This is a genomic window from Arenibacter sp. 6A1 (genome assembly GCF_012272855.1).
GTDB lineage: Bacteria > Bacteroidota > Bacteroidia > Flavobacteriales > Flavobacteriaceae > Arenibacter.
In genome coordinates this window covers 115,343-336,512 of the sequence record NZ_JAAXCQ010000002.1, presented here as the reverse complement: position 1 = coordinate 336,512, position 221,170 = coordinate 115,343, and the positions used below count along the sequence as shown (strand labels likewise).

General features: G+C 40.4%; 159 protein-coding genes and 4 tRNA genes (1 of these 163 only partly in view). 98 read left to right on the top strand and 65 right to left on the bottom strand.

Translation table 11 applies throughout. The annotated features are described in order from the left end of the window. Positions 1–558: 558 nt before the first annotated feature. Both HCG49_RS02805 and dinB read right to left on the bottom strand, forming a co-directional pair. A complete protein-coding gene (locus tag HCG49_RS02805) occupies positions 559–3,525 on the bottom strand; it encodes a DNA polymerase III subunit alpha (RefSeq protein WP_168468035.1) in 2,967 nt (988 codons plus the stop codon). Next, positions 3,525–4,739, bottom strand: coding sequence for a DNA polymerase IV (gene dinB, locus HCG49_RS02800; RefSeq protein ID WP_168468034.1), 1,215 nt, complete (start codon positions 4,737–4,739; stop codon positions 3,525–3,527). The genes HCG49_RS02805 and dinB overlap by 1 nt, the downstream gene beginning before the upstream one ends. A gap of 118 nt (positions 4,740–4,857) precedes the next feature. Between dinB and HCG49_RS02795 the strand changes: the two genes are divergently transcribed. The 11 genes from HCG49_RS02795 to HCG49_RS02745 all read left to right on the top strand — a co-directional run bounded on the left by HCG49_RS02795 (position 4,858) and on the right by HCG49_RS02745 (position 25,246). After that, the gene (locus HCG49_RS02795) at positions 4,858–5,601 is read left to right on the top strand and encodes an SOS response-associated peptidase (protein ID WP_168468033.1); all 744 of its coding nucleotides are present in this window, start codon (positions 4,858–4,860) and stop codon (positions 5,599–5,601) included. 696 nt (positions 5,602–6,297) lie between these two features. After that, on the top strand, positions 6,298–9,063 hold the full coding sequence (locus tag HCG49_RS02790; RefSeq protein WP_240938617.1) for a Two component regulator three Y domain-containing protein: 2,766 nt from the start codon (positions 6,298–6,300) through the stop codon (positions 9,061–9,063). Positions 9,064–9,302: 239 nt separating this feature from the next. Next, positions 9,303–12,341 carry a SusC/RagA family TonB-linked outer membrane protein gene (locus HCG49_RS02785; protein WP_168468032.1) on the top strand — a complete coding sequence of 1,013 codons (3,039 nt, stop codon included), beginning with the start codon at positions 9,303–9,305 and terminating at the stop codon, positions 12,339–12,341. A 14-nt stretch (positions 12,342–12,355) separates the two neighbouring features. Then, positions 12,356–13,990, top strand: coding sequence for a RagB/SusD family nutrient uptake outer membrane protein (locus HCG49_RS02780; RefSeq protein ID WP_317167444.1), 1,635 nt, complete (start codon positions 12,356–12,358; stop codon positions 13,988–13,990). A 17-nt stretch (positions 13,991–14,007) separates the two neighbouring features. Continuing rightward, positions 14,008–15,762 (top strand): LamG-like jellyroll fold domain-containing protein, encoded by a 1,755-nt coding sequence (locus HCG49_RS02775; RefSeq protein WP_168468031.1) that lies wholly within the window; start codon positions 14,008–14,010, stop codon positions 15,760–15,762. Between the two features lie 10 nt (positions 15,763–15,772). Then, positions 15,773–17,149, top strand: coding sequence for a glucoamylase family protein (locus HCG49_RS02770; RefSeq protein WP_168468030.1), 1,377 nt, complete (start codon positions 15,773–15,775; stop codon positions 17,147–17,149). Between the two features lie 39 nt (positions 17,150–17,188). Beyond that, complete coding sequence (locus HCG49_RS02765; protein WP_168468029.1) at positions 17,189–18,571, top strand: glucoamylase family protein; 1,383 nt, start codon at positions 17,189–17,191, stop codon at positions 18,569–18,571. Further along, a complete protein-coding gene (locus HCG49_RS02760; protein ID WP_168468028.1) occupies positions 18,561–19,349 on the top strand; it encodes a prolyl oligopeptidase family serine peptidase in 789 nt (262 codons plus the stop codon). Before HCG49_RS02765 ends, HCG49_RS02760 begins: the two co-directional genes overlap by 11 nt. Positions 19,350–19,399: 50 nt before the next feature. Further along, the gene (locus tag HCG49_RS02755; RefSeq protein ID WP_168468027.1) at positions 19,400–21,205 is read left to right on the top strand and encodes a family 43 glycosylhydrolase; all 1,806 of its coding nucleotides are present in this window, start codon (positions 19,400–19,402) and stop codon (positions 21,203–21,205) included. Between the two features lie 36 nt (positions 21,206–21,241). Continuing rightward, positions 21,242–23,509, top strand: coding sequence for a beta-glucosidase BglX (gene bglX / locus HCG49_RS02750; RefSeq protein WP_168468026.1), 2,268 nt, complete (start codon positions 21,242–21,244; stop codon positions 23,507–23,509). Positions 23,510–23,608: 99 nt separating this feature from the next. Further along, positions 23,609–25,246, top strand: a complete 1,638-nt coding sequence (locus HCG49_RS02745; protein ID WP_168468025.1) for a sulfatase — start codon at positions 23,609–23,611, stop codon at positions 25,244–25,246. A gap of 198 nt (positions 25,247–25,444) precedes the next feature. Here HCG49_RS02745 and HCG49_RS02740 read toward each other — a convergent pair whose 3' ends face one another. Together HCG49_RS02740 and HCG49_RS02735 are read right to left on the bottom strand one after the other, a co-directional pair. Continuing rightward, positions 25,445–25,786 carry a rhodanese-like domain-containing protein gene (locus tag HCG49_RS02740; RefSeq protein WP_168468024.1) on the bottom strand — a complete coding sequence of 114 codons (342 nt, stop codon included), beginning with the start codon at positions 25,784–25,786 and terminating at the stop codon, positions 25,445–25,447. Positions 25,787–26,084: 298 nt separating this feature from the next. Further along, the gene (locus HCG49_RS02735; RefSeq protein WP_168468023.1) at positions 26,085–26,987 is read right to left on the bottom strand and encodes a DUF1338 domain-containing protein; all 903 of its coding nucleotides are present in this window, start codon (positions 26,985–26,987) and stop codon (positions 26,085–26,087) included. 611 nt (positions 26,988–27,598) lie between these two features. On the opposite strand from HCG49_RS02735, the gene HCG49_RS02730 reads away from it, so the two are divergent. Further along, complete coding sequence (locus HCG49_RS02730) at positions 27,599–28,987, top strand: flavin-containing monooxygenase (RefSeq protein ID WP_168468022.1); 1,389 nt, start codon at positions 27,599–27,601, stop codon at positions 28,985–28,987. A 684-nt stretch (positions 28,988–29,671) separates the two neighbouring features. Then, on the top strand, positions 29,672–30,559 hold the full coding sequence (locus tag HCG49_RS02725) for a LysR family transcriptional regulator (RefSeq protein WP_168468021.1): 888 nt from the start codon (positions 29,672–29,674) through the stop codon (positions 30,557–30,559). A 76-nt stretch (positions 30,560–30,635) separates the two neighbouring features. Here HCG49_RS02725 and HCG49_RS02720 read toward each other — a convergent pair whose 3' ends face one another. The 4 genes from HCG49_RS02720 to HCG49_RS02705 form a co-directional block, all read right to left on the bottom strand. Next, positions 30,636–32,177 carry a RagB/SusD family nutrient uptake outer membrane protein gene (locus tag HCG49_RS02720; RefSeq protein ID WP_168468020.1) on the bottom strand — a complete coding sequence of 514 codons (1,542 nt, stop codon included), beginning with the start codon at positions 32,175–32,177 and terminating at the stop codon, positions 30,636–30,638. A gap of 20 nt (positions 32,178–32,197) precedes the next feature. Then, complete coding sequence (locus HCG49_RS02715) at positions 32,198–35,596, bottom strand: SusC/RagA family TonB-linked outer membrane protein (protein WP_168468019.1); 3,399 nt, start codon at positions 35,594–35,596, stop codon at positions 32,198–32,200. A gap of 102 nt (positions 35,597–35,698) precedes the next feature. Then, positions 35,699–36,832, bottom strand: a complete 1,134-nt coding sequence (locus HCG49_RS02710; RefSeq protein WP_168468018.1) for a FecR family protein — start codon at positions 36,830–36,832, stop codon at positions 35,699–35,701. A gap of 203 nt (positions 36,833–37,035) precedes the next feature. Then, positions 37,036–37,599, bottom strand: coding sequence for an RNA polymerase sigma factor (locus HCG49_RS02705; protein WP_168468017.1), 564 nt, complete (start codon positions 37,597–37,599; stop codon positions 37,036–37,038). A 266-nt stretch (positions 37,600–37,865) separates the two neighbouring features. On the opposite strand from HCG49_RS02705, the gene HCG49_RS02700 reads away from it, so the two are divergent. From HCG49_RS02700 to HCG49_RS02690, 3 genes are all read left to right on the top strand, one after another. Next, positions 37,866–39,902 carry an MGH1-like glycoside hydrolase domain-containing protein gene (locus tag HCG49_RS02700; RefSeq protein ID WP_240938616.1) on the top strand — a complete coding sequence of 679 codons (2,037 nt, stop codon included), beginning with the start codon at positions 37,866–37,868 and terminating at the stop codon, positions 39,900–39,902. Between the two features lie 38 nt (positions 39,903–39,940). Then, a complete protein-coding gene (locus HCG49_RS02695) occupies positions 39,941–42,967 on the top strand; it encodes an aminotransferase class III-fold pyridoxal phosphate-dependent enzyme (protein ID WP_168468016.1) in 3,027 nt (1,008 codons plus the stop codon). Positions 42,968–43,133: 166 nt separating this feature from the next. Further along, complete coding sequence (locus tag HCG49_RS02690) at positions 43,134–46,271, top strand: glycoside hydrolase family 2 TIM barrel-domain containing protein (RefSeq protein ID WP_317167443.1); 3,138 nt, start codon at positions 43,134–43,136, stop codon at positions 46,269–46,271. Between the two features lie 102 nt (positions 46,272–46,373). Here HCG49_RS02690 and HCG49_RS02685 read toward each other — a convergent pair whose 3' ends face one another. Then, the gene (locus HCG49_RS02685) at positions 46,374–47,282 is read right to left on the bottom strand and encodes an alpha/beta hydrolase (RefSeq protein WP_168468015.1); all 909 of its coding nucleotides are present in this window, start codon (positions 47,280–47,282) and stop codon (positions 46,374–46,376) included. Positions 47,283–47,534: 252 nt separating this feature from the next. Here HCG49_RS02685 and rimK (HCG49_RS02680) point away from each other — a divergent pair, with 252 nt between their 5' ends. Beyond that, positions 47,535–48,410 (top strand): 30S ribosomal protein S6--L-glutamate ligase, encoded by an 876-nt coding sequence (rimK, locus tag HCG49_RS02680; RefSeq protein ID WP_168468014.1) that lies wholly within the window; start codon positions 47,535–47,537, stop codon positions 48,408–48,410. After that, on the top strand, positions 48,400–49,365 hold the full coding sequence (locus HCG49_RS02675) for a succinylglutamate desuccinylase/aspartoacylase family protein (RefSeq protein WP_168468013.1): 966 nt from the start codon (positions 48,400–48,402) through the stop codon (positions 49,363–49,365). The genes rimK (HCG49_RS02680) and HCG49_RS02675 overlap by 11 nt, the downstream gene beginning before the upstream one ends. A 4-nt stretch (positions 49,366–49,369) precedes the next feature. Here the strand turns inward: HCG49_RS02675 and HCG49_RS02670 are convergent, their stop codons facing one another. The 7 genes from HCG49_RS02670 to HCG49_RS02640 all read right to left on the bottom strand — a co-directional run bounded on the left by HCG49_RS02670 (position 49,370) and on the right by HCG49_RS02640 (position 62,474). Further along, positions 49,370–50,254 (bottom strand): RluA family pseudouridine synthase, encoded by an 885-nt coding sequence (locus HCG49_RS02670; protein WP_168468012.1) that lies wholly within the window; start codon positions 50,252–50,254, stop codon positions 49,370–49,372. 1,076 nt (positions 50,255–51,330) lie between these two features. Next, positions 51,331–52,905 (bottom strand): arylsulfatase, encoded by a 1,575-nt coding sequence (locus tag HCG49_RS02665; RefSeq protein WP_168468011.1) that lies wholly within the window; start codon positions 52,903–52,905, stop codon positions 51,331–51,333. A 94-nt stretch (positions 52,906–52,999) separates the two neighbouring features. Further along, on the bottom strand, positions 53,000–55,381 hold the full coding sequence (locus tag HCG49_RS02660; RefSeq protein ID WP_168468010.1) for a glycosyl hydrolase family 95 catalytic domain-containing protein: 2,382 nt from the start codon (positions 55,379–55,381) through the stop codon (positions 53,000–53,002). A gap of 214 nt (positions 55,382–55,595) precedes the next feature. Beyond that, complete coding sequence (locus HCG49_RS02655; protein ID WP_168468009.1) at positions 55,596–57,053, bottom strand: RagB/SusD family nutrient uptake outer membrane protein; 1,458 nt, start codon at positions 57,051–57,053, stop codon at positions 55,596–55,598. A 10-nt stretch (positions 57,054–57,063) separates the two neighbouring features. Then, the gene (locus tag HCG49_RS02650) at positions 57,064–60,447 is read right to left on the bottom strand and encodes a TonB-dependent receptor (protein WP_240938615.1); all 3,384 of its coding nucleotides are present in this window, start codon (positions 60,445–60,447) and stop codon (positions 57,064–57,066) included. A 160-nt stretch (positions 60,448–60,607) separates the two neighbouring features. Then, positions 60,608–61,810 carry a FecR family protein gene (locus HCG49_RS02645; RefSeq protein WP_168468008.1) on the bottom strand — a complete coding sequence of 401 codons (1,203 nt, stop codon included), beginning with the start codon at positions 61,808–61,810 and terminating at the stop codon, positions 60,608–60,610. Between the two features lie 109 nt (positions 61,811–61,919). Continuing rightward, complete coding sequence (locus HCG49_RS02640) at positions 61,920–62,474, bottom strand: RNA polymerase sigma factor (protein ID WP_168468007.1); 555 nt, start codon at positions 62,472–62,474, stop codon at positions 61,920–61,922. 342 nt (positions 62,475–62,816) lie between these two features. Between HCG49_RS02640 and HCG49_RS02635 the strand changes: the two genes are divergently transcribed. From HCG49_RS02635 to HCG49_RS02530, 22 genes are all read left to right on the top strand, one after another. Next, on the top strand, positions 62,817–63,683 hold the full coding sequence (locus HCG49_RS02635; protein ID WP_168468006.1) for an AraC family transcriptional regulator: 867 nt from the start codon (positions 62,817–62,819) through the stop codon (positions 63,681–63,683). 155 nt (positions 63,684–63,838) lie between these two features. Next, positions 63,839–64,705, top strand: coding sequence for an AraC family transcriptional regulator (locus HCG49_RS02630; protein ID WP_168468005.1), 867 nt, complete (start codon positions 63,839–63,841; stop codon positions 64,703–64,705). A 194-nt stretch (positions 64,706–64,899) separates the two neighbouring features. Beyond that, entirely contained in the window at positions 64,900–66,225 is a 1,326-nt protein-coding gene (locus HCG49_RS02625; RefSeq protein WP_168468004.1) for an L-fuconate dehydratase, read from the top strand. A gap of 41 nt (positions 66,226–66,266) precedes the next feature. Beyond that, on the top strand, positions 66,267–67,043 hold the full coding sequence (locus tag HCG49_RS02620) for an SDR family NAD(P)-dependent oxidoreductase (RefSeq protein WP_168468003.1): 777 nt from the start codon (positions 66,267–66,269) through the stop codon (positions 67,041–67,043). Between the two features lie 30 nt (positions 67,044–67,073). Further along, positions 67,074–67,670 carry an alpha-L-fucosidase gene (locus tag HCG49_RS02615; protein WP_168468002.1) on the top strand — a complete coding sequence of 199 codons (597 nt, stop codon included), beginning with the start codon at positions 67,074–67,076 and terminating at the stop codon, positions 67,668–67,670. Positions 67,671–67,715: 45 nt separating this feature from the next. Then, positions 67,716–69,959, top strand: coding sequence for an alpha-L-fucosidase (locus HCG49_RS02610; protein WP_168468001.1), 2,244 nt, complete (start codon positions 67,716–67,718; stop codon positions 69,957–69,959). A 128-nt stretch (positions 69,960–70,087) separates the two neighbouring features. Then, a complete protein-coding gene (locus HCG49_RS02605; RefSeq protein WP_168468000.1) occupies positions 70,088–72,445 on the top strand; it encodes a PDZ domain-containing protein in 2,358 nt (785 codons plus the stop codon). A gap of 4 nt (positions 72,446–72,449) precedes the next feature. Continuing rightward, positions 72,450–74,036: a sulfatase family protein gene (locus HCG49_RS02600; RefSeq protein WP_168467999.1), complete on the top strand. Its 1,587-nt coding sequence runs from the start codon at positions 72,450–72,452 to the stop codon at positions 74,034–74,036. Between the two features lie 107 nt (positions 74,037–74,143). Continuing rightward, positions 74,144–74,998 (top strand): fumarylacetoacetate hydrolase family protein, encoded by an 855-nt coding sequence (locus HCG49_RS02595; protein WP_168467998.1) that lies wholly within the window; start codon positions 74,144–74,146, stop codon positions 74,996–74,998. 54 nt (positions 74,999–75,052) lie between these two features. Next, positions 75,053–76,462: a Gfo/Idh/MocA family protein gene (locus HCG49_RS02590; protein ID WP_168467997.1), complete on the top strand. Its 1,410-nt coding sequence runs from the start codon at positions 75,053–75,055 to the stop codon at positions 76,460–76,462. Positions 76,463–76,472: 10 nt separating this feature from the next. Continuing rightward, positions 76,473–77,936 (top strand): sulfatase-like hydrolase/transferase, encoded by a 1,464-nt coding sequence (locus tag HCG49_RS02585; RefSeq protein ID WP_168467996.1) that lies wholly within the window; start codon positions 76,473–76,475, stop codon positions 77,934–77,936. After that, positions 77,936–80,071, top strand: coding sequence for a GDSL-type esterase/lipase family protein (locus HCG49_RS02580; protein ID WP_168467995.1), 2,136 nt, complete (start codon positions 77,936–77,938; stop codon positions 80,069–80,071). Before HCG49_RS02585 ends, HCG49_RS02580 begins: the two co-directional genes overlap by 1 nt. Before the next feature lie 9 nt (positions 80,072–80,080). Beyond that, entirely contained in the window at positions 80,081–81,484 is a 1,404-nt protein-coding gene (locus HCG49_RS02575; protein ID WP_168467994.1) for a sialate O-acetylesterase, read from the top strand. Between the two features lies 1 nt (position 81,485). Then, the gene (locus HCG49_RS02570) at positions 81,486–83,867 is read left to right on the top strand and encodes a glycosyl hydrolase family 95 catalytic domain-containing protein (protein WP_240938614.1); all 2,382 of its coding nucleotides are present in this window, start codon (positions 81,486–81,488) and stop codon (positions 83,865–83,867) included. 42 nt (positions 83,868–83,909) lie between these two features. Continuing rightward, entirely contained in the window at positions 83,910–85,244 is a 1,335-nt protein-coding gene (locus HCG49_RS02565) for an alpha-L-fucosidase (RefSeq protein ID WP_205764329.1), read from the top strand. 43 nt (positions 85,245–85,287) lie between these two features. After that, positions 85,288–86,208 carry an alkaline phosphatase gene (locus tag HCG49_RS02560; RefSeq protein ID WP_168467993.1) on the top strand — a complete coding sequence of 307 codons (921 nt, stop codon included), beginning with the start codon at positions 85,288–85,290 and terminating at the stop codon, positions 86,206–86,208. Continuing rightward, on the top strand, positions 86,198–87,745 hold the full coding sequence (locus HCG49_RS02555) for a sulfatase (protein ID WP_168467992.1): 1,548 nt from the start codon (positions 86,198–86,200) through the stop codon (positions 87,743–87,745). Before HCG49_RS02560 ends, HCG49_RS02555 begins: the two co-directional genes overlap by 11 nt. A gap of 106 nt (positions 87,746–87,851) precedes the next feature. Further along, the gene (locus HCG49_RS02550) at positions 87,852–88,634 is read left to right on the top strand and encodes an SDR family oxidoreductase (protein ID WP_168467991.1); all 783 of its coding nucleotides are present in this window, start codon (positions 87,852–87,854) and stop codon (positions 88,632–88,634) included. A gap of 38 nt (positions 88,635–88,672) precedes the next feature. Further along, positions 88,673–89,980 (top strand): L-fucose:H+ symporter permease, encoded by a 1,308-nt coding sequence (fucP, locus tag HCG49_RS02545; protein ID WP_168467990.1) that lies wholly within the window; start codon positions 88,673–88,675, stop codon positions 89,978–89,980. 47 nt (positions 89,981–90,027) lie between these two features. Next, positions 90,028–91,182: an alpha-hydroxy acid oxidase gene (locus HCG49_RS02540; protein ID WP_168467989.1), complete on the top strand. Its 1,155-nt coding sequence runs from the start codon at positions 90,028–90,030 to the stop codon at positions 91,180–91,182. Between the two features lie 132 nt (positions 91,183–91,314). Then, positions 91,315–91,386 (top strand) — tRNA-Arg (locus HCG49_RS02535). A gap of 730 nt (positions 91,387–92,116) precedes the next feature. Next, positions 92,117–92,962: a tetratricopeptide repeat protein gene (locus tag HCG49_RS02530; RefSeq protein ID WP_168467988.1), complete on the top strand. Its 846-nt coding sequence runs from the start codon at positions 92,117–92,119 to the stop codon at positions 92,960–92,962. Positions 92,963–93,681: 719 nt separating this feature from the next. On the opposite strand, the gene HCG49_RS02525 is transcribed toward HCG49_RS02530, so the two are convergent. Then, positions 93,682–94,581, bottom strand: a complete 900-nt coding sequence (locus HCG49_RS02525) for an EamA family transporter (RefSeq protein WP_168467987.1) — start codon at positions 94,579–94,581, stop codon at positions 93,682–93,684. 338 nt (positions 94,582–94,919) lie between these two features. Here HCG49_RS02525 and HCG49_RS02520 point away from each other — a divergent pair, with 338 nt between their 5' ends. From HCG49_RS02520 to HCG49_RS02505, 4 genes are all read left to right on the top strand, one after another. Continuing rightward, positions 94,920–95,360 carry a molybdenum cofactor biosynthesis protein MoaE gene (locus HCG49_RS02520; protein ID WP_168467986.1) on the top strand — a complete coding sequence of 147 codons (441 nt, stop codon included), beginning with the start codon at positions 94,920–94,922 and terminating at the stop codon, positions 95,358–95,360. A 5-nt stretch (positions 95,361–95,365) separates the two neighbouring features. Then, on the top strand, positions 95,366–95,797 hold the full coding sequence (gene moaC / locus HCG49_RS02515; RefSeq protein ID WP_168467985.1) for a cyclic pyranopterin monophosphate synthase MoaC: 432 nt from the start codon (positions 95,366–95,368) through the stop codon (positions 95,795–95,797). 106 nt (positions 95,798–95,903) lie between these two features. Continuing rightward, positions 95,904–96,242 (top strand): hypothetical protein, encoded by a 339-nt coding sequence (locus HCG49_RS02510; RefSeq protein WP_168467984.1) that lies wholly within the window; start codon positions 95,904–95,906, stop codon positions 96,240–96,242. A 139-nt stretch (positions 96,243–96,381) separates the two neighbouring features. Further along, positions 96,382–96,891 carry a hypothetical protein gene (locus tag HCG49_RS02505; RefSeq protein WP_168467983.1) on the top strand — a complete coding sequence of 170 codons (510 nt, stop codon included), beginning with the start codon at positions 96,382–96,384 and terminating at the stop codon, positions 96,889–96,891. A gap of 239 nt (positions 96,892–97,130) precedes the next feature. Here HCG49_RS02505 and HCG49_RS02500 read toward each other — a convergent pair whose 3' ends face one another. After that, positions 97,131–97,859 carry a hypothetical protein gene (locus HCG49_RS02500; protein ID WP_205764328.1) on the bottom strand — a complete coding sequence of 243 codons (729 nt, stop codon included), beginning with the start codon at positions 97,857–97,859 and terminating at the stop codon, positions 97,131–97,133. Positions 97,860–98,294: 435 nt separating this feature from the next. On the opposite strand from HCG49_RS02500, the gene HCG49_RS02495 reads away from it, so the two are divergent. From HCG49_RS02495 to rimK (HCG49_RS02465), 7 genes are all read left to right on the top strand, one after another. Continuing rightward, positions 98,295–99,752 carry an arginine decarboxylase gene (locus tag HCG49_RS02495; RefSeq protein WP_168467982.1) on the top strand — a complete coding sequence of 486 codons (1,458 nt, stop codon included), beginning with the start codon at positions 98,295–98,297 and terminating at the stop codon, positions 99,750–99,752. 19 nt (positions 99,753–99,771) lie between these two features. Further along, complete coding sequence (speB, locus tag HCG49_RS02490; RefSeq protein WP_168467981.1) at positions 99,772–100,716, top strand: agmatinase; 945 nt, start codon at positions 99,772–99,774, stop codon at positions 100,714–100,716. Next, positions 100,703–101,680: a deoxyhypusine synthase family protein gene (locus tag HCG49_RS02485; RefSeq protein WP_168467980.1), complete on the top strand. Its 978-nt coding sequence runs from the start codon at positions 100,703–100,705 to the stop codon at positions 101,678–101,680. Before speB ends, HCG49_RS02485 begins: the two co-directional genes overlap by 14 nt. Before the next feature lie 3 nt (positions 101,681–101,683). Further along, entirely contained in the window at positions 101,684–101,998 is a 315-nt protein-coding gene (locus HCG49_RS02480) for a hypothetical protein (RefSeq protein WP_072765629.1), read from the top strand. Positions 101,999–102,003: 5 nt separating this feature from the next. Continuing rightward, the gene (locus HCG49_RS02475; protein ID WP_168467979.1) at positions 102,004–102,783 is read left to right on the top strand and encodes an RMD1 family protein; all 780 of its coding nucleotides are present in this window, start codon (positions 102,004–102,006) and stop codon (positions 102,781–102,783) included. 49 nt (positions 102,784–102,832) lie between these two features. Continuing rightward, positions 102,833–103,249: a VOC family protein gene (locus tag HCG49_RS02470; RefSeq protein ID WP_168467978.1), complete on the top strand. Its 417-nt coding sequence runs from the start codon at positions 102,833–102,835 to the stop codon at positions 103,247–103,249. Between the two features lie 106 nt (positions 103,250–103,355). Beyond that, a complete protein-coding gene (gene rimK / locus HCG49_RS02465; RefSeq protein ID WP_168467977.1) occupies positions 103,356–104,732 on the top strand; it encodes a 30S ribosomal protein S6--L-glutamate ligase in 1,377 nt (458 codons plus the stop codon). Between the two features lie 95 nt (positions 104,733–104,827). Here rimK (HCG49_RS02465) and HCG49_RS02460 read toward each other — a convergent pair whose 3' ends face one another. Beyond that, a complete protein-coding gene (locus HCG49_RS02460) occupies positions 104,828–105,769 on the bottom strand; it encodes an NAD-dependent epimerase/dehydratase family protein (protein ID WP_168467976.1) in 942 nt (313 codons plus the stop codon). 64 nt (positions 105,770–105,833) lie between these two features. On the opposite strand from HCG49_RS02460, the gene HCG49_RS02455 reads away from it, so the two are divergent. Beyond that, the gene (locus HCG49_RS02455) at positions 105,834–106,328 is read left to right on the top strand and encodes a hypothetical protein (protein WP_168467975.1); all 495 of its coding nucleotides are present in this window, start codon (positions 105,834–105,836) and stop codon (positions 106,326–106,328) included. Continuing rightward, entirely contained in the window at positions 106,321–106,827 is a 507-nt protein-coding gene (locus HCG49_RS02450; protein ID WP_168467974.1) for a nuclear transport factor 2 family protein, read from the top strand. Before HCG49_RS02455 ends, HCG49_RS02450 begins: the two co-directional genes overlap by 8 nt. Before the next feature lie 114 nt (positions 106,828–106,941). Here HCG49_RS02450 and HCG49_RS02445 read toward each other — a convergent pair whose 3' ends face one another. From HCG49_RS02445 to HCG49_RS02430, 4 genes are all read right to left on the bottom strand, one after another. Beyond that, positions 106,942–107,637: a hypothetical protein gene (locus HCG49_RS02445; RefSeq protein ID WP_168467973.1), complete on the bottom strand. Its 696-nt coding sequence runs from the start codon at positions 107,635–107,637 to the stop codon at positions 106,942–106,944. Between the two features lie 136 nt (positions 107,638–107,773). Further along, a complete protein-coding gene (locus tag HCG49_RS02440) occupies positions 107,774–108,151 on the bottom strand; it encodes a hypothetical protein (RefSeq protein ID WP_168467972.1) in 378 nt (125 codons plus the stop codon). A 121-nt stretch (positions 108,152–108,272) separates the two neighbouring features. Next, complete coding sequence (locus HCG49_RS02435; protein ID WP_168467971.1) at positions 108,273–109,082, bottom strand: SDR family oxidoreductase; 810 nt, start codon at positions 109,080–109,082, stop codon at positions 108,273–108,275. Next, complete coding sequence (locus tag HCG49_RS02430; protein ID WP_168467970.1) at positions 109,079–111,361, bottom strand: M20/M25/M40 family metallo-hydrolase; 2,283 nt, start codon at positions 111,359–111,361, stop codon at positions 109,079–109,081. Before HCG49_RS02430 ends, HCG49_RS02435 begins: the two co-directional genes overlap by 4 nt. Before the next feature lie 212 nt (positions 111,362–111,573). Here HCG49_RS02430 and HCG49_RS02425 point away from each other — a divergent pair, with 212 nt between their 5' ends. After that, positions 111,574–112,035: a CBS domain-containing protein gene (locus HCG49_RS02425; RefSeq protein ID WP_168467969.1), complete on the top strand. Its 462-nt coding sequence runs from the start codon at positions 111,574–111,576 to the stop codon at positions 112,033–112,035. Positions 112,036–112,049: 14 nt separating this feature from the next. Here the strand turns inward: HCG49_RS02425 and HCG49_RS02420 are convergent, their stop codons facing one another. From HCG49_RS02420 to HCG49_RS02405, 4 genes are all read right to left on the bottom strand, one after another. After that, a complete protein-coding gene (locus tag HCG49_RS02420) occupies positions 112,050–112,400 on the bottom strand; it encodes a hypothetical protein (protein ID WP_168467968.1) in 351 nt (116 codons plus the stop codon). A 38-nt stretch (positions 112,401–112,438) separates the two neighbouring features. Next, complete coding sequence (locus tag HCG49_RS02415) at positions 112,439–112,828, bottom strand: VOC family protein (RefSeq protein WP_168467967.1); 390 nt, start codon at positions 112,826–112,828, stop codon at positions 112,439–112,441. A 166-nt stretch (positions 112,829–112,994) separates the two neighbouring features. After that, on the bottom strand, positions 112,995–113,567 hold the full coding sequence (locus HCG49_RS02410) for a pentapeptide repeat-containing protein (protein ID WP_168467966.1): 573 nt from the start codon (positions 113,565–113,567) through the stop codon (positions 112,995–112,997). A gap of 431 nt (positions 113,568–113,998) precedes the next feature. Next, a complete protein-coding gene (locus HCG49_RS02405) occupies positions 113,999–115,618 on the bottom strand; it encodes a M60 family metallopeptidase (RefSeq protein ID WP_168467965.1) in 1,620 nt (539 codons plus the stop codon). A 484-nt stretch (positions 115,619–116,102) separates the two neighbouring features. Between HCG49_RS02405 and HCG49_RS02400 the strand changes: the two genes are divergently transcribed. Beyond that, complete coding sequence (locus tag HCG49_RS02400) at positions 116,103–116,435, top strand: single-stranded DNA-binding protein (protein ID WP_168467964.1); 333 nt, start codon at positions 116,103–116,105, stop codon at positions 116,433–116,435. A gap of 531 nt (positions 116,436–116,966) precedes the next feature. Here HCG49_RS02400 and HCG49_RS02395 read toward each other — a convergent pair. From HCG49_RS02395 to metG, 4 genes are all read right to left on the bottom strand, one after another. Next, positions 116,967–117,485 carry a ferritin gene (locus HCG49_RS02395; protein WP_168467963.1) on the bottom strand — a complete coding sequence of 173 codons (519 nt, stop codon included), beginning with the start codon at positions 117,483–117,485 and terminating at the stop codon, positions 116,967–116,969. A gap of 65 nt (positions 117,486–117,550) precedes the next feature. Next, a complete protein-coding gene (locus HCG49_RS02390) occupies positions 117,551–118,453 on the bottom strand; it encodes a histone deacetylase (protein ID WP_168467962.1) in 903 nt (300 codons plus the stop codon). A 72-nt stretch (positions 118,454–118,525) separates the two neighbouring features. Further along, on the bottom strand, positions 118,526–120,649 hold the full coding sequence (locus tag HCG49_RS02385) for a Tex family protein (RefSeq protein WP_168467961.1): 2,124 nt from the start codon (positions 120,647–120,649) through the stop codon (positions 118,526–118,528). 869 nt (positions 120,650–121,518) lie between these two features. Beyond that, the gene (gene metG, locus HCG49_RS02380; RefSeq protein WP_168467960.1) at positions 121,519–123,588 is read right to left on the bottom strand and encodes a methionine--tRNA ligase; all 2,070 of its coding nucleotides are present in this window, start codon (positions 123,586–123,588) and stop codon (positions 121,519–121,521) included. 503 nt (positions 123,589–124,091) lie between these two features. On the opposite strand from metG, the gene HCG49_RS02375 reads away from it, so the two are divergent. Further along, entirely contained in the window at positions 124,092–124,451 is a 360-nt protein-coding gene (locus HCG49_RS02375) for a YraN family protein (protein WP_168467959.1), read from the top strand. 52 nt (positions 124,452–124,503) lie between these two features. Next, the gene (locus tag HCG49_RS02370) at positions 124,504–125,163 is read left to right on the top strand and encodes an aspartate kinase (protein WP_168467958.1); all 660 of its coding nucleotides are present in this window, start codon (positions 124,504–124,506) and stop codon (positions 125,161–125,163) included. A gap of 36 nt (positions 125,164–125,199) precedes the next feature. Here the strand turns inward: HCG49_RS02370 and HCG49_RS02365 are convergent, their stop codons facing one another. From HCG49_RS02365 to HCG49_RS02350, 4 genes are all read right to left on the bottom strand, one after another. Then, positions 125,200–126,531 (bottom strand): TlpA family protein disulfide reductase, encoded by a 1,332-nt coding sequence (locus HCG49_RS02365; RefSeq protein ID WP_168467957.1) that lies wholly within the window; start codon positions 126,529–126,531, stop codon positions 125,200–125,202. Positions 126,532–126,621: 90 nt separating this feature from the next. After that, on the bottom strand, positions 126,622–129,990 hold the full coding sequence (mfd, locus tag HCG49_RS02360) for a transcription-repair coupling factor (RefSeq protein ID WP_410488978.1): 3,369 nt from the start codon (positions 129,988–129,990) through the stop codon (positions 126,622–126,624). Between the two features lie 389 nt (positions 129,991–130,379). Continuing rightward, positions 130,380–131,072, bottom strand: a complete 693-nt coding sequence (locus tag HCG49_RS02355; RefSeq protein ID WP_168467956.1) for a hypothetical protein — start codon at positions 131,070–131,072, stop codon at positions 130,380–130,382. Then, a complete protein-coding gene (locus HCG49_RS02350; RefSeq protein ID WP_168467955.1) occupies positions 131,069–134,554 on the bottom strand; it encodes a GEVED domain-containing protein in 3,486 nt (1,161 codons plus the stop codon). Before HCG49_RS02350 ends, HCG49_RS02355 begins: the two co-directional genes overlap by 4 nt. A gap of 1,033 nt (positions 134,555–135,587) precedes the next feature. Here HCG49_RS02350 and HCG49_RS02345 point away from each other — a divergent pair. From HCG49_RS02345 to HCG49_RS02320, 6 genes are all read left to right on the top strand, one after another. Then, a complete protein-coding gene (locus HCG49_RS02345) occupies positions 135,588–136,454 on the top strand; it encodes a tetratricopeptide repeat protein (RefSeq protein ID WP_168467954.1) in 867 nt (288 codons plus the stop codon). Positions 136,455–136,464: 10 nt separating this feature from the next. Next, entirely contained in the window at positions 136,465–137,778 is a 1,314-nt protein-coding gene (locus HCG49_RS02340; RefSeq protein WP_168467953.1) for a hypothetical protein, read from the top strand. 3 nt (positions 137,779–137,781) lie between these two features. After that, on the top strand, positions 137,782–138,282 hold the full coding sequence (locus tag HCG49_RS02335) for a hypothetical protein (protein ID WP_168467952.1): 501 nt from the start codon (positions 137,782–137,784) through the stop codon (positions 138,280–138,282). Between the two features lie 503 nt (positions 138,283–138,785). Then, positions 138,786–140,000: a site-specific integrase gene (locus HCG49_RS02330; RefSeq protein WP_168467951.1), complete on the top strand. Its 1,215-nt coding sequence runs from the start codon at positions 138,786–138,788 to the stop codon at positions 139,998–140,000. Between the two features lie 100 nt (positions 140,001–140,100). After that, a complete protein-coding gene (locus HCG49_RS02325; protein WP_072765330.1) occupies positions 140,101–140,337 on the top strand; it encodes a hypothetical protein in 237 nt (78 codons plus the stop codon). Then, positions 140,322–140,624: a type II toxin-antitoxin system RelE/ParE family toxin gene (locus HCG49_RS02320; protein WP_072765331.1), complete on the top strand. Its 303-nt coding sequence runs from the start codon at positions 140,322–140,324 to the stop codon at positions 140,622–140,624. The genes HCG49_RS02325 and HCG49_RS02320 overlap by 16 nt, the downstream gene beginning before the upstream one ends. A 6-nt stretch (positions 140,625–140,630) precedes the next feature. Here the strand turns inward: HCG49_RS02320 and HCG49_RS02315 are convergent, their stop codons facing one another. The 11 genes from HCG49_RS02315 to HCG49_RS02265 all read right to left on the bottom strand — a co-directional run bounded on the left by HCG49_RS02315 (position 140,631) and on the right by HCG49_RS02265 (position 154,543). Beyond that, positions 140,631–142,943 carry a relaxase/mobilization nuclease domain-containing protein gene (locus HCG49_RS02315; protein WP_168467950.1) on the bottom strand — a complete coding sequence of 771 codons (2,313 nt, stop codon included), beginning with the start codon at positions 142,941–142,943 and terminating at the stop codon, positions 140,631–140,633. Positions 142,944–143,743: 800 nt separating this feature from the next. Next, positions 143,744–144,172, bottom strand: a complete 429-nt coding sequence (locus tag HCG49_RS02310; protein WP_072765376.1) for a DUF5958 family protein — start codon at positions 144,170–144,172, stop codon at positions 143,744–143,746. 11 nt (positions 144,173–144,183) lie between these two features. Next, positions 144,184–144,453 carry a hypothetical protein gene (locus tag HCG49_RS02305; protein ID WP_168467949.1) on the bottom strand — a complete coding sequence of 90 codons (270 nt, stop codon included), beginning with the start codon at positions 144,451–144,453 and terminating at the stop codon, positions 144,184–144,186. A 4-nt stretch (positions 144,454–144,457) separates the two neighbouring features. After that, positions 144,458–144,985 carry a hypothetical protein gene (locus HCG49_RS02300; protein WP_168467948.1) on the bottom strand — a complete coding sequence of 176 codons (528 nt, stop codon included), beginning with the start codon at positions 144,983–144,985 and terminating at the stop codon, positions 144,458–144,460. After that, positions 144,969–145,301: a hypothetical protein gene (locus HCG49_RS02295; RefSeq protein WP_168467947.1), complete on the bottom strand. Its 333-nt coding sequence runs from the start codon at positions 145,299–145,301 to the stop codon at positions 144,969–144,971. The genes HCG49_RS02300 and HCG49_RS02295 overlap by 17 nt, the downstream gene beginning before the upstream one ends. A gap of 29 nt (positions 145,302–145,330) precedes the next feature. Further along, positions 145,331–145,633 carry a hypothetical protein gene (locus HCG49_RS02290; protein ID WP_168467946.1) on the bottom strand — a complete coding sequence of 101 codons (303 nt, stop codon included), beginning with the start codon at positions 145,631–145,633 and terminating at the stop codon, positions 145,331–145,333. Continuing rightward, positions 145,596–146,699: an RHS repeat domain-containing protein gene (locus tag HCG49_RS02285; protein WP_168467945.1), complete on the bottom strand. Its 1,104-nt coding sequence runs from the start codon at positions 146,697–146,699 to the stop codon at positions 145,596–145,598. The genes HCG49_RS02290 and HCG49_RS02285 overlap by 38 nt, the downstream gene beginning before the upstream one ends. 332 nt (positions 146,700–147,031) lie before the next feature. Continuing rightward, entirely contained in the window at positions 147,032–147,370 is a 339-nt protein-coding gene (locus HCG49_RS02280; RefSeq protein ID WP_168467944.1) for a hypothetical protein, read from the bottom strand. 46 nt (positions 147,371–147,416) lie between these two features. Next, positions 147,417–147,761 carry a hypothetical protein gene (locus HCG49_RS02275; RefSeq protein WP_168467943.1) on the bottom strand — a complete coding sequence of 115 codons (345 nt, stop codon included), beginning with the start codon at positions 147,759–147,761 and terminating at the stop codon, positions 147,417–147,419. A 3-nt stretch (positions 147,762–147,764) separates the two neighbouring features. Further along, positions 147,765–154,091 carry an FG-GAP-like repeat-containing protein gene (locus HCG49_RS02270; RefSeq protein ID WP_168467942.1) on the bottom strand — a complete coding sequence of 2,109 codons (6,327 nt, stop codon included), beginning with the start codon at positions 154,089–154,091 and terminating at the stop codon, positions 147,765–147,767. 134 nt (positions 154,092–154,225) lie between these two features. Next, positions 154,226–154,543, bottom strand: coding sequence for a T9SS type A sorting domain-containing protein (locus HCG49_RS02265; protein WP_168467941.1), 318 nt, complete (start codon positions 154,541–154,543; stop codon positions 154,226–154,228). A gap of 316 nt (positions 154,544–154,859) precedes the next feature. On the opposite strand from HCG49_RS02265, the gene HCG49_RS02260 reads away from it, so the two are divergent. Further along, positions 154,860–155,213, top strand: coding sequence for a transposase (locus HCG49_RS02260; RefSeq protein WP_168467940.1), 354 nt, complete (start codon positions 154,860–154,862; stop codon positions 155,211–155,213). Beyond that, the gene (locus tag HCG49_RS02255) at positions 155,200–156,186 is read left to right on the top strand and encodes a transposase (protein WP_168467939.1); all 987 of its coding nucleotides are present in this window, start codon (positions 155,200–155,202) and stop codon (positions 156,184–156,186) included. Before HCG49_RS02260 ends, HCG49_RS02255 begins: the two co-directional genes overlap by 14 nt. Before the next feature lie 225 nt (positions 156,187–156,411). On the opposite strand, the gene HCG49_RS02250 is transcribed toward HCG49_RS02255, so the two are convergent. Beyond that, positions 156,412–156,492 (bottom strand) — tRNA-Leu (locus HCG49_RS02250). Positions 156,493–156,650: 158 nt separating this feature from the next. Here HCG49_RS02250 and HCG49_RS02245 point away from each other — a divergent pair. From HCG49_RS02245 to pth, 3 genes are all read left to right on the top strand, one after another. Beyond that, a complete protein-coding gene (locus HCG49_RS02245; protein WP_168467938.1) occupies positions 156,651–157,592 on the top strand; it encodes a ribose-phosphate pyrophosphokinase in 942 nt (313 codons plus the stop codon). 39 nt (positions 157,593–157,631) lie between these two features. Continuing rightward, positions 157,632–158,231, top strand: a complete 600-nt coding sequence (locus tag HCG49_RS02240) for a 50S ribosomal protein L25/general stress protein Ctc (protein ID WP_168467937.1) — start codon at positions 157,632–157,634, stop codon at positions 158,229–158,231. A 75-nt stretch (positions 158,232–158,306) separates the two neighbouring features. Then, positions 158,307–158,936, top strand: a complete 630-nt coding sequence (pth, locus tag HCG49_RS02235; RefSeq protein ID WP_168467936.1) for an aminoacyl-tRNA hydrolase — start codon at positions 158,307–158,309, stop codon at positions 158,934–158,936. A gap of 3 nt (positions 158,937–158,939) precedes the next feature. On the opposite strand, the gene HCG49_RS02230 is transcribed toward pth, so the two are convergent. Continuing rightward, on the bottom strand, positions 158,940–159,623 hold the full coding sequence (locus HCG49_RS02230) for a hypothetical protein (protein ID WP_168467935.1): 684 nt from the start codon (positions 159,621–159,623) through the stop codon (positions 158,940–158,942). Positions 159,624–159,627: 4 nt separating this feature from the next. Further along, positions 159,628–163,404 carry a reprolysin-like metallopeptidase gene (locus HCG49_RS02225; protein WP_168467934.1) on the bottom strand — a complete coding sequence of 1,259 codons (3,777 nt, stop codon included), beginning with the start codon at positions 163,402–163,404 and terminating at the stop codon, positions 159,628–159,630. 52 nt (positions 163,405–163,456) lie between these two features. Here HCG49_RS02225 and HCG49_RS02220 point away from each other — a divergent pair, with 52 nt between their 5' ends. Both HCG49_RS02220 and HCG49_RS02215 read left to right on the top strand, forming a co-directional pair. Then, positions 163,457–164,383, top strand: a complete 927-nt coding sequence (locus tag HCG49_RS02220; RefSeq protein ID WP_168467933.1) for a bifunctional riboflavin kinase/FAD synthetase — start codon at positions 163,457–163,459, stop codon at positions 164,381–164,383. Next, a complete protein-coding gene (locus HCG49_RS02215) occupies positions 164,384–165,739 on the top strand; it encodes an HTTM domain-containing protein (RefSeq protein ID WP_168467932.1) in 1,356 nt (451 codons plus the stop codon). Here the strand turns inward: HCG49_RS02215 and HCG49_RS02210 are convergent. Further along, a complete protein-coding gene (locus HCG49_RS02210) occupies positions 165,736–166,116 on the bottom strand; it encodes a VOC family protein (protein ID WP_168467931.1) in 381 nt (126 codons plus the stop codon). The genes HCG49_RS02215 and HCG49_RS02210 overlap by 4 nt on opposite strands. Positions 166,117–166,204: 88 nt before the next feature. Here HCG49_RS02210 and serS point away from each other — a divergent pair, with 88 nt between their 5' ends. Next, entirely contained in the window at positions 166,205–167,476 is a 1,272-nt protein-coding gene (gene serS, locus HCG49_RS02205; protein ID WP_168467930.1) for a serine--tRNA ligase, read from the top strand. 190 nt (positions 167,477–167,666) lie between these two features. Here serS and HCG49_RS02200 read toward each other — a convergent pair whose 3' ends face one another. Both HCG49_RS02200 and HCG49_RS02195 read right to left on the bottom strand, forming a co-directional pair. Further along, positions 167,667–168,575: a diacylglycerol/lipid kinase family protein gene (locus tag HCG49_RS02200; RefSeq protein WP_240938612.1), complete on the bottom strand. Its 909-nt coding sequence runs from the start codon at positions 168,573–168,575 to the stop codon at positions 167,667–167,669. After that, positions 168,569–168,814: a hypothetical protein gene (locus HCG49_RS02195; protein WP_168467929.1), complete on the bottom strand. Its 246-nt coding sequence runs from the start codon at positions 168,812–168,814 to the stop codon at positions 168,569–168,571. Before HCG49_RS02195 ends, HCG49_RS02200 begins: the two co-directional genes overlap by 7 nt. A 150-nt stretch (positions 168,815–168,964) precedes the next feature. Here HCG49_RS02195 and HCG49_RS02190 point away from each other — a divergent pair, with 150 nt between their 5' ends. From HCG49_RS02190 to HCG49_RS02170, 5 genes are all read left to right on the top strand, one after another. Then, positions 168,965–170,749: a tetratricopeptide repeat protein gene (locus HCG49_RS02190; protein WP_168467928.1), complete on the top strand. Its 1,785-nt coding sequence runs from the start codon at positions 168,965–168,967 to the stop codon at positions 170,747–170,749. 105 nt (positions 170,750–170,854) lie between these two features. Beyond that, positions 170,855–171,166, top strand: coding sequence for a DUF4286 family protein (locus HCG49_RS02185; RefSeq protein WP_168467927.1), 312 nt, complete (start codon positions 170,855–170,857; stop codon positions 171,164–171,166). A 20-nt stretch (positions 171,167–171,186) separates the two neighbouring features. Next, positions 171,187–172,059, top strand: a complete 873-nt coding sequence (rsmA, locus tag HCG49_RS02180) for a 16S rRNA (adenine(1518)-N(6)/adenine(1519)-N(6))-dimethyltransferase RsmA (RefSeq protein ID WP_168467926.1) — start codon at positions 171,187–171,189, stop codon at positions 172,057–172,059. Beyond that, entirely contained in the window at positions 172,046–173,401 is a 1,356-nt protein-coding gene (gene mgtE / locus HCG49_RS02175) for a magnesium transporter (RefSeq protein ID WP_168467925.1), read from the top strand. The genes rsmA and mgtE overlap by 14 nt, the downstream gene beginning before the upstream one ends. 269 nt (positions 173,402–173,670) lie before the next feature. Beyond that, the gene (locus HCG49_RS02170; protein ID WP_168467924.1) at positions 173,671–174,639 is read left to right on the top strand and encodes a 2-hydroxyacid dehydrogenase; all 969 of its coding nucleotides are present in this window, start codon (positions 173,671–173,673) and stop codon (positions 174,637–174,639) included. Positions 174,640–174,693: 54 nt separating this feature from the next. Here HCG49_RS02170 and HCG49_RS02165 read toward each other — a convergent pair whose 3' ends face one another. Continuing rightward, a complete protein-coding gene (locus tag HCG49_RS02165) occupies positions 174,694–174,870 on the bottom strand; it encodes a hypothetical protein (RefSeq protein ID WP_168467923.1) in 177 nt (58 codons plus the stop codon). 512 nt (positions 174,871–175,382) lie between these two features. On the opposite strand from HCG49_RS02165, the gene HCG49_RS02160 reads away from it, so the two are divergent. From HCG49_RS02160 to HCG49_RS02150, 3 genes are all read left to right on the top strand, one after another. Continuing rightward, on the top strand, positions 175,383–175,751 hold the full coding sequence (locus tag HCG49_RS02160; protein WP_168467922.1) for a hypothetical protein: 369 nt from the start codon (positions 175,383–175,385) through the stop codon (positions 175,749–175,751). A 101-nt stretch (positions 175,752–175,852) separates the two neighbouring features. Beyond that, positions 175,853–176,239, top strand: a complete 387-nt coding sequence (locus HCG49_RS02155) for a VOC family protein (protein WP_072765355.1) — start codon at positions 175,853–175,855, stop codon at positions 176,237–176,239. A gap of 52 nt (positions 176,240–176,291) precedes the next feature. Continuing rightward, positions 176,292–176,744: a TM2 domain-containing protein gene (locus HCG49_RS02150; RefSeq protein WP_072765356.1), complete on the top strand. Its 453-nt coding sequence runs from the start codon at positions 176,292–176,294 to the stop codon at positions 176,742–176,744. Between the two features lie 84 nt (positions 176,745–176,828). Here the strand turns inward: HCG49_RS02150 and HCG49_RS02145 are convergent, their stop codons facing one another. From HCG49_RS02145 to HCG49_RS02135, 3 genes are all read right to left on the bottom strand, one after another. After that, on the bottom strand, positions 176,829–178,649 hold the full coding sequence (locus HCG49_RS02145; protein WP_168467921.1) for a GNAT family N-acyltransferase: 1,821 nt from the start codon (positions 178,647–178,649) through the stop codon (positions 176,829–176,831). 83 nt (positions 178,650–178,732) lie between these two features. Beyond that, positions 178,733–179,986: an aspartate kinase gene (locus HCG49_RS02140; protein ID WP_168467920.1), complete on the bottom strand. Its 1,254-nt coding sequence runs from the start codon at positions 179,984–179,986 to the stop codon at positions 178,733–178,735. Then, a complete protein-coding gene (locus HCG49_RS02135) occupies positions 179,983–180,462 on the bottom strand; it encodes a GNAT family N-acetyltransferase (protein WP_168467919.1) in 480 nt (159 codons plus the stop codon). Before HCG49_RS02135 ends, HCG49_RS02140 begins: the two co-directional genes overlap by 4 nt. A gap of 112 nt (positions 180,463–180,574) precedes the next feature. Between HCG49_RS02135 and fbp the strand changes: the two genes are divergently transcribed. Next, on the top strand, positions 180,575–181,582 hold the full coding sequence (fbp, locus tag HCG49_RS02130; RefSeq protein WP_168468041.1) for a class 1 fructose-bisphosphatase: 1,008 nt from the start codon (positions 180,575–180,577) through the stop codon (positions 181,580–181,582). Between the two features lie 48 nt (positions 181,583–181,630). Here fbp and HCG49_RS02125 read toward each other — a convergent pair whose 3' ends face one another. After that, on the bottom strand, positions 181,631–182,053 hold the full coding sequence (locus HCG49_RS02125) for a TerB family tellurite resistance protein (protein WP_168467918.1): 423 nt from the start codon (positions 182,051–182,053) through the stop codon (positions 181,631–181,633). Positions 182,054–182,601: 548 nt separating this feature from the next. On the opposite strand from HCG49_RS02125, the gene HCG49_RS02120 reads away from it, so the two are divergent. Next, on the top strand, positions 182,602–184,647 hold the full coding sequence (locus tag HCG49_RS02120; protein ID WP_168467917.1) for a response regulator: 2,046 nt from the start codon (positions 182,602–182,604) through the stop codon (positions 184,645–184,647). A gap of 3 nt (positions 184,648–184,650) precedes the next feature. Here the strand turns inward: HCG49_RS02120 and HCG49_RS02115 are convergent, their stop codons facing one another. The 5 genes from HCG49_RS02115 to HCG49_RS02095 form a co-directional block, all read right to left on the bottom strand. Further along, positions 184,651–185,829 carry an acyl-CoA dehydrogenase family protein gene (locus tag HCG49_RS02115; protein ID WP_168467916.1) on the bottom strand — a complete coding sequence of 393 codons (1,179 nt, stop codon included), beginning with the start codon at positions 185,827–185,829 and terminating at the stop codon, positions 184,651–184,653. A 67-nt stretch (positions 185,830–185,896) separates the two neighbouring features. After that, entirely contained in the window at positions 185,897–186,610 is a 714-nt protein-coding gene (locus HCG49_RS02110) for a tRNA1(Val) (adenine(37)-N6)-methyltransferase (protein ID WP_168467915.1), read from the bottom strand. A gap of 141 nt (positions 186,611–186,751) precedes the next feature. Beyond that, the gene (locus HCG49_RS02105; protein WP_168467914.1) at positions 186,752–188,179 is read right to left on the bottom strand and encodes a sulfatase; all 1,428 of its coding nucleotides are present in this window, start codon (positions 188,177–188,179) and stop codon (positions 186,752–186,754) included. 214 nt (positions 188,180–188,393) lie between these two features. Beyond that, positions 188,394–188,921, bottom strand: a complete 528-nt coding sequence (gene rimM / locus HCG49_RS02100; RefSeq protein ID WP_168467913.1) for a ribosome maturation factor RimM — start codon at positions 188,919–188,921, stop codon at positions 188,394–188,396. A 12-nt stretch (positions 188,922–188,933) separates the two neighbouring features. Continuing rightward, entirely contained in the window at positions 188,934–189,449 is a 516-nt protein-coding gene (locus HCG49_RS02095) for a 30S ribosomal protein S16 (RefSeq protein ID WP_168467912.1), read from the bottom strand. Positions 189,450–189,682: 233 nt separating this feature from the next. Between HCG49_RS02095 and dnaE the strand changes: the two genes are divergently transcribed. The 4 genes from dnaE to HCG49_RS02075 all read left to right on the top strand — a co-directional run bounded on the left by dnaE (position 189,683) and on the right by HCG49_RS02075 (position 195,770). Beyond that, positions 189,683–194,068 (top strand): DNA polymerase III subunit alpha, encoded by a 4,386-nt coding sequence (gene dnaE / locus HCG49_RS02090; protein WP_168467911.1) that lies wholly within the window; start codon positions 189,683–189,685, stop codon positions 194,066–194,068. A gap of 172 nt (positions 194,069–194,240) precedes the next feature. Continuing rightward, on the top strand, positions 194,241–194,558 hold the full coding sequence (trxA, locus tag HCG49_RS02085; RefSeq protein ID WP_072765368.1) for a thioredoxin: 318 nt from the start codon (positions 194,241–194,243) through the stop codon (positions 194,556–194,558). A 134-nt stretch (positions 194,559–194,692) separates the two neighbouring features. Beyond that, the gene (locus tag HCG49_RS02080; protein WP_168467910.1) at positions 194,693–195,622 is read left to right on the top strand and encodes a DUF58 domain-containing protein; all 930 of its coding nucleotides are present in this window, start codon (positions 194,693–194,695) and stop codon (positions 195,620–195,622) included. Positions 195,623–195,696: 74 nt separating this feature from the next. Next, positions 195,697–195,770: transfer RNA gene (locus HCG49_RS02075), tRNA-Asp, on the top strand. 232 nt (positions 195,771–196,002) lie between these two features. Here HCG49_RS02075 and HCG49_RS02070 read toward each other — a convergent pair. Continuing rightward, a complete protein-coding gene (locus HCG49_RS02070; protein ID WP_168467909.1) occupies positions 196,003–196,203 on the bottom strand; it encodes a transposase in 201 nt (66 codons plus the stop codon). A gap of 225 nt (positions 196,204–196,428) precedes the next feature. On the opposite strand from HCG49_RS02070, the gene HCG49_RS02065 reads away from it, so the two are divergent. From HCG49_RS02065 to uxaC, 11 genes are all read left to right on the top strand, one after another. After that, positions 196,429–196,502: transfer RNA gene (locus HCG49_RS02065), tRNA-Asp, on the top strand. A gap of 342 nt (positions 196,503–196,844) precedes the next feature. After that, entirely contained in the window at positions 196,845–199,256 is a 2,412-nt protein-coding gene (locus HCG49_RS02060) for an amino acid permease (protein WP_168467908.1), read from the top strand. An 83-nt stretch (positions 199,257–199,339) separates the two neighbouring features. Continuing rightward, entirely contained in the window at positions 199,340–200,188 is an 849-nt protein-coding gene (locus HCG49_RS02055; RefSeq protein WP_168467907.1) for a phosphatase PAP2 family protein, read from the top strand. A gap of 851 nt (positions 200,189–201,039) precedes the next feature. Continuing rightward, positions 201,040–203,586: a phosphoenolpyruvate carboxylase gene (locus HCG49_RS02050; RefSeq protein ID WP_168467906.1), complete on the top strand. Its 2,547-nt coding sequence runs from the start codon at positions 201,040–201,042 to the stop codon at positions 203,584–203,586. A 168-nt stretch (positions 203,587–203,754) separates the two neighbouring features. Further along, positions 203,755–204,081, top strand: coding sequence for a DMT family transporter (locus HCG49_RS02045; protein ID WP_168467905.1), 327 nt, complete (start codon positions 203,755–203,757; stop codon positions 204,079–204,081). Between the two features lie 304 nt (positions 204,082–204,385). Continuing rightward, on the top strand, positions 204,386–206,266 hold the full coding sequence (locus HCG49_RS02040; RefSeq protein ID WP_168467904.1) for a PAS domain-containing sensor histidine kinase: 1,881 nt from the start codon (positions 204,386–204,388) through the stop codon (positions 206,264–206,266). Beyond that, positions 206,253–206,663, top strand: coding sequence for a response regulator (locus tag HCG49_RS02035; RefSeq protein ID WP_168467903.1), 411 nt, complete (start codon positions 206,253–206,255; stop codon positions 206,661–206,663). The genes HCG49_RS02040 and HCG49_RS02035 overlap by 14 nt, the downstream gene beginning before the upstream one ends. Before the next feature lie 448 nt (positions 206,664–207,111). Beyond that, positions 207,112–208,482 carry a Gfo/Idh/MocA family protein gene (locus tag HCG49_RS02030; RefSeq protein ID WP_168467902.1) on the top strand — a complete coding sequence of 457 codons (1,371 nt, stop codon included), beginning with the start codon at positions 207,112–207,114 and terminating at the stop codon, positions 208,480–208,482. 661 nt (positions 208,483–209,143) lie between these two features. Then, positions 209,144–210,724 carry an arylsulfatase gene (locus tag HCG49_RS02025; RefSeq protein WP_168467901.1) on the top strand — a complete coding sequence of 527 codons (1,581 nt, stop codon included), beginning with the start codon at positions 209,144–209,146 and terminating at the stop codon, positions 210,722–210,724. Positions 210,725–211,019: 295 nt separating this feature from the next. Then, positions 211,020–213,260, top strand: a complete 2,241-nt coding sequence (locus tag HCG49_RS02020) for a c-type cytochrome (protein ID WP_168467900.1) — start codon at positions 211,020–211,022, stop codon at positions 213,258–213,260. Between the two features lie 124 nt (positions 213,261–213,384). Further along, on the top strand, positions 213,385–214,794 hold the full coding sequence (uxaC, locus tag HCG49_RS02015; protein ID WP_168467899.1) for a glucuronate isomerase: 1,410 nt from the start codon (positions 213,385–213,387) through the stop codon (positions 214,792–214,794). Between the two features lie 115 nt (positions 214,795–214,909). On the opposite strand, the gene HCG49_RS02010 is transcribed toward uxaC, so the two are convergent. Beyond that, positions 214,910–215,830, bottom strand: coding sequence for a ThuA domain-containing protein (locus tag HCG49_RS02010; protein ID WP_168467898.1), 921 nt, complete (start codon positions 215,828–215,830; stop codon positions 214,910–214,912). Positions 215,831–215,840: 10 nt separating this feature from the next. Then, complete coding sequence (locus HCG49_RS02005) at positions 215,841–216,854, bottom strand: LacI family DNA-binding transcriptional regulator (RefSeq protein WP_168467897.1); 1,014 nt, start codon at positions 216,852–216,854, stop codon at positions 215,841–215,843. A 278-nt stretch (positions 216,855–217,132) separates the two neighbouring features. On the opposite strand from HCG49_RS02005, the gene HCG49_RS02000 reads away from it, so the two are divergent. Continuing rightward, positions 217,133–220,243, top strand: a complete 3,111-nt coding sequence (locus HCG49_RS02000) for a SusC/RagA family TonB-linked outer membrane protein (RefSeq protein ID WP_168467896.1) — start codon at positions 217,133–217,135, stop codon at positions 220,241–220,243. A gap of 26 nt (positions 220,244–220,269) precedes the next feature. Then, positions 220,270–221,170: the 5' portion of a RagB/SusD family nutrient uptake outer membrane protein gene (locus HCG49_RS01995; RefSeq protein WP_168467895.1), read on the top strand. The gene runs 935 nt beyond the window's last position; the window shows 901 of its 1,836 coding nt (coding positions 1–901); the start codon lies at positions 220,270–220,272; its stop codon lies beyond the right edge, outside the window.

The window sequence follows — 221,170 nt, the reverse complement described above, 5'->3', positions numbered from 1 at the left end:
AGTTAAGCCCGTCTGCGCCGATGGTACTGCTACACCAAGTGGGAGAGTAGGCCGCCGCCTTTTTTTAAGAGTCCCTTCATGAAAATGAAGGGACTTTTTTTTTGCCCGTATACGAACGCAGTGAAGTATTCTCATGAAGCATACGGAAAACAGCAACAGCTTGCCTCGTCCTACGTCCTCCCAATGATTGGTACTAGATCATTTTTTTCATTGATCCTCTGTTGCATTTTCATATTCCCGAATTAACTCATTAGTACATTGGCATATTGCTTAATTGTTACATTAAACAATTGCTACATTAATTAATTGGTACATTTCCACTTCGGTTCATTGTTACATTTTTTACATTGTTTACTGCTAATTGTTTACTGCTAATTGGTTATTGTTAATTGTTTCCTGCGTTAGGGATTGCAGCGGCATCCTTTTTTAGAGGGCGACGAGACCTTTAAAAAAGATACAGCGGAAAGCCCGACCGACGCAGGAGGGAACGCCCAAATTATTACACTTGGGAGTATAAGAATGGAGATAACCGCCTTCTATGGGGTGTACCGTAAAATATTATACGGCTTGCTGATACCTGGGATCGTTTTGTAGGGGTAGCTTTTTGGTCCAAGAAACGGTAAGGCTATAGAAACCAAATTCCTCGGTAACGGTGCCGTAACAGGCATAGACGCCTTTGCCATGGATGGGCGATTTTGCCATGGCCAGGGGGAAATGTACGCAGTCGAAGAAATTGCCTTCCCGATCTAACATGGTAGTAAACCGCATTCTGTCGCCTTTGGAGGTGGTGTTGTACCGAGTATGTACCATGGCGCCGTACACTAATACTTCCTTGTTTTTGTGTTTGTACAGCTCGTTGGCCATGATGCCCCCTTGGAGGTCTTGGGCAACCATATCAAAATAGGTGCAAAGGGGAAAGCCCAAGAGTTCTATTTGGTCATAGGCCTCTTCTATGGGATTGGATTCTAGTGTTGGGATCGTAAATGCCCGGTGTTTGGCAACGAATAAACTGGCCTGGGGCGATTTTTCCTTATTGGCCTTGGTCTTAAATATGGCATGCCATAGCAGTTCTTTTTTGGGAATACCGGTAAATCGAAAGGCATTTATCCGAACAAGTAGGCTTAATTGCTCCAAACTAATGGGGACTCGGTCTATAAAATCGTCAAAGGAGCGGTAGGGGCCATGCAGTTGACGTTCGCTCAGTAGCCGTTGGATGACCAATTTTTCCAAACTTTTTAAATAGCCGAAGCCCAAATAAATCTCCTTCCCATAAATAACATTGGGGTGGTCGCTTAGGTTGATACAAGGGGCATGTATAGTAGCTCCCCATTTTTTGGCTTCTTGGATATAGAGTTCCGCATCATAGAATCCGCCACCATTATTGAGTACGGCGACCATAAATTCTAGCGGGAAATAACATTTTAAATACAGGCTCTGATAGCTTTCTACGGCGTAGGAGGCCGAATGTCCCTTGGCAAAAGCATAACCGGCAAAGCTTTTGATTTGCTCCCATACCTCCTTAATAAGGGACTCTGGATAGTCTTTTGCCTTACAATTGGCGATGAATTTCTCTTCTACGGCGGCAAACTCCTCCCGAGACCTGAATTTTCCGCTCATTCCCCTCCTTAGCACATCGGCCTCGCCCAAATCTAAGCCGGCGAAGTGATGGGCTACTTTTAGCACGTCTTCCTGATATACCATAATGCCATAGGTTTCGGGCATAATCTTCCACAGTATGGGATTGGCTTGTTTTCTACGTTCGGGCATGCGTTGGCGGAGGATATATTCGTTTTTCATGCCAGAGCTCGATACTCCCGGGCGGATGATGGAACTGGCCGCTACCAAGCCTAAATAATCTTGTGTCTGTAGTTTTTTTAGCAGGCCCCGCATGGCTGGCGACTCTACATAATAGGCGCCTACGGCTTGGCCTTGTTGCAAGAGAGCATTTATTTTTTTGTCGGCTTTAAAATAGGCGACATTTCTAATATCCATCAGTGGGGCATTGGGCTGGTTCTGCCTAATAATAGCAATGGCATCCTTGATTTTGGCAAGGCCGCGTTGCCCTAAAATATCGAACTTAAAAATCCCCACATCTTCGGCGATGATCATATCGAACTGTACCGTAGGAAAGCCTTTTGGGGGCAGGGTAGTGGCCGAATAATAGTGTATGGGCTTGTCCAGAATAAGGATGCCGGAAGAATGAACGCTGATATAGTTGGGAAAGCCCTGGATCCAGCTGGCGTATTTTAAAACTAGTTGCGATAGCTGGTCCAAAGTATCCAGACTGTAGTGGCCAGAGCAGAGTTTGTCTATTTCTTCCTTGGGCAGGCCAAAGACTTTTCCGAGTTCGCGTACCGCTGCCCGGTATTTAAAGGTATTGTAGGTAGCCAACAGTGCTACATTGGGAAAGCGCCTAAAGATATAGGTGGTAACATCGTCTCTTTCTTTCCAGGAAAAATCGATATCAAAATCGGGGGGCGAGGTCCGATAGGGATTTATAAACCTCTCAAAATACAGGTCGAGTTCTATAGGGTCTACATCCGTAATCCCAATAATATAGGCGACAATACTGTTGGCGCCACTGCCCCGACCCACATGGGGGTAGTCCTTACTGGCGGCATAACTGACAATGTCGTGGTTGATCAGAAAATAAGACACAAATTCTAGTTCGTAGATAATCTTGAGTTCCCGTAGCATGCGTTCCTTTACCTGGGCGGTAGGATGGGGGTAGCGTTTGGGGAGTCCGGCTTCACAAAGTTTTTTTAGCCGCTCATAATCTTCTTCCTTACTATGATAGTAATATTGTTGGTTTTGGGAACGACGATCGTTGCCAAAAGAAAACTCAATGTGGCATTGGGCCATTAGTTTTTTGGTGTTTTCTATCAGGTGTGGAAACTCCTTATAACTCTCCAATAGCTGCTCGTAGGGGAGCATCACATCGGTCTCTGTCCCTTGTTCGTCCTGGGGGAGCTTGCTCAATAACGTATTTAGGCCAATAGCCCGCAAAAGCCTATGGGTATTAAAATCTCTTTTGTTCCTAAAACTTACCGTTTGCTGAATGACCAGTTTATCTTTTAGACCACAGTATTTTGAAAAAGGGAGTTTTCTAAGTTCTGCTACGGAGACCCCTATAAACTCATGTTCCTTAAAAGAGGTTTTCTCTAGGCGCAATACCTTTTCGAAGGGATAAATAACTAAGGCATTTTTAAACATAGGGGCTTCAGGTGGAATATCGATGCCTTGACTCAAATGGTGAGAAAGGAAGGCATTGAGTTCCTGGAAACCGCTGTTGTTTTTGGCCAGGCCAACGTATTGCTGTGCGGTCCCTTGTCTAAAATCGATCCCTACAATGGGCTTTATATTAAAGTCCTTGGCGCAGCGTATAAAATTCAGGCAGGCCGAGGTATTGTTAATATCGGTCAGGGCCAAGGTGGTCACATGGTTTTCCTGGGCAAGCTCTAGGAGGGTTGTTTCCGAGAAGCTGCCATAGTTTAAGGAATAATATGAATGGCAATTAATATACATTATTGTTTTCTATGCGCTAATACAATAGGGGGCTCGCCAGAAAAGGGGTTGTGAAACCTGCCTATGGTTTTGGCCCCTAAAGAGGCCGCCCTCATGATACTGCTTTCTCCGTACCGGTTGCGTATATGGTCCATGGCCTTGTACAGGTCGAGCATTTCTTCGGTATCGTCAAAAAGGTTAATCTGATAGTTGCCACTGACCAGGTGGCTGAATTTTACGCCCACCAAACGGATGAGCAGCCTTCTGTTGTAAAGGTTGTTAAAGAGCTCTAGGACGGTAGGTACCAAAACGTGGTCGGCGCTGGTAAAAGCTATTTGCTTTTGCTTGGTATAGGTGTTAAAATCTGAATAGCGAATCTTTACCGCAACATTACAGCTTAGCTTATTGCCCCTTCTTAGCTGGTAGGCTAAATTTTCGGTCATGGCCACTATGGTGGTCCTTAGTTTGTCCATATCTATAGTATCGCGGTCATAGGTGCGTTCCGTAGAAATAGATTTCCGTTCGTGGAAAGGGATAAGAGGCGGATTATCGATACCATTGGCCCTTTTCCAAATGGTTTTTCCGTTGGCACCAAAGGCGCTCGTCATAAGTTCTAAGGGCATTTCCTGGACAGTTTTTATCCGTTCGACCCCCATATTGATCAGGGTTTGGTAGGTTTTTTTGCCTACAGCCGGAAGCTTGCGCACCGATAGGGGCGCTAGGAACTGCTTTTCAAAACCGTAATCTATTTGTAACTGGTTGTTGGGCTTGGCTTCTCCGGTGGCTACCTTAGAAACTATTTTGTTTTGCGATAGCCCAAAGGATATGGGGAGTCCGGTTTCTTTTAAAATCTGTTGCCTCATTTCCGAAGCGTATTGGTAGCAGCCAAAAAACTTATCCATTCCGCTCAGGTCCACATAAAATTCGTCTATACTGGCCTTTTCAAATACGGGGGCTCTTTCCTTTATTATTTCGGTCACCATATGGGAGTATTTGGTATAGGTTGATGAATTGCCCCTAATGACGACCGCTTCCGGACATAATTGGCGGGCAAGTTTCATGGGCATACCGGAGTTGATCCCAAATTTTCGAGTCTCATAGCTGCAAGCGGCTACCACCCCTCTATCGCTCAAACCGCCTACCAATAGGGGTCTTTTTAGCAAACGGCTATCGATTAGCCTTTCGCAGGAGACAAAAAAGGTATCCAAATCTAGATGTAGAATAGACTGTTTCATTGTTAAAATGGATATAATCCAATTATATGGAATATATCCAAAGGTAGAAAAAATAGAAAATCATTGTTTAACTTTAACACAGTATTTTTAAATGGGATAGTTTTAAAAGGGAATACCAATGTGTTATAGTACGCGTGTCACAAGAAAGGCCAAGGAGCTGGAGCTCTTTTATAAGGTAAGTAAATTGGTAGGGGCCAGGTCTCCGGAGGGGGAACTGGTATATCCGCATGCCAATGGTTGGAACCATCCTTTGTTATGGATTATCCCTCAGGAGGCAAAAGAGAAGCTCACCCCTTCTATGTGGGGCATTATGCCACCGCAGCAACTGGGGGCGGACTTTCAGGATTACTATAAGGGGGCTGCCCGTTTTGGTGCCGGCCTCAATGCCCGTTCCGAAAAGCTTTTCGATCATTTTATCTATAAAAACAGTGTGTATACCAAACGTTGTATACTTCCTGTAGACGGATTTTTTGAACCCCATACGGCGCCCAAGAAGTTTAAGGTGCCTTTTTATTTTGAAAGAAAGGACCGAGAAATATTAAGTCTGGCCGGACTCTATACGGTGACCAAAGACGGGTACAATACTTTTACGGTACTTACCAAGGCGGCTACGCCCTTATTTGCCAAGATCCACAACGAAAAATTCCGCCGCCCCGTAATCCTGAACAATACCGATATAGCTGCGTGGTTAGACGACAGCTTGGGGGAGGCCGATATAAAAAACTTGATCGCTACCGATTTGTCGGACGAGGCCTTTCGTGCTTATCCGGTGAGCAAGGATCTTTATAGTCGAAAACAAGAGGCTAACCGGGAGGGGGTCATAGCCCAAGTAGATTATTCTCAAATTGAGATTTCTTATTAAGGAGATACCGGATACCTTTTAGGCCTGCTCATCAAAAGTGAAATATAGAACAAGGCAATTGGAGTGATAATGCTATTCTTTTTGGAGTAACGTAATAAAACAATGGAAAGATTATACTTTTTAGGGGTACTGTATGTTAGCCTCTAGAACTTTCCCTAAAGGATTACGGACGTTTATAAGTGCAGGGGTTACGTTTATACAATGTAAGATGTTAGTATGGGTTAAAATGCTATGTTTGAATTAATTAAGTTGCTGGTGAGTAGCTTGTGTTAAGATTAATAAGGCAAATTTCGTAAACACGAATTTTGGTGGGAACAGTCCGGCCGATGTAAATGGGGGAACATATTGCAAAAGCCGGCACCCCTACCACCTTGATCTTCTACAGCCCTTGAATAAAAATTAATACGACTCCTTCTTATATTGCCCAAGATGGCCTTCGAGACCGATAGCGGATACAAGGATCTTCTTTACCTATTGGTGATAAGGAACCTAAAACATACTAGTATTCGAGTGAATATTCTTGAAATGGGTTTTTCCAAAATTTTAAAAAGCGAACTTTAAGACCAGGTCCAGCATTGGCTACTGTGTTTAGCGGCCTATCATGGTATGGAAGTCTTTTAAACTATTATCTATCATTTTATTCAGTTTTCGTAACTTCCTTGCCAATAGCAAAAAAACAATACAGTCGCTATCCGTATGGGAAATATAAAAAACTTCATAATATTTAGTTTACTTCTTTGTGTCTTTCCTCTTTTTTTGATGGGACAGGTGCTTATTCCGCCCATTCAGAATTACCGCATCTTCGAATATCAGGCAGCAAGTAAAAACTGGGACCTTTCCGTAGATCCTGAAGGGGAGCTATACGTAGCTAACAATAAAGGATTACTACACTATAATGGCGAACAATGGACATTATATCAACTGCCCAATAAGACTACCATTCGTTCTGTAAAATGGATCAATGAAAGGATTTATACGGGTTCCTACGAAGAGTTTGGGTTTTGGAAAAAAAATGAATTTGGAGGACTGGAGTATACTTCCCTTACCCATTTAATCCAGGACCACGAATTTACCAGTGAGGAATTTTGGCAAATATTGCCTCTTGGCGATACCATAGTGTTCCGGTCTTTTTCGGGGATTTATATGTATAAGGAAAACCAAATTTCCATTGTGGAACCTCGTTTTGTAGTGAACCATATGGTCGTTTGGGATGATAAGATTGTTGTTGCCGGGGGACAAAATGGGTTAAGTTATATAAAAGATAAGGAACTGCTCCCTGTTCTTGATACCGAAATCTTAAATACTAAGATCGTTGTGGATATGGAACCTACTCCTACCGGGTTGTTGATAGGGACCAAGCTACATGGGGCATATCTGCTAGCCGAAGGCAGGATGGAGCCTTTAGCGGAGGAAATCAACAAGGAGTTGAAACAGCACCAGTTAAACCAAATGCTGCTCTTGGACAGTGGTAAGTTGGCCTTTGGAACCATTAAGAACGGTATCTACATTTTTGACACGGAAAATAATACCTTTCATTACCTAAATAGGGAGGTTGGACTTCAGAACAATACCGTTTTGGCCCTGGAACAATTTGAGAAACAACTTTGGATTGGGTTGGACAACGGAATAGATAGGCTGCAAACAGATAATCCGCTTACGTATTATACCGATTATACCGGAGTCGTGGGGACGGTGTATGATGTGGCCTTGCACCGTGGAACCCTATATTTGGGCAGCAATACGGGCATTTATTATTTTGAAGGGGAGAAGCTTAGGTTTGTAGAGGGCTCTCAAGGACATATTTGGGATCTAGAGGTGATAGAGGGAGAATTGTTCTGTGGTCATAATACGGGAACTTTCATTCTGGATAAGGGAAATTTAAAGCCGATATCCGAAATTTCCGGTGGCTACCAAATCGCAAAAGCGCCTGGGGCTAGTTCACTCTACCTGCAGGGCACCTATACTGGCTTGGCAAGGTTCCAAAAGGACGAACAAGCACAATGGTCCGTAGCGGCCATTCAGGGTATATCCTTTCCTATAAAATATTTGTGTTTTGAAAATCCTACTACCCTTTGGGTAGCCCATCCTTATAAGGGAGTATATCGAATTACCCTTAGCGATGATTACAGAAGCGTGGTGCAGAAGCAGGAATTTGGACCGGAGTCTATTCCGAATATTTACAATATAAAACTCTTTAACATAAAAAACCAAATCGTGCTTTTCAGTGAAGGGGTTTGGTATAAATACGATCCTATAGTAGGTAAGGTAATTGTTTTTGAAGAGTTCCAAGATTATAATTATAAAGAGCTGGTACATTTTGATGACGATCACTATTGGTTTATCGACAATGAAGGAGCCAAGGAACTGCTCGTAACCAATCTTAAGAAAGATTATTTTGTATTAGAAGATTCGCAATTGGGCAGGAGGTTGGTGCCAGAGTCCCAAAATATCATACAACTTAATGACAGTATTTATTTTTTCACTCTTAGTGATGGTTTTAGTAAATTAAACCTAGCCAAACTCAAGCGTCATCTTCAAAACGTTGAACTTACGGCACCCAAATTTGTCCGGTTTAAAGATCAGGAGCAGATATATTCTTTAGGTGAAGGGCCCTTTGTGATCCCTTATAAACGTTCTCACAATATTTTGGTTGAGATGGCCGCTTCCAAGCTGGTACAGCCTAGATATTATTATGAACTTAATGGTCCCTTGGAACAATCTGGCAACTTAGACAAGGGAGTGGTTTCGTTTCAAAACCTCCCTTACGGTAGTTACAAGTTAAAGGCCTTTACTGTGGGAATAGATAACGTACGTTCCCTGTCCCGACAATTGGAGTTCGAGATAAAACCACCATGGTATTTTTCTACGGTGAGTTTTGTTATTTATGGGGTTATAGCAATTTGGGCAGGTTTTATGGTGCGAAACTACAACAGACGTAAGTTGGAGCGGAAGCATAGTCTCTTAAAAGAAAAATTGGAACGGGAACAAGAAGAGCAGTTGGCCCAACTAGAGAAAGAAAAGTTAGCGAAGGAAATAAAAATGAAACAGAAGGAATTGACCAGCACCACCATGAGCATGGCCAGAAAGAATGAGCTTATCCTAGAGCTCAAAAACCTTCTTCTGATGAACAAATCTAAATTTGATAATCAACAGCGTTACCGTTCCTTTATGAAGAAATTGAACAGCGCTATTAGCGACGATGAGGATTGGAGACATTTTGAAGTCAATTTTAAAGAACTGCACAACGACTTTTTTGAAACGCTATTGGTGCGCTACCCTGGCCTTACTTCAAAGGATCTAAAATTATGCGCCTATCTTAAAATGAATCTTGTTTCCAAAGAAATAGCTCCCTTGATGGGGATCAGTACAAGAGGAGTAGAGATACATCGTTACCGACTTCGAAAAAAACTGGAACTCGACAGTGAACAGAATATATCTAACTTTCTTATTACGCTTAAGTAAGAAAAAAAAGCGAAACGCTTAATTATTAAGCTTTTACTCTGTTTTTGCCTACTACATCATTAGTACATCATAGTGTTAAAAAACCTTAATAAACACTAATCTTTACTACTGCAATCACTTGTAGGACGGGGCTTAAGCCCTTATTTTTTTCTGATGTAGTTTTTATGTACCCTACTCAAAGCCTATTGGGTTAACGTTTTGTTAATTTAGTAATCAACTAACTCAATTTTTAGGCAATTATGAAAATAAAAAGCGTTTTATTGTTAATTTCGTTCTTGTTGTTTCAATGGTTTACTTACAGTCAGGATAATTTATCTATAAGCGGTACGGTAACCGATAATAACAATCAGCCCATGCCAGGGGCTTCCGTGATTGTTAAAGGAACAACTACAGGAACACAGACCGATTTTGATGGGAATTTTGTACTTTCCAATGTCCCGAGCAATGGCACCTTGGTCGTAAGTTATCTAGGATTTACCACTTTGGAAATTCCTGTTAATGCAAAGACCTCCTTTAATATACAACTTCAGGTAGATGCCCAAGCGTTGGATGAGGTGGTGGTCGTTGGATATGGTACACAAAAGAAAGCAGATTTAACGGGGTCTATTTCCATTATTAAATCTGAGGATATTACCAGAACACCTTCCGGTTCGGCCATGCAGTCACTTCAAGGAAAAGTGGCGGGCTTACAAGTGGTCAGTAGTGGAGCTCCAGGTGCTGCACCCACTATTAGAGTTCGTGGTATAGGGTCTTATGTTGGCGGTGCCTCTGATCCTCTTTATGTAGTGGATGGAACCTTCTTTGATGATATCGATTTTTTGAACAGTGAAGATATTGAAACCATTTCGATCCTTAAAGATGCTTCGGCATCCGCAATTTACGGGGTAAGGGCTGCAAATGGGGTGGTGCTTATTGAAACTAAATCTGGTAAAATAAACCAGAAACCGCAAATAACTTATAATGGTTATCAAGGTGTTCAAGTCGCCCAAAATATTGTAACCTTATCAAATTCCGAACAATTTGCCACCTTGGCCAGAGAGTCCGGTTCTGTCGCAGAAGCACAATTTATAGAAAACGCCATCCAACGCTATGGAAGGAGTAGAATAAATCCTAACGTGCCCAATGTGAATACGGATTGGTATGATTTGGTTTTACGCCATGCCCTTCAACAAAACCACAGTCTGGGTATTACAGGAGGAACAGAAGGCACTACGTACTCCGTGGGACTAAGTTATTTTGAACAAGAAGGAATTCTTAAAATGAAGAATGACTACGACCGATTCAACATCCGTACAAAATTAAATTTTGATATAAGCGATCGTTTAGAGGTAGGTGTCTCTACACTATTGAGCAATGCTACCAGATACCGTCCAGAAAACACCGCTTTTGCGTTGGCCTATTTTGCAGTGCCTACGATGCCTGTTCTTGATCCATCCAAAACAGAAGCCTTTCCAAGATCTTATGCCAATGCACAGGATTTAGGTTACAGGGGGACTCAGAACCCTTTTCCTATCATGGAAAATACGGAGAATAGGGACAAAATACGCAATACTTTAATGACCTTTGATTTAAGCTATCAACTAGTTCCTGATAAAGTAACTTTTAAAACAGTTTACTCCCACAATTTTGAAACCCTGGAAACTAGGGAAGTAAGACTACCTTTCTTTTTTGGGAATGGAAATGCTTTTAGGGAAAATGCAGAGTTGGTGAAGCGCAATGAAACGTTTTCCGAGCAAACTTGGGATAATACAATAACCTATAACGACAGTTTCGGCAAACATAATTTGACCGTTTTGGGAGGAACCTCTTTTAGAGATAGATCTTTGGAGCAGTTAGAAGCCAAAGGTATTAACTTTCCAAATGGTCCTGGAATTGGGGACGAATCTTATTATTTAGATTTAGCAAAAACTATAGATGTAGATGGCGTTGGGGATAACGGGGTCAAACAGTACTTCTTCTCCTATTTTGGGCGTATCGCTTATAATTTTGATAGTAAGTATTTATTATACGGTACGTTTCGTGCTGATGGTACCAGTAAATATCAGGAAAAGTGGGGTTATTTCCCTACGGTAGGCGCCGGTTGGGTCCTTTCTGAAGAATCCTTTATGGAAAACCAAGGGGTATTCGATTTCTTAAAGCTAAGAGCTAGCTGGGGAGAATTAGGAAATGCAAATGTAAATTCCAGTACTGGAGGAATAACCTCGAATGAGGTCAGTGCAGCTTTTGGGGATATACGATATCCAGGATTGGTGACCAGCAGTGATTTTGAAGCCTTAAAATGGGAGGTAACTGCTGAAACAAATGCCGGTATTTCTGCAAGGATGTTCGACAATCAATTATCTATTGAAACCGATTATTTTAATAGGGAAACAAGGGATGCCGTAATACCGGTTTCGAGGCTCTTGGTGCCTGGAGAAACTAGACAGAACGTTGGGAAAATCAGAAACTCGGGTTTTGAGGTGGTATTAAATTGGAACAATCAAGTTTCAGAAAATTTCAGCTATAGCATTGGAGGAAATTTTTCAACCTTGAAAAATGAAGTATTGGATCTTGCCGGACAGGAAAATTTGACCTCAGGGGGAGACACTGCACAACGGACCGTAATAGGGGGGACCATAAGTCCTTTTTATGGGCTTGAGGTGGCAGGGGTATATCAGACTCCAGAGGAGATTCAGGCAGATCCTGCAGCACAAGCGGCTATTGCAGATGGCTTGGTTGTACAGCCCGGTGATTTTAGATTTGTAGACCATAATGGTGATATGGCAATCGATGCCCAGGACAGGGTAGATTTGGGATCCTATTTGCCTACCTATTCCTTTGGCTTTAACCTAGGGCTTAACTATAAGACATGGGATTTTTCCTTAAACGTAATTGGGCAGGGAGGCAATGTCATTGCAAACCAAAAACGATTTGCAATTCGCCAAACTCCCGATCCTAATATTGATAGGGATTTTGCTATCAACCGTTGGCACGGTGAGGGGACTTCCAATACCTACCCTTCGGCAAGAGGCATAAGGAATCCATGGAGCAATCAGTTTCTGAATAGTTTTTTTGTAGAAAAGGGCGATTTTGTGAGGTTACAAAATGTGACATTAGGTTATACCATGCCGCAGTTAAAAGGAAAATTTAATCCAAATATCAGATTTTACCTGACCGCCGAGAGACCAGTGACATTGTTCGATTACAATGGCTTTACTCCCGAGGTGTCGGATGGTAGAGATAATCAGACGTATCCAATTCCTGGCGTGTATACCTTGGGTGTGAATATTAAGATATAATAAAAAGCTTGGAAATGAGCATAACCGAAAACTGTTTGCAAATACGAATTCAGCTATGCGAAGTACATAAGACCGTTAAAAACAATAAATTTCTACAGATGAAACAACATATAAAAACAAAAAGATTTCCGCTGCTATTAGCCTTGGTAGGAGTTATTCTTATTGGTTGTTCGGACCAATTGGACCAACCAGAACTCAATAACAATTTTGCTGGCGGTACAGATTTTTCGAAAACCGATGATATGATTTTTTCACTTATCGGGGTGTATCAAGCAGTTACTGCCAGGGGGTGGGAACAACCATTGGTTGTCTCCACAAGAGGGGATGATGTAAATGCTGCCGGAGACCAACAGGGGCTCAAAAATCAGGATCGCTATATATATGACAACTCATTTTTTGGTTCAAGAACCTTATGGGAAACTTACTATGGCGATATTATACGGGCCCATACCGGAATGGAACAAATTGAGCGTTATATCGAATTTGCCGATGCCGACGGAATAGCTAAGGGGAACCGATATATTGCAGAGGCTAAAGTGCTTAGGGCAATATTGCTTTTTCAACTTTCTCAGGTTTACGGTGCAGTATTTATTCCCGAATCCTCGAACCTTGAAGATTTTGCCAATGTCACTTCAGTTCCTTCCAAGGAGGAGGTGATGCAGCATATTTCTAGTCAAATGGACGAGGCCATTCCCCTATTGTTGGATATGCGGCCTAACGAGCGCACCGATCTTCCTGGCGGGGTGACCAAATATACCGCCTTAATGATTAAAGCCGTAGCAAATCAAGAATTAAAGAATTATCAGGCCGTAGCCGATGCTGCCGGTCAGATTATCAGCTCAGGAAAGTTCAGCCTCTTCAACGAATACTACGAACTGTTTAAAACCCCTGGAAAATTGAGTGATGAAAGCCTGTTTGAATTTCAATATTCGGATTTTGGTGCTGGGGTAGGTGAGCGAGTGGGCCACCTTTATGCACCCTATGGACCTAATTCTTGGACACCTTCGGTAGCCGGAGCTTCAAACGGTTGGGGCTTCTTTGAGCCAAGTATGAAATATGTTTCGTTTATGTTAGATAGGGGAGAAACCGAACGCTTGGAAACCTCCGTGTTTTTTAGCCAGAAAGGAATCGATAGCATCATTGCGACTACTGAATATACCGCGGAAACATTGCCCGATTTTGTTTCTCCAACTACTAGAGACGGCGACACAAATACTTCGGATGTGAGATCTATATTTTCTAGTGGAAAACACTATCTGCCAACGAACCAGTTAATTCCTGGACGCACAGAATATGGCAGTAATAAAAATTATATCGTATTCCGGTATGCCGAAACACTTTTAATGTATGCTGAGGCCCTATTACATGGAGCCTCCAATTCTGCTATGACCGCAGACCAAGCTGTGAATTTGGTAAGGGAAAGAGCTGGGATGAGTCCGTTATCAGGGGTGACCTTGGATCAGGTTATAGACGAAAAGTATGCCGAATTAAGTATGGAATGGGGCAAGCGGTTTTTGGACATGGTCAGATTGGGCAGAAACGAGGAGCTAAGTTATGAAGGAAGGACCTTTAGTGCCAATAAAGCATTTGTAACCTATCACCAGGATCAGATAGATGAATTTCCAATATTAGGGGAAGTCAGTAACTAACTAACAACATAGAAAAAATGAAAAATAGTATACGAATATGTGCCAGTTTGATCGCCTTGTTTCTTTTCTACGGTTGTGACCAAGGAATAGACTCGATTACACAAGTTGACCCAGGAACCGATGCTACCGCACCACAGGTAAAAATCAATTACCCAACAGATGGGGTGAAAATTAAAGTGTTGGAGGTAGTAACTTCTATTACCATCGATTTTGAGGTGACCGATGATATAGAGATCGCTAAGGTAGAGGTGACGCTAGATGGGGCTAAGATAGGAAGCTATAGCAATTTTAAGGATTACCGTCGATTATTGGTAAAGGACCTTGTCTATGATAAATTGAACGATGGTAGCCATGAACTTATGGTTACAGCAATAGATTTAGAAGGAAAAACAACAGCAGCAACGGTTAATTTTCAAAAAGAACCTGCCTATACACCCTTGTTTGCCGGGGAGACGTTTTATATGCCATTTGATGGCGATTATTTTGACCTAGTGGGCCTAAAACAAGCTGTTAAGGTGGGAACTCCCGGATTTGCCGGAGAAGGGCTTATCGGAACCAACGCCTATAAAGGCGCCACGGATGCTTATTTAACCTATCCTACGGACGGCCTGTTAGGGACCGAGTTTACTGCGGCCTTTTGGTATAAGGTAGATGCCAGTCCAGATCGTGCTGGTATTTTGGTAATTGGGGATGATGCCGATGATAGAAATCAAGGGATACGATTATTTAGGGAAGGAAGCACTATTAATCAGACTATAAAGGCTAATGTGGGTACAGGTACTGGCGAAAGTTGGAACGATGGCGGTGTGCTTGATGTGACTACTGGAGAATGGGTGCATATTGCCCTTTCTATTTCCGCTACACAGAGTACCATTTTCTTTAATGGGGTTGCGGTACGGACGACTGCCTTAAGCGCCCCGGTAGATTGGACAGGATGTGATGCGTTGACCATAGGTTCGGGAGGTGAAACCTTTAGCTATTGGGATCATAAATCCGATAACAGCCTCATGGACGACCTGCGTTTGTTCAATACAGCCTTGACCGAGGCCGATATTCAGAATATGATCAATGTTACCAATCCCTATACCGGGGAATTTGATGGAGAAATGTTCTACCTGCCTTTTGATGGGGATACGAAGAATAAATTTACAAATGTAGAGGCTACCGCAATAGGAACTCCTGGTTTCGCAGGAGAAGGTGTTAGAGGTACAGCTGCGTATGCAGGGGCAGCAGATTCTTATCTGACCTTCCCTACAAGCGGATTGACTACAACTGAGTTTAGCGCTACTTTCTGGTACAACCTAAATGCCGCCCCAGATAGAGCAGGGATTTTGGTTATGGGACCAGCGGATTTGGAAAGGCCAGAATATCCAACCGTACAAAACTTACGAACTAGTGGATTCAGATTTTTTAGGGAAGGCAATGCCACGAATCAGACATTTAAATTAAATGTAGGTAATGGTACTGCCGATACTTGGGTAGATGGTGGCCCAGCAGCATCATTGGACCCTACAACATCTGGTTGGGTGCATATGGCCTTTACAATAGGAAACGGTAAGGCTATCGTATATTTTGATGGAGAAATTGTAAAGGAATCTGATGTTTCAGGTGTAGATTGGACAGGTTGTGACCTACTATCCATAGGGTCTGGAGCTCCTAGGTTTACCGAATGGGGACATTCGTCCGATGCCAGCTTTATAGATGAACTACGGTTATACAGAAAAGCCTTATCACAAGAAGAAATACAAAACATAAGAAATTCCGATTTATAGTATATAACCTATGAGATTATCTATAGTTATTATAACAATGGTCGTTGCACTTATTTTACCAAGTTGCAACGACCAAAAAAAAACTAATGCCAAAACTGACGCTGAGGTGATTAAGACCAATGAGGAAGAAGCCATGGATGCTGCGCTATTGGATACTATCCAAAAACAGACCTTCGATTATTTTTGGGAAGGTGCAGAGCCTATCTCGGGCCTGGCAAGGGAGCGTATCCATATGGACAATATTTATCCTTCCCATGATAAGGATATTATTACCATTGGAGGTTCCGGATTTGGACTGATGGCTATTTTGGTTGGTATAGAGCGAGGGTTTATCACCCAAGAGCAGGCCGTGGAACGATACCTTAGGATATTGGACTTTTTAGAAAAAGCCGATCGTTTTCACGGGGTATGGCCACATTGGTTAAAACCCGATGGAACGACTGCACCCTTTAGTAAAAAGGACGATGGGGGCGATTTGGTGGAGTCTGCATTTTTGGTGCAGGGGCTGCTTACCGTAAAGGAGTTTTTTGATAAACGGGGTACGACCGAGGCAGAGAAATCTATTAGCAGTAGAATCCAAAAATTGTGGGAAGAAGTAGAATGGGACTGGTATACAAAAGGAGGTGAAAAGGTGCTGTATTGGCATTGGTCTCCCAATTATGGATGGGATATGAACTTCCCCGTTGGAGGTTATAACGAAGCTTTGATCATGTATGTTCTTGCCGCAGCCTCCCCCACCCATCCTATAGATAAAGAGGTTTACGATAAGGGATGGGCACTCAATGGGGAAATAGCCAAGGATACGGTTTATTATGGCCTTGAAACCGAATTGAACCATTACGAGCACGATAAGTCGCCCGTTGGTCCTTTGTTTTGGGCCCACTATTCCTATCTGGGGCTAAATCCGAAAGGGTTAAAAGACCAATATGGCGATTATTGGAAACTGAACCAGAATCACGCCCTTATCCATTACAAACATGCAGTGGCCAATCCTAATAATTACAAAGGATACGGGGAGAATGTCTGGGGCCAAACATCGAGCTATTCCATGAAGGGGTATGCCGGTCATAAGCCAGATCAGGACCTAGGAGTAATTTCTCCTACGGCCGCCTTGTCTTCCATGCCTTATACTCCAAAGGAAAGTATGCGTTTTTTAAGGTATATGTATCAGGAACAAGATTCTCTAATAGGGAAATACGGACCCTATGATGCCTTTAGTTTTGAGCATAATTGGAGCCTGCCACGGTACCTGGCCATAGACCAAGGTCCTATTCCCGTAATGATCGAAAATTATAGAACAGGATTGCTATGGGACCTTTTTATGAGTAATAAGGAAGTTCAAAATGGATTGAAGAAACTGGGTTTTGAAAGTAGCAGTTTAAAATAACATTCTCCTAATCCGAGAACTAAACACTTAAATATAAAAATGAGAGTTATTTTTTTATCCATTATCTTGGGGTTATTTTATTCCTGTTCGGGAGACGATGTCCAAGGTCCTATAGGCGAATCTCAATTACCTGGTCCACCTAAGGAGGAACCTCCGGTGGTAGAAGCAATTTCGGATGAGGAATTGTTGGATTTGACCCAAAGGGAGACCTTTAAATATTTTTGGGAGTATGCCGAAACCAACTCTGGTTGTGCTAGGGAGCGCTATCATCCCAATAATCCCGATCTTGATGCCAATGTGGTGACCACAGGAGGAACTGGTTTTGGACTAATGGCCATCTTGGTTGGTATAGAGCGTAATTATGTTTCTAGAGAACAAGCGGTTGCGAGATTACAAAAAATGTTGGATTTTCTAGAGAACGCCGATCGGTTTCATGGAGCATGGCCACATTGGCTAGATGGGAATACGGGTAAAGTAAGGCCTTTTAGTCCAAAGGACAACGGTGGCGATTTGGTAGAAACCGCTTTGTTGGTCCAAGGATTGATCAGCGTAAAGGAGTATTTTAAAGAAGGCTCCCCAGCCGAAAAGGAATTGGCCGCCAAGGCCGATGCCTTGTGGAAAGGGGTAGAATGGAATTGGTACACCCAAAACCAAAACGTACTGTATTGGCATTGGAGTCCCGACCATAATTTTTCTATCAACCTACAGCTCAAAGGATATAATGAAACCTTAATTGCTTATGTATTGGCAGCGGCCTCCCCGGATTATTCCATTTCCAAAGAGGTCTATACCAACGGCTGGGCTTCCAATGGGGGAATAAAATCTAATACAACCACCTATAATTATCCACTGCTGGTGAAACATCCCGGATCTGAAACTTATGGGGGACCCTTATTTTTTTCACATTACTCCTTTTTAGGATTAAACCCATTTGGGTTAAAGGACGAGTTTGTAGATTATGGAGAGGTAAGTAAAAATCACGCCCTCATCAACCATCGGTATGCCGTGGAAAACCCCAAGCAATTTGTGGGGTATGGGCAGGACAGTTGGGGCCTAACCGCAAGTTATTCAAGAAATTCAGATGGCAGTCTAGGGTATAGCGCCCATTCCCCCTCTAACGATGTGGGCGTTATTTCCCCTACGGCGGCCATTGGAAGTATTCCTTATACCCCAACAGAATCACTGAAGGCCATGCATTATTTTTATAAGCATAAAGATAAATTACTGGGCCCTGCCGGATTTTATGACGCCTTTAGTCCGCAGTATAATTTTTGGGTGGCAGAAGCGTACCTAGCCATAGATCAAGGACCCCAGATTATTATGATCGAAAATTACAGAAGCCGGTTGTTGTGGGAACTTTTTATGCAAAACGATGAGGTAAAAGCAGGTTTAATAAAACTAGGATTTACGTATGGAAACTAAAAAAAGGATATTTCTATTAGTTTTTTGCCTTGGCACCCTTGCCATGTTTGCGCAAAACGATTTGTACCAAGCCGCAATTTTTAAGAAAGGGACGGATAGTTTGCAGTATCGTATACTGTATCCAAAAGATTTTTCTGCCTCTAAACAATATCCCGTGGTACTGTTCCTACATGGGGCAGGGGAAAGAGGAAGTGATAATGAGAAGCAATTGGTCCATGGCAGTAATTTGTTTTTAGAGGAAGAAAATAGGGCGAATTTCCCTGCTATAATCCTATTTCCACAATGTTCCCAAGAGGATTATTGGTCTAGGGTGGCGGTAGATCGCACCAAAGAACCTTTGGAAATTTCTTTTGAATACAGCAAAGGACCTACCAAAGCTTTGGAGCTTACCATGGCCTTGATGGATTCGCTTGTAAACGAATCCTATGTGAAGAAAGACCAGGTATATATGATGGGTCTCTCCATGGGAGGGATGGCCACTTTTGAAATGCTGTATAGAAAACCAGACATGTTTGCAGCGGCAATTGCTATTTGTGGAGGGGGCGATCTAGAAGCAGCGGAAGTCTATGCCAATAAGGTGCCGCTTTGGATTTTTCACGGGGCAAAGGACAATGTGGTGAATCCAAAATTGTCCTTGGATATAACAGCACAAATTATGGAGTTTGGAGGAGCGCCCAACCTTACCCTGTTTGGGGATGCCAACCATAACAGTTGGGACCCCGCTTTTGCTGAGCCTAATTTATTGCCCTGGTTGTTTTCACTAAAACGATCTGAATAGAGATCGACCAAAGAAATTGGCAATCATAAACTTGTGTAAAACGGAAATAGATGAAATTTTTTAAAAAGATAGTTATAACAGCGGTTTTACTATTTAATGTACTAATATATGCACAGGAAGTGGTTCCGGAAACTTATATCAATCCTCTGGATATTGACTATACCTATATGGTTTATAATTCAAGTAAGAATATCTCCTACCGTTCTGGTGCAGATCCAGCAGTAATTGAATTTCGGGGTGAATACTACATGTTTGTCACTCGGTCTTTTGGATATTGGCATTCCACCGATTTAATCAACTGGGAATTTATTAAACCTAAACAATGGTTTTTCGAGGGTTCCAATGCCCCAACCGCATTCAATTATAAAGATTCGCTGGTATATTTTGCAGGTGATCCCGCAGGTTACGGGAGTATTCTTTATACCGATGACCCAAAAAAAGGGGAGTGGACACCTACCGCTTCAATTACCAATAACATCCAGGATTCGGAGTTGTTCATTGACGACGACGGGAAAACTTATCTGTATTGGGGCTCGTCAAACGTATATCCCCTTCGTGTGAAAATGCTGGATAAAGACGATCGTTTTCTTGAAACCGGAGTTGAGAAAGAACTTTTCAATTTGGTTGAGGAAGAACATGGTTGGGAACGTTTTGGTAAAAACAATTACCATCCAACCTTAAAGGAAGGATACATGGAAGGTGCCTCGATGACCAAACACAACGGGAAATACTATTTACAGTATGCAGCGCCCGGGACGCAATTTAATGTGTATGCCGATGCTGCTTATATTGGTGAAACCCCACTTGGTCCTTTTACTTACATGAAAAATAATCCCATGAGTTTTAAGCCTGGCGGTTTTGCTAATGGGGCAGGCCATGGTATTACCGTGAAACAAACCAATGGGCAATACTGGCATTTTGCCACCATGGCGTTGGCTTCGAATTCTCATTGGGAACGTCGTCTTGCCATGTTCCCCACCTATTTCGATGATGAAGGATTAATGTATTCCATCACCAGCTATGGCGATTACCCCTTATTCGGGCCAAATCATCCAACAAAAGCAGGACAGCATAGTGGCTGGATGCTGCTTTCTTACAAAGGAAATACAACGGTCTCATCTTCAAAAATGCAGGTGAAAAAAAGTACTTCTACCGATAATGATTTTGACATCACCGAAATGCCACTTGAAAAGAATAGTAAAGGTGAAATTATTTCGAAGCTCTTAACCGATGAAAACCCGAAATCCTTTTGGGTTGCTGAATCCAATGATGATAAGCAATGGGTGAAGATCGAAATGCCTTCCCCTGGAAATATGTATGCTTTTCAATTGAACTTTCATGATCAGGAGTCGGGCATTTATACCCGTACCGAAGGCCTACGACATCGATTCACACTGGAGGTTTCAGAGGATGGAAAAAACTGGGAAACTGTTGTAGACAGAAGTGGGAGTTATAAAGATGCACCAAATGCCTACATCACCCTGAATCAACCTGTACAAGGAAAATACGTACGCTACAATAATGTGGAGGTACCGGGGAATAACTTGGCATTATCAGAAATAAGGGTATTTGGAAAAGGTTTAGGAAAGAAACCGGAAAAGGTAAAGGGATTTAAAGTATCCCGGGAGGAAGACAGAAGAGATGCCTCTTTTACCTGGAACCCGGTGAAAGGAGCACAGGGTTACAATATCCGCTGGGGTATCGCCCCAGATAAATTATACCACTCCTGGTTGATTTATGATATTAATGAACATTTTATGCGCAACCTCGATCGCGATACGCGATACTATTTTAGTATAGAAGCATTTAATGAAAACGGAATTTCAGATAAAACTGAGGTCCAGGAAGTGAAATAAAGAAAAGAAAGCATCAATTTTTAAATTATAACTAAGATGAGAAAATTTAATCTGTTTGTCACTGTGCTGTTTTTTACAGGGCTTTCAAGCCTACAAGCACAGGAAAAAATTCCTTTTGTGGAAGACCTGTTGCAAAAAATGACCGTGGAGGAGAAAATAGGACAATTGAACTTACTGACCCCAGGTGGTGGCGTGGCTACCGGAGCGGTGGTCAGTGAGAATGTGGAAACCAAGATCAAGGCGGGCCAAGTAGGTGGACTCTTCGGTGTAGCCGGTCCGGAAAAAATAAAGATGGCCCAAGATTTCGCCATCAATGATACCCGTTTGAAAATTCCGTTGGTATTTGGTTCCGATGTCATCCATGGCTATAAAACAACCTTTCCTATTCCCCTAGGTCTAGCGGCGAGTTGGGATATGGCCTTGATAGAGAAAACGGCACGGATAGCTGCGACCGAAGCAACGGCCGATGGAATAAACTGGAATTTTTCTCCTATGGTAGATATTGCCCGTGACCCTAGGTGGGGAAGAATAGCCGAAGGGGCAGGGGAAGATCCCTATTTAGGATCGGCCATCGCTAAGGCAATGGTAAAAGGATATCAAGGAAACAATCTTACCGATGCCACTACCATGTTGGCCACGGTAAAACACTTGGCACTTTATGGGGCCTCTGAAGGAGGGCGCGATTATAATTCAGTAGATATGAGCAGGGTAAAGATGTTCAATGAATATTTGCCGCCCTATAAAGCTGCGATAGATGCCGGGGTCTCGAGTGTGATGACCTCTTTTAATGATGTCGACGGTATCCCAGCTTCTGGAAACAAGTGGCTTTTGACCGACCTGCTAAGAGAGCAATGGGGGTTTAATGGTTTTGTAGTATCAGACTATACCTCCGTCAATGAAATGATTGCCCATGGGCTTGGGGATTTACAAGCTGTATCTGCCTTGGCCCTTAATGCGGGGCTCGATATGGATATGGTAGGAGAAGGTTTTCTGACCACTTTAAAAAAATCTTTGGAAGAAGGGAAAGTCAGCGAGGAGCAAATAACCCAAGCTTGTCGTCGGATTTTGGAAGCCAAGCATAAACTGGGGCTTTTTGAAGATCCTTACCGTTATATCGATGCTAAGAGACCTGCCAAGGATATTCTTAGCGATGAGAATAGAAAGGTGGCCAGGGAAGCCGCAACACGTTCATTTGTACTTATCAAAAACCACAAGAATGTACTTCCTTTAAAAAGGAATGCGAAAATTGCCCTTGTGGGGCCTTTGGCAAACAACAAGAACAATATGTTGGGTACATGGGCGCCCACGGGCGATCCACAATTATCGGTTCCCATTTTGGAAGGCTTACAAAAGGTAGCTCCTGCAGCTAGAATTACATACGCCAAAGGGGCGAATATTTCCGATGACCCCGAATTAGCAAAAAAGGTCAATGTATTTGGGCCTAGGATAGATATTGATGAGCGTTCCCCAGAGAAGCTGCTGCAAGAGGCTTTAGATCTTGCCAATAAGTCGGAAGTCGTGGTCGCCGTAGTGGGGGAGGCCACCGAAATGAGTGGGGAAGCGGCCAGTAGAACCGAACTATCTATCCCCGAAAGCCAGAAAAAAATGATACGTGCCCTAGTAGCTACGGGCAAGCCTGTAGTTTTGGTCCTGATGAGCGGCCGCCCTTTAACAATCGCAGAGGAGTTGGCATTACCGGTTAGTATACTGCAGGTTTGGCATCCGGGCGTGGAGGCCGGAAATGCCGTTGCAGATGTAGTTTTTGGGGATTATAATCCGGCAGGAAAATTAACGGCTAGCTGGCCCGTAAGCGTGGGACAGATCCCTATTTATCACAGTATGAAAAATACGGGTAGACCGGCAACCTCCGAAGCGTTCCAAAAGTTTCAATCTAATTATTTGGATGCCCCCAATGCTCCATTGTTGCCTTTTGGATATGGACTGAGCTATACGAAATTTGAGTATTCCGAGCCTTCTATTAGTAAAAAGGAAGTAGCACAGGGAGAATCCGTGGATATAACCGTTACCATAAAAAACACAGGGAACTATGACGGGGAGGAAGTAGTACAGCTCTATCTAAGAGATGTGGTGAGAAGTATTACGCCTCCTATGCGAGAGCTTAAAGGGTTTAAAAAAGTATTCCTTAAAAAAGGAGAAACTAAGTCGGTGAGCATTACTCTTAGCCCGGACGATTTAAAATTCTATAACAGTCAATTAGAATTTGTTTCGGAACCAGGAGCCTTTGAGGTGTATATTGGTACAGATTCCAATGCCACCCAAAAGGTGACCTTTAGTTTACCATAAACGGAGGGGGTATGCCTTTTGGAAATGGACTTCTTATTCAATCAATAAAAATAAATTGACCTAGACAGTTAGCGCTGTTTCACACAAACTACATTGAAGATGTATTACTTTAATAAATTACTGCTTTTTGTTTTTGTAGCGTGTAGCTTTTCGTGTAAGCAGGAACAGCCAAAGAAAACTGTCGAAAATAAAAAGCCCAATATTCTTTTTATAATGGCCGATGATCATGCCATTCAGGCAATTAGTGCCTATGATCATCCCATTAGTAAAATAGCGCCTACCCCCAATATGGATAGGATTGCCAAGAATGGTGCCTTATTTACCCATAGTTATGTCACCAATTCTATTTGTGGACCCAGTAGGGCGGTAATTCTTACCGGTAAACACAGTCATGTTAATGGTTTTAGGCAAAATGGCGATCGCTTTGATGGGAGTCAGCCTACTTTGCCAAAAATGTTACAACAATCCGGTTACCAGACAGCTTTATTAGGGAAGTGGCATTTGCATGGAAATCCAGAGGGTTTCGATCACTGGAAGATTTTAGTAGACCAGGGGAATTATTATAATCCCGATTTTATCGAAAACGGAGATACTACTAGAATACAGGGATACGCCACCGATATTATTACCCATGATGCCTTGGATTGGTTAAAGAACCAACGGACAGACAGTGTGCCATTTTTTCTTATGGTACAGCACAAAGCTCCACACAGGAATTGGATGCCGGCCCTAAGACATATCAATAAATATGATTCGGTTCAATTTCCATTGCCAGATACCTATTTTCCAACTTTCAAAAACCAACAGGCTGCGAAGGAGCAATTACAGACTATTTACAAGGATATGTACGAAGGGCACGACCTTAAAATGTCTGCTGAATATGGAAATACCGCCCTGGCCCATAACCCTTGGAAAACCGATTTTGAACGGATGACTTCGGAGCAACGGAGGGTATGGGATGCTGGCTATTTGCCCAAGAACGATGCGTTTCACTTGGCTAATTTAAGCGGAAAGGAGCTTGATGAATGGAAGGGACAGCGTTATTTACAAGATTATATGGCTACTATAGCCTCTGTGGATGAAGGTGTGGGACAGCTTTTGGATTATTTGGAGGAAAATGGTTTGGCAGAAAATACTTTGGTGGTCTATACCTCGGACCAGGGGTTTTATATGGGGGAGAACGGTTGGTTCGATAAGCGTTTTATGTACGAAACTTCCTTTGGAACGCCGCTTTTAATGCAATGGCCAGGAACTATAGCTCCAGGGAAGAAAATTGACGCTATGGTTCAGAATCTTGACTTTGCCCAAACTTTTTTAGAGGCGGCAAAAGTCCCGGATATGGGTACAGATATGCAAGGGGAGTCTTTTATGGGGCTGCTGAACGGCAGTATGTCCAAATCTGATTTTAGGGACGTTATCTACTATCATTATTATGATTACCCCGCATTTCACATGGTAAAAAAACACTATGGGATACGTACCCAGCGCTATAAATTGATGCATTTTTATGATGACATAGACCAATGGGAATTATACGACCTTCAAAAGGATCCAAAGGAGGATACTAATCTTATAGACGATGCTAACTATGTCCAAATCTTGGAACGACTGCAGAAAACTTTAGATAGCGTGCAAAAAGCTTACGGAGTAACCGATAAAGAATTCGAACACGCACCGAAAAAAAGAGTAGAAGCTGCCTACAAGCAGTTTAAAAAATTACGGGGGCCTGTAAAATAAAAAGCTTTACATTATTTCTATAGGAGTTGGATAGCAATTTAATTTTGATTCCCGAGAGAATGCTGGTTTGCCAACAGATGGTCATTGTATTGGGTAATTGTTGATCTCATGATCATTTAAAAATTAATTATGAAATTGCTGGTTTCTATATGAATATAGGGCTTAGGTTGGCACTATGCCTATCGATAATGGAATTTACTACCATTGCATATATCCACCCTTTAGATCGTACACTTTGTCAAAGCCCATCCCAATTAGTTTATTAGCGGCTTTTTTACTTCTGGCACCAGAGCGACAATACACATATACGGGTTGGTCCTTGTCCATTTTTTCAAAGGATTTAGTAAAATTATCAGCATTGAAAAAATCTATGTTGACAGCCTTGGCAATATGACCGTCCAAATATTCGTTTTTGGTCCTTACATCAACCAATTGTACCTTTTTTCCAATAATGGCTTTTGAGTAAGCTGCAGCATTGAGGATTTCTATTTTGTCCGTTGCCGGTTTATGAGTTCCGAATAGTTTTGATAAAAAAGACATAGTTATTTCTTATTAAGGTGAGGGGTGGTATAGAAAAGCTGTCGATTTTATGCTGACTTTCTCCTAAATACCCAATCAAGTTTTTGTGATCACTACAAAGTTAATACATGCCTTGCAGGCTAGAAGTAACCTAGGTTACATAGGAGTATAAATCAATAAAAAGCAGGGACTAGGGATGCCCGTTTAATTTTCTTGTCGATAAGATGATAAAAAAATCCGACCTCTGATGGGGTCGGATTTTCCGAGTTTAAAAAAAGAAAGGTTGGTTATTTACTGTGGTTTGAAAGTTGGTTTGGTTTTATTTTCCTTTTTGAGTCTGTTCGCTATAGGTGCTTTCAAAAATCTTATCTGCATTGGCCGATTCAAATCCGTCTCTACGATGTTGTCTGGTAATGGCTTCTTTGGGCAGGTCCTTATATTCTGGAAATACTAGTCGTTCTGCAAACTCCACATAACTCCCTGCAATTTCCATGGTAGTGCCATCGGCAAATTCGGCCTCCATCATCTTGGCAATAGTACTGCTCTGTTTTAAGAGTCCGTCTGCACTGGTTTTTATCTTCCCGCCAGAAGTATTCAATGCAATGCCGATACTTTCCAAAAAGGTATTGAATTTGGCTACGGTATTGTAATCGTCCGATAATTCGTGAACACTAATCGTATAATGGTTTAGGTAGTAGCGGTTATAGATCACCCATGCCGCATATTCGCTTTCTTGGGCCAGGGCGATATAATCTTCAACGGTAGGCAACTCCCAAAGCGACTTATGAAAAAAATCGCCCACGGCTTTCGGATCGTCCAAATCCAAGGCGTCAACCGGATCGGAAACAATTTCCTTGGTATAGCGGTGGATAATTTCCTGTGCCTTATCAGACAGGTCCTGTACCCGTAATTCACTCATGAAAATCCTAGGATAATGAGGTTGTGGAGGGGCGTACCAATAAGCATCCAATTTTTTGCCCTCAAAATAATAGTAGTCCTTTTTGGTATAGCCGTAATGTAAAAATATTTTTTCAAAAGAAGTCATACCCAAATTAGGTACCCCTAAGGTTCTAAAAGCAATATGATCGTTTACGATCTCACTTTCGTCCTTTATGATAGCATGGCTCACCATGGCCTTGGTTACTTTTTCCACATCCGGAACCCTTGTTTTATAGGGGGTAAAAAGGGCGTCAAAAATTTTGTCCAATGCTGCTGTACTCATAAGTGATTTTGTAAAAGGTTATATCCCAAAAGTAGGGGGGACTATGATCTGAAACAATTCTTATTCTTTTTAATATAATAAGTAAAACTTATGAATAGGTATCAAGTATCCTTTCTCTCCCCTATAACAGCATTGTTTACGATAAGGTATCCCTATATATTTTTTTGCTCCCAAGAAAGACTATTCCTGCGAGTCAAAAGTGCTTGGCTGGCCTCGCGCTAAGGTCAGTGGTGAGAATTTTTGGATAACAAGTAGTTTTTGTTATAAACTGAAAATTAGCAGGTTATGGGGTAGCTTGCTTGTTTCCCTATATTTTTGTACTTTCGTGCTTCGAAAAAATTTAAGGGTTATTACAAATAGGAACTACTTAGGTATGTTCTGATGCCTATTTTTTTGAACTGAAAAAACGGCAGCATAGAGGTCAACGATACCTGGTTTTTTTTAAAACACTAGGCCTCTACCACCTGATGAATTCTATTTCGGGTGCCAGCATGTACTATGAAGCAAGCACTAGGTGCTTATATAGGTTTTTTGACTTCCAGAATGGGAGTTGACTTGCTATGTGACGTTCTGAAGGTTTTTGACGACGCTAAAAAACAAATGTGAGATATATGAAGACAAGAATTGGAATTATTGGAGCCGGACCGAGTGGTTTGGCACAACTAAGGGCATTTGACTCCCTAGAAAAAGAAGGGAAAGAAATCCCTGAAGTTGTTTGTTTTGAAAAACAAAGCGATTGGGGTGGACTGTGGAATTATACTTGGAGAACCGGTGTTGGAAAATACGGGGAGCCTATCCACGGTAGTATGTACAAATACCTATGGTCCAATGGTCCCAAGGAATGTTTGGAATTTTCAGATTATAGTTTCGACGAGCATTTTGGCCAGCCTATTTCATCATATCCTCCAAGACCTGTTTTGTTCGATTATATTCAAGGAAGGGTAAAAAAGAGCGGGGTGCGCAAGCATATCCGTTTTAATACGGCTGCCCGTTGGGTATCCTTTGATGAGGACACCCAAAAATTTACCCTTATAGTAGACGATTTAGTAAACAATAAGACCTACACGGAAATATTCGATTATTTAGTCGTGGCTTCAGGGCATTTTTCTACGCCCAATATGCCTTATTTCAAAGGATTGGAAGATTTCCCTGGTGCCGTTATGCACGCCCATGATTTTAGGGGTGCCGATCAGTTTAAGGACCAAAACGTATTGTTGGTAGGAAGTAGTTATTCTGCCGAGGATATAGGGATACAATGTTATAAGCACGGAGCCAATTCCGTAACCCTTAGCTATAGGTCCAATCCTATTGGCCTTTCTTGGCCCGAAGGTGTTAAAGAAGTACCGCTTTTGGAAAATTTTGATGGTGAAATTGCCCACTTTAGCGATGGCAGCCAAGAACGTTTCGATGCCGTTATTATGTGTACCGGTTACCAGCATAAATTCCCGTTTTTACCAGACGAGATGCGCCTAAAAACCCCTAACTGTCTGTATCCGGACAACTTGTACAAGGGGGTTGTATTCAATGAACTTCCAAAGTTAATATACTTGGGGATGCAAGATCAGTATTATACTTTTAATATGTTCGATGCCCAAGCTTGGGTAGCCAGGGATATAATGTTGGGAAAATTGGAAGTTCCTGAAAAAGATGAGCGTTTGGCCGATATGGAAAAATGGCTTCAGAAGTCGCATTCCAACAAAACCCATGACGACGAAATAGATTTTCAGACCGAATATGTGAAGGAATTGATAGGAATGACGGACTATCCCGAGTTTGATTTGGATACTGTGGCCAGCTTGTTTAAAAAGTGGTTAGAAGATAAAGAAGATGATATTTTAAGGTATAGGGACAAAACCTTTAAGTCCGTAATGACCGGAACTATGGCCGAGAATCACCATACCGAATGGTTGGATGAAATGGACGATAGTTTTGAACGCTATTTTTCGGAATCGTCAGCGCCGGAAGAAACCCCGGAAAAAGAAGTCTTGATGCAAAGATAGAGGCACTGACAACCCTAAACGTCCTAAAGCAATTTGCTGTCTTTAGGGCGTTTTTTTATGCCTTTTTTTTGGAGTTTGTAGGACGGTTTTCAAAAACTGTGCTTATAGCTATCAGGGGTTGGGGCCATGGTGATGAGTACTTTGGGCGTTCCCTCCTTCGTCGGGCGGGCACTCCGCTATATCCCTCGTTCCACTTCGGGGATGCCGCTGCGGTCCCTAACGCAAATTAATGTAACAATGTATTAATTAATCAATGTAGCAATTGAGGTAATAAAAATAGGTACATAAACCCATATCAGTGGGAAGTACCTTATTATGTGGTCCTAAAAAATGAAATCAGGATTTTGGAGCTTGTGGTGGCATCTAGGGGCGACAGCGAAGTCGTGTTTTTAGTTAGTGCAATATAATTACTGTCTAAATGGTCAACCTACATCAGGGACGTACATAATTGTTTATTGCTTATTGTTCACTGTAATCGCGTTAGCAATTGCAGCGGCATCCTTTTTTAAGCGGCTGTGCCGTTTAAAAAAGATACAGCGGAAAGAGCGACCCGGTAGGGGAACGCCCCACATAAAAAACAAGTGATGAACGTCGCTACCATCCTCATTGCTTGTGAAACTTATGGCATACTATTTTATATTTATTTTGTAATTTTAATTGGTAAAAGTTCTTATTTTACGTAAAATGATAAGAAATATTAATCAATTAGAATTACGGCCACTGCGATATTTTTTGGTATTGGCAGAAACCTTGCACTATACCCAAGCGGCAGAGATATTGTTCATCTCCCAATCTGCCTTGAGCCAACAAATAAAACAGCTAGAGTATGTGTTGGGAACGCCCTTATTTATTAGGACCAACAGAAAGGTTGCTCTGAGCACGGCCGGGGAGCTATTGCAACAAGAGGCACGTTTGATATTGAAACAGGTGGATAGTTCCATGGAGCGGTGGCAATTGTCCCTAGACGGTATCGTAGGGCAATTGCGGATTGGGTTCGTTGGCTCGGCCATGCAAGAATACCTGCCTCCCATCATCAAGGAATTTAGTACCGCCTACCCCAAGATCAGGTTTCATTTAGAACAGCTTACCAATGCCGAACAGCTGAAGGCCTTAGAGCAGGACCAAATAGATATTGGCTTTATGCGTTCTAATAAAGTGTCCTCGGACATTGCGATAAAATCTGTTTACCGGGAAAATTTTTCTTTGGTTTTACCATTGGAGCATCCCGTTACTGCCGATAATTTTAAGAATATGGGACAGTTTTCGGAAGCTTCTTTTATTCTCTTCCCCAATGAAAATAGTCCAATGTACTATCAGCAGATTCAGAATTTGTGTGCCGATTACGGGTTTAGTCCACGCATTGCCCACAAGTCTATTCATGGCCCTACCATTTTTAAGTTGGTAGAAAACGGCATGGGCATAGCCTTAGTGCCCAATTCCTTAAAAGACGATAAAAATTACCGGATTAAGTTTATAGAATTAGATAAGGAACCGCATAAGACGGAGCTTTTTGCTGCCTGGAAGAAGCAGCAACAGAGCATGGCGCTACAGCATTTTTTAGAAATTATTTAAGGACAAAAAAAAATCTCCCGACGTGGCTTTCGCCAGTCGGGAGATTTGCAGCATTCAAATAAATTAGAAATTCTCTTTAGTCAATAGCTGTATTGGCCTGGATTTCTGAAAGGGGTACTGGGAAATAGCTGTGCTTGGAAGCATCGAATCCACTTCTTCCTGCGGCGGCCATGGCCGCATCTAACATTCCCCAACGACGTAAATCGAAGAATCTGGTCGATTCTAAAGTCAGCTCCATGGTACGTTCATGGATAATTTGTTCTTTTACATCGGCTTTAGAAGTAACAACTATCGGAGGCATATTTCCGTGTACACTTCTTAGCTCATTGATTAGGCTAATGGCCAAAGGCGTATTATCGGTTTCGTTAAGTGCTTCGGCATACATTAATAGTACATCTGCATAACGCATCAATACCACATTGACCCCAACATAACTGTTGTTCCAAACATAATTGGGCAGCCATTTTCTAAAATATGCGTGGTTGTCATGGGTATCGCCATAGGTATCGGTCATAAGGGCATCCCAAGTACCACCTTGCATTTCGTTGGTATTGGTATCGTTATAAAAAGGATCTTTAAAATAAAGGGAGCCATAAAGTCTATTGTCGTATAGTCCGTTGTTGGCGATCTGCCCTTCTTTTTTCATAACATCTACCAATTGCGGGTTGGCCTCTATACCTCCCCATCCGCCTATAGACCAATCGCCCACAAAGGCATGTAGTCTTGTAGCGTTCCATGAGGTAGCATCTCCGGATTTAAACTGTAGTTCAAAAATGGATTCTTGGTTATTTTCGTTTTCACCATTAAAAAGGCTCAAGAAATCTGGCTCTAAACTGTATACTTGGCTATCGACAACGGCTTTAAGCGCATCGGCGGCATTTTTATAGTCCGTACCTTCTGCTGAAGTGGCGTCACCGGCCTTGTGCAAATAGGCTTTTCCTAAATACGCCATGGCGGCACCTTTGGTAACCCTTCCCAAATCGGTATCTGCTACCGTTTCTGGCAACATTTCCGAAGCCGCTTTAAAGTCGGCAAGGATAGCTTCCCAAGCTTCGGGACGGCTAGACAATGGCTTGTCTAGGGTTTCTGGTGAGATGATTTCATTACGGACAATGATTTGCTCATAAAGACTAAGCAATTTAAAATGGTAGTAGGCTCTTAAAAAGGTGGCCTCGCCCAGAATTTGCTTCTTTTCTTCATCAGAAATCTGTTCCGATGTCATTTCACCTACCTTGGTAATTACCTGATTGGCAAAATTAAGTCCTTTGTAATTAGTACCCCAAATGACGTCTAAAAAGATATGTCCGTTGGTATAGTTAAAATTAAAGATCGACATCCAATGCGCATAATTGCTGGCATCGGGTCCTGGTAAGGCATAATCAGATCTGAAATATTCTACTACAGGTCTTCCTTCTTGCCATCCGTCCCAAAAGTTACTTCTAGATTCCAATTCGGAATAGGCAGCCGTTAATCCGGAACGGGCATCTTCGGCATTTCGCCAAAAGTTCTCGGAGGTTAATTTATCTGGTGAGGTCTCTACAAGAAACTCATCGTCGTTACAGGATATCATTGCCACCATTAAAAAGGCTGCCATGAATACTTTATATAGATTTTTCATTGTATGAATATTTTTAATGGTTAAAATTGAAGTTGTAGGCCTAAAATCACGGATTTGTATTTCGGATACAAATTAATATCGATCCCTCTAGAAAGGATACTTCCGCCTACCTCAGGATCTAAACCGTCGTACTTGGTAAAAGTGAAGAGGTTTTGCCCGGTAGCATACAATCTTAACTTATTGATAAATGTTTTGTCTAAAAGCGATTGAGAGAAAGAATACCCTAACTGTATGGTTTTGATACGTAGGTAATCGCCATCTTGTAAAAACCTGGTCGATGCACGGTTATTCTGATTAGGATCTCCTAATACGGCTCTAGGCATATCGGTATTGGTATTGCTTGGTGTCCAGGAATTAAGGGTTGCTGTTCTAAAGTTTCTTCCGGTATCCATACTCAATAATCTAAAGTCGTTTCCGTTATAGATTTTATTGCCACCAACGCCTTGGAAGAACACATTGGCATCGAAGCCTTTGTAATTTGCCGATAGGTTTAAACTGTACTCGTACTTAGGAATGGCTGTTCCCTGATAGGTTTCGTCATCGGAATTGATGGTACCATCACCATTTTGGTCGATAAATCTGATATCGCCTGGAGCAGCATCGGGCTGTATTAAATTGCCTGCAACGCTATGGGCATCTACTTCGGCCTGACTTTGGAAAATACCATCTGCTACTGGTAAAAAGTAAGCTCCTGGTTCGTGGTTGATCCTTGTTTGGTTCACAAAGTGATCGGATCCAAATAAAAGTCCGGTACCGTACAATACCTGGTTCTCGTTGCTTAGTTTGGTTACTTCACTGTTAATTGTGGTAAAGGTAGAGAAGATAGAATATTGAAAGGCGTTGTCCTTATTGTTGTAGCCTAGTTCAAACTCAATTCCCTTGTTTTGAAACTCACCTACGTTTACAACAGGATTGTTGATTCCTGCCGAAGGCGATACTTCCTTAATGATCAATAGGTCTTCTGTAGTACTGTTATAGTAGTTAATAGCACCATTTAATTTATTGCCCAATGCGGCAAAATCCAATCCAAAGTTCGACGAGGTATTGGTTTCCCATTGCAGGTCGTCGTTCTGTAGAGATCTTGCGATACTTCCCAAACTAGAATTTTGTGGATTTCCAAATACATAACCACCATCGTTTTGGCTCTTACCTTGAGATATTAAGGCTACATAATCATAGTACCCCAAAGCACTGTCGTTTCCTGCCTGTCCCCAGCTATAGCGAAGTTTTAGGAAATTAAAAACCTCTTGGTCGTCCATAAAGCTCTCGTCGGTTATTTTCCAACCTAGGGCATAAGAAGGGAAAACGCCATATTTGTTGTTTTTTCCAAACTTAGAACTCCCGTCTCTACGAACACTGGCCTGAAATAAATACTTACTGTCATAAGCGTAGTTAACACGTCCAAATTGAGATACCAAAGCGTATTTGGCATTGGTACCGCTGGCAGAATAGGTACCGTCATTAAAGGCATCCAAAGTGTTAAATTTAGAATCTAGGATAATCGCTGGAACCTTGTTGTTGTTCTCGTCCATTTTATAGCCTTCGCCTTGGGCATAAGTTTCTTTGAACGGCTCTGAAATTCTTTGGTACCCTGCCAATATTTGAAAGGTGTTTTTACCTATTTCGCCCTCATAATTTAGGGTAAACTCTTGGTTAAGTCTTCTAAATTCGCTGTTGTACTCGGAAACAAAAGAAAATTCGCGTTGCGGATCGTCCTGTACATCCCTTACTCTAAAGGGCTGGTGGAAGTTATAAGTGTAATTGGCCAAGTTAGATAGGGAGAAATTAGAATTGAAGTTTAATCCGTCTATAATCTCATAACCTAGGTTTACATTTCCTAAGAAATACTTTTGTTTGGTATAACCATCAAAGAAATTAGCTTCTCCAACAGGATTACGGTGATCGGGAATATCGCCAGATCTAAAACCGTAGCCCGATTCTTTACTGCTGTCCAATACCGGGATTAAAGGGGAAATAAAATAAGTTTCCCTTAGCGAAAATTTATAGTCTTCCTTATAGGTTTCGCTATAGGTTAAATTCGTTTTTATTTTAAGACGTCCTTTATTGGCGCCGATATTGGCATTGATTCCTTTTTTTGTGAATTCCGATCCTATTAAAATTCCGGTTTCATCGGCAAAGTTACCGCTAATGCTATAGTCTATAAATTCCGAAGCACCACTTACCCTAACATTCTGTAGGTGCAAAAGGCCATCTCTATGGGTTTCGTCAATCCAATCCGTATTTACGGCAGGAGGGTTAGATAAGTATTGTGGCAAGTTGGCCCCGGCATTCTGGTACATTTGAGAATGAACGTCTACATATCCTTGTGCATCTAACAACTTCATTTTTTTACGCACCGAATTCATACTTAAAGAAGAACTGATTTCTACTTTAGGTTTTCCGCTTTTTCCTTTTTTGGTGCTAATAATAACAACCCCGTTGGCGGCTCTAGTTCCGTAAATGGCACCGGAAGCGGCATCTTTTAATATTTCTATAGAAGCAATATTGTTTGAATCTATAAAATAGGGATCGGCCTGAACCCCATCGACGATATATAAAGGTTGGTTGTTTCCAAAACTACCAATACCCCTGATCATAATATCTGAAGCAGCTCCTGGACTTCCAGAAGACTGGGTTACGGTAACTCCGGAAATACGTCCTTGAAGGGCATCTGTTGGGTTGGTACTGACAACTTTGGTCAGTTCCTCACTTTTTACGGTACTAATAGCGCCGGTAACATCGCTTTTCTTTTGGGTACCATATCCTACCACAACAATTTCGTCCAAACTTTGGGCATCTTCTACCATGGTAATGTTAATTTGGCTTTGGTTGCCAACAACCACCTCTTGGGTTACGAACCCTAGGTATCTAAAAACCAAAGTAGTCTGTCCACCAGTGACCTCAATATTGTAGTTCCCATCAAAATCTGTTTGTACGCCTATTGTAGGATTGTCTTTTATAGTGACAGAAGCTCCTGGCAACGGATATCCGGTGTTGTCTAATACCGTTCCTGAAACGGTTTTTTGTACGACTTCTTTTTTAAGAACAAGCGGTTTTTTGTCCAAAAGAATAGCCCCGTCCTTGGTAAAGGTGACATCGAAATTTCCGAAAGACAAACTTTTTTCCAATAAGTCATTGGCCTTTATCTTTCCTTTTTTAAGGTAGACTTTTGGGGCCTTGTCAAATAAATCCGAGCGGTAAATAAACGTGTGCTCAGTCTGGTCTTTAATGAGCTCAAAGACCTGTTCTACGGAGAGATGGCTGTCCGTGTCAATAGTGATTTTTTCATTTTGTGAGAATACTGGTTTAGGGCTAAATCCGAAGGTTGCCATACAGCATAAAAAGATAAAAGTCCTCATAACGGTCATTAAGAGTTTTCCCTTGTCATAAACAGGGGGTTGGTTAAATTTAGTTTTCATAAATTTGGTGGTTAGTTAGTTAAACATTTAATTAATTAATCCTGGGGGGATAGCGGAGTAAATTGTCCAGGTTTAAACGCTGTTCCCCTTTTTTTTAAATTTCTACTGTAATACGATTGTTTTTCCTACTGTTTTAAATTTTGCTTCATTAGTGTTTTCTATAATTGAAAGAATGTTTTCTAGGGCTTGTTTTTTGTTGAATACCCCATTGAAAGGCACGCTGGCGGCTTCCTTGTTTTCGATGATAAAGTCTACATCGTACCATCGGGATAGCACCTGCAATATTTCGTTAAGCGGCTTTTCTTTAAAGCTGAAGAAACCGTTTTTCCATGAAATTTCGTTGTTGATATCCACTTCCTTAACCGAGAACTGATTGGTAGTGGCTTCTAAGGTGGCTTGTTGTCCTGGTTTTAGGTTGTTAGTACTAAGGCCATTATTTATCAAAACCTTTCCTTCTACCAAGGTGGTGGCTATATGGGTGTCTTCTTTATAGGCTTTAATATTAAATTGGGTTCCTAGGACCTCTACTTCTTGGTTTTTGGTAGCCACCATAAAGTGTGCTCCGTTGTGGGCGGTACTCGGAGACACTTCAAAATAGGCCTCCCCATATAGCAAACTTACCTTTCTGGGGGCATTGGCCGTAAAGTTTACGGGGTATCTCAACTGAGAATCCGAATTAAGCCAGACTTTGGTACCATCGGATAGGGTAATGAAAAATTGTCCTCCCCTGGGAATGGTGACGGTATTGTAGGCCACTTTATTGTTGTTGGAAGCATTTTGGTCCTTGTAAATAAGGGTCTCCCCATTACTGCTTACCGCTGGGGCTTTAAAGGAGTTTCCCTTTTCCAACACAATTTGTTCGCCGTTATCTAAGGTCAATATAGCCTTGTCCGTACCTATAATGACAGGAGTAACTTCGGTGACCGCAGGAGTCTCCGCAGGGGTTGTGGAGGTGTTTTTGTTGAAAAAAGCTATGGAAATAAGCAATAATACCACTGCAGCTGCGGCGGAATATTTCCAAAAACCAATGGTTTTTAGGGCAGGCTTTTTAACAGTAGCAAGTTGCTCCCAACCTCTTTTTAAGTCTACGCCATCTGGATATTGACCATAGTTTTCCTTGACTTGGGAAAAATAAGCCCGGTGTTTTTCCGACTCCTGATACCAAGATTGAAAACGTTGTTCTTCTTCCTGGTTCAGGGTGTTATTTATCTTTTTTATGATAAGCTTAAACTCCATTATTGATAATAAATTAAGAGGGGTTTTGGTAATAAGACAATTTGAAACAGGAAATGGGTGACAGGAAATAAAAATAATTTTATTTTTTTGTGAAATTAGCTTGATAAATTTTATGCCTTAGTTGGTATAAAATATACATGAAACCCCTGTTTTAAAGCTTTGAAAGGAAATTGATGGTGTTGAAAACCCGAAAAAATATTTTTTTAAGATCGCAGTATAACGAACCATAAAATTAGGCCCAGCAGTTCCCCGATTTTAATTTTGGCGCGTTTTAATTGGGTTTTTACGGTATTGACGGAGATCCCCATTTCTTCGGCAATCTCTAAATATTTGTAATTGCTGATGAACCGTAACCGTACGATGGTTTGCATATTTGGGGGTAAAGAGGCTACGATGTCTAGGACTTTATGGTAGATGATTTTTTTCTCATCCTGGTCCAAAGCTTCCAAGTCGTATTCCTGATCCATCACCGCTTGTATTTCTAAAATACTTTCGTTGTCGGTTATTTTTACGGTCTTTAAAAAGTTAAGGCTTTTATTGCGGACCATGGCAAACAAATACCCTTTTAAAGATGTTTTTAGGACTATAGTATCGGACTTTTCCCATAGGAAAATAAATGTTTCTTGGACTATATCTTCGCTAGAATTGCGATCATAAAGATATCCGAAGGCATAATGAACCAATCCTTCATAGAGGTCTTCAAATAGATTTTTATATACAAATCTATTTTGTTTTTGTATTTCTCTTAAGATGGTATTATCGTCCAATGGCAATTATAGATTTAGACAAAACTAAACAAAAGTTACGAACTATAGGGTTGCTTTTATACTAGGGGTGTTTCTTCTGAAAACATGGAAAAGTGCGCAAATGGTGTTAAAAAATATTGTAATTCAATTTTTTTTGTAATTTGGCCATGTCCAAAAAAATAGAGCAATGTAAATTTCCTCGATTGCTTTTTCATACTGTTTTACGAAAGAACTTATATAAAATAAAAGCCGGTCTCGAAGAGTCTTGGCGATAAATGTATGATCTCATGGACACAAAACACCCTGTATTATCTTATTTTCTGATAGCATTGATGCTTGTCAGTTGTCAACAAAAACCGACGGCTAAAGGGGAGAAGGCTACGGTCTCTAAAAATCTTATTTATTCTTCCAATATATTAAACTACAAAGGCACTCCCAAAAGTTTTGACGATAGGGATATGTTGATGTATTCTGATCAGGGGGCTTGGTTTGCCTATAGTTTTCCCGATTCTCCCAGAAGTTTTGGCGGATTTACCGGTCCTTTTTTAATGACCCAGCAAAACGGGCAGTGGATAAGCAAGTCCTTGGCCGAACTAGAGGTAAGCAGCGAAGCTTCCGAAGCCCCTTTATTAGATTGGGAAAAGGATTTAAAATCGCAAAACTCCTTGGCCAGCCATATGGAGCAAATTTTTGAAAACGATTCCATTAGGATTCGTCAGGAATTGGTTTTTATGAGCGGGCATACGGCTTTACAGCGTACGACCATCACCAATATTGCAAAACGAGGATTTGCTATCAACTCACAATTTAAGGGCGATTTATTTGAGGTGGGCATCACAGCTACCAAGGAAGATAAGGGGGTGAAATTAAATAGCGTTCACAGTAAGGCCATCGGATATTTACAAGTGATTAATGAAGATGGAAATGTCTTTGTTACCGATAGCAGTAGCTATACCATTGGCAATGAAACAAGCTTTTTAAACCCGGAGGACAGGAAACAGTACGTAATGGCCCAGACATTTATTTTTCCCGAATACTCTTGGGAAAAGGAAAAGGCCCTATTAAACAACATAAATTTTGATTCGGTGTTGGACGTCAGGAAAGCCGAAAAGGAAAATATGCTTACCGCCCTAATACAGGATAGCAGGGATGTTTTTAAAGCCCCAAAATATGCAGAAGTGTTGGCCAAAGCACAATTGACCTTGCAAAATAACTGGAGGATCCCTGCCGGGGAATTAAAACACCAAGGCTTGTTTCCAAGTTATCATTACGAATGGTTTCACGGCTTTTGGTCCTGGGACTCATGGAAACATGCGGTGGGCCTATCTGGATACGACAGCAGTTTGGCAAAAGATCAGATCAGGGCCATGTTCGACTTTCAAAGTGAAGACGGCTTTATTGTAGATTGTATCTATAGGGATACTACCATAGAGCCCCATAATTACAGGGATACCAAGCCCCCTTTGGCGGCATGGGCGGTAGCCAAGATATTGGAAAAAGATATGGACTTGGCTTTTTTAAAGGAAATGTACCCCAAACTTTTAAAATATCACCAATGGTGGTATGCGAAACGCGACCATGACCAAGACGGACTTTGCGAATATGGGTCTACAGACGGTACCGTATTGGCTGCAAAATGGGAAAGCGGGATGGACAATGCCATTCGTTTTGACGATTCTGAAATCTTAAAAAATTCGGATGGGGCCTATTCTTTAAATCAGGAAAGCGTAGATTTAAACGCCTATCTGTATGCCGAAAAATTATACTTGGCCAATATGGCAAGGACTTTGGGAGAGACAGAAACGATGCAAGCGTTGACCAAGGAGGCCGCCGTTTTAAAAGATAAACTGCAGACCCAATTTTACGATGCCGAAGATGGCTGGTTTTATGATACCAATTTAGAAGGGACTACCTTTGTTAAAGGAGCAGGCAGTGAAGGGTGGACGGCTTTATGGGCCAATGCGGCAACGCAAGAACAGGCTGTAGCAATAAAGAATAAAATGATGGATCCCAACAAATTTTATACTAAGGTACCCTTTCAGACCATGGCCAAGGATCATCCTAAATTTGATCCTATGAACGGGTATTGGCGAGGGCCTAATTGGTTAGATCAGGCATATTTTGGAATTAAAGGTTTGCGAAATTATGGCTTTGACCAAGAAGCAGACAAGGCCACTATACAACTTTTGGAAGGGACACAGGGAGTATTGGGAAAAGGAAAGTCGATTCGAGAAAACTATCACCCCCTAAGCGGCGAAGGCTTATATGCTAAAAATTTTAGTTGGAGCGCTGCCCATCTGATAATGATGCTTACCAATGAATAGGGACAGAAACGTATATTACCAAAAAAAAAATGTGTTTAATGGACTATAGCAATTTACTCATCACCACAGAAAAGGCCGAAAAAATAGCCTTGGAAGTTTTTAATATACAAGGGAGGGCAAAACCTCTTCCTGGGGAAATAGATTTTAATTTTAAGATCGATTCTAAGGATGGAACGGCCTACATCCTTAAAGTATCACGCCCTGGGGAAGATGAAAATTATCTGGATTTTCAGCAGCGATTATTACAATACGCCGCTGAACATGGAAAGGATATTATTTCTCCTAGGGTCATTACCGATATGGAAGGGAACCCAATTTCAGAAATTACGGACGATTATGGCCAATTACGGAAAGTACGCCTATTGTCTTGGATTTCGGGTCGGGTTTGGAGCGGCGTAAATCCACAATTGGACGATTTGCGTTATAGCCTAGGAGAACATTGCGGCAGGCTTACCCAGGCCCTGCAAGGTTTTGACCATCCCGAGGCCCATCGCGAATTCGTTTGGGACGTAGCTCAAGGCGATTGGACTACTGCTCATCTACATCTTTTTGAAGGAAAAGAAAAAGAGATTGTTTCCTATTATCAAGAGCTGTTCTTAAAGGCACAACCCAGCTATTCCCAATTGAGAAAGGCCGTGGTACATAACGATGCCAACGATAATAACGTTATAGTGTCCGAAGATCTGGTGGCCCCCAAGGTGGTTTCGGCCATTGATTTTGGCGATGCCGTCCATACCCAGATCATCAATGACCTGGCCATTGCCTGCGCCTATACGATCATGCACCACAACGACCCTTTGGAAGCAGCCTTGCCTATTGTACAGGGGTACCACCAAGAATTTCCCCTAGAAGAGGGTGAGCTGGCGCATTTATATATGGCTATCGCAATGCGATTGGTGATTTCGGTGACCAAATCGGCCATCAATAAAATAGAAGAACCCGACAATACCTACCTCCTTATCAGTGAAAAACCAGCTTGGGAAGTACTACAAAAATGGCGTCTTATCAATGCCGATTTTGCCCATTTTAGTTTTAGGGAGGCCTGTGGGTATAGTGCCCATCCGAAGGAAGAGCAGTTCGCCCAATGGAGCGATAAAAATAGGGTTTCCGTGGAAAAATTGTTTCCCACTATTGGAGCCAAAGAAATTCATGGGATAGACCTCAGTGTTTCCAGTACATGGATGGGCCATGAAAAGGATTTTAACGATCTGGATTATTTTCAATACAAAATCAACAAATTACAGGGGGAACATCCTACCAGCATATTGGCTGGCGGGTATTTGGAGCCTCGTCCGATATACACAACCTCTTCCTATGATAAAATAGGGAACAAAGGCCGCGAAAGTAGGTCTATCCACTTAGGGGTCGATTTTTGGTTACCTGCGGAAACCCCCGTACACGCCTTGTTCGATGGGGAAGTAGTATGTGCCGTAAACAATGCTGGTGATAAGGAATACGGTGGCTTGGTTATTTTAAAACACCAAGTGGGCGCATTGGAATTTTATTCGCTATACGGACATTTGTCGGTAGCTACTGCGACACAACATACGATAGGTGCCCAGATAAAGGCAGGCGATGGTATAGGAACTTTGGGGAATGCCTCCGAAAATGGAAATTGGGTGCCCCACCTTCATTTTCAATTGATGCTTTCTCTTTTCGATTTTACCGATGATTATCCGGGAGTAGCTTATTTTAACCAACGTGCCGTTTGGGCAAGTATTTGTCCAGATCCCAACCTATTGTTCCAATCCAAGGCCTTGGCAGAAGATTCGAGCCTCTCCAATGACGATATCATCGCTTATAGAAAGAAACATTTGGGTAAAAGTTTAAGCCTTCAGTACAAAGTGCCTATAAAAATGGTGCGTGGGGCTGGGCAATACCTGATGGACCAATACGGAAGAAAATATCTGGATACCGTCAATAATGTGGCCCATGTGGGGCACGAACATGCGGCAGTGGTAACGGCAGGGCAGGAGCAGATGGCCCTGATCAATACCAACAGTCGCTATTTGCACGAAAATATTAACGAATTGGCCAAGGAGCTCTTAGAAACCCTACCTCCAGAATTGAGCGTGCTCCATTTTGTGAATTCGGGCAGTGAGGCCAATGAATTGGCCATACGAATGGTGAAGGCAGCAACGGGAGAGCGCGATATTATCGCCTCTGAGGTGGGCTACCATGGAAATGCCAATATGTGTATCGATATCAGCTCCTATAAGTTCGATGGAAAAGGAGGACAGGGCGCCCCGGAATACACTCATATTTTTCCGCTCCCCGATGCCTTTAGAGGGAAATACAGGGGCGATCATACCGCAGATAAATATGCCGGGGAAGTGAAAAAACAACTCGAAAAAATTCAGGCCAAAGGCCGGAATGTCGGTGCCTTTATTATAGAACCCATTATTAGCTGCGGCGGACAGATAGAATTGCCGGAAGGGTTTTTAAACCAAGCCTATCAGATCGTACGGGAGGCAGGAGGCCTTTGTATTTCCGATGAGGTACAGGTAGGTTGTGGCCGTATGGGGAAAACCTTTTGGGGCTTTCAATTACATAATGTCGTCCCTGATATTGTGACCATAGGAAAGCCGTTGGGCAATGGGCATCCGCTGGCAGCAGTAGCATGTACCCCAGAAGTGGCCGAAAAATTTGCCAACGGAATGGAGTATTTTAACACTTTTGGGGGCAATCCGGTGTCCTGTGCCATTGGGGCAGCAGTACTAAAGGTGGTAAAACGCGAAAAGCTACAAGAGAACGCCCTTAGGGTGGGCGAATTTTTAAAAGAAGAGCTGCGCCAATTGGCGGCAGAATTCCCCATTATAGGAGATGTACGGGGACAAGGACTGTTCTTGGGTATAGAACTGGTGACGGCCAATATGGAACCCTTGGGAGAACAGACCGATTATTTGGCCAACCGTATGAAAGACCATGGTATTTTAATGAGTACCGATGGTCCCGATCACAACGTGCTGAAAATTAAACCCCCGATAGTTTTTACCAAGGAAAATGCCGAAGAGCTGGTAGAATACCTGAGGAAAATTTTAGCCGAAGACTTTATGCAATTATAAGAACAAAAGCCTCCTCCCGAAAAACTGTGTCAATTAATGTGCAGGACGTAGGGAGGAGTATTCCTAGCTAAAGCAAGGAAGGGAATGATACCGTGTTGTTGAGAAAAAACACCACCCGATCTGCCGATAGAAAAAACCAAATACCAGACCAACTAAATACTTTACTGTGAAAAATATATGCCTATTACCCCTTGTTTTTATGGTGTTATGGGGCTGTAATACTACTTCCTTACCCGAAGTTCCCGAACAGACCAACCATTACAACCACAAAATTTTTGAAGAAAATAAATTACCGCCACATGCCAGTTTCTTTGGAACGGAAGCTTTAGGGATAAGGACCAAAGAAGCCTCCAAAAGGTTTATGAGCCTCAATGGCGAATGGGCCTTTCATTTTGTGAAGGACCCCAAAGAGCGGCCAACCAGGTTTCAGCACATGGAGTATGATGCTCGTGAATGGAACAGCATTCCGGTCCCTGCCAATTGGGAAGTAGAAGGCTACGACCATCCTATTTATTTGGACGAAAGATATCCGTTTACAACCAGCTGGCCCGATGCCCCTACCGATTATAATCCGGTTGGAACCTACAGAAAAGAGGTGACGCTGACCAAAGAATTGTTGTCGGAAGCGGTTATTCTACATTTTGCCGCTGCAAAATCGGCCATGTATTTATACGTCAACGGACAATATGTCGGCTATTCCCAAGGAAGTAAAACACCGGCCGAATTTGATATTTCTTCCTATTTAAAGGAGGGTAAAAATTTAATCGCCATGCAGATGTTCCGTTGGAGCGATGCCAGCTATTTAGAAAGTCAGGATATGTTGCGCATGAGCGGTATAGAACGAGATGTCTACCTTTACACCAGGCCAAAGGTATACGTAGCCGATTATTATGCCTATACCAATTTGGACGATGCCTATAGGGATGGAGTTTTTAAAGGTACGGTCAGCATTGATAACACCACTCCAGAAACGGTCTCCAGGAATGTAACCGTAACCCTTAAGGATGGTGAGAATACTGTGTATACTGAAACCAAAACCATTCAAATTCCAGGAAATAATAGTCACGACTACCTGTGCACCACCCAAGTACCACAAGTAAAACAATGGTCGGCAGAAATCCCCAATTTATATACTTTGCAAATTGCATTGGAAGATGAACAAGAGGCGAAAAACAACCAGTATATTACTGTTCATACCGGGTTTAAAAGGATAGAAATTAAAAATAGCCAGGTATTGGTCAATGGGAAGGCGATCTATTTTAAAGGAGTAGATAGACATGAGACCGATCCAAAAACCGGTCACGTGGTCTCTAGGGAGTCTATGGAAAAAGATATCCAATTAATGAAACAAAATAACATTAATGCGGTGCGTAGTTCGCACTATCCCAATGACCCTTATTGGTTAGAATTATGCGATACCTACGGACTTTATGTGGTTGATGAGGCCAATATAGAAAGTCACCCCTTGGCTATAGACGAAAAGACCCAGATAGGGAATGAAATGAGTTGGTTGCCGGCACATATGATGCGGACACAACGAATGTATTATAGAGATAGAAACCACCCTTCTATTTATTCCTGGTCTTTGGGGAACGAAGCCGGGGAGGGCGAAATTTTTAGAACTACCTATAAGTGGTTAAAGGAAAAGGACGATAATAGAATTGTACAGTACGAACCAGCGGGAAAAGAAGATTATACAGATCTGTATTGCCCTATGTACCCTAAGCCCGAGTATTTGATAGAACATGGGGAGTCCGATTCCGATAAGCCTTCCATAATGATTGAATATGCCCATGCCATGGGGAATTCTGTGGGCAACTTACAGGATTACTGGGATATTATAGAAAAATACCCTAACCTCCAAGGAGGCTATATCTGGGATTGGGTAGACCAAAGTCTGGAGTATATTGATGAAGAAGGGAAGCCCTATTTTGCCTATGGACACGATTTTCATCCAGACTTGCCAACCGATGGGAATTTCTTAAACAATGGCTTGGTAGATCCATATCGGAATCCACACCCACACCTGACCGAGGTAAAGAAGGTATATGAGCCTGCGCAATTTTACTATTTGGGCAATGGGGAAATACAACTGGAAAACAAAAATTTCTTTGCCGATTTTTCAGATAAAAGTATCTCATGGCAACTTTTGGCCGATGGGGTTGCCGTAGCTCAGGAGAGTGGGATTAGGGTAAAGGTATTGCCTCAAGAAAAAACAAAATTTAAAATAAACAAACTCCCTAAGACTTGGGATAAAGACAAAGAATATATTCTAGAACTGCAATTGGTTCAGGAAACGGCGACGCCTTTGGTGCCGCAAGGGCACGAGGTGGCCTGGGATCAGTTTGTAGTTCAAAAGGGAAAAACAAGTCTTCCTATATCGGAGGGTGGCAAGCCGCTTTCGGTAACAGCGACCGAGGCAGAAATAAGCCTTACCAACGATTTAGTGAACCTAACCATTGATGCCAAAACGGGCGAAATTAAAAATTGGCGCTATAAGGGAAGCTCAGTGACCAGGCACCCAATCCGCCCTAACTTTTGGCGTCCTCCTACGGATAACGATTTGGGGAACGATATGCACCGTTGGGCGAAAGTATGGCAAGATGCTACCTATCAGTATACCGCTACCCTGATGCATGCCCCTAAGGAATCGGAAAATGGAATAGCCTTTACCGTGGCCTACCGATTGCCCAAAAAAGTAGCCGAAGTAGTCGTAAAATATGAACTACAAGCTAGTGGTGTCTTGACCGTTGATTATACCTTTACCCCTAAGCAACAAGCGTTGCCCAATATTCCTAGAATAGGGATGTATATGACCCTATCCGACGATTTTGATAGCATGGCCTGGTATGGAAACGGACCCGAAGAAAGTTATTGGGACCGAAAAACAGGGGTTAAAAAAGGGCGGTATTCAGCAAAAATAAAAGATAGTTTTCACCTCTATCTACGCCCACAGGAAACAGGAAATAAAACAGAGGTAGAAAGCATAAGCCTTTCTTCGCCCAATATTACTTTAACGGCGGTAGGAAATGCTACTGTTTTAAATAGCAGTGCCTGGCCGTTTGGGATGGCGGAACTCGATTTTAATATTGGTGACGGAGCCGAATCGGCTTCGGGATTGGTACCAGTGACCAAAAACCACGGAGCAGATATCAAAATTGGAGAAACCGTACAATGGAATATAGACTATCTGCAAATGGGCGTGGGAGGTGATAATTCTTGGGGTGCTTTGCCGCATCCGGAATATACCATTACGCCCAAAGTATATCGGTATTCCTTTAGTATTTTACCACAAAAGAAATAAGGATACTGTTTTCATTTGAATAGCAAACCATAAAGGGTGCTTTCTTAGGTCTTACCAGGCCAGAGAAGGCATCCTTTTTAATGGTATGTTTTGCCAAATCTGTTATAGGCTAGAAAGCCAACCTATCCATTGGTTGGTCCAGCTAGCGAGGTGAGCATTGCCTAGACCTAAGGCAAAACCGTGACCGCCGGTTGGATAGATATGCATTTCTGCGGGGATATTATATTTTCTAAGAGCCGTATAAAAGAGCAGGCTATTTTCTACGGGCACCGCGGTATCGTCACTGGCATGTACTAAAAAGGTAGGCGGAGTTTCCTTGTTTACCTGCAATTCATTAGAAAAATGGTCTATCTGGGCTTGATTTGGGGTTTTTCCCAACAAAGCTGTTTTTGATCCCTGGTGGGTATGGGCCGTGGCCATGCTGATCACCGGATAAATTAAGGCCATAAAGTTTGGTCGCGCACTAAACAGATCCACAGCATCTGTTTTTGCATATACCTCTTCATTATAATGTGTACCCAAGGTAGCGGCTAAATGACCGCCTGCGGAAAACCCCATAATGCCAATATTGTTTTCGTTTATATTCCATTCCTTGGCCATGGAGCGCACCAAGCGCATAGCACGTTGCGCATCTTGGAGGGGTACCTTATGCCTTTCCGTAATTGATTTCGAATTGGGTAAACGGTATTTTACGACAATGCCGGCAATACCCTTGGAGTTTAAAAGTTTTGCAAAATCGGTTCCTTCCCAATCATAGGCCAAAATTTGATAGCCTCCTCCCGGGAAAATTAATACCGCCTGTCCTGTGGCTATTTTTTTGGCGGGGAGATATACCTCTATCGTTGGATTTTGGACTTTGGAGATCCTGATAATATCCTGGTTTAAGACTTCTTCAACTTCATCGGTTTTTATGGTATTGGGAATGTCATTGGGCCATATGGGCAAAATAGTGGTTTGGGAGTAATGGTACATGGAACAGAAAAAGGTTAAAAGGAAAACAATTGATTTCATAATATCGTATCCAAGGTTCAGACTGTTAAAGATAAAAATTATGGTGTAGACAGATTGGAGTTTAAATAAAAATTTCCTAGAGCTTCTGAATTCCGGATAGTTAGATTAATTGAGGTGTTTCTTTAATATAGTGTGCAGTACCATATTAAATTAAAGGATTTGCTGTATCTTAATAGGTATGGAATTAAATAGGGCACTTTTTTCCACTTCATTCCCTTTAACGACACTGTAAAAACCTTAACAAAATAGAATATGAAAATTGTAATCCTATCCCAAAATCCCAACCTGTACTCTACCAAACGGCTTGTGGAGGCAGGCGAAAAAAAAGGGCATGAAATGTTGGTCGTAGATCATGGGAAATGTGATCTTGTGATTGAAAAAAAGAAGCCTGGACTTATTTATAAGGGAGCCGAAATTAAGGATGTAAATGGGGTGATTCCCCGTATTGGTGCTTCCATTACTTTTTATGGAACGGCAGTGGTTCGGCAATTTGAGATGATGAAGGTTTTTACGGCTGTGGAATCGCAAGCGCTGGTCCGTTCCCGCGATAAATTGCGCAGTCTTCAGATATTGTCCAGGGCAGGCCTGGATTTGCCAAAAACGGTGTTCAGTAATTACTCTAGGGAAGTGGCTACGATTATTGATAGTGCGGGGGGCGCACCAGTAGTCATAAAACTGTTGGAAGGTACCCAAGGTCTTGGGGTGGTCCTAGCGGACAATAGGAATTCTGCCGAGTCTATCCTGGAAGCTTTTAATGGGTTAAAGGCCAGGGTAATAGTCCAGGAATTTATCAAAGAGGCCAAAGGGGCCGATATTAGGGCGTTTGTGATAGATGGCGTCGTAGTAGGGGCCATGAAGCGGCAAGGAAAGGAAGGAGAATTTAGATCTAATCTTCACCGTGGGGGGTCTGCCAATATCATAGAACTTACCGATGAGGAAGAGAATGCTGCCATAAAAGCCGCACGGGTAATGGGGCTAGGAGTAGCCGGTGTAGATATGCTACAATCTGCTAGGGGGCCATTGATTTTAGAAGTAAATTCGTCCCCCGGTTTAGAAGGAATAGAAGCCGCGACCGGAAAAGATATAGCAGGGCTTATGATAAAATATGTGGAAAGACATGCCGAATAATAAATTTGAATTGTTGGGGCAAACCGTGTTGCCCGGGAAAGGTATATTGCTGAATTTGGATATTGCCAAATTGCATACAGGAACCAAAATTGAAGTTCCCATTATCGTACAACGCGGAAAAAAACCGGGACCCGTTCTATTGCTAACGGGCGGTATTCATGGGAATGAAGTGAACGGGGTAGAGATTGTGCGCCAATTGATTTCCAAGAAATACAACCGGCCGCAATGCGGAACGGTCATTTGTATGCCAGTGGTCAATATTTTCGGTTTCCTAAACCAAACTAGGCAGTTCCCCGATGGACGAGACCTCAATAGGGTATTTCCCGGGAGTGCCCGTGGTTCTTTGGCCAGTAGGTTTGCCTATCATATCATGAAAGAAATTGCTCCTGTGGTCGATTACTGTATCGATTACCATACGGGAGCGGAAAGCCGTTTTAATGCCCCCCAGACTAGGATAAATAAGGACGATGCAGAGAGTATGGAACTGGCAAAGGTATTTGGATCGCCTTTTGTAATGCTGGCAAATACTAGAGAAAAGTCGTTTCGGGAAGCCCTGGCCAAAATGGGGAAAAAAGTGCTGCTTTTTGAAGGCGGGAAATCTTTGGATATTAATAATGGAGTTACACAAAGCGGAATCGCAGGGGCCCTTAGGGTAATGGACCATTTGGGGATGCGAGATTTTGCCCAGGAGCTTGGCCAAATGGAGGCAAAGGCAAAAAACCCGGTGACCATTAACAAGTCACAATGGGTAAGGGCAAAATATTCTGGCATGTTCCACCCCTATATTGCCTTGGGAAGTGAGGTAAAAAAAGGCGATCTTTTAGGGAGTGTGTCCGACCCTTTTGGCAACTTTGAGCGCAGTATAAAAGCAGTACACGACGGTCATATTATATGTATAAATCAATCTCCCATCGTTAATCAGGGCGATGCCATTTTTCATATTTCCCAAGAATAAAAGATTAACTACGACCGGAAAAGTCTTGGAAATCTGGAAACAACTTGGTGAATTTTTCGGGAAGTGTTTTGGTAAAGGTCATTTTTTCTTGGGTAAACGGATGTGTAAAAGTTAAGGAATACGCATGCAGGTACAGGCCTTTTCCGTGAAGTATCAAAGGTTTTGTGCCATATTCCTTATCTCCCAAAATAGGGTTGTTCAGGGAGGCCAAATGTTTCCTTAATTGGTGTCTTCTTCCTGTTTTTGGCGATAATCTTACCAAATTCAACCACTGAAACCTTTCCGAAGGCACTGTTTTTAGGACTTCATAAGCAGAGATCGCCATTTTATCGTCTACAGGGCTATTTATAGTTCCCTGGGCCGGCATGGCGCCAATAGCTACCGCAAAATAAGTTTTGGCAATGGTTTTGTGTTCAAATAGTTTATGCAGGGCGGTAAGGGCGGCGTTCGTTTTTCCTATAAGTAAAAGCCCTGTGGTAGGGTAATCTAATCGATGTGCCGGTCGGGGCGAAATCTTATCTTCTTGGGTGCTGCTGTGTAGGTTTTGCGCCAAGGCATTGGCCACGGTAATAAATTTATTTCCACTGGTTAAAATACCCGCTGGTTTATAAATCACGGCCAAATAATCGTCCTGGTACACTACTTCTAAGGGGAAAATCAGGGATTTTTTAGGGGCGATGCTGGGAGGTTCCCTAAAGATGATGACCTCATGGCCGTATAAATAAGTTGCAGTGGTCGCAATTTTCCCATCCACGGATATCAGTTCTTTTTTTAGGGCCTTTTTTAAGGCCGATTTGGTGGGGATCTTGCTGAAAATCCCTGCCCCATAGTCCTGTAAACGTATGGGTTTTTCTTGCAAGGGCACGCTATGGGTTTCTGTGGGCAACATGGCTTAAAGTTTAAAATACTCCTTTATAAACCGCCATTTTTGGTAATGTGTTCTGGGAAATCAACCAAGGTCTAAAAAAGATTAGGGTGGACAAGGTACCACAAATAAGGCGTTTGCGAAGCTAATTGCCCCATTTTTATACAAGAAGCGGTTAAGTAAGAGAGGATTCTTTCCCTAGGAATTGTATTTGGGCGTTCCGGCTAGGGCCGTCAGGCTTTCCGCTGCAAGTCCTCGTATTGCTAGGGCAATACTGTGGGCTTTTCACTGCAATCCTTAACGCAAAATAGCCGTTTAAAAGGGGGTTGGTCGGTATATAGGGGAATTTTTGGGATAGTGTTTTTTCCGGAACCGGATTACCGGGCTAATGGCGCATTGGTCCTCTATGAAGAAATCATTACTAGTTGTTTATTGTTCACGGAATACTGCGTTAGGGACCGCGGCGGCATCCCCGCAGCATGGCAAGGGATATAGCCAAGGGCCCGCCCGACGAAGGAGGGAACGCCCAAATAATTATGATGAGGGCTAAAGGAATGAGGAGTAGGGGCAAGTTGATTGTGGTGCCCAAAATTTTGCAGAAAAAGGGTACGGATCGGTACTAATTGATCATAAAAAAACCCGGAAAACTAGTATTTTCCGGGTTTAAAAAAAACTAACTCAACATTTTTAAAAAAGTTTACTAAAAACAACATCTTATTTCCGCGTAAACTCTATATAACTGTAACAATATAAGGAAACAGTATATTAAAACACTTAACTCGAATGCAAGATATGGGCTTGTTAGATGCTACGCTACCAAAAAACTACCTATTATTGATATGATTTTTGCTCTTTCTCTGAAAAAGTGTTAAAATTTTATTTTAACCTTGGGTTTTAATTCTTTTAAGTGTGATTTTGTAGGTGATAAAGCTCTTTTATTTAGAAGATTGAAATTGGTGTGGGGTTGGTCCTTCCTGACCGCCTTGTCATAGTGTTTTATAGAAAATATGAATTAGGTGGTTTTGAGAACGAATTTGGTCATAGTCCCATGAAAGCTATTGCCCGTAAAACTTACATTTTCCGTAGGTTTTACCAAAATGTCATAATTTAATGGCAGGTAAAATATTCCTACCATAAGTAAACCATCCATTGTTCAGATCTCCGTTACACTCCTCTGTCAAAATTATTTTTAATTCTTTGGCTTTTTGTTCATTCCCTATGATAATATTACTTTCTTCCTTATAATCATTCGGCAGAAAATATAATTGAAAAATGTCCTTAGCAGCAATGTAACGAAGTTTCCAACCGTCATGTGTTACAATTGCCGGTCCTAAGAATGAAGAATAAACCACATATTCCTTTGTTTGTCCTTGTTGGCCCAGCAATTCTGGCAGATAAGAAACACCATCTTTGCCTTCTAGAGAATTATAATCTAAGAGCTCGGCCATGGTGGCCATAAAGTCATAATTTGCTACTAAGGAGTTGGAGGTAGTTCCGGGTTGAATTTTCCCAGGCCATCGCACTAGTAAGGGCACTCGGACACCACCCTCCCAATTACTTCTTTTAATTCCTGCCATGCCATCGTTTCCATCAAATATATCACCTCCTATTTCACTATAAAATTTAGTGTCTATATCGTCAAAAAATTCACCGGTCGTCATATTTCTAACTGGCTTAAGAATCCTGCCTTCTTGGGAATAGTATATTTCATGACCGTTATCGGAAGTAAATACTACTATGGTATTATCATCAATACCCAATGTCTTTAATTCATTCATAATAATGCCAACATGGTCATCCAACATTTTAACCATAGAGGCATATTCTTTTTCAATTTGTGTCAGTCTCTCATCGTTCACAAATTCCTTATGAACTTCAGGAATGGCAACAGGGCCATGTGGCAATTGGGTGGGGTGATAGAGGAAAAAAGGACGGTCTTTATTTTCATTAATAAAACCAATTATTTTTTCTAGAAACAGATTTTGGGAATAGACCGATTTTCCCTCCATATTCCAACGTTCATTATAGGTTTCTGCTGTTTCGAGCTCCCTACTTTTTCCGCTATTGGTCCTTGTATTTCCTTCTATTTCTATCAACTTTCCATTTTCAAATAGGAATGGAGGATAGAAGCCATGGCACCTCTGATGATCTAAATATCCGTAATAATAATCCCAGCCATGTCTTTTCATTTGCTTGTCAGTAACCGAGAATCCCCACTCGAGCTTTCCGATTTCGGCTGTTGTATATCCTTTGTTTTTGAAAATTTCGGCCAAAAAAACCTCATTTGAAGCAGTTTCACCTAATTGGTTGTTTAATTTTAATGCTATTTCCTCCTGATCCATTTTTCCGGTGGAAATATTTGCATACGCATTCCCTGATGTTATTTTCCATCGATCTCCGTGTACATCATGATAGCCTGTAATAAGGCTAGCTCTTGCAGGAGCGCATAGCATAGCCCCGTAGGCATTTTCAAAACGCATGCCTTCTTTTGCCAAATTATCAATGTTTGGGGTCTTAATGATTTTTTGACCTTCATGAGAAAGCAACCCTCTACCAAGATCATCTGCATATATAAGGATCACATTGGGTTTGTTCTGTTCTTTGATCTTTTGGCCAAAGCAACTGGTAGTTGCTAAAATAAATAGGAAGACTACTGTTTTAATTTTAAAATCCATCAGTAATGTTTTTTTTAAATTAGTTGGGGTTGGTTAACTATTATGAACACGATACAATTTATTCGTCAATAGGGTTTAATGCTTTATTCTTATTTTAATCCAAAGGTTGCAGTTCCCCGTCCAGTAGCTGTGGTTTCCCAGAAAGCAGCTTTATGTCGACCGTTTTTTCTTGATACCTGATCGTAACAGTTTGGTCGAAGGCCGATTTTAAAACGATGCGTTTTAATTTCTTTTGGTTCCATTCGATATCGACTACAATGCCACCCCTTGCTTTTAATCCGCTCATCTTACCGGTGTCCCAAGTTTTCGGAAGGGCTGGGAGGATATTGATTTCTCCGGCATGCGATTGCAACAGCATTTCTGCCATTCCGGCGGTTGCTCCCATATTACCATCTAACTGAAAAGGCGGGTGGGTAGATAGTAGGTTGGTGTAAACACCGCCACCGTCCATCATATTGACGCCATCGTTATGAACAAGCTGTAGTGCTCTCCTTAATAATTTATAAGACCTATCGCCGTCGAATAAACGTGCCCAAAAATTGATTTTCCATCCTATAGACCATCCTGTACCATCATCGCCGCGAGCATCCAAGGATACTCTGGCAGCATCGATCAGGGCTGGGGTTTCTATCTTATTTATCTGGTTCCCCGGGTACAATGCGTATAAATGGGAAACATGGCGATGTTTGTTGTTAGGATCGTCAACATCTTCTTTCCATTCCTGTAATTGTCCCCATTGGCCAATTTTTAATGGCAATAAGCTTCCTTTCGCAGCGATTAGTTGTTCTTTAAAATCCTTGTCTTGCCCTAGGACATCGATGGCTTGGATACAATTATTAAAAATATCCCAGGCTATTTCAATATCCATATAAGCCCCAGTAGAGATACCACCGTGTTCTGGCGAGTAGGAGGGAGAAGAAACTAATTTCCCTTCGGAATCCTTGGTCAAATAATCTAACCAAAAAAGAGCGGCCTCTTTCATTATAGGATAGCCTTTTTCTTTTAAATAGGCTTTGTCTCCGGTAAATTCGTAGTGCTCCCATACATGTCGGCCGTACCATGCTGCACCACCCGGGAAAAAGCCCCAAGGGAAGCTCCACCCAGGAGCGGTAAACCCGAAGGGATTATTCATAGTATTGACAATCCACCCCCTAGTATTGAAAAAATCTTTTGCCGATTGACGGCCGGGGGCTCTTAATTTGTCTATGTATTCTATAAGCGGTTCGTGACTTTCCGATAGGTTGGTGATCTCTGCAGGCCAATAGATCATTTGGATATTGATATTGGCGTGGTAATCGCTGCTCCAAGGCGGATTTGTCTTGTTATTCCACTTTCCCTGTAAATTGGCAGGCATAGTACCTGGTCGGGAACTGCTGATAAGAAGATACCGCCCGTACTGAAAATAAAGCGTCTCCAAGGAAGGGTCTTCCTTGCCCTCAGCATAAGCATTTAGCCTGTCATTGGTCGGAATATGGGAATTGTTTTCCCCTTCCAAAGAAAAATTAACCCTAGAAAACAAATTGGAAAAATCTTGGATGTGTTTTTCTAGTAACTGCTTGTAATTTGATTTTTTTACCGAGCTTATCGTTTTTTTATTCAAAGCCTTATAATCTCTGCCCGTATAGTTGGGGTACTCGTTTTTATAATCGGTAGCCGCGGTGAGGTATAGGGTGAGGGTTTTTGCCGATTTCACCAATATTTCACCATTGTCATAAGATAGTTTTTTTCCATCAGATTCAATCAACATGCGACTCTCTAATCCCATTCCGTTGTTTGTTAATTGGCCAAACATAATAAGTTGGTTGTTTTTAAATACCGACTTTATATTCTGGTGCGGGGTCGTTTGGCGCACGATATAGTCGATTCCCTCGGGGCTATTATTTTCAAAACGGAACACTAAAGTACGGTTGGGATAGCTGGCAAAATATTCACGTTTATGTTGTATACCATCTATGGAATAGTTTACGCTGGCTACGGCTTTGGAAATGTCCAGTTCCCTTGTGTAATTCGTAGGTTCCCCCTGCTGTACAGGCTTTACAAAAACATCGCCAAATGGTTGGTATGCACCATACCCTTCTAAAACATCATTTCCTTTATCTTCTTTAATGATACCGGTAAGTTCCTTATTGGCCAGTTGGTGGGCTTCCTTATATTTTCCTTCATTGAGCAACCTTCTTATCTCGGGCAAGTGTTTATAGGCATTTTCCCTATTGCCCCCTTTATAGTCGGCCCATTCGCCTTTTCCTCCGGTCCAAAGCGTTTCCTCGTTAAACTGAATATGTTCTTCTTCTATGCCTCCAAAAATCATGGCGCCCATATAACCGTTGCCAATAGGCAAGGCTTCCATCATCCAAGATTTGGCAGGCTCTTGGTACCAAAGTTTTAACTCTTCTCCCTTTTGCGCGAGTAGGCTGGAAGAAGTGAAAAGAAATATTCCGATAAGAGCACCGAAATAAATAGGTTTTAATTTGTTCATTTTTGTTGCTAGTTTATTGTTGCGTTTTTGGGTTATTGCTAGGAATGAGGGGGTAGCTGAGTTTATTATGTACTATTTAATATGTAAGGGACTAGGGTGTTTTTACAATTATAATATTAACTTTTGAATAAAAACCAGAAACGTATGAGGTTCCTGGTTTTTTATAAATACTCTCCTTAAAAGATTAATTAGAAAGGATATTATGTTTGATGACTTAGTAGTCTGGATTTTGCTCCAATATTCCTTGACTTTTATCAATTTCAGATTGAGGCAAAGGCCAGTGATAGAAACGCTCTTCAAAAGTATATTCCAATATTCCATCGGATACATTGTTCAAAACCGTTTCTGCAATTCTCCACCTTTTGAGGTCGTAGTAGCGCAATCCCTCAAATGCTAATTCAATTCTACGTTCGTGGCGTATGGCCTCGCGCATCATTTCCTTAGATAAACCTATAAGGAAGGGCATTTCTACTCGCCCACGAACGGCATTAATAGCATCGTAGACTGATTGATCTGGACCTACAAGTTCATTTTGTGCCTCTGCATACATTAATAATATATCCGCATATCTCAATAAAACCCAGTCTTGTTGACTTTGGGTAGAATATCCATAGGGCATAAGTCCAGGGCTAAGGAATTTTTTTACTCCAAAGCCGGTGGGCAGGCCGTTGGAAGGAGAATGAATATTGCCATCAAAGTTTACTTCATCGGCATATATTGTTTTGTCTAGCCTAGGGTCTAATGGGTCAAAGGCATCAACTAAATTCTGTAAGGGGCTGATTACTACCCAATCTCCATACCATTGATCCATAGCCGTAGAATTGTCCGGTGCCAAAAACTTGATGGAAAAGATAATTTCTGGATTTCCTTCTTGGGTTCCATCTTTAAAGACATCTTCAAAATTTGGGCTTAACTCGTAACCGGATCCCATTATTTCCAATGCTAGGTCCCTCGCTTGGGCCATTATTCCTGAATCAACCGTTCCGTTGTCCCCATATGCCGCAAATAGGAGTACCCTTAGTTTTAATGCTTGTGCGGATGACTTCACCACATGTCCGCCGTTGTCGGCATATACTTCAGAAGATAGATTAATGATAGCGGTATCAAGATCGGCCAATGTATGTTCAAAAACCTCATTTGCAGAAGCTTTGGGCTGTATTTGGTTTTCTAGGTTTAACGATTCGGTTACAATAGGGACTGAACCGTAATTGGAGTACAATTGAAAATAATAGAAGCCACGCATAAACATTGCCTCACCTTTATATTTTGATTTGGTTACGGCATCTATTTCATCACCTTCAAAATCATTAAGTTGATTGAGGAAAATGTTAACACGCGCAATACCCTTGTAACTGCTATTGTAAATATCAGAAATATAGCCGCCCGAAGTTGGGGAGATGTTTCCTTGAACAATAGCTTGGCTTCCCCAATAATTATGCTGTCCATAGCCGTTGTCGGTTAGTACATCCCAATTAGGGGCACCCACAGAGAACATAGCATTTTGTAACTCCCCGTATATTGCGGTAAGTGCCATATCAAAATCCTGTTTGGATTTCCAAAATTCGCCACTGGATAATTTATCCAAGGGGTTTTTGTCCAATGCTTCCTTTTCACATCCTACAAAACCGACACATATGACGCCTAGTAAAATTGGTAAAATATATCTTTTCATTTTTTTGGTTTTAAAATTGAATATTAAGGCCTAGAGAATATATTTTGTTCTGTGGGTAGCTTACAAAACGACCACTTTCTCCTCTTTCAGGATCAAGGCCTGGATACTTGGTAAAAGTCAATAGGTTGTCTCCTGAAACATAAACTCTTAATTTTTTAAGCTTTACTTTCTCTAGCATGGAGTTTGGCAGGTTGTACCCTAATGAAATATTCTTTAACCTTAAGTAAGAGGCATCCTGTAGAAAATAACTTGAAGTCCTCCTGATTTTATCAGGAGCATTAAATCCCCAATATATTTTGGGCATTGTAGTGGATGGGTTATCATCCGTCCATCTATCTCTCCAATCAGTTGTCGGAGGCGCCCCTTGTACAAAGGGTATGGTTCCCCAATCACGAACATAAATACTTCTTCCCTCTACGCCTTGAAAAAATAGTGAGATATCAAAATTCTTCCAATTGGCATTAAAATTCATAGCATATTCGAATTCGGGATATTGTCCGTCCATATAAGTACGGTCCTCATCGTTTATGATATTGTCTCCGTTTTGATCTTTGTATATAAGATCTCCAGGCCCAGTATTATCATTAAATTGCTTGGGTGCAACATCCACTTCAGCCTGAGTTTGGAAAATACCTGTCCATTCCAGCATATAAAAAGTGTCCCATGAGCGTCCTTCTTCCTTAACTGTGTTGCCGCCAATTTCGCGTTCCCCAAATTCAGTTAGTTCATTCTTGAAGCGGTCGATAGTGAACCCTAGATTGTATCTAAGGCCTTCAAACGCACCTGAATGGACATTGTTGTTGTATTGTAAATTGAGCTCGACACCTGTGTTCTGCATAGTTCCATTGTTTATTATTGGAGCGTCCAAACCTATGAGTCCGGTTACCTGGGATCCCCTTAGAATATCCGAGGTTGTTTTTCTATACCAGTCAAAGGTGAGGGAAAAGCCATCAAAAGCACTAAGATCTAAGCCGATGTCGGTAATTTTAGTAGTTTCCCAAGTAATGTTTTGGTTTGATAAAGCTGTTTGCGCTGCCCCGGAGGATAAATTGGCATTGTCAAAGGAATAATTTCCAGTGAGGCCAAGGATATCCTGATAAGGATAATTACCAATATTCTGATTGCCTAACTCTCCATAAGATCCCCTTATCTTCAGGCTGTTGAGCCAGTCCGTTGACACATTTTTCATAAAAGATTCTTCCGATACTCTCCAGGCTCCGGAGACTGAAGGGAAAGTTCCCCATCGGTGATCTTCATGTAATCTAGAGGTTCCATCGTGGCGGATATTCATCTCAACCAGATACCTATCCTTAAAATTATAACCTAAACGACCAAAAAAAGATTTTAATGCCCATTCATAAGTAGATCCGTTGGCATTTTGAACGGCCAAGCTACCAGCATCTAATTCCCTTAGGTTATTGCCAGCATAATCTCGTCTATAACCGCGCAGATATTCTTCTTTATTGGATTCCTCGCTGTAACCCACTTGGGCTGTCAGGCTATGCCCTTCACTTATCTCATCCTCAAATTTTAGATATGTAAAAATATTGGTGAATATGTTTTGTCCATTATTAACTTGAAGTCCTCTTCCACCAACGTCCAAATCTGTTGCAAACTCTCCGGTACGGTAGTTGTAAAGTGGTACTGATGGCCGCCAATCTTTCCATTTTTCAAAATCTCCAACGATTGCGGCCTTGGAGTACCAGTTAACTGATTTAGTTAGATTGATGTCTGCCCAACCTTGTAAATTAACAGAATAATCAGTTATCGTTCTTAGAACTTCATTTTCAACTATGGCCAAAGGATTTTTATTATTTGATTCAAAATCATATGCCTTGTAGGAATAACGCCCATCAGGTAATTTTGGCAAATAGGTTGGGGCTTGTGACATGGTTGATAGAAACATATCACTGGATCCTTGTCTTGGTCTTGATAGGTCGCCCTTTTTTAAAGCTACGTTTGCGCCTATTTTTATAAAGTCGTTGATTTGGGAACCTAGATTTAAACGGGCATTGAACTTCTTATAATCAAAACCTTTCATTACACCTGGTTGATCCACATAGCTAAGAGATAATTTGTAGTGGGTATCTTCTTTACCACCGCTTATTCCGATATTGTGGGATTGCACAAAAGCCGGATTGAACATAATATCTAACCAATTGGTGTTTGGATAAAGTGTTCGGTCCGTAGCATTTCTGTAAAGATCTATTTCGGATTGTGGATAAAGTCCCGTAGTAATTCCGGTGTTATTTTTTGCTTCGTTCCACAATTCCATATATTCTGCAGAATTGCTTATAACATCAAAAAGTTTTGTGGGAGTATGTATGGCAGTATTGAGATTATACTCCACGGTGAACTCTCCTGCTCTACCAGATTTTGTGGTAACCAAGATTACGCCATTTGCAGCTCTGGAACCGTAAATGGATGCGGAGGCAGCATCTTTTAGGACCGAAATATTATCGATATCATTAGGATCTAGATCACCTAAATTTCCATCCACACCATCGATCAAAACCAATGGATTGGAGCCGGCATTACTAAATGTTCCCTGACCTCTTATTCGTATGGATAGGCCTTCGTTTCCTGGTTCCCCCGTATTTTGGACTATTCTTAAACCAGCAACTTGTCCCTGTAGCATGGAGGCAGCGTTTGTTACTGGTCTTTTGGTCAGGGTTTCCCCATCTACTGTTGCTACAGATCCGGTTAGGTTAACTTTTTTCTGTGTCCCGAATCCTACTACCACCACCTCTTCCAATCCGGCAGCACTTTCTTTCAAGGCAATTTGAATTCTGGTCTTTCCGTTAATTGGTATTTCTGTGGTTGCATAGCCAATGTAAGAAACGACCAGTATACTATTGCTGTTGGCAACTGTAATAGAAAAATTCCCGTCAAAGTCGGCCGTAACCCCATTGGTGGTTCCTTTTTCTACAATATTCGCCCCTGGTAAAGGGATACCGTCCATATCAGTAATATTACCGCTAACAGAATGTTGTACAACTTCTAAAACTTCCTTAGTGTAGGATTCTTTTTGTTTTCCGTTTTTTAGAATAATCTGCTTGTTCTTAACCGAAAAATAAATATCGGTATCGGCGAACATAGCTTTTAAAATGGAGGAAATTTGCTTTTTATCGGCATTGACAGAAACTTTTCTTTGTAGGTCTACCTTTTCATGATTGTACAGAAACCTAAAATCAGATAAGGATTCTATTTTTTGAAAGACCTGTTCTACGGTAGCATCATTAAGATGTATTGAGATTTTTGTGTTCTGGGCGTAGGTATTAGCCTGAATTTGAAACAAAGAAACTAAGAGTAAAAGGGTAGTGAGTTTCATCGCTAAGTTTTTTTGGCGCAGCCAATCGGCATCGAGAGGCCTGCCCAAGTTGAAATTTTTCATAAATTTGTAAAAGTTTGGTGATTAAATAATTGATTTGTTTACATCACTTTATTACGCCGGGAAATGGGCCAACATTTTCCGGCATTTTTATTAATGTGATGTTAGTTGATTTTGGATTTAGTTGTTCTGCATTGATCTTTCGTTTTAGGTTATTATTGGTTTAGTTGGTAATTGTAATGGTATCGCCTTCTCTAGAATATTTAAAAGGGAAGTCTTCTTTAAAGGCTTCTAAAATATCCTCTAAACTTTCACCTTTAAAAGTGGCGGTATAGATTTGTTTGTCTAAGGCTTCATTGTTATTTTCTATACGTATATTAAAATGGCGTTCTAACTTGGTCCTTAGTTTAGAAAAAGGCATCGCTTTACAAATTAATTCCCCATGCATCCAGGACGTATAGAGGCTAACATCTACAGCTTTTACTTGCATGGAGTTTTTTAAAGGGTTCCATGAAGCTTTTTGCCCTGGTTGAAGTTGGGTAACGGTGTTCTTGTTTTTGTCGGCGCCATCTTTGTACAATTCAACCGATCCTTCTACCAAGACCGTACTTATTTCTTCATCTTCAGGAAAATAGGAAAGGTTAAATTCAGTACCCAGTACCTGAATATTTAAATCGTTAGCATTTACTATAAAAGGATGTTTGGCGTCCTTGGCCACGTCAAAAAATGCTTCGCCCTTTAAGAAAACTTTTCGTGTATGACCAGAAAGAAATTGGACGGGGTATTTTAGAGAACTCCCAGCGTTTAAGGTTACTTTGGTTCCATCAGACAAGAGTAGTTCAAATTTCTTTCCGAAAGGAATATGTAAGGTGTTGTATATTAGTTCTTCAGCCACAGAATTGTTTAGGTAGTGTAATGAACTTCCATTTTGGGTTCCTACTACCGTTCCTTTTGCTGTTCTAATGGTACTTTCGTTAGTGTCGGTAATAGTTTCAACGGAACCATTGTCTAACTGCAAGGTAATAAGCCCGGAAGTAGGGATGGGCGTAGATGGTATAGAAACTTGGTCGCTAGTGGTGTCTTTAAGGATAATGGAGAAGATACCAACAAGAAACAATAGGGTGGCTGCAATCCCAAACCATTGTTTTATTAATGGTGCATAGAATTTAGTTTCTTTGTTTTTAGTAGGAGCACCTTGTTCTATTTGGTTTAAAATATTTTTAAAAGATGTTTTGGAATCAGGGAGTTTTTCTTTTGAAACTGACCTGGTATTGATGTCCTCCCAGTGTTTATATAGACTATTATTAAAAATACTCGATGAGTCAGAATTGTTAATAATGGTCATAAGCTCCTCATACTCTTCGTTTGAAAGGGTATTGTCTAAAAGCTTTTGAAAAAGCTTATCGGTATAGAATTTATCGTTCAAATTCAGAATGTTTTAGGTGCAACGAGTAAAGAGTATATAAGTAGTACACCTCAAAATTGAAAAAGTCCCAAATGATAATGCGATTTTTTTTAAAAAATGCAAAAAAGCGCTAGAGTAATAGAAAAACCAATAGGAAATGGATGGTCTCTAAATGTGGCTTTAATTGGCTTTTAAGAATCTTAAGGGTTTCCCACAGGTGGTTTTTAACGGTTTTTGTAGAAATACCCAGTAAGTCGGCTATTTCTTGATGACTTTTACCCTGTTGTTTGGAAAGTATAAATATGTTTCTTTTTTGGGGAGGTATATTTTCGAGTATATTTTCAACCAACGCCTCGTATTCGCCCAATAAAATAGTGTCTTCGGTCTGTTTGTTCGAATAACTAATGTTTTTCCAAAATTCTTCTTTTAAGGATTGTTGGTTGGCAACACTTCGTAGGTAATTATAGGTAGCGTTTCTGGCTATTGTAAAAAGGAAGGCTTCAAAGGAATGGGCGGTGTTTATAGATTCTTTAATTCCCCAAATTTTAATAAAAACTTCCTGTACTATTTCTTCCGAAACATAATCAGATTTGGTAATGGATTTTACAAAGTGATACACCCGATTCTGATAAATATCGAAAACTGCCCTAAAAGCCTGGGTGTCCCCTTTCTTTAAGGCTTTCATTAGATTTTCATTAATGGTAGACGATTTTTTCAGGATTATTGGTGGTTATTTTAATGGTCAACTGATAATATAGAAATAGTATTCTCCGAAATTATATTGTTTTTCATCTATTGTCCACCAAGGAATTGCTTATTACAGATACTTTTTTTGCTGTATCGAGAAAGAGTGATATCTTTATGACAGAAACAACTATATGTTATAGGTAGGTTTAATTTTTTAATAAAGAGGTGAAATGAGCATGACCGAAAACTGGTCGCAAAGACGAATGACGATATGCGAATTACATTCCTGTACTGGGCGCAGCCGAAGTATGAGCGTTAAAAGAACAAAAGATATCTACATATGAAACTTCATCTTCTCGATAGGGCCAGTAAAGAAAATAGTTCCTTTTTGGTAAGTCATAATCGGTATTCCCACTTTTTAAAGGTATGGCATTATCATCCGGAATTAGAATTGGTGCTTATCTTAAAAAGTACCGGTACTCGGTTTATCGGCGATAGTATAGAAAAATTTTCTGAAGGCGATCTGGTCTTAATAGGGAAAGACTTGCCTCATATGTGGTTAAATGATGAGGTGTACTTTGAAGAAAATTCTACCCTGCTATCCGAAGCCATTGCGGTACACTTTAAAGAAGACTTCCTTGGGATGGGATTTTTTGAACTTCCAGAAATGAAAAAAATTCTGCAATTGATGAATACCGCCAGTCAAGGAATTTTATTTGAAGATATTAACCCTAAAATTTTAAAAGACTTTAATGCGTTGCTAACTGCAATGCCTTTTGAAAAAACGCTTAAATTAATCGAAATTCTCCATCAGTTGGCCAATCACGACAACTATAGGTTGTTGTCTAGTCCGGGGTACCTTAAGTCTTTCCAGAAAACTGAAAATAATAGTCTAGATGAGATTTATGAGTATATTTTTAAAAATTTTAGTAAGCCCATAAGCTCCAAAGATGTGGCCGAAGTGGCCAAAATGAACCCTTCTGCCTTTAGTAGATTCTTTAAACGTATCCATAGGAAAACCTTTACCCGTTATTTAAATGAAATTAGAATAGGATATGCCTGTAAATTACTGATGGAGAATCAGCATAATATTACACCGGTCTGCTATGAATCTGGGTTTAATAATATTTCTAATTTTAACAGACATTTTAAATCTATTACGGGTATGTCCCCCTCGGATTATATCCGTTTGCACAATCAAAAATAAATCATTTTATAAAACACATACCGTGTGTTATGCCCTATTAAGGGGTGGAGGGATACTTTTTTTGCATTTATAAGTGGAGTATAAAATATATTGTATATTTTTATCTTTAAATGTACAATATACGTTTATATAAGAATAACCAACTATAGCCTCCTATGAAACTTCATCTCCTTAATAGAACCAGTTTACAAAACAGTTCGTTTACCGTTACCCAACATGCTGATTCACATTTTTTAAAGGTGTGGCATTATCATCCAGAATTAGAATTGGTGTATATCTTAAAAAGTACAGGAACTCGATTTATTGGCGATGGTATAGAAAAGTTTTCAGAGGGCGATTTGGTATTGATTGGAAAAAATCTGCCTCATATGTGGTTAAATGACGATGTTTTCTTTGAGGAAGGATCTACCCATAGTTCCGAAGCTATCGGAGTTCATTTTAAGGAAGAGTTTCTTGGGAAACATTTTTTTCAGGTCATCGAGATGAAGCCTATCCAACAGCTGATAAAGAGGGCGGCTCAAGGGATTTTATTTGTAGATATAGATGAGGATATAAAAAATGAAATCGAGGAACTTGTGCATTTAGATGCTTTTGAAAAGACCATAAGTTTCCTTAAAATTCTTCATAAATTGGCAAATCATGGGGAATACCGACTCTTGTCTAGTCCCGGGTTTTTAAATTCCTTTCACAAGACGGAGAACAAAATTTTGGATGATATCTACGAGTTTGTTTTCAAAAATTTTAATCAGCCTATAGGTTCTAAAGACGTTGCTGCCATTGCAAAAATGAATCCTTCTGCCTTTAGTAGATTTTTTAAACGGGTGCATAGAAAAACCTTTACCCGTTATTTAAATGAAATAAGGATTGGATACGCCTGTAAGTTGCTCATGGAAAACCAGCAAAATATTACCCCGGTCTGCTATGATTCCGGATTTAATAATGTTTCCAATTTTAACCGTCACTTTAAATCTATTACCGGTATATCGCCTTCCGAATATATTAAACTTCATACTCAAAATTAAGAATATTACACGTTTCAGGTTTAAAAAGTATCATAAAAGGTGCTTCTAGTGGTGGAAAAGACTAGAGTTTAAGCTTAATTTTGTTAGGGTAATAAAATAGGAATGGGTTTAAGAATGCTAAAAAGCCTATCGTTAATGGATCTTTTTAGACTAAAAATGCCTGGTACCCATTCCAACTAACAGAATGTAAACAGATGAAAAGCAAAATCTTAATTACGGATATTTTAGTAAAGGATGTCCGTTTCCCTACTAGCAAATCTTTGGATGGCTCTGATGCCATGAATCCAGATCCTGATTATTCAGCCGCTTATGTAATATTAAAGACCGATCACCCTGACGGCTTGGAAGGTCATGGTCTTACCTTTACTATAGGAAGAGGGAATGAGCTATGTGCAGCCGCTATCCAATCTTTAGCACCATTGGTTAAAGGCAAGACCTTGGAGAGTTTTACTCAAAATATGGGTGCTTTTTGGAAAATGATAACTGGAGATAGCCAATTGCGATGGTTGGGGCCAGAAAAGGGAGTCATTCATTTGGCTACCGGAGCGGTGGTAAATGCCGTATGGGATTTATATGCCAAGGCTGAAGGAAAGCCGTTATGGAAATTATTGGCCGATATGACTCCAGAAGAATTGGTGTCCTGTATCGACTTCACATATATTACCGATGCCATTACGCCACAAGAAGCCCTAGAACTTTTACAGGCGAAGGCCGCCACAAAGCAAGAGCGTATCGATACTTTATTGAAGAGCGGATATCCTGCTTATACTACTTCTGCTGGATGGTTAGGGTATTCCGATGATAAAATGCGACGCCTATGCCGAGAAGCTAAGGAGGCCGGATTTAAGCATATGAAGATTAAGGTGGGGTCTGATTTACAGGACGATATGCGCCGAGCGGCCATTATCAGAGAAGAAATCGGTGATGATCTGAAATTGATGATGGATGCCAACCAAAAATGGGATGTAGATGAGGCCATTACCAATATGGAGTCCCTTAAAAAATACAAACCATGGTGGATAGAAGAACCAACAAGTCCAGATGATATATTAGGACATGCCAAGATAGCAAAAGCAGTAGCGCCTATAAAAGTGGCTACAGGAGAACATTGTCAAAACAGGGTTATGTTTAAGCAATTGATGCAAGCCGATGCTATTGGGATTTGTCAGATCGATAGCTGTAGAGTAGGAGGCGTAAACGAAAATTTAGCCATTTTATTGATGGCTGCTAAATTCAATATTCCTGTTTGTCCACATGCTGGTGGTGTTGGTCTGTGCGAGTATGTACAGCACCTTTCTATGATAGACTACATTGCTATAAGCGGATCTATGGAAGATAGGATTATAGAATTTGTAGATCACTTACACGAACATTTTTACGATCCAGTGGTAATTAAGAATGGAGCCTATATGCCACCATCAATGCCAGGATACAGTATTACCATGAAAGAACAGTCTTTGGCAGATTACAGCTTTCCAAATGGGGATGTATGGGCAAAGGAATTAGCCAATAAGGCCTAAGGACTTTGGCAGAACACAATTATCAATGTAAAGTAAACAAAATGTCAGGATTTAGTTTAGAGAATAAAACAGCTATTATTACCGGTGGCGCTAGTGGAATAGGCGAGGCCATTTCCAAAAAATTTGCAGCCCAAGGCGCCAACGTCCATATACTTGAGTTTAATGAAGAAAGCGGAGCCAATATAGTTGCAGCGATAACAAAAGAAGGTGGTAAGGCTACATTTCACCAGTGTGATGTGTCTAACCATAAGCAGGTAGCAGGAATTATAGACACTATTGCCAAGGAAAATTCAATAGATATATTGGTGAATAATGCCGGTATTGCTCATGTAGGTAATTTAGAAGGTACCGAAGAAAGTGACCTGGATAGGATTTACAATGTAAATGTTAAAGGTGTTTACAACTGTATGCATGCCGCGATATCGAAAATGAAGGAAAAAGGTGGGGTTATTTTAAATATGGCCTCTATTGCTTCTTCGGTTGGTATTTCGGACCGTTTTGCCTATTCAATGTCCAAAGGGGCTGTGCTTACCATGACGCTTTCGGTAGCTAAGGATTATGTAACAGAAGGAATTCGATGTAATTGTATTTCTCCAGCAAGGGTACACACGCCATTTGTAGACGGATTTATAAAGAAAAATTATCCAGGGAGAGAAGCAGAAATGTTCGAAAACCTTTCTAAAACCCAGCCGATAGGAAGAATGGGGAAACCAGAGGAAATAGCTAATCTGGCATTATATCTATGTTCGGATGAGGCTTCTTTTATTACCGGATCCGATTTTCCTATCGACGGTGGATTTATAAAGTTAAACGGGTAATATTTTTTTAAAACCTATTAAGAATAACTAATGAAAAAATGTAGCATTGCCTTAACCCAGGTAGCTTTGTTAGGAGTCTCTAAGATGAATTCTCAAAACAGCTATCAACCCACTTGGGAGTCCTTAGATTCCCGTCCCGTGGCACAGTGGTTTGGTGATGCTAAATTTGGAATCTTTATTCATTGGGGCTCTTATTCGGTTCCTGCCTATTCTCCTAAAGGGGCTTATTCTGAGTTGTACCAATATTGGTTGCAGAATAAGACCCTTTTCGGGAACGGGAAGTTTTCTTGGCACACTATGGACGTTGGAATAAAACGAGATTTGGAATGCGATTTTATTTTAAAACAAACCGTGGATCCTGAACCTGGATTCGCCCTTAAAGAATTATTTTTTACACAAAAAGAAGAAGCCTATTTCGCCGTTGCTCCTAAATGGGCCAATGGGGAATTGCTGCTTCAAAACAATAGTCCTGAAAAGAATACCCAAATAGTACTTTTGGCAACTGGGGAAACCATTTCCCGTAAAAAATCGGGAAAGGACATGAAACAGATCATGCCGGCTTATAATCGCAATAAAATGAAACCATCAGATGAGTATGCCTATGTTTTTAAGATTTCTAAAAACTAAGGTTCATCTACCTTATAAATTATTAAAAAAAATAACTTGAATAACATGAGAAAGATTTTTCTGTATTTCCTGACTCTTGCTCTTTTTGGAGCTTGTGCTAAAAAACCAAATTTTAATGCATTGACAATGCCGGTTTCCAATACTATTCCGGTAAAGGATACGGATACTAAGGATTCTATTGTTCTAAAAGCTGCTCATGTAGTACCTACCGCTAACCAATACGAAGCCTTAAAAAATGAATTCATAGCTTTTATTCATTTTGGACCCAATACGTTTACCAGAATGGAATGGGGAAATGGAAAAGAAGACCCTAAAATATTCGATCTTCAGAATTTAGATACCGACCAATGGTGTAAGGCCATGAGCGATGCGGGAATGAAAAAAGTCGTTTTTACCGCAAAGCACCACGACGGTTTTGTCCTGTGGCAAAGTAGGTATACCAAACATGGTATTATGTCTTCACCCTTTAAAGATGGTAAGGGCGATGTGTTAAAAGAACTGTACAAATCATGTGAAAAATACGGGCTTAAACTAGGGGTGTATTTGTCTCCTGCAGATTTATACCAAATAGAAAATGAAGAAGGACTCTATGGGAATTTAAGTGAGTATACCGAGCGAACTATTCCTAGGGCAGTAGAGGGAAGGCCTTTCGAAAATAAAACTACTTTTACCTTTAAGGTAGACGATTATAATGAGTATTTCCTAAACCAACTTTTTGAATTGCTAACCGAATACGGACCTATTCACGAAGTATGGTTTGATGGTGCCCATCCAAAGAGAAAAGGAGGACAGACCTATAACTATTTAGCTTGGAAAAAACTTATAAAAACCCTTGCCCCGGAAGCGGTAATTTTTGGAAAGGAAGATATTCGTTGGTGTGGTAACGAAGCCGGAGAGACTAGAGATACCGAATGGAACGTAATTCCATACCTAGAAGATCCTGCAAACTTGAATCGTTTTGACGACATTACTGCAGAGGATATCGGTAGCCGCGAAAAACTTTACGATGCCAAGTTTTTGCACTATCAACAAGCAGAAATTAATACTTCTATTCGCGAAGGCTGGTTTTATAGGGACGATACCGATCAGAAAGTACGTAGTACCGATGACGTTTTTGATATGTACGAAAGATCAGTAGGTGGCAATACTACTTTTTTATTAAATATTCCACCGAATAGAGATGGGAAGTTTTCTCCCGAAGATGTCCGTGTTTTAGAAGAAGTAGGGCAGCGAATTAAAGAAACTTATACGGATAATTTATTGGCTGCCGCCCAAGGTCCTAAAAATGTCTTGGACACAGATAGCGATAGTTTTGAAGTGTTTGATAAGGAAAATAGTGAGATGATCATTAGTGTGGAAACTCCGATAACCTTAAATAGATTTGTAATCCAAGAGGCTATAGCCACCCATGGAGAAAGAGTAGAAAAGCATGCCTTAGATGCTTGGGTGAATAATGAATGGCAAGAAATTGCGGTAGCCAGTAATATTGGATACAAGAGAATATTGCGTTTCCCAGAGGTAACTACCAATAAATTAAGGGTAAGATTCATGCAATCTAGATGGTACCCTGCTATTTCCAATATTGGTGCCTTCTATTACAATACACGCCCACCACAACTTGCTATTGTAAGAGATGTAAACGGAATGGTAACTATTGCTCCTAAAAAAGAAGACTTTGGATGGAAACCCCATGGACGTGATATTAGCGGTAGTTTAAACGGGGATTATTCTATTAGATACACAACAGATGGTTCCCAACCTACCGTAGAATCGCCAATTTATAAGGAAAGCTTTTTGTTCCCAGCCGGAGAGGTTAGGGCAGTAGCCTTAATAAACGATCTATTGGGAGCTGTGGCCGGCACGGAGTTCGGGGTGATTAAAAAAGATTGGAAACTTCTAGAGCAAAGTAGCGCACAACAAGGAAAAGAAGGAGGAGCTGCTTTTGATGCTAATAACAATACCTTTTGGGAGTCAACCTCTGACAAACAAACACATTATTTGTCTTTGGACCTAGGGAAGGAATATGCTCTTAAAGGGTTTACTTATACGCCACAAAAGAAGCATAGAGAAGGGATGATAGAGAAAGGTGTTCTTAAAACCAGTGCCGATGGTAAATCGTGGAAAACTTTGGAGAGTTTTGAATTTGGAAACCTGATCAACGATCCGACAACTAGAAAGCACGCCTTTAAATCGATTGTCAACACCCGATATATTAGGATAGAATCTAAAGAAATTGCTGGAGGAGGAAAAACGGCCGCCATAGCAGAATTAGATTTTTTAATAGAATAATATCGAAATCAGCCTTTATTCCTATAAAAAAATGAAATAAGCATGACCGAAAACTGGTCGCTAGGACAAGTGAAGAGATGCAAATTACATATAACCGTTAAAAATAAAAAAAGAATTAATATTTATATATGAAACAAATAGCCCTTTATTGTTTTTTATTATTTTCTTTATTATGGGGATGCACTCCATCGGTTACAGATATTTATATAGCTGTTGATGGTCAACAAAGTTCATCACTTAGAGAAGCCCTTGTTTTAAGTTCCATCGAAGAAGGAATGAAGGCTGTAGCCCAAGTCCGAGAGGAGGGAAACCAACAGACAGTGACCCTTCATTTAATGGCTGGGGAATACCGGATTATTGAACCGATAAAAATAGATCCGGCTTTGGGGCCTTTAAAAATTGTTGGACAAGGGGCGGATAAAACCATTATAAAAGGCTCTATTGTATTGAACCCCAAATGGGAAAAATACAAGGATCAAATTTGGATGAGTCAATTGCCAAAAGAACAAGAATTTGATCAACTCTATGTAGATGGAAAGCAACAAGTACTGGCCAGATATCCCAATTATGATGAGAAGGGTGGACATTGGCAGGGGCATGCTTCGGATGCTATAGCGTCAGAAAGGATAAAAACCTGGACAAATCCAAAGGGGGCCATAGTACATGCTATGCATAGCGGAGAGTGGGGAGGTTTCCATTATATCGCCGAGGGTGTAGATGATAGTGGTCAGCTTATAATGTCCGGGGGCCACCAAAATAATCGTCCATCAGGAATGCACGATAAGTACCGTATGGTCGAAAATGTTTTCGAAGAATTAGATGCTCCCGGGGAGTGGTTCCTAGATAGTCAAAAGAAATTGTATTATTGGCCTCCTTCGGGAACTGATATGCAAACAGCCATTGTAGAAGGAGTTGTACAAAAACACCTCCTAGAAATTATAGGTACAGAAGATAATCCGGTGCATGATGTTGAGGTAAGTGATATTAAATTTGAACATACCCGACGCACAATTATGGAGCCCTATGAACCATTACTAAGAAGTGATTGGACCATTTATAGGGGGGGAGCTATTTTGTTAGAGGGTACAGAGAATGTGCGAATCCAAAATTGTGAATTGACCAACCTAGGAGGCAATGGCATTTTTGTGAGCAATTATAATAGAGAAGTGAGTATTGTAGCCAACCATATTCACGATTGTGGAGCATCGGCCATTAGTTTTGTGGGGAGTCCAGATGCGGTACGATCTCCTTCTTTTCAATATAACGAGACTGTATCTTTGACCGAAATGGATACCATTCTAGGACCAAAAACCAATAAATACCCTAGTAATTCCTCCGTAGATAATAACCTCATCTACCGTATTGGTCGTGTAGAAAAACAAACCGCGGGGGTACAAATTGCCATGGCTATGGATATTACCGTAAAACATAACAGTATTTATGAGGTGCCTAGGGCAGGGATCAATATTGGAGATGGTACTTGGGGCGGTCATGTGATAGAATATAACGATGTTTTTAGCACAGTTTTAGAATCTGGAGATCACGGAGCTTTTAATTCTTGGGGCAGGGATCGTTTTTGGCACCCTAACAGGGAAGCCATGGATAAATTAGTAGCCGATAATCCTGAGATGCCCAAATGGGATGCCATACATACCACCATTATTAGAAACAATAGGTTTCGCTGCGATCATGGTTGGGATATCGATTTGGACGACGGTTCTTCGAATTATAAAATTTATAATAATCTATGTTTAAATGGTGGGATCAAATTACGAGAAGGATTTTACCGAACCGTAGAAAATAATATTTCGATCAATAATGGTTTTCACCCTCATGTTTGGTTTAAGAACAGCGAAGACGTATTTAAACATAATATTGTTTTTACAGAACACAAGGATATCAGGCTCCAAGCCTGGGGTAAAGAAATAGATTATAACCTTTTTCCCGATAAGGAGGCCTTAGAAAATTCTAAAAACAAAGAAATAGAGCAACACAGTGTTTATGGGGATGCGCTTTTTGAGGATGCAAAATCTGGTAATTTTGCCGTCAAGGAGAATTCTCCAGCACATAAGATCGGATTTAAAAATTTTGATATGGATGGGTTTGGAGTGAAAGATCCCAGACTTAAACTCTTGGCAAAAACTCCCGATATTCCAACTATGTTTTTTGGGAATACCAGTGGAGAGGATACAACTTTTAAATGGCTGGGGGCACATATTAAAAACATTGCTACCATGGCAGAACGTTCCGCCTCTGGTTTAAATAAAACGGCAGGGGTGTTATTGCTTGCTATAGATGAGGAAAGTATCGCTGAAAAATCATCTCTTCAGGTTGGGGATGTTATCATTTCCTGTGAAGAAGAGGAAATAAATACCGTGGCTGATTTAATGAAGTCTTATCAGAATAATAATTGGAAAGGGACATTAAAACTTCGTGTTTTTAGGAACCAAAATGAACTCGAAATTGAGGTGTCTACCAAAAAATAGTAAAATGAAATCAAGGTTTAATAATATAGTTAATTTACTTCTCCTTCTTTTAGGGCTATTTTTGGTAGGATGTAATGAGAAGACCGAAGTAGAAAAACGTCCCAATATTATTTATGTGCTCGCCGACGATTTGGGCTATGGCGATATTCAAGCCTATAATCCTGAAGGAAAAATAAGGACGCCCCACTTAGACCAACTGGCATCGGAGGGGATGAGGTTTACGGATGCCCATACCTCCTCAGCGGTATGTACCCCTACCCGTTATGGTATCCTTACCGGAAGGTACAATTGGAGAAGTCCTTTAAAAAGCAGTGTGCTCACAGGGAATTCCAATGCCCTTATTCCCACGACCCGCACTACGGTAGCTTCCCTATTGCAAAAAGAAGGGTATGCAACGGCCTTTATAGGCAAATGGCATCTAGGATGGGATTGGGCCCTTAAAGATCCAAAAGTTATTTCCGGAGATGGCTGGGACGCCAAGGATTTTGACAATATAGATTTTTCCAAACCAGTAACAAATTCGCCCAACGATCTTGGGTTTTCCTATTCCTATGGACATAGTGGTTCCTTGGACATGGCGCCCTATGTATACGTAGAAAACGGGATGCCCACCATGGTGCCCGATACGATTACGGAGAGTACCGATAAATATGGGTGGTGGCGAAAGGGGCCAACCGCCAAAGATTTCGATTTTGAGGACGTTACTCCTAACTTTTTTCGACGCTCCTTTAAATATATCAAGGACAAATCCAAGGAGGAACAACCGTTCTTTTTGTATTTGGCATTGCCATCTCCCCACACCCCAATTTTACCTACCGAAGAATGGGCAGGAAAAAGTGAGTTGAATCCCTATGGTGATTTTATGATGTTGATAGACGCTTATATGGGGCAATTGAATGCGGTGCTAAAAGAAGCCGGAATAGAAGAAAATACTTTGGTGGTCTTTACCAGTGACAATGGTTGTTCCCCAGCCGCCGATATTAACGAAATGTTGAGTAAGGGCCATAGTCCTAGCGGAATTTATAGGGGACATAAAGCCGATATTTTTGAGGGAGGACACCGAGTGCCTTTTATAGTAAAGTGGCCGGCGAAAATTAAGGCGGCGACCATAGCAGATCAAACAATTTGTACCACAGATTTTTTGGCTACCTGTGCAGATATTGTGGGTGTTGATTTAAAAGACGAGGAAGGGGAAGATAGTTTTTCTATGCTTCCTGTACTACTAGACAACAACTCACCATACTTTGAGAGGGAAGCTACAGTACATCATTCTATCAATGGTAGTTTTGCGATCCGAAAAGGAAAATGGAAAATGATTTTTGCAGCAGATTCTGGTGGCTGGAGTGCTCCAAAACCCAAAAGCGAAGGATTGGCCAACCTACCTCCTTTTCAGCTGTACGACTTAGATAATGACCCCCAAGAACAAAAGAATCTTTATGGGGATTTTCCGGAGATAGAATCGTCCTTAACAGTGCTGATGAAATCCTATATCGAAAATGGTAGAAGTACTAAAGGGGAAAGGCAAACAAATGAGCCAGAAGGATACGGAAGTAAACAATGGAAACAATTAGAGGTGTTTAATGAAAAGTAAGGCCTTTAATATGCTCTTGGTCACAAAATAAAAGGAAGCAATGCTAGACGCAGGGACTTCCGGAAAGAACAAAAGTTAATACGAATTCAAATTTAAATAACAAGGAAATGAAATTAATAAGATTTGGTGCTGTAGGCAGTGAGAAACCAGGAGTGCAATTGGAAGATGGTAAGCGCTTGGATGTGTCCGCTTTTGGACAGGATTATACCGAAGATTTTTTTGGAGGAGATGGATTAGAGCGATTAAAAACTTGGTTGGCCGATAATGCGAGTACTTGTCCTGTTGTGGATAATAATGTGAGATTGGGAGCCCCTTTGGTAAGACCTTCCAAAATAGTATGTGTAGGTCTTAACTATGCAAAGCATGCGGCAGAAAGTGGTATGGCAGTACCTAAGGAGCCGGTATTGTTCTTTAAAGCTACATCGGCCATCGTAGGGCCTAATGACGATTTGATCATTCCTAAGGGAAGCGAAAAAACAGACTGGGAAGTAGAATTGGCAATCGTAATCGGGAAAAAAGCATCGTACGTTTCTGAAGAAAATGCCTTAGATCACGTGGCGGGCTATGTGTTGCATAACGACTATAGTGAAAGAGCTTTTCAAATAGAAAGAGAAGGGCAATGGGTAAAAGGAAAGAGCTGTGATACTTTTGCGCCTCTAGGACCTTTTATCGCCACTAAGGAAGAGATTAAGGATCCTAACAATTTACACCTATGGTTAAAATTGAACGGGGAAACCGTACAAGATAGTAGTACATCCGACTTTATATTTAACGTACAAGAGGTAGTGAGTTATATCAGCCAGTTCATGACCTTATTGCCAGGGGATATTATTTCTACAGGAACTCCGTTTGGAGTAGGTCTTGGATTTAATCCTCCTAAATATTTAAAAGCCGGAGATGTGGTAGAGTTGGGAATCGAAGGATTAGGAACCTCTAAACAAACAGCAAAAGCATATCAATAATCAAAATACTAAATACCAAATACCAAATACTAATACGTTAAAAAACCAATCATTATGAGCACATCTGAAAGCAATTTTAACAGAAGGAAATTCTTAAGGTCTTCGGCCTTGGTAGGCGCGTTTATGGGGCTACCAGGAGTAGCAACCTATTCTAGGGCCAACGCCACGGAAACGGTAGAAAAAATATCAGCACCAAGACCCGTTTTAGGGAAGTCTGTTATAGGGTTAAAAGTAGCCCCTATAGAAAAAGTTAAAGTTGCTTTCATAGGTGTTGGAATGAGAGGGGCTAGTCATGTAAAACAAATTGCCGCCTTAGACCCAAAGGCCGAAGTAGTCGCAATTTGCGATATCCGAGATGCGGTGGCTCAAAAATCGGTGGACTTTTTAAAGTCGAAAGGTAATAAAAAAGTAAAAAAATATAGTGGAAGCAAAGATGCATGGAAAGAAATGTTACGTCAAGATAATATAGACCTTGTCATCATTTCTACCCCATGGGAAGACCACGTTCCTATGAGTGTCTACGCCATGCAACAAGGTAAACACGTAGCCTTGGAGGTGCCTGCAGCCTATACAGTAGAAGACTGCTGGAAATTGGTTGATACCGCCGAAGAAACCCAACGTAACTGTATGATGTTGGAAAATGTTTGTTATGGCAACGAGGAACTGACCATTTTACAAATGGTAGAGCAAGGAGTATTTGGTACCCTAACCCATGGAGAAGCAGCTTATATTCACGACCTAAAAGATTTGATGTTTAGTCAAAATGCCTATTACCAACAATGGCGATTAAAACATAACGAAAAATATGATGGCAACCTTTATCCTACCCACGGCCTAGGGCCTGTGGCTCAGTATATGGGAGTAGGAAGAGGAGACCGTTTTGGGCATTTGGTGTCCATGAGTTCTTTAGAAGCTAGCTTGTCTGAGTATGCAAAAACGGTGGAATCTGATAATGAATTCTTTAATCGTAACAAATTTGCCCATGGCGATATGAATACGACCCTTATTCAAACCGCAAAAGGCAGGTCTATTATGTTACAGCACGATGTGGTTTCTCCTAGACCCTATAGCCGTATCAATGCCCTTTCTGGGACCAAAGCGTATCACGAAGGGTACCCAAGCCGATTAAGTATTGCCGGCAAAGGACACGATTGGCTAAAAGAAGCTGAGTATAAAGCGTATATGGACAAGTATAAGCACCCCATTTGGGACCACTTAAAAGAAGAAATAAAACTACATGGTGGCCATGGAGGAATGGACTTTATAATGTTGTACAGGCTGATAGATTGTTTTAACAACGGAAAGGCCTTAGATCAGGATGTGTACGATGCTGCAGATTGGTCCGTGGTAACACCACTGTCTGGTATCTCTATAGAATTAGGGAACATTCCAGTAAAATTCCCTGATTTTACAAGAGGGAAATGGCAAGAAGAAAGACGCCTAGGGATAATGGAAGATTTATAGGACAAGGACTATGGCAAGGAATTTCTTTCTACTGTTCTGTATAGGTATACTACTGTCTTCATGTAAAAATGGGAACAGTAGGAAGGATATTGCCGAAAACGGAAAAAATAAAGGCAAACCAAATATTATTTTTCTATTTTCCGACGACCAGAGTTTTAAGGATGTACATGCATTGGGGAATCCAGAGGTTCAAACCCCTACCATGGATAAGTTTGTAACGGAAGGTACTACTTTTACACACGCATACAATATGGGCGGATGGAACGGGGCTATTTGCGTAGCTTCGAGAGCTATGATTATAAGTGGCCGGTCCTTATGGAGGGCCCAACAAATTTCACATCAATACGCTCAAAATTTAGAGGTCGATAAAACCTGGCCGCGGTTAATGCAGACGGCCGGTTATGATACCTATATGACAGGGAAATGGCATGTAGAGGCAAAACCCAAGGATATTTTCAACTATGTAGGTCATGTGCTTCGCGGAATGCCACATGATACTCCGGAAGGATATAATAGACCGAAAAGTGTCAACGATACTACTTGGAAGCCATGGAAAAAAGAGTTTGGAGGGTATTGGCAGGGAGGCAGGCACTGGAGCGAACTGGTCAAAGACGATGCCGTGGCATTTTTAGATAGCGCAGCGATTCGGAAAAAACCATTTTTTATGTACGTAGCCTTTAATGCCCCCCATGATCCAAGACAGGCACCCAAGGAATATGTAGATAGGTATCCTCTCGAAAATATTAAGGTGCCAGATAGTTATATGCCGCTTTATCCTTTTGCGGAAACGATGGGGGCGGGACCAAATTTAAGGGACGAGAAATTGGCGCCTTTTCCTAGAACCGAATATGCTGTCCAGGTAAATAGACAGGAATATTATGCGATTACTTCCCATTTAGACGATCAACTTAAAGATATTATGGCGGCTTTGGAAAAAAGTGGTCAAAAAGAAAACACCTATATTTTTTACTCCTCTGACCATGGATTGGCTTGTGGAGAACATGGCCTTATGGGCAAACAGAATATGTACGATCATAGCGTAAGGGTGCCTTTAATGGTTATAGGTCCGGATATTCCGGCAGACAAAAAAGTTGACTCCGATGTTTATTTACAAGATATTATGGCAACGGCACTAGATTTGGCGGGCGTAGAGAAACCTACCTATGTAGAATTCAATAGCCTTATGAGGTTGGTGAAAAATTCGGAAAGCACAGCCGATTATAACGCTATTTATGGGGCCTATGAAAAGGCGTCCCAACGGATGATCCGAAAGGACGGATATAAACTCATTGTGTACCCAAAGTCTGGGAATATCTTGCTTTACAATCTTAAAAAAGACCCTCAGGAATTAAACAATATAGCGGAAGCACCGGAAAACACAGCCCAAATAAAACTCCTTTTTAAGGAATTAATGCTATTACAGGTAAAGATGGGCGATGAACTCGATTTAAAACCTATTTATGATTTGATATAATGGGAAAAAATAAATTGCTCTTATTGGTTTTAGGTTTGTTTCTAATGATGGAGACTTCTTGGGCGACCCCTCAGGAGCCTATAAGAATTGCCTGCGTAGGAAACAGTATAACCTATGGGTATAAGGTTGCCAATAGAGAGAAGAATTCCTATCCAGCACAACTACAAGCATTATTGGGAACCGCTTACGAGGTTCGGAATTTTGGGGTTAGCGGAAGAACGCTTTTGCAAAAAGGGGACTTACCATATATAGAAACCGATGCTTATGCCAAAGCCCTTGAATTTAAACCGGACATTGTATTTATAAAATTGGGGACCAATGACAGTAAGGTACAAAATCGGGAATATTTGGCCGATTTTACGAATGATTACACTCAATTGATCCATAGCTTTAAAGAAGTCAATGAAGAAGCGAGGATTGTTCTCCTTCTGCCATTGCCGGCCTTTACGACCGATACCACTGGCATTTGGAATGAGGTGATCAAAAATAAAATAGTACCACTTACCCAAACAGTGGCATATAGTACAGCATCCGAAGTGATAGATCTATATCAACTATTTATAGATCAACCTAATTTATTGCCAGATACAGTGCATCCATCTTCTTTGGGGGCGACTGTTATTGCAAACCGGCTTTATGAAACGGTGATGCTTGAAGAAAGTCGTAGTATCGATATTTTAAAATCTGAGGTGATAAAAAATCGGGTAACCCAAAATTTTTATGGGTACCGTCAAACTAATTTTGAATATAAAGGCATTCCTTCTAAAGTGGTTCAGCCTAAAAGAACTGCCGCTGGTAAGCCATGGGTGTTACGAGCAAGATTCTGGGGGCATGAGCCTCAAACAGATATAGCTTTGTTAGAACGTGGGTTTCATATCGCTTATTGTGATGTAGCCGATTTATATGGAAGTTCGATGGCCATGGAGCGTTGGGATGATTTTTATACGTTTATGACCAAAGCTGGACTATCTAAAAAAGTGGTCTTGGAAGGGATGAGCCGAGGAGGACTGATTGCCTATAATTGGGCAGAAAAGAATCCTAAAAAGGTAGCCTGCATATATGCCGATGCTCCCGTTCTAGATGTTCAAAGTTGGCCTAGAGGACAAGGTAAAGGCAACGGTAGTAGTGTCGACTGGGAGGCACTTAAAAAGGTGTATTCTCTTAAAACAGAAAAAGATGTAACTAATTTTAAAGCCGATCCAATCCATAAGATAAAATCAATAGCAAAAGGGGGCTACCCTATGTTACATGTTTGCGGGGCTGCCGATGAGGTGGTTCCTATTGATGAAAATACGAAGGTTTTTGCAGAAGGCATCACAGCACATGGGGGAGCAATAGAAGTGATTTACAAAAAAGGCATTGGGCACCATCCACATAGCTTGGAAAACCCTACTCCCATTGTCGATTTCATTCTCAGGGCTACGAATCAAAAAATGAATTTTGCTGCCATAGCTGCCCCTTCGGCAGAATATAGGTCGGCCGCAGGCTGGACAGTAGGGAAAGATTGGTGGGCCCAAAGTCAGGATATAGATTCTTTATGTAAGGCCAATAAGGAGATAGATGTACTTCTTATCGGGAATTCCATAACCCAAGGATGGGGTGGCATTAGACCCAATGTTACCTATGCCCCTGGCAGGGAAGCTGCAGCAGTGTACTTTAAAGATTTAAACTGGATCGGTGCAGGTATTTCAGGAGATCGAACCCAGCACATTTTATATCGTATTAAAAAAGGCAATTATGAAGCTGCAAATCCAAAGGTGATCGTACTGGCGATCGGGGTTAATAATTTTGGGAGTAATACGGCTTCTGAAATCGCCGATGGAATTAAGGAAGTGGTACAAGCCATTCAAGAAAAATTTTTGCCGACCACAAGAATAATGTTGTTCGGTCCTTTGCCTACAGGCATGGAACCGAATACAGATAGACGCGAAAAATACGATGATATCCATGCCCAGATAAAGAAATTAGGAAAGCAAAGGAATATCGCTTATTACAATCTTTTGGATACTTTTTCGGACGATAAGGGCTTTTTAAAAACGGCCTATTATTCTAATGACGGAATTCATTTGTTACCGGAGGGATATAAAGTTTGGGGTAAGTTTATTTATGAGAATAGTTACCTTAACCACCAATAAAAAAAAGCCATGAAAAGAATCCTAATAGTACTACTCTTATTATCGGTGACCAAGTCCTATGGGGAAATTTGGCTGCCGTCAATTTTTTCCGATAATATGGTATTGCAACAGCAATCCAAGGTGACAATTTGGGGCTGGACCACCGCTACCAGTGAAGAGATTACGGTATTTGGTTCATGGAACAATGAAAAAATAACGACCAAAGCTTATCAAGGAGTTTGGTCGTTGGAATTACCAACCCCAAAAGCAGGAGGTACATACAGCCTCCATATAGAAGGTCACGAAAAACTAGAAATCAGCAATGTACTGATAGGAGAGGTATGGTTGGGATCTGGACAAAGCAATATGCAATGGACGCCCAATCAAGGATTGGAGAATGCAGAGGAAGAAATAAATAATGCCAATTATCCCGAGATACGGTTCTTTCAAGTAACACAGCAGATAGCGGCCTATCCTCAAGAGCAATTAAAAGGGAAATGGGTGGTATGTAGCCCAGAAACAATGAGGGAGTTTAGCTCTGTAGCTTATTTTTTTGGAAGGGAATTGCACCAAAAATTATCGGTTCCCGTTGGGCTGATAACTTCAAGTTGGGGAGGCACGCCAGTAGAGGTGTGGTTGAAAAAGGAATTGATTACTACAGATCAGGAATTAAAAAAAGCATCCGAAAAACTGAATAAAGTTGCTTGGTGGCCCCATAATCCTGGAACGGCCTACAATGCCATGATCCATCCTATTACAAAATTTAATATAGCCGGCTTTATTTGGTATCAGGGAGAATCTAATAGGGTGAATCCTGACTCGTATTATAAATCATTTCCTTTGTTGATTAAGTCCTGGAGAGCAGCATGGGGCAAGGAACTTCCCTTTTATTTTGTGCAGATAGCTCCTTTTAAATATGATGATCCCAATGGTACGGACGCTGCCCAGGTGCGAGATGCCCAGTTGTACACCATGAAAAATGTGGACAATACCGGAATGGTAGTGACCAATGATATTGGGGATTTGGAAAATATTCATCCCACTAACAAACAAGATGTGGGATACCGTTTGGCGCTTTGGGCCTTGGCAAATACCTATGAAAAAGGGGAACTGGTCTTTTCCGGACCATTGTACCAATCTATGGAAAAGGAGGCAGGGAAAATAATATTGCATTTTGATCATACGGTAAAGGGATTGAAGAAAAAAGGAAAAGTTCTAACGGAATTTTATATTGCGGGGGAGGATCGAGAGTTTTATCCGGCCAAGGCTAAAATTAAAGGGAGAACTGTTTTGGTAGCTTCTCCCAAGGTAAAAGATCCGGTAGCGGTACGTTTTGCCTTTACAAATGGCGCCACGCCCAACCTATATAATGCTGCTGGCTTACCAGCCTCGGCCTTTAGGACCGATGATTGGGAATTATTACAAAATAAATAAAATGAATAAACGAATGATTCGCTTAAAAGTACTTTTACTATCCGTTCTAGGGTTGCTGATTTTTTCTTGCCAACAACCAAAAGAGCCATTGTCAACGAACGAAATTTGGTATTCTCAGCCCGCTTCCAAATGGATGCAGGCCTTGCCAGTCGGCAATGGTCGATTGGGCGCCATGGTTTTTGGCGATCCACAACACGAACGTATTCAACTAAATGAAGACTCTATGTGGCCAGGAGCAGCAGATTGGGGGAACTCCAAAGGGACCCCAGAAGACTTGGCCCATTATAGAAAACTCCTCTTAGAAGGCAATCCACATGAAGTAGATGCCAATTATATGGACAGCTTTTCCTATAAGACTGTGGTGCGCTCGCATCAAACCATGGGGGACCTGTATATCGATTTTTTGGATGATAAAAAGGTAGAAAATTATAAAAGAGCCTTAGATTTAAATAAGGCATTGGTCAGTGTAGACTATTCCGCTAATGGAGCCGAGTATAGTGAAAAAGTATTTTCATCGAAAGCCGATGATGTCATGGTGATTCAACTTTCGACTACAGCAAAAGAGGGAATGGATTTCGAATTAAAATTGGACAGACCAGAAGATCATGGGCATAAAACAGTGTCGACCTCCAATCCTTCCAATACCGAGATAAGTATGCTGGGGATGGTGACCCAATACGGCGGAAAAAAGAACTCCCAACCCTTTGAAATAGACTATGGGGTAAAGTTTGAAACTAGGTTAAAAGTAGTCAATAACTCGGGAACAGTGACCGCTAAGGACGGAGTGCTATCTCTTAAAGGAGTTAAAAATGCTACTTTATTGATAGTTTGTAATACTTCGTTTTACACCGATAATTATGAAGCTAAAAATGAGGAGACCTTGACGAAGCTTCAAGGGAAAAGCTTTGACGATTTATTAGAGAGACATATAGAAGATTACAGAGAATTATATGCTAGGGTCGATTTAGATTTGGGTGGAAAAGCTTTGGATAGCATCCCAACGGACCAGCGGTTAAAAAATATTAAAGAAGGGAAGGACGACCCGGATTTAGCGGCTAAATTATTTCAATACGGACGTTATTTACTAATATCTTCTTCACGACCAGGTACCAACCCTGCGAATTTACAAGGACTGTGGAACAACCATATTGAAGCACCTTGGAATGCAGATTACCATTTAAATATAAACCTTCAGATGAATTACTGGCCAGCCGAGGTAACCAACCTTAGCGAATGTAATGTTCCTCTGTTCAGTTTTGGGGACCGATTGTTGGAAAGGGGAAGAATTACCGCAAAAGAACAATATGGTATAGATAGAGGGGCAGTAATGCACCATGCTTCCGATTTATGGGCAACACCATGGATGCGTGCCGAAAGAACCTATTGGGGCGCTTGGATCCACGGTGGTGGCTGGTTGGCACAACACTATTGGGAACGCTACAGATATACCCAAGATGAAAATTTCTTGAAAGAACAAGGCTATCCATTTATAAAAGCCATCAGTGAGTTTTATTTAGATTGGTTGCAGAAAGATGAAAAAACGGGGAAATGGATTTCTTTTCCCGAAGCTTCTCCAGAGAATTCCTATTATGCAGCCGACGGTAAACCGGCAGCCATGACCACCGGAGCAGCTATGGGACATCAGATTATTGCCGAGGCATTTGGAAATGCAGTGAAGGCCGCCGAAATATTAAATATTCAGGATGAGTTCATCAATGAGGTTAAAACTAAATTGATAGATTTACACCCTGGAGTAGTGATTGGTGAGGACGGTCGTATTTTAGAGTGGAACGAACCCTATGAAGAGCCAGAGAAAGGGCATCGCCATATGTCGCATCTGTACGCCTTACATCCTGGTGATGCCATCACTTCAAAAGATAAGGAATTTTTTGCCGCAGCACAGAAAACCATCGATTTTCGATTGCAGCATGGGGGAGCGGGAACGGGTTGGAGCCGCGCTTGGATGATTAATTTTAATGCCCGTTTGTTAGATGCGAAATCGGCACAAGAAAATATTCAGAAATTTATGCAAATTTCTGTGGCCGATAATTTGTTCGATGAACATCCTCCCTTTCAAATAGACGGGAATTTTGGATATACCGCAGGGGTGGCAGAGCTTTTAATGCAATCGCACGAGGGCTTTATTAGAGTATTGCCCGCCTTGCCCGAAAATTGGGGCACTGGAGCTATCAAAGGTTTGGTGGCCCGAGGGAATGTTGAGGTCGATTTGCAATGGCAAGATGGGAACTTGGTTAAAATAGGGTTGATGGCTAAAACCGAGGACGTCCTGGAAACAGTCCAATATCGAAACGAGAATAAAGAAGTGGAATTACCGATAGGAAAAAAAATATGGTTGAACGGTGACCTTACTACTGTTAATTAATAAACTTGCAACAATTAAAATATATTTAAACTAGTAGATCGAATGAAAAAATTATTTCTTGCCATTTTCTGTTTTGGAACCATGGCAACCTTTGCCCAGAAGAAAAATGCAGTAGATACTCATGAAGAAAAAATGGAATGGTTCAAAGATGCCAAACTAGGGATCTTTATTCACTGGGGCTTATATGCGGTGAATGGCATAGATGAGTCTTGGTCTTTTTATAATGGGTATATCTCCCATGAGAATTACCTAAAGCAGAAGGATGGTTTTACAGCAGAAAATTACGATCCTAAAGCATGGGCATCCCTAGTAAAGAAAAGTGGTGCCAAATATTCGGTAATTACCGCCAAACACCATGACGGTTTTGCCTTATGGGATTCTAAATTTGGCGATTTTGATGCCATGAAGAGTTCAGCGGCCAAAAAAGATGTTTTAACGCCTTATGTAGATGCCTTAAGGGAGAATGACCTTAAAGTAGGAATCTACTATTCCTTACCAGATTGGTCTTATAACGATTATACACATTTTAAAAGAAACGAAATTCGGTACGATATTAAAAAGGAACCAAAACGTTGGAATACCTTCTTAAATTTTTATCAAGGACAATTAAAAGAACTTGCCGATACCTATAATCCGGATTTATATTGGTTTGACGGGGATTGGGAACATAGCTCTAAAGAATGGGAGGCTCCAAAAGTGCGCCAAATGTTATTGGATAGAAATCCTAATACCATATTAAATTCAAGACTTAAGGAACACGGCGATTATGCTACGCCAGAACAGGGAATGCCAATCACCCGTCCCGAAAATAAATATTGGGAATTGTGTTTAACCATGAACAACTCATGGGGTTACCAAAGAAATGATCACGATTACAAAACTACAGATCAGATCATTGGTATTTTTGCCGATGTTATCGGAAATGGCGGAAACTTATTATTGGATATAGGACCTAAAGGCGATGGTAGTATTCCAGAAGAGCAGGTAGAAATATTGGAAGGTCTGGGTAGATGGACCAATAAACATCAGGAAGCCATTTACGGCACTAGGTCTGGAATTCCTAAAGAGCATTTTTATGGACCTACCACCTTGTCCAAAGACGGGACAATCCTATACCTTTTTGTGAAAGGAGATCCTAAAGGAGAAGTAGTGGTACGTGGATTAAAAAACAGAATTAACCGTATTTGGGTTGTTGGTGAAGGAACCAAGTTGTCGCATCAAGTTGTAGGAAATGTTTATTGGAGCCACTATCCGGGGATTACCTATGTAAAGGTTCCAGAATATGTCTTGGATGAAAATATGACAGTACTAGCCTTGTTATTAGATGGGGAAGTAGATTTATACAGAGAAGACGGGGCAGTTATAGAAAGCAATTAAGACTATAAAATACGTTTACCAATAATAACAATTAAAGTATAAGATGAGGCACTTTGTAAAAGTTTTAGGAATAAGTATAGTGGGAATTCTTTTTTTGAATTCTTGTAAAAGTAGTCAGTTCTCCGGAACCCATAAACCCATTGCAAAAAGGGTTATTCTTATTGGTTCTGACGGTTTTGGCGCCTATGCCTTTTCTAAGGCCAAAGTGCCTAATCTTAGAAAATTAATGATGGAGGGGGCCTATTCACTAGAGGCACGCTCCGTATTGCCTTCTTCTAGTGCGGTAAATTGGGCTTCCATGATTATGGGATCCGGGCCAGAACTGCACGGATACACGGAATGGGGCAGTAAAACACCAGAATTACCTTCTAGAATCATAGGGAAAGGTAATATATATCCTACCATTTTTAGTGTTTTGGACGAACAACGTCCAAAAGCAAAAAAAGGGGTTTCCTATACTTGGGGTGGTATTGGGTACTTGTTCGAAAAGAACATGGTAGAGCTCGATTTTAATGGGAAAACCGACAAAGAAACCGTCGCCAAAGCCATGAAATTTGTGGTAAAGGAAAAACCTATGTTAACCTTTATCCATTTGACACATCCAGATAATGAAGGTCATGAAGTGGGCCACGGAACACCGGAATACTATAAAGCCGTAGAAGGGGTAGATGCCCTTGTTGGAGATATTGTAGCTACCCTAGAAAAGAAAGGCATGTTAGATGATACGATTCTGATTTTTAGTTCCGATCACGGTGGTATAAATAAGGGACATGGCGGAAAAACATTGGCCGAGGTAGAAATTCCATGGATCATATACGGGAAAGGCATTTCTGCCAAAGGGAAATTGTCCTCTAGTATTGTCACCTATGATACTGCTGCTACGATTGCCTATGCCTTAGGATTACAAATACCCGATTTTTGGAGAGGAAAACCTGTAAAAGAAGCATTTATAAATGAAAAGTAACCACCTTTTAACCGCTTTTTTGACGATGACCCTTTTGGTAGGATGTAAGTCAAAAAAAGAAGACCAAGAAGTAAAAACCGCAACCCCTAATATTGTCTTGTTTTTTGTAGATGATATGGGATGGCAAGATACTTCGGTTCCCTTTTGGGATAAAACCACCGAATTTAATGAGTTGTACCATACCCCTAATATGGAGCGTTTGGCAAAGGAGGGGATGAAATTTACCCAAGCCTATGCGACGGCCGTTTGTACGCCTACGCGCGTAAGCTTGATGACAGGGATGAATGCCGCTAGGCATAGGGTTACCAATTGGACCTTGAAAAAAGATCAATTGCAGCCCATGGAAGTAAACCACAAGACTCTAAGCTTTCCGGAATGGAATGTAAATGGATTAAGTCCAGTGGCGGGCATAGATAAAGCGGTTCATGCTACTATATTACCGCAACTACTTCAAGAAGCAGGTTATTTTACAATACATACGGGAAAAGCTCATTTTGGAGCAATAGGAACTCCAGGAGAGGATCCTTTAAACATAGGTTTCGATGTCAATATTGCCGGTCACGCGGCAGGCGCTCCGGAAAGTTATTACGGGACCGAAAATTTTGGCAATGGTAAAAAAGGCAAGGAAGAATGGGCAGTCCCAGGTCTGGAAAAATACCACGGGAAAGATATCAATCTTACGGAGGCCCTAACCATAGAGGCTAAGGAGGCTATGGATATTGCGGGGAACAAAAAGGAGCCTTTCTTTTTATATATGTCACATTATGCAGTGCATATCCCTATTATGGCCGATGATCGTTTTGTGCAAAAATATTACGATATGGGTATAGATTCTACCGAAGCCAAATACGCGTCCTTGGTAGAAGGTATGGATAAGAGTTTAGGTGATATTATGGATTACCTAGAAGAAAAGAAATTAGCAGAGAACACCATTATCCTTTTTATGTCAGACAATGGAGGTTTAAGCGTTCATGCTAGGGGAGGAGAAAAAAACACCCATAACAAACCGCTTAACAGTGGGAAAGGCTCGGCCTATGAAGGTGGAATTCGCGAGCCTATGATCGTGAAATGGCCAGGGAAAGTAACGCCTAATTCGGTGAGTAAGGAACAGGTGATTATAGAGGATTTTTATCCCTCAATTTTAGAGATGGCCGGGATTAAAAAAGCAACAACCATTCAGGAGGTAGACGGACTTAGTTTTGTGCCTGCGCTGACCGATACTACTTTTAACAATTCTGAAAGACCGCTTTTTTGGCATTACCCTAACGAGTGGGGGCCATCGGGACCAGGAATAGGGGCCTCTAGTACTGTTCGTTTGGGCGATTGGAAGTATATCTATTACCACAAGGACGGCAAGATGGAGTTGTTTAACCTTAAAGAGGATATCGGAGAAACCAAAAACTTGATCGACCAAAAGCCTGAAAAAGGCAAAGAATTGGCCAAGGTGTTATCGGATCATTTAAGAAAAGTAAACGCTCAAATGCCGGCTCATAAAAGTACTGGGAAACAAGTAGCTTTTCCCGATGAACTTTTGTAATAATAAATTGAATAAACAGTAATTACGAACAATAAAATAAGCCACGGAAATTAATAATGCAAGGGCGTTTTAAATTCTGTATTGGCAGTATAAGGAATTATTTTAAATGGATTTACAACTTAAGGACAAGGTAATAATAGTGACGGGTGGTTCAAAAGGGATCGGTGAAGGGATTTCTACTGTTTTAGCTAATGAAGGAGCCATTCCGGTGATTATCGGAAGAGACAAGAAAAGTGTTGCTAAGGCCGTGGCAGCCATAGAAGAAAATGGCGGAAAGGCATATTCTGCCATTGCAGAACTTACCGATCCCGAACAATGTAAGGCAGCGGTAACCCGTACCTTGGAAAAATTCGGTACCATTGATGGATTGGTGAACAATGCGGGAGTAAACGATGGCGTAAGCTTGGAAAATGGCAATTATGATGATTTTTTAAAATCTGTAAACCGTAACCTTACCCACTATTATATGATGGCCCATTATGCCTTGCCGGCATTAAAAAAGAGTAAGGGGGCTATTGTCAATATTGGATCCAAAACCTCGGTTACCGGCCAGGGAGGGACATCGGGATATGCAGCTTCAAACGGAGGTAGAAATGCCCTGACACGGGAATGGGCAGTAGAATTGCTGCCGTATAGTGTTCGGGTGAATGCGGTTATTGTGGCCGAGTGTTTTACGCCCCTTTATTCCAGGTGGATACAAACTTTTGAAAATCCAGAAGAAAAATTAAACGAGATTACCAAGAACATCCCCTTGGAAAACAGAATGACTACTTCCGAAGAAATAGGTAATACTGTTGCTTTTTTATTGTCAAACAGATCGAGCCATACTACAGGACAATTACTGTTTGTAGATGGCGGATATACTCATTTAGATAGATCCATAACATAAATCAAACCCTATATTTATAGCTAAAAAAAATTAAGCCGATGAAAAACACTGAACAACCCCCTGTGGTATCCAAAAAAGTACTGATCCCTTTTATTTTAATAACCTCTTTGTTTGCCTTATGGGGATTTGCCAATGCGGTTACGGATCCTATGGTTCAAGCTTTTAAAAAGGTATTAGAACTGTCTAACTCACAGGCAGCTTGGGTACAAATGGCTTTTTACGGAGGGTATTTTTGCATGGCTTTGCCTGCAGCGCTCTTTGTACGAAAGTACTCTTATAAGGTAGGGGTTTTAATAGGCCTGGCATTGTATGCCGTTGGGGCCTTGTTGTTCTATCCTGCCGCTATTACAGAACAATTTTGGTTTTTTTGTTTGGGACTCTATGTACTGACCTTTGGCTTAGCGTTCTTAGAAACCACGGCCAACCCTTATATTTTGGCTATGGGAGCTCCGGAAACGGCAACCCAACGCCTAAATTTAGCGCAAGCCTTTAATCCGGTCGGCCTCCTATTGGGGCTATTAGTGGCCCAGCAGTTTGTGCTTAAAAATTTGCAGTCCGACGATATAGAAAATTACAGCGCCTTGGCAGAAACCAAGAAAGCCTTGATCAGGACTTCCGACCTTATGGTTATTAGGGATCCATACGTGGTATTGGGGCTGGTTATCATGGCCGTTTTTGTACTGATTGTAATTAGTAAAATGCCACAGGCTAAAGAAGAAGGGGGGATTCCAAGTTTAGGGGACACCTTTAAAGGCTTGTTCCAAAACAAAAAATATGTATTGGGAGTGTTGGCGCAAATATTATATGTAGGGGCACAAATAATGTGCTGGACGTACATTTATCAGTATGCCGAAGCTATTGGAATGGCTGCCGAAGATGCCGCCAATTATCAATTCATTGCCTTTATCCTGTTCTTGGTAGGTAGAATTATAGGGACCTGGTTATTGCGTTTTTTAAGCCCAGGAAAACTACTAATGTATTTTGGAGTTTTAGCAATGGTGGCTTGTTTAGGAACCATTTATATCCAAGGAATAGGCGGTCTTTATTCGTTGGTAGGAGTATCTTTTTGTATGTCTTTAATGTTCCCGACAATTTACGGGATAGCCTTAAATGGTCTTAACGAAGAAGAATCTAAAATTGGTGCAGCCGGATTGGTAATGGCCATTGTAGGGGGAGCTTTAATGCCACAATGGCAAGCCATGATCATCGATGCCGGTGGAAGCGGCGTAAACGACCTAACTATTATGGGAGTGGCAGAGGTTAATTTCTCCTTTGTTTTGCCATTATTGTGTTTCCTGTACATTTCATGGTACGGGTTAAAGGTGTTTAAAAATTATGAAGCCTAAGGGCAAGAAAGAAGCATATCATAAAATAGTAGTATAGTTAGTATAAAATGAGTCAGAAGGAAATAAAAATAAACCCCAAATATCCGTCGGTCACCGACTTGAGGAATAGGGCGCAAAAACGGATTCCGAAATTCGCTTTTGAATATTTAGACGGGGGTTGTAATGAAGACGTAAACCTTCATAAAAATACAGCCGAAATTAGGGATGTAGAGCTGTTGCCTTACTATCTGAGCAAACATACGGGCTCTCAAATGAAAACAGAACTGTTTGGCCATGTATACGATGCGCCTTTCGGTATCGCACCGGTAGGGTTACAGGGACTAATGTGGCCCAATGCTCCAGAAATTCTGGCAAAAGCTGCCTTTGAACACAATGTACCCTTTATCTTAAGTACGGTTACCACTAGTAGTATAGAGCGTATTAGTGAAATAACAGAAGGGAAGTCGTGGTTTCAACTTTACCATCCTGCCGAAGATCGCCTTCGGGACGATATTATTAAAAGAGCTGAAGCGGCAGAATGTCCGGTATTGGTAATTCTTTGTGATGTGCCTACTTTTGGGTTTCGCCCTAGGGATATTAGAAACGGACTGGCAATGCCTCCAAAAATGTCTGTAAAGAATATTCTTCAGGTATTGGGAAAACCTAGCTGGGCCTTGGAAACCTTAAAGCACGGACAACCAAATTTTGAGACTCTAAAACCTTATATGCCCAAAGGATTAGATTTGGCACAACTAGGGAAGTTTATGGACCAAACCTTTTCTGGCCGCTTAAACGAAGAAAAAATTAAACCGATCCGCGATATGTGGAAAGGGAAGTTGGTGCTAAAAGGTGTAGCCAATGAAGCCGATGTGGAAAAGGCCATCCAGTTAGGAATAGATGGGGTGATCGTTTCTAACCACGGTGGACGGCAGTTAGATGCCGGGGAATCTACCATAAAACCCTTAACGCGCATAGCAGCCAAATACGGGGACCAGATAAAAGTAATGATGGATAGCGGATTGCGTTCAGGACCGGATATTGCCAGATCAATGGCTAGTGGTGCTCAATTTACCTTTATGGGGCGCTCGTTTATGTATGGAGTGGCTGCCTTGGGAGCAAAAGGAGGAGACCATACCATCTCTCTTTTAAAAACAGAACTGCAACAGGTTATGGAGCAGATTTGCTGTGAAGAAGTAAAGGATTTTCCAAACCACCTTATATAATAAATGTTTTAAATACCCATGGATAAACAACAGCAGATGAATGTAAAATATTATCAATAATCTCTTAAGGTATTGGTGATTTTATCAAATAAATTTTACATTTGCCTGCCCAGTTATTCGATGGGTATTAATGGCCTCATAGTTCAACGGATAGAATAGAAGTTTCCTAAACTTTAGATCCAAGTTCGATTCTTGGTGAGGTCACGAACAACTGTGCGAAGCACGACAAGCGTAGCTTGTGAATCGAAGCCCGTGAGCGGAGTCGAACGGGATTCTTGGTGAGATGCTTTTTACTGTTAAATCAGTTTATTTTATTTGTAATAAGCTGATTTACAGTATTAGTTTTTATATTTCAATCGGTATCATCTGATATGAAGCATTCGAGATCCAAGATCGTCAACTTTTTTTTTTCAATAGTTTCTTACTTAGCTTAAGGTTACTCGTTTTGGAGTTCTAAGATGGAGAGATTGCGTATGATTTAACTTTAGGCTCAACCAGTACCTTAACGAAGTGAATTCCGAACGTTCCATTATTTTTAAGAATTAAGGGCAGAGGATAGACGTATAACACCATAGCTATTCAAATCTATATTTCTGGGGAAGAACAGAGTTGAGAATTATACCTTAAAGGACATTCTCAAGTGTCACAACACCAAATATTTCAAAAACTTCATCACAATACGTCACAACTTTATAGTATTGGGCAAAGGTATATCCTACTTTTGTTAAGGCTGCATAACTACATTGGGTAACACCGCACATATCTTATAAATGTCACCAAAAGACAGAGAATATTCGTTATTTTTAAGAATCCCAACAAAAATATCCCACGGATTATTTTATTGAAGAGATAAGGAAAAAGATGAAAAATTGGCTGTGTCAATATTTTTATCAAACTTGCGGATCCTTATAATTATAAACAACCCAAAACTAGAATGTCAAAATTATTTATAGCAATACTGTTTTTTATTACACCTATTACGTTATTTTCGGAAGATACGGTTAAAGTAGATAGTATAGAACAACCCTTATACAGGCCATTAATCGAAAGATATATTCTTGATGAAATAAAAAGTATAAGACAGGAAAACCAAAGCTTGAAAGCACAGGTTACAAAACAGATTTCTGAAGCTAAATTAGAGTCATCAGATAGAGCTATTAATTACACCACCAGCACCGTAAATAATATTTTTTATATAATTACTGCAGCAGCATCATTATTGGTTCTTTTAGGTTGGCGTTCTTTGAATGATATAAAAAAGAGCCTAAAAATTGATATGGCAAAGAAAATTCAAACGCTTACTTCAGACTATGAAAGTCGTTTACAACAGATTGAGGTGAAAATGACGGAGCGTTCGAAAGTCATTATAGAAACACAAAAAAATATAACAGATACAAATTCAATTCACTCTTTATGGATGCGTGCTGGACTAGAAAAAGGGGACGAGGACAAGATTTCGGTATATGATGAAATTTTAAGTATAAAACCAGATGATATTGAAGCTATAACTTATAAGGCTGATGCATTACTAGAAATAGGAGAAGTACGCTGGGCATTAAATCTTACAAATCACGCTATTGAGCTTGACAAGGAGTATGCTCTGGCATACTGGCAGCGCGCCTGTGCTTATTCACAACTTGATAAACAGACTGAAGCGTTAAAAGATATAAAAAAGGCACTTGAATTGTCCGACACCCTGGAAGACGAACTGCTAAATGAAAAGCATTTTGAAAATTTACATGATAACAAATCTTTTAAATTATTAATCCCTAAGTCATAATTATAAGAATATTCGAGTGTTGTGAAACCGCAATGTTGAGTGGTATATTGATAGGTTTGAAACCAAAAATCTCTTAGGATCAATATAGGCGTTTATATGAATTCTGTAGGATATAGGGTGATTTTAAAGCCAACGAAAGTAAATCAGGATCTTTATTTCTAGAATAGATAAAGATCCTTTTTAGAATGTAATTACGAGGTCTCAGAAAAATGCATAGAAAGAAAAAGAATAAGCGATGCAACTTAAGAGGACAGTCTATTTAATTTTGTAAATTGTATTATAACGATTTACAAAAAAAAATGAAATGCTATACAAGCTATATCCTTTACTGCTGCAATTTCCAATAGGCACACGAAACCCAGATGACAATGATCCTATCGATCTTACAAGCGCATTTGATGTCATTGTATATATTATTCTGCCTATATTACTGGTCATCTTTTATATCCTTTGGAGGAAAAAGAGGAAGAAGAATAAGAAATAAAATTAAAATGGCCTGAAGCTTTAAGTTAACTTGCTTAATTGTTCCTTATTTAAAATGTAAGCGCATAGCATAAAGCTTCCTGTTTCGAATTTATGGAACGCTTACTTTCCTTTAATAAGATGTCTTGGCATTCGAGAATTACTTTTCAATTCATTTGTAATGAAGGAAAAAAAGCACTCTAAATGCTCACAAATCGTCAAAATGAGATACCACTAGAGAGTGCAACCCAGCCCTTTTAAGAATATAAAATCAGGAACACTCCCAGCAATACTCCACCTAAGGGCACCAGTTTTTTTCGCTTATTTTGTTCCTTAAAAATAAGTCCGCCAATCACTACGGCAATGATAAGCTGACTGCGTTTGATAGCAGAAAGCAACATGATCAAAGCTTCTGGATCTTGTAAGGCTTTAAAATAAAAATAATCGGCAGCTAGCAAAAGTATTCCAACAGCAGGAATACTCCAACGCCATGTAAAGGCCTTTCGTTTTTCGGCATTTGGAAACCATGATATCGATAAAATGACAAGTAAAATTAGGATGACATAAAAACTAAACCAAAAAATTAAGGTTTGTGGGTTTAAATCTAGAGACTGAATAAGGAACTTATCGTACAAGCCGCTGGAAGCGCCTAAAAATGTAGCGGCGATAATGGCAAATATCCATTTGTTCCTTTTAAAATTAATGCCTTCTTTCTTCCCAATTCTAGAATACAACATCATAGAGAAAATAATAACGAAAAAACCAAGCCATTGTAATGGATTAGGTCTTTCATTATAAATAAAAATGGCGCCAATAAAAGTAAAAAAGGGACCGGCAGACCTAATAGGGGTGACAATGGTGATGGGCAAATGTTTTAAAGCCTGATAGGCTAAAATCCAAGAGGCCGCCATAATAGCCGATTTTATAAATATAAAGCCATGAACCTCCCAAGGGATTTCTGGAATAAAAAATCCGTTGGCCTTACTGTATTCGGGGAGAAAAACAGAACTGAAAAATAAAGGTAAAATAAATATGAAGCCCGAGCCAATAGTTCCTAATAGCACCGGAAATACCTCATTGCCTTGAACAGCATGTTTTTTACATAAATTGTGTAATCCTAAAAAAAGCGCGGCTAAAAGCCCTAAATACATCCACATCGCGCGAAGATAAGCTTATTTTAGTACATTGAAAATGCGGTATACTGTGCTTCATATAGCTTGTGCATAATATTTTTAGATTAAAAATATTATGCTGTTTTGAGTATGGAATCTCTAGCGTCAAGAAGCCTTGGATGCTATATCCTTAAATTGTAATCAAGAAAAAAAGTTAGGGAGCGCTATGCTGGTGGTGGCAAAAAATAACAAAGGCCGTAAAACGACCAGCTTTAAATTCAAGCGCCTTATAAATATCCTTTTTTGGGCGTTAAGCGATTAAATCTTCAGAATTGTATAACTTGCCCCAAAGTTAGAATCTGCCACACCGTAATTTTATCCGAATGGAAAAAAAGACAAAAAATGTATTTGTACAAGGACCTATAAGTCCAGAGTTCATTGCCAATTCCATCGCCAAGCACCAATCTAAAACCGGCATAGGTGCCCATAATATATTTTTGGGTCAAGTAAGAGCGGATATAATCGAAGACCGAGAGGTTGCCGCTATAGAATACACGGCCTATGAGGAAATGGCCAATCAGAAATTCCACGAAATAAGAGAGGGTGCCTTTGCTAAATTTCAGCTGAGCTGTATGCATATTTATCACAGCCTTGGAAGGGTAAATGCCGGTGAATTATGTTTGTTCGTATTTGTATCTGCCCCTCATAGAAAAGAAGTCTTTGATGCCTTGAACCATATTGTCGAGGAAATAAAAAAGCAAGTGCCTATATTTGGAAAGGAACTTTTTAAGGACGATTCTTATCAATGGAAAGTAAATAAGTAAGCGAAATGGTAGACATCACTCATAAAAAAGCTACGGTACGTACGGCAATAGCCCAAGCGATAGTACAAGTAAGTTCGGAAGAAACTATAACGGCCATAAAAAATAATACGGTACCCAAGGGCGATGTATTTGCTATGAGTAAGGCCGCCGGTTTGTTAGGTGTGAAAAAAACGGCCGATCTTCTTCCAGATTGTCACCCAATGCCAATAGAATACACCGATATTTCGTATACCATCAATGGCTTACAAATACAAGTGCTCATTACCGTAAAGACCATCTATAAAACCGGGGTCGAAGTAGAAGCGATGCACGGGGCCAGTATTGTAGCCCTAAATATGTACGACATGCTAAAACCTATAGATAAGGGTGTTGAGATTCAGAATATTAAGCTCCTCAAGAAAACAGGGGGAAAGTCAGACATAGGGGTGAGTGCCTAGATGTTTTTTTGACTAAATATTATTAAGTGCTTAACAACTTTTTAGCACAATTCTCTATTATCTTTGTAGAATGCAAAAGTCTGGTAAAATAGGTTTCTGTAAATTCATGTTGCTTATACTGTTCTTAAGTATAGGTCATATTGCTATGGCGTCGACTTCCGTGGCAAACGATGTCGTGGAAAATTTTCCAGGAGAAATTCAAAAAGATCACTCTTTAGTAGATCAAGCATTACTCCACCGAGGCAATATTTATAACATTTCAGGTACTTACGAAATACCTGCTGTCAATCAATTCAATAGGGATTTCAAGGTTTTTTTACATAGCATAAAGCCTGGATACTATCTGTCTTTTAGACAACCTATTGTTAAAATGGACGCCAAGCAGCCTGTGTCGGTCAGCTTGGATACCTTTACTATCATTTATCCCTTTCACACTTTTTTCTAAACTATTCCCATAATTTAATTCAGGGTCTCAAACATTCGGTTTTGGGCCGGGCAAGGGCATCCACTGTTAATCATTATTAACAATGGCCTGCTGCTATTTCAAATTTTAAGAATAATAATTTTAGAAAAATAATATACAAATGAATACATCACTGTTGTTAATATCCGGGATACTGGTATTGTGTACCTTTTTACCTTTTTTACTGTTTAATAAAGCGGGGAAAAGCGATATAAAAATAATGTCTAAGCAGTTTAAGCAAGTGGCAGAAGAAGCAAACTTAAAACTTGACGTTAAAGAAAATTGGGGAAATTCCATGATCGGAATCGATAAAGTCCAGAACAAACTGGTATTTTCAAAAATAAAGGATGGCGTGCCTTTAACCCAGCTAATTTCTATCCATGAGATCGATAAATGCGAAATAATTACAAAAACAAAATTAAAAAGGATTAATTCCAAAAGGGAATCTGTGTTAGAAGAACTGTATTTAGAACTTAGTTTTAAAGCGCAGGACAAGAATAACGTTGTTCTTGGTTTTTACGACAATCAGGACATTTACGGCGAAGATTTTGAGGTAAAAAGAGCCCAGAAATGGAGTGAGCTTATCAATGTTGGCTTGGTCATTAGTACTGCCCGTAAAGCGGTAGCGTAATTTTTTCGCCCATTCAATTTATAAAAATCCCCGGCCCCGCTGGGGATTTTTGTTTGAGGACCCCTTATTTTCTCAAACCAATCTAGGGGAATTTCATATTTCTATAACTTTTTTGGATCATCATTTGGGCGTTCCCTCCTTTGTCGGGCGGGCCTTTGGCTATATCCCTTGCGCTGCTGCGGGGATGCCGCCGCAGTCCCTAACGCGGATATAGCTGTGCATTTAGGAATCTGAGAAGTCTATTTTAGGGGCCTCTTGGCCCAAATTTCATGTAAGGGGTCGCCTTTACTGCTTTTTCCGCTGTGGTACCATTCATTGGCAATTACCTTATATTGAAAGCTAAGCACAGCCCCGGCCCTGGAATTGTCTCTGGAGAAGAAAGCGATGTTTTCTGTATACACACCGTCTTGGGCTGTATACGTGCCCCCACCACTACCCAAAAAAGCCATGGTGCCCGTATGGAAGGCAATCCATTGAAAATGCCCGTTGATTAAGAATTTCATGGTCTTTCGTGGCCCCGTATTGTCCCAGCGGTTTTCTCCTTCTTCGGTAACTCTCCCGGCTATGAGCCATTTGCCTTCTAGCGCCTGTGGGGTATTAGGAAGAGGCCTAAAGTTCTTCGGACTGGGATCTAACAGGGTCAAAGTGCCTTTTTGTAACGAATAAGGCAGCACTATAGAGGTCAATGAATCTTTTTGGTAGTTAGAGTTGAATTCGAATTGGACCTTCAAGTGGTCGTTTTCGAGAGTGTAATATCCACCCCTGGTAGCTATAAATTTTGCAGGCGAAGTTTGATAGCTGCTGTGGATAAAATAACTACTGTCTATTTTTAATTCATGTTCAATTGTTTTTCCGTTTAATTTTTCAGAATAATAATAAACATTGGAAGGTATTTGCGCCTTGGCACCAAAAAACGAGATAAAGAAAAGAAATAAGAATAGCCGATTTACGTCTAATTTGGTGCACATAGGTCGCTTTTTTTTAAATAAATATAAAATATAATTCTGTAGTAGTCAATTGATTGTGGCTAAAATGGGCTGCTATGTTAAATTTGTGGGTCCTTAGGTGGTAAAAAAAATTAAAACGCTTGTTTTTTCATTTTTTTTGTTTTCATTTGTCACGTCAAATAAGCAGCATATTTTGTTTAGGACAATTGCACTTAGCAGAATTTAATGAACCATTTTTTTATATTGAGACTTGTGGATACTAAGAGGTTTTACTTAGTGCATTCCTATGGTATGGATAGCCAATATTTAAAGCTAATTTCAAGTTTATCTTCAATTGTGTCCAGTCAGCACGAATATTTTTTTGTACCTACTACCAGAAAAGAAATTTTGGTTTAACGGTAATTGTAGTAACTTGTTAAAGTATTTACCTATTTACAATCCATCATATTTTTTGAAATGAACACAAAGTATATTAATCTCATTGATCAAACTTATTATTTTCCGCAAGAAGAGTTTACCTTGGATGGCGATAACCTAAAATTTCATGACATCCCGCTTATGGAATTGGTAGAAAAATACGGTAGTCCATTAAAATTTACCTATCTGCCAAAAATTAGTGATAACATCACTAGAGCAAAGGAGTGGTTTAAGATTTCCATGGAAAAACATAACTATAAAGGTAAATATCATTATTGTTATTGTACAAAAAGTTCCCATTTTAAACCGGTTTTAAACGAAGCTTTAAAAAATGATATCCATATCGAAACCTCTTCGGCATTTGATATTAATATCGTGGAAAAATTAAAGGAAACAGGGAGGATCAAGGATAATACCTATGTTATTTGCAATGGGTTTAAAAGAGATCAATATATTTCCAATATAGCCAGGCTTATCAATAATGGGCATCAGAACTGTATTCCGATCATCGATAACTATGAGGAGATCGATTTGTTGTCCGAAGCTATAAACGATACCTTTAAGGTAGGTATCCGTATTGCTTCTGAGGAAGAGCCTAAATTTGAGTTTTATACCTCTCGTTTGGGAATCGGATATAAAAATATTGTACCTTTTTATGAAAATCAAATCAAGGACAATGATAAGTTAGAGCTTAAAATGCTCCATTTCTTTATCAATACCGGGATCCGTGATAATGCGTATTATTGGAACGAATTGGTAAAGTGTTTGAAGGTGTATATTAGGTTAAAAAAGATTTGCCCTTCCTTGGACAGTCTTAATATTGGCGGTGGTTTCCCGATTAAGAATTCGTTGACCTTCGATTATGATTATCAATATATGATTGATGAGATTATTAATCAAATCAACATATCTTGTGCAGAAGCAGATGTGGCGGTACCTAATATTTTTACCGAATTCGGAAGTTTTACAGTAGGGGAAAGCGGAGGAGCTATCTATGAAATCTTGTATCAAAAGCAACAAAATGACCGTGAGAAGTGGAACATGATCGATTCTTCTTTCATTACTACTTTACCAGATACTTGGGCAATAAACAAACGGTTTATTATGTTGGCGGTGAACCGTTGGCAAGATGAGTACGAACGTGTGTTGTTGGGAGGACTCACCTGTGATAGCGATGATTATTACAACAGTGAGCAAAACATGAACGCGATATACTTGCCAAAGTATAAGAAGGACAAGCCTTTGTATATAGGCTTCTTTAATACTGGCGCTTATCAGGAATCTATTGGGGGTTATGGGGGATTACAACATTGTCTTATCCCACATCCAAAACATATTTTAATAGATAAGGACGAAGAAGGGAATATTTCAACCGAATTATTTAGTGAACAACAAAAGGCAGATGACCTACTACGAATTTTGGGCTATGATATGGGGCAAAAGGAAGAGGTTGTTACTAAGTCAAAGGTGAAGGGTAAAATTGGATCTGACCTATAAAAACAATAAACTTTAAAAAATGATTACAACAAACAATTACGCTGGCATTCCAGACGAGTTTGCGCAATTGGAAAAAGCTAAAGTGGTACTGATTCCAGTACCTTATGATGGAACCAGTTCCTGGGGAAAAGGAGCCGATAAGGGCCCTGATGCCTTTTTGGAAGCATCTGCCAACATGGAACTGTACGATATTGAAACAGGTACAGAAGTATATCAACAAGGAATTTATTTAGCCGATGCCGTAGCCGAAAACAGCTCGCCAGAAGCAATGGTGAATGCCGTGCACAGAACCACCAAGGAATATATTAAACGCAATAAATTCGTTACGATCTTTGGAGGAGAACACTCCATTTCTATAGGGACAATTAAGGCGTTTAACGAATGTTTCGACAACCTTACGGTATTGCATATCGATGCTCATGCCGATTTGAGGAAATCGTATGATGGAACAAAGTATAACCATGCCTGTGCCGTTCATGAAGCAAGCCAAACAACCAACCTTATCCAAGTAGGGATCCGTAGTATGGATGCTATTGAAAAGACCTTTATGGATGAGGAAAAGACCTTTTTTGCCCATGATATGGTCAATGACGAGTATTGGATGGATAAGGCTATTGACCTGATGACAGACAATGTTTTCATTACTTTCGACCTCGATGCTTTAGACCCGTCCATTATGCCTTCGACCGGTACTCCAGAACCAGGCGGATTGTTGTATTATGAGGCTTTAGAGTTCTTAAAACAGGTATTCGAAGACAAGAATGTAGTAGGATTTGACATCGTGGAACTTTGTCCGAACGAACATGAAAGATCGTCCGATTTCCTTGCTGCAAAATTGTATTATAAAATGTTAAGTTATAAATTTATGGGAGAAGCTGTAAACGATGAATATGACAATTCGTATGCAGTAGATTCTAAACAAGTTGGCAATAACCATTCAAAATTTGAAGATGACGAAGAATAAAGGAGCAATCTCCAATTTTATCGAGAAATATTATTTGCATTTTAATGCTGCAGCCTTAGTAGATGCTGCCAAAGGATACGAAGATCAGTTAAAACAAGGGTCCAAAATGTTGGTGTCCTTAGCTGGTGCCATGAGTACAGCGGAAATAGGTAAGATTTTTGCCGAGGTTATCCGTCAGGATAAAGTGCAGATCATTTCTTGTACCGGAGCGAACTTAGAAGAAGATATCATGAACTTAGTGGCACACTCACACTATAAAAGAGTGCCTAATTATCGCGATCTTACACCTCAGGACGAGTGGGATTTGTTAGAGAAAGGCTTAAATAGGGTTACCGATACTTGTATCCCAGAACACGAAGCTTTCCGTAGGTTACAAAAACATATCGTGAAAATTTGGAAAGATGCAGAAGCAGCAGGAGAGCGTTATTTCCCGCACGAATTTATGTATAAGTTGTTGCTTTCTGGTGTCTTGGAAGAATACTACGAAATAGACCTTAAGGACTCTTGGATGTATGCTGCCGCCGAGAAAAACTTGCCTATCGTTTGCCCAGGTTGGGAAGATAGTACTATGGGGAACATCTTTGCTTCTTACGTAGTGAAAGGAGAATTGAAGGCAAGTACGATGAAATCTGGTATCGAGTATATGACCTTTTTAGCAGATTGGTACACGGCCAATTCTCAAAATGGAATCGGGTTTTTCCAAATAGGTGGTGGTATCGCCGGTGATTTCCCGATCTGTGTTGTGCCAATGCTGTATCAGGATCTAGAACGCACAGATACGCCATTCTGGAGTTACTTCTGTCAAATCAGTGACTCTACTACTAGTTATGGTTCCTATTCCGGTGCTGTGCCCAACGAAAAAATAACTTGGGGGAAATTGGATATCAATACGCCCAAATTTATTATCGAAAGTGATGCGACCATCGTGGCTCCATTAGTTTTTGCTTACCTTCTAGATATGTAGTTTATGGATAATTTAAAGAGAGTTATAGTAGACTTTAAAAAGCTGACCCCAGAGGTGCTTAAGCTTTTGGTGGAAAAGTATCCAGATGGATACGATGATTTAAATATCATCTCCTTTAAAAATGCACAAGGAGAACGTATAGAAGCTGTTGAGGTTACAACGGAAGATACCAAATACCTAGTTAAAATTAGTGCCAAGTTAGAAAAAACCATGGCCAATTATGACGAAGATGACTATGAGGATTTTGACGATAATGATCCAGATGCTATTCCCGATGTCGATATCGAAGCAGTAGAGGACGGGGAAGATGATGACTAAATCCCATGTATAAAGTCGTAGCCTTTCATATAGCTTCGTCCTTAAATATAAGACAGTGTAAATCGCTTTTGCCTTTAGAGATCTTATATTCGGACAGTGAGGAGCTTTATTTGAAAAATGGCGATAAGAAGTTTGTTTACATATTTCAATACGGCTTGGTCTCCTTCTTCAATCATTCCGAAAAGGAGATGCAACGCATATTATATTCCTTAAGGGAGCTCTCCAAAGAGGGAGGGTCTCCACAGTTAACGGAAACAATGCAAGTAGAAATTATCGAAGGCCACCAAGAGGTGGCCTTTGATAAAGTAGTTTTACCAAATTTTGATTCCGATTTTATTAGGTTGGTGATGTTAAATACGTCTCATTCTGTAGCCCTGGACAGGTACTCCCTGATCTCTGAAGAGCTGTTGGGAGAAACCAACGAGCATACAAAATATTTAGAACAACACGGAAGGCTTAATATTTCGGGGATTAAATTAAAGCGATTTATAGGGAAGGTGCTGAATATTAAAAATCAGATTACCGAAAACCTGTATATATTTGATGAGCCCGACAGTACTTGGGAAAATGAAAGCCTCAATAAATTAAATGTAGCGCTTAAACAAACGTTCGACCTAAAGAATAGATATCGGAATATTCATGAGCGAATAGAAATTATTAAGGAAAATCTAGGGCTTTTTAAGGATATTTTAGATCATAGGGAAAGCAGTAGGCTAGAATGGATCATTATTATCCTGATTTTAGTAGAGGTCTTAGATCTTTTTGTGCTCCGTTTAATTCGCTAAGCTGTATATTGCCAATAGCCACATTAGATGATGTTTAAATTTAGCCTTTATGAAAAAAGCGCCTTTTCATTTGTCATTGCCCTGTTTGAGCATTTCCAAAACCAAAGAATTTTATGTCCATCTACTAGGAGCGCATCTAGGCCGATTTGCTTCTCATTGGTTAGATATTGATTTGTTTGGAAATCAGATTACCTTTACGAAGGCTGGGGAATTTAATTTTGTATTTAAAACCTATAAATTTGAAAATTCAATGTTGCCGGCTTTTCATTTTGGGGTCATCCTAGATAAAGTAACTTGGGAGAAATGCTATCAGAGAATAGCTGAATCGGAGGTTAAGCTCACCGAAAAAACTCTTTTTTTAGAGAACAAGAGTGGCGAACATACTTCCTTTTTTGTGCAAGATCCAAACGGACATACAATAGAGTTTAAATGCTTTAGTGAGCAAGAAGAAATGTTTAAAGTGTAATCTAATTGCAGCGCACTTAAAAAATTTAATAAATAATTAATGATAAAATAGTGAAGCAAATTCTGAAAAGATTGAATTTAGCCACTATAAAAATATAGCAAAAGGTATGGATAATAATAACCTGGGTATTATTGGTAGTGAAGAATGGTGTGTGTTCGAAGAATTGGGAATTCCGGCCATTAAGGCAAGGGTAGATTCTGGAGCAAAAACCTCTTCAATACAGGCAAATAATATAAAGGTAATCTCTAAGGGCGCCCATGAATGGGTAAGGTTCGAGGTTAACCCCTTACAGGATAATAGGAGCATTAATATAGAATGTTTGGCTAAATTGGTCGATAGAAGAACCGTAAAAAGTTCTTCAGGGATATCCGAAGAGCGGTTTGTGATCAAAACACCTGTAAAAATAGGAGAGAATGTTTTTGAGATAGAACTGACCCTTGCCAATAGAGATACCATGGAGTACAGAATGCTTTTGGGAAGAGAAGCTCTAAACGACCGTTTTATGGTGAATTCTGCGATTAGCTATAGCTTCAAGGAGTTTTCGGAAGATGAAATAGCCGAAAAATACGCCTCCCAGGTTAAGGAAAAAACTGGACTCAAGATTGCGATTTTGGCCAGTAACCCCGCCTTGTACAGCAACAAAAGGTTGATGGAAGCCGGAGAGGCCAGAGGACACGAAATGGTATTTCTAAACGTGGAGCATGCCTATATGAAATTGGATGCCAATTCTCCAGAGATCCGCTATAGAGGCGGTAATATATTGAATGAGTTCGATGCTATTATTCCGAGGATTAAACCAGCAGTTACCTTTTATGGCTGTGCCTTAATTAGACAATTCGATAATTTAGGGGTGTATTGCCTAAATTCGGCCGAGGCCATCACTCAATCCAGAGACAAATTATTTGCCTCACAACTATTTTCTAAAAACGATATTCATATTCCGATTACCGGTTTTGCTAAATCGCCCATGGATACCAAGGACCTGATAAGAATGGTCAACGGGGCTCCGCTAATCATTAAGCTTTTGGAAAGCACACAAGGAAAAGGGGTGGTTTTGGCAGAAACCAATAAGGCCGCAGAAAGCGTTATCAACGCCTTTAAAAGTGTACAGACCAATATTCTGGTGCAAGAGTTTATCAAAGAAGCTAACGGTCAGGATATCCGTTGCTTTGTGGTCAATGGCAGAGTAGTGGCTTCTATGCAGCGCCAAGCAGAAAAAGGCGAGTTCCGAGCTAATATCCACCAAGGAGGAAAAGCCTCGGTTGTGAAAATTACTGCCGAAGAAAAAAAGCTGGCCCTCAAGGCGGCCAAAGTATTGAACTTAGCAGTGGCAGGAGTCGATATTATTCGATCTAATAAAGGACCCTTGCTGTTAGAGGTGAATTCTTCCCCAGGATTGGAAGGGATAGAAAATGCTACTGGAAAAGATATTGCCAATGCCATGATAATGGCTATTGAACGGAAAATTAAGTTCAATCAGTAGGATAGTGAAATTCTGATTAAAAAGATCAGGTATAAACTGTCGTTAAAAAAAAAGACCTAAAACAATTCGTTTTAGGTCTTTTTTTATGAAGTAAATTAGTTTTTTAAATTTTCTAACATTTCTACCGTGGTCTGTTCCAAGGTAAATTGTGCTTTCCAATTCCAGTCTTTTTGTGCTTCCGTGTCATCGATACTGCTTGGCCATGAATCGGCTATGGCCTGTCTAAAGTCGGGCTCATAATCAATCTCAAAGTCAGGTATATGTTTTTGGATGCTCTGAGCAATTTCTGCTGGAGTAAAGCTCATAGCGGCCAAGTTATATGAAGAACGTTCCTTAATGTTATCGGCATCACTTTCCATAATGTCTATGGTAGCTCTAATAGCATCGTCCATGTACATCATAGGCAATTTGGTCTGCTCCCCTAAGAAGCAGGTGAATTTTTTACCCGCAAGGGCACTGTGATAAATGTCTATGGCATAATCGGTAGTACCTCCCCCTGGTAAAGTTTTCCAACTAATCAGGCCTGGGTAACGTACGCTTCTTACATCTACGCCGTATTTCTTGAAATAATAAGAACACCAACGTTCTCCAGATTGTTTACTGATACCATATACGGTCGATGGTTCCATAATAGTATGTTGCGGCGTGTCTTCCTTAGGGGTATTTGGTCCGAAAACAGCAATACTCGATGGCCAAAATATTTTGCTGATCTTTTTGTCTTTAGCTAAATTTAAAACATTAAAAAGAGAATTCATGTTTAAATCCCAAGCCCGCATAGGAAACTTCTCTGCGGTGGCACTTAACATAGCAGCCATTAAATACACCTCGTCAATTTCGTAGTGCATTATTACATTTTCAATGGCCTGATAATTGGTAGCATCCAAAATTTCAAAAGGACCAGATGCCATCAAACTTTCGTTACCTTCTCTTATATCACTGGCAACTACTCGGTCATTACCGAATTTTTCCCGTAATGCCAAGGTCAGTTCTGTTCCGATTTGCCCACATGCTCCTATAATAAGTATCATTTTTTGCATTAAATTGTAGTTAAATAAAAATTTTGGCTAAGATAGCTTTTATTAAAATTTGTACATTCGCTATATGGCAAAATTATTTTCAATTACCTTGGCCTTCTTATTGTTGGCCGCCTGTAACCAGGATAAAAAAAATGTGGTTTCCAATGAAACCGTTGACACTTTCTTTAGTGTAGACTCGCTTCCAAGACCCAATACCTTAAATAGTAAGGCTAGTTTAGAGGTAAAAGATTGGGAAGCCTTTAATCGTTTAGAAACTGCTTTTGAGTCCTTGTACAAGGTCGCGAACAGGGAAGATTTAAAGCTGGTCATCGAAGATTTGATAGAGAAGCAAAAGTTGGTGGCAGGATCTCCATATCCGGAAACATTCGATGTCCCTCAGGTAAAAAGCAGGCAAAAAGTTCTTGAAACCTTTATCCTAAAAACAAAAGGAGATTTGGAATATAGGGTCGATACAAAAGAGGCTACCATAGAAATGATACATGCCTATAACGCTTTTAGAAATCAGTTTAACGTCATGGTAAACAGCGCCATGGATTCTACACTTATTTTCGATGAATAGACTTTTTATAGTAGGACTAATGACCATTTTGTCGTCTTCGCTTTGGGCGCAAAAGGCTACAGTAGCATATAAAACCGCAATTAATACCACCTTAAACGATTGGCATAAGGCGGCTGCCGAAGCGAATTTTCAGGGGTATTTTGATCTTATGTCCGAAGATGCCGTTTTTATCGGGACCGATGCTCATGAAAATTGGCAGAAAGAAGCTTTTATGGCCTATGCAAAACCTCATTTTGATAAAGGAAAGGCATGGAGTTTTACGGCTGTAGAAAGAAATATTTACAGCAATGCGTCCCAGGATATCGTTTGGTTTGATGAATTGCTAGATACCCAAATGAAACTTTGCCGTGGCTCTGGGGTATTAAAAAAGATCGATGGAGAATGGAAAATTGCCCATTATGTGCTTTCTCTGGTAATCCCCAATGAAAATGTTTCAGAGGTGGTGAAGCTAAAACAAGAGAAAGATGATGCCGTAATTAAAAAACTAGGAGCGCAGTAGCGTAATTTTTTTAAAAGTGATAAAAAGAAACAGGCTTTTCCTTAAAAGTAAAAACCCACCGATCGGTGGGTTTTTTGTAGCTTTATAATAGCGCTAATAGGGTAGGATACTATTTTATTTTGGTGCTTGAAGCTCTTGTTTTCTGGCTTCCAAGGCTTGTTTGCTTAGGCTGGCCAAGTTAAAATTAGGATCTAATTTTAGGGCTTCTTCAATGGTAGCCAAGGCTTGGTCCGGATTGTTTTGATCCTTATTAAACTCTACCAAAGCCCTTAGGTGCAATAGGGCAGCCTTTAAAGAAACTTCATAGGGTTGTTGCCTTTCATAAAACGCATATTTCATATCGTCCTGTGCATTGGCAATGCCGTAGGTTATATTTTCAGTTGCCCCTTTGTCGTCCCCGACCTGAATCTTTAGATCGGCCATTTCATAGGCTAAATAGGCATTAGGAGATCTTTTAAAAAGAATTTCAAATTGTTCCAATGCCCTTTTTGGCTGGTTTAAAGCCTTCAAGGACATGGCTTTTACCTGTACTCCTAAATCCGAATCCGATTCGTTTTTTTCGATACCGATGGTATTTAGCGCCTGTAAATATTGGTTGTCATTAGCATAAATATAGGCCAAGGTGTCCATGCGTTCTTTGCTGGGAACAAGTACATTTAAGTGTGTTAAGGCATTAATGACCCCATCTACATCGCCTTGGAGTCTCATTTGGTCGTAAAAGGCCTCATAGTGTTTGTATAGGTCACTTTTAGTTTGTGCCTGATTGGCAAAGCCTGTCAGAAGCAAGAAAACCAGTACTGCGTTTTTCATTATTTTCTATTTTAGTTCATCAAAACTAATAAATTATTCCCATCCATTTACCAAGAGGGATATTTATCCTTAGAGGAGCAAAAAAAAAGGGATGCCAAGGAGCATCCCTTTTAAAATTTGTTATGTAATAATCGCACTAACAAGAAATATGTTCTTCCGGTTTTATGCTAAAACTGTGCATTAGTTTGGCATAAAAGGGACTGTTTTCGAAATCTAGTTCAATACAAGAGTTTAAAAATTCATTTAAATTTTGATAGAGTAGGTTGGTTCTAAAAGTCGGTACCATAAGAGTGCCCGTTGCAACATCACTTTCATGGTCGTCTAAAACAATATCCATATAGACTCTTTTACGATGATAGTCTATGGATACTTCTATGGCATTAAAGTTTTTTTTAACTAGTGCTATATGAAATTCTTGAAAGCGCTTGGGTATGTTTGGTTGGGAACAACTTTTATCAATTAAGGCCTTCAAAGCCACTCTGAGTTTTTGTGGTTCTAACCTTTCTTTTTCCATGATTTTCTGCTTTTTGGTTAGTGTAAAGTTAGCGGACAAATTTTAAACCATTGCCAGAACTAAAGCGACTTTAACAGCTAGCGCCTCGGTTTGTTGTGAAAGTGTGTTTTTTTGTGGTGAACTAACTGATAATCGAGGTGTGAAAAAGATAGTTTTTAACATTATAATGATTACTTTTTATGATTTTGTCGATTTTTTCGGTGCTGTTGTCTAAAAAATTAGGAGGAACAAGGCCTCTTTTTATGGCTTCTTCCGTATAGTAATCTCTTTTTGTCGGATGATGTGGATATACCGCGTTGAAGACATGGTCCCATAGGTCTTTTTTTAGAACGCTCCTTATAACCCTAATACAATCGTTTAAGTGAATAAGATTTATATGCTGATCACCGTTGGTGAGATCTTTTCTTCCCGACAATTGATATACTGGATGTCGGTCTGGGCCAATTAATCCGCCAAAACGGATGATAGTAGTGTTTAGGTCACTGTCGTTTCTAAAAATATTTTCGGAAGCTAGTATTTGTTTGCCGGCCTCCGTGGTGGGTTGGGGCAGGGTATCTTCGGTCAGCGTTCCCTGGGCAGCACCATAGACAGAAGTACTGCTGATGAAAATTACTTTCTTTATAGCGCTAGTTTTTATAGCGGAGTATAAATGCCGCATTTTATCAACATAATTTTCAGAAGTAGCTCCCCTTAATTTAGGCGGAACATTAATTATAAAGACCTCATTATTAGCTAAGAATTCTTGGATGTTTCCACTAATTCCTCCTTCGGATAAGCAAACCTGAAAAGGAACTATCCCACTATCTTGTAGGAGCGTTAATTTATCGGTAGTGGTGGTTGTACCATATACCGTATGGCCATGTTCTTTTAATGATTGGGCTAAGGGCAACCCTAGCCATCCACACCCTATAATACCTATGTTTTTACTCAAAATTTTATGGTTTTAGTGATAATGACTGCATCGTTCAGTACAAAAGGTTTTGGAATATTATCCTCAGGACGCTGCGGAACCGAAAAAAGAGGGTTGTAAAGCAGGTCATTGGAAGCCTCGTATATCGTTAATGCTAAAGTACTGTCTTTGGGGATCGTTAGTTGTAAATGGGTGCCCTCATTATTACTGATGTAATGCGAAATTAATTTACCGTTTGGTCTGTGTTCTAAAAAGTAATCAGATAAGGGTATGGTATTAATGATGGCTTTAGAAATAGGAATGTCGTTGGTAAAAATTTCCAATCGGTTGACATCTCGTTGTGGACTAATAGCGATATCTAAAAAACGGTACGCTCCAATGATGGTGTCCTTGTTCGCGGTAATTAATGGAGGAGGTATAGATTTTAAGGGCGCTGATGACATTTGGGTAAATCCTGTGCCGTATTTGCTGCTTAGGGTCTTGTGCTCATTCGGCTGGGGGTGTTGTTTTTTCTTGTTGATATATTGTGCCGTCCAGTCCGATAAAACATGGTCATAAGTAGCCCAGTGTGCCCGGTTCTTGTCCGCGTCCAAAAGGTAAACCAAACTCGAAGGATTGGCTCTGTCTATGGTGTAGGATGCACTAAAATGTGCCGCTATAAGAAAGCCAATACCCAGGAGTAGACTCAAGGTCGCATATTGTAATTTCTTTTTAAAAGTACCCAGTATAGGTAATAAAAGGAAGAATGTTAAGGTTGTTAATAGGGTGCTGGCGATCATCATTTTTAGCCCTAGGCCAACGGGAAACATTTTTATAAATGGAGAAAATATCCAAATAGCGGGCAAGGCTAATAGGAGCATTAAAATGGAGTGTGGCGATTTTTGGTTGATAAGGATAAATAAGGAGGCAAGTAAACCATAAACAGGAATAATAAAGAAACTACCGCCCTTTAAATAGAACGCTAGTCCGCCACAAATAAGGAGCCACAAGAGTAATGGGGCTACCAGTAAATTTTGAGTGCTTCCCTTTCCAAATTTGTGGTAGCACCAAAAAGTAACACCAACAGAAATCAGTGTGAAAGCAGCAATATAGCTATACCCATTATAGGTAAAGCCGTGTAAAATGTCTTGATATTCGGGGTAGGCCCATTTTAAAACCGGCCATGCAAAGTAGCCCAGGAGTCCATTAATGATCAAGGCAAGAAACAAGGGAATGGCACCCAGGGCAATTTCTTTTATATTCAGTCGCTTCTTTCGCAATCCGAGAATCATTAAAAGGATGAAGAAGACCACTGCCATAAGTAACATGGAGAAAATATACTCAAAGGGGTAGGATACTATTTTAAAAAAGGGAACATTAAAATAAACAGTATCATTTATAGATTTCAATCCCCCTAAATCGACCTCACTAAAATGTTTCAATAGCGGCATAAGGTAACTCCCTTGATGTGCCAAGGTATTCCGGTCTAGTCGGTCGTAATTGTCTCTATAGGTATGGTAATCAAAATGGTCGTCTATAAAGGCAAAATTGAGACCTTCTATGTCCATATCTTCCCTAAAAACAGTAAGGTCGGTATCGTTGGGAAGCATTTTGTAAATGCTGTACACTAGAGAATTGGCAACGGGGAATTGCGGATTGGCCGCCGTGAATTCCTTGATAAGGTTGGCATTTCCTTTATTGGTTTCTATGAGCATATAGGAGGGGCCACCGCTACCACGGGCTTCAAAATTTAAGGCTAGGCCAATTTCCTTTGCCCATGGATGTTGGTTCACAAAAAGGTCGGCTCCGTTAAGTCCCAATTCTTCAGCGTCGGTAAAAAGAATAATGATATCGTTTTTTGGGCGGTTGTTTTCTTGTAAAAAGGCACGGACCCCTTCCAAAATGGTAGCGACCCCACTAGCGGCATCACTGGCCCCTAAAGATGAATGTGGACTACTGTCGTAATGAGAAAGCAATAGTAATGCCTTCCCACGGCTACTGCCTTTTATTCGGGCCAATATATTAGTGGCCTTGCTTAAGTTGCCCCAGTCGCCCGCCGTATACCCTTCCTGAATGCTAGGCTGCAATCCTAGGTTCTTCAATTCTGAAATAAGGTATTCCCTAACATCGGAATGGGCAGGAAACCCGACGGCATGCGGTTCTTTCGACATGTTTTCTACGTGTACAAGAGCGCGGTCCGTAGAAAACTTGGTGTCGGCAATTGGAGTATGGGGAGTATAGGTGGGCATACTACTCTTAAAACTCCAAAAGATGGCCAGTAAAAGCAGTAGTAAACTGCTAACAGAATGAATGTTTTTCATAAAATCTGGATAAAACTTAAAAGTAAGAAATTCTTGGCGTTTAACCCTTTTTGTTTCACATACAGTTATAAAGGGTACGATTTATAAAAAACCAACAATGCTAAAAATGCAATATTTATATTATATAGTTATCAATAAATAGGCATATATATTAATAAGTTGTCTAATTGCGAATAAAGTACTATATTTCAAATTAATCTAAAACGACATTTATGGGAATAAAAAGTTTTCAGGGAGTGCGCAAAGCAGTTAAAAAGGAATTTGATGCTCCCATTTTAGTAGCAGACTATATGACTAAAAAATTAATCACCTTTAAACCGGAACAATCTATTTTAGAAGTGATGGAGCTATTTGCCAAACACCATATTTCGGGTGGACCGGTATTGGATTGTAAAGGCGAACTAATCGGTATAATTTCAGAAGCCGATTGTATGAAACAAATTTCGGAAAGTCGGTATTTTAATCAACCTATATTAGACAAAAACGTAGAGCGTTTTATGAGTACCGAGATAGATACCATTCCGTATGATATGACCATTTTTGATGCAGCAGGAATTTTCGATAAACATAAAAGAAGAAGGTTGCCTGTAATGCAAAATGGTATTTTAGTAGGACAGATCAGTCGTAAGGATATTGTTATTGCAGCTTTAAAATTAAGTGGACACAGTTGGTAGTGCATGCTAGGGGCTTATTCTCGTTTTACAATCATATAATAGTCGTTGTCCAAGGGGAGATATCCCAAATCGTAGACAAAATAATAAGTAGTCCCTTTTTTTGTGGTGTAAAGGTTGGTTAGGTACTCAAAATCAAAGCCTTTGTCCAATAAACGGGTTTTGGTCGTTTTTGTTTTTCCTTCCTTTAAGGGATAACTGTCCAAGACCCTATAATTTTTTCGAAGTCGGTTGTTAATATTTCTGATAAGGTTTTTACTGTCCTTGTTCAATTTGTTATTGTATGAATTGCGACAGTAATCCGAACAGAATTTTTTGTCTATCCGACCCACAATCTTATCCCCGCACTCTAAGCATTGTTTTTCCATTCTTTATTATTGTTAAGTTGGTTGGTGTATAACAGACCTTATTTTTGGTATAGTTCTATCGGTAAATTGTCAGGATCAAAAATAAAAGTGAATTGCTTTTGTGTATTTTCATCCAAGCGTATCGGCTCTGCAACAACGCCATATAAAGCTAATTGTTGCACCGCACTTTGTACATCATCTACTTCAAAGGCCAAATGCCTTAGTCCGGTTGCTTCAGGTCTCGATAATCGATTTGGGGTGTCGGGGAAGGAAAATAATTCTAAAACATATTCCCCATCCAATGCTAAATCCAGTTTATACGATTTTCTTTCCTCTCTATAGACTTCTAGGGTAGGGACTAGCCCAAGGACCTCTACATAAAATTTCTTAGATCTTTCGTAGTCCGAAGCGATTATGGCGATATGGTGTACTTTGTTTAAACTAAGCATGGGTGTTTCTAATTATTCCAGTTCACAGCGTATCCTTGTAGGTTCCTAGTTTTAAAATATAGCCGCTCTTATAGATTAAGAAGGTAAGGGGATTTGGTTTCAGTATCGGGGGATAGGCTCAAGATACAAAATAAACAATTACAAACGACTACCGCGAGGTGGAGTACTACTGAATGCTTATATCGTATTTTTGTAGAAGCCCGCCCACACCTTCTTTGGAGAATTTTGCTTTTTTAAGCCTGTTTTTTTCAGGGTCCAAACTATAGTTAATAGCGGTCCTAAAATCGGTTTTTTCCAATATAGTATTCTCGAAGACTGTTCTTTGTAAATCGCAGTGGTTAAAACTTGCCCCCGTTAAATTGGTTTCCGAAAAATCTACGTCGTGCAATTTACAAGTATCGAAAATTATTTTTTTAAGGGTCATATTGTAGAAAGAAGCCAAGTTTAAGTTGCACTCCTGAAATTTAAAAGACAGCAAAAAAGGATTGCATTTATCGAATCTCAAACCCAATAATTTACATTTTGTAAAGAGAACTTCGTTAAAAGAGGTGTTGGTTATATTGGCATTGCTAAAATCGCATTCCACGAACTCGCACTCCAAAAAACTATTGTTATACACCTCGGCCTCGGAAAAGGAGCATCCTATAAAAGTACAGTTGTCATATTCTCCCTTCGCTAAAGGAGTTAGTGTAAAATCTATGCCCGAAAAGGTTTGGTCTTGGATAAATGTAGGCTTCATTAAAATATTTTAAGTGTTTAAGAACAATCTATTCTTAGTCGGTATTCAGTGACGTCATTTATTTTTAAATGATCTTGAAGCTTGAAAAATAAGGAATTTAGGCCATTATTTTGGAGAATCTAAATAGATAAAATTCTATAGCGCTACCCATCATTGGCATTTTAATTAGGGCGTTCCCTCCTGCGTCGGTCAGGCTCTTGGCTATATCCCTTGCGCTGCTGCGGGGATGCCGCCGCGATCCTTAACGCAAAAATAGTATCTATATTCTTGAGAATACAGGTGTAATCATTGCGGATATTGAGGGAATAGGCATAGGAATGGAGGGGTCCGGGCAAACATAGCCCCATTAAAAAAGATCGGCCATCGCAATAGACGGGCCGATCTTTTTGGTAGTTCTGAAAAGAACTTGCTTTTACTAAAACAGGAGTTACTTATTGTTCCGTGGATACATCCTCATAGTCATCTTCCAAGGTACTAATATCTATCGTAGGCTTTGGTAGGTTCATGGCCTTGATCTCGGCTTTACAGGCATCTACCATTTCTTGGGTCATCTTATAACTATAGTTGCCATAGTCGCTATAATCAAATTCGCCTACATAGAAAAAGCCATATAGATCAAAGAAGTCCGTCAGGTCGGTCTTACTTACTTCACAGGCCGTTTTTACAAAATTCAGTTGGTGTTTTGCTGGGTCATTGCCTCTGTCTCCCCATCCTCCTGCGCGTCTTGGGCTGCCGTTTTTTTCGCGCTTAGCTTCACCTTGTTGGCGAAATGCTTCAAACAGATCGGGGTAGAAATCTGGATTTTCTCCTATACCGGCGAAATACAATTGTAATTGCCAAAACGGAACCACGCGATTAAAAACATCCCCGTCCTGTAAGTAAGAAATCTTGCCGTCAATAATACTTTCCCGCGATTTTTTATAGTTATCCTGGTTAGAAATACGGCTTTTATTGCCGTAGGAAGTGGTCACATACAAGGAGAAAATATTATTACTGACCTCTCCAAGACCACCCCAGTTGAAATACGGACGCAACTGATGTACATGTCCTACTTCATGGCTAAAGCCCCAACATGGGTCCCCAACGATTACACGGCTAGGATCTACCACCATGGCCATGGCATTGCCAGGGTCCGTGCCCATATACGCTACACCATCACCATCCCTAAACATATAATAGTTATAGTTTACACGGGCTAAAATATGGTTTTTAGGTACTTTGTTATACTTGGTCAACCCTAAGATACGGTGTTGCCTATACACTAAGGAGTCGTAATTATTTATGAGCTCCATACCCCTATTGTAGGCGTACTTTTTAATGTCTGCCGCCGGATAAGCAATCTGAATATGTTTTCCACGAGCGTCTACAATTGGATAGACGGCATTGTCTACCAGGTTGTTCCAGTCCGCATCAGTGTCCGTAGCACTATCGAAATAGCCATTTACCGGTGCCGAAGGAAAATGTACCTGAATGGTGTCCTCGTTTTCTGGTTCATCAGAAAAGTAGTCAATGTAGGCTAGGCCATCAAAATCGGTTACGTTCACTATGTTTACCCCGTTTTGAAGTCTAAACTCCTTCTTTTGAATGCCCCATCCGGCAGGATCTTTAGTAGGGTCTATCCCTTCTGGAGCCCTGCGGTTCCAATTAACGATGACTAAACCTACTTCCGTGTCCTCGGCAATGCCATCAACCAATACAAGCTGCTTTCCAGTAGGCACATAAATACCGGTAATGTTCTCGTACTTGCTATAACCGTCCCCGATCATTAGTTGCTGTCCTAAAACAGTAGGAGAAAGGTAGGCATCATAATTTGCCATACGAAAGTTTGCATCATATTCGTGAGCATACAAGGCCTCTGCCGTTGCTCGTAAGCGTTCGTTTTTTATACTGGCGATATCACGTTTTTTAACCTTCTTTTTTAAGGATAGGGCCATTGGAGTTTCAAATACCGATAGGTCGGTGTAAACAGCGGCTATTTCCGTAGCGGATTGACCATGAACTGCAAGAATAAATAAGGAGCAAAAGAGAATGGTAATGAAATTTTTTTTCATGCTTGTATTGATTTTTGTTTTATTAAAAAGGATGGTGTTGTAGTATAGGAAAAGGGAATCGATCATTATTTTGAACAGTGATATCGGTAAAATTTAACTTCTTAAAATTTGATAGGAAGGCAAGAAGCTCTACGGATGTAAATTCCAAAATGAGGGGATTTTTAATTTCTATAAGCATTGCTGTAAATGTATACTTCTAAGGCGATTGGTTTTTTCCGAAGGGAAAGATAATAATTAATATAGATTTCGTTCCCCTAAAGTAAGTCTTTGCTATTCAGTGCTTACATTTTGCTGATATTTTCCATTATAATTCACAAATTTCCCAAAACAGCAAGCATTTTTCTTTTTAGGAACAGAAGTGTGCAAACGACTACAAACGATAACAAGCGAAATTAAATAGTTTTTAACCGAATAACTTTTGGTCCTGGAAGTAGGTTTGTGGTATCAAAAATTATTAACTGTTTAACATTAAAACTTTATTATTATGAACGCACTTAGAAACAGAGTACAGTTGATCGGAAATTTGGGGAACGACCCAGAAATTATTAATCTAGAAGGAGGTGCCAAACTGGCCAAATTTTCCATTGCCACGAATGAGACCTACAAAAACGCCCAAGGAGAGAAGGTTACGGATACCCAATGGCACAATGTGGTGGTATGGGGCAGGACCGCAGAGATCGTGGAAAATTATTTAATCAAAGGCAAAGAAGTTGCTATTGAGGGAAAATTAACGACCAGGTCTTATGAGACCAAGGAGGGAGAAAAGCGGTATGTCACCGAAATAAAATGTAATGAGTTGTTAATGCTGGGCAAATAGGCCGAGTACAGCAATACATGTGAAAGCTCGCTACGACGGTAGGGAGCTTTTTTATTTTTTCCAAAACGATTATAACGGGACAATAAATTTTTAGAGACTGGTAAAAAAATGGCCTCCCGAAATATATCGAGAAGCCATCATATAAAGTTATATTGATCCTTATAATGGCGAATGGTATATGCCATCTTTACATAGCAAGAACCAATTTGGGAACAATCCCTAACGATTTTTAAAAACCCTGCTAGGAAGAATCGGATTTAAGCTACCTTTTTCATCAAATCGAAACAAGGGCATCGCTTGCATCTTTTAGATTCAGATTTTTTAAACTTTTCGCAGCATTTGGTCTTACAGCCTTGGGGTACCAATGCTTTAAGCGCCTCTTTCTTGGAAGCCTTAAGCTCTTTTTTAAGCTTTTTTTCGGCTTTCTTCTCCTGGTCTTTTACTTTCTTTTTACCCACTTTTCAGAAATTAATCGAAGGCAAAAGTATTTATATTAATTCAATCTAAATAAGATTTAATGTTAAAGTTGTTTTATTCTTTTGGAGTAATGGCCGCACTGTTCGCTGTAATTTGCTGAATGTCACGATCAAATAAATAAAGTCCGCCTTTGTCATTTCCAATAAGGTTGATCTTATCCAAGATATTACGGGCCAAAGCTTCTTCTTCTATTTGCTCGGCAACATACCACTGCAGAAAATTGTGGGTGGCATAATCCTTTTCTTCAAGGGTTACATGTACCAGTTCATTAATGCTATCGGAAACAAAGATTTCGTGTTCGAGCAACTCATTGAACATTTTTTGAAAAGTACCAAAATCATTTTTTGGGGCCTTTAGTTCAGAAATATTGGCATTCCCGCCACGTTCGTTGATAAATTTTATCAATTTTAGCATATGCATACGCTCTTCATCGGACTGGGCATACATAAAATTGGCAATACCTTCTAATCCTTTACCTTCTGCCCATGAGGCCATGGATAAATATACTTGAGATGATGCGGCTTCTATACGAACTTGGTCGTTGAGTGCTTTTTCTAGTTTTTTTGATAACATAGCTGTGTTTTTTTCTAAGGTTATATTTTTTAAAGTTACGAATAATTGAGGCCATTCGGAAACATCTAAAAATAGATATTTTGTGCCGCTCTAAAGGTGTTGGCATGGGCTTCAATAATGAGTTTTAGGTCTTCGGAATAGCCGCCTCCCATACTACATTGAACCGGAATTTGATGGTGGTGGCAAGTTTCCAACACAAAAATATCACGTTGTTTAGATCCTTCGATAGTCATATTAAGAGTACCTAATTTATCGGTGCCCAAAATATCTGCTCCTGGTAAATAAAATATAAAATCGGGTTTAAAAGTGGCCAACAGTTTGGGTAGGCGATCCTTTAAAATGGAAAGGTATTGTGCATCGGTAGTGCCCTTGGGCAGTGGAATGTCCATATCCGATTTTTCCTTTTTAAAAGGGTAATTGCCGGCACCATGCATAGAAAAGGTATAGACCGAAGGGTCGTTTTGAAAAATCTCTGCGGTCCCATTTCCCTGATGGACATCCAGGTCTAGGATTAAAATATTTTTGGCCAAGCCTTTTCCCTGTAGGTAACGGGCAGCAATGGCCTGATCGTTTAGCATACAAAAGGCTTCGCCTCTATCGGAATAGGCGTGGTGGGTGCCCCCGGCAATATTCATCCCTATCCCGTATTGCAGGGCAAACTCACTGGCCTTTATAGTGCCGTCGGCTATAATTCTTTCGCGCTCTACTAAATCCTCGGTCAGGGGAAAGCCTATTTTTCTTGCGGCCTTTTGCGGAATTTTGATATTTAACAAATCGTAGAAATACTCCGGGTCGTGTACCGCCAAAATATATTTGTCATTGGGGACGGTGGGGGTAAAAAAATTATCGGGGACACAACAGCCTTCCTCTAACAATTGTTGTGGCAATAAATCGTATTTCAACATAGGAAACCTATGCCCTTCCGGTAAGGGGTGGTTATAGAGTGGGTGATGCGCTATTTTTAACATGGTTTCAGTCAGATCTTTATAAGAGTATCTACATTGTTCTTTATGAGGGAAGGAGTGAAAAAGCCCTTGTTCTTATTTATGTAAGGCCAATTGGATGCGTTTTCTGGAGACATCTACTTCTAATACTTTTACGATCACTTGTTGGTGTAAATGAACGTGTTCATTGACATCTTTTACAAAGCTATCGGAAAGGTTAGAAATATGGATAAGGCCACTCTCTTTGATACCTATATCTACAAAACAACCAAAATTGGTAAGGTTATTTACAATACCTGGCAATAGCTGTCCTTCCTGTACATCGGTAATGGTTCTTATATTTTGGTTAAAAGTAAACACCTTGGCTTTTTCACGGCGGTCCAGGCCTGGTTTTTCTAATTCTTTGATAATATCTTCCAAGGTGGGTAGGCCAATATCTTCGGTACAATACTGGTGAAGGTCTATTTTTTGCAGGACCTCTTTATTGCCTATAATTTCTGAAAGTCCGATCCCTTGATCTTTGACCATTTTGTTCACTATGGAATAACTCTCCGGATGTACTGCAGCGTCGTCCAAGGGGTTCTTGGCATTTTTGATCCGTAAAAATGCGGCCGACTGTTCAAAGGCTTTCTCCCCCAATCTGGCCACTTTCTTAATCTGAGCTCTACTGCCAAACGGACCATTTTCATTCCGGTAGGCCACAATGTTTTCAGCTAATTTAGGTCCGATCCCCGAAACATAGCTCAATAAGGCCACACTGGCGGTATTAATATTTACGCCAACGGTATTCACGCAGCTTTCTACGGCCACATCCAAGGAATTTTTCAATTGATGCTGGTCTACATCGTGTTGGTATTGTCCCACACCGATCGATTTTGGGTCTATTTTTACCAGTTCGGCCAAGGGATCTGCCAAACGCCGCCCAATAGATACCGCTCCTCTTACGGTAACGTCGTAATTGGGAAATTCGTCCCTGGCAATTTTGGAGGCCGAATAGATAGAGGCTCCCGCTTCGCTGACTACATAGACTTCAATAGGGTTTTTAAATTGGATTCGTTTTACCAATTGTTCCGTTTCCCTAGAGGCTGTACCGTTCCCAATGGCGATGGCCTCTATTTTATAGGCATCGGCCAAAGAACTCAATTTTTTTATGGCGCCCTTGCTATCGTTTTGAGGGGCATGTGGGTAAATGGTCTCGTTGTGTTTTAATTCGCCTTGGGCACCTAGGCAAACAACCTTACAGCCGGTTCTAAATCCGGGATCAATGGCCATAATTCTTTTTTCGCCCAAGGGGGCACCCAGTAATAATTGTTTAAGGTTTTTGGAGAACACCTGTATGGCGGCTTCGTCTGCCTTTTCTTTGGCTGCTTTTAGGGTTTCGTTAGAGAGGGACGGTAACAATAAGCGCTTATAGGCATCCTGTACCGCTATGCTGATTTGCTCACTACAGGCATTATTGCTATTGATAAAGCGGTCCGCAATGTCCGAAATAGCCTTATCGTCCTCAATTTCTACTTTAACACGAATAAAACCTTCTTTCTCGGCGCGTAGAATAGCTAACAGCCTATGGGAAGGACAACGGTTTAAAGATTCGTTCCATTCAAAATAATCCCGGTATTTTTGGGCTTTTTCATCCTCCTTTTTAGTTCCGATTACCTTTGTGCCGAGCTGTGCATGCCGTTGTAGTTGCCTTCTAACTATATTCCGTATATCGGCCCGTTCATTGATCCATTCTGCGATGATATGTCTTGCGCCCTCAAGGGCGTCGTCTTCATTGGAAACATTTTCATGGACATATCTTTCAGCGATACTCGAAAGATTTTCCGTGCGTTGGGCCATGATTATTTTTGCCAATGGTTCCAAGCCGTTTTTTATAGCGGTTTCTGCCTTTGTTTTTCTTTTTTTCTTAAAGGGAAGATACAAGTCCTCTAGGGTGGTAAGGTCACCGCTTTGTTTTATTTTTTGGGCCAATACATCGTTCAAAGCTCCTTGCTCTTCAATAGCTTTAAGGATGGCTGTTTTGCGTTTCTCCAAAGCCTCGAACTGAGCTTTAAGAGTTACGATGTCCCCAATCTGAACCTCGTCCAAATTACCTGTTCGCTCCTTTCTATAACGAGATATAAAGGGAACCGTACAATCTTCGTTCAATAAAGCAACGGTGTTTTCGATACTCTTGGTCGGAAGTTGGGAATGTTGGGCAATGTAGGCTAAAAGTTGCATATATAGTACTTAGTGTTATTGTGAGTGTTCGCGACCATAATAAACAATTTGCCGAGAAAACATGTAATAAGCTTCTAAAGAATCTTGTTTTATGGGCTCTTGATTTTCTTGCCAGTATATTGGCAAGCCGCAATGCAATATATAATTTTATTAGTAACTAAAAGGAGGTACAGATCAGGAATAATTGTAGTGTTTGATAGCTTTAGGGGATACCGGAGAAATCATATATCTGGAAATAGCTAGCATACAAGCGCTGTTTTTTCCCTCATATGACTAAACCTGTATTTTCTGAACATTTAGTAAAAAGTCATATCTCCCGCCAGTCTCGTGCTTTAGCGAGGACTTCCCTGATTAGTGTTGCCAGTTTAAGATAATTATTTCATTGTTAAAGATAAAGATCATATCTTCTAGTCTAGGGTTTAGGAATGAGGTTATACTATACTGTTGGATCCATTTTTCCTATATTGTTGTGCGGTCTTTTTTCTCTTCTCTCTTTTCTTTCAAACAGCTACTCACTCAATTCCTCATTAAGTCACTTAGGTGAAGTAATTGTCCGTATAAAGAAGCTAACAGCAAACAAGGCCAACGCACCATCTGGCCCCTCCATGTAAATGGTTGTATTTTCTTCTCGATCCTATTACATTGTTAATTGATTTCTGCGTTAGGGATCGCAGCGGCATCCCCGTAGCATGGCAAGGGATATAGCGGAGAGCCCGCCCGACGAAGGAGGGAACGCCCAAAGAATGATGAAAATGGGTGTCGGGAGCTTGAAAAAAAATGGGCCTATTCCCAAAGTAGTAATGGAAATAGGCCCAAATATGAGTAGTATTAAGGTTGGTACAGGGCTCGTTTGGCCGTGTGTGCACCTCTTAATTTATGGTCTCACCACTGCTAACGCCTTCCTCGTCCGGGTTAACAAAAACAAGTTTTCCATCGGCATTCTCGGTCATTAAGATCATCCCTTCGCTATCGACACCACGTAATGCCCTCGGCGCCAAGTTCACCAAAACGGTCACTTTCTTGCCTACAATATCCTCTGGAGCAAAGCTTTCTGCAATACCAGAAACGATGGTTCTAACATCGATACCGGTATCGACCTTAAGGACCAATAATTTTTTGGCCTTAGGCATTTTCTCCGCTTCAATGATGGTCCCTACACGCAAATCCAGTTTTGAAAAATCATCGAATGTAATGGTATCTTTTTGTGGGGTAACTTCTTTATTCATAATTTCATTTTCTTTTTTGGTAGCTTCCAATCTATCTAGTTGAGCCTGTATGGTTTCGTCCTCGATTTTGCTGAACAATAGCTCGGCCTGGTTAATTTGATGTCCGCCTGGAAGAAGCGTTTCTTTTGAGGCAACATCTTGCCAAGCCAAGGTTGGGCTAATATTAAGGATGTTTTTAAGTTTAGTGGCCGTGAAAGGTAAAAATGGTTCACTTAAAACGGCTAGTGCCGATCCTATTTGTAAGGCTACATACATAATGGTTTTTACGCGTTCCTCGTCTTGTTTTATAACTTTCCAAGGTTCGGCATCTGCCAAATATTTATTCCCTAAACGGGCTAAATTCATCAATTCTTGTCCGGCTTCACGGAAACGGTAGCGTTCTATAGAGCTAGAGATGATTTCCGGGTATTTTTTAAGCTCCTCCAGGGTTTCCTTGTCTACCTCCGTAAAGGCTGCAGGGGCCGGAACGATTCCGTTGTAATACTTATTGGTCAAAACCACGACACGGTTAATGAAATTACCAAAAATGGCAACCAACTCATTGTTGTTTCTTGCTTGGAAATCCTTCCAGGTAAAATCATTGTCTTTACTTTCCGGAGCATTGGCCGTTAAGGTATAGCGCAATACATCTTGCATATTGGGGAAATCTTCCAAATACTCGTGTAACCAAACCGCCCAGTTTTTAGAGGTCGATAATTTATTGCCCTCCAAATTTAAAAACTCGTTGGCCGGTACATTTTCTGGCAAAATAAATTCGCCATGGGCTTTTAACATGCTCGGGAAAATAATGCAGTGGAATACGATATTGTCTTTCCCTATAAAATGCACCATTTTGGTGTCCTTTGCTTTCCAATAAGGTTCCCAGTCTTTTCCTTCTCTTTCTGCCCATTCCTTGGTAGCAGAAATATACCCTATAGGAGCATCGAACCACACATATAAAACCTTGCCATCGGCACCTTCTACTGGTACTGGGATACCCCAATCCAGGTCGCGTGTTACCGCTCTAGGTTTTAAACCATCATCGATCCATGATTTACATTGTCCGTATACATTGGGTTTCCAATCGTTTTTATGATCTTGTAAAATCCATTCCTTTAAAAAATCCTCATAACGGTCTAAAGGAAGGAACCAATGTTTGGTCTCTTTCATGGTAGGGATGGCCCCTGAGATGGTCGATTTAGGATTTATGAGATCTGTAGCATTTAAAGTAGAGCCACATTTTTCGCACTGATCACCATAGGCTTCTTCATGGCCACATTTAGGACAGGTACCTATGACGAAACGATCGGCTAAAAATTGTTGGGCTTCGTTGTCGTACAACTGTGCCGTTGTTTCTTCGATAAAATCGCCTTTCTCGTATAATTTTACGAAAAAGTCCGAGGCGGTTTTATGATGTATCGGGGCAGAGGTACGGGAGTAATTGTTAAAGGTGATCCCAAAATCTTCAAAAGATTTCTTTATAATACCATGATATTTATCGATAATGGCCTGTGGCGACACACCTTCTTTTTTGGCCTTCATGGAAATAGCCACACCGTGCTCATCACTACCACAAACAAAGGCAACATCTTTTCCTGTTAGCCGTAAGTACCTCGCATAAATATCGGCAGGTACGTAAACACCTGCTAAATGTCCAATATGTATGGGGCCGTTGGTATATGGTAGGGCAGCAGTAATGGTATATCTTGCTGGAATCGTCTGGTTTTGCGACATTACATTTATATTTGGGTGCAAAAATAAAGATTTTTGCGAGGGGGAGCCCCTTAAGGCTAAAAAATAAGCCTTGGCCCTTCCCAAATTTCTTTGTGAGAAGCAGATACCCGTGCAATAAGTAGGGGGTAATATGCTGCTGCTCTAAAAGTCTTAACGGAATGTCCAATATTGGCGACTAAGTGGGTGCTGTGTTTTTTCGTTCAAAGGGGTGGTTGTTTTTGGATTCCTATTCCTTCTTTTTTCTCCTAGGCAGGGCATAACTTGAGCCATCGCCTTTTTAACTCAGGGCTAGAGAAGAAATATAGGTTTGTTTACTTATTCCACTGTTACCGTACCAATGGGTTTTAAAATATTGGATAGCAGAAGCGGTTATAGGAATGATTTTTTACTCCTAACAACTTGGTAATCTTATCCATACTATTACGCTAATGGTCGAATTTAGGAAGGGCAAGTAGGCGACTTATAGATTAATATGCGTTTTTTGTAAGAAATAAGTAACAGCGATGGGCGCCCACAACGATTTTGGTAAGACAGGAGAACAAATGGCAGTAGATTACCTGGTAAAAGACGGCTACTCCATTAAACGTAGAAATTATCGGTATTTAAAAGGAGAAATAGATATTATAGCCCAAAAAGGAGAAATTTTGGCTATTGTAGAGGTAAAATCCAGGAGTGTAGACTTCCTACAGGACATTGGTGATACCATTACTAAGAAAAAAATTAAACTATTGGTACGGACGGCAGACCACTATGTTGTGTCTCGTGATTTGGACGTTGAGGTGCGGTTCGATCTCTTTATAATTCTTAAAGATAAGGGGGTTTTTACGATGGAACATATTGAAAATGCATTTTATCATTTTTGATTATTTGTTTTATTTGTAACAATTTGTTATTTTTACCAAAAATTTAAGGATCATGAAGACTATATCATCTGTTGTTGAGGATTATATCAAGAAGAAACCATTTCTTCAAAGCGCTCTAGCTCAAGGAATTATCAACTTAACCTCACTGTCGCGAATAGTGAAGCCGGAGATAGAAAATGAACTTGGAAAGGATATTAGGAATGGTGCTATTGTGATGGCTTTAAAGCGATTATCGGACGATTTGGAGTTCCGGGCCACTCATAAAATCATTAAAGTTTTAAAAAACATTGGTGAAATTACCGTGCGTTCTTCTTTGACCGATTTTACATTTTTGGTTTCCGATTCTATTTTGGAAAACCAGACCATGTTGTTAAAAGAGGTCAATAAAAATAAGGATGTTTTTTACACTTCTTCCAGAGGGGTAAACGAGATGAACATCGTGGTAAGTAATATTTTGGAAGACGCTATTGAGGAGTTGTTCAAGAACGAAAAATGTACTCAAAAGGCAGAACACTTATCTTCGATTACCGTAAAGTTACCGGCAGAAAATGTATCCGTACCTGGTATTTATTATTTTATTTTTCAGCGATTGGCCTGGGAGGGAATCGTTTTATACGAGGTAATATCGACTACCAACGAATTTACAATTATAGTAAATGACGAACAGGTAGATATGGCATTTAAGACTATTAAGGATTTAAAAGCCTTGTAAGAATTATATCTACAAGGCTTTTTTTTTAGTGGCATATTACAAAAGGCTGTTTAGAACTTCTTTTACCTCTATAAGATCTGCCGGCTTGGCTACAATTCTTTTTTTATCATCTAGGATATAAAAAGTAGGGGTGAGTTCTATTTGATACAAGGACGTATATGGGCTTTCCCATTTCCCCAAAGAAATACCGTGGATAAAAGTAGGCAGAAGGGCTATTTCTTTTTTCCAATTGACAGCGTCGTCTTCTAGGCCAATGGCCACTACTTTAGTATTCTTACGATTTTTCATCGCTTGTTGTAGTAATGGCAGTTGCTCTAGACAGTGGGGACAGCTACTGCTCCAAAATACCAACACATAATGATCAGCGCCTTTCAGATCGCTTAATTTTTTCTCCGTATAGCCGTCTACCCAAGTAATTTCTGGAGCGACAGCCCCTATGCGCAAGCGGTTATAGGCTTCAATTTCATTGATCAATTCACCGTTGTTGGTGGTGATGGCCATTTCTTTCAAGTGATTGTTATAGATATAATCGGCGGTAGCATTATGATTATTCTTAACCATTTCTCGCCATAATTCACTTAAGACCTTAATTTTAAAGGCCAGGGAGGTACCCTTAATTTTCGTTACTACGTCCTCTACGTTTACCTGCATTTCTTTTTCCAATTTATCTGCAGAGAGACGCTCTAATGGCAGGGCCGTAAATACATAGTTGTTGATCTTTTCCGATATAAATTTGGAGGCCTGTAGGACCGGGTTTTCAAAACTGAAGTGATCGAAAAATTGGCGATTTTTATTTCTTACGTAAGACGAAACGGACTCATTGCCATCCGAAATATAAGGGTGATTGGCTTTTATAAAAGGTTCTATAAATAGTCCGCTTGTTTGGGCTTCATAGTAATTTTGAAGCGCAAATAATTTCTTGTTCAATTTGGAAAGGACGTCTTTGTTTGAGTTTCTTTCCGAATAATATTTAATGATGTCTTGCTCTACTTCCGAAATTTTCGAAAAATAATCGTGGTACAAGATATTCTCTTGTGAATTGGAAAAGGATATCCCCTTGTTAAAATCAAAGTTTAGGGTAATATCTTCCCTACCATTGTAAATAACATCAAAATAGAATTCTTCTTGAGGTACGGCATACACCAAGCGGTATATACCTGCCGGCGCTGTTTGCGGCATAGTTAAGGAAAAGCTGCCTTCTTCTACGGGCGTATTCGCAGTATAATTGAGGCTCCCAGGTTGTAATTGGTAGGCAATTATCCATTTGAAGTGCGATGCGGGCGACAAGGTTCCCGAAATGTTGTGTTGTGCTTCTACATTAATAGCAAGGAAGAGGCTTGCTATAAAAAAGAAATATTTAAAAACCATACCTTTTAATTTTAATGTTCATGGGGTTCCATTGGTATCATTGCCAATGCAATCTACAATATTAAATAAGGCGATTGGCAAAACAAAGTTTTAAGCCACAGTTTGTTGGGTTTTTTCAAAAGGCTGCAGGGCTTTATATGCCTTGTCTATAGATTTAATGCCTTCAAAAACCAACAACAATCGCAATCCGTTTCGGGTTTCTTTCTCCTTTAGTTTGCCTAAACCGGGGTTGTTCTGTACAAATCTCAATACGTTGTTAAACGTAGGGCTTTGGTAAAATTCCGATTGTTGGTCGGCAATAAAATAACCGATCATTTTACCTTTTTTCATGACAATCTTTTCTATTCCCATATTATTGGCGATCCACTTAATACGTACCGAATTGAGTAAATCTTCGGCTTGGGAAGGAATTTCGCCAAACCTATCGACCAATTCCCGTTCGTATTTCTGTAGGCCTTCTTCGTCTTTGACCAAGTTGAGTTCGGTATACAGGTTTAAGCGCTCTGTAATATTATTGATATAGTCATCTGGAAAAAGGAGCTCAAAGTCGGCATCTATTTGGGTTTCTTTAATAAAGACCTTCTTTTTATTGTCTATTTCATCATAGAGGTATTTAAACTCGTTCTCTTTTAATTCGTCTATGGCCTCTACCAGAATTTTCTGGTAGGCATCAAAACCAATATCATTGATGAATCCGCTTTGTTCACCTCCTAAAAGATCCCCTGCACCTCTAATTTCCAAATCTTTCATGGCAATATTAAAGCCGCTTCCTAATTCTGTAAACTGCTCTAGGGCCTGAATTCTTTTTCGGGCGTCGTTGGTCATGACCTCGTATGGCGGGGTAATGAAATAACAAAATGCTTTTTTATTGCTTCGGCCAACACGTCCGCGCATTTGGTGAAGGTCGCTAAGGCCAAAATTATTGGCATTATTGATAAAAATAGTATTGGCATTACTTACGTCAAGTCCACTCTCGATAATGGTCGTCGATACCAAAACATCAAAATCACCATTCATAAAAGCCATCATTAGAGCTTCTAGTTTTTTACCGTCCATTTGGCCGTGTCCGATCCCTATTTTTGCATCTGGGACCAATCTTTGGATCATTCCGGCAACTTCCTTGATGTTTTCTACCCTGTTGTGAATAAAAAACACCTGACCACCTCTTTGAATTTCATAGGTAACAGCATCCCTGATGGTTTCTTCGCTAAAACGGATAACCTCACTTTCTATGGGGTAACGGTTGGGCGGAGCAGTATTGATTACCGATAAATCCCTTGCAGCCATAAGGCTAAACTGTAAGGTTCTCGGGATAGGGGTTGCGGTAAGGGTAAGGACATCTACATTTTCCTTAATAGACTTAAGCTTATCCTTTACCGATACGCCAAACTTTTGTTCTTCATCGACTATTAAAAGCCCTAAATCTTTAAAGACAACGTTTTTGTTGACCAATTGATGGGTTCCTATAAGGATGTCTACTTTTCCGGCGGCCAATCTTTCTAGAGTGTCTTTCTTTTCTTTTGCCGTGCGAAAGCGATTGACGTATTCTACGGTTACCGGCATTTCTTTTAAGCGTTCGGAAAAGGTTCTGTAGTGTTGAAAGGCCAAGATGGTAGTAGGTACCAATACGGCGACCTGTTTACCATTGTCTATTGCTTTAAAGGCGGCTCTAATAGCTACTTCTGTCTTTCCAAACCCTACATCGCCACAGACAAGTCGGTCCATAGGGCGTTCGCTTTCCATGTCCTTTTTAATGTCCTCGGTAGCCGTTGTCTGGTCGGGGGTGTCTTCGTAAATAAAAGAAGCTTCCAATTCGTGTTGCAAATAGGTGTCGGGACCATATTGGAATCCCTTTTCCAATCGTCGCTTGGCATACAATTGGATAAGGTTAAAGGCTATTTTCTTAACCCTGGATTTGGCTTTTTCTTTTACTTTTTTCCAAGCTCCGGAGCCCAATTTGTACACTTTGGGCGGGGTGCCGTCTTTTCCGTTGAATTTGGAAATTTTGTGTAAAGAATGGATGCTGACATACAGGATATCGCGTTCTCCATACACTAATTTGATGGCTTCCTGCTTTTTGCCCTCGACATCTATTTTTTGTAGGCCTCCAAACTTTCCGATTCCATGGTCGATATGGGTAACATAATCGCCGACTTCTAATTTGTTTAGGTCCTTTAGGGTAATGGCCTGTTTTTTGGCATAGCCATTTTTTAAATGGAATTTTAGGTAGCGCTCAAATATTTGGTGATCGGTATAACAAACTATTTTTAAGTCGTTATCTATAAATCCCTGATATAGGGGGAGGACTATAGTTTTATAATGTACTTCCTTGTCTACCTCTTCAAAAATATCGTGAAAGCGCTTGGCCTGTTGTTCCGTGGCACAAAAGATATAATTGGTGTATTTTGCTTTGTGATTGTCGTTTAAGTTCTCTATCAATAAATCAAATTTCTTATTGAAAGAGGGCTGTGGTTTGGTGCGGAATTCGATGGACTCTCCGCTTATTGGGGCATTTTTAGAAGTAAATTCACCATCAATCTCAACAACATTAAAACTAGCCAATTGTTCTTTAATAAGGTCCGAATGGGCAAAAAGCTCTTCTGGTTTGGCGCGTTTAATTTCTTGCGATAGTTGGGAAAAAGCCTCTTCGGCTTTTTCAAAAAAGGAATCTAACCTCGCGTAAATGACACTCAGGTTTTTGCTGAATATAATAGTTTCGGGAGCAATGTATTTTAAAAAGCTTTCCCTGTTTTCGTCTAAAAATTTGTTTTCTACGTTGGGGATGATGGTAATCTTCTTCACCTTGTCGGTAGAGAGTTGTGTCTCTACATCAAAAGTTCGGATACTATCTACTTCGTCCCCAAAAAACTCTATACGGTAAGGCTCGTCGTGTGAAAAGGAAAATACATCGACAATACCACCGCGAACAGAAAACTCCCCAGGTTCTGTGACAAAGTCCACTCGTTTAAACTTGTACTCGAACAATACTTCATTTAAAAAGTCTAAGGAGATGGTGTCATCCAGCTTAATTTTTAGGGTGTTCTTTTCCAACTCTTTTCTAGTGACTACTTTTTCGAAAAGTGCATCGGGATAGGTAACGATGATGGCCGGTTTTTTTCGGGAATTGATACGGTTAAGCACTTCTGCCCGTAACAATACATTGGCATTGTCCGTTTCCTCAATTTGGTACGGCCTTCTATAACTGCCAGGATAGAACAAGACATCCTTGTCGCCCAATAGTTGCTCTAGGTCGTTTAAGTAATAGGCGGCCTCTTCCTTATCATTTAAAATAAACAGAAAAGGGGTATGTGTTTTTCTGAAGGTTTCAGAAATTACAAAAGATAATGAGGAACCGATAAGTCCTTTTAAATTTGTTTTGCTTGAAGAAGCACCTTGAAATTCTGCAATAGTTTCCTGCAGTTTTCGCAATTGCGGAGACTGTGTAAACAGTTGTAACATAGAAGATTTTGTCAACCGTATTATTTTTTTGCAAATATAAAGCCAACTAGGGGTCAATCCCAAGGGAAGCTGAAAATATTTACGATAGCCATGGCATAAAGGAATGCCGTATTCCTTGATTTCGGTGATATGATCGTCTTGGGGAAAAATACATTTCAAAAAAGAAATCCCGCCCAGAAATTACGGTCCGGTCAGGAAAACTTTACAAATGGGGGATTTTATATCATAGTTGATGCTATCCATAATCCATTTGGTTATAGGATAGTGGTGAAAGCCTTTCTGAAATACAATAATGATAGTTTTATTAGTCTATCAATAGTATTGGAGTGATATTCTTAATTAAATACCCCTCCTGCAGCTTCAGGAGGGATATAATAATGTATTTTATCTTAATTCACGTGGAAGTTAAAAACATTGGAAAAGGAGCTGTTTCCTTGTGAGTCATTCGTTTTTATTTTCCAGTAATAGGTTGTTCCAGCGGATACTTGAACATTTTCTAATTTGCTTTCTTGTAGCTCGGTTACTAAAGGCTCTAAGGATTCCGTATCTCCAAAATACACGTCATAACTAACGATATCTCCATCTACATCACTTCCCTTCCATTCTAGGGTGACGAGATTGTTTGTAGCCGTTGTTTTTGCTTCATCTGCTGGACTTATAATTGCTGCAGGAAAGGGGGCATACGAGCTGACTCCTTCTCCGGAACTATAAAATTGCCAAGTGTCACTTTTTGCTGTTTCCATGGAGGTACTAGATGTTGAGGTTACCGCCCAAGAATACGGAACCCCTCTTTCTACAGTAATAGATTTCTCAGTAGTATTTATGGGAAAAATGGATGTAGTCCCTGTATTTAGGTTTTTTACTTCTAAAGTATAGGAGTCCGTATTTTCACTGGGATTCCATTGAAATACAATACTGGTTTTTTTATCATCTATGACCGTGCCTTCCGAACATTCCGTATTGTTGTCAGGAAAAACTAAAGTTACAGGTGTAGGGGCCATTGCTTCCGTGTCACCACCTTCATTTTCCTTGGCACACCCCAATAGGCATATTGTTAAACCAAGTGCGATTAATCTTTTCATAATTTTATAATTTTAATATTTTTTTTATTGGTTTGAGTTTTTATTTCCATGGAGTAAAGACCTGTTTTCAGGTGATTGGCATCTATTTCCGCTGTTCCGTTTTGGACGGGCGATGTTTTGGCCATCAATAGAACACCGGTATTGGAATATAAATTCACAGAAACAATATTAGAAGTATCGTCATTACCTAATTGAATATAGATTTTATCTTTTACAGGGTTTGGATACACTACAATATCACTCGGTACAAAAATGGTTTTTTCAAACACACCTTGACAATCTTTGTCCGTTGAGACTTTAATAGTGTTCAGACCTTCTTTGAGTGGTAATTTCATTTCAGGATTGTCAGTTTTGAATTCGAATCCGTTGACATCAATGGTGTATTGTTTGGCATTGGACATCTTTAAAGCGAGGCTCTTAGATGATTTATCCAGACTAGACTCCACATTCAATGCTTCGGGTGCAGTTATTTTAAGATAGTAACACTGACTATAACCTGGCATTTCTGCTAAGGTGAGGCAGACTTCATAGGTGCCAGATGTTAAGCCGTTTATTTCCGTGGCATTTGTAAATTCGTAGGAACCGTTTGTTTCTACTCCAACAATGGTAGCGGTGTAACTAAAGGCTTCCGTAGCGGTTATTACTATTTTACCATTACCACTATTATTACAGCTTTCCCCGGTAGTTTGAATTAAGAAATTGTTTAGTGGTAACGACGAATCCATAGGGCAGCCATTTTCATCTACTACTTCCGTGGGATCCGTTTCTGGACAATGGTCGTTGACATCCAATACACCGTCATTATCGTCGTCATCATCACATACATCTGCAATTCCATCGCCGTCAAAATCGGATTGATTCTCGTTTGTAGGGTCAGGACACTTATAGGTATCCGTGCCATCAGTCAATTCTTCAAGACTAAATCTTTTAAATCTGATTTTAGTATAGTTCTCTGTTTCGTATAATACCCCGATTTTTCCATCCGGTAAAATCGTTAAACAAGAATATGCAGAGGAACCAGTCTGATATATCTTGGAATGGGCCCAGGTATTTCCTTCATCATAACTGATTCTTACAGTTCCATCTACTCTAGAAGACCTATTTCCAGCATTACTAAACAATATTCTGTCTTTATCATAGCCATCTATGGTAGAAGTATACCTTAAAATATTCCCTTGGTTGATGGGGTCTATTAAAGTAGCATCGAAGGTATAAGGGGTCCAAGTTTCACCCAAATCGGAGGTACGTGTTATTAGTCGTGTTTGCGTACCGTAATGGTTACGCGCATTGACCATAATACTACCATCATTTAACTCCACAAGGGTATTCTCATCAAATTTGGCATAACTATTATTTTCACTTCTATGCCATGTTGCTCCATGATCTTTACTATAAAGTATGGAACCATAAATAACACCACTGCGTACTACGGCTATAGGAATTACCAAGGTGCCATTTCTCAATTGGATGCCGTTTCCTCCGGAGGCCCAATAGGAGTTGTCTCCTGTTTTATAAAGATCGGCTGTTAAGTCTACCGGTTCCGACCAGCTTACTCCATCATCATCACTATATACATATTGAGATCTTAAAGTATCTGGGCTATTTGGATCGCCGTTGGAACCGAATATGTTTTTTCTTTCCGAGTAGGCATAAAAAATAAAAATCCTTCCAGTTGTTTTATCCACAACGGTACAGGCATCACCACCATGTTGTGTATTGATTATAATATTCTCGCCCCATGTGGTACCGTTATCAGTACTTCGTCTTGCATATAAATCTATCCTACCGGGTACATCGGCAGAATTGTTTAAGCGGGCATCTGAAATGGCCAATAAAGTTCCTTTGGTGGTAGTTACCAATGAGGGGATTCTATACGTATGAGGTTTGCCATCCGTAGCATAGGTTGTTTGGCTACTGGTAAATAAATCAAGGGTGATTTCTGAGGTCAATACATCTGGTTTATCAGAGGCCTTATAAGAAAAGGTATAATCTTCTACTTCTCCATCGGTGAAAACGTCACATGGGGAAATAGGATCTATAGTACTATTGGAGGAACGCATGGCTATCCTCATTCTTGTGGTGCCTTTCAGTGAAATTGCACCAATGTTCTTATTCGAAAATTTTAGATCTTCGCCAGTATTGGCTCCTGACCAATTAAATATCTCTTCTCCGGCATCTGTAAAATCGCCGTCCCCATTTTTATCGATCCAAACATGGATTCGTTTGGTCGTGGTTGCAGTTGGATTTCCAACACCAAAATTAAAGGTGTAAGAGCCTTCCGAAACTAGTTCTACATTGGGGAAGCTTACATTTTCATAGCCTACGTTCTCTGAGGTATGTTGTAACAGATCGCCATTGGCTGCTGAGGTGCTAGATAAATTTAGATATTTTAAAAAGCTTGCCGTAGATGCCGCTGGTTCTGGTTCGCAATAAGAGCCTTCGGAGGGTGTAGTTATGGGGAATGTAATTTTATAGTCTTCGACTTCACCATCGGTGAAAACATCACATGGAGAAATAGGGTCTATTGGTCCGTCTGATGATCGCATGGCAATCCTCATTCTTGTGTCGCCCTCTACGGTAATTGAGCCGATATTTTTATTGGTGAACAAAAGGTCGGCTGAGGTATTTGCTCCTGTCCAGTTGAATATCTCTTCTCCGGCATCTGTAAAATCACCATCCCCATTTTTATCGATCCAAACATGCACTCGTTTGGTAGTGGTGGCCGTGGGATTTCCAACACCAAAATTGAAGGTATAAGAGCTTCCTGAAGCTAACTCCACATTGGAGGAGCTTACATTTTCATAGCCCACATTCTCGGAAGTATGATGTAAAAGATCACCATCGGCCGCTGAGGTGGTAGAAAGTTTAAGGTAGTTAAAATAACTCGCCGTAGAAGCCGTTGGTTCTGGTTCGCAATAAGAACCTTCGGAGGGTGTATTAATGGGGAATGTAATTTTATAATCTTCGACTTCCCCATCGGTAAAAACATCACATGGCGAAATTGGGCCTATAGCGCTATCTGAAGATCGCATGGCAATCCTCATTCTTGTGGCACCCTCTACAGTAATTGCGCCGATATTCTTATTGGAAAATTTTAAGTCAACCGCGGTATTCGCTCCTGTCCAGTTAAAAACCTCTTCTCCGGCATCCTCAAAATCTCCATCTCCGTTTTTATCGATCCAAACATGTATTCGTTTGGTCGTGGTAGCCGTTGGATTGCCCACACCAAAATTGAAGGTGTAAGCGTTGTCCGAAGCTAATTCTACATTGGTGGAGCTTACATTTTCATAGCCCACATTCTCGGAAGTATGATGTAACAGATCGGCATCTGCGGCTGAGGTACTCGATAGTTTTAGGTAGTTAAGATAGCTCGCGGTAGAAGCTACTGGTTCTGGCTCGCAATACGTACTTTCAGTCGGTTCTTCCTGAGCGTTGCAAATGCTGCAGATAAAAGAAACAATAAAGAGCAATGTTTTTTTCATAATGGTTGGAGATTAATTTGGTTAAAATTAACATGGTTATTAGGAGTACTAAAATAGGATAAAAATTGTATTATGTCATACAAAAGACAATTAAATAACAGAAAATGAGATCAGTGTGAATTTGGTTTATTTAAAAAATGGGGTGGTTTTAATTTTTGAAACCGGAGAAATCTATATAAAATAGTAGGTATAGCATTTATTAATTGTTTTTTCAACACCTACTTTTCTTATGCTCAATTTTTCAAAGCCTCGGGTTTTGGGACTTATCCTATAAAGAGTTTCATATGAGGGCTCAAGCGCATTCTTAATACGGATCCTTTTTTAGGGAGGGAATACAAGGAAGGAGGGAAGTATCTAAATTACTGTTTCTCCTTTTTTAGATATCAGCAATTTATTTTGGCAAAAACTTCATTTTCCCGCGTTAGGGACCGCGGCGGCATCCCCGCAGCAGGGCAAGGGATATATGATCAATCCCAAAAATTAATTCTAAATTAAATTATCCGTTTTATTATAATTTAAGAATTGACAGGTGGCATCGCTTAATGACGCATCTCTATGGCGTGATGGATATGTACAATAATTTTGTGGTAAGGAAAAGAAGTACCCAGACAAGAGCTCCCCTTTAATTAACCGCTATTGGTACCCTATTATTACATTAGGAATTTAGTTTATTTATAAATAAAAATTTCCTACAAAATATTTCACAAATAATTTAAAAACCTATATTTGGTATTTTAATGACAAAAAATGAAGGTATAATATATTTAACAAACAGTAAATTACAACTAGTAACGTAGGTTTTTTTATACTAAAAATTAATTATATAAGTTTCTGTATAAATCGAGTAATGCTTATTGCAATAAATATTTATCGAGGTGAAATATTTGGATGTAGGTATAACTTCCTTTGTGTTAATGTTTTTTTAGCGATTCTGATGATATATATTCGATGAAAACCTAAATAAAAGATTAGGTGTAACAGATAAAATAAATCTAACTAAATACCATTTTAATAACCTCTTATTTAAAGTTTTATGAAATTGTTAAAATATTACTTCATAGTAATTATTTCTATCGTACTGAATGGTTGTGGTCCAAATTTAACATATGAGGAGCAAATGAATTCATATAAAGAAAATTACAATAAGGCAGTTACGTTTTTTGACGCAAATCATTTTAGAACAGCGATAAATTATGCCGATAGATGTATTAGTATTACTGATACGTTATCGGTAGCTTATTATATAAAGGGTGAGGCTTTATTAGAACTCGGAGAATTAAAGGAGTCAGAAGCAACTTTTGATATCATAATTGATTTAGAAGGAAGTAAATCTAGGGCTTATAAAAATAGAGCTTTAGTTTATTTTCGAATGAATGATTCTAATTTTATAGATGATATTAATAATTATTTAGAGAACTACCCCAATGACGAGGAAGCAGGTGTTTTAAAAAGAACTTATTATGAAAGTAATGAAAGTTTTAATAAAGCCATTCAGGAATATAACATTGCAATTGAAAAAGATAATCAAAACGTAGACCTATATATTAAAAGGAGTATTTTGTTTTTCAAAAATAAAGATTTTAAAGAAGCATTGCTAGATTGTAATACAATATCCCAACTTTCTCCTGAAAATTTAGATAATATTAAAAGGAAAAATGAATTAGAGCAAATATTATATAAAAACAATAATAGAAACAAATTACTTATATCATTGGGAGTTGTTTATTTATTATATGTCTTGTTGTCATTTTTTGTTCTAAAACCATTAGTGTTAAAGAAATCTAATCTATTAGGAGGTGAAATTATTCTAGGAAAAGACCCGTTAATTTGGCTATTACCTATAGTGCTTTTATTTTTTTTTATAATAGTTAACAAGTTTAATTATATACTAACTTTTTAATTAATATTATATGGCTAATACAATATTCTGTACGAATTGTGGCGCTCAATTAACTTATACAATTTCAAGTTGTACATGTGGTTATAGTATGTCTACTTCTGAAAAAAATGAAATTTATGGTAAGCTTCAAACAGTAGATAACTTTCAATTTATTGATTCCTCACAAGGAAAGTTAATTGCCGAGCGATTTAATCAATTGGAAGAATATAAATTAGATAGAACTTATTTTAGAGGTTCATCGGCAAAAAAAGCTTATGAGCGAAAAAGCCATTTTATACAGAAAAGTTTAATCCCAAATGTGAATAGTTACGCTAAAACAATTAGTGAAGCTGAAAAAATATTGGCGATTGATAAAGTTGAAGTCTATGGTAAAATTGTTAATATTACTGATTTTGTCTTAAAAGAATTCTTTGGACCACTGGCGGTTAAGGATAATAATTTGCAATGCTTTATAGAGTTCAGTGATTTTGGTAAATATGAATTGTCTGAAACCATTGTACAAAGTAATCTCGATTTTTCTGATATTAAAACGACTAATTTCGGAAGTATTGGAAATAACATAATGTCCTCGGTAGGGAGGACATTAGAAAATGGTTCTTTTAAAGAATTATCTAAAAAGGACCATTGGTCTGAATCAGATATTAAAACTGTAAAAGCAGAAGTAGGTATTGCTATAGCTGCAGAGGCAATTAATGGAGCTCTTAAAATGATGGAAGAGAATTCACAAGTCATTAATGACGTAAGGGTTGCAGATGAAAAATTAAATGATAAACTATCACAAATAAGCAATGTTTTTAATTCCTTGACCATTGAAGAAAAAGAATTAGCAAAACAAAAAAGGCTTTTTGATACTGCTGGCGTCACTCTAGATTCATGTTTTGAAAAGAATCTTAAACCAATTATGGAAGAGTTAAAAAAAGACGCAGTATACATTAAATATAGTAAAGAAAGAAAGCAATATGATTTAAAACAAGAAAAAATAAAAATAGATAACGAGGTTAATTCTACTAGTGTTGACGTGTCATTTTGGAGTTGTGTATTATTTTCTGCACGTTATAATTATAAAAGACTTTTTAAAAAAAGACTCAAAAAAGTTGAAAAATTAGAAGAATATGTCTCAATTAATTCTACTTTAAAAGAAGGTTTCTATTCAACATTACTAGAATTACAATCTTATCACAAATTAGAGACGGAAAAATTTATAGAATTTGAAAAAATCAACAGACGAGAATTGAAAAGATTACCTGTAATTGCTAATAATCAGAATGTTGTAAGAGGATTTGTGCCAGTATTAAAAACAGTTAGAACTAATTTAAATCAGTAAGTAATGGATAACAAAGAAAATTCCCCGATAGAAAAGAATGAAAAATTTGGATTAGAAGCTAAATTAAAATCTGAAGAGAATCAATTAAAGGCTCAGGAGAATAATTTGAAGGGTCAAGAGAATCAATTAAAATTTCAGAAGGCTGAATTAGTGTCAAAAAGTCTTGATAAAACTGCTGATGCTGCTAATAATATTTTGAAGTATAGTCTTGAGTCAAAAAAATTAGCATCTGACACTGCTATCCAATTTGAAAAAATTAAACAAAACCATTATACGATCAATAAAAATATTGATAACGAATATGAAAAACAAAATAGAGTAATTGATACGGCGGAAGAAGTAGTTCAAAAGGGATTAGAAGACAATGATTTCGGTCTTATAAAATTAGGGTTGGAACAAATGAGTGGAGTAGCCAATCACAACCCAATGGCTGATCTAAAAAATCATTTAGACAATCAAATTGAAAAAGATTTTGAAGACGATGATTTTATTATAGAAATATAACAACTGATTTTTATCTAAGGATAATTAAATCCGTTTGACAAATATTAAATATTTTGTAGTTTAATCCTGTAGTGCCCTATCGGGGAGTTGTTTATATTCGCGTTAGGGACCGCGGCGGCATCCCCGCAGCGAAGCTAGGGATATAGCCAAGTGCCCGCCCGACGAAGGAGGGAACGCCCAAATTAAAATGCAAAGAACTATAAATATTTAGGAGAGATCTGGCTTGAATATGTATATGATAAAAGCCGTAAAATGAAAAAACCCTGATAATCTGTTGATTATCAGGGTTTTGTTGTACTCGAGGTGGGAATCGAACCCACACTCCAAAGGAACTGGATTTTGAATTCTCGATTGTCTGGTCTTATATGGCTCTAAATAGCTTATAAACAGGCTGTTAGTGTTTTTTGAAGAGCCATATAAAACCATATAAAACCAAGAAAAACCATCATTTGTTGTACCTATGTTGTACCTAGAATTCGTATATTTAATACAAACTAGTGGTTATGGGGTCAAGTATAAAGATAACGCTTCGGAAAAAAGCAAACAAACAAGGTCATTTCCCCTTAGCTGTTCGAATCACCAAGGACAGGAAAACCAACTATTTGTATATTGGACATTATATCGACGCTAAATATTGGGATAAAGAAAAACTAGAGGTAAGGAAATCCCATCCAAATTCTCAACGCCTAAATAATTTGCTCGTACAAAAGTTGGCTGAAGCCAATCAAACTAGAATAGACCTTCAAACACGGAAAAATGATATTTCGTCTAAGCAAATAAAAAAGGAGATCGCAAATCCTCTTTCCAAAACTAGCTTTAAGGAAATTGCTGACCAATATCTAGAAGGCTTGGAAAAAACAAATAAACTTCAACGTTTATCATCTGATAAAGCTCGAATTGGTCATTTTATCAGGTTTGTTAACAATGAAGAATTAAGCTTTCAGGAAATTGATGAGACCTTGTTGCGCCGCTTTTCTCTTTATTTGAAATCAACTAGAAATCTATCCCAACGTTCGGTGGTTAACAATTTAATTGTTTTAAGAACCCTTTTCAACAAAGCTATACGATTAGGAATTGTGGACCAAAAACAATATCCCTTTGGGGCCCACAAAATATCTTTAAAATTTCCGGAAACAAAAAAAGTAGGATTGAATATAGAGGAAATACAGTCTATTGAGGCATTGGATGATTTATCTAAGCAGGAATTTAATGCCCGAAGTATTTGGCTCTTTAGTTTTTATCTTGCAGGAATGCGAGTCGGTGATGTTCTACAGATAAAATGGAATAATATTTATGATGGTCGGTTACACTATCGTATGGGAAAGAATAATAAGCTGTTGTCATTTAAATTACCCGATAAAATAAACGGGATACTTAAGGTTTATGAAAAGGACAAGCGATTTGATGATGATTTTGTTTTTCCTGAAATGAAAACGGCCAATCTGAAAAATCCCAAGGATTACTTTAAAAAATTGAAAAACGGGAATAGAAAGGTTAATAAATACCTAGGCAAAATTGCAGAAAAAGCGGGGATAACAAAAAAGCTTACCATGCATATAGCTCGTCATAGTTTCGGTAATATAGCAGGTGATAAAATACCTATTCAGATGTTGCAAAAACTTTATCGGCATTCCTCGGTGACCACCACCATAAATTACCAGGCAAATTTTATGCATAGGGACACAGATAATGCTTTGGAGAAGGTCATTAATTTTTAATTCCCTCCCGATGGCTATAGAGAAAAATATCTAACCAAGGTCATATCCAAATAATTATAGAACATTATTTGTATCTTTACAGTGAGTAAATAAAATTACAATGGACTTACAGGCGGATTTAAAATGGATACACAAAGAGCTCGATAAAGTAAAAGACCCTATATTTATCGAAGCAATAAAGAATATGCTGAAATACAATAAGAAAGTATCATCGGAGCGTATCAGTATCGAACAGTATAATCAGGAAATTGACACATCCATTGCTCAAATAGAAAGCGGACAGACGTACACTCACCAACAAATGGAAGAGCGCATTAAAAAATGGGGAAAACAATAATCTGGACCCATCAGGCAGATGCAGAGCTCAATGAAGCCTTTTTGGACTTATTGGAGCAATCCGAGTCGCTTGAAACCACCACTAAGATCATCACTGAAATTTATGAATCGGCTGCGATATTAGCGACCAATCCAGAGATATATAAGTTGGATATCCTCAAGGAAAACAATAATGGGAATATCAGGGCATACGAAAAACACACCTATAGAATATCCTATTTGGTGGAGGAGGAGGCCGTATATATTATCCGTGTACGCTACGCAAGAAAGGAACCACTTGGATATTAAGAATTCCTAAGGCCCAAAATTTAGGCCGCCCCAACTTTCTAAAAACCAATTCTCTTTGTATTTGGAATAATCCGTAAGCTCGTCTTTAAACCCGTTATAGGCTTCCTCCTCTTGAGAGGTGGTAGGGCCCATGAGCGTTTCCAGGGCGTTCCATCCTGCTCGGAGTGTGTTGGCCTGTGCCAGACGCTCCCGCTCATTGGCAACGGTCACCAAGGCCTCCTTGAATCCGTTTGCCATATGGTGCTCTACGAGTTCCAGTGGCAAATTGGGGGTTATCCTGTCCAACACGTAACTATATGCCGCTTGTTTATAAAGTCCGCATTCCATTAAATGCCCCATCCAAAGGCTTTTTAAATTGTCCTGTCCTTTGGCTATTATGTGATTTAGGCTGACAGGTTGCCTGGCCATGACACTAGGAAGCTCAGGGGACGATAGTAGGTAGTCCTGCATTTTCGTTGAAAGGGCGACCGTTACTTTATATTTGGAATAAAGAGAACCTACCCAGAGTTTTCCTCCCTGCTCTTCAAAATAAAAGCCCCTGGCGTTGAAAAAGGCGATATAGTCCCTTGGGGATTTCTCAAAGGGCGCCTGCATCCGTTCGGCATACCGATGGTAGGCTTTTAGGGCCAAGGTATCATACCGCTCCCTAAAGGTTGGTACCATAGCATTATAGAGTTTTGGGAATACCATGGGCAAAAATAGGGCGGTGGGCCCCGGCTTTATCTCTTTGGCGGATTTGCCGTGCAGCAGCCCTTCCAATAGCTTTTCGTTTTCACGTGCAAAACCAGGAGGTACATACGGGTTTACGCTTGTCTGTAATAAATAACTGCCCAGATCCACTGGTACTTGGTGGAGCTTGGAATTCGCATAGGTCAGGGTGCCCTCATTGTATCGTACGCCCAGACTTTGGACAAGCGCACCAAGGACCTCCCTTTGGTCCAACGTACTAGTGAACAGCCGATCCCTGGCCCGTTGAATAAGGTCGGCCTTCTTTTGCAATTCCTGCTTTTCCTTATTCATGGCGGAGGTATATAGCTTCTCACTAAAAGGATAGTAGTGGGAGGTGATTACCTTCCACAAGGTCCGGTTATCGGTATGTAAGTGTTTCTTAAGGAAGAGAAAGCGCTCCGATTTCATCATTTCCCTAACCAGAACATCTAAAGGAGTTTTAAGGATATGCTCGGAGAACAGGGGTTTGTATCGCAAATCTCGATAGGTCTTTTGGAAGGCTTCCCTCAAGCAGCGTTGGAATTCCAATTCCAATTGCCTGCTGTCCATGTACATTTGGGTGTGTTCGGTTTGGAACAACTCGGGGTTCTCTTGGATGCCTAGACCCCTCCCAATCTCGTCGCTGCGTAGCACATAACCCGTTTTATCATGGATGGTGAAATCAACCACCTGTCCCTGATCGTTGTAGTTTAGCCTACAATCGAGCTTTTGATGGGAGTCCAGAACATCTGGGAGGTGCACGGGACGGAGGGTCCTAAATAGTTTATAGGTAGTTTGTACTTGCTTTTCCAGTCGTTTCTTCACCATGGGCAATAGGGCCGATTCCTTATTGCGCTCGAAGACTTGTTGGAGTTTGGGACCGGAGAATTGGGGGTGCACGGTATAGCCGCCAATAAACCGGGATCGGTATCCTTCCTTGGTGGCAATGCCATAAGCTAGCCCTACCCTACCGGAACGCTCCACTACCTTCAGTTGGATATGGTACTTTTCCAGTAGTTTGCCAAGCTCGTCAAAACTCCGCACCTTATGTTTTTGCAGGGTATTGTTCAAGATGTCCTGCATATAGTAGCGCACCCCGTTACTTTCTTGGGGATTAAACTGGGGCGTTTCCAGTTTGGGAAGCTCTCGGACCGTCCTTTTATTTGGAGAGGGGGAAAGCCCAAACTCTTTCTCCAGGTATTTCTGGGCGGTCATACTCCTTCTATAGTCAAAGGATAGGTTGATCTGGCTGCAGTCTTCCCTAATGGTACTAGAGACGATGTGCACGTGTTCGTGCTCGGTATCGTGATGTCGTACCACAATAAAAGGCTGCTCCCCATAGCCCATATACTCCATATAGGCTTTGGCCAGGGCCAAAAAGGTATCATTGTCTAGGTATTCGCCACGGGGGAGGTTCAGGGTGGCATGTACGTAGCGCTTTTCAGAGGCATGGCGGAAGCCCAAAAAGACAAGTACCTGTTCGAAGACCTTGAGGTTTGTATCCGTATCGGAATAGGTATTGTGGAAGCCGAGAATGGTCGATTCCGGTTTCCCCAGTACGTATTTCAGTACGCCTTGCACTTTGTTACGGTATAGGAGTCGTGCGATCATGATCTTTTTGTTGATTATTATTGCCGAGGGCAGCTTTTCACTTCGCTAGAAGTAGGAGTTTTGCGTAGCGCAAAACATAACTTGCTATCCGTTAAAAACGGATAATCCTATATAAATATAATACATTAAAAAACCAACTTAAAAGACTTATTTACAGTATTTTACGCCTCAAAACCATATGAAGCCATATGAGACCATATAAGACCAGCCCTGGTTTAATATGGTTTTATATTTTATTCGAAAAGATGGTGGGAAAAGGGTTAAATAGGTCGATTACATAGCGAGGGAGAAAAAGGGCAAGGGGTTTTTCGCCCCTTGTGCTTTGGTGCGGGGCCGAGGCTGTCGGGCAAGACTGCGGGAGAAATCCTCCCCTAGCGGATGGGTAAAATGTGGGTAGGGAAAAGAATAGGCTCGGAAGGTAGGTCCGATGGCCGCAGGGGCATGGTAAATATTATAAGTTTAATTACTACCTTCTGGGTAAGCAGGCTCTATCAAAAAAAAAAGATTTGAGCTTTCAAAAGTTTTAAAGGGAATCCTTAGATCCATCCGAAATTGCCTATTAATCTAAGCGGGAGCTAAAATAAATCCTACTATAATTATTCGTTTTTATAATAACTTAAATACCTATACAATCCACTTCGGCAAACTCAGGGCAGGCGTGGCCCGTATAGCCACGGTCTAAAAAGCCCCCTCGATCCCAAAGAGGTCACTGCTATCGCAATTTCTAGGAACTTCTCAATACTTCAAATTTAGCGGCTCACCCTTGTCAGCATGAGCGTGAGGCTTGCGTTAACGGGGTTTTATTTATAACTTTTCAGTATCATCTTAACCCTATTTTCATCTGACAATTCCCAATACCACCATTTATCAGGATGGTTTTTTTCTTCTTGAAATCTTCTTTGATATGGAATTTTGAATAAGCTCAAAAACAATAAAAAAACTTTATCTAATTCATTTTCAGGTAAGGCAATAATCTTGTTTAGATTATGGGATGTAATTCCTTTCTTTAGCAGTATACATGGCGTATATGTAGGTTTCAGTTTTGATTCTAGGATCGCTGTTTCAATATCATTATCATTAGGTTTGGACTGTAATATTAAAAATGTCATATCAGTTAAGAAAGTACGCTTCTTCTCAGATTCGAAAGTATTAAAATTGCTTAGCAACTCCTTACTATTTACCAAACCTTGTCCATATTTATTGATTAACATTTCTTCTTCTAACTTCATAATAGTGTGCATTAGTGAGGATAAATTGTGATGTAGGGTAAATTAGGATTAACAGGTCCTTTGAAAATGTCAATATTTCTTGGAGTATTATTCAATATTGAACGTGAACCAGGTAAAGAGTTTTTAATTGTTTTCCAATTTTTATTATTAAGCCCAGGTATTACATAATCCCAATCAGAATAAACCCCTGCGGTACCCTTTGCACGGCTTCCTACAACCGTAATTGGTTTGTTGATTCTAGTGGCTGCATTTCCTATTCTTATCAATTCTCCTTTAGACAATACACTACTTCCCCCTCTTAGCGGCACTACTGGCGACCGATCTGGCACCTATCTTTATGCCTGTTTTAATACCCCCCTTGACCAATGAAGAGCCGCCTAGGGTAAAAACGTCGTCTACTATTGAACCTGCACCTAGGGCCACCATCCAACCATTACCGTCGTTTATGCCTTGGTATATATCCTTTAACCCTCCCACAATGGGCACAAAGTCCAGTACCGTGTCGGCCACGTCCCCGGCTGATCTGCCCGGTCCGCTTCCCGATATGGAAATACCACCTCCACCAGAAGCACCAAATATAGCCAAATTATTGGGACCGCCACCGCCACCCATAGGCATGTCGGCATGGTATATTTCCGGTGCGGCATGCCTACCGCCACCTCCACCTCCAAATAGCCTTTTCAAAGGTTTGGCGATATGTTTGTTCACCCACTTCTCTACGGGCTTCCCGAAATTCCTGTTCAGCCATCTCCCGATCTGGGCGTCCTTGATCTCATCGGACCAGCTAGCAAGGGCCTTACTGTTTTTCCTCAAATCCCTCTGAGACTGGAGGAGGAGGCAAGAGAAATGAATCAATCTCATTAAACAGATAAAGAATGAAGATTTTTTTGTATTCATCCCTAATAGCCTCCTTTTTCTTGGCATCCAAGTTAAAAAAAGAATTCCCGTATCTTTTTTGGGATATACTATCCCGTACAAAATCAAGGGATTTATCGGCTTCCCTTATTGAGGATATAAACATTTTGCATTCTTGATATGTGATTTTTTCCTTTTCCGGACTTAACATAATCAAATCAATAACTCCAACATTCATACTTTCCCTCTTTAATGTTTCTATATAATTCTTCATTTCTACATCGATCTTGTCACTTTGATAATTTACCAAAAAAAATCCTTTGTTATAAAGATTACAAAGTTACCCTTATCCCCTCCGCCAATATCGGAAAAATCCTCAAATGTAGGCACCAGTCTATCGTTGATCTCCCTTATGACCAAACCTCGATCTGGGTAATTCTCCAATAGTTTTTCTTCAAACCTATCCACAAATTCATTATCCACTAACAAGTTATCGGAATTGAGTACTTCCTCAAAAATCGACATAAAATCTTTCTGCTTTTCACATGAGGTATGTACAATAGAAGAGCTAATCAGTAATAATAGGAATAAATTTAGACGGCTCATAATCAATAGGTTTATAACCAGGTTTGCTTTTAACATGTTCATTGTATCTTTTTTTTGTAATCAATGGGGCATAAAGGTCGAACTTGGCCTTTGGATTTAAAGTTCTCATGTATTTCGCATCCTTGAACGAGTAGTTAAAATCCGCCCATGAAGTACCATGGTGGGAATGAGAGAAACGATTGATCGTAAAATTTCCAAAACCTCCTTTATTGGGATAAGGAGCTACACCGGCTGATTTTTCGTGTAAAGTACCGATGAGGGCCATACGCCCGGTATCTGTATTCGCATCAGCAAAGGACCATTCAGAGGAAGATCTGGCTCCAATCCATTCGTATAGTTTAAGTGCCTCGTTAATATTATTGGTTATGGCGTAATGTCCTTGCTTTGGTCTATTGGAATCATCTTTTCCCCAAATAGTTCGATCTTTTAATTGTGGCAATATACTTCTATCATTCACCCTAATCTCTTCTTCCCCGAACATCAGGTAATCTACTTCACTTCCTCCTTTGTTATCATAATATGAAATATTACCATCGGAATCCATTTTGTACCTGTCAAAGGGTGGATTTATTCCCAAAGGCATTTCTATATTATACGCATCGGGAAGATCCGGCATTATGCTCGATGAGATTTTTTCGGAGCTTTTCTGCCCGCTGGATGGTGTTGGGACCTGATTTTCAGGAGCATTTTTGGCCAAGTTCTTTTCGTACTGATTTTTCTCATGTATCGTTTTAACTACGTTGAATATGGCGTACACAGCTGCGACGGCCCCTACAGCGATCCATTCCCAAGCCTCACCACTAGGGTCCACGTACATCAACGGATTGTTCATCACGTATGAATACCGGTTAAAGCTCATCGTACTAAATGGGTCCTGCACGTAATTATCGGGCATCAAAAAACGATGCAGCATGGAATCGTAGAGCCGCCCGTTCATGTGGATCAGGTTTACGCCCTGCAAATGCTCGTGCCCCGTATAGCCACGGTCCAAGATAGCAAATTTTGTCAAGGCCACATTGTTCCCGTCAGTTAATTTTATGCTCCGGTTAGAGCTGTCAAGAAGCATTGTTATCGCTTTTTCAAAGAACTTTTCTATGTGTCAGGCCGTCCGCCTACCCCTGTAGGCACAAGCGTGATGCTGAAATAAATTTAGTACAAGCTGCTTGCGCTAGCGGAGGTCTATTTTACCACACGACAGGATTCGTACGGAAACGGGCGTTCCAAATTATATTAATCTGCATTTCTCACCCTTTATATTTTATAAAAGTTGAGAAAGCTTTTGTCCGCATAATTGTGCTAATATTTCTATCTTTTTCTCAAAATCATCATTTGTATTATTGAAGGATTGGGAATCAATTAATAAATTGTGATAATCATTCTTAAAAAAATTTCTTTTTATTAGAATGGCATCGGTAATAAAAGAACCTTCCCATACCAAATGTGAAGATCATAGTGGTAAATCACATTTCCTACCACTGATTTGAGCAATGGATTGGACTCCATAAAAGAGGACAAAGATTTAAACTGCTCAATACCTACTTTTTCAATTAAAGGTAGTCGCTTAAAGAAAGATTCCTCCTCTTTACTAATACCTCCATCATTCATGCAAATCTCCAAAAAATAATCCCCATCTTCCCATCCCTTAATAGATATATCTAGAGGATACTTAATTTCATTATTGTTTGAAATGATTCGAATTATATCATCTGCCGAATCAAAGATATGGTAAGTTATCATAATCCATTAATATAATCTCCAAAGTGGCAATTGTGCATTTTTATACTTAGTTCATTTTATTCCATTTCTCTTCAAAAAATTCCTTAGAAATATTATTAATTGTAAATGAATTTTTTATATCACTATAGGTTAAACGATTATCCAACCAGTATCCGTAATTATTCTTATAAGGCATCTTTAACAAAACTTTCCCATCCATAGCCAATCCGATTTCACGATTTGGAATTGATTCTTCATCATCAAATTCCAAAAGCCAAAAACGTGTCTGTCCTATAAGATTATCAAAATCAGGATTGGCTCTTGGAATAAAAAATGAAATAATTCTTGTAAGAATAGATTTTTTATTTTGCCCTCTCGATTCTTGTGGATTCTCAAAAATAATATAAATCATAACTCATCTCTTTATGTGGTAATGTCCCGGATCTTGTACCCTCCATGACTTTCCTGGTATTTTTCGACTCCTGAACCATTGGTTATAATCTCTAAACGTTTGGCTAGGTATCTCATTCAAATACTTACCCTTATTGACAGGGGAAGCCCCCCATCTTAATGATAAAGAAGTCTGGGCACCCAAACTTTGACTATAGGAAGGGCCATATCTTAGCCATTGTTTTAATGGCCCCATCGCTATTTTGGTAGAACCAACAGGAAGAAGAGTTGTCGCAACCTCAACACCATACCTTGAATTGTCCATCCCAGTTCGATCTTGTCCTGTAAGAGTTGTTATTTGGCTGTCAAACGGGTTCAACGACTGGCCAACTATTGAAATGGAATTGGCGATCGAATAAAACCCTTGCGTAAAAATATTGCTTGATTCCGCCCAGCTATCCATTCCTGTTTTTGGGTTCGCTAAAATCTCTCCCGGCCAAACTGTTCTGTTTTCTCCAAATTTTGGATTGGAAAATATACTTGATATTGGATTGTTTTTTTCAAAATGTGAAGAAACGTCATTTATCGATGCCCCAACGTATTTAAAACCGGTAGGAGTGTTTACTGAGGATGTCACTGTGCCGTCCCAAACATATTGGCCATTTTTACCAATTATCCAATCGTTCGGACTTATTCCCAAAGGCATTTCTATATTATACGCATCGGGAAGATCCGGCATTATGCTCGATGAGATTTTTTCCGAACTTTTCTGCCCGCTGGATGGTGTTGGAACCTGATTTTCAGGAGCATTTTTGGCCAAGTTCTTTTCGTACTGATTTTTCTCATGTATCGTTTTAACTACGTTGAATATGGCGTACACAGCTGCGACGGCCCCTACAGCGATCCATTCCCAAGCCTCACCACTAGGATCCACGTACATCAACGGATTGTTCAGCACGTATGAATACCGGTTAAAGCTCATCGTACTAAATGGGTCCTGCACGTAATTATCGGGCATCAAAAAACGGTGCAGCATGGAATCGTAGAGCCGCCCGTTCATGTGGATCAGGTTTACTTCCTGCAGGTGCTCGTGCCCCGTATAGCCACGGTCCAAGACGGCGAATTTCGTCAGTGCCGCATTGGTCCCGTCCGTCAATTTAACGATATTGCCCCAGGCATCAAAATGCCGCTTCTCCTTAAAAGTACCATTTTTGTCCGTTATCCCCAAGATGCTGCCCAAATAATCCCTGTGCAGGTACAGGTATTGGGCCGTAGTAGTACTGCCCTGATCCGAATGGTAGATTACCGGCGAGGAATAGGCATCCCCGCCCACATAGGTAACGAAAGTAGTCCTTCCCGTGGCCTTCTCCCATTTGATCTCCATGCTGCCGTCCTGGGAATAGTGCTTCCTAAAGGGACGGTCCTCCTTGGTGGCCTGGGTACCGCCGTAGTACATGGTGGCACGGCCCATGCCCGCATTGTACTGGAAACCGATCCGGTCCTTTCCGTTCTCATGGATCTCCACGGGGCTCTTAAAGGCATTGTAGGTGATGGTCTGGGTAGTAAAATTGTTGTAATAGCTCTCTCCGGTAGGGTTCAGGGTCAATCCCGTATTCTGGTAATTAGTGCTGTTATAGGTAAAGGTTCCTAAGTTGGAGAGGGTATTGATCCGTCCTTTATTATCGTAATCTTGGTTCTTGGCCCCGTTATTATCGTTAAAGCTGAGCAAACGATCCTGGGAATCATAGGTGAAATTTTCCGTCCAGGCAAATAGGCTGTTGGTGCGACTGTTGAGGATGCCCCGCTGCACATTAAAGTTAAAGCTGAGCTTCATCAGCTCTACTGGAGAGGTGGTTACGTTCTTTTGAGCAAGGGCCTGTGTAAGATATCCATAGGTATCATACGTATTGGTACGCTTTACGGCCACTCCCATCGTGGAGGTGGTCACCTGCCCACGAGCATTGAGACCGGTTATGTTCCAAAGTTCTTCGTTGGTGGCAAAGTCGTTCACGTTCTTTAACTGCCCGTTGGCATAGGTATTCTTTACCTTGATCTTACTGAACTTGTTATTACTTAATAATCGGCCCTCACTTTCCTCGGTCGCCACGTTCCCAAAGGCATCGTAGGTAAACCATTTGGTAAATTTGGCATGGGAGTTGGTCTCAATGGTACTGGTTACCCGCTTATAACTGTCATAGGCAATAGTGGTAGTCCCCGTATTGCCATCGGCATTGGTGGCCAGGGCAATACTCGTAGGCAACTTGCTGGTAGCATCATAGGTATAGTTGATGATCATATTGGTGCTGGCATCGCCCGTCACCTTTTTTTGGGTTAGCTTGCCAACGGTACTATAGGTGTAATCGGTAACCCCTTTTGGGGTGGTTTCCTCGGTGAGCTCTCCAAAACCATTGTATGCATAGGTATAAGTCCCAGCGGAAGGATCTATAAATTTTGTCCTTCTTCCCCAGCCATCCTGTTCTATGGTTTGGGCGATACCGGAATAGGTGCTGGACTTCATGGCCCCGTTGCCAAAATAGGTGTATGCGATGGTGCCGCCCGGATCGGTAACCTGGGTTACGTTCCCTAGGGCGTTCTTGGTAGTGGCAACGGTCTTGGTACCGTCATTCACCGTAACCGTTTGTCCGGAATAGCTGATATTCGTAACCTTTCCCGTATAGGAGGTCAACGTTTTGGGCCTGCCGTACAGGTCGTACTCGGTGGTGTTCCATTGACTTGCCGCCGTACCTATATAGGGCTCGCTCTCCTTCCACACCCGATCGAACTTATCGTACTGGTAGCTTTTGTTCACCCATTGTCCCAAGACGTCCTTTTTACTTTCCTTGACCAACCTTTGGAGCGGGTCATATACGGTAATGGTACTGCTGCCGTCATCGGCGGTAACGGTCACGGTATAGGTGTTGTAGGTTTCCACATAGGTGGTATTGACGTTCTTTCCCAGATAGTCAGTAACCTTGGTGAGCCGGTTCCAAGTATCGTATAAATATTGGGTAACGAGACCGAAGGGGTTCGTCTCCTTCTTCAAGGTGCCGGTGGTGGTATTGTATTCATAAGAGGTGGCCAGATTTTCCACATCATAGCTTTTTACCAAATACCTACCGGAAGTGTCATAATCGTACTTTAGCTGTCGTGCCGTTTCCCCGTTCGGCGTAATGGTCTTTGTCTTTATATTGCCAAAGACATCATACGTATAGGTCTCCGAGTCAAAGGCAGTGCCGTTCCCCTTTGTATTTTTTGTAGTTACCAAGTAGCCTGAATAGACATAGTTTTCCTCTGTGGAGAAGGCATTGCCACCTATGGTGGTTGTGTTCTTTTTGGTAAGGGGCCGCCCGATATAGTAGGTAGCGCCCGTACTGTTGCCATAGGTAAGGTCTGTAACACTGCTACCCTGCCCGGAATAATCCACCGTAATCTTGGTGGGGTTGTTATACGTATCGTAGAGGTAGCTGGTGGTGGTAGCGGTACCGTCCAGACCGTTCTGTACCAGGTTGGAGGTATTGCTGATCTTGAATACCTTGTTGGCGGCCAGGGAAGAGGCGTTCACATAGGTAGTCTTTGCGATATAATCCGGGGGTATGGAATTAAGAGTAAAATAATTGGCCATGGAATAACTGCTGGATACTGCTCCGCGTTTGGCGATATCGTGCTTGGTAATGTTCCAGATACGGTCCGAATCCTGGGTGCTCCAATCGCTGCGGGCAAGCCCTGTAAAACCCATGAACCCGAGACCATCGGCATGGGCTACGGCCCCTTGGTAGGCGAAATGTTGCTTGATGGTAGTGGTTCCGCTCACCGAACGTTGAAGAGTGGCTACCAACTTGGTTCCCTTGGCCACATCAATATCCACAAAAGGATATACCTGATCTGATCGGGTCTCATAAAAAGCATACGTATCGCTCGCCTGAATATGGGGATCAAGTTCGCGATAGGTTATGTTATGGGTAGTTCCTTTGTTGGATATCGAACGGAGAAGCATATCCTCCCTATTGTCCTTCCCAAAGGTAAAATTGCACAAGGTGTTATTACTGATCGTTACAAAATCAAGATTATTGTTCGATCGGTCGGCCGGAGATAGGAAAACAGGGATGGGCAGGTGATTCAAGGTCCCGGTCTTTGTGGCCGATTTAATAAAGCTGAATGCCGGGGTAACTTCGCTCACCGTAGAAAAGGTATTATAGTACATCCCAACCGTTTGGGATCCGTTGGCACCACCGTTATGGGTGGTGGTTTTGTATTCCAGGATATCGGTACGCCCATCGCCATTGATATCGGTTGGAATAAGGTCGTACGAATTGATCGGACTTGTTGCTATACTATATTGTTTATACGTAAAGGGATAAACTTGTATCTTAAGGGAAAATTGGACCCCAGTAGAAAGAAAGAGGGCAAACGTAGCGCTATTATTGGCCGTCGGCATCATAAAATCGGTCTTTCCGTCCCCATTGTAATCTCCCAGATATAAGGGATAGTCCGTTCTAATACGAGAGTCCGTAGTGGACCATAACCGCACCAAGCCGTTGGCCGAATTCAGTGTGTAGACATCTATCTTTCCTGATGTAACGTGTAATATATCCGTTTTTCCATCACCGTTGAAATCTGCGGTAAGCAAACGATGGTCCGATTGAAGGGCCGTCTCCAGGGTGCCCGCCTGATTGGTAAATCCGGTAGATATCCTACGATCTAGATTTATAAAATAAACCTTAGAATCGGGTACGTTGGTGGTTTCACATCTACAACAGTCACCACAGGATTCGCCTGGCCTTGGAAGTATAGGGTAGCATGTTTCGTAAGAGTAGGGATTGGCTATTGCTATGATATCGGTAAGCCCGTCACCATTGAAATCCCCTGATATATAGTTCAATGGTACCCTTTCCGGGTTGCGACTGGTTGTACAATCGTATTTTGGGGTATAACTGGGAGCGTTCCAAGTTTTTTCATAATACTGGGCGGCAGGTGCATAAGTGCTCTGTCCGTTTACCTTGAATCGTACCTCATTGGTACCAGTATGGGTAACCAATCCGAAACCTTGGGCCTTGGCTAATTTATTGGCCCCATCAAGATAGGCTATTGGAAACATAGTCTCAAAAATAGGGGTACTTACTTGGCTGCCAATATTGGTGTTCCCCGATTGGATTTCCTGGAAGATCCAAAATTTGGTACGTTCGCTCCTATTTTTGGGATAAACGATAAAATCCATTTTCCCATCCCCGGTATAATCCAAAGGAACCATATGCGCATTTCGCTTTTCAATATTGCTTACTGTTAAACTGGTAGTTATTGTTGAGGCACCCAGACTTGCTGGGGAATCGCTATAATTAAAGCTGATCGGATTAAAACTAAGGGAATTGTCCCCGCTCTTTTCAGTGATACTGGTCAGCCGTTCAAATCCGAGGGTATTGAAATTATGCGCCAGCAAGTAGTTGCGATAGCCTATGGCCCCTGTCTTCACATTGATCGTGGAAAGGATGGTCTTCCTTCGAAAATCCTGACCCCCGATAAAGGACTGTTCGGGACGTTTACGGGACTTATAGACAAAGGCTATCTCGTTCGGAGCGGTACCTCCCGTTCTATGTCCGTATTTTATGGAAGCTATGCTCAAGGAATTGTTCGCCGCGGTATAGGTATAATTAACCATAATGCCCTGCGGGTCCTGCCAACTGGTAATGGCATAATCTGTTCTAGATCGACTATCGGTACTATTGCCATATTTGGCCACGGAACCATCTGGATAGGTGACCGTAAAGGAAAGAGGCCCGTATGACGACCCATAAGTTGAAACCCCATTTGAAACTATTTTCACATTGGAGAAGTTCTCGGTCTCATAGATCGCCCCGCTGGCCCCATAGGTACCCGACTTCAATACCAATCGCTGCCCGTCCAATGCAAAACGGTCCGCACTGTCAAAATCGACCGGATCGATGTTATTGTCGTGGAATTTGGTGGAGGGGATCCGTGTGATCACTGAAATGCCCGAAACGTTCCAGCCATAGCCGGCCATACCATTACCGCCCTGACTGTTATACGAAAGTGCGATTGTAGGTACTATCCCGTTGATTCCCGGCGGCACCTTGATGGGGACGGAATAGGTGGCTCCTCCAGTAAGGGAAACGGAAAGGTCCCCAGTAGTTTCCGAGATTTCGGAACCTCCGGCTCCAGAGCCCATTGCTTCCATGTTCGCATCCATATCCAATTCCATTGAAGGGGGCGATTTATCTTCGGTGCGTTCGATAACCGTAATAGGGGTCGCTTCCAAAGGGATTTCGGTGTAATCGGTCTGGGCGTATACTCCAAAAGAACCTATGGAGAATACGGAGAAGATCAAAATCTTTTTCATCTGTTAATACTTATAGTTTTTCAAAGGTCAGATGTAATGTCCTCGTTATAATATCGGTTGGTTGGCAACAAATTGATAATGGACATTTCATACTTATTGGTTGGGTTATTATTAGGGAGATATTGGCCTTCGGTTCAGCTTTTGACTATTCTAATGGTCCGGCGCTCTCCGTTCTCGAAGAGTACCTTGAGCAGGTAAAGACCAGGGGGATTATTTTTAAAATAAACGGGCTGCTCCCCTCGCACGGTATGGATAGGTATGGTGGACAGATGCCTGCCATCTATCGTAAACAGCTGTAACTCCCTGGGCTTTAAGCGTTCATTAGGAAACCATTCCACGAACAGGGTCTCCGTTACAGGATTGGGATACGCGGTCATTTCAAAATCCAAAATATCAGTCAATCCCAATTCATCAATTGAATCCACAAATAGGGAATCTAAATTTTGAGGCATAACGGCCTTTAAGCACGTTAGACATACCCTGTCCCTAAGGATTTGGTTCCCCGCCGTGTCATATGTGAATTTAAGCTTTTGTTGTGCAAACACATTAAGTGTTACTGCTATACATACTAACGTAAGTAGAAATGTTTTCATACGAAGAGTTTACCTACCAAACATATGTGAAAATTTGATTGATTATTTAGTTTTTCTTATTAATTAAGTTAAAAGTGTGTTAAATTTAAAATAGCGATTCCTTTTTAGGGATCAAGCTCAAAAGTTGTGTGTGAATTGAAATAGGAGTTCGATATTTGCAGTAAAACGAACAGCATTGGAATTATCTATCGACCTATTAAAGCTTATACTGCCGGAACTTTTAATAACCCACTTTAAACTAGTTTCCCATAAAACTGAAGATGGTACGCTTCATTTATATTTTGAAGAAAAAGAGGATACCCCTAAAGAAGAAAAACACCGCATTTTAATAGGCCATGGATTTCATAAGGAGATCGTCGTCCAGGATTTCCCATTACGGGGAAAGTCGGTCTTTCTCCACATTAAGCGCCGCCGTTGGCTGGACAAGGCCACGGGGCAAGCCGTGCAAAGAGATTGGGAGTTGGTGGCCCAGGGAACTCGTATGACCGTAGAGTTCGCTGCTTTTTTAAAAGTACTTGGTCAGTACTAAAGCAAATGACTGTCATACCATCGGCCAATTCTATGGGGTAAACGGTAAAAAACTACAGCGACAGTTTAGGGATTATCTAAGCGATTTTAGGCAGTGGAAGGAGAAATCCCATGCCAAGCAATGGCTTATATTCCCCGAAAACATAGGGCCTTATCTGTCCATTGACGAAACAGCACTCTCCAAAGGAGAACTCTACACCATAATCACCAATAAAAAAGCCAAGGGCAAGAAAGGGTCCATAGTGGCCATATTCTCCGGTACCAAGGTAGGGCCGATTATAGAGCAGCTGTTAAAGATATCGGCCAAGAAAAGGGCCATGGTCAAAGAAATCACTCTGGATATGGCCAACTCCATGAAGACCATCGCCAAGACCTGCTTCCCAAAGGCGATACAGGTAACGGACAGGTTCCATGTGCAAAAACTGGCACTGGAGGCCCTTCAGGACATCCGGATCAAACACCGATGGGAGGCCATAGACCAAGAGAACCAACAGATTAAAGAGGCCAGGACAAAGAACGGGACATTCGTCCCAAAAGAGTTTAGCAATGGGGACACCAGAAAACAACTCTTAGCCAGAAGTAGGTACCTACTTTACAAATCACCAAACAATTGGACGCAGAACCAATCCGAAAGAAGTAAAATATTGTTCGCCCAATATCCCGACATAAAGATAGCCTTCGACCTAGTACAGGGGCTCAGGAACATATTCAATACGGCAGCTTCTATACAATCTGCATATACAAAGCTGGCACATTGGTACAAAGATGTACAGAACACAGGCTTTAGGGCCTTCAATACCATAGCCAATACGATATCGCTCAATTATAGGTCGATCCTAAACTATTTTATAAATAGAAGTACGAATGCTTCTGCGGAATCCTTCAACGCAAAAATTAAAGCGTTCAGGGCACAGTTCAGAGGGGTAAAAAATGTAGAATTCTTCCTTTACAGATTAACCACAATTTTTGCATAAACACAATAATTGGCCATGATCCCTTTTTAGACTCTTAGATATTTTTGCTTAAAAACAAAATCCCACAACTTTTTGACTTGATCCATACAAAGTCCCCTCTTGGGGAATATTATATTTGCCATATTTCAAGTTGATGCTCTATTAAAAGTAAAGGTTCTAATTTGTTGTACCTATGTTGTACCTGGGAATAAAAAAAGGCCTTAACATTTCCGTTAAAGCCTTTCGTACTCGAGGTGGGAATCGAACCCACACTCCAAAGGAACTGGATTTTGAATCCAGCGCGTCTACCAGTTCCGCCACTCGAGCAACTAACTTGTCGTTGAGACTGCAAAAGTAAACATTATTTTCAATTATCAAATAAAAAAAATAAAAAGATTTATAGTTTAGCAACCCAAATAAATTTATAAATTTGCACCTCCTAAGAAGAAGGGATACTCAATAAACTAGAAAACAATACATTAACAATGTCATACCAAGTACCGGAACCTAAGATTTTTACATGTACACAAAGTGCAGGGTTAGCTGAGAGAATTGCAGAATCCTTTGGAACTAGGTTAGGTAAAATAAACTTCTCGCGCTATAGCGATGGAGAGTTTCAGCCGTCCTTTGAAGAATCTATACGTGGAATGCGTGTATTCCTTATAGGATCTACCAATCCAAGTTCTGAAAATCTAATGGAAATGTTGTTGATGTTAGATGCCGCCAAAAGAGCATCGGCCAGACACATTACGGCCGTTTTGCCATATTTTGGTTGGGCTAGACAGGATAGAAAAGATAAGCCAAGAGTACCGATTGCCGCTAAGTTGGTCGCTAAAATGTTAGAGGCAGCGGGAGCAACACGTATTATTACGATGGACCTACATGCCGATCAGATCCAAGGATTTTTTGAAAAGCCAGTAGACCATTTATTCGCCTCTACTTTGTTTTTACCGTATTTAGAAAGCCTTAATCTTCCTAATTTGACGATTGCTTCGCCAGATATGGGAGGCTCTAAAAGAGCATATGCCTATTCTAAGGCCCTAAATTGCGATGTAGTGGTATGTTATAAGCAAAGAGCTGTTGCCAACACCATTTCGCATATGGAGCTAATTGGTCAGGTAGAAGGCAAAAATGTTGTTTTGGTAGACGATATGGTCGATACGGCCGGAACCTTAACCAAGGCTGCAGACCTAATGATGGAAAGAGGAGCCCTAAGTGTTAGAGCAATATCTACCCATCCGCTACTCTCAGGGGAGGCCTATGAAAGAATAGAAAACTCTCAACTGACAGAGCTTATCGTTACCGATTCTATTCCGCTTAAAAGAGAAAGCAAGAAAATTAGGGTCATCAGTTGTGCAGAATTGTTTGCCGATGTGATGCAAAGAGTACACAACAACACCTCTATTAGTTCTAAGTTTCTAATGTAAGGGGTATAAATAAGTTTATTAATTAATATTTAATATATAATGAAGTCAATTACAATTAAAGGATCAGAAAGAGAAAGCGTGGGCAAAAAAGCAACAAAAGCCTTGCGTAATGCTGGAAAGGTTCCTTGCGTTATTTACGGAGGGGAAAAGCCATTACACTTTACAGCAGAAGAAAAAGCCTTCAAAGATTTAGTGTACACTCCTAACGCACATACTGTTGTGGTTGAGTTGGAGAATGGAACTAAATTGGATGCAGTTATGCAGGACATTCAGTTTCATCCTGTGACTGATGCGATTCTACACGTAGATTTCTATCAGTTGTTCCCAGACAAAGAAGTGACTATGGATATTCCTGTTAAACTTTTAGGAAGTTCTCCAGGGGTTAGAAATGGTGGTAGATTGTTATTTAGAAAAAGAAAACTTAGCATTAAGGCTTTGCCTGCTAACTTGCCTGATTTCTTTAACGTAGATATCTCTAAATTGAAAATCGGTGGTAATATTTCTGTAGCATCTTTGTTGAAAGATGAGTTTACTATCCTTCACCCAGAAAATACTGTAGTAGTACAGGTTAAAGCTTCTCGTAACATGGTTGTTGCAGATGAGGATGAAGAAGAGACTGAAGAAGCTGCTGCTGAATAGTCTTTTATGAAATTACTGTAAAAGCATCTGCCTAGGCAGATGCTTTTCTATTTAAATTAATTCCAAAATAGTAGTATGTTCCAGTTTTTGAATTCGCTTTTTAAAAAGGAGGTTGCTACATTGGATGAACCAAATATCATGAAGAAATTTTTAATTGTAGGTTTGGGCAATATAGGGCCCGAATATGCCGAAACTAGGCATAATATTGGATTTAAAATTTTGGATGCCTTGGCAAAAGAAGAAGACTTTGCTTTTGAAACAGTGAAGTTGGGCGATGTAGGTAGCTTTAAGGTAAAAGGTAGAAGTATACTTTGTCTTAAACCGTCGACCTATATGAATAGGAGCGGAAAAGCTATTAAATATTGGATGGACAAGGAAAATATTCCCTTGGAAAACCTTTTGGTGATTACAGACGATATTAATCTTGAGTTTGGTACTCTACGCCTAAAAACCAAAGGTAGTGATGGGGGACATAACGGCCTTAAAGATATTCAGGCATTGTTACAAACTACCAATTACAATAGGCTTAGGTTTGGTGTCGGTGCCGATTTTGGAAAAGGCAGGCAGATAGAATATGTACTAGGCGAATGGGGCGATGAAGAAAAGGCGGCTTTTCCAGACCGTTTTAATCGCTGTACTGAATTGGTCCGTTCCTTTGTTTTGGCAGGGGTTAACCGTACCATGAACCATTTTAACGGTACCTAAAGCTTAGCGTACCTTAAATTCTGAAATACTATTGGTGGCCGTATTTCCTTCTTGGTCCCTACTTACTATTTGCCAATAGTAAACGGTATCCGCGGCTACATTAACCTTTATTTGTGGACTGTTGGCGTTTAGTTTTGCTGCTAAGGTTTGAGGCGGATTTACCGTTGAAAAATAAACATCATACCCCTCAAGGTCGTTGTCAATATCGGCGCCTTCCCAAGCTAATAAAACCTGATTATTGATATCCTTAAGAACTGTAGCTCCCGATTTAGGGGCGGTTATGGTCACAGGAAATGGCGCATGGGAAGTATCGGTACCAGCATTATAAAAAAACCAGGTTTCACTAATGGCGGTGGTTGGAACCACAGTGTTTTTAGAAATCACTTGCCAAGAGTAGGGAGCTCCTTTTTCTAGAGGTAAATCTTTGGTGGTGCCGGTAACTACAACTGTTTCGGTAGTGTTAAGGTTTAAATGCGTTACCCGTAAGGTATAAGATTCCGTATTGTTCGAGGCTTGCCATCTAAAGGTAACCAAAGAAGAATTGCTTCCAACTATAGGAATGCCCGTAGTGCATTCCGAATTTTTTTCAGGAAAAACCAACATAGCGATATCTGGTGGCTTTGGGGCATCGTTACCACCACAACTGATAAAAAACCAAGTCAATATGAGGAGAAATCCTTGTTTCATTTCATTATTTTTTTATCACTTTAAAAGTTCCCCTTATGCCGGCGTCCTCTACTTTTAGGAAGTAAAGGCCAGAAGGCAATCCGGTAAAATCTATTTTAAACTCATTGTCTATAGCAGTATACATTTTATCACGTATCAATTGGCCTTGAGCGGTAAATATGCCTATTTGTAGGTTGTTGGGGGTATTGGGAACCGCAAGGCTTACTTCGTTTTCAAAAGGATTTGGGTGTATAATGGGTTGGCCCCATAAAAATAACTGGTCCTCATAAATTCCCTGACAAGGCAAATTGGTGGAAACTTTAAGTACATTGATACCTTTTTTTAGATCGAGTGTAACAATTGGGCTTCTAGTAAGGGTGGTTTCCCCATTTAATTCAACCTTATATTCTGTTGCTCCTTCCATATTTAATGTCAGTAGTTTTCCGTCCAAGGAGAGATTGGAGCTGACACTTAATGGTGCTGGTTCCTTAATGTTGGCCGTAAAACAATAGGCTTCATAGGTTTTTGCCCCATCGGTTGCTGTGATACATAAATCGTAGTTGCCCGAAGATAAATTTTGAATCAGGTAACTGTTGGTGAAATTAACCGTAGCGTTAATGCCGTTACCAATAATGGTCATTTCGTAATCGAGGCTTTGGTTTGCCGTAATATTAATGCTGCCGTCGTTATTGTTACGGCATGCTTCACTGGTAATCGCTACTTCAAAATTATCGGATGGAAAAATATATAAGGGGCACCCTGTTAGGTCTACCGTAGTATTTGGCGGGGTGCCTAAACATAAGTCATCACCATCATCAAAAACACCGTCGTTATCGTTATCTGGTCTAAATTCTCCTGCAGCACAGATATCCAAATAAAAGGCATTGATCGTTCCTCCGTCCGATGAAGACATGTCTTTTACCTCCAAGGTCCAATCTCCCTGTGTCGATTCCCCGTTAAATGCGGCCAGGGATCCTAAGGGTTTTATAATACCCGATAAAGCCGGACGGCTTCCACAAATAAAGGGAGCTGCATCATCATCAAAAGTTGCGAATACATCTCTATTGTCTCCGCAAGAATTAGAAATAAGAACTACCCTAGTTCCTATGGGAGAGATAAGGGTTATTTCGACATCCGAAATATAAGAATGTGTTATATCCATACTTACGTTTAGGTCTGCAACAGGCAAATCGTTTAATACAGAAATGGTCGATGTAACCGTTGGGGTGCCTATGGTAGAAATAGTTTTGGGTAAATCTCTTGCGGGCAAATAAGCACAATTTATGACTTGGGTAGTAAAACTATAGGCAGGGCCAAAAGTGCCTTCCCCACAAAGATTAGAAGGTTTTACACGCCAAAAATAAACGTTGTTCTGTACTAAGTTTGTAGGCCTATAGGAAGTAAAGTTAAGAGTAGCTGTCTCTATAATATCTGTAAAGGCATTGTCATTGGCAATTTCAATGTCAAAAGAGGTAAAGGAAGGGTTAGCTTCCCATTCCAAAACAGGTTTTATATTAGTGTCCGTATTGCCATTTTCTGGCAGCAATAGTTGCACGTCCGTAAACGCAGGGTCTAAGATTCTTACAGTAAGGGGTACTTCCTTAGTAGTACTAGCTGTGGTGGCTACTACCGTGATAGGGTACATGCCAGGGGCTACCAAATTGGTGTCGGAAAAAGTAACGGTAACGGCCGTATTGTTCTCGGTGGCCGTGGGCTGCGAAAAGAGTATGTTAAGTCCGCCAGGTGCACCGGTGGTAGAAAAAGTAGCCTCCTCGTTAAAACCGTTAAAGGTGTTGTAGTTAAAAGGAACTACAAGATCGTCCCCTTGGCAGACTTCATAGTCCAGGGTGTTAATTTCTAATACAATATCCGAAGGGACTATCGTAAAATCCGAAGCATTCACTGCTAAAAAAATATTGTCCTGCGCCTTTACCATAATCCTTGCCGTACTGCTAGGAATGGCGGGAATAAGTATCTGGTGCTGACCATCGTTGGGAACGCCTTCAGCCAAGGGGATAGAAAAGGGAAGGTTGGGATCTGTAGAAAGGAAAATATCAACCTTTTGCGCATTTATTGGGGTTTGGTTGGTATTGGCTACTTCCCAAACTACCTCTTGTACCGATCCTGCGGAATATAGCTCTTGGGTGGCTTGCGAGCTTACCCTAAAGGGCCCGGCTTCATTAATAACCCGTACCTGTACCAGGTCGGAAGCCACTTGTCCGCCACCAACGGCATTGTCTCTAACGGTCAAGGCAAAATCCAGGTCGCGCGCCACAGAGGAAACGGTTTCCCAAGTAGAATTTACGTTTGGATTTGTTTGGGTGAGATTTCCGGAAAGGATGCTAGAAACCATCGGGAAATACCGAGTTGCATTTACCGTAGGTTTCAGCGATCTAAAATTGGCGCCACTGAGGTTGGTTGGTCCAAAGGAGTTGGAGGTAACAATGCCGTTGTTTACCTGTTCCCAATTATAGGTTAGAATATCACTGGTGTCTTCATCCGTAGCAGTAGCGGTCAAGGCAAAGGCAGTCGATTTTGGGATGACGAAGTTTCCTGTAGGAACTATGGTTGGCGGACGGTTGGCAATAGGGTCAGTCACCCCACAACTTATCGTTTTTAGGTATTCCTGAATTTGATCGATGCTATTGTAATGAAAGTAATTATCCCCGTTGGTAGCCACGTTGTTGACCCCGGCGACCCCGGCATAGCCCATAATGGTAGAGCCGCTGCCCGGTTCTGTTTGCACCAAAGTGCCTTCAGATTCAAAGGACCAACTGTGGTTGGCCCCAAATTGGTGTCCCAATTCATGGGAGACATACTCCAGATCAAAAATATCTCCTTCGGGTTCCATCGCGGCAGAATAGGCACTTCCCTTTCTATTATCGATACAAACCGACCCGATAAATCCGGCGTTACCGCCATTTTCGTTTTTATGAAACAAATGGCCAACGTCATAATTTTGCGCTCCAATAACATTGGTCAGGGTATTTTGTACTTCGGTATTTAAATTGGTCCCATAAGGGTCCGTGTTCTCGTTTGTATAGATCACTTGATCGGTATTGGCTACCAGTTCTAAGCTAATCCCAAGATCGGTTTCGAAAATTTCGTTCACTCTGGTAAGGGTAGCGTTGATAGCTCCTAGGGCGCTTGCAACGGTTCCTCCATGATAGCTTACATATTCCCCGGTAGCCGAAATAGCAAGCCTAAATTTTCTTATCACCTGGTCGTCTACTAATTTATAAGTGCTTGGTCCCTTGTAGGTATCGATAGCCGTGCTGGTAGTACAAATAAAATCGATATCCGTAGAAAAGGAGTCATCTCTGGTGTACACCATGTATTCTTCCTGTTCATTAGAAGTTTTCTGCATATAGGTAGTTCTTTTCCCATCGGCATGTATGATCATGCTTTGTATGCCATTTGGGGAAACGCTAAACCTTATCCGATCGTTTTTTTGGTGTAGCCCCCGACCGCTATAAGATTTTATTTCAGGGTATTTTAAGGCCAATGCTGGGGAAAGGACCGGGGTTTCCCTGACCCTAAACGGTACTAGGATGCCTTCCTCATTAGGGAAGTTAACAACTGTATGACTGCTTTTAGCATTGGAGGAAGGGCTTAGTGCCTGGGCGAAAAGTTCCTTGTTCAAGGAATACAAAGCGGCACTTTGAGCCCTTAGATGGGCTGTCTTCTGAGCCGTTGTGGCGCTTTTAGAGATGTCCTTTTGCCAGTAATTGGTCTGAGCCGATCCGTAATAGCTAAGAAAAAATATGGATATTGCGAAAACAAGACGTAATTTTACAACCATCAAAAGGGGTATTTTACATACTCAAAGATATGGTTTTTTATTATTCAAGTTTGTGATAACAGTTCAAAGTATTTCCAATTTCGACAAAGCGTACCCCACAGCTATTACTATTGGGACTTTCGATGGTGTTCATATTGGCCACCGAAAAATATTGGAACGTCTTATAAAAAGCGCTAAGGTATTAGGGCTAAAATCTACCGTTCTTACATTTTTTCCCCATCCTAGGATGGTACTGCAACAAGATATGTCTATTCAATTGCTCAATACTATAGAAGAAAAGGTGAGTATTATGAATACTTTGGGCTTAGATTACCTGATCATTCATCCGTTTACCAAAGAGTTTTCTAGATTGTCGGCTACAGAATTTGTAAGGGATATTTTGGTCAATAATCTAAAGACCAAAAAAATCATTATTGGGTACGACCATAGGTTTGGGAGAAATAGGAATGCCGATATCAACGATTTAATAGCCTTTGGGAATATCTTGGATTTTGAGGTAGAGGAAATTTCCGCCCTAGAAATCGATGATGTTTCGGTGAGTTCTACCAAAATTAGAAAAGCCTTGGATATTGGCGATATAAAAACGGCCAATGCGTATTTGGGCTATAACTATATGCTTACCGGGACAATAGTAAAAGGCAAAGGGCTAGGACGAAAAATAGATTTTCCTACCGCCAATCTGTTTATTAAAGAAACCTATAAGCTAATCCCTAAAAACGGGGTGTATGTCGTTAAAAGTCAGATCGATGGACAATTGGTCTATGGGATGATGAATATTGGGATGAATCCGACCGTTTCGGGAGAAAAACGAAGCATTGAAATAAATTTCTTCGATTTTCAACAAGATCTATATGGGAAAACCCTTCAGATCGATATTATTGACCGTATCCGCGATGAACATAAATTTAGTTCTGTGGAAGCTTTAAAAACACAACTTATAAAAGACAAGCAAACGTCCCTCGCTATAATCTCGGAATAAATGCTCGACCGGTTTCTTTTTAGGAAAATCGATAACGCGCCCCTCATTGTCTTTAGGGTATTATTTGGAATTTTAATAAGTTTAGAATGTTATGGGGCCATCCTAACCGGATGGGTGAAACGCAATCTTGTAACGCCACAATTTACCTTTTCTTTTATAGGATTCGAATGGCTGCAGCCTCTTCCGGGCTGGGGAATGTACGCATACTTCTTGGTCATGGGGACCTTGGGGGTTTTTATAGCCTTGGGATATAAATACCGCTATAGTATCATAGCTTTTACCCTCATGTGGTTTTCGGTGTACCTGATGCAGAAAACCGCCTATAACAATCATTATTATTTATTGGTGCTTATTTCGGGAATGATTTGCTTTTTTCCTGCACAAAGGGCTTTGTCCATAGATGCAAAAACACAGCCAGAAGTTAGAAGCAATCATATGTATGCTTTGGTGAAATGGGCCATAGTCTTACAATTATTTATCGTTTATACCTATGCGGCCCTTGCCAAATTGTATGGAGACTGGCTCGATTTTAGCTTTATAGAGCTTCTTTTTAAAGGCAAAAAGGATTATCCCTTGGTAGGGGGGCTTTTACAAGAACCGTTTCTTCATAAAATTGTGGGTATTGCTGGGATTGTTTTCGATCTGTTTATTGTACCGGCACTGTTATGGAAACCTAGCCGAAAACTAGCTTTTATTGCAGCCATAGGCTTTCATCTATTTAATTCTATCATTTTTCAAATCGGGATTTTTCCTTATTTGGCGTTGGCCTTTACCGTCTTTTTTTTCGAAGCCCAAACCATTCGGAAGTTATTTTTACCAAAGCAGCTGCCTAGTGTTATTAAAGGTTACATAGAAGTACCTTCTTATAAAAACGCCGTTTATGGGCTTTTGATCGGATATTTTTTAATACAATTTCTCCTGCCTGTAAGGCATTATTTTATAAAAGATAATGTACTATGGACCGAAGAAGGGCATCGGATGAGCTGGCGGATGATGCTGAGAAGCAGGCATGGCAATATTAGTTATAAAGTGATCAATCATACCACTGGAAATACGGAGTTGGTAGATCTGGACCGCTATCTGACCAAAAGTCAGAAAAACAGAATAGGGGCCTATCCCGATTTTATCTGGCAATTTGCGCAGCGGCTAAAGAATGAATATGCTAAAAAGGAGCAAGAGATATCGGTATACGTGTATGCAAAGGTTAGTATTAACGGAAAGCCCTATCAGACGATTATTGCCCCAGATACCGATTTGACCAAGGTATCGTGGAACCATTTTAGACACAATGAGTGGATATTGCCATCGGTACAAAACGGCCCGTCTGGGCATTTAATTGAAAGTGCTGAACCTTAAAACCTATTGGTTCTCTGGCATAACTGCAGGGGCATGCCCCAGGGATCGCGTAGCATTACCAAATGGCTGCCATCTTCTTTTTTGACTTCTTTTACAAAGCTAGCCCCATGGGTGGTCAGTCGGTTTTTATCCTCCTCGGCATTTTCGGAGACAAAGGCAACATGAAAGGTGAGGGGATGGTAGTCGCTAAAATTGGTGATAGGCTCATCTGGTCGAAAGTATAATTCTAACATTACCCGACCTGTGGAATCGGCTAAAAAAGTCATAAAAGGAGGCTTTTTTTGAGTGCTGATAATTGTTAGCCCAAGGTTGGTAGTGTACCAATGAATGACCTGATCTATATGATGGACGTTTAAAGCGAAATGTTCAAATACCATAAGATTTTTTCATTTTAATTACATCTACTTTAAATATAGGACTTAAATCGGAAGATTACATTAAATTTGCCCTTCAAAATAAGAATACATGTTACAGCTGCAAGTAATAAGAGATCATAAAGAGCAAATAATAACGGCTTTAAAAAAGCGAAATATCGATGCTCTTCCACTTTTGGAGAACATTTTAGACTTGGATGAAAACCGTCGTTCCCTACAAGCCAAGTTAGACAATACTTTAGCCGAATCTAACAAACTATCCAAGGAGATAGGAATGTTGTTTAAGAGCGGAAAGGCCCAAGAAGCCAATGTTTTAAAAGAAAAGACTGGCGTCTTAAAGGAGGAGTCCAAAACACTGAACGAGGCCCTGAGCAGTAAGGCAGAAGAGCTTCAGGCCTTGTTGTATCAAATTCCAAACATCCCACATGAGTCGGTTCCTGCAGGAAGCTCGGAAGAAGACAATGAAGAGATATTTAAAGAAGGGGAGGTCCCTGCCTTAGTAGAAAACGCCCTTCCCCATTGGGAACTTGCCAAAAAATACGATATCATCGATTTTGAATTGGGGGTGAAAATCGCCGGTGCAGGATTCCCGGTCTACAAAGGAAAAGGAGCCAGGTTGCAACGTGCCTTGATTTCTTATTTCCTAGATAAAAATACCGAAGCTGGCTATACCGAAATGCAAGTGCCGCATTTGGTAAACGAGGCTTCTGGCTATGGTACCGGACAATTACCGGACAAGGAAGGACAAATGTACCATGTAGGCGCAGATGACCTGTATTTGATCCCTACTGCAGAGGTTCCGGTAACCAATATTTTTAGGGACGAAATTTTAAATGAAAAAGATTTCCCTATTCGCTATACTGCCTATACCCCTTGTTTTAGGAGAGAAGCAGGTAGTTATGGCGCCCATGTTCGCGGATTAAACCGCTTGCATCAATTTGATAAGGTCGAAATTGTGAGGGTAGAACATCCGGAGAAATCGTACCAGGCCCTGGACGGGATGGTAGAACACATAAAAAATATCCTTAGGGAATTAAAACTGCCGTATAGGATATTGAGACTTTGCGGGGGCGATTTAGGTTTTACATCGGCCCTTACCTTCGATTTTGAGGTCTTTTCTACAGCACAGGACCGTTGGTTAGAAATAAGTTCGGTTTCTAATTTTGAAACTTACCAAGCCAACCGATTGAAATTAAGGTACAAGGACGAAAATGGGAAAAGCCAATTGGCGCATACCCTTAACGGAAGCTCCTTGGCATTGCCAAGAGTATTGGCCGCAATTTTGGAAAATTACCAGACAGAAGATGGTATCGAGATTCCAGAAGTGTTGAGACCGTATACAGGTTTCGATAGCATAAGCTAAAAAAAACATTCGGATTAATCATATATCGGCCTTTTTACTTTTATAAAAGTAAAAAGGCCGATTTTTGTTTTTAGGATGGCAACGGCCGATAAGGAGCCTTGAGAAGAAGTGTACAGTCTTTTACCTACTCCTAAGACCTTTGTGAAAAAGAGAAAAGTAGCCAGGTTTTAGAATCCCATTTCCTAGAATTTTAAATAGGATCGCTATATCCGCGTGGAACTATAACACCTAAAGATTTTTCTAATACAGAAATATAGATTTGATTGTTTTTTACCTTGTGAAACTCGCCGTCTATCTGGGAGTCAAAAGTATTTCCTGTTTCCTTGTTGATTTTAAGGTTTTTGGTCTGGTAAGATTTAATGTCTTTAAGCCAATGTGGCTTGCGAATGAGCATAAGCATCCCAAACAGCAACATCATGGGTTTACTGATTTCAGGTACAATTAAAACATCTAACATTCCATCGTGTAGGGAGGCCTTTGGGGTAAGGCTAATATTAGAGCCCATTTCGTTAGAATTGGAAATAAAAATCATAAATGGATTCTTTAGGTAGTCCGAGTCGTTGATCCTTACGTCTATATTTCTTCCCTTTCTAAACTCCCTAAAAGATTTTATCGAGGCCCTTAAGTATCCCTTGATCGTCCTTAATTCGGAGGCTTCATAGTTTTTAATAATATCGGCATCGAACCCAAAACCGGTATTGCTAAAAAAATATTGTTCGTTTATTTGCCCCACATCAATGGTTACAACCTCATGCTCCTTTATAACTGCTATGGCTTTGTCTGTAGTTAAAGGAATTTTTAGGTTTGAAGCCAAGCCGTTTCCCGATCCAAATGGAATTATACCCAGCCGAATAGAGGTACCCACCAGGCAAGAGGCTACTTCATTAATCGTTCCGTCGCCCCCGCAAGCCACAATAATAGTGGCTCCTTCCTCAATAGAATCTTGGGTCAGTTCCAGGGCTTGCTTTTTGTAATTAGAATACTTCAGGGTAATGGTATACTCTTCTTTTCTAAAATATGGGGTAAGTGCTTCTAGGTCCAAGCGATTGTTGCCAACACCAGCTTTTGGGTTTATTATAAAATGAATATGCTTCAACATTGATATTGCTGGGCGTTAAGCCTATTAAAAGTAGATAAGAGATTTTTGGTTGGGGCAAGGTCGATGGTCGCTTTTAAAAGGTCTCCCCCATATTGGTTGGCCCTCTTCTCTTCCGAAATTGGTAGGCTTGTAAAAAGCAACATTAATAAAGGCAAGCCTACTACATAGGAGCGCAGTACAAAAATAGAAACGAACGCTTTAAAAAAAGCAATGCTGCAAAGGGCAATTCTTGTCCGCATAGTCCAACCAATTATAATAAATCAAGGTTTAAAGATAATCTTTTATTGATTTGACTTCTTTAAAGAGGAACAACTATTAAAAAATATTTCTTTAGTGTGGCCTTGGCGCCCGCTTTTGCACATTCTGCGTATCTTTGAAAAAAAATCAACTTGAGGATATTTCTATTTATAATCGCCCTTTGTTGCGCCCAAACCCTGGTTTCCCAAGAAGATTTCTTGGCGAAACAATATTTTAATGAGGGCGACTTTGAAAAGGCCGTGGTTTTTTATGAGAAATTGGTCCTTAAAAACCCAAGGCGAACAGATTATACGGATAATCTAGTGGCCTGTTATCAGCAATTAGAGGAATATTCCAAAGCAGAATCCTTGCTATTAAAAAACATCAACTCGGAGAGAACGGTGCCTACGATGTTTATAGAGCTTGGGTATAATTATACCCTTCAAGGGCAAGCGGTAAAGGCGACTCAATATTATAAAACGGCCTTAGATGTCATCGATAAAAATCCAAATTACGGTTTCGGTATCGGTCAACGCTTTCAAAAATATGCCCTCTTGGATTATGCCCTAGAAGCATACGCCAGGGCAATGGCCTTAAATGAAAAGATAGATTACAATTTTCAAATGGCACGGATCTATGGGGAGCAGGGGAATATAGAAAAGATGTACGAATCGTATCTTACCCTTATTAGTGAAGGGCGAACTTCTCCCTCGAACGTTCTTCGGAATATTAGCGATTTTATTAACTCGGATCCGGAAAATCCCAACAACCTAAAATTAAAAAGAATACTGCTCCAACGTGCGCAAAAAAGTCCAGATATCGTATGGAATCAGTTGTTAAGTTGGCTTTTTATCCAGCAAAAACAATATAAGAGTGCCTTGGTACAAGAAAAGGCCATTTATAAACGGGACGAGGCTATTTCGCTGCAGCGATTGCAAAGCTTGGGCGATTTGGCCTTGGAAGAAAACGATACCGCCGTTGCGGAAGAGGTTTTTAAGTATGTTACCGAGAATGCCTGGGATGCCCAAGAGGTGTTAAACGCCCAGTTGAAACGAATAGAAATAACGCTTTTGACGGCAGATGATAAAGACTTGCCAGAAGTGAAAAAGCGTTTCGAGAATCTTTTGGAGACCTATGGAAACCAAAGGGAATCACTGTCATTGCAATTGGCATATGCCAAGTTTTTGACCTTTAAAACAGATTCTCCGGCACCGGCGATCGGCCTGCTGACCCAAAGTTTGGAGCTGCCCTTAAACAAATATGAAAAATCGTATGTTAAAAATACCCTTGGCGATATACTGGTCTACGATCAAAAGTTTAATCAGGCGCTCATTTATTTTTCTCAGATTCAAAAAGACCTTAAAAACGATGTCTTAGGACAGGAAGCACGTTTTAAAGTGGCCCAGACGAGTTTTTATAAAGGCGATTTTGATTGGGCCCTTACCCAGCTAAAAGTTCTTAGAGCCTCTACATCGCAGCTCATAGCGAACGATGCCATGCAGTTGAGCCTGCTGATATCCGATAATTCTTTTGAGGATTCGACACAGGTCGCCTTGAAAAAATATGCCCGCGCCGATTTTTTAGCCTATCAGAACAAAACGGTAGAAGCTATCGATAAACTTCAAGAAATCCTTACCCAGCACAAAGGAGAAAAAATAGAAGACGAGGCGCTGTTGCGGCAAGGACAACTTTTAATTACTTTAAAGGAATATGAAAAGGCCGAATTCAATTTTCAAAAAATAGTGGCCTTTTATGCCAACGGAATATTGGCCGACGAGGCTAATTTTGAACTGGCAGAATTGTATCGAAAACACCTAAATGAACCCGACAAAGCAAAAGCGCATTACGAGAAAATAATCTATAATTATCAGGATAGTTACTATTTTCCGCAAGCCCGTAAAAATTATAGGATGCTAAGGGGCGATGCGCTGAACTGATCCAGAGACACTAGCAATTACGTACCGTATTAGAAGCAACATAAATAAAACGATCATATAAAAACAAAGGCTCCAACCATATGGGGCATAAAAAGAAAATAAGCTATGTATATCTATAATGTAACGACCAATATTGAAGAAGCTATCCATGAAGACTGGTTGTCTTGGATGAAAAAAAGCCATATTCCAGAAATGTTGGCAACAGGGAAATTTTCTAAGGCCTTAATGACCCGGGTATTGATAGAAGAAGATATGGGCGGGGTTACCTATTCCGTTCAGTATACCACCGATTCTAAGGAAACCCTTCAGAGGTATATTGATGAAGATGCCGATCTACTCAGAAGAAAATGTGAGGAGTTGTTTGCAGGCAAGTTCGTGTCCTTTAGAACAGAACTAGAGATAATCAGCCAACAATAACCACAAGATCTTTTAAAGCTATGAGCAAAAAACAAAAAAAAGAATACCAGCCAAAGCAGGGTAAATTCAAAAAATCATGGCGGGAAGAAAGTCCGGTCAAGGCAAAAAAGCACTTGGGACAGCATTTCTTAAAAGACGAAACCATTGCACAACAGATTGGCGAGGCCCTACAGCTCCAAGGCTATAGGAATGTTATAGAAATAGGTCCTGGAACAGGGGTGCTTACTAAATATTTATTGCAAAAAGATATCGATTTGGTAGCCATGGATCTCGACCAAGAGTCCATAGAATATCTCAACCAGAGCTTTCCTTTAGAACACAATGAACTGATGCATCGCAAAGGAACGTTTAAGGTGCTAGAGGCCGATTTTTTAAAGTACGATCTAAAGGAGCTCTTTGGCGAAGAGCAGTTTGCTATTTCGGGAAATTTCCCCTACAATATTTCTACCCAGATCGTTTTTAAAATGCTCGAGTACAAAGAACAGATCCCAGAATTCTCGGGTATGTTCCAGAAAGAGGTAGCACAACGTATCTGTGAAAAGGAAGGCAGTAAGTCCTATGGCATTCTGTCCGTATTGGTACAGGCATTTTACGATGCCGAATATTTATTTACCGTTGGCCCCGAAGTTTTTAACCCCCCGCCAAAAGTAGAGTCTGGGGTGTTGCGATTAACAAGAAAAGCCGATCAGAATATTGGATGTGACGAAAAATTGTTTAAAACAGTAGTAAAAGCTGCCTTTAATCAGCGTAGAAAAACCCTGCGGAACAGCTTAAAAACCATGAACCTTTCCGATATTCTTAAAGAAGATGTTATCTTTGGCCAACGTCCGGAACAATTGAGTGTTTCAGATTTCATCGCGCTGACACAGAAGATAGAGAATGATACCGTTTAAACTTACAGACGAACTTCTAGTAAAAATAGAAGAGCTTATAGAAAACAAAAGGGAAACCGAATTGGCGGCTCTTTTGGCAGAGGTGCATTATGCCGATGTCGCCGAGATCATCAATGAACTCGACGAGGAATACGCTACCTATCTGTTAAAGCTCCTCGATAGTGAAAAAACATCGGAAACCCTTACGGAATTAGATGAAGACGTAAGAGAAGCTATTCTTAGTAATTTCTCTGCCAAGGAAATTGCGGGGGAATTAGACGAGTTAGATACCGATGATGCCGCGGATATTATTGGAGGGCTTCCCAAAGGGATTGTTCAGGAAGTAATTTCTGAAATCGAAGATAGGGAACACGCCAAGGATATTGTAGACCTATTGCGCTATGACGAAAACTCTGCAGGTGGACTAATGGCGAAGGAGCTGGTGAAGGTAAACGAAAATTGGAACGTGCTTACCTGTGTCAAGGAAATGAGGGCACAGGCAGAAAACGTTACCCGTGTACATTCTATTTATGTGGTAGATGACGAGGATAAACTCAAGGGACGCCTTTCTTTAAAGGATTTGCTGACCACCTCTACCAAAACCAATATCAAAGACGTCTATATTCCAAAGGTCGATTATGTAAATGTAAACGAAAAACCAGAGGAAGTGGCCAAAATAATGTCCAAGTACGATTTGGAGGCCATCCCGGTGATCGATGAAATAGGGCGATTGGTAGGGCGTATTACGATTGATGATATTGTAGACGTAATTAAGGAAGAAGCCGAAAAAGATTACCAATTGGCGGCGGGTATCTCCCAAGATGTAGAGGCCGATGATAGTATTTGGCAACTTACAAAGGCGCGCTTGCCTTGGCTTTTTATAGGGATGATGGGCGGTATAGGCGCCGCAAGTATAATTAATGTGTACGAAGGGGCCTTCGTAAAATTCCCCATCCTATTGGCTTTCATTCCCCTTATGCAGGCTACGGCCGGTAACGTGGGGGTGCAATCCTCGGCCATTGTGGTGCAGGGACTTGCCAATGATACTATAAAAGGAGAAATCTGGGGCCGCTTGGGGAAAGAGCTTTTGTTGGGACTGGTGAACGGTTTGGCCTTGGCATTTGTGTTTTTATTTATCAGCCATTTTGGGTTCAATACCTCCTATATGGTGTCTCTGACCGTGGGCATCGCCTTGGTGACCGTTATTGTAAACGCCGCGATTATAGGGACTTTTATCCCTATTTTTTTACAGAAAAGAGGAATCGATCCGGCCATCGCAACGGGACCTTTTATTACCACTAGCAATGACGTTTTAGGTATTTTGATCTATTTCTCCATCGCTAAGGTTATCTTGAATTTCTAGGGCACTACACCTCCTTTGTCGGTGTCGGGCTTTCCGCGTTACACGGTAACTTGCTGCAATCCCTAGTGCAAAAAAAAATAACATCTTTTTATCGCTACCAGGCCAATGGGGGCCTATAGATTTAGCCGAAATACTGATTTTAAGTTCATGGGAACCCCTTAAGCTTCCTAGAACAGTATAAGACACTCCAATTGCCTGCGATTAAAATAGAATAAATAGTGTGTAAGGACACAAAACCAATAAAAAAAACCAAAGAAGTAATAGTAGTTATGAAAGTTCTACATTTAGACGTAAACGATCCCTTAATTATAACGCAATTTGCGGAAATGGGATATACTAACGAGGAAGATTATACCTCTTCAAAAGAAGAAATAGAAGCAAAGATCCATCAGTACGACGGCATTATAATCCGTAGTAGGTTTACCTTGGACAAACAATTTTTGGATAAGGCAAGTCGTTTAAAATTCATAGGTCGTTTAGGTGCCGGATTAGAAAATATAGATACGGATTACGCCAAAAGATTGGGTATTTTCCTGGCGGCGGCCCCAGAGGGAAACCGAAATGCGGTTGGGGAACACGCCTTGGGGATGTTATTGTCTCTTTTTAATAAATTAAACAAGGCCGATAGCGAAGTACGCCAAGGAAAATGGGACCGAGAAGGCAACCGCGGTATAGAATTGGACGGGAAAACCGTTGGAATTATCGGTTATGGAAATATGGGGAAGGCCTTTGCCAAAAAACTCCGTGGTTTCGATTGTGAGGTGCTCTGCTACGATATTGTAGGTGGGGTAGGGGACGAAAATGCCCGGCAGGTAGGTATTATGGAGCTGAAACAGAAATCGCAGGTCCTTAGCCTTCATGTGCCACAGACCGAGGATACCATGAAGATGATCGATGCCGATTTCCTAAAAGGTTTTCAGCACCCCTTATGGCTCATTAACACCGCCCGTGGAAAGTGTGTGGTGACCGAAGATTTGGTGGCGGCCCTAGAAAGCGGTCAGGTATTGGGAGCCGGATTGGATGTACTGGAGTACGAGAAAAAATCTTTCGAAAATATGTTCGACGAAGGAGAACTGCCAGCGGCATTCAACTACCTCATTGCTTCCGATAAAGTGGTGCTTAGTCCTCATGTGGCTGGTTGGACGGTAGAAAGCAAAATTAAATTGGCACAGACCGTGGTCGATAAAGTAAAAGGGCGTTTTTGTCCTACTGAAACTCCAGGGGGAGCGCACAAATAAATAGCCTCTCTGATCATACAAGAGCCTTCTTTTCTAAAGTGTTCCGTTGCCTGCTTAGGTGCGGATACCAGAAAAGAAGGTTTTTCTTTTTTCACTTCCATGCATTTTTTCATGGGTATATTGACCAATTGCTGCATTTGTACACCAGCTTACTTTTAAAGAAGGGTGTAAAGCCAATGCGGTGTTTTTCATTATTTGATTTCCCATGGCTACAACTCTCCATGGATACATTGTTTATGATCACGAGAATCCCCGGAACCATAAAGACCTTCCTTCTACCATCAGAAAGACTCCTAAAATATGCTGTGTTTTTCTATTAGTATCCAAAACGACTACGAAAGCTTTTCCAATGCTTCCCGAACAATAAAGGGATCGCACAGAACATGATCGGTCGGCATTGCGACCTATATCAATTGGTGCCTTAGTTGATAATTGTTGACGGAAAAAGCGTTAGGGATGGCGGCGGCATCCCCGCAGCGGAGCAAGGGATATAGCCAAGAGCCCGACCGACGTAGGAGGGAACGCCCAAATTAAAAGGCTGGGGGAAATAAGAATTTTGAGCTTAGCCATATGCGTTGTCTTTCCATGTATTGATGTGGTCCTATTAAACGATATACTTTTACGGCAATGAGGCTAGAAAAATGGTGGAACGGCTAGTTTTATGTTTTTTAGACAGAATATTAAATGTTGGCGAAGACCCCTTTCCTTGGGAACCCTAACAAAAGAATTGTTAACTTTAAGGAATGGAGTTAGGAGCGATACAAAGTGGCTTACAGGCAATATTAAAGGCGCATGTACCGCCGTTACGCATTAGAATGCACGATAGCTCGGTCATGGAATTCTGTGGTGCCAAAGCGGCCCAAGAGGGGGAAGGCAGTGTAGGTGGATATTACTTTGCTAGTATTATCCCAAAATCGAAAGAGGTGCGATTGTATTTCTTTCCTATGCATACCCATGGTCATGAGTTTCAGAGAATTTCGGCTTCCTTGCGAAATTGCTTCCATGGAAAAAGCTGCTTTCGGTTTAAAAAGTGGGATGCCAAGCTAGAAAAAGATATTAGGGCCATGGTGGGCAAGGGCGTAAAATTGTACCAAAAGGCAAACTTAATTTAAAACACATCGCTGTGATAAGAGTACTTCTGAAAATAGTTCCCTAATACGATTGATGATATGCGAATGGCCTATGACCGCTGAAAAACAATAAATATCCACATATGAAAAATAGAGTTACTGGTTTAGGAGGTTTTTTCTTTAAAACAAAAGACCCAGATAAAATTAAAGCATGGTACCGTACACATCTTGGATTAAACACAGATCAATACGGATGTAGTTTTTGGTGGAAGGATAAGGAGGGGAAAGACTGTGTGACCCAATGGAGTCCTATGAAGGACGATACCAAATATTTTAAGCCCAGCGAGTCCCCTTTTATGATGAACTTTAGGGTAGAGAACCTTGTAGAGCTTTTGGAGGTTTTAGAAAAGGAGGGGGTTACCGTTGTTGGGAAAATAGAAGAATACGAGTATGGGAAATTTGGATGGATCTTGGATCCGGACGGGAACAAATTAGAGTTGTGGGAACCAAATGACAAGGCTTTTCTTTAATCCAAAAAAAATCCCTAATTTAATGGTGCTATTAACCATTTAACAATCAGCCATGTCAGAAGAAAATAAGGATTTAGGAGACAAAGCCAAAGACTCTTTAAAAGGAGCCAAGGGAAAAGCAAAAGATCTGGGGAAAAAAGCCGAAAAGGCCTTTGAAGAAACCAAAGAATCGGCCAAGGATTTCGCTAAAGAAGGTAAGGAAGCTGCCAAAGATTTTGAAAGTGAAGCCAAGAAAACAGCCGATGAGTTTGCAGAAGGCTTAAAGGGTGCTGGTGGCGAGAACAAAAAACTATTAGCCGGGTTGTTGGCACTATTATTAGGATACCTCGGTATTCATAAATTTATATTGGGCTATACAAAGGAGGGAATCATTCAGATAGTAGCCTCTGTGGTCACTTGTGGAATAGCGGGAATAATACCGTTCATAGAAGGAATCATCTACCTTACCAAAACAGATGAAGACTTTTATAATACGTATCAGGTAGGAAGAAAACCTTGGTTCTAAAGAAAAAAGGCCAGATGTTATACATCGGGCCTTTTATATGTTTGTCTATGTTAGAAGGGCTTTAAGTGCTTCCTCTCTGTCAATTTAATTGGCGGGAGGTATTTCTTGTCCTTCTGAAAGTTTGCGTTCCAACTCTGCCTGGAATTCTTCCATAACAGGTTTTACCGTACTCTCTGGCAGATCGGCGATCTTAATGTACATAAGTCCGTCTACGGAATTATTAAACAAGGGGTCCACATTAAAGGCAACCACCTTGGCATTTTGTTTAATGTATTTCTTTATCAATACCGGTAATCGCAAGCTACCCGGTTCTACCTCTTCAATAAGTTTGTCAAACTTATTAAGGTCGGCCTCGGTTTCGTCAAAGATAAAGTCCTTGTCGGCGTCTTTTAATTTTACCTTAAACTCTTTTTTGGGACGTATGTATTGTGCCACATAAGGGTCCCAATAGTTACTTTTCATAAACTCTATCATTAAGGATTTAGAAAAGTTAGAGAACTGGTTGCTAATACTTACCCCGCCGATTAAATATTTATGCTCTGGAAACCTTAAAGTGGTGTGTACAATACCTTTCCATAACAAGAATAACGGCATTGGCTTTTGTTGGTATTGTTTTACGATATAGGCGCGGCCCATTTCAATAGAATTTTTCATCATTCCATAGAGTTCTGGCTCAAACCTGAATAAATCCTGTAAATAAAAACCGTTTATACCGCGTTCCTCGAATATTTCGGACCCGATGCCCATACGGTAAGCACCTACCAGGGCTTTTTCCTGATCGTCCCAAAGAAATAAATGGCGGTAATAGCTGTCAAACTTATCCAGGTCAATGGCATTGTTGGTTCCTTCTCCAATAGCCCTAAAGGTTACCTCGCGTTGCCTACCTATTTCTTTTAGGATTAATGGGATATCCGAAGCTTTTGCCAAAAACACCTCGTAATTCTTACTTTGTAGTAGTTTGCAATCTTTTTCCCTAAGGTTTATGATCTCTTTTTCCAATACGTCGTTACTAACGGCCTGAGCGATCTTTTTTGGGGCTTTTGGTATCTTTAAGGAATGGGGCACCTTATCTATCAAGCGCTCTTTTTCAAAGGCATTAGAAAGCATATAGGTCTTTCGGCGCAACAAATCTGTAAAGTCGGCCAAGGATTCCTGATCTTTTTGTGTCTGAACCGAAATAGGATGGCCGATTCTAACCTTTATAAGCCTATTTTTTTGGGTAGTGACTTCAGAAGGTAGCTTAGCCGTTCTAAAGACATCACTTATTTTTGATAACCTATAAAATAAAAGGCTGTTTTTAGCATGGAAATAAATAGGGATAACCGGTACCTCTGCCCGTCGTATTAATTTGATGGCTGCCTCTTCCCAAGGGCGGTCTACGATCAGTTTTTCGTCCTTATAGGTAGACACTTCCCCGGCAGGGAAAATTCCTAAGGGGTGGCCGTCCTGAAGGTGTTTCATCGCATTTTTAAAACCGGCAATACTGCTTTTGGCCTCCTTGTGGTTTTCGAACGGATTTACCGGTAATATATAAGGGGATAAAGGTTGAATCCTGTTCAGTAAAAAATTGGCTATGATCTTAAAATCGGTCCTATGGGCCAATAGTAATTTTAATAACAGTACGCCATCAATACCGCCTAAAGGATGGTTAGATATAGTAATGTAAGCCCCCTGTTTAGGCAATCGTTTAAAATCCTCTTCCGGAATTTCGAACTTTATTTGGAAATGATCTAGAACAGCCTCTAAAAAGACAACTCCCTCCAAATGTTTGTGGTCGTCATAAAAGCGATTGATACGTGATATTTTGGTCACCTTCATCAAAAACCATCCTATGAACGTACCAAAGAAGCCGTACTTATCTACTTGAATAGCTTTGGCTACTTCTTTTGCGGTTACTAAACCCATACGTAAATGTAATTTTGTAACCGCAAAGATAGGAAAAACACGATAGTTAATCGTGTTTTAATATTTTTAGCCGTAATTTCTTACTAGTTTTTGACAACCAATTGTACAGTTTCCTTACCACGCTGTTCTAACAAAATTTCCTTGTCCTTCTGTAGATTTGTAATGGCCTCTGTATCGAAATGGCGAATCGTATATAAAGAAACACCCTCATGGTGGGTTACTTTAAACCTGTTTTTAAGGAGATTTAAAAGTTCTTCTAGATTCCCAAACTTATTGTCAACACAAACCGAAAAGCTAATGGCAGAACTCTGAATCAAATCTACCTTCATTTTATGGTCGTGTAACATTTTAAAGAGCTCACTGATACTGTCTTCTACGATAAAGGAAAAATCTAAGGAGGAAAGCTTCATCAACACCTGGTTTTTCTTTACGATAAAACAAGGCACCTTAGGCTCTATTCCTCTTCCTTTTCCAACGGTCGTACCCTTATCCAAGGGATTTATAAATGACTTTACGTGCAAAGGAATTTCCTTTCGCTGTAAGGGCTGTAATGTTTTTGGGTGAATTACCGACGCTCCGTAAAAGGCCAACTCAATGGCTTCACGGTACGATATACTGTTCAATAAACACGGGTTTTCAAAATACCTCGGATCGGCATTTAACACTCCAGGAACATCTTTCCAGATGGTAACTTCATCGGCATTGAGACAATACGCTATGATAGCCGCTGAATAATCCGAACCTTCCCTACCTAGGGTAGTGGTAAAATTATTGTCGTCGCTGCCTAAAAACCCTTGTGTAATGACCAGTTTTTGCCTGTCAACATTTTTGTTGATGTTTTCCTGTGTCTGTTCCCAGTTTATGATGGCATCTCGATAATTGTCGTTGGTTTTAATACAGGTTCTGATATCTAACCACTGATTGACAATGCCAATTTCATTAAAATAGGCGCTTAGGATTGTGGTAGAGAGCAGTTCTCCATAGCCCACTACTTGGTCATAGACAAAGCTATATTTTGGCGATTTGTTCCAAACCAAAAATCCTTTTACCTCCTCAAAAAGAACATTAACGCTCTTAAATACAGGGTGGTTTTTATCGGCAAACAAGTCCATTAAAATAGCCTCGTGGTAATCTATCATGTCCTGAAGGGCAGTAGGTAGTAACGCCTTATTTTTAAAATAAGCATTTACGATATCCTCCATAGCATTAGTCGTTTTTCCCATAGCAGAAACCACCAACAAAGTATTTTCGTGGCCTACTTGCTTTAAAACGTTCACGACATTCTTTACGCTATCGGCATCTTTAACCGAGGCGCCTCCAAATTTAAAAACTCTCATATCTTACTTAAAAATATTTCTATTCCTTTTTCATCCAAATGGACCACATCCCAGTCGCGCAACACTTTTGCACCCCTGCTTTCATAAAAAGCGATCGCCGGATCGTTCCAATCTATCACCTCCCAATTAATTCGTCTAACACCTCTTTGGTGTCCGTAGCGTACCACTTCGGTCAACAAGGCATCGCCTAGACCGCTGCCACGCATTTTTTCGGTGACGATCAAATCTTCTAAATGAATTATAGGACCTTTCCAAGTAGAGTAGCGATGAAATAGCAACGCCATCCCTACAATCGATCCATCGACCTCGGCCACAAAACAATGAAAAAGTTTTTCGGCTCCAAAGCCATCCCTTTCTAAATCGGCCGGAGTTACTTCTACAGCATCAGGTTCCTTTTCATAAACCGCCAATTCATGGATAAGTTGGTGTACTTGAGCCATGTCTTGGACGCGGGCGTCTCGAATAGTATAGTTCATAATTGTTACAAATAAAACACAAAGTTATAAATTTAAAAAATCAAAAAAGGAGTGAAACTGCATAGTTTAACAAATTAACCGATATTTGTACTTATATCAACAAACCAACATGATGACCAAAAAAAACACCACCCTAGGAGAATTTATTATTGAGAACCAGGCTTCTTTTCAATATTCGTCTGGGGAGCTTTCTAAATTGATCAATGCAATTCGCTTAGCAGCCAAAGTAGTGAACCATGAGGTGAACAAAGCCGGGCTTGTAGATATTATTGGTGCCGCCGGGGATACCAATATTCAGGGCGAAGACCAGCAAAAACTAGATGTATTGGCCAATGAAAAATTTATACAAACCTTAAAAAACAGAGAGATTGTCTGTGGGATTGCCTCGGAGGAAGAAGACGATTTTATACAGGTGAATAGTAGTGACCAGAAAAACCAGAATAAGTATATTGTATTGATCGATCCCTTGGACGGTTCTTCCAATATAGATGTGAATGTTTCTGTGGGGACCATTTTTTCTATTTATAGAAGGATTAGCCCTATTGGCACCCCGGTTACTATTGAAGATTTTTTACAACCAGGAAGAAATCAGATAGCAGCGGGTTATGTGGTCTACGGTACCTCTACGATGTTGGTGTATACTACGGGCGACGGGGTCAACGGCTTTACGCTAAACCCTGCCTTAGGAACATTTTACCTCTCTCATCCCAATATGAAATATCCGCAAACCGGAAAAATATATTCTGTGAACGAAGGAAACTATGTTCATTTTCCGCAAGGGGTAAAAGATTATATCAAATATTGTCAAAAGGAAGAAGATGATAGGCCCTATACCTCTAGGTATATTGGTTCTTTGGTTTCAGATTTCCATAGAAATATGATCAAGGGCGGTATCTACATATATCCAAAAAGTAGCGTGGCCTCAGAAGGGAAATTAAGGCTGTTGTACGAATGTAATCCTATGGCATACTTGGCAGAACAGGCCAATGGAAAGGCAAGTGACGGCTTTAGGCCTATTTTGGATATACAGCCTACAGAACTGCATCAACGGGTACCCTTCTTTTGTGGGAGTTCAAAAATGGTCGAAAAGGCCGAGGAGTTCATGCAAAAAAACCAATAAAAAAAAGGAGCGTTTTGCTCCTTTTTCTTTTATTACAGTAGTGCTATCCTAACGCTTTATAAGGGTTAAATAATCTTCGTAATCTATTTTTCCACTAAAAATAGCTATAGATCGCTCTATAATCTTATTGGCGCTTTCTGCTTTAAACCCTAATCCAATCGCATATTTTGTAATTAAAGTACGCTCTTCTTCTTCAATTTCATGATCGGCAAAAATAATGCTAAACAAATCGAATAAGCGTTCTAAACGCTCTTCAGCGCTGGAAGGTGGATTAATAGGGAATTTGTTGTCAGAAGCCATAACTACCTTATACTCTTCCTCGGTAATATCTAGTTTGTTGGCGAATCTATCTAATAATTGTTGTTCCTGTGGGTTTACTTCACCGTCAATGGCGGCCAAAGAAGCAATGGTCGCAAAATGAGCTAAATTTCTTCGGTGAGTGCCACTGCTATATAAATCTACTATAGACATAGTTTAAATTTTAAAATTAATAAAAGTATTTTTTTTTACGTCAAATTAATTGGTTCGGTCATTGTTGGGGAACTAATTAAATGCTTGTTTAAATATAGCATTATTAATGGAGTTTTCTTGCTTCCTTAATAATTATTTTTATAGGCCAAAAAAGGGTTTTTACATTAAATTTCGAAGGGGCAGAGGGCTATATTCAACCGATCGGAATAAAAAACGATAGTAACTCAATGTAGATCTGTTTTTTATTGAGTAGGTTCCTTTGTAAGCAATAATAATTGAAATAATATAAGTAAGGTGCCGTTATAATATTGTTATTGTTTTGAAGGAAGGTGGTATTGTAATTCTTTAAGAATAACCAATGTTTACGGCAATTTATATTAAAAGTATCGCTTATATCATCCCAATAAAATGTTATTGGATCGAAAAAAAGAGAACTCAGGTCGGAATGCAGTGTGTTAAGGTTATAACAAATTACCTTTATTTCATTTAAATAATCTTAATTGTATAGATTTGTCTCCTCACAAGTATTTCCGAACTAGTAATAGTATATGTCATTTAAATTTTCGAAAAAGGAGTTATTATTTCCCTCAGCGGTATTTCTGGTTTTAATGACCGTCGTAGGTGTATTATGGAAAAAGTCAGAAAATGCAGAAAAATTGCATTTAAAAAATGAAATCCGGACTGCCGGGTTTTTAAGGTTTCAAGAGTTTGTATCGGCGGGGCAAATCAATGTGGTTTCTTTGGAAGACCTTAAAAATCGTATTGAAATGACCAAGGGAAAGTATTTTCAATATTGGGAGGAAGATGCCAAGCTTATTCTAAGACAAAACCGCTCCATTAAATTCATACAATGGATAGATACTTCCATGGTGATTCAAAATATAGTGCCTTTAGAAGGAAATGAGTCTGTCTTAGGGCTTAGTTTAAAGGATCACCCAAGGATAAAGGAATGGAATGGGCACGTGCAGGATGGTTCAATCAACATTTCTTCATGGCTAGAGTTGGTACAGGGCGGCAAGGCATTTTTGGTAGATGTACCGGTGTATTTTGATAATAAGTTTCAAGGTACTATTACTGCCGGAATAGATTTTTCTTATTCCTTTGATAATTTAGTGTATGATATGCCTATGTATGCCGTGGAAATTAAGGACGATAAGGGGACTAGTTTTTATAAGCACAACAATCCGGAACTAGAACGAATAAATAATGATTTTGTGTTTACAACCACCTATTCTGTCGACGATCTTGACGGACAAGAATGGACGTATTCCTTTATGCCGGCAGGGGTAACTCCTTTTGAAGAACGAAAATGGAATATGATGGTGTTTTTGGTCTTTGGTATTGTTTTGTCCTTGCTCAGTAGTTCGTTGGTGTATTTTTACAGAAGGGCAAAAAAGGAAAATATGCGGTTTAGGAAGGCTTATCTAAAGTTACAAGAACTAAATACTTCGCTGACAAATGAAAAGCTAATCGCTAAAAAAGCTTCCTTGGCAAAGTCAGAATTTATTGCCAATATGAGTCATGAAATCAGAACGCCCTTAAATGCTATCCTAGGCTTTATAGAAATTCTAAAAATATCAGAAATAGATGCTAAATTAAAAGAGTATTTACTTTTAATGGATATCTCTTCTAGAAAACTGATACTTTTGGTAGACGATATTTTAGAAATAGAAAAGATAGAATCTGGAAAAAGTACCTTTAAGAACGATGTTTTTTCGCCTTCGGAAGAAGTAAAAAGCATTGTCAGTATCTATAAACCCAGTACGGAACAAAAAGGTCTTTACCTTGAAATAGACAGTCTGATTAATTCCAATCAATTTGTTAATGGCGATGTGGGGAAATTTGGTCAAATCCTGACAAATCTTTTAAGGAACGCCTTAAAATTTACCGAAAAAGGGGGAATTACGGTGTCCTACCATGAAAGTATCGTGCCTGAAGGATTGGCGATAGAAATAGTGATTAAGGATACCGGAATTGGAATTCCCAAAGAAAAATTGCACACTATATTTGATCGGTTTATGCAAATTGACTCTGGGAAGGCCAAAAGACACGAAGGCGGCGGCCTTGGGCTTTATATTTCTTATCAGTTAATAGCCCTTTTTAAAGGAAATATTAATGTTAGTAGTACCTTAGGCGTTGGTACAGAATTTATAATAGACGTCACTTTTCCTTTAGCGGAAAACAAACCTAAAGATACGAGCATGCCATCAGTAATTACCGATTTTAGCGGTTGTAAAATTTTAATTGTAGACGACAATCATATCAATGTAATTGTCTTAAAGAAGACCTTGGAGAAATTTGGAATTCAGGCAGCATCGGTATCCAATGGGGAACGTGCTTTGGAAATGTTAAAAGATAATACCTTCGATTTGGTTTTTATGGATGTGCACATGCCTCTTATGGATGGTTTTGAAGCTACTGTTGAAATCAGAAAATTTAATACCGATGTTATCATTATCGGTTTTTCTGCCGATGTTACCAAAGAGGCCATTGATAGGGCATTGGGGGTTGGTATGAACGATTATTTTACCAAACCGATCACCTTTGATAAATTAAGGGAAAATTTATCAAGGCATCTTTTAAAGTTTAGCTGATGCTTATTCAAAGGCGGCGAATCCTGTGATATCGGCCCCTGTGATCAATAAATGAATGTCGTGTGTTCCTTCGTAGGTAATAACGCTCTCTAGATTCATCATATGGCGCATGATGCTATAGTCCCCTGTAATTCCCATGGCACCCAATACCTGTCTGGCTTCTCGGGCTATGTTCAGGGCCATGGCAACATTGTTGCGCTTGGCCATGGAAATTTGTGCGCTGCTGGCCTTACCTTGGTTCTTTAGTTGTCCTAGGCGCAAGGCCAATAGTTGTGCCTTGGTGATCTCGGTAAGCATTTCAGCCAATTTTTTTTGTTGTAATTGCGTCGCCGCTATAGGTTTTCCAAACTGAATCCGTTCTTTGGCGTATCGCAAGGCGGTATCATAACAGTCCATGGCGGCCCCGATGGCCCCCCAGGCAATCCCATAACGGGCAGAATCTAAACATCCCAAAGGAGCTCCCAATCCATTTTTTCCTTCCAAGAGGTTTTCTTTAGGGACTTTGACATTGTCAAAAATTAATTCCCCGGTCGCCGAGGCTCGCAATGACCATTTGTGGTGTGTCTCCGGAGTAGAAAATCCGGGCATTCCCCGTTCTACAATAAGACCATGGATACGGCCTACCTCATTCTTCGCCCAAACAATGGCAATGTCGGCAAAAGGGGCATTGGATATCCATAATTTGGCGCCGTTTAACAGGTAATGGTCGCCCATATCCTTAAATTTTGTTTCCATACCGCTCGGATTAGATCCGTGGTTGGGTTCTGTCAGCCCAAAACACCCCATAAGTTCCCCGGAAGCTAATTTGGGCAAGTATTTTTTGCGCTGGTTTTCGTTGCCATAGGCATAAATAGGATACATGACCAATGACGACTGTACAGAAGCCGTAGAGCGTACTCCGCTGTCTCCGCGTTCTATTTCCTGCATGATAAGACCGTAGCTGATCTGGTCCAGGCCAGCGCCTCCGTAGCTAGCAGGAATATAAGGACCAAACGCCCCGATGTCTGCTAAGCCGCCAATGATTTGCTTTGGAAACTCGGCCCGTTGGGCATAGTCTTCAATAATAGGCGAAATGTCGCGTTTTACCCATTGGCGGGCTGCATCGCGCACCAATTTATGTTCTTCGGATAATAAATCGTCTATGTTGTAGTAATCGGGGGCTTCAAATAAATCGGGTCGCATGCTGGTGGTTTTTTATGGAATTTAATTTAAAGATACGCCAAGGATAACAACAATCCAATACGGCGAATTACATTTTTAAATAAAACTCTCTGGTCAGATCAATGTATTCCTGGGTATACTGATGGCGTTCCAATTCTATGGTCAGGCTGTCTATTGTCGGTTGCGATTCCTGAAAGTGGAGTTCTAGTAAGCTGCGTTTTATTTCGGAAGTCGGACTCCCCTTTACATGGGTAATTCGCTTAGGAAAAAGGTTGTAGCTAGCGGCTATTTTTAAAAAGGCGACTTCTTCCTTGTGTGGAATAATAGTAGCAAAAAGACCTTGATCCGTTAGTAGGCGCGATGCACCGTCTAGCAGTTCCTCAAAAGGCAAGGACTGGTTTTGTCTGGCCATGTCACGGGAGGTGTTTCCGCTACTGACCTCTTCTGTGTAAAAGGGCGGATTGGAGACAATCAGTTCGTATTGTTCTTCAATTTCATCTACAAATTCGTCCAAACCTGCATGGTAACAAAAAAGGAGATCGCCCCAAGGTGACGACTCAAAATTCTCTACACATTGTTCATAGGCTTTTTCGTCTATTTCAATAGCATCTATGGTACTGGCGTTTGCCCTTTGTGCGAGCATTAAAGCGATTAAGCCGGTTCCGGCCCCTATGTCTAGAATGGCATAAGGATCTTCTGCAACGGAAGCCCAAGCGCCTAATAATACCCCGTCGGTACCAATTTTCATGGCGCATTGGTCTTGGTGAATACTGAACTGTTTGAATTTAAAAGGTTTTTTCATAGAATTTTTAGTAATAATGGTCAAATAAACCATGGAGGCCCCGTCGGGCGTCGTTCGTTCTTGGGCGCGGTTGGTTGTTGATTGGTACAACCTTAATAGTGTGCCGCCTAGGTTTCGACCATCAAAGGACGGTCTAAAACATTAGTCCACCCTTCCAGGTTGTCGGGTTTCGGTCCCCTCTAATTCAATCAGGGAGTCTCCCAGTTTATGGCGCATAGCATTGGCTAATTGTTTGATTTTTTGGACTACTTCTGGATGCTCTGCCGCAACATTGGTGGTTTCGCTTTTATCTGTATGTAGGTTATAGAGTTCAACCTCTTCCATCGCTATCATTTTGTATTCTCCAGGGAGCCCGTCTTTTCCCTGTGGCTGTCCTTCCATGGTGCGGTAGGTATGTGGGAAGTACAATTTCCAAGGGCCATAGCGGACCCCAAAAAGTTCGTTGACACGGTAATAAAAGAAATAAGCTTCTTGTGGGCTCTCCTTGGAAGCGCCGCTTAATAGTGGCCAAGCACTTTTTCCGTCAATCGGCAAGGTAGGGAGTGATGCACCGGTAATTTCGGCTATAGTGGGCAGTATGTCTATGGCCATGACGGGGCTATCTATGACACTTCCCGCTTTTATTTTGTTGGGGTATTTCATGATAAAGGGTTCTCGTTGCCCGCCTTCCCAAGCCGTTCCTTTTCCTTCCCTAAAGGGGAGTGCGCTACCGGCATGGTTGCCATAGGCTAGCCAAGGGCCGTTATCGGAAGTGAAAATAACGATGGTATTTTCTTCCAGATTGTTTTCTTTTAAAGTTTTTAAAATCTCGCCCACAGACCAGTCAATTTCCATGATCACATCGCCGTAGAGTCCTCTTTTAGATTTTCCTTTAAACTTGTCCGATACATAGAGTGGGACATGGGGCTGCGGATGGGCAACGTAAAGGAAAAAGGGATTGTCTTTTTGCTTTTTTATAAAGGCGACACTTCTTTCTGTTATTTGGGTGGTTAAGTCCGATTGGTCTGTTAGGGTATCTATGACTTTTTCGTTTTCGTAAAGCGGTAAGGGATCAAAATTAAAAATAGGACCTTGTTGGGGATGTAAAGGCCACATGTCGTTAGAGTAGGGGATGCCAAAATAGTCGTCAAATCCATGTTGGTTTGGCATAAATTTGGGATGGTCGCCCAAATGCCATTTTCCGTACATGGCCGTATGGTATCCTTTCGCTTTTAGCATCTCGGCAATAGTAGTTTCTTGATGGTTCAAGCCTGTGGTGGCATTGGGCATAAAGGCATTGTGAATCCCTATTCTATTAGGATAGCAACCGGTCAATATTCCTGCTCTAGAGGCCGAGCAAACGGCTTGTGCTGCATAAAAACTGCTTAAAATAACTCCTTCCTTGGCCATATTGTCTAAATGGGGAGTTTCTATATCGGTAGCGCCAAAAGCACCTACATCTTGATATCCTTGGTCATCAGTGAAGATAAGGATGACATTAGGAGGTGTGTTTTTAGTAGCTTCTTTTTTTGCCTCCTTACAAGAAAAAAATACCAATGCTAATGCGAATAATGAAAAATACCTGATCATAAATTTTGCTTTTGGACGGTGTCGGTTTATCTGTTAAAGCTAAAATAAATAATTTGTACTCAATGAGTATTGTCTTAGGGAAACAAAAAACATTTTATCCTTTAGGGGGTGTTTTTTATATAGGAAATAGCAGGTGTTGATGTTGCTATTTGGTTAGAACTAACTAAATAAGCGCTAAATGCCAAATGTTTGGGAATGGAGAAAAAGGCTAGGCTTAATCCAAATACAATTCTACCAGTCCTTCTGGAGTGGTAACAAAAATAGTTTGGTTTTCTCTATCTACTTTGGTGATAATTTCGTCACGAACCGGAATCAAAAGTTCCTTATCGTCTTTTAATACTTCAAATAGGGCTTGAGAAGTGGTATCGTTAATACTTTGTATAGTTCCGATATCTCCATGGACACTATCGTGCATTGTGTAGCCAATGATTTCGTGATAGTAGAATTTATTGCCTTTAAGTTTAGGCAAGAAAGATAGGGGAAGGTAAATTTCGGAGCCCATAACCTTATCGGCATCCGATTCATTGGCAACCTCTTCAAATCGCACTCTAAGCAGGGTAGATTTGTGAAGGCGGCTTTTTTCAATAAAAAATGGAACCAGATTGTTTCCAAGAGAAACAAATACTGATTCCAATTTTTCGTATAATTCGGGTTCGTCGGTATCTAATTTAATTAGAACCTCGCCCTTAAAGCTATGTTTTGAAACGATTTTTCCGAGGTAGAAACATTCTTCCTTTGTCATCGTCTCAAAAAATTACTCTGTTTCTGTAGTTTCCTCAGTAGCGGCATCGGCAGCTTGTTCAGCTGTTGCTGCTGCTGCAGCGGCTGCTGCTTCTGCTAAACGTTTGTTACTAACAGCTTTCTCAGCCTCTAAAGCTTTTGCTTTAGCATCTGAAGTAGCTTTTTCCAAACCGCTTACTTTAGCATTGATGCTAGCTGCTTTCTCTTCTAACCAAGCGTTGAATTTTTCGTCAACTTGCTCTAAAGTTAAAGCACCTTTACGAACACCACCTAATAAATGAAGTTTCAAAAGAGCTCCTTTGTATGAAAGAATTCTTTTGGCAGTATCAGAAGGTTGTGCACCGTTTTGTAACCATTTTACAGAGCTATCAACATCTAGTTCAATAGTTGCAGGGTTCGTGTTAGGATTGTATATTCCTAATTTCTCTAAGAATTTACCATCTCTTTTAGCGCGAGAATCCGCAGCTACTACCCAATAGAAAGGTTTTCCTTTTTTTCCGTGTCTTTGTAATCTAATTCTAACTGGCATATCACATTAATTTGTAGGGTGCCCGACCCTTGATTATTAATTTTATTTTGGTTCTCGGCCTAAAAAGAAACTTCTTAAGCGGGTGCAAATATACGTTATTTCTGTTATGCCGCAATTTATTTTTAAAAATATAAAAGAATTTCCTTGAAAACAACTGCTCTTGCCGATTGCGGTTTTTAGTATGCTTGCTATTTTGTAATTTTATCGCGCTTTATAACTCCTCAGATTTTTTTATGTACTTAATATTCGATACAGAAACTACCGGACTGCCTAAACGCTGGGATGCTCCTTATACCGATACGGACAATTGGCCTAGATGTATACAGATTGCGTGGCAATTGCACGATGCGATGGGGAATTTGGTCGAAAGCCAAGATTATTTGGTACAGCCCGAGGGGTTTAATATTCCCTATGATGCGGAGAAAATCCACGGTATTTCTACGGAATTGGCCAAGGAGCAAGGGGTGCCCATGGCAGAAGTGTTGGAGAAATTTAATGTAGCGCTTTCCAAGTCTAAATTTGTCGTAGGACAAAATGTTGGCTTTGACCTTAATATCATGGGGGCCGAATTCCACCGGTTCCAGGTGGCGAATTCACTGCACGACCTACCAGTACTGGATACCTGTACCGAGCATACTGCTCAGTTATGTCAGATTCCTGGAGGTAGGGGAGGGAAGTTTAAGCTCCCGACGCTGACCGAATTGCATCAGTTTTTATTTGGAGAACCCTTTGGGGAAGCACATAATGCTACGGCAGATGTAGAAGCAACCACGCGTTGTTTTTTAGAATTGATCCGTAGAAAAGAATATACAATAGAACAGTTAGATGTTCAGCCAGATTATTTCAAAAATTTCTCCGAGGCCAATCCGAAAGAGATAGAATTAATTGGGCTAAAGCACATCAACCTAAAAAAGGCTTCCAAAAAAATAGCCGATAGACTGTGGGCACAGGATACGGAAGAGCCGTCAAAGGAAGAAATTCGGGAGAATTTAAAAACCTTAAAAGAAACACAATTTGCCCATTTGCACAATCATTCCCAATTCTCGGTTTTACAATCTACTATTAGTATCTCCGATCTGGTGAATGCGGCAGGGAAAGATAATATGCCGGCCGTTGCCCTCACCGATCATGCCAATATGATGGGGGCCTTTCACTTTGTAAGGGCAGTGATAAATTATAACAAAGGAGTACAGGCAGAGAACGAGGCCGCTATAGCGGACGGAAAAGAGCCCAAAAAAAATGAAATGACGCCGATTGTAGGCTGTGAATTTTTTGTGTGCGAAGACCGATTGGACAAAAGCAGGAAAGATAACGGCTATCAAATTGTCCTGTTGGCAAAAAATAAAAACGGCTATCACAACCTGGCGAAATTATCGTCTTCGGCATTTACCGAAGGCTTTTACTATGTGCCCAGGATAGATAAAAAAATAATAGAACAATATAAGGAAGACCTGATTGTACTGACGGGAAACTTATATGGAGAAGTACCCAGTAAGGTTTTAAATGTTGGCGAAAACCAGGCCGAGGAAGCCCTGCTGTGGTGGAAGGAGCAGTTTGGAGAGGACTTGTACGTAGAAATAATGCGGCACAACCAAGAAGATGAGAATAGGGTAAACCCCGTACTCGTTAGCCTGGCCCAAAAACACCAAGTAAAATTGGTAGCGACCAATAATACCTATTATGTAGATAAGAAAGATGCCAATGCCCACGATATTTTACTCTGTGTCAGGGATGGCGAAAAACAAAGTACCCCAATAGGGCGAGGGAGAGGATATCGTTATGGGATGCCTAACCAAGAATATTACTTTAAGAGTTCCGAGGAAATGAAATCCCTTTTTAAGGATATTCCAGAAGCGATTAGTAATATTCAAGAAGTAATAGGTAAGATAGAAACCTATGAATTGGCCAGGGACGTACTATTGCCAAAATTCGATATTCCAGAAGAATTTCAACACCCCGAAGATGAGGTTGATGGCGGCAAAAGGGGAGAGAATGCTTTTTTACGTCACATCACCTATAAAGGGGCAAAAATCCGCTACGGCGAAATTACCCCGGATATTGCGGAGCGATTAGATTTTGAACTCGATGTTATTGAAAACACTGGGTATCCTGGTTATTTCCTTATTGTAGAGGATTTTATTCGGGAAGCTCGGAAAATGGATGTTTCTGTAGGCCCGGGCCGTGGGTCGGCAGCAGGGTCGGTAGTAGCCTATTGTTTATGGATTACCAATATAGACCCCATTAAGTACAATTTGCTTTTTGAGCGTTTCCTGAATCCGGATCGTGTGAGTATGCCCGATATTGATATCGATTTTGATGATGAAGGGCGTGGTCGTGTGATGGATTACGTAATTAAGAAATACGGAAGCAATCAGGTAGCACAAATTATTACCTATGGGACCATGGCGGCGAAATCTTCGATTAGAGATACCGCCCGTGTACTCGATTTGCCCCTTTTTGACGCCGATAGGATTGCCAAGCTGATCCCAAACATGTCCAAACTGAACAAGATTTTTGGTTTGGACGATAAAGGGTTAAAGGAAAAATTTAGGGCCGAAGAATTAGAAAAGGTAAACGAACTTATTAGTCTTGCCGACGGAAATAACTTGGAGGCAGATACCCTTAACCTAGCGAGGCGACTAGAAGGGTCGGTGCGGAACACGGGGATACATGCCTGTGGGGTGATTATTACTCCAGATGACATTACCAAATTCGTACCGGTAGCCTTGGCGAAAGATTCGGACCTGTATGTGACCCAGTTTGACAACTCGGTGGTAGAAGATGCGGGCCTGCTAAAAATGGATTTCTTGGGGTTAAAAACACTGACCCTTATTAAGGATACCGTAAAGATTGTAAAGGCCAAGCATGGTATTCTTTTAGATCCTGAAAATTTCCCCCTCGATGATGTCAAAACCTATGAGCTTTTCCAGCGAGGAGAGACTGTAGGGGTGTTTCAGTACGAATCGCCCGGGATGCAAAAACACATGAAGGATTTAAAGCCTACGGTGTTCGATGACCTTATTGCGATGAACGCCCTGTATAGACCAGGGCCCATGGAATATATTCCCAGTTTCGTACGCAGAAAGCATGGGGGCGAGGAGATAGAATACGATTTGCCCGCCATGGAGGAGTACCTAAAGGAAACCTATGGAATTACGGTCTATCAGGAGCAGGTGATGTTATTGTCCCAAAAGCTGGCCGATTTTACCAAGGGTGAGGCCGATGTTCTTCGTAAGGCAATGGGTAAAAAACAGATTGCCGTGCTCGATAAAATGAAGCCTAAATTCATTGATCAGGCAAGCGCTAAAGGCCATGATGCCGTAAAATTAGAGAAGATATGGAAAGACTGGGAGGCTTTTGCTTCCTACGCCTTTAACAAGTCGCACTCTACCTGTTATGCTTGGATCGCCTATCAGACAGCCTATTTAAAAGCGCATTACCCCGCAGAATATATGGCGGCGGTATTATCGAACAACATGAACGACATAAAGCAGGTGACCTTCTTTATGGAAGAATGTAAGCGGATGGGCTTGGAAGTGTTGGGCCCCGATGTAAATGAATCCTTTTATAAGTTTGCCGTTAATAATGAAGGTGCCGTTCGTTTTGGAATGGGGGCTGTAAAAGGAGTGGGGCGAGGCGCCGTAGAAACCATTGTGGCCAATCGGGAAAAAGACGGACACTACAAGTCGGTTTTCGATATGGCCAAGCGAATAGATTTAAGGGCGGCCAATAAAAAAGCATTCGAGAATTTAGCCTTGGCCGGTGGCTTCGATTCTTTTGGAGACGCCCACCGTGCACAATATTTCCACGATGAGGGAGATGGGGTGACCTTCTTGGAAAAGATCATGAAATACGGGTCAAAATACCAGGAGAACGAAAACTCTTCCCAAGTGAGTTTGTTTGGCGATAGCAGCGATGTTCAGATACCCGAACCTGTAATACCTCCTGCAGAAGAATGGGGTACTATGGGGAAATTGCGCCGTGAAAAGGAAGTGGTCGGAATTTATATTTCCGGACATCCCCTGGATGATTTTAAAACAGAAATCAAAGCCTTTTGTAACGCCAATATCACTGCAGTAGCCAATATGGAAGAACATGTAGGACGAGAGCTCAGTTTTGCCGGGGTTATTAGCGATGTACAACATAGGGTCTCCAAAAACGGAAAGGGTTGGGCGTCCTTTATCGTGGAAGATTATACAGATTCGCTCGAGTTTAGGATGTTCGGAGAAGAATACCTGCGTTTTAGACACTTTTTAACGATCAATTCTTTTGTGTATTTTAAAGTGTTTATAAAAGAAGGATGGATGAATAGGGATACCGGGAAAAAAGGAGAGCCTAGAATGCAGTTCAATACCGTGATGATGTTGCAGGATATCATGGAAACCTATGCTAAGAAACTGACCATTAAAATAGATATTAACCAGCTAAAAGAAGAGGGGGTAAGGGATCTTAAAAATATTATGGATGCCAACCAAGGTAGCCATCCCTTGAGCTTTATAGTGTATGAAATGGAGGAGAAAATCAAGGTGAATTTAAGTTGTAGAAAACAGAAAATCCATATCTCCAGTGAACTGCTGCTACAATTAAATGAAAAAGATGTTCATTATAAATTAAATTAAGTGTATTTTGAAGTCCGATTGTTTGCCTGCAGTTAAAAGGAGCAATAGGGGACTTTTTTTTAGAAGCAATCATAAAGTTTATCGATCTAACGATAGATAAAAGGAATGTTATGTTTGTAAGGAAAAGGGAAAATAATTGTCTAAATTTGTATAATATTTAAATAAACGAAACATGGCATTAGAAATAACAGATGCTACTTTTGATGAGGTAGTTTTAAAAAGTGACAAACCAGTAGTGGTAGATTTTTGGGCAGCATGGTGTGGTCCTTGTAGAATGGTAGGTCCGATCATCGATGAAGTAAGTTCAGAATATGACGGAAAGGCTGTTGTTGGTAAGGTAGATGTTGATGCCAACCAAGAATTTGCAGCAAAATACGGGGTTAGAAACATACCTACTGTATTGGTATTTAAAAATGGTGAAATCGTTAACAGACAAGTTGGTGTTTCTCCAAAGAAGGTATATACCGATGCCATTGACGCATTGTTGTAATAATCTTTTTTTATAGTATTGAAGGCTCAACGCAAGTTGGGCCTTTTTTTGTGCCCTGTTTTCAGGTATTCTATCTAGGGGATCCTATTGCAAAAGGCAGTTAAATTCGGTATCTTTTAACCTTTAATTGCATTATGAACATACAATCGGAATTACATAAGGCCCATTTGTTCCAGAATTTAGAGTTTTTGGCCAATCAGGTGGTAGAGGGGTTTGTCAGTGGGATTCATAAAAGTCCATTTCATGGGTTTTCTGCCGAATTTGCAGAGCATAAAATCTATAATGTGGGCGAGAGTACCAAGCACATAGATTGGAAGCTGTATGCTAAAACAGATAAATTGTACACCAAGCGTTATGAAGAAGAGACCAATCTTCGTTGTCATATGATATTGGACAATTCTGCTTCCATGTATTATCCGCAGCAAAAGAATCTAAATCTTCAAAACCTTAATAAGATCGGATTCGGGGTATTGGCCATTGCTGTTTTAATGAATATTTTAAAAAAACAAAGAGACGCTATAGGGCTAAGTATATACTCTGATAGCTACCATTATTACGCCTCGGAAAAGAGTAGTGAAAGGCACCATCAGATGCTTTTGGCAAAATTGTCGGAAGTCAGCACGGATACCGCTCCGCCCAAGGAGACCGATACCTATACCTATTTACATCAAATTGCAGAAAAGATAAAGCGAAGAAGTTTAGTGATCTTGTTCACAGATATGCTGCAATCTTCCAAGGACGAAGATAAGTTGTTCGATGCCTTGCGGCACTTAAAATATAATAAGCACCAGGTGGTATTATTTCATTTGATGGATAAGGAAAAGGAATATCACTTTAATTTTGAGAATACTCCCAAGCGGTTTTTAGATGTAGAAAGCGGAAATTTCATCGATTTATATGCCGATGATGTAAAGGAAAATTATCAAAATAAACTTGAGGCCTATTTTAATGCCTTAAAATTAAAATGTGCGCAGTATAAAATAAAATATGTGGAAACGGATATAAATGCTGATTTTGTGAAGGTTATGAATACCTATTTAATAGAGCGCAATAATTTTAAGTAAAAGTGATAAAATAAATTCTAAAAATGTTTGTCTAATTGAAAAAGCGTCTTATATTTGCACTCGCTAAGCGCAACGGTTCGGTAGTTCAGTTGGTTAGAATACCTGCCTGTCACGCAGGGGGTCGCGGGTTCGAGTCCCGTCCGGACCGCTAGCAAATTAAAAGCCTTCAACGAAAGTTGAGGGCTTTTTTGATTTTAGCTGTTTTGGAGTGGTGGCATCCTTTACAAATGCTGAGGTTTTAAAAATCCATGTATATAATGGCGTTCCCCTATCGGGTCGCTCTTTCCGCTGTATCTTTTTTAAAGGTCCCCTGGCCCTCTAAAAAAGGATGCCGCTGCAATAGCTAACGCTTTTTCAAGGATCAAGACCAATTGTTGTATTTATGCAAAAATTGTGGTTAATCTATAAAAAAGGAATTCTACATTTTTCACGCCTCTGAACTGTGCCCTAAATGCCTTGATCTTGGCGTTGAAGGATTCTGCCGATGCGTTGGTGCTCCTATTGATAAAATAATTTAGGATTGACCTGTAATTAATACTAATCCTGTTGGCTACAGTTTGGAAGCTCTTAAAGCGGATCAAGTCAAAAGTTGTGGGATTTTGGGTTTAGTCAAAAATATTCGAGAGTCTAAATAGGAAGAATTCTATATTTTTACTTTTCTGACAATGGATTTTACGATCTTAGAAAGTTTCTTTTTTAGGATAAGTAGCTGAGGTTCTGATATCCAAAAAAAATATTAAAATTTTTTTTAAAAAAGCGTGTCATAATCGAAAAAGCGTCTTATATTTGCACTCGCTAAGCGCAACGGTTCGGTAGTTCAGTTGGTTAGAATACCTGCCTGTCACGCAGGGGGTCGCGGGTTCGAGTCCCGTCCGGACCGCTAGCAAATTAAAAGCCTTCAACGAAAGTTGAGGGCTTTTTTGATTTTAATGGTTTTGATACCTAACATCAACACCAGTAGTATCGTTAATCTGCTCTTTCTTAACGACTAGCATTATAAAATCTTCCTTAAAATCATAAATTGTGGCCCTTTTTGTATCTTGTTAGTACCTAGGTACGTAATTATTGGGCGCTCTTAACTATCCTTCCTTTGAGGTAGTGGCCAAGGATGCGTGCTGCTTTTTTATATTGATCTTGATCCCTTTTCTAGGGAATGTCCTTTTACGGCCCAAAATCGGAGGGTCAGAAGTTTAGCCATAACAGAAACCAAGCCTTAAAGCCAATGCAGCAGCACTTCGATAATAAAGTCCAGACTTTCGGGACTGCTCCCGTTTTTTTCACGGCCATAGCCACTATATTAGGAGCGATACTGTTTCTCCGGTTTGGGTTTGCCGTAGGGCAGGTTGGGTTTTTGGGAGCTGTAGGCCTTATTTTAATTGGGCATGCGGTGACTATTCCCACGGCAATGGCCATTGCAGAAATAGCAACCAACCAAAAAGTAGAAGGAGGAGGGGAGTATTATATTATTTCGCGCTCCTTTGGATTGGTCATCGGTGCTACCATCGGGATTGCCCTTTATCTGTCTCAGGCTATAAGTGTCGCTTTTTACGTGATGGCCTTTTCGGAAGCATTTACCGTTTTCCTAGATTGGCTGATGGCGACCTTGGCGATGCCAGATTGGTTGCAATGGCTGTTGCGGCAGAAACAAACCATCGGTATTCCGGGACTATTGCTGCTTACCTATGTTATGTTGACCAAAGGAGCAGACCTTGGGGTCAAGCTTCTTTATACGGTTGTAACGGTGTTGGGGATTTCACTATTGGCCTTTTTTATGGGAACTACGGAATATAGTCGTAACAGTGAGTTCAATCCCAATGAGTCTTTGAAGAATATTATAGGACAATCAGAAAGTGTAGGCAAGGATGCTGCTACCATATCGTATAGCAATGCATTGCCTTCAGATACCCTTGAAGGAGACGAGATAGCCAACAAAACGCTGCAAACCCCAGTTGGGGAGGAAGGAAAAAACGAAAATGAGAACGGGCTTCCCGAAGCGATAGGCTTTTTTATAGTTTTTTCTATCATTTTTCCCGCTTTTACCGGGATGACCGCCGGGGTAGGCCTATCCGGCGATTTGAAGAATCCGGGAAGGTCTATTCCGCTAGGAACATTGGCCGCTACCCTATGTGGAATGCTCATGTATTTTTTAATAGCCTGGAAACTGACCGTTTCTGCTCCGCCAGAGGAATTGGCCGATACTTCGCGATTGATCATGGCAGACATAGCGTGGCAGGGCTGGTGGTTAATACCCCTGGGGTTGGCTGCCGCAACAATTTCTTCGGCATTGGGGAGTATTATGGTGGCTCCCCGTACCCTACAGGCTATTGCCAGGGATGGTATTTTTCCCACCCCAAAATTCAATAATTGGTTGTCCAAGGGAAAAGGAAAAAAAGAGGAACCTTATAATGCTTCCGTGATAACCATTTTAATTGCTGGGCTTTTTATTCTAATAGGTGCCCTGGATAGCGTGGCTCAGATCATTTCCATGTTTTTTATGGTTACCTATGGTTCGCTGTGCATGATTTCTTTTTTGAACCATTTTGCCGCGGATCCTTCGTATAGGCCCAAATTTAAGTCGCGTTGGTATGTTTCCCTGTTTGGGGCACTGAGTTGCTTTGCCTTGATGTTTTTTATGAACGCCGGGTATGCAGCGGTAGCCATTATATTGATTATGGTCCTATTTGTGTCTGTGATGTATTATAATCAGGACAAAAGAAACCTTGCCGTTATTTTTCAAGGGGTGATTTTTCAGCTCAGTAGGCAAATGCAGGTCTTCCTTCAAAAGACAGAGAAGGAACAAACGCAAAGTTGGCGGCCTTCTGCCATTGCCATTTCCGAAGATAGTTTTAAAAGGTTCTCGGCCTTTCAGCTGTTGCGCTGGATAGCCTATAGACACGGTTTTGGAACCTATATTCATTATATTAAAGGGTACTTGTCCAAAGAGAGTAATATAGAGGCCGCCCGCTGTAAAAAAGAATTGATAGCCATGGCAGATGTTAGCAAGAGCAATGTTTTTATCGATACCATGGTTTCTCCTTCTTTTACCTCTACCGTTGCCCAGATTATTCAACTGCCGGGAATTGCCGGGAAGGAAAACAACTTGCTGCTCTTTGAGTATCACAAAAGCCATCCGGACAATCTCAAGGATATTGTCGATAATTTAGGGCTTATTAAATCGGTGGACTTTGATCTTATTATTCTGGCTAGTTCGGAAAGGGGTTTTGGGTTGAAAAAACAAATACATCTTTGGATTTCTCCTTATGATTTTGATAATGCTAACCTTATGATCTTGCTTGCCTACATCTTGTTGGGGCATCCGGATTGGAAAGAAGCTACCATTAAGATTTACGCTATTTTTCCTGAAGATTCCATTACAGAGGAGCGGGAACGACTTTTTCTTCTGATTCAAAATGGGCAACTGCCCATAGCTCCAAAAAACATCGAATTTATTGCTCAAAAATCTGCCAGTAGTATCAAAAATATTATCAATGAAAAATCTAAGAATGCCGATTTGACCATTGTAGGGTTTATTGAAAAAGGGGTTGAGCATGTAGGTTCCAAGGCTTTTGATGGCTATGAACAAATTGGGAACGTTCTTTTTGTAAATGCCTCCGAGTCCAAAGAGATTAAATAAACGGGTATAATGAAAATGACTTTTTTAGATCAAGTTTGATGCCTATTTCGTTATTTTGTAAAATTAATGCAAAAGCTATTTTGATGAATATTAAACCAGTTCTTAGAGTGTTCGTTTTTAGTCTTACCTTCCTTATGGTGCTCCCTAAGGCGGGGGCACAGACGAAAGATCAGGATTCCCTGACTACATGGGAGCTGATGGCTTATGATGGCAAGAGTGTCTTTGGCGGATTTAAACATGCGTATTCTAGACCTTTACAATGGGGGAAAGACGATTTTTTAACCGCAGGGGCTATTGTACTAGGGACCGGTATATTGTATACTTTTGATGAAAATAGTTCTCCTTGGTTTCGGGATCAGGAAGAGCATGTGCCTGGCCTTATTAAGGATGCAGGGTATTATTTTGGCAAACCACTATATAATTATGGCCTAAGCGGTGGGATTTATGCGCTTGGACTGTTTACCAAAAATGAAAAAATCAGAAAAACAGGGGTGCTATTAGTTTCTTCGGGCGTCACGGTAGGATTGCTTCAAACCTTGAGTAAAACCATTGTAGGGCGTGCAAGACCTATAGCCAATGAGGGCAAGGGGAGTTTTGAGCCTTTTAGCAAGGAGGCTGTTTATCACAGTTTTCCGTCTGGGCATACCATTCTGTCCTTTACCACGGCTTATGCCATAGGGAAGCAGTTTAATGATCCTTGGGTGAAGGGTGGTATTTACGCCCTAGGACTCGTTTCTCCTGTTTCTAGGTTATGGAGCGGGGCACATTGGCTAACCGATGTGGCATTGAGTGTTGCCATGAGTGTTGTGGTGGTAGATTCAATAGATAAGTATCTTAATCGAGAAAGATATCCCAACCAATTTTCAAAGGATAAAATTAATTGGAGCCTTCATATGGGGCCCGGAAGTGTAGGGCTGCGCGGTAGTTTTTAGTGTTTTCTGTCTTATGTATTGGATTTGAAACTGAGGTGTCATTATTTGCATCTAGCCGTTTACATCTTTATAACTACAAGCTCCCTTTTGCTTTCTCTCTGATTTTTTGGGAACGGATTTGTGGTCATATGCACGGCAATAAGTTTATATGGGCGCTGTAATGCGTTAGGGACCGCAGCGGCATCCCCGTAGCGCAGCAAGGGATACAGCGTAGTGCCTGACCGACGAAGGAGGGAACGCCCAAATAATAATTCTAAAACGCTAGGAATTTGGGATTGAGGGGACGTACTAGCAAAATCATTACATTTTTTACATTATCTGGTAAGGAGGGGTCGAATTATCGGGCATAATTTTGTCCTTCTAAAAGAAGGCCTTATTTTTGGAATTGGCCCCATTCCGTTATGGTTGCAACTATTATTCCTGCGAATGTTGTCTTTAGATATTCTTTTGTTTTCTTGGCGAAAAAGTGATAATCTTATCACACAATAGAAAGGCTTCCCCTAGTATCTAACGACAATAATCCCAAGGTGGTTTTTTAAAGGCCGGGGTAAAAATGTACCGTAGGATACTCAAAAAAAAAGAGCCTTCGTAGGAAAAGACTCTTTTGGGAACACTATATGTAAATGATAAAATTTGGGTCGATTTAAAAAGTTTTGATAAAACTAATAATCTACTCCCCTAGGAAGAAATTTATGTTGTTAAATCAACTAGATTTGTGGGGACAGTCCTAAATTTTGATAGTAAGTTGCGTGGAATTGGTCCTGATAAAATTTTTTTAATAATTAATTATTGAAATCTATATGCCTAGATGATGTAGGCATGAAAAAATTCAATACAATGAAAATACAAATATGCATCGATCAGAGAGATTAGAAGAGTTTAAAAATTCGGTCAATAATAAATTTAATATTTATAATAGCCTATTCCTTAACCTGCCGTATCAAAATATAGAGAATGTAGGGATGCTTATTCCATTATTAATGCATCAGTCTGATAAGGGCTTAAAGTCTGGAAAAAATCCGCAAGAGATTTTGGATGCTTTCTTTCAGAATTATGCCAATATAGATTCGGAAAAGGACAGGATAGATTTTATGTTCCGTATAATCCAATATGTTGAAAGGCAAGTGGTGCTGTACGATAGTGTAGAGGATGCAGCCTTTCCTAGCCTACAAAAACACTCCAAGTCCTTATCTATTAGGGATTACTTTCAGTTAGTCGATAAAAACAAAAGTTGGGACCAGATAGCCGATAAACTATCGACCTTTAGTGCGCGTATTGTTTTGACCGCCCACCCGACCCAGTTTTACACACCGGCCGTTTTAGATATTATCGGGAATCTAAGATCCCTGATATTAGAAGATAAAATCAACGACATAGATTTAACCCTGCAGCAATTAGGGTTAACGTCTTTGATCAATTCTAAAAAACCAACCCCATTAGATGAGGCCAAGAATATTATTCACATTCTAAGAAATGTATATTACGATGCTGTTGGTGATCTGTATGCCCATATAAAAGAGAGTGTTGGCGACATGGATTTTAACAATCATAATATTATGAAGTTAGGATTTTGGCCAGGCGGCGATAGAGATGGAAACCCATATGTAACGGCAGAAAGTACTATGGATGTGGCCAATGAATTAAGGATTACCTTGCTGAAATGTTACTACCACGACCTTAAAAAACTGCAGCAAAAGTTAACTTTTAGGGAAGTTCAAGAATTGTTGGCAGTGCTTAGGGATAAGTTGTACAAATCTATGTTCGATGCGGATGTAGCTATTGACTATGATGAGATTATAGCGCCGCTATTAGAGGTAAGGGCTATTTTGGTAGAGAAATACCACAGTTTATATTTTAAAGATTTGGAGCACTTAATCGATAAGGTTAAGATATTCAAGACCCATTTTGCTACCTTAGATATTAGACAAGACCACAGTATTCATAAACTGACGGTTGAAACAGTGCTTAAAAAACACGGTCTTATTTCCGAAAGCTTGGATGAATTGTCTGAAGCAGAATTGATAGACCTACTACTTCATAAAAACTTGGAGCTTAAGGCCGAAGATTTTGACGAGGCGATCATTAAGGATACCATTAAAAATATTAGTCAGCTTAAGACCATACAGGATAAAAATGGGGAAGAGGGCTGTAACCGATATGCCATTAGTAATTCTGAGGATATATTTTCCGTACTTTTTGTATTTGGTCTCTTTAGATGGTGTGGATGGGAATCTGATAAGATCACTTTCGATATCATCCCGCTTTTTGAAACTATGGACGGTATGGATACCTCAGAAAACACCATGAAGGGGTTATTTAGTATCCCCGAATACCAGGCACACCTTAAACAGCGTAATAAAAAGCAAACCATAATGCTTGGGTTCTCGGACGGTACCAAGGATGGTGGTTATGTAAAGGCCAACTGGTCTATCTTTAAAACAAAGGAAAGATTATCGGCCGTTTGTGACCAGAACAATATTAAGGCCATATTTTTCGATGGCCGTGGTGGACCGCCAGCACGTGGTGGTGGAAAAACCCATAGATTCTATGCAGCACAGACCAAGGATATTGCCAATAACGAAATTCAATTGACCATTCAAGGACAGACCATTACCAGTACCTATGGTACCAAGGAGCAGTTTGTTCATAACTGTGAGCAATTGCTAACGGCAGGCTTGTCCAATAATATTTTTGGAAAAGAAAATATCATTACCAAGGAGTCTAGGGAATTGATGGAAGAGCTGTCTGAGCTGAGCTTTACTAAGTATGATAACCTAAAACAACACCCAATGTTTATGTCATACTTAGAAAACATGAGTACCTTAAAATATTACCAAAAGGCAAATATTGGTAGTAGACCAGGGAAAAGAGGAAATAAGAAGAAATTGGAACTAAGCGACTTAAGAGCCATTTCATTTGTTGGGTCTTGGAGCCAGTTAAAACAAAATGTACCAGGGTATTTTGGTATTGGGACCGCGATAAAGACCTTAAAAGACCAAGGAAGATTACAAGAATTAAAGGAGCTCTTTAATGAAGTGCCTTTATTTAGAGCCTTAATGCTTAACAGTATGATGTCCTTGTCTAAATGTTACTTTGAGCTGACCAGCTACATGAAGGATGATAAAACCTATGGTGCTTTCTGGAACATTCTTTATGACGAGTATATATTATCTAAAGAAATGTTGTTGCTTATTTCTGACTTTAAAATTCTAATGGAGCAAGAAGAGGTTTCTAGAGAGTCTATTAAAATTCGTGAAAACATAGTGTTGCCATTATTGGTTATTCAGCAATATGCCTTGCAAAAAATGGGTCAGGGAACGGAGTTTGCCGACCTGTACGAAAAGATTGTGGTACGTTCTTTATATGGTAATATCAACGCTAGTAGAAACTCGGCTTAATTCTATTAAGACCGTTCGCGAGCATAGAGTTTAGAATCTTTTAGGCTATATTTTAAAGAGCCTAAGAGCCTTTTAAAAGGATATTAGTAAAATGCCTTCCACCAATCGGAAGGCATTTTTTATTAAGTGGCTAATGGAACTGTAAAATACCCCTAGGGGATCATTAAAATGAATTGGATTTTATTAATTATAGCCGGACTCTTTGAGGTAGGGTTTGCGGCTTGTTTGGGAAAGGCAAATCAGAGCAGCGGTACTACTGCAATGTATTGGTACCTTGGATTTTTTATTAGCCTTGCTATAAGTATGTCACTGTTGGTAAAAGCCACTCAAGAATTGCCTATTGGTACCGCCTATGCGGTTTGGACAGGGATTGGCGCAGTGGGTACGGTATTGGTGGGGATAGTGTTTTTTAAGGAACCGGCCGACTTTTGGCGGCTTTTCTTTATGACCACCCTAATTGCCTCTATCATAGGTTTAAAATTTGTTTCTAATTAAGTGGATTTCCATATATTAAAAATAGGCGCAATTGCTGCGATTAAATTTTCTTAGATATACGTTGTTTGTCGAATATAACAAGCAGTTTATCCATTATACGTAGCGGTGTAAGGTAATTCGTTAATTTTACAGCTCCCCTCTTTATAATTTTAGAAAGCTGTTGCTTCCTAAATATAATGAATTACAATTAATATAGAGTAGTCAACGTTAGTATTGTAATAAGATCTAATTCAGGATCTATGATAAGCATCAATTGCAAGACGACTAATTAGTATAATATCGGTAATTTTTTTTCACAGCACCAATGAAACCATTAGAATCCGAATTAAATTTCTATACAAAAAACGGCAATTATTTTCTTAACTCCGAAGAAGGAGTTTTGGAAGGATCTTGGCATTGGGACCTAAAGAAGCCTTATTTTAGTGGGGTCAATAGCAAGTTTTGGGACCTTCTAGGGTACGGTCAGCGGCCTATATCCGAATTGCCGGCCGATTGGAAAAATCTGATGTATCCGCAGGATTTGGAATATTTTCAGGAATTACTAGAAAAACATATTGCAGAACCCCAAAAATATTCTTTTGATATTGTCTGTAAGTTTACACACTTTGAGGGATATCCTGTTTGGCTTAATTTTAAAAAAACGACGGTTGAAAGTCCAAATTTAAACGCTCACAAGGTGGTGGGAAGTTTTTCTCCTTTATTGGCTCAGGGCGAAGATATCGTGGCGCTAAAAAAGAAGGTTGACTATTTTCAGAATGTCATTGAGGCCTCCAATATTGGAACCTTTGAAGTTGATTTTGAAAAAGAAATAGCCATCTGTAATCATAGATATGCCAGTATGTTAGGGTATACTCTAGAAGAATTGGAGCCATGGAATCATAATACCTGGTTTAAATTGATACATCCCGATGATTGGCAGATTGCCAAGGACTCCTATGAAAAGTATATCAATAATCAGGGGATTTATGAGATGGAGTTCAGGATGAAACACAAACAAGGGCATTGGGTGTGGATCTTAAGCAGGGCCGAAATCAGTGAGTATTCGCCTCAGGGGAAACCACTGAAAATGGCCGGTTACCATTACGATATTACTAAGAGAAAAAGAGATGAGTTGTTGCTCGCTAAATTTAAAAAGCTTTTGGAGCAATCTAATGAAGCTGCCCAAATTGGATACTGGGAACTAGATTTTGATGAAAACCTTATTTTTTGGAGTAAAGTAGTGCGTGCAATACGAGAAGTGCCAGAGGACTATACTCCTAGTTTGGACGATGCTTTAAGGTATTATCTAGAAGGAGAAGACAGGGAACGCATCACTAAGGCTATTGAAAAGGCTATGCAGGGACCAACAAAGTTTGACCTGCAAGCACAAATAAAAACGTATAAAGGCAATTTAAAATGGGTTAGGGTTATTGGAATATCCGAATTCCAGGAAGGCAAATGTGTGACCTTATATGGGCTAATGCAGGATATAACGGATAAACAGAAAATGACGGACGACCTAATGGAACACAATAATCGTTTGATTAATTTTGCCCACATTGTTTCCCATAACCTAAGGTCGCATACCGGAAATATTTCTATGCTCATGGAATTGGCCAAAGAGGAAGATCCTGCACTATTGGAAAATGAATTTTTTAAGAATATTAAAATTGTTTCGGACAATATGAGCGAAACCATTTTACACCTTAATGAAATTGTGGAAATAAATGCTAAAGTAGTTACCGCTATGTCTTCCCATAATCTATTAGAAAGCATAGAGAAAGTAATTCAGAACATTCACTCAACCATTAAAGAAAGCCATACCAAAATAGAAATTAATGTGCCTAATAACATAGAGGTTTTGGCCGTTCATGCCTATTTAGAAAGTATTATTTTAAACCTAATCACCAATGCCATTAAATATAAAAAACCCGATTCTCCGGCAATAATAAAAATAACTGCGGGAATTGATCAAGAGTTTGTATATTTAGAGTTTGCCGATAATGGCATGGGAATCGATTTAAATAAATTCGGTTCAAAATTATTTGGGATGTATAGAACCTTTCATGAACATAGTGAAGCGCGTGGCGTTGGTCTTTTTATCAGTAAAAATCAGATCGAAGCTATGGGAGGAAGAATAGAGGTGAAGAGTTCCGTAAACAAGGGTTCTAATTTTACGACTTATTTTAAGAATGGAGATTACTAAAACGGCATGCATCATAGACGATGATCCTATTTTTGTTTTTGGTACTAAAATTTTGCTGAAAAATAATGGATTTGGTACAGATATTAAGGTTTGTAATAATGGGCAGGAAGCATTGGATCTCTTTAGCGATATCCTATCCTCTGTTGAAGAATTGCCAGAGCTGATATTACTAGATTTAAACATGCCGGTGATGGACGGCTGGGAGTTTTTGGAAGAATTCAATAAAATTTCAAATCAAGAAAAATCCTGTATTTATGTATTAAGCTCCTCTATCGATAAAAGAGATATGGAAAGGGCCATGTCCTATCCTTCCGTGCGAAATTTTATAGCGAAACCTCTTTCCAGTGTAAAACTGCGAGAATTAATATTAGAATTGGAGTCGCCAGACCATCAGTAAAAGGCACTCTTCGATACACTACAAATAATTACAATTTACTGGGCTTGGTGGGGCACATCGAGTCTAGACTTTTCCTTGCCTGATTTCTTTATCAGCGGCAATTTTCGAATGCCACATACAAGGCGGCCGTGGCAAACCGTATTTAAAATATTGAACCTTCGTAAGCCATGTATTTGGATCTCTTTTTAAATCAGTATTTTAGGGAAGGGAATCTCATTTTTTCTTCTAACAAATGTTAATCCTAAGTTTAGAGGGTACTCCAAAGCTCCTTTTTTGCTAAATTTTAAGAAATGAGCAAAATAACATACTAAAATGCTTAAAATCTCCCCTATGGATAACTGTATAATTCGTTAGTTTTGAGACGGAGAGCTTAGGATGTGTGTGTTTTAAGGAAATGAAATGTCACCTAATAGAAGTGTACTAAGCTCTTAATGTAAGTATTCAAACTATGAAATCGAGAAGAAATTTTATCAAAAAAACGGCTATTACTTCTGCAGGAATTGCTGTGATGCCAAGTATTAGTTTTGCTAATAACAGAAAAAATAATGTCCAAAAATTAAAAGTAGGGGTCATTGGTGTAGGATTAAGAGGCACTAACCACCTAAACAATCTTTTAAAAAGAGACGATGTACTTGTTACCGCGGTATGTGATATCGATCCGGCCAGAATTGCTATTGCCGAAGAACGTATTGCAAAAGCGGGAAAGAAGAAGGCTCAGATTTTTGGAAAGAACGATTTAGATTATAGAAATCTATTGGCTTTGAAAGATGTCGATGCAGTAGTGATCTCAACGCCTTGGCTTTGGCATACCAAAATGGCCGTAGATTCTATGAAAGCCGGAAAATATACCGGACTGGAAGTGTCGGCAGCCAATACCTTGGAAGAGTGCTGGGACTTGGTCAATACCCACGAAGAAACAGGGTCTCATTTAATGATCCTGGAAAACGTTAATTACCGTCAGGATGTATTGGCGGTGCTTAATATGGTAAAACAAAACCTTTTTGGAGAACTGTCTCATTTCAGATGTGGTTACCAACACGATCTTAGGGCCGTAAAATTCAACGATGGAAAGCAAGCCTATGGCGGAGGTGTTGAATTTGGCGAAAAGGGAACTTCGGAAGCCAAATGGAGAACCCAACATTCCTTGTTACGAAATGCCGATGTATACCCTACCCATGGCTTAGGACCTATAGCCGTAATGGCCGATGTAAACAGAGGTAATAGGTTGGTATCCCTAACTTCTCACGCTTCTAAACCATTGGGACTGCACAACTATATCGTAAACCACCCTAAAGGAGGCCCCGACCATCCAAATGCTAAAATAAAATGGAAACAGGGCGATGTAATTACCACAACCATCGAAACCGCAAAAGGAGAAACTATTATCGTAACCCACGACTGTAACCTGCCAAGACCTTATTCATTAGGCTTTAGAGTGCAAGGGGTAAGCGGAATTTCTGAATTTGACTACCATACCAAAAGGATTCATATTGAAGGAAAAACCGAAGGACATGGCTGGGAAGACATGGACTCGTATATCAAGGAATACGACCACCCACTTTGGAAGAAGCACGGAAGCGGCGCTACCGAAGCAGGGCATGGCGGAATTGACTTCTTTGTGATCAATGCTTTTGTAGAATCGGCCAAGGAAAATATAGCACCTCCTATGGATGCCTATGACGCGGCAGCATGGAGTGCAGTTACACCATTATCCGAACTCTCTATTGAAAATAACGGAGCCCCACAGGATTTCCCAGATTTTACCAGAGGAAACTGGATCAATAGAGCTCCTTATAATTGGATGAAAGATACCTATTAGAAAGAGGGTTTTATATTAAAATAGAATTCAAAAGAATGTTTTCATATTGTTAGTTTTAGTTAGTTTTCATCGGGATGTCTTTAATTAGGCATCCCTTTTTTTATAGTACTTGAAGAAATTAATAGCTAACAGTAGGTGTTTCCTAGGGAAATATCATCCATTCCTTAATCGGTTAGGCCATAATCGGGATGGGTATTTGGGCGTTCCCTCCTTCGTCGGTCGGGCTCTCGGCTATATCCCTTGCGCTGCTGCGGGGATGCCGCCTCGGTCCCTAACGCGTAATAAAGCACCGAATCCTACGATTTCTTGCTTCTTACTAAAGTCCATTGAAGAAACCTATTTGGGCCAGAAATAGAGAAGGAAACCAGTTAATAGGGATGGGATTTTTGAAATGAAATGAGCTTTTCTGGCTTGTAGTTGGTTGCAATATGATGAAATGGCTGCCTAATTTTTTAAAATCAGGTGGTTTTTCTATGTCATTGTTTGATAAGATAGCTTTGGGAAGGTTGTTTTATTTAAATTTATAGGTTTTTAAAGACGTTTTAGCCTAGCCAAGTTCTTTTTCCAGAGAGAATAGTAATTGAATGTCGATGAGGGATAATTATGGACAGTCATAGGGAGGTCAGGAATAAAATATATAGTAAACATTAATTAAATAAGAATGAATCGTTTGTTGTCAAATTTTTATCTACTTGGGGCTTTTATAGTCTTATTATCTTCCTGTAAGGAGGAAAAAAAAGAGTTGTCTGTCCAAAATGCAGCTCAGAAGCCTAATATTATTTACATTTTAGCCGATGATTTGGGGTATGCCGAGTTGGGAGCATATGGGCAGGAAAAAATTGAAACGCCAAATATAGATGCCCTGGCGAAGAACGGAATGCTTTTTACACAGCATTATACCGGAGCCCCAGTATGTGCGCCGGCGCGTTATAATTTACTCACTGGGAAACATTCTGGCCACTCCTATGTTAGGGGGAACGATGAATGGAGAGAACGTGGAGAAGTATGGGATTATGTGGCTGCCATAAAGGACTCGACCTTAGAAGGCCAACGGCCAATTCCTATGACTACGGTAACCATAGCCAATAAACTTAAAGAAGCAGGCTATGCCACGGGGATGGTTGGAAAATGGGGCCTAGGAGCACCGCATACGGAATCTGTACCTACGAATTTTGGCTTCGATTATTTCTTTGGTTTTAACTGTCAGCGCCAAGCCCATACCTATTACCCAGTTCACTTGTACGAGAATAATACCAGAGTGTATTTAAACAATGACACCATTGCTCCTAATGTGCGCTTAGACAAAGGGGCCGATCCTTATAAGGAAGCTAGTTATGCCAAATACAATCTTAACGACTACGCCTCGGAATTGATCTTCGATAAAATCACCCAATTTGTGGACAACAATAAAAACAAGCCCTTTTTTATGTATTGGGCAGATCCTATTCCGCATGCACCACTACAGGCACCGAAGCGCTGGGTAGATTATTACATAGAAAAGTTTGGTGACGAAGAGCCTTACTTGGGCGAAAGAAGTTATTTTCCTCATAAGAACCCACGAGCTGCCTATGCGGCTATGGTTTCTTATTTAGATGAGAATGTCGGCAAACTAGTGGCGCAACTGAAAAAAGAAGGTATTTATGAAAATACCTTGATTATGTTTACTTCAGACAACGGGCCTACCTATAATGGAGGAACAGATTCTCCTTGGTTTAAAAGTGCTGAACCCTTTAGAAGCGAGTATGGCTATGGGAAAGGGTTCTTGTACGAAGGTGGAATTCGTATTCCTATGATAGCCTCATGGCCTGGAAAAATAAAGGCAGGTACCACCACAGACCATATCTCTGCACATTATGATGTTATGGCTACATTAACTGAGCTGACAGGACAGTCTACGCCAGATGATACTGATGGAATAAGCTTTTTGCCAACACTTTTAGGGGCTGAGGAGAAACAAAAACAACATGAGTTTTTATTTTGGGAGTATCCAGAATACGGCGGACAAGTAGCCATCCGTATGGGCGATTGGAAAGTGCTTAGACGAAATCTGAAAAATAAAAAAGAGGCAGCCACTTTAGAACTCTATAACCTTAAAGACGATGTTAGGGAAGAAAATAACCTGGCAGAACAACATCCGGAAATTTTGGAAAAGGCCGCCGCAATTTTTGCACGGGAACACCAAAATGCGGAAGTCGAGAACTTCAGGATTCCCATGATCGAAAACGGATTGTTACATCAATAACAAGGGAAGTTTAAAAAACATCCAAGCCTAATTTATAGGGGCAACCTTAATCTTTTGATGCAATTTCGGAAGAATAGGGTTGCCCTTAAAATTTATTAGGCGATTCTCGGCAGTTATTCCTTAAAATATATGTGTCGTTTACATTTAACAGGGATTTTCATTTCCGTGGATGGTTTTAAAATTTTAACTTAGGGGCTGTCATTTTTCTTTCTATCTCATTGGATAGAGGTGCCATTTTGTTATCGAAAACAATCTATTCTTTAAAATTATCCAATTATAAACACCAGTATTTTTAATGAAATTATCTGCTTATTTTTTCCTTTTCCTATTGATTTGTTCTTGTAAACCTTCCTTTGACGAACCTATTATTTCTTTGGAAGATTATAAAGTTGAAGAAGGATTTGAACTTCAAATGGTCGCTTCCGAACCCCTTTTGGTTGCTCCTGTGGCTATGGATTTTGATAGCAAGGGGCGAATTTGGGTTGCCGAAATGCCTGGATTTATGAACAATATTGATGGTACAGGGGAAGAGCTTCCGACGGGTTCTATAAAGATCCTGGAGGATTTGGATAATGATGGACGCATGGACCATGCGAAAATCTTTTTAGATAGCTTGGTTATGCCAAGGGCATTGGCACATGTATATGGGGGATTGCTGTATGCAGAACCTCCTTATTTGCGTTTTGTAGAGATCGAAAATGATCGGCCCGTCAATTCCATCGTAGTAGATTCCTTGTACGCGGCCGATGGAAATCCGGAACATCAGCCAAATGGGCTGATGATGAATGTCGATAACTGGATATACAACGCTAAATCGCATTTTAGATACCAACGGAAAGATGGACAATGGATAAAAGAGCCTACTACCTTTAGAGGACAATGGGGTATTAGCCATGATGATTTTGGCCGTCTTTATTACAATGACAATTCCAGGCAGTTGTTGGGCGATTATATGTTGCCCAATAGGTTGATCCGAAACCAATACCATATCCCTACGGTAGGCCTAGGACATATGCTGACCAAGGATCAACGAGTGTATCCTCTACATGCCGCCTCGGTAAACAGAGGCTATGAAAAGGGAATTTTAGATAAGGACAGCTTATTGGTAAATGTAACGGCGGCTTGTGGTCCATTGGTATATCGAGGGGGGCAATTTCCTTCGGGCTACGATCAGAATGTCTTTGTTTGTGCTCCCGAAGCCAACCTGATTAAAAGAAATATACTGTCCTTTAATGGCGACCATATTGCTGCGGAACAAGCCTGGCAGGGAAAAGAGTTTGTGGCCTCCTACGATGAAGGGTTTCGTCCGGTGAATTTAACCAACGGTCCAGATGGAAGTATGTATATTGTCGATATGCATAGAGGAGTCATAGGGCATCATGCCTATTTAAGCCCTTATTTAAAAGAAAAATCGCTAGAGAAACAATTAGATACTATTATAGACTTCGGAAGAATTTTAAAGGTTAAAAAACAAGGGGCCGAAACAACAAAACTCCGTGATTTCGATAAATTATCAGGCTCGGAACTGCTAGCATTGTTAAAAGATAAAAATGGATGGATCCGTGATAGGGCACAACATTATCTAATCTTTAAAAACAAAACAGAGGTTATAGCCGACCTAGAGAAGTTGGTCTTGGACCCGATGTTGCCACTGGCGCAAATACATGCTCTATATACATTACAAGGCTTAGAGGCGTTGAAGTTGCCAACGCTTATAGAGGTTGCTAAAAATAGCGATGCAGATGTAAGCGCACATGCCTTGGTTTTACTCGAGGATTTTGCATCTCCGGAAAATGTGGCCGTAGCAAAAAATCTCTTTATAGACGTTTTGAAAAGAAAAGATTTAGCATTAGACCTTTACCTAAGCTCCTCCATAGGGCTATGGGCCGAGGTTTCCCAAGAAGAGTTCTTTCCCATTGTATACGAATTGTCCAATAGCTATAAAGAACATAAAATTATTCAAGATGCCTTAATAAGCGGAATGTCGGGAACAGCATCTGACTTACAACTGGCAATCGAAAACGGTGCCGATCTGCTGCAGGATAATATCAAAACTCTGCTTGCAAAAAGCTTGGACCGTAAGGAACAACAAAAACCGAATTCTATTTTCGTGCGAAAAAGTTTGTCCGAGGACACAAGGACCAAGGGCGCTAAGTTATTTCGTCAAATATGTGCTTCCTGTCACGGAGCAGGAGGAGAAGGAATGGATGGGTTGGCCCCCCCTTTATTAAACTCGGAATATGTCGCTAACCATATGGAAAGGTTAGGCCTTATTATTCTCCATGGATTAAAAGGACCGGTGACAGTCAATGGAGAAGTGTATGAATATAACCATACCATGCCTGGTTTGGCTAGCAATGAAGCTATTTCCGACAAGGATATTACAGATATAATTTCTTATATCACCAATGCATTTTCTGCCGTGCCAAGTCAATTAGCACCAGAAAAGGTGAAAGAACTAAGAGGTAAAAAGCCAAAAGAAGGAATGGAGTATACCGAGGGAGAATTGTTGGAGTACGTAAAACAATTGCAATAAGAAACTTTATTGGATTACTCTCAGCTACTAAGTTTAGGAGTTAAGCAGGCTTAAAGTATCAAAATAAGGTAACCGAAAATGAATGACAATAAAGGCATAAATAATAAACTTACTAAATAGCAATATGAAAACTTTTATAAACGACGATTTTTTGTTGCAAAACGATTTTTCCAAACGCTTATATCATGATTATGCCAAGGAATTACCGATAATAGATTACCATAACCACCTTCCTCCCGATGAAATTGCTAGAAATAAGAGTTTTGAGAACATCAGTCAGGCTTGGTTGGCAGGAGACCATTATAAATGGCGGGCTATGCGTGCTTTAGGAATCGATGAGAAATACATTACCGGGAATGCCTCCGATAAGGATAAATTTTTAAAATGGGCGGAAACTGTCCCCTTCACCTTAAGAAACCCTTTGTACCATTGGACACATTTGGAATTGCAGCGTTATTTTGGTATTCAGGAATTGTTGGGGCCAGAAAATGCAGAGGACATTTATGAAAAAACCTCCGCAATGCTGCAACAGTCATCACATACCTCCATTGGCTTGTTGCAACAGCAAAAGGTAGAGTCCTTGTGTACAACCGATGATCCTACAGATTCATTGCAGCATCATAAAAGTATAGAGCAGCAGGGCATTAGCCCAAAAACATTTCCCACTTTTAGACCAGACAAAGCCTTTGCCATTGATGGGGGAGCTAGCTATATAGCCTATTTAGAAAAGTTGTCGGAAGTATCTAAAAGGGTCATAGAAACTTATGAGGATCTTTTACAAGTTTTAAAAGAGCGTATTGATTATTTTCATGACCACGGCTGTCGTTTGGCAGACCATGGACTAGAACAGTTATACCACTTTAAAGAGGGAACCTACTCCACAACAAATGTTTTTACCAAGGCCAAGGAAGGGAAGCCTGTAACCATCGAAGAAGTACAGTACTTTAAGGCTCAAGTACTTTTGTTTTTAGGAAAGTGTTACCATGATAAAGGCTGGGTGCAACAATTGCATTTAGGGGCAATTCGCGATAATAACAAAAGGCTGTTAACGCAGTTAGGACCCGACACCGGATTCGATTCTATCGGTGATTTTTCCCAGGCAAGAGCATTGAGCGGGTTTTTAAACGAATTGGATAGTAGTAATCAATTGGCAAAAACAATAGTTTATAATCTAAACCCCGCAGACAACGAAGTAATGGCCGCTATGGTTGGGAATTTTAATGACGGTAGCGTAAAAGGGAAGGTGCAATTTGGTGCTGGTTGGTGGTTTTTAGACCAAAAAGACGGAATGGAAAAACAAATGAATGCGCTTTCCAATATAGGGCTTCTAAGTTGTTTTGTAGGGATGTTGACCGATTCTAGGAGTTTCTTGTCCTTTACACGTCACGAATATTTTAGAAGGATATTATGTAACCTAATAGGGAAAGATGTGGCCAATGGGGAATTGCCGGCCGACGAAAAATGGTTGGGGAAAATTGTTCAGGATATCTCCTATAACAATGCAAAAAATTATTTCGATTTTAATAAAGAATAATGCTGTTCAAACGGTCTCCTAGGGAGGTATTGATGGCACGAATTGTTTTAAAAAAAAAGCGCATTCTAAAAGAGATGCGCTTTTTTTATTGTTAAAGTTTTTAAACTGTCAAAGCTTATTGTACGCCAATAGGGCTGTCGTCACATTTTAAATCCCCGACGACATATTGCATGCCGTCTAATAGGAACTGAAGGAATTGCGGATTTTCTAAACTTTGGGCGTTATGGGAAGCCGAACTGTAGAATACCCTTCCTTTTCCATGGCGCTTGATCCAAGAAACGTAAATTATATTGTTGCTAACGGCCTTTCTTACATCTTCCAATTGGTCTGCCTCTATATACAATAGCGGTCGGAAATTGTAATCGAAATAGGCATTGTTAAAAAAGTAAGGTTCATCGACATGGGTAAATCCTTTTCCGTCAAAGGCCTGCACCAAGGGGTGGTTGGCATCAACTTCTTTTAAATGCATTTGTTGTTGTTTGGGATGGTAGTCAAAGCTTCCTCCTACCATTTTGCTAAATTCGGAAGAATTGTTCTGAACGGTAATGGCGCCATGCAAGATCAGTAGCCCTCCGCCCTTAGATACATAGGACATTAAGTTTTGCTGGTATTGGGCAGCTCGTTTAGCAATGGTTGCGTCGCTAAGACTTGTGTTTTTCTTTAATAGGTCCCAGAACAGATCCCGTTTTGGGCCGGAGGGATTGGAATTGTTTAAGATGACCGCATCGTATTGCTGTAAGTTCTTTTTATCAAAACTGTCTACATCGTAGGCAACAGTTACTTCAAAAGCGCCCGATTTTTTAGCTAGGATCTTAAGCATTTCGGCATTGTGGGGAATCGTCCAATGGTAAAAACCAGTGTGTTGGGAAAATACCAATATCTTTTTGGTATCGGTCTTCACCCTTGGAGCCGAAGGGGCCAAAGATTCTATTTTGGAAAGCCATTGATCGGTAATTTCAATAGGTTCTATGCTTTGACCTATAAGGGTTGATGAAATAAGTAGAAAAAGGCCAATAAGCCAGTGTTGATTTTTCATGAGGTAATATTTATTTAATGGTTGATGATTCTCTGATTATAAGTTCGTGGCGCAAGCTAATGGAATTTGTTGCTTGCATATCTATGTTCCCTTTTAGTTGATTGATGACACTTTGGCCTGCCAATACTCCCATTTCATAACCGGGGTAATTGATGGTAGTCAGGGAAGGGCTGATAAGTTCTGATATAGGGTCGTTGTTAAAACCAACAACTTTTATGTCTTCAGGGACCTTAAAGGAGGCTTTTTTTAATTCCTTTATACAATGAGCAGCAAATGAGTCACTGGCTACAAAAAGGCCATCTATGGGGGTAGGCTGGTTTTTTATATAATTGATGACCTCGTCAATGTTTTTTGGGTCTAGGTCGGTTTCCAATAGATCGTCAAACCTATAGTCGAGATGGTGTTTTTGAAGAGCGGCCTTGTATCCTTTAAAACGTTCGAGGTATACATTTCGGTTTCCTCCTATATATAAAATGTTCTTACAGCCTTGTTCAATTAGATGTTCGGTAGCTTCAAAGCCCGCCAAATAGTTGTCAATGATAAGGGTTAAGCACTCGGGAAGATTAGGAACCCTGTCTAAAAAAATAAGTGGGATTTTATGTTTTATAAAGGGGGTGAAATGCTCGTAGTCTGTGGTGTCGTAGGCAAGAGAAACCAATATGGCATCAACGCCACTATTAAAATGCGTCATGGAATTTATTTTTTCCTTTTCCATGGATTCTAAGGATTGACTTATGATGAGGCTGTATCCTGCTTCATTGACTACCTTTTCTATGCCCGCTAAAATAGTGGACATAAAATTTGAATTTAGTTTAGGAACAATAACCCCAATGGTGTTTGACTTCTGACTGCTTAGATTGGCGGCGAATTTATTGATTTTATAGCCTAATTCATTCGCTTTTGCAATGACCCTTTGTTTTGTTTTATCGCTTATCGAAGGATGATTGTTAAGGCTTCTACTTACCGTACCTGGGGATACCTTGAGTGTTTTGGCTAAATCATATATAGTAATTCTTTTATTCATACTGAGTTTTAATGCAAAGATATATGGCAATAATACGAAATATTAGTGCAACAATTTGTATCAGTGTTTAAAAAGCTCATTTTATCTGACAATTAGGTAATTTATCATATCATCATGGTTGGAATTATCAATAAAACTTATATAATATTGCATAATTAACACGCAATCGGTTGCGCAATTAGTTGTGTTTGTATAGATTTGTGAAGACCAAAAGCTTAGGGGGTAGATCTCTATAAGGAATAAATAACCAAAACCAACCAAACTTTAAATCATGATGTATGAAAAATTCAATTAACAAAAACAACAGCTCAAGGGCTTTTCTTTTCGTGCTGTGGTGCTTGTTTCTTTCCACTGCCATCCATGGCCAGAACAATGCTATGGTCTCGGGTACCGTAGTAGATGAAGAGGGGATTCCTTTACCGGGAGCTTCGGTAATAGAAAAAGGCACCCTCAATGGTACTGTAGCCGATTTTGATGGAAAATTCAGTATATCCGTTGCCAATTCAAATATTGAATTGTTGGTCACTTTTATCGGATTTCAGGAGCAACAAGTTTCACTCAATGGAAGGACTACGGTCAATGTTATCATGCAAACTTCAACGGCAGCCCTAGATGAAGTGGTGGTCGTGGGCTATGGTACCACTAAAAAGTCCGATTTAACAGGTGCTGTGAGCCAGATCTCTACAAAGAATTTAGAAATTGAAAAACCTAATGACGTTTCCGATTTGCTCAGAGGGAATATCGCTGGGTTATCCGTCGGTTTTAGCACCTCGGCTAAAGGGGTCAGCGGGTTTCAGGTTAGAGGAAATACAACCTTAACAGCAGGGTCAAGTCCTTTGATAGTTTTGGACGGAACTATTTACAATGGGGATATAGCCGATATCAATCCTATGGACATAGAATCTGTGAGTGTTCTGAAAGATGCCAGTTCTGCTGCAGTCTTTGGAGCCCGAGCTGCGAACGGAGTCATCACCATTACTACAAAAAAGGGAAGCGGGGGTAAACCGACGATCAATATCAGTTCTAATATAGGGTTTACCTCACTGAGTAAAGATCAACCTGTTTATGGGCCAGATGGTTATATAAACTGGAGAAAAGATGTGGCAAAAAGTACAAATGTTAATTTCTCTCCCGAAGAATATTCAGATCCAAGGAATCTGTCAGGAGTATCCGTGGAGGATTGGTTGGCATATGACGGTTCAACAGGTGATCCGGTAGAAGTTTGGTTGAGAAGGTTAAATCTGCAGCCAGTTGAAATTCAAAATTACCTCGAAGGGAAGTCTATAGACTGGTATGATAAAACCTTCCAGACAGGCATTCGACAAGATTATAACCTTAGTCTTTCGGGAAATTCTGAGGCTGTAAAGTATTATTGGTCTATCGGTTCCACAACCAATGAAGGGATAGTAGTTGGCGATAAGTTTACTACCATTAGAAGTCGCTTAAACCTCGAAGCTAAGGTGAACGATTTTATCTCGGTAGGTTTAAATACACAGTTTGCCGAGAGAGATGAAGGTTCGGTTCCGGTCAATCAAAACTTTACCGCGAATTCGCCATGGGGTTCTTTTTACGAGGACGATGGAGTAACTATTAGGCTGAGCCCGCAGGATGACGCTGGTGCAGGAGGGGTAAACCCATATCTTGGCCGAGCGTTTACCGATCGTGAAACAAAATACAATACCCTAAATGCCAATTTGTTTGCAAAAGTTAAATTGCCTTTTGGGATTAATTACCAGGTAAATTATACCAATAGATATACTTTTTTGGATGTATTTAACCACAGATCGAGTAAACATCCAGAATGGCAGTTTTTTGGAGGCGATGCTAGTAGGAGAAATGCTAAATCCTACGAATGGCAGCTCGATAATATTTTTACTTACAACACTACTATCGAGGAACATCATGCTATAGACCTTACTTTTTTAGTCAATGCAGAAAAATATCAATCGTGGGATAATACCATGTCTAATAAAGGTTTTGATCCTAATGATAATTTGGGATACCATAATATGGGGGCAGGAATTTTACCTGTGATTTCAAGCAACGATCAATACAGTACTGGCGATGCTCTAATGGGAAGACTCAATTATTCTTACAAGGATAAATATTTGTTAACCTCTTCGGTGCGTCGAGATGGGTATTCTGCTTTCGGAGTCAATAATCCTAGGGCTACCTTTCCCTCGTTGGCGCTGGCTTGGACACTTTCCAAAGAAGATTTTTTACAAGATATAAGTTGGTTGAGTTTTTTGAAACTTAGGTATTCTTGGGGAGAAAATGGAAATAGGGATATAGGAAGATACGCGGCTCTTTCCGATTTAAATACGGGGAAATACCAGTTAGTAGATAACACAAACAGTGTGTACATCGTGTCCCAGTTATATGTGAACACCATGTCTAACCCTAATTTAAAATGGGAAAGAACAGAAGCCAATAATATAGGGCTAGACTTTGGGTTGCTAAACAATAGGGTCTCTGGTTCGTTAGAGTTTTATAAGGCTACAACCAAAGATTTATTGGTAAGTAGGTCCTTGCCAGATATTATCGGTTTTAACAGTATTCTCGACAATCTTGGAGAAGTAGAAAATAAAGGTTTTGAGTTTTCGCTGAACACAAAAAATATAACGAACGAGAATTTTAAATGGAGTTCTTCTTTTAATTTTTCAGTTAACAGAAACAAAATATTGCATTTGTATGGTGATTTGCAAGATGTTTTGGATGATGAGGGCAACGTCATTGGCCAAAGAGAGGCCGATGATATCTCGAACGGCTGGTTCATAGGCCAATCTACGGACCGTTATTACGGTTTAAAAACAGACGGGGTCTATTCTACGGACGAGGCCGATGAGGCTAAAAAATATGGCGTGCAGCCTGGTGATTTTAAGGTTGTCGATGTCAATGGAGACGAATTGTATACCAATGCAGATAAACAATTTTTAGGGTATTCTACCCCTAGGTTTAGATGGACCTTAAGAAATCAATTTGAGGTTTACCAGAATTGGGACTTTTCATTCATGATGTACTCGTATTGGGGGCATGAAGGAAGTTATAACCAAGCAAAAAATCAAGGATTTGGAGATCGAACAAGTTCGTATATCTTGCCGTATTGGACTGTTGATAATCAAATCGATAACGCAGCCCGATTATTCTCTAGCAATGGTTCAGCGAGTTATAATGTTTATGTCGATAAATCCTTTATTAGACTTCAAAACATTTCTTTGGGATATACCTTGCCAAAACGTCTTACCGAAAAGTTTCAGATTTCTTCTCTTAGGTTATCCGGAAATATTAAAAACGCCGCCGTGTGGACCAAGGAATGGGATTTTTGGGACCCTGAAAATAGCGGCCCTACACCAAGAACCTTTACCCTTGGACTAAATATTACATTGTAAAAGCCTTACATAAAAACATTGGAATCATGAAAATACATAGCAATATAACCAAATCTATACTAGCGGGAGTGATAGCCGCAATGGGGGCAATTAGCTGTTCCGAAGATTTTTTAGAACCAAACCCCCTTTCCTTTTATGCCCCTGAAAATACATTTATCGATGAAGACGGTATGCGTGCGGCAAATATAACCAACCTTAGAAACTTAAGATATGAATGGTATGGGGATGGTGCCCCTATAATTACCCAAAATATTTTCTCGGAGGTAGCCGTAGAAGGAACGACGGATAAGTCCGGTCCTGCTCAAGATCTTAATTTAATGATCCTACCGGATAAGAATTTGAACAGTGCGAATACTAATAGAATAGGATGGTACTGGTACGAAGGCTTTAAGGGGATAAAATATGCTAATACAGTGATCACAAGAATAGATGATGCTACCTATCCCTCGGAAGCCGTAAGAAATGAAATTTTAGGGACAGCCTATTTTCATAGGGCCTATAGATATTACAACCTTACGCAATGTTTCGGAGATGTTCCCTTTATTCCTGGAGAGGCTACAAAGCCGAAATTAGATTTTTATAGTAATTCAAGGGAAAGTATTTTGCTCGAACTTAAAAAGAATTTGGAATTTGCTGCCCAATGGGTGCCCGCAGTGAAGGATAAGGGCGAGGTCAATGTGGCCGCCGTTAACCATTTGTTGACCAAGGTGAATTTGGCTCTTGGCGAATTTGACGATGCCATAGCTTCAGCAAGCGCGGTTATTAATGGCGGTGTTCATAAATTAATGAGAGAAAGGTTTGGGGTCGATGCCAACGACCCAACCAAGAATGTAGTGTGGGATTTGCACCAAGCCGAAAATAAAAGTCTGCCACAAAATACAGAAGCAATTCTATTGGTCATAGATCGCATTGATATAGAAGGAAACA

What these genes read in the sequence shown, in the direction of transcription:
- HCG49_RS02700 (WP_240938616.1), top strand. Translation starts at nt 37,866, where the DNA reads ATGGACACAAAACACCCTGTATTATCTTATTTTCTGATAGCATTGATG.
- HCG49_RS02425 (WP_168467969.1), top strand. Translation starts at nt 111,574, where the DNA reads ATGGGAATAAAAAGTTTTCAGGGAGTGCGCAAAGCAGTTAAAAAGGAA.
- HCG49_RS02555 (WP_168467992.1), top strand. Translation starts at nt 86,198, where the DNA reads ATGAAAAGTAACCACCTTTTAACCGCTTTTTTGACGATGACCCTTTTG.
- HCG49_RS02340 (WP_168467953.1), top strand. Translation starts at nt 136,465, where the DNA reads ATGGCTAATACAATATTCTGTACGAATTGTGGCGCTCAATTAACTTAT.
- HCG49_RS02765 (WP_168468029.1), top strand. Translation starts at nt 17,189, where the DNA reads ATGAGAGTTATTTTTTTATCCATTATCTTGGGGTTATTTTATTCCTGT.
- trxA (WP_072765368.1), top strand. Translation starts at nt 194,241, where the DNA reads ATGGCATTAGAAATAACAGATGCTACTTTTGATGAGGTAGTTTTAAAA.
- mfd (WP_410488978.1), bottom strand. Translation starts at nt 129,990, where the DNA reads ATGTTACAACTGTTTACACAGTCTCCGCAATTGCGAAAACTGCAGGAA.
- HCG49_RS02455 (WP_168467975.1), top strand. Translation starts at nt 105,834, where the DNA reads ATGGCAAAATTATTTTCAATTACCTTGGCCTTCTTATTGTTGGCCGCC.
- HCG49_RS02080 (WP_168467910.1), top strand. Translation starts at nt 194,693, where the DNA reads ATGAACATACAATCGGAATTACATAAGGCCCATTTGTTCCAGAATTTA.
- HCG49_RS02625 (WP_168468004.1), top strand. Translation starts at nt 64,900, where the DNA reads ATGAAAAGCAAAATCTTAATTACGGATATTTTAGTAAAGGATGTCCGT.
- HCG49_RS02450 (WP_168467974.1), top strand. Translation starts at nt 106,321, where the DNA reads ATGAATAGACTTTTTATAGTAGGACTAATGACCATTTTGTCGTCTTCG.
- HCG49_RS02735 (WP_168468023.1), bottom strand. Translation starts at nt 26,987, where the DNA reads ATGAGTACAGCAGCATTGGACAAAATTTTTGACGCCCTTTTTACCCCC.
- HCG49_RS02400 (WP_168467964.1), top strand. Translation starts at nt 116,103, where the DNA reads ATGAACGCACTTAGAAACAGAGTACAGTTGATCGGAAATTTGGGGAAC.
- HCG49_RS02600 (WP_168467999.1), top strand. Translation starts at nt 72,450, where the DNA reads ATGAAATCAAGGTTTAATAATATAGTTAATTTACTTCTCCTTCTTTTA.
- mgtE (WP_168467925.1), top strand. Translation starts at nt 172,046, where the DNA reads ATGATACCGTTTAAACTTACAGACGAACTTCTAGTAAAAATAGAAGAG.
- HCG49_RS02580 (WP_168467995.1), top strand. Translation starts at nt 77,936, where the DNA reads ATGGGAAAAAATAAATTGCTCTTATTGGTTTTAGGTTTGTTTCTAATG.
- dinB (WP_168468034.1), bottom strand. Translation starts at nt 4,739, where the DNA reads ATGAAACAGTCTATTCTACATCTAGATTTGGATACCTTTTTTGTCTCC.
- HCG49_RS02565 (WP_205764329.1), top strand. Translation starts at nt 83,910, where the DNA reads ATGAAAAAATTATTTCTTGCCATTTTCTGTTTTGGAACCATGGCAACC.
- HCG49_RS02395 (WP_168467963.1), bottom strand. Translation starts at nt 117,485, where the DNA reads ATGTTATCAAAAAAACTAGAAAAAGCACTCAACGACCAAGTTCGTATA.
- HCG49_RS02125 (WP_168467918.1), bottom strand. Translation starts at nt 182,053, where the DNA reads ATGTCTATAGTAGATTTATATAGCAGTGGCACTCACCGAAGAAATTTA.
- speB (WP_168467981.1), top strand. Translation starts at nt 99,772, where the DNA reads ATGATTACAACAAACAATTACGCTGGCATTCCAGACGAGTTTGCGCAA.
- HCG49_RS02210 (WP_168467931.1), bottom strand. Translation starts at nt 166,116, where the DNA reads ATGGTATTTGAACATTTCGCTTTAAACGTCCATCATATAGATCAGGTC.
- HCG49_RS02310 (WP_072765376.1), bottom strand. Translation starts at nt 144,172, where the DNA reads ATGAAGTTAGAAGAAGAAATGTTAATCAATAAATATGGACAAGGTTTG.
- HCG49_RS02335 (WP_168467952.1), top strand. Translation starts at nt 137,782, where the DNA reads ATGGATAACAAAGAAAATTCCCCGATAGAAAAGAATGAAAAATTTGGA.
- HCG49_RS02045 (WP_168467905.1), top strand. Translation starts at nt 203,755, where the DNA reads ATGAATTGGATTTTATTAATTATAGCCGGACTCTTTGAGGTAGGGTTT.
- HCG49_RS02760 (WP_168468028.1), top strand. Translation starts at nt 18,561, where the DNA reads ATGGAAACTAAAAAAAGGATATTTCTATTAGTTTTTTGCCTTGGCACC.
- HCG49_RS02440 (WP_168467972.1), bottom strand. Translation starts at nt 108,151, where the DNA reads ATGGAAAAAGAAAGGTTAGAACCACAAAAACTCAGAGTGGCTTTGAAG.
- HCG49_RS02525 (WP_168467987.1), bottom strand. Translation starts at nt 94,581, where the DNA reads ATGTGGATGTATTTAGGGCTTTTAGCCGCGCTTTTTTTAGGATTACAC.
- HCG49_RS02245 (WP_168467938.1), top strand. Translation starts at nt 156,651, where the DNA reads ATGTCATACCAAGTACCGGAACCTAAGATTTTTACATGTACACAAAGT.
- bglX (WP_168468026.1), top strand. Translation starts at nt 21,242, where the DNA reads ATGAGAAAATTTAATCTGTTTGTCACTGTGCTGTTTTTTACAGGGCTT.
- uxaC (WP_168467899.1), top strand. Translation starts at nt 213,385, where the DNA reads ATGAAAACTTTTATAAACGACGATTTTTTGTTGCAAAACGATTTTTCC.
- HCG49_RS02795 (WP_168468033.1), top strand. Translation starts at nt 4,858, where the DNA reads ATGTGTTATAGTACGCGTGTCACAAGAAAGGCCAAGGAGCTGGAGCTC.
- HCG49_RS02150 (WP_072765356.1), top strand. Translation starts at nt 176,292, where the DNA reads ATGTCAGAAGAAAATAAGGATTTAGGAGACAAAGCCAAAGACTCTTTA.
- HCG49_RS02740 (WP_168468024.1), bottom strand. Translation starts at nt 25,786, where the DNA reads ATGTCTTTTTTATCAAAACTATTCGGAACTCATAAACCGGCAACGGAC.
- HCG49_RS02615 (WP_168468002.1), top strand. Translation starts at nt 67,074, where the DNA reads ATGAAAAAATGTAGCATTGCCTTAACCCAGGTAGCTTTGTTAGGAGTC.
- HCG49_RS02145 (WP_168467921.1), bottom strand. Translation starts at nt 178,649, where the DNA reads ATGGGTTTAGTAACCGCAAAAGAAGTAGCCAAAGCTATTCAAGTAGAT.
- HCG49_RS02570 (WP_240938614.1), top strand. Translation starts at nt 81,486, where the DNA reads ATGAATAAACGAATGATTCGCTTAAAAGTACTTTTACTATCCGTTCTA.
- HCG49_RS02420 (WP_168467968.1), bottom strand. Translation starts at nt 112,400, where the DNA reads ATGGAAAAACAATGCTTAGAGTGCGGGGATAAGATTGTGGGTCGGATA.
- HCG49_RS02030 (WP_168467902.1), top strand. Translation starts at nt 207,112, where the DNA reads ATGAAATCGAGAAGAAATTTTATCAAAAAAACGGCTATTACTTCTGCA.
- HCG49_RS02185 (WP_168467927.1), top strand. Translation starts at nt 170,855, where the DNA reads ATGTATATCTATAATGTAACGACCAATATTGAAGAAGCTATCCATGAA.
- HCG49_RS02345 (WP_168467954.1), top strand. Translation starts at nt 135,588, where the DNA reads ATGAAATTGTTAAAATATTACTTCATAGTAATTATTTCTATCGTACTG.
- fucP (WP_168467990.1), top strand. Translation starts at nt 88,673, where the DNA reads ATGAAAAACACTGAACAACCCCCTGTGGTATCCAAAAAAGTACTGATC.
- HCG49_RS02225 (WP_168467934.1), bottom strand. Translation starts at nt 163,404, where the DNA reads ATGGTTGTAAAATTACGTCTTGTTTTCGCAATATCCATATTTTTTCTT.
- HCG49_RS02585 (WP_168467996.1), top strand. Translation starts at nt 76,473, where the DNA reads ATGGCAAGGAATTTCTTTCTACTGTTCTGTATAGGTATACTACTGTCT.
- HCG49_RS02640 (WP_168468007.1), bottom strand. Translation starts at nt 62,474, where the DNA reads ATGAAAGCCTTAAAGAAAGGGGACACCCAGGCTTTTAGGGCAGTTTTC.
- HCG49_RS02730 (WP_168468022.1), top strand. Translation starts at nt 27,599, where the DNA reads ATGAAGACAAGAATTGGAATTATTGGAGCCGGACCGAGTGGTTTGGCA.
- HCG49_RS02215 (WP_168467932.1), top strand. Translation starts at nt 164,384, where the DNA reads ATGCTCGACCGGTTTCTTTTTAGGAAAATCGATAACGCGCCCCTCATT.
- HCG49_RS02505 (WP_168467983.1), top strand. Translation starts at nt 96,382, where the DNA reads ATGAATACATCACTGTTGTTAATATCCGGGATACTGGTATTGTGTACC.
- serS (WP_168467930.1), top strand. Translation starts at nt 166,205, where the DNA reads ATGTTACAGCTGCAAGTAATAAGAGATCATAAAGAGCAAATAATAACG.
- HCG49_RS02445 (WP_168467973.1), bottom strand. Translation starts at nt 107,637, where the DNA reads ATGAAAAACGCAGTACTGGTTTTCTTGCTTCTGACAGGCTTTGCCAAT.
- HCG49_RS02790 (WP_240938617.1), top strand. Translation starts at nt 6,298, where the DNA reads ATGGGAAATATAAAAAACTTCATAATATTTAGTTTACTTCTTTGTGTC.
- HCG49_RS02610 (WP_168468001.1), top strand. Translation starts at nt 67,716, where the DNA reads ATGAGAAAGATTTTTCTGTATTTCCTGACTCTTGCTCTTTTTGGAGCT.
- HCG49_RS02330 (WP_168467951.1), top strand. Translation starts at nt 138,786, where the DNA reads ATGGGGTCAAGTATAAAGATAACGCTTCGGAAAAAAGCAAACAAACAA.
- HCG49_RS02315 (WP_168467950.1), bottom strand. Translation starts at nt 142,943, where the DNA reads ATGATCGCACGACTCCTATACCGTAACAAAGTGCAAGGCGTACTGAAA.
- HCG49_RS02430 (WP_168467970.1), bottom strand. Translation starts at nt 111,361, where the DNA reads ATGAAAAACATTCATTCTGTTAGCAGTTTACTACTGCTTTTACTGGCC.
- HCG49_RS02060 (WP_168467908.1), top strand. Translation starts at nt 196,845, where the DNA reads ATGCAGCAGCACTTCGATAATAAAGTCCAGACTTTCGGGACTGCTCCC.
- HCG49_RS02710 (WP_168468018.1), bottom strand. Translation starts at nt 36,832, where the DNA reads ATGGAGTTTAAGCTTATCATAAAAAAGATAAATAACACCCTGAACCAG.
- HCG49_RS02475 (WP_168467979.1), top strand. Translation starts at nt 102,004, where the DNA reads ATGTATAAAGTCGTAGCCTTTCATATAGCTTCGTCCTTAAATATAAGA.
- HCG49_RS02230 (WP_168467935.1), bottom strand. Translation starts at nt 159,623, where the DNA reads ATGAAACAAGGATTTCTCCTCATATTGACTTGGTTTTTTATCAGTTGT.
- HCG49_RS02350 (WP_168467955.1), bottom strand. Translation starts at nt 134,554, where the DNA reads ATGAAAAAAACATTGCTCTTTATTGTTTCTTTTATCTGCAGCATTTGC.
- HCG49_RS02280 (WP_168467944.1), bottom strand. Translation starts at nt 147,370, where the DNA reads ATGATAACTTACCATATCTTTGATTCGGCAGATGATATAATTCGAATC.
- HCG49_RS02480 (WP_072765629.1), top strand. Translation starts at nt 101,684, where the DNA reads ATGGATAATTTAAAGAGAGTTATAGTAGACTTTAAAAAGCTGACCCCA.
- HCG49_RS02635 (WP_168468006.1), top strand. Translation starts at nt 62,817, where the DNA reads ATGAAACTTCATCTTCTCGATAGGGCCAGTAAAGAAAATAGTTCCTTT.
- HCG49_RS02000 (WP_168467896.1), top strand. Translation starts at nt 217,133, where the DNA reads ATGAAAAATTCAATTAACAAAAACAACAGCTCAAGGGCTTTTCTTTTC.
- HCG49_RS02470 (WP_168467978.1), top strand. Translation starts at nt 102,833, where the DNA reads ATGAAAAAAGCGCCTTTTCATTTGTCATTGCCCTGTTTGAGCATTTCC.
- HCG49_RS02780 (WP_317167444.1), top strand. Translation starts at nt 12,356, where the DNA reads ATGAGCATAACCGAAAACTGTTTGCAAATACGAATTCAGCTATGCGAA.
- dnaE (WP_168467911.1), top strand. Translation starts at nt 189,683, where the DNA reads ATGTACTTAATATTCGATACAGAAACTACCGGACTGCCTAAACGCTGG.
- HCG49_RS02050 (WP_168467906.1), top strand. Translation starts at nt 201,040, where the DNA reads ATGCATCGATCAGAGAGATTAGAAGAGTTTAAAAATTCGGTCAATAAT.
- HCG49_RS02670 (WP_168468012.1), bottom strand. Translation starts at nt 50,254, where the DNA reads ATGTTGCCCACAGAAACCCATAGCGTGCCCTTGCAAGAAAAACCCATA.
- HCG49_RS02415 (WP_168467967.1), bottom strand. Translation starts at nt 112,828, where the DNA reads ATGCTTAGTTTAAACAAAGTACACCATATCGCCATAATCGCTTCGGAC.
- rimK (WP_168468014.1), top strand. Translation starts at nt 47,535, where the DNA reads ATGAAAATTGTAATCCTATCCCAAAATCCCAACCTGTACTCTACCAAA.
- HCG49_RS02485 (WP_168467980.1), top strand. Translation starts at nt 100,703, where the DNA reads ATGACGAAGAATAAAGGAGCAATCTCCAATTTTATCGAGAAATATTAT.
- HCG49_RS02355 (WP_168467956.1), bottom strand. Translation starts at nt 131,072, where the DNA reads ATGAAAAGATTAATCGCACTTGGTTTAACAATATGCCTATTGGGGTGT.
- rimM (WP_168467913.1), bottom strand. Translation starts at nt 188,921, where the DNA reads ATGACAAAGGAAGAATGTTTCTACCTCGGAAAAATCGTTTCAAAACAT.
- HCG49_RS02755 (WP_168468027.1), top strand. Translation starts at nt 19,400, where the DNA reads ATGAAATTTTTTAAAAAGATAGTTATAACAGCGGTTTTACTATTTAAT.
- HCG49_RS02320 (WP_072765331.1), top strand. Translation starts at nt 140,322, where the DNA reads ATGGGGAAAACAATAATCTGGACCCATCAGGCAGATGCAGAGCTCAAT.
- HCG49_RS02135 (WP_168467919.1), bottom strand. Translation starts at nt 180,462, where the DNA reads ATGAACTATACTATTCGAGACGCCCGCGTCCAAGACATGGCTCAAGTA.
- HCG49_RS02520 (WP_168467986.1), top strand. Translation starts at nt 94,920, where the DNA reads ATGGAAAAAAAGACAAAAAATGTATTTGTACAAGGACCTATAAGTCCA.
- HCG49_RS02590 (WP_168467997.1), top strand. Translation starts at nt 75,053, where the DNA reads ATGAGCACATCTGAAAGCAATTTTAACAGAAGGAAATTCTTAAGGTCT.
- HCG49_RS02240 (WP_168467937.1), top strand. Translation starts at nt 157,632, where the DNA reads ATGAAGTCAATTACAATTAAAGGATCAGAAAGAGAAAGCGTGGGCAAA.
- HCG49_RS02715 (WP_168468019.1), bottom strand. Translation starts at nt 35,596, where the DNA reads ATGAAAACTAAATTTAACCAACCCCCTGTTTATGACAAGGGAAAACTC.
- HCG49_RS02370 (WP_168467958.1), top strand. Translation starts at nt 124,504, where the DNA reads ATGAAGACTATATCATCTGTTGTTGAGGATTATATCAAGAAGAAACCA.
- pth (WP_168467936.1), top strand. Translation starts at nt 158,307, where the DNA reads ATGTTCCAGTTTTTGAATTCGCTTTTTAAAAAGGAGGTTGCTACATTG.
- HCG49_RS02055 (WP_168467907.1), top strand. Translation starts at nt 199,340, where the DNA reads ATGAATATTAAACCAGTTCTTAGAGTGTTCGTTTTTAGTCTTACCTTC.
- HCG49_RS02390 (WP_168467962.1), bottom strand. Translation starts at nt 118,453, where the DNA reads ATGTTAAAAATAGCGCATCACCCACTCTATAACCACCCCTTACCGGAA.
- HCG49_RS02115 (WP_168467916.1), bottom strand. Translation starts at nt 185,829, where the DNA reads ATGCGACCCGATTTATTTGAAGCCCCCGATTACTACAACATAGACGAT.
- HCG49_RS02775 (WP_168468031.1), top strand. Translation starts at nt 14,008, where the DNA reads ATGAAAAATAGTATACGAATATGTGCCAGTTTGATCGCCTTGTTTCTT.
- HCG49_RS02685 (WP_168468015.1), bottom strand. Translation starts at nt 47,282, where the DNA reads ATGAAATCAATTGTTTTCCTTTTAACCTTTTTCTGTTCCATGTACCAT.
- HCG49_RS02695 (WP_168468016.1), top strand. Translation starts at nt 39,941, where the DNA reads ATGGACTATAGCAATTTACTCATCACCACAGAAAAGGCCGAAAAAATA.
- HCG49_RS02095 (WP_168467912.1), bottom strand. Translation starts at nt 189,449, where the DNA reads ATGCCAGTTAGAATTAGATTACAAAGACACGGAAAAAAAGGAAAACCT.
- rsmA (WP_168467926.1), top strand. Translation starts at nt 171,187, where the DNA reads ATGAGCAAAAAACAAAAAAAAGAATACCAGCCAAAGCAGGGTAAATTC.
- metG (WP_168467960.1), bottom strand. Translation starts at nt 123,588, where the DNA reads ATGTCGCAAAACCAGACGATTCCAGCAAGATATACCATTACTGCTGCC.
- HCG49_RS02155 (WP_072765355.1), top strand. Translation starts at nt 175,853, where the DNA reads ATGAAAAATAGAGTTACTGGTTTAGGAGGTTTTTTCTTTAAAACAAAA.
- HCG49_RS02785 (WP_168468032.1), top strand. Translation starts at nt 9,303, where the DNA reads ATGAAAATAAAAAGCGTTTTATTGTTAATTTCGTTCTTGTTGTTTCAA.
- HCG49_RS02265 (WP_168467941.1), bottom strand. Translation starts at nt 154,543, where the DNA reads ATGCCTCAAAATTTAGATTCCCTATTTGTGGATTCAATTGATGAATTG.
- HCG49_RS02655 (WP_168468009.1), bottom strand. Translation starts at nt 57,053, where the DNA reads ATGAAAAGATATATTTTACCAATTTTACTAGGCGTCATATGTGTCGGT.
- HCG49_RS02605 (WP_168468000.1), top strand. Translation starts at nt 70,088, where the DNA reads ATGAAACAAATAGCCCTTTATTGTTTTTTATTATTTTCTTTATTATGG.
- HCG49_RS02620 (WP_168468003.1), top strand. Translation starts at nt 66,267, where the DNA reads ATGTCAGGATTTAGTTTAGAGAATAAAACAGCTATTATTACCGGTGGC.
- HCG49_RS02550 (WP_168467991.1), top strand. Translation starts at nt 87,852, where the DNA reads ATGGATTTACAACTTAAGGACAAGGTAATAATAGTGACGGGTGGTTCA.
- HCG49_RS02375 (WP_168467959.1), top strand. Translation starts at nt 124,092, where the DNA reads ATGGGCGCCCACAACGATTTTGGTAAGACAGGAGAACAAATGGCAGTA.
- HCG49_RS02010 (WP_168467898.1), bottom strand. Translation starts at nt 215,830, where the DNA reads ATGAAAAATCAACACTGGCTTATTGGCCTTTTTCTACTTATTTCATCA.
- HCG49_RS02275 (WP_168467943.1), bottom strand. Translation starts at nt 147,761, where the DNA reads ATGATTTATATTATTTTTGAGAATCCACAAGAATCGAGAGGGCAAAAT.
- fbp (WP_168468041.1), top strand. Translation starts at nt 180,575, where the DNA reads ATGACCAAAAAAAACACCACCCTAGGAGAATTTATTATTGAGAACCAG.
- HCG49_RS02165 (WP_168467923.1), bottom strand. Translation starts at nt 174,870, where the DNA reads ATGTATCCATGGAGAGTTGTAGCCATGGGAAATCAAATAATGAAAAAC.
- HCG49_RS02290 (WP_168467946.1), bottom strand. Translation starts at nt 145,633, where the DNA reads ATGAGCCGTCTAAATTTATTCCTATTATTACTGATTAGCTCTTCTATT.
- HCG49_RS02410 (WP_168467966.1), bottom strand. Translation starts at nt 113,567, where the DNA reads ATGAAGCCTACATTTATCCAAGACCAAACCTTTTCGGGCATAGATTTT.
- HCG49_RS02040 (WP_168467904.1), top strand. Translation starts at nt 204,386, where the DNA reads ATGAAACCATTAGAATCCGAATTAAATTTCTATACAAAAAACGGCAAT.
- HCG49_RS02500 (WP_205764328.1), bottom strand. Translation starts at nt 97,859, where the DNA reads ATGTGCACCAAATTAGACGTAAATCGGCTATTCTTATTTCTTTTCTTT.
- HCG49_RS02025 (WP_168467901.1), top strand. Translation starts at nt 209,144, where the DNA reads ATGAATCGTTTGTTGTCAAATTTTTATCTACTTGGGGCTTTTATAGTC.
- HCG49_RS02745 (WP_168468025.1), top strand. Translation starts at nt 23,609, where the DNA reads ATGTATTACTTTAATAAATTACTGCTTTTTGTTTTTGTAGCGTGTAGC.
- HCG49_RS02675 (WP_168468013.1), top strand. Translation starts at nt 48,400, where the DNA reads ATGCCGAATAATAAATTTGAATTGTTGGGGCAAACCGTGTTGCCCGGG.
- HCG49_RS02770 (WP_168468030.1), top strand. Translation starts at nt 15,773, where the DNA reads ATGAGATTATCTATAGTTATTATAACAATGGTCGTTGCACTTATTTTA.
- HCG49_RS02725 (WP_168468021.1), top strand. Translation starts at nt 29,672, where the DNA reads ATGATAAGAAATATTAATCAATTAGAATTACGGCCACTGCGATATTTT.
- rimK (WP_168467977.1), top strand. Translation starts at nt 103,356, where the DNA reads ATGGATAATAATAACCTGGGTATTATTGGTAGTGAAGAATGGTGTGTG.
- HCG49_RS02510 (WP_168467984.1), top strand. Translation starts at nt 95,904, where the DNA reads ATGTTGCTTATACTGTTCTTAAGTATAGGTCATATTGCTATGGCGTCG.
- HCG49_RS02650 (WP_240938615.1), bottom strand. Translation starts at nt 60,447, where the DNA reads ATGAAAAATTTCAACTTGGGCAGGCCTCTCGATGCCGATTGGCTGCGC.
- HCG49_RS02575 (WP_168467994.1), top strand. Translation starts at nt 80,081, where the DNA reads ATGAAAAGAATCCTAATAGTACTACTCTTATTATCGGTGACCAAGTCC.
- HCG49_RS02005 (WP_168467897.1), bottom strand. Translation starts at nt 216,854, where the DNA reads ATGAATAAAAGAATTACTATATATGATTTAGCCAAAACACTCAAGGTA.
- HCG49_RS02660 (WP_168468010.1), bottom strand. Translation starts at nt 55,381, where the DNA reads ATGAACAAATTAAAACCTATTTATTTCGGTGCTCTTATCGGAATATTT.
- HCG49_RS02295 (WP_168467947.1), bottom strand. Translation starts at nt 145,301, where the DNA reads ATGAAGAATTATATAGAAACATTAAAGAGGGAAAGTATGAATGTTGGA.
- HCG49_RS02495 (WP_168467982.1), top strand. Translation starts at nt 98,295, where the DNA reads ATGAACACAAAGTATATTAATCTCATTGATCAAACTTATTATTTTCCG.
- HCG49_RS02035 (WP_168467903.1), top strand. Translation starts at nt 206,253, where the DNA reads ATGGAGATTACTAAAACGGCATGCATCATAGACGATGATCCTATTTTT.
- HCG49_RS02720 (WP_168468020.1), bottom strand. Translation starts at nt 32,177, where the DNA reads ATGAAAAATCTATATAAAGTATTCATGGCAGCCTTTTTAATGGTGGCA.
- HCG49_RS02105 (WP_168467914.1), bottom strand. Translation starts at nt 188,179, where the DNA reads ATGATCAGGTATTTTTCATTATTCGCATTAGCATTGGTATTTTTTTCT.
- HCG49_RS02325 (WP_072765330.1), top strand. Translation starts at nt 140,101, where the DNA reads ATGGACTTACAGGCGGATTTAAAATGGATACACAAAGAGCTCGATAAA.
- HCG49_RS02110 (WP_168467915.1), bottom strand. Translation starts at nt 186,610, where the DNA reads ATGAAAAAACCTTTTAAATTCAAACAGTTCAGTATTCACCAAGACCAA.
- HCG49_RS02170 (WP_168467924.1), top strand. Translation starts at nt 173,671, where the DNA reads ATGAAAGTTCTACATTTAGACGTAAACGATCCCTTAATTATAACGCAA.
- HCG49_RS02540 (WP_168467989.1), top strand. Translation starts at nt 90,028, where the DNA reads ATGAGTCAGAAGGAAATAAAAATAAACCCCAAATATCCGTCGGTCACC.
- HCG49_RS02270 (WP_168467942.1), bottom strand. Translation starts at nt 154,091, where the DNA reads ATGAAAAAGATTTTGATCTTCTCCGTATTCTCCATAGGTTCTTTTGGA.
- HCG49_RS02365 (WP_168467957.1), bottom strand. Translation starts at nt 126,531, where the DNA reads ATGGTTTTTAAATATTTCTTTTTTATAGCAAGCCTCTTCCTTGCTATT.
- HCG49_RS02560 (WP_168467993.1), top strand. Translation starts at nt 85,288, where the DNA reads ATGAGGCACTTTGTAAAAGTTTTAGGAATAAGTATAGTGGGAATTCTT.
- HCG49_RS02160 (WP_168467922.1), top strand. Translation starts at nt 175,383, where the DNA reads ATGGAGTTAGGAGCGATACAAAGTGGCTTACAGGCAATATTAAAGGCG.
- HCG49_RS02460 (WP_168467976.1), bottom strand. Translation starts at nt 105,769, where the DNA reads ATGCAAAAAATGATACTTATTATAGGAGCATGTGGGCAAATCGGAACA.
- HCG49_RS02530 (WP_168467988.1), top strand. Translation starts at nt 92,117, where the DNA reads ATGTCAAAATTATTTATAGCAATACTGTTTTTTATTACACCTATTACG.
- HCG49_RS02805 (WP_168468035.1), bottom strand. Translation starts at nt 3,525, where the DNA reads ATGTATATTAATTGCCATTCATATTATTCCTTAAACTATGGCAGCTTC.
- HCG49_RS02665 (WP_168468011.1), bottom strand. Translation starts at nt 52,905, where the DNA reads ATGGATTTTAAAATTAAAACAGTAGTCTTCCTATTTATTTTAGCAACT.
- HCG49_RS02285 (WP_168467945.1), bottom strand. Translation starts at nt 146,699, where the DNA reads ATGCTTCTTGACAGCTCTAACCGGAGCATAAAATTAACTGACGGGAAC.
- HCG49_RS02020 (WP_168467900.1), top strand. Translation starts at nt 211,020, where the DNA reads ATGAAATTATCTGCTTATTTTTTCCTTTTCCTATTGATTTGTTCTTGT.
- HCG49_RS02120 (WP_168467917.1), top strand. Translation starts at nt 182,602, where the DNA reads ATGTCATTTAAATTTTCGAAAAAGGAGTTATTATTTCCCTCAGCGGTA.
- HCG49_RS02385 (WP_168467961.1), bottom strand. Translation starts at nt 120,649, where the DNA reads ATGCAACTTTTAGCCTACATTGCCCAACATTCCCAACTTCCGACCAAG.
- HCG49_RS02595 (WP_168467998.1), top strand. Translation starts at nt 74,144, where the DNA reads ATGAAATTAATAAGATTTGGTGCTGTAGGCAGTGAGAAACCAGGAGTG.
- HCG49_RS02405 (WP_168467965.1), bottom strand. Translation starts at nt 115,618, where the DNA reads ATGAAAAAAAATTTCATTACCATTCTCTTTTGCTCCTTATTTATTCTT.
- HCG49_RS02140 (WP_168467920.1), bottom strand. Translation starts at nt 179,986, where the DNA reads ATGAGAGTTTTTAAATTTGGAGGCGCCTCGGTTAAAGATGCCGATAGC.
- moaC (WP_168467985.1), top strand. Translation starts at nt 95,366, where the DNA reads ATGGTAGACATCACTCATAAAAAAGCTACGGTACGTACGGCAATAGCC.
- HCG49_RS02200 (WP_240938612.1), bottom strand. Translation starts at nt 168,575, where the DNA reads ATGTTGAAGCATATTCATTTTATAATAAACCCAAAAGCTGGTGTTGGC.
- HCG49_RS02630 (WP_168468005.1), top strand. Translation starts at nt 63,839, where the DNA reads ATGAAACTTCATCTCCTTAATAGAACCAGTTTACAAAACAGTTCGTTT.
- HCG49_RS02195 (WP_168467929.1), bottom strand. Translation starts at nt 168,814, where the DNA reads ATGCGGACAAGAATTGCCCTTTGCAGCATTGCTTTTTTTAAAGCGTTC.